210 protein-coding genes, 1 tRNA gene, 1 pseudogene and 2 riboswitches (2 of these 214 cut by a window edge) are annotated in these 226,663 nt (G+C 65.5%); of the genes and pseudogenes, 97 read left to right on the plus strand and 115 right to left on the minus strand.

Annotated features, from left to right (window positions below):
• A protein-coding gene (locus tag ACZK4H_RS19040; RefSeq protein ID WP_425519957.1) for a helix-turn-helix domain-containing protein crosses the window boundary here: on the plus strand, positions 1-278 show its 3' portion. It extends 112 nt beyond the left edge of the window; only the last 278 of its 390 coding nucleotides appear in the window; its start codon lies beyond the left edge, outside the window; the stop codon is at positions 276-278.
• Between the two features lie 59 nt (positions 279-337).
• Here the strand turns inward: ACZK4H_RS19040 and ACZK4H_RS19045 are convergent, their stop codons facing one another.
• On the minus strand, positions 338-1,000 hold the full coding sequence (locus tag ACZK4H_RS19045) for a JAB domain-containing protein (protein ID WP_232092425.1): 663 nt from the start codon (positions 998-1,000) through the stop codon (positions 338-340).
• Positions 1,001-1,500: 500 nt separating this feature from the next.
• Here ACZK4H_RS19045 and ACZK4H_RS19050 point away from each other — a divergent pair, with 500 nt between their 5' ends.
• Positions 1,501-2,361, plus strand: a complete 861-nt coding sequence (locus ACZK4H_RS19050) for a hypothetical protein (RefSeq protein WP_478473014.1) — start codon at positions 1,501-1,503, stop codon at positions 2,359-2,361.
• A gap of 111 nt (positions 2,362-2,472) precedes the next feature.
• Positions 2,473-3,009, plus strand: coding sequence for a GNAT family N-acetyltransferase (locus ACZK4H_RS19055; RefSeq protein WP_478473016.1), 537 nt, complete (start codon positions 2,473-2,475; stop codon positions 3,007-3,009).
• A 39-nt stretch (positions 3,010-3,048) separates the two neighbouring features.
• Here ACZK4H_RS19055 and ACZK4H_RS19060 read toward each other — a convergent pair whose 3' ends face one another.
• Entirely contained in the window at positions 3,049-6,357 is a 3,309-nt protein-coding gene (locus ACZK4H_RS19060; protein ID WP_478473017.1) for an NERD domain-containing protein, read from the minus strand.
• 352 nt (positions 6,358-6,709) lie between these two features.
• Here ACZK4H_RS19060 and ACZK4H_RS19065 point away from each other — a divergent pair, with 352 nt between their 5' ends.
• Positions 6,710-7,180 (plus strand): hypothetical protein, encoded by a 471-nt coding sequence (locus ACZK4H_RS19065; protein ID WP_478473018.1) that lies wholly within the window; start codon positions 6,710-6,712, stop codon positions 7,178-7,180.
• A gap of 58 nt (positions 7,181-7,238) precedes the next feature.
• Positions 7,239-7,607, plus strand: a complete 369-nt coding sequence (locus ACZK4H_RS19070) for a hypothetical protein (RefSeq protein WP_251101623.1) — start codon at positions 7,239-7,241, stop codon at positions 7,605-7,607.
• Positions 7,608-8,198: 591 nt separating this feature from the next.
• Here the strand turns inward: ACZK4H_RS19070 and ACZK4H_RS19075 are convergent.
• Positions 8,199-8,603, minus strand: coding sequence for a hypothetical protein (locus tag ACZK4H_RS19075; protein WP_183153635.1), 405 nt, complete (start codon positions 8,601-8,603; stop codon positions 8,199-8,201).
• A gap of 293 nt (positions 8,604-8,896) precedes the next feature.
• Positions 8,897-10,606, minus strand: a complete 1,710-nt coding sequence (locus tag ACZK4H_RS19080) for a hypothetical protein (RefSeq protein ID WP_251101624.1) — start codon at positions 10,604-10,606, stop codon at positions 8,897-8,899.
• 332 nt (positions 10,607-10,938) lie between these two features.
• On the opposite strand from ACZK4H_RS19080, the gene ACZK4H_RS19085 reads away from it, so the two are divergent.
• Entirely contained in the window at positions 10,939-11,892 is a 954-nt protein-coding gene (locus ACZK4H_RS19085; RefSeq protein ID WP_478473021.1) for a hypothetical protein, read from the plus strand.
• Positions 11,893-12,110: 218 nt separating this feature from the next.
• Here the strand turns inward: ACZK4H_RS19085 and ACZK4H_RS19090 are convergent, their stop codons facing one another.
• Entirely contained in the window at positions 12,111-13,406 is a 1,296-nt protein-coding gene (locus ACZK4H_RS19090; protein WP_478473023.1) for an OmpA family protein, read from the minus strand.
• Between the two features lie 479 nt (positions 13,407-13,885).
• Between ACZK4H_RS19090 and ACZK4H_RS19095 the strand changes: the two genes are divergently transcribed.
• Positions 13,886-15,076: a hypothetical protein gene (locus ACZK4H_RS19095; RefSeq protein ID WP_478473024.1), complete on the plus strand. Its 1,191-nt coding sequence runs from the start codon at positions 13,886-13,888 to the stop codon at positions 15,074-15,076.
• A gap of 259 nt (positions 15,077-15,335) precedes the next feature.
• Here the strand turns inward: ACZK4H_RS19095 and ACZK4H_RS19100 are convergent, their stop codons facing one another.
• From ACZK4H_RS19100 to ACZK4H_RS19120, 5 genes are all read right to left on the minus strand, one after another.
• Positions 15,336-15,911 (minus strand): hypothetical protein, encoded by a 576-nt coding sequence (locus ACZK4H_RS19100; protein WP_478473025.1) that lies wholly within the window; start codon positions 15,909-15,911, stop codon positions 15,336-15,338.
• 220 nt (positions 15,912-16,131) lie between these two features.
• Entirely contained in the window at positions 16,132-17,340 is a 1,209-nt protein-coding gene (locus ACZK4H_RS19105; protein WP_183153641.1) for a tyrosine-type recombinase/integrase, read from the minus strand.
• A gap of 175 nt (positions 17,341-17,515) precedes the next feature.
• Positions 17,516-17,591: transfer RNA gene (locus ACZK4H_RS19110), tRNA-Ile, on the minus strand.
• Positions 17,592-17,601: 10 nt separating this feature from the next.
• The gene (locus ACZK4H_RS19115) at positions 17,602-18,765 is read right to left on the minus strand and encodes a tyrosine-type recombinase/integrase (protein WP_099554625.1); all 1,164 of its coding nucleotides are present in this window, start codon (positions 18,763-18,765) and stop codon (positions 17,602-17,604) included.
• Positions 18,765-19,106 carry an Arc family DNA-binding protein gene (locus ACZK4H_RS19120; protein ID WP_099554623.1) on the minus strand — a complete coding sequence of 114 codons (342 nt, stop codon included), beginning with the start codon at positions 19,104-19,106 and terminating at the stop codon, positions 18,765-18,767. The genes ACZK4H_RS19115 and ACZK4H_RS19120 overlap by 1 nt, the downstream gene beginning before the upstream one ends.
• 110 nt (positions 19,107-19,216) lie before the next feature.
• On the opposite strand from ACZK4H_RS19120, the gene ACZK4H_RS19125 reads away from it, so the two are divergent.
• The 9 genes from ACZK4H_RS19125 (at position 19,217) to ACZK4H_RS19165 (ending at position 24,803) form a co-directional block, all read left to right on the plus strand.
• Positions 19,217-19,447: a helix-turn-helix transcriptional regulator gene (locus ACZK4H_RS19125; RefSeq protein WP_099554620.1), complete on the plus strand. Its 231-nt coding sequence runs from the start codon at positions 19,217-19,219 to the stop codon at positions 19,445-19,447.
• Between the two features lie 76 nt (positions 19,448-19,523).
• Positions 19,524-19,895, plus strand: coding sequence for a hypothetical protein (locus ACZK4H_RS19130; RefSeq protein WP_099554617.1), 372 nt, complete (start codon positions 19,524-19,526; stop codon positions 19,893-19,895).
• Positions 19,896-20,040: 145 nt separating this feature from the next.
• Positions 20,041-20,304, plus strand: a complete 264-nt coding sequence (locus ACZK4H_RS19135) for a hypothetical protein (RefSeq protein ID WP_099554614.1) — start codon at positions 20,041-20,043, stop codon at positions 20,302-20,304.
• A complete protein-coding gene (locus ACZK4H_RS19140) occupies positions 20,294-20,785 on the plus strand; it encodes a hypothetical protein (protein ID WP_099554612.1) in 492 nt (163 codons plus the stop codon). The genes ACZK4H_RS19135 and ACZK4H_RS19140 overlap by 11 nt, the downstream gene beginning before the upstream one ends.
• 670 nt (positions 20,786-21,455) lie before the next feature.
• Positions 21,456-22,886 (plus strand): phage major capsid protein, encoded by a 1,431-nt coding sequence (locus ACZK4H_RS19145; protein ID WP_099474397.1) that lies wholly within the window; start codon positions 21,456-21,458, stop codon positions 22,884-22,886.
• A gap of 373 nt (positions 22,887-23,259) precedes the next feature.
• A complete protein-coding gene (locus tag ACZK4H_RS19150; RefSeq protein WP_239503753.1) occupies positions 23,260-23,403 on the plus strand; it encodes a hypothetical protein in 144 nt (47 codons plus the stop codon).
• Between the two features lie 8 nt (positions 23,404-23,411).
• The gene (locus ACZK4H_RS19155) at positions 23,412-23,693 is read left to right on the plus strand and encodes a hypothetical protein (protein ID WP_099474399.1); all 282 of its coding nucleotides are present in this window, start codon (positions 23,412-23,414) and stop codon (positions 23,691-23,693) included.
• Positions 23,684-24,127 (plus strand): tail assembly protein, encoded by a 444-nt coding sequence (locus ACZK4H_RS19160; protein WP_239503752.1) that lies wholly within the window; start codon positions 23,684-23,686, stop codon positions 24,125-24,127. The genes ACZK4H_RS19155 and ACZK4H_RS19160 overlap by 10 nt, the downstream gene beginning before the upstream one ends.
• A gap of 103 nt (positions 24,128-24,230) precedes the next feature.
• Positions 24,231-24,803 carry a hypothetical protein gene (locus tag ACZK4H_RS19165; protein WP_099554607.1) on the plus strand — a complete coding sequence of 191 codons (573 nt, stop codon included), beginning with the start codon at positions 24,231-24,233 and terminating at the stop codon, positions 24,801-24,803.
• A 158-nt stretch (positions 24,804-24,961) separates the two neighbouring features.
• Here ACZK4H_RS19165 and ACZK4H_RS19170 read toward each other — a convergent pair whose 3' ends face one another.
• Complete coding sequence (locus tag ACZK4H_RS19170) at positions 24,962-25,735, minus strand: DUF3800 domain-containing protein (protein WP_478473026.1); 774 nt, start codon at positions 25,733-25,735, stop codon at positions 24,962-24,964.
• A gap of 225 nt (positions 25,736-25,960) precedes the next feature.
• Here ACZK4H_RS19170 and ACZK4H_RS19175 point away from each other — a divergent pair, with 225 nt between their 5' ends.
• The gene (locus ACZK4H_RS19175; RefSeq protein ID WP_099554601.1) at positions 25,961-26,200 is read left to right on the plus strand and encodes a hypothetical protein; all 240 of its coding nucleotides are present in this window, start codon (positions 25,961-25,963) and stop codon (positions 26,198-26,200) included.
• A gap of 774 nt (positions 26,201-26,974) precedes the next feature.
• Here the strand turns inward: ACZK4H_RS19175 and ACZK4H_RS19180 are convergent.
• From ACZK4H_RS19180 to dtd, 3 genes are all read right to left on the minus strand, one after another.
• On the minus strand, positions 26,975-27,643 hold the full coding sequence (locus tag ACZK4H_RS19180; RefSeq protein ID WP_099554596.1) for a hypothetical protein: 669 nt from the start codon (positions 27,641-27,643) through the stop codon (positions 26,975-26,977).
• A gap of 135 nt (positions 27,644-27,778) precedes the next feature.
• Positions 27,779-29,632: an RNA polymerase sigma factor RpoD gene (gene rpoD / locus ACZK4H_RS19185; RefSeq protein WP_099554594.1), complete on the minus strand. Its 1,854-nt coding sequence runs from the start codon at positions 29,630-29,632 to the stop codon at positions 27,779-27,781.
• Between the two features lie 90 nt (positions 29,633-29,722).
• A complete protein-coding gene (gene dtd / locus ACZK4H_RS19190; RefSeq protein WP_043034581.1) occupies positions 29,723-30,163 on the minus strand; it encodes a D-aminoacyl-tRNA deacylase in 441 nt (146 codons plus the stop codon).
• 61 nt (positions 30,164-30,224) lie between these two features.
• Between dtd and ACZK4H_RS19195 the strand changes: the two genes are divergently transcribed.
• The 4 genes from ACZK4H_RS19195 to ACZK4H_RS19210 all read left to right on the plus strand — a co-directional run bounded on the left by ACZK4H_RS19195 (position 30,225) and on the right by ACZK4H_RS19210 (position 34,478).
• The gene (locus ACZK4H_RS19195; protein WP_099554591.1) at positions 30,225-31,145 is read left to right on the plus strand and encodes a lauroyl acyltransferase; all 921 of its coding nucleotides are present in this window, start codon (positions 30,225-30,227) and stop codon (positions 31,143-31,145) included.
• 85 nt (positions 31,146-31,230) lie between these two features.
• Positions 31,231-32,367 (plus strand): GTP cyclohydrolase II RibA, encoded by a 1,137-nt coding sequence (gene ribA, locus ACZK4H_RS19200; RefSeq protein ID WP_099554589.1) that lies wholly within the window; start codon positions 31,231-31,233, stop codon positions 32,365-32,367.
• 75 nt (positions 32,368-32,442) lie between these two features.
• The gene (locus ACZK4H_RS19205) at positions 32,443-32,943 is read left to right on the plus strand and encodes a PH domain-containing protein (protein ID WP_099554585.1); all 501 of its coding nucleotides are present in this window, start codon (positions 32,443-32,445) and stop codon (positions 32,941-32,943) included.
• Positions 32,940-34,478, plus strand: coding sequence for a PH domain-containing protein (locus ACZK4H_RS19210; RefSeq protein WP_099554583.1), 1,539 nt, complete (start codon positions 32,940-32,942; stop codon positions 34,476-34,478). Before ACZK4H_RS19205 ends, ACZK4H_RS19210 begins: the two co-directional genes overlap by 4 nt.
• A 138-nt stretch (positions 34,479-34,616) precedes the next feature.
• On the opposite strand, the gene ACZK4H_RS19215 is transcribed toward ACZK4H_RS19210, so the two are convergent.
• Positions 34,617-35,675, minus strand: coding sequence for a CDP-glycerol glycerophosphotransferase family protein (locus tag ACZK4H_RS19215; RefSeq protein WP_099554579.1), 1,059 nt, complete (start codon positions 35,673-35,675; stop codon positions 34,617-34,619).
• On the opposite strand from ACZK4H_RS19215, the gene ACZK4H_RS19220 reads away from it, so the two are divergent.
• Together ACZK4H_RS19220 and ACZK4H_RS19225 are read left to right on the plus strand one after the other, a co-directional pair.
• The gene (locus ACZK4H_RS19220; RefSeq protein WP_099554577.1) at positions 35,674-36,492 is read left to right on the plus strand and encodes a glycosyltransferase family 2 protein; all 819 of its coding nucleotides are present in this window, start codon (positions 35,674-35,676) and stop codon (positions 36,490-36,492) included. The genes ACZK4H_RS19215 and ACZK4H_RS19220 overlap by 2 nt on opposite strands.
• 43 nt (positions 36,493-36,535) lie before the next feature.
• Complete coding sequence (locus ACZK4H_RS19225) at positions 36,536-37,657, plus strand: glycosyltransferase family 4 protein (protein WP_099554576.1); 1,122 nt, start codon at positions 36,536-36,538, stop codon at positions 37,655-37,657.
• Here ACZK4H_RS19225 and ACZK4H_RS19230 read toward each other — a convergent pair.
• The 5 genes from ACZK4H_RS19230 to def all read right to left on the minus strand — a co-directional run bounded on the left by ACZK4H_RS19230 (position 37,630) and on the right by def (position 43,673).
• A complete protein-coding gene (locus ACZK4H_RS19230; RefSeq protein ID WP_099554572.1) occupies positions 37,630-38,919 on the minus strand; it encodes an O-antigen ligase family protein in 1,290 nt (429 codons plus the stop codon). The genes ACZK4H_RS19225 and ACZK4H_RS19230 overlap by 28 nt on opposite strands.
• 117 nt (positions 38,920-39,036) lie before the next feature.
• Positions 39,037-40,758 carry an ArnT family glycosyltransferase gene (locus ACZK4H_RS19235; protein WP_099554570.1) on the minus strand — a complete coding sequence of 574 codons (1,722 nt, stop codon included), beginning with the start codon at positions 40,756-40,758 and terminating at the stop codon, positions 39,037-39,039.
• Positions 40,759-40,781: 23 nt separating this feature from the next.
• Entirely contained in the window at positions 40,782-42,113 is a 1,332-nt protein-coding gene (rsmB, locus tag ACZK4H_RS19240) for a 16S rRNA (cytosine(967)-C(5))-methyltransferase RsmB (protein ID WP_099603870.1), read from the minus strand.
• 3 nt (positions 42,114-42,116) lie between these two features.
• Positions 42,117-43,040 carry a methionyl-tRNA formyltransferase gene (fmt, locus tag ACZK4H_RS19245; protein WP_099554567.1) on the minus strand — a complete coding sequence of 308 codons (924 nt, stop codon included), beginning with the start codon at positions 43,038-43,040 and terminating at the stop codon, positions 42,117-42,119.
• Between the two features lie 120 nt (positions 43,041-43,160).
• Entirely contained in the window at positions 43,161-43,673 is a 513-nt protein-coding gene (gene def / locus ACZK4H_RS19250) for a peptide deformylase (protein WP_099554565.1), read from the minus strand.
• Positions 43,674-43,799: 126 nt separating this feature from the next.
• Here def and ACZK4H_RS19255 point away from each other — a divergent pair, with 126 nt between their 5' ends.
• The 9 genes from ACZK4H_RS19255 (at position 43,800) to ACZK4H_RS19295 (ending at position 53,393) form a co-directional block, all read left to right on the plus strand.
• Positions 43,800-44,933 carry a LysM peptidoglycan-binding domain-containing protein gene (locus ACZK4H_RS19255; RefSeq protein ID WP_099554562.1) on the plus strand — a complete coding sequence of 378 codons (1,134 nt, stop codon included), beginning with the start codon at positions 43,800-43,802 and terminating at the stop codon, positions 44,931-44,933.
• 168 nt (positions 44,934-45,101) lie between these two features.
• Positions 45,102-46,229, plus strand: coding sequence for a DNA-processing protein DprA (gene dprA, locus ACZK4H_RS19260; RefSeq protein WP_099554559.1), 1,128 nt, complete (start codon positions 45,102-45,104; stop codon positions 46,227-46,229).
• 43 nt (positions 46,230-46,272) lie between these two features.
• Positions 46,273-46,746 carry a DUF494 family protein gene (locus ACZK4H_RS19265; protein WP_005411195.1) on the plus strand — a complete coding sequence of 158 codons (474 nt, stop codon included), beginning with the start codon at positions 46,273-46,275 and terminating at the stop codon, positions 46,744-46,746.
• 39 nt (positions 46,747-46,785) lie between these two features.
• A complete protein-coding gene (locus ACZK4H_RS19270; RefSeq protein WP_099554556.1) occupies positions 46,786-47,544 on the plus strand; it encodes a pilin in 759 nt (252 codons plus the stop codon).
• A gap of 49 nt (positions 47,545-47,593) precedes the next feature.
• A complete protein-coding gene (locus tag ACZK4H_RS19275) occupies positions 47,594-48,529 on the plus strand; it encodes an RDD family protein (RefSeq protein WP_099554555.1) in 936 nt (311 codons plus the stop codon).
• A 192-nt stretch (positions 48,530-48,721) separates the two neighbouring features.
• Entirely contained in the window at positions 48,722-51,199 is a 2,478-nt protein-coding gene (locus ACZK4H_RS19280; RefSeq protein ID WP_099554552.1) for a DNA topoisomerase I, read from the plus strand.
• A 91-nt stretch (positions 51,200-51,290) separates the two neighbouring features.
• Complete coding sequence (gene tsaC, locus ACZK4H_RS19285) at positions 51,291-51,881, plus strand: L-threonylcarbamoyladenylate synthase type 1 TsaC (RefSeq protein ID WP_099554549.1); 591 nt, start codon at positions 51,291-51,293, stop codon at positions 51,879-51,881.
• A gap of 43 nt (positions 51,882-51,924) precedes the next feature.
• Positions 51,925-52,614, plus strand: coding sequence for a DUF4124 domain-containing protein (locus tag ACZK4H_RS19290; protein ID WP_099554546.1), 690 nt, complete (start codon positions 51,925-51,927; stop codon positions 52,612-52,614).
• Between the two features lie 35 nt (positions 52,615-52,649).
• Complete coding sequence (locus tag ACZK4H_RS19295; RefSeq protein WP_099554543.1) at positions 52,650-53,393, plus strand: hypothetical protein; 744 nt, start codon at positions 52,650-52,652, stop codon at positions 53,391-53,393.
• A gap of 93 nt (positions 53,394-53,486) precedes the next feature.
• Here ACZK4H_RS19295 and ACZK4H_RS19300 read toward each other — a convergent pair whose 3' ends face one another.
• Positions 53,487-54,263: an SDR family oxidoreductase gene (locus ACZK4H_RS19300; protein WP_019660789.1), complete on the minus strand. Its 777-nt coding sequence runs from the start codon at positions 54,261-54,263 to the stop codon at positions 53,487-53,489.
• 112 nt (positions 54,264-54,375) lie between these two features.
• Between ACZK4H_RS19300 and ACZK4H_RS19305 the strand changes: the two genes are divergently transcribed.
• Complete coding sequence (locus ACZK4H_RS19305; RefSeq protein ID WP_099554540.1) at positions 54,376-54,588, plus strand: hypothetical protein; 213 nt, start codon at positions 54,376-54,378, stop codon at positions 54,586-54,588.
• Positions 54,589-54,708: 120 nt separating this feature from the next.
• Here the strand turns inward: ACZK4H_RS19305 and sppA are convergent, their stop codons facing one another.
• From sppA to ACZK4H_RS19325, 4 genes are all read right to left on the minus strand, one after another.
• Positions 54,709-56,631, minus strand: coding sequence for a signal peptide peptidase SppA (sppA, locus tag ACZK4H_RS19310; protein WP_099554537.1), 1,923 nt, complete (start codon positions 56,629-56,631; stop codon positions 54,709-54,711).
• A gap of 116 nt (positions 56,632-56,747) precedes the next feature.
• Positions 56,748-58,112: an MATE family efflux transporter gene (locus ACZK4H_RS19315; protein ID WP_099554534.1), complete on the minus strand. Its 1,365-nt coding sequence runs from the start codon at positions 58,110-58,112 to the stop codon at positions 56,748-56,750.
• A 236-nt stretch (positions 58,113-58,348) separates the two neighbouring features.
• Complete coding sequence (locus ACZK4H_RS19320) at positions 58,349-58,933, minus strand: DUF3106 domain-containing protein (RefSeq protein WP_099554532.1); 585 nt, start codon at positions 58,931-58,933, stop codon at positions 58,349-58,351.
• The gene (locus ACZK4H_RS19325; protein WP_099554529.1) at positions 58,926-59,930 is read right to left on the minus strand and encodes a hypothetical protein; all 1,005 of its coding nucleotides are present in this window, start codon (positions 59,928-59,930) and stop codon (positions 58,926-58,928) included. Before ACZK4H_RS19325 ends, ACZK4H_RS19320 begins: the two co-directional genes overlap by 8 nt.
• A gap of 413 nt (positions 59,931-60,343) precedes the next feature.
• Between ACZK4H_RS19325 and ACZK4H_RS19330 the strand changes: the two genes are divergently transcribed.
• Entirely contained in the window at positions 60,344-62,521 is a 2,178-nt protein-coding gene (locus ACZK4H_RS19330; protein ID WP_099554675.1) for a primosomal protein N', read from the plus strand.
• 95 nt (positions 62,522-62,616) lie between these two features.
• Here the strand turns inward: ACZK4H_RS19330 and ACZK4H_RS19335 are convergent, their stop codons facing one another.
• Positions 62,617-63,237, minus strand: coding sequence for a glutathione S-transferase family protein (locus ACZK4H_RS19335; protein WP_099554526.1), 621 nt, complete (start codon positions 63,235-63,237; stop codon positions 62,617-62,619).
• Positions 63,238-63,349: 112 nt separating this feature from the next.
• Positions 63,350-64,129, minus strand: a complete 780-nt coding sequence (locus tag ACZK4H_RS19340) for an NYN domain-containing protein (protein WP_099554524.1) — start codon at positions 64,127-64,129, stop codon at positions 63,350-63,352.
• A gap of 123 nt (positions 64,130-64,252) precedes the next feature.
• Here ACZK4H_RS19340 and ACZK4H_RS19345 point away from each other — a divergent pair, with 123 nt between their 5' ends.
• From ACZK4H_RS19345 to ACZK4H_RS19355, 3 genes are all read left to right on the plus strand, one after another.
• Positions 64,253-65,533: an NAD(P)/FAD-dependent oxidoreductase gene (locus ACZK4H_RS19345; RefSeq protein WP_099554521.1), complete on the plus strand. Its 1,281-nt coding sequence runs from the start codon at positions 64,253-64,255 to the stop codon at positions 65,531-65,533.
• Positions 65,534-65,602: 69 nt separating this feature from the next.
• On the plus strand, positions 65,603-66,391 hold the full coding sequence (locus tag ACZK4H_RS19350; RefSeq protein WP_099554519.1) for a hypothetical protein: 789 nt from the start codon (positions 65,603-65,605) through the stop codon (positions 66,389-66,391).
• Positions 66,388-68,028 (plus strand): XVIPCD domain-containing protein, encoded by a 1,641-nt coding sequence (locus ACZK4H_RS19355; RefSeq protein WP_099554516.1) that lies wholly within the window; start codon positions 66,388-66,390, stop codon positions 68,026-68,028. The genes ACZK4H_RS19350 and ACZK4H_RS19355 overlap by 4 nt, the downstream gene beginning before the upstream one ends.
• Here the strand turns inward: ACZK4H_RS19355 and ACZK4H_RS19360 are convergent.
• The 4 genes from ACZK4H_RS19360 to ACZK4H_RS19375 all read right to left on the minus strand — a co-directional run bounded on the left by ACZK4H_RS19360 (position 68,020) and on the right by ACZK4H_RS19375 (position 69,795).
• On the minus strand, positions 68,020-68,457 hold the full coding sequence (locus ACZK4H_RS19360) for a hypothetical protein (RefSeq protein ID WP_099554514.1): 438 nt from the start codon (positions 68,455-68,457) through the stop codon (positions 68,020-68,022). The two genes, ACZK4H_RS19355 and ACZK4H_RS19360, sit on opposite strands and share 9 nt — an antisense overlap.
• A 3-nt stretch (positions 68,458-68,460) precedes the next feature.
• Positions 68,461-68,892, minus strand: a complete 432-nt coding sequence (locus tag ACZK4H_RS19365; RefSeq protein ID WP_099554511.1) for a nuclear transport factor 2 family protein — start codon at positions 68,890-68,892, stop codon at positions 68,461-68,463.
• 68 nt (positions 68,893-68,960) lie between these two features.
• Positions 68,961-69,377, minus strand: coding sequence for a hypothetical protein (locus tag ACZK4H_RS19370; RefSeq protein WP_099554509.1), 417 nt, complete (start codon positions 69,375-69,377; stop codon positions 68,961-68,963).
• A 142-nt stretch (positions 69,378-69,519) separates the two neighbouring features.
• Complete coding sequence (locus ACZK4H_RS19375; protein WP_099554506.1) at positions 69,520-69,795, minus strand: GIY-YIG nuclease family protein; 276 nt, start codon at positions 69,793-69,795, stop codon at positions 69,520-69,522.
• Positions 69,796-69,835: 40 nt separating this feature from the next.
• Positions 69,836-69,925, plus strand: a riboswitch (glycine riboswitch).
• Between the two features lie 13 nt (positions 69,926-69,938).
• Positions 69,939-70,042: riboswitch (glycine riboswitch) on the plus strand.
• A gap of 84 nt (positions 70,043-70,126) precedes the next feature.
• Here ACZK4H_RS19375 and ACZK4H_RS19380 point away from each other — a divergent pair.
• The 4 genes from ACZK4H_RS19380 to ACZK4H_RS19395 all read left to right on the plus strand — a co-directional run bounded on the left by ACZK4H_RS19380 (position 70,127) and on the right by ACZK4H_RS19395 (position 78,326).
• Complete coding sequence (locus tag ACZK4H_RS19380) at positions 70,127-70,744, plus strand: trimeric intracellular cation channel family protein (RefSeq protein ID WP_099554504.1); 618 nt, start codon at positions 70,127-70,129, stop codon at positions 70,742-70,744.
• Positions 70,745-71,029: 285 nt separating this feature from the next.
• Entirely contained in the window at positions 71,030-72,196 is a 1,167-nt protein-coding gene (locus tag ACZK4H_RS19385) for an MdtA/MuxA family multidrug efflux RND transporter periplasmic adaptor subunit (RefSeq protein WP_099554502.1), read from the plus strand.
• Complete coding sequence (locus tag ACZK4H_RS19390) at positions 72,193-75,270, plus strand: multidrug efflux RND transporter permease subunit (protein ID WP_099554500.1); 3,078 nt, start codon at positions 72,193-72,195, stop codon at positions 75,268-75,270. The genes ACZK4H_RS19385 and ACZK4H_RS19390 overlap by 4 nt, the downstream gene beginning before the upstream one ends.
• A complete protein-coding gene (locus ACZK4H_RS19395; protein ID WP_099554498.1) occupies positions 75,267-78,326 on the plus strand; it encodes an efflux RND transporter permease subunit in 3,060 nt (1,019 codons plus the stop codon). The genes ACZK4H_RS19390 and ACZK4H_RS19395 overlap by 4 nt, the downstream gene beginning before the upstream one ends.
• Positions 78,327-78,523: 197 nt before the next feature.
• On the opposite strand, the gene ACZK4H_RS19400 is transcribed toward ACZK4H_RS19395, so the two are convergent.
• The 7 genes from ACZK4H_RS19400 to ACZK4H_RS19430 all read right to left on the minus strand — a co-directional run bounded on the left by ACZK4H_RS19400 (position 78,524) and on the right by ACZK4H_RS19430 (position 83,967).
• On the minus strand, positions 78,524-79,597 hold the full coding sequence (locus ACZK4H_RS19400) for a 3-deoxy-7-phosphoheptulonate synthase (RefSeq protein WP_049436870.1): 1,074 nt from the start codon (positions 79,595-79,597) through the stop codon (positions 78,524-78,526).
• A gap of 295 nt (positions 79,598-79,892) precedes the next feature.
• Positions 79,893-80,150, minus strand: coding sequence for a hypothetical protein (locus tag ACZK4H_RS19405; protein WP_005411217.1), 258 nt, complete (start codon positions 80,148-80,150; stop codon positions 79,893-79,895).
• 88 nt (positions 80,151-80,238) lie between these two features.
• Complete coding sequence (locus ACZK4H_RS19410) at positions 80,239-80,577, minus strand: DUF6616 family protein (RefSeq protein ID WP_099554494.1); 339 nt, start codon at positions 80,575-80,577, stop codon at positions 80,239-80,241.
• Between the two features lie 47 nt (positions 80,578-80,624).
• Complete coding sequence (locus ACZK4H_RS19415; RefSeq protein ID WP_099554492.1) at positions 80,625-81,365, minus strand: DNA alkylation repair protein; 741 nt, start codon at positions 81,363-81,365, stop codon at positions 80,625-80,627.
• The gene (locus tag ACZK4H_RS19420; RefSeq protein WP_099554490.1) at positions 81,362-81,856 is read right to left on the minus strand and encodes a MarR family winged helix-turn-helix transcriptional regulator; all 495 of its coding nucleotides are present in this window, start codon (positions 81,854-81,856) and stop codon (positions 81,362-81,364) included. Before ACZK4H_RS19420 ends, ACZK4H_RS19415 begins: the two co-directional genes overlap by 4 nt.
• A gap of 72 nt (positions 81,857-81,928) precedes the next feature.
• A complete protein-coding gene (locus ACZK4H_RS19425; protein ID WP_099554488.1) occupies positions 81,929-83,227 on the minus strand; it encodes a sensor histidine kinase in 1,299 nt (432 codons plus the stop codon).
• Between the two features lie 32 nt (positions 83,228-83,259).
• Positions 83,260-83,967, minus strand: coding sequence for a response regulator transcription factor (locus ACZK4H_RS19430; protein ID WP_099554486.1), 708 nt, complete (start codon positions 83,965-83,967; stop codon positions 83,260-83,262).
• A gap of 106 nt (positions 83,968-84,073) precedes the next feature.
• On the opposite strand from ACZK4H_RS19430, the gene ACZK4H_RS19435 reads away from it, so the two are divergent.
• Both ACZK4H_RS19435 and ACZK4H_RS19440 read left to right on the plus strand, forming a co-directional pair.
• Positions 84,074-85,003 (plus strand): pepsin/retropepsin-like aspartic protease family protein, encoded by a 930-nt coding sequence (locus ACZK4H_RS19435; protein WP_099554484.1) that lies wholly within the window; start codon positions 84,074-84,076, stop codon positions 85,001-85,003.
• A gap of 67 nt (positions 85,004-85,070) precedes the next feature.
• Positions 85,071-86,234, plus strand: a complete 1,164-nt coding sequence (locus ACZK4H_RS19440; protein WP_099554482.1) for a serine hydrolase domain-containing protein — start codon at positions 85,071-85,073, stop codon at positions 86,232-86,234.
• 61 nt (positions 86,235-86,295) lie between these two features.
• On the opposite strand, the gene ACZK4H_RS19445 is transcribed toward ACZK4H_RS19440, so the two are convergent.
• The 14 genes from ACZK4H_RS19445 to ACZK4H_RS19510 form a co-directional block, all read right to left on the minus strand.
• A complete protein-coding gene (locus ACZK4H_RS19445) occupies positions 86,296-86,907 on the minus strand; it encodes a DUF6445 family protein (protein ID WP_099554480.1) in 612 nt (203 codons plus the stop codon).
• A 340-nt stretch (positions 86,908-87,247) separates the two neighbouring features.
• Complete coding sequence (locus ACZK4H_RS19450) at positions 87,248-87,493, minus strand: DUF2274 domain-containing protein (protein WP_000108283.1); 246 nt, start codon at positions 87,491-87,493, stop codon at positions 87,248-87,250.
• Positions 87,490-88,770: a TraB/TrbI/VirB10 family type IV secretion system protein gene (locus ACZK4H_RS19455; RefSeq protein WP_003092274.1), complete on the minus strand. Its 1,281-nt coding sequence runs from the start codon at positions 88,768-88,770 to the stop codon at positions 87,490-87,492. The genes ACZK4H_RS19450 and ACZK4H_RS19455 overlap by 4 nt, the downstream gene beginning before the upstream one ends.
• 2 nt (positions 88,771-88,772) lie before the next feature.
• Entirely contained in the window at positions 88,773-89,765 is a 993-nt protein-coding gene (gene trbG / locus ACZK4H_RS19460) for a P-type conjugative transfer protein TrbG (protein WP_000776560.1), read from the minus strand.
• Entirely contained in the window at positions 89,762-90,466 is a 705-nt protein-coding gene (gene trbF / locus ACZK4H_RS19465) for a conjugal transfer protein TrbF (RefSeq protein WP_001211312.1), read from the minus strand. Before trbF ends, trbG begins: the two co-directional genes overlap by 4 nt.
• 18 nt (positions 90,467-90,484) lie before the next feature.
• Complete coding sequence (trbL, locus tag ACZK4H_RS19470; protein ID WP_001000746.1) at positions 90,485-91,852, minus strand: P-type conjugative transfer protein TrbL; 1,368 nt, start codon at positions 91,850-91,852, stop codon at positions 90,485-90,487.
• Positions 91,849-92,154, minus strand: coding sequence for a hypothetical protein (locus tag ACZK4H_RS19475; RefSeq protein WP_425479879.1), 306 nt, complete (start codon positions 92,152-92,154; stop codon positions 91,849-91,851). Before ACZK4H_RS19475 ends, trbL begins: the two co-directional genes overlap by 4 nt.
• 33 nt (positions 92,155-92,187) lie before the next feature.
• Positions 92,188-92,931, minus strand: coding sequence for a P-type conjugative transfer protein TrbJ (gene trbJ / locus ACZK4H_RS19480; RefSeq protein ID WP_003092277.1), 744 nt, complete (start codon positions 92,929-92,931; stop codon positions 92,188-92,190).
• The gene (trbE, locus tag ACZK4H_RS19485; RefSeq protein ID WP_000933135.1) at positions 92,928-95,378 is read right to left on the minus strand and encodes a conjugal transfer protein TrbE; all 2,451 of its coding nucleotides are present in this window, start codon (positions 95,376-95,378) and stop codon (positions 92,928-92,930) included. The genes trbJ and trbE overlap by 4 nt, the downstream gene beginning before the upstream one ends.
• A gap of 12 nt (positions 95,379-95,390) precedes the next feature.
• Positions 95,391-95,660: a VirB3 family type IV secretion system protein gene (locus ACZK4H_RS19490; RefSeq protein ID WP_003092280.1), complete on the minus strand. Its 270-nt coding sequence runs from the start codon at positions 95,658-95,660 to the stop codon at positions 95,391-95,393.
• The gene (locus tag ACZK4H_RS19495) at positions 95,657-96,043 is read right to left on the minus strand and encodes a TrbC/VirB2 family type IV secretion system protein (RefSeq protein WP_000150010.1); all 387 of its coding nucleotides are present in this window, start codon (positions 96,041-96,043) and stop codon (positions 95,657-95,659) included. The genes ACZK4H_RS19490 and ACZK4H_RS19495 overlap by 4 nt, the downstream gene beginning before the upstream one ends.
• Positions 96,040-97,110: a P-type conjugative transfer ATPase TrbB gene (gene trbB, locus ACZK4H_RS19500; RefSeq protein ID WP_023093367.1), complete on the minus strand. Its 1,071-nt coding sequence runs from the start codon at positions 97,108-97,110 to the stop codon at positions 96,040-96,042. The genes ACZK4H_RS19495 and trbB overlap by 4 nt, the downstream gene beginning before the upstream one ends.
• Positions 97,107-97,583: a ribbon-helix-helix protein, CopG family gene (locus ACZK4H_RS19505; RefSeq protein ID WP_000085131.1), complete on the minus strand. Its 477-nt coding sequence runs from the start codon at positions 97,581-97,583 to the stop codon at positions 97,107-97,109. The genes trbB and ACZK4H_RS19505 overlap by 4 nt, the downstream gene beginning before the upstream one ends.
• Positions 97,580-99,577, minus strand: coding sequence for a conjugal transfer protein TraG (locus ACZK4H_RS19510; RefSeq protein WP_001163195.1), 1,998 nt, complete (start codon positions 99,575-99,577; stop codon positions 97,580-97,582). The genes ACZK4H_RS19505 and ACZK4H_RS19510 overlap by 4 nt, the downstream gene beginning before the upstream one ends.
• A 305-nt stretch (positions 99,578-99,882) precedes the next feature.
• Here ACZK4H_RS19510 and ACZK4H_RS19515 point away from each other — a divergent pair, with 305 nt between their 5' ends.
• The 3 genes and pseudogenes from ACZK4H_RS19515 to ACZK4H_RS19525 all read left to right on the plus strand — a co-directional run.
• Complete coding sequence (locus ACZK4H_RS19515) at positions 99,883-100,788, plus strand: LysR family transcriptional regulator (RefSeq protein ID WP_023093368.1); 906 nt, start codon at positions 99,883-99,885, stop codon at positions 100,786-100,788.
• Positions 100,789-101,069: 281 nt separating this feature from the next.
• Complete coding sequence (locus ACZK4H_RS19520) at positions 101,070-101,600, plus strand: SRPBCC family protein (protein ID WP_000043569.1); 531 nt, start codon at positions 101,070-101,072, stop codon at positions 101,598-101,600.
• 101 nt (positions 101,601-101,701) lie between these two features.
• Positions 101,702-101,881 (plus strand): annotated as a pseudogene (locus ACZK4H_RS19525) (integrase core domain-containing protein); the annotation flags it as partial.
• 228 nt (positions 101,882-102,109) lie between these two features.
• Here ACZK4H_RS19525 and ACZK4H_RS19530 read toward each other — a convergent pair.
• The 4 genes from ACZK4H_RS19530 to ACZK4H_RS19545 all read right to left on the minus strand — a co-directional run bounded on the left by ACZK4H_RS19530 (position 102,110) and on the right by ACZK4H_RS19545 (position 105,184).
• Positions 102,110-102,427, minus strand: coding sequence for a DMT family transporter (locus ACZK4H_RS19530; protein ID WP_000539741.1), 318 nt, complete (start codon positions 102,425-102,427; stop codon positions 102,110-102,112).
• Between the two features lie 58 nt (positions 102,428-102,485).
• A complete protein-coding gene (locus ACZK4H_RS19535) occupies positions 102,486-102,749 on the minus strand; it encodes an EexN family lipoprotein (protein WP_000717310.1) in 264 nt (87 codons plus the stop codon).
• A 32-nt stretch (positions 102,750-102,781) separates the two neighbouring features.
• Entirely contained in the window at positions 102,782-103,687 is a 906-nt protein-coding gene (locus ACZK4H_RS19540; protein WP_000405670.1) for a LysR family transcriptional regulator, read from the minus strand.
• 93 nt (positions 103,688-103,780) lie between these two features.
• Positions 103,781-105,184, minus strand: coding sequence for an efflux transporter outer membrane subunit (locus ACZK4H_RS19545; protein ID WP_000078291.1), 1,404 nt, complete (start codon positions 105,182-105,184; stop codon positions 103,781-103,783).
• A 100-nt stretch (positions 105,185-105,284) separates the two neighbouring features.
• Between ACZK4H_RS19545 and ACZK4H_RS19550 the strand changes: the two genes are divergently transcribed.
• From ACZK4H_RS19550 to ACZK4H_RS19590, 9 genes are all read left to right on the plus strand, one after another.
• Complete coding sequence (locus tag ACZK4H_RS19550; protein ID WP_023093369.1) at positions 105,285-105,926, plus strand: TetR/AcrR family transcriptional regulator; 642 nt, start codon at positions 105,285-105,287, stop codon at positions 105,924-105,926.
• Between the two features lie 131 nt (positions 105,927-106,057).
• Positions 106,058-107,089, plus strand: coding sequence for an efflux RND transporter periplasmic adaptor subunit (locus ACZK4H_RS19555; RefSeq protein WP_225984323.1), 1,032 nt, complete (start codon positions 106,058-106,060; stop codon positions 107,087-107,089).
• 24 nt (positions 107,090-107,113) lie between these two features.
• Positions 107,114-110,218 (plus strand): efflux RND transporter permease subunit, encoded by a 3,105-nt coding sequence (locus tag ACZK4H_RS19560; RefSeq protein ID WP_034029179.1) that lies wholly within the window; start codon positions 107,114-107,116, stop codon positions 110,216-110,218.
• An 80-nt stretch (positions 110,219-110,298) separates the two neighbouring features.
• The gene (locus tag ACZK4H_RS19565) at positions 110,299-110,646 is read left to right on the plus strand and encodes a DMT family transporter (RefSeq protein ID WP_038421338.1); all 348 of its coding nucleotides are present in this window, start codon (positions 110,299-110,301) and stop codon (positions 110,644-110,646) included.
• A gap of 15 nt (positions 110,647-110,661) precedes the next feature.
• Entirely contained in the window at positions 110,662-111,282 is a 621-nt protein-coding gene (locus ACZK4H_RS19570) for a DUF3313 family protein (RefSeq protein WP_000837791.1), read from the plus strand.
• Complete coding sequence (locus tag ACZK4H_RS19575) at positions 111,279-112,436, plus strand: MlaE family ABC transporter permease (RefSeq protein ID WP_000063629.1); 1,158 nt, start codon at positions 111,279-111,281, stop codon at positions 112,434-112,436. Before ACZK4H_RS19570 ends, ACZK4H_RS19575 begins: the two co-directional genes overlap by 4 nt.
• Positions 112,430-113,254, plus strand: coding sequence for an ABC transporter ATP-binding protein (locus ACZK4H_RS19580; RefSeq protein ID WP_155936418.1), 825 nt, complete (start codon positions 112,430-112,432; stop codon positions 113,252-113,254). Before ACZK4H_RS19575 ends, ACZK4H_RS19580 begins: the two co-directional genes overlap by 7 nt.
• Before the next feature lie 91 nt (positions 113,255-113,345).
• Complete coding sequence (locus ACZK4H_RS19585; protein WP_000433686.1) at positions 113,346-114,275, plus strand: MlaD family protein; 930 nt, start codon at positions 113,346-113,348, stop codon at positions 114,273-114,275.
• Between the two features lie 92 nt (positions 114,276-114,367).
• Positions 114,368-114,967 (plus strand): ABC-type transport auxiliary lipoprotein family protein, encoded by a 600-nt coding sequence (locus ACZK4H_RS19590; RefSeq protein WP_003124411.1) that lies wholly within the window; start codon positions 114,368-114,370, stop codon positions 114,965-114,967.
• A gap of 66 nt (positions 114,968-115,033) precedes the next feature.
• On the opposite strand, the gene ACZK4H_RS19595 is transcribed toward ACZK4H_RS19590, so the two are convergent.
• The 9 genes from ACZK4H_RS19595 to ACZK4H_RS19635 all read right to left on the minus strand — a co-directional run bounded on the left by ACZK4H_RS19595 (position 115,034) and on the right by ACZK4H_RS19635 (position 122,492).
• Positions 115,034-117,037 (minus strand): relaxase/mobilization nuclease domain-containing protein, encoded by a 2,004-nt coding sequence (locus ACZK4H_RS19595; protein ID WP_000132148.1) that lies wholly within the window; start codon positions 117,035-117,037, stop codon positions 115,034-115,036.
• 448 nt (positions 117,038-117,485) lie between these two features.
• Positions 117,486-118,073, minus strand: coding sequence for a S26 family signal peptidase (locus ACZK4H_RS19600; protein WP_003092304.1), 588 nt, complete (start codon positions 118,071-118,073; stop codon positions 117,486-117,488).
• Positions 118,070-118,627, minus strand: coding sequence for a DUF2840 domain-containing protein (locus tag ACZK4H_RS19605; protein ID WP_023093372.1), 558 nt, complete (start codon positions 118,625-118,627; stop codon positions 118,070-118,072). Before ACZK4H_RS19605 ends, ACZK4H_RS19600 begins: the two co-directional genes overlap by 4 nt.
• Positions 118,624-118,887, minus strand: coding sequence for a hypothetical protein (locus tag ACZK4H_RS19610; RefSeq protein WP_000147048.1), 264 nt, complete (start codon positions 118,885-118,887; stop codon positions 118,624-118,626). The genes ACZK4H_RS19605 and ACZK4H_RS19610 overlap by 4 nt, the downstream gene beginning before the upstream one ends.
• On the minus strand, positions 118,884-119,522 hold the full coding sequence (parA, locus tag ACZK4H_RS19615) for a ParA family partition ATPase (RefSeq protein ID WP_003092312.1): 639 nt from the start codon (positions 119,520-119,522) through the stop codon (positions 118,884-118,886). The genes ACZK4H_RS19610 and parA overlap by 4 nt, the downstream gene beginning before the upstream one ends.
• Positions 119,523-119,763: 241 nt before the next feature.
• On the minus strand, positions 119,764-120,621 hold the full coding sequence (locus ACZK4H_RS19620) for a replication initiator protein A (protein ID WP_003092315.1): 858 nt from the start codon (positions 120,619-120,621) through the stop codon (positions 119,764-119,766).
• A 14-nt stretch (positions 120,622-120,635) separates the two neighbouring features.
• Positions 120,636-120,920: a helix-turn-helix transcriptional regulator gene (locus ACZK4H_RS19625; protein ID WP_001247107.1), complete on the minus strand. Its 285-nt coding sequence runs from the start codon at positions 120,918-120,920 to the stop codon at positions 120,636-120,638.
• A gap of 111 nt (positions 120,921-121,031) precedes the next feature.
• Positions 121,032-121,802 carry a DUF2285 domain-containing protein gene (locus ACZK4H_RS19630; protein WP_003092318.1) on the minus strand — a complete coding sequence of 257 codons (771 nt, stop codon included), beginning with the start codon at positions 121,800-121,802 and terminating at the stop codon, positions 121,032-121,034.
• Positions 121,803-122,144: 342 nt separating this feature from the next.
• Positions 122,145-122,492 (minus strand): DUF2958 domain-containing protein, encoded by a 348-nt coding sequence (locus tag ACZK4H_RS19635; RefSeq protein ID WP_016487838.1) that lies wholly within the window; start codon positions 122,490-122,492, stop codon positions 122,145-122,147.
• Positions 122,493-122,779: 287 nt separating this feature from the next.
• Here ACZK4H_RS19635 and ACZK4H_RS19640 point away from each other — a divergent pair, with 287 nt between their 5' ends.
• A complete protein-coding gene (locus ACZK4H_RS19640; RefSeq protein ID WP_006379425.1) occupies positions 122,780-123,073 on the plus strand; it encodes a helix-turn-helix domain-containing protein in 294 nt (97 codons plus the stop codon).
• Positions 123,074-123,385: 312 nt separating this feature from the next.
• Here ACZK4H_RS19640 and ACZK4H_RS19645 read toward each other — a convergent pair whose 3' ends face one another.
• From ACZK4H_RS19645 to ACZK4H_RS19660, 4 genes are all read right to left on the minus strand, one after another.
• On the minus strand, positions 123,386-123,700 hold the full coding sequence (locus ACZK4H_RS19645) for a DUF736 domain-containing protein (RefSeq protein WP_001273857.1): 315 nt from the start codon (positions 123,698-123,700) through the stop codon (positions 123,386-123,388).
• Between the two features lie 775 nt (positions 123,701-124,475).
• Entirely contained in the window at positions 124,476-124,685 is a 210-nt protein-coding gene (locus tag ACZK4H_RS19650; RefSeq protein ID WP_022580212.1) for a hypothetical protein, read from the minus strand.
• A 61-nt stretch (positions 124,686-124,746) separates the two neighbouring features.
• On the minus strand, positions 124,747-126,816 hold the full coding sequence (locus ACZK4H_RS19655; RefSeq protein WP_000994919.1) for a ParB/RepB/Spo0J family partition protein: 2,070 nt from the start codon (positions 126,814-126,816) through the stop codon (positions 124,747-124,749).
• Positions 126,817-126,896: 80 nt separating this feature from the next.
• A complete protein-coding gene (locus ACZK4H_RS19660; protein ID WP_003092327.1) occupies positions 126,897-127,724 on the minus strand; it encodes a DUF932 domain-containing protein in 828 nt (275 codons plus the stop codon).
• Between the two features lie 392 nt (positions 127,725-128,116).
• On the opposite strand from ACZK4H_RS19660, the gene ACZK4H_RS19665 reads away from it, so the two are divergent.
• Positions 128,117-130,573: an ATP-binding protein gene (locus ACZK4H_RS19665; protein ID WP_001223964.1), complete on the plus strand. Its 2,457-nt coding sequence runs from the start codon at positions 128,117-128,119 to the stop codon at positions 130,571-130,573.
• Between the two features lie 66 nt (positions 130,574-130,639).
• Here ACZK4H_RS19665 and radC read toward each other — a convergent pair whose 3' ends face one another.
• From radC to ACZK4H_RS19690, 5 genes are all read right to left on the minus strand, one after another.
• Positions 130,640-131,149 (minus strand): RadC family protein, encoded by a 510-nt coding sequence (gene radC, locus ACZK4H_RS19670; RefSeq protein ID WP_003092330.1) that lies wholly within the window; start codon positions 131,147-131,149, stop codon positions 130,640-130,642.
• A gap of 351 nt (positions 131,150-131,500) precedes the next feature.
• Positions 131,501-132,565, minus strand: a complete 1,065-nt coding sequence (locus tag ACZK4H_RS19675) for a PDDEXK nuclease domain-containing protein (protein WP_003092331.1) — start codon at positions 132,563-132,565, stop codon at positions 131,501-131,503.
• Positions 132,562-133,761, minus strand: a complete 1,200-nt coding sequence (locus tag ACZK4H_RS19680; protein ID WP_001062689.1) for a tyrosine-type recombinase/integrase — start codon at positions 133,759-133,761, stop codon at positions 132,562-132,564. The genes ACZK4H_RS19675 and ACZK4H_RS19680 overlap by 4 nt, the downstream gene beginning before the upstream one ends.
• A gap of 264 nt (positions 133,762-134,025) precedes the next feature.
• Entirely contained in the window at positions 134,026-135,675 is a 1,650-nt protein-coding gene (gene groL, locus ACZK4H_RS19685) for a chaperonin GroEL (protein ID WP_014038666.1), read from the minus strand.
• Positions 135,676-135,758: 83 nt separating this feature from the next.
• Positions 135,759-136,046, minus strand: a complete 288-nt coding sequence (locus ACZK4H_RS19690; RefSeq protein ID WP_006396661.1) for a co-chaperone GroES — start codon at positions 136,044-136,046, stop codon at positions 135,759-135,761.
• 358 nt (positions 136,047-136,404) lie between these two features.
• Between ACZK4H_RS19690 and ACZK4H_RS19695 the strand changes: the two genes are divergently transcribed.
• From ACZK4H_RS19695 to ACZK4H_RS19715, 5 genes are all read left to right on the plus strand, one after another.
• Positions 136,405-138,195, plus strand: coding sequence for an endonuclease (locus ACZK4H_RS19695; protein ID WP_099554478.1), 1,791 nt, complete (start codon positions 136,405-136,407; stop codon positions 138,193-138,195).
• A 68-nt stretch (positions 138,196-138,263) separates the two neighbouring features.
• Complete coding sequence (gene cutA / locus ACZK4H_RS19700; RefSeq protein WP_099554476.1) at positions 138,264-138,602, plus strand: divalent-cation tolerance protein CutA; 339 nt, start codon at positions 138,264-138,266, stop codon at positions 138,600-138,602.
• Entirely contained in the window at positions 138,599-140,971 is a 2,373-nt protein-coding gene (locus tag ACZK4H_RS19705) for a protein-disulfide reductase DsbD domain-containing protein (protein ID WP_099554474.1), read from the plus strand. The genes cutA and ACZK4H_RS19705 overlap by 4 nt, the downstream gene beginning before the upstream one ends.
• Positions 140,968-141,531, plus strand: a complete 564-nt coding sequence (locus ACZK4H_RS19710) for a TlpA family protein disulfide reductase (RefSeq protein ID WP_099554472.1) — start codon at positions 140,968-140,970, stop codon at positions 141,529-141,531. Before ACZK4H_RS19705 ends, ACZK4H_RS19710 begins: the two co-directional genes overlap by 4 nt.
• A gap of 637 nt (positions 141,532-142,168) precedes the next feature.
• Entirely contained in the window at positions 142,169-144,691 is a 2,523-nt protein-coding gene (locus ACZK4H_RS19715) for a PepSY domain-containing protein (RefSeq protein ID WP_099554468.1), read from the plus strand.
• A gap of 77 nt (positions 144,692-144,768) precedes the next feature.
• On the opposite strand, the gene ACZK4H_RS19720 is transcribed toward ACZK4H_RS19715, so the two are convergent.
• A complete protein-coding gene (locus ACZK4H_RS19720) occupies positions 144,769-147,306 on the minus strand; it encodes a methyl-accepting chemotaxis protein (RefSeq protein ID WP_099554465.1) in 2,538 nt (845 codons plus the stop codon).
• 203 nt (positions 147,307-147,509) lie between these two features.
• Between ACZK4H_RS19720 and ACZK4H_RS19725 the strand changes: the two genes are divergently transcribed.
• Entirely contained in the window at positions 147,510-148,349 is an 840-nt protein-coding gene (locus ACZK4H_RS19725) for an arylamine N-acetyltransferase family protein (RefSeq protein WP_099554463.1), read from the plus strand.
• Between the two features lie 65 nt (positions 148,350-148,414).
• Here the strand turns inward: ACZK4H_RS19725 and ACZK4H_RS19730 are convergent, their stop codons facing one another.
• Genes ACZK4H_RS19730 through ACZK4H_RS19740 form a run of 3 tightly spaced genes read right to left on the minus strand, consistent with a single transcriptional unit; the run spans position 148,415 to position 150,544 of the window.
• Positions 148,415-148,786 carry a VOC family protein gene (locus ACZK4H_RS19730; protein ID WP_099554462.1) on the minus strand — a complete coding sequence of 124 codons (372 nt, stop codon included), beginning with the start codon at positions 148,784-148,786 and terminating at the stop codon, positions 148,415-148,417.
• 22 nt (positions 148,787-148,808) lie between these two features.
• Positions 148,809-149,447: a response regulator transcription factor gene (locus tag ACZK4H_RS19735; protein WP_099554459.1), complete on the minus strand. Its 639-nt coding sequence runs from the start codon at positions 149,445-149,447 to the stop codon at positions 148,809-148,811.
• Positions 149,444-150,544 carry a sensor histidine kinase gene (locus tag ACZK4H_RS19740; RefSeq protein ID WP_099554458.1) on the minus strand — a complete coding sequence of 367 codons (1,101 nt, stop codon included), beginning with the start codon at positions 150,542-150,544 and terminating at the stop codon, positions 149,444-149,446. Before ACZK4H_RS19740 ends, ACZK4H_RS19735 begins: the two co-directional genes overlap by 4 nt.
• Positions 150,545-150,705: 161 nt before the next feature.
• On the opposite strand from ACZK4H_RS19740, the gene ACZK4H_RS19745 reads away from it, so the two are divergent.
• The 3 genes from ACZK4H_RS19745 to ACZK4H_RS19755 all read left to right on the plus strand — a co-directional run bounded on the left by ACZK4H_RS19745 (position 150,706) and on the right by ACZK4H_RS19755 (position 153,457).
• Complete coding sequence (locus tag ACZK4H_RS19745; RefSeq protein WP_099554456.1) at positions 150,706-151,128, plus strand: DUF2141 domain-containing protein; 423 nt, start codon at positions 150,706-150,708, stop codon at positions 151,126-151,128.
• 26 nt (positions 151,129-151,154) lie between these two features.
• The gene (locus ACZK4H_RS19750; protein WP_099554453.1) at positions 151,155-152,678 is read left to right on the plus strand and encodes a carotenoid oxygenase family protein; all 1,524 of its coding nucleotides are present in this window, start codon (positions 151,155-151,157) and stop codon (positions 152,676-152,678) included.
• Between the two features lie 62 nt (positions 152,679-152,740).
• Positions 152,741-153,457 (plus strand): ABC transporter substrate-binding protein, encoded by a 717-nt coding sequence (locus ACZK4H_RS19755; RefSeq protein WP_099554450.1) that lies wholly within the window; start codon positions 152,741-152,743, stop codon positions 153,455-153,457.
• 92 nt (positions 153,458-153,549) lie between these two features.
• Here the strand turns inward: ACZK4H_RS19755 and ACZK4H_RS19760 are convergent, their stop codons facing one another.
• Positions 153,550-154,449 carry a LysR substrate-binding domain-containing protein gene (locus ACZK4H_RS19760; protein WP_099554448.1) on the minus strand — a complete coding sequence of 300 codons (900 nt, stop codon included), beginning with the start codon at positions 154,447-154,449 and terminating at the stop codon, positions 153,550-153,552.
• Positions 154,450-154,547: 98 nt separating this feature from the next.
• On the opposite strand from ACZK4H_RS19760, the gene ACZK4H_RS19765 reads away from it, so the two are divergent.
• Positions 154,548-154,733, plus strand: coding sequence for a hypothetical protein (locus ACZK4H_RS19765; protein WP_099554446.1), 186 nt, complete (start codon positions 154,548-154,550; stop codon positions 154,731-154,733).
• On the opposite strand, the gene ACZK4H_RS19770 is transcribed toward ACZK4H_RS19765, so the two are convergent.
• Entirely contained in the window at positions 154,730-156,277 is a 1,548-nt protein-coding gene (locus tag ACZK4H_RS19770; RefSeq protein WP_099554445.1) for an alkaline phosphatase, read from the minus strand. The two genes, ACZK4H_RS19765 and ACZK4H_RS19770, sit on opposite strands and share 4 nt — an antisense overlap.
• A 121-nt stretch (positions 156,278-156,398) precedes the next feature.
• On the opposite strand from ACZK4H_RS19770, the gene ACZK4H_RS19775 reads away from it, so the two are divergent.
• Positions 156,399-157,193 carry a D-alanyl-D-alanine carboxypeptidase family protein gene (locus ACZK4H_RS19775; RefSeq protein ID WP_099554443.1) on the plus strand — a complete coding sequence of 265 codons (795 nt, stop codon included), beginning with the start codon at positions 156,399-156,401 and terminating at the stop codon, positions 157,191-157,193.
• Positions 157,194-157,199: 6 nt separating this feature from the next.
• Here ACZK4H_RS19775 and ACZK4H_RS19780 read toward each other — a convergent pair whose 3' ends face one another.
• Positions 157,200-157,793 (minus strand): TetR/AcrR family transcriptional regulator, encoded by a 594-nt coding sequence (locus ACZK4H_RS19780; protein ID WP_099554441.1) that lies wholly within the window; start codon positions 157,791-157,793, stop codon positions 157,200-157,202.
• 16 nt (positions 157,794-157,809) lie between these two features.
• Positions 157,810-158,406, minus strand: coding sequence for an NAD(P)H-dependent oxidoreductase (locus ACZK4H_RS19785; RefSeq protein ID WP_099554439.1), 597 nt, complete (start codon positions 158,404-158,406; stop codon positions 157,810-157,812).
• A 126-nt stretch (positions 158,407-158,532) separates the two neighbouring features.
• Between ACZK4H_RS19785 and ACZK4H_RS19790 the strand changes: the two genes are divergently transcribed.
• The gene (locus ACZK4H_RS19790; protein ID WP_099554437.1) at positions 158,533-159,066 is read left to right on the plus strand and encodes a hypothetical protein; all 534 of its coding nucleotides are present in this window, start codon (positions 158,533-158,535) and stop codon (positions 159,064-159,066) included.
• 69 nt (positions 159,067-159,135) lie between these two features.
• On the opposite strand, the gene ACZK4H_RS19795 is transcribed toward ACZK4H_RS19790, so the two are convergent.
• Positions 159,136-159,963: an isocitrate lyase/PEP mutase family protein gene (locus ACZK4H_RS19795; RefSeq protein WP_099554434.1), complete on the minus strand. Its 828-nt coding sequence runs from the start codon at positions 159,961-159,963 to the stop codon at positions 159,136-159,138.
• Positions 159,964-160,131: 168 nt separating this feature from the next.
• Here ACZK4H_RS19795 and ACZK4H_RS19800 point away from each other — a divergent pair, with 168 nt between their 5' ends.
• The 5 genes from ACZK4H_RS19800 to accC all read left to right on the plus strand — a co-directional run bounded on the left by ACZK4H_RS19800 (position 160,132) and on the right by accC (position 163,999).
• Entirely contained in the window at positions 160,132-160,860 is a 729-nt protein-coding gene (locus tag ACZK4H_RS19800; RefSeq protein WP_099554432.1) for a DOPA 4,5-dioxygenase family protein, read from the plus strand.
• Between the two features lie 356 nt (positions 160,861-161,216).
• Positions 161,217-161,666: a type II 3-dehydroquinate dehydratase gene (gene aroQ, locus ACZK4H_RS19805; RefSeq protein ID WP_099554431.1), complete on the plus strand. Its 450-nt coding sequence runs from the start codon at positions 161,217-161,219 to the stop codon at positions 161,664-161,666.
• Positions 161,663-162,088 carry a lysozyme inhibitor LprI family protein gene (locus tag ACZK4H_RS19810; protein WP_099554429.1) on the plus strand — a complete coding sequence of 142 codons (426 nt, stop codon included), beginning with the start codon at positions 161,663-161,665 and terminating at the stop codon, positions 162,086-162,088. The genes aroQ and ACZK4H_RS19810 overlap by 4 nt, the downstream gene beginning before the upstream one ends.
• A gap of 53 nt (positions 162,089-162,141) precedes the next feature.
• Positions 162,142-162,621, plus strand: coding sequence for an acetyl-CoA carboxylase biotin carboxyl carrier protein (accB, locus tag ACZK4H_RS19815; protein WP_010481080.1), 480 nt, complete (start codon positions 162,142-162,144; stop codon positions 162,619-162,621).
• A gap of 10 nt (positions 162,622-162,631) precedes the next feature.
• Entirely contained in the window at positions 162,632-163,999 is a 1,368-nt protein-coding gene (gene accC / locus ACZK4H_RS19820; RefSeq protein WP_005411253.1) for an acetyl-CoA carboxylase biotin carboxylase subunit, read from the plus strand.
• Positions 164,000-164,140: 141 nt separating this feature from the next.
• Here accC and ACZK4H_RS19825 read toward each other — a convergent pair whose 3' ends face one another.
• Together ACZK4H_RS19825 and ACZK4H_RS19830 are read right to left on the minus strand one after the other, a co-directional pair.
• A complete protein-coding gene (locus ACZK4H_RS19825; protein ID WP_099554426.1) occupies positions 164,141-164,515 on the minus strand; it encodes a hypothetical protein in 375 nt (124 codons plus the stop codon).
• Positions 164,512-165,477 carry a hypothetical protein gene (locus ACZK4H_RS19830; RefSeq protein ID WP_099554424.1) on the minus strand — a complete coding sequence of 322 codons (966 nt, stop codon included), beginning with the start codon at positions 165,475-165,477 and terminating at the stop codon, positions 164,512-164,514. Before ACZK4H_RS19830 ends, ACZK4H_RS19825 begins: the two co-directional genes overlap by 4 nt.
• A gap of 164 nt (positions 165,478-165,641) precedes the next feature.
• Here ACZK4H_RS19830 and prmA point away from each other — a divergent pair, with 164 nt between their 5' ends.
• From prmA to fis, 3 genes are all read left to right on the plus strand, one after another.
• Positions 165,642-166,562: a 50S ribosomal protein L11 methyltransferase gene (gene prmA / locus ACZK4H_RS19835; protein WP_099554422.1), complete on the plus strand. Its 921-nt coding sequence runs from the start codon at positions 165,642-165,644 to the stop codon at positions 166,560-166,562.
• 42 nt (positions 166,563-166,604) lie between these two features.
• Positions 166,605-167,375, plus strand: a complete 771-nt coding sequence (locus ACZK4H_RS19840) for a DUF3426 domain-containing protein (protein WP_099554420.1) — start codon at positions 166,605-166,607, stop codon at positions 167,373-167,375.
• A 114-nt stretch (positions 167,376-167,489) separates the two neighbouring features.
• Positions 167,490-167,765 carry a DNA-binding transcriptional regulator Fis gene (fis, locus tag ACZK4H_RS19845; protein ID WP_005419706.1) on the plus strand — a complete coding sequence of 92 codons (276 nt, stop codon included), beginning with the start codon at positions 167,490-167,492 and terminating at the stop codon, positions 167,763-167,765.
• Between the two features lie 184 nt (positions 167,766-167,949).
• On the opposite strand, the gene ACZK4H_RS19850 is transcribed toward fis, so the two are convergent.
• From ACZK4H_RS19850 to ACZK4H_RS19875, 6 genes are read right to left on the minus strand one after another with little or no spacing between them, the layout of a single operon-like run.
• Positions 167,950-168,945: a phosphatidate cytidylyltransferase gene (locus ACZK4H_RS19850; RefSeq protein WP_099474013.1), complete on the minus strand. Its 996-nt coding sequence runs from the start codon at positions 168,943-168,945 to the stop codon at positions 167,950-167,952.
• The gene (locus tag ACZK4H_RS19855; RefSeq protein ID WP_014038692.1) at positions 168,942-169,571 is read right to left on the minus strand and encodes a lysophospholipid acyltransferase family protein; all 630 of its coding nucleotides are present in this window, start codon (positions 169,569-169,571) and stop codon (positions 168,942-168,944) included. The genes ACZK4H_RS19850 and ACZK4H_RS19855 overlap by 4 nt, the downstream gene beginning before the upstream one ends.
• Before the next feature lie 13 nt (positions 169,572-169,584).
• Positions 169,585-170,022, minus strand: a complete 438-nt coding sequence (locus ACZK4H_RS19860; protein ID WP_099554419.1) for a hypothetical protein — start codon at positions 170,020-170,022, stop codon at positions 169,585-169,587.
• The gene (locus tag ACZK4H_RS19865; protein WP_197577864.1) at positions 170,019-171,323 is read right to left on the minus strand and encodes a phosphatase PAP2/dual specificity phosphatase family protein; all 1,305 of its coding nucleotides are present in this window, start codon (positions 171,321-171,323) and stop codon (positions 170,019-170,021) included. Before ACZK4H_RS19865 ends, ACZK4H_RS19860 begins: the two co-directional genes overlap by 4 nt.
• Positions 171,324-171,346: 23 nt before the next feature.
• Positions 171,347-173,098: a bifunctional alpha/beta hydrolase/class I SAM-dependent methyltransferase gene (locus ACZK4H_RS19870; RefSeq protein ID WP_099554414.1), complete on the minus strand. Its 1,752-nt coding sequence runs from the start codon at positions 173,096-173,098 to the stop codon at positions 171,347-171,349.
• Between the two features lie 34 nt (positions 173,099-173,132).
• Positions 173,133-173,750 (minus strand): CDP-alcohol phosphatidyltransferase family protein, encoded by a 618-nt coding sequence (locus ACZK4H_RS19875; protein WP_099554412.1) that lies wholly within the window; start codon positions 173,748-173,750, stop codon positions 173,133-173,135.
• Positions 173,751-173,973: 223 nt separating this feature from the next.
• Here ACZK4H_RS19875 and purH point away from each other — a divergent pair, with 223 nt between their 5' ends.
• The 3 genes from purH to purD are packed head-to-tail and all read left to right on the plus strand — an operon-like array spanning position 173,974 to position 177,788.
• On the plus strand, positions 173,974-175,557 hold the full coding sequence (gene purH, locus ACZK4H_RS19880; protein ID WP_099554410.1) for a bifunctional phosphoribosylaminoimidazolecarboxamide formyltransferase/IMP cyclohydrolase: 1,584 nt from the start codon (positions 173,974-173,976) through the stop codon (positions 175,555-175,557).
• Between the two features lie 16 nt (positions 175,558-175,573).
• The gene (locus ACZK4H_RS19885; protein ID WP_099554408.1) at positions 175,574-176,446 is read left to right on the plus strand and encodes a hypothetical protein; all 873 of its coding nucleotides are present in this window, start codon (positions 175,574-175,576) and stop codon (positions 176,444-176,446) included.
• Between the two features lie 58 nt (positions 176,447-176,504).
• Positions 176,505-177,788 carry a phosphoribosylamine--glycine ligase gene (gene purD, locus ACZK4H_RS19890; RefSeq protein WP_099554406.1) on the plus strand — a complete coding sequence of 428 codons (1,284 nt, stop codon included), beginning with the start codon at positions 176,505-176,507 and terminating at the stop codon, positions 177,786-177,788.
• A 73-nt stretch (positions 177,789-177,861) separates the two neighbouring features.
• Here the strand turns inward: purD and ACZK4H_RS19895 are convergent, their stop codons facing one another.
• From ACZK4H_RS19895 to rpoH, 3 genes are all read right to left on the minus strand, one after another.
• A complete protein-coding gene (locus tag ACZK4H_RS19895; protein ID WP_019338970.1) occupies positions 177,862-178,194 on the minus strand; it encodes a helix-turn-helix domain-containing protein in 333 nt (110 codons plus the stop codon).
• Positions 178,178-178,561, minus strand: coding sequence for a type II toxin-antitoxin system RelE/ParE family toxin (locus ACZK4H_RS19900; protein ID WP_185959227.1), 384 nt, complete (start codon positions 178,559-178,561; stop codon positions 178,178-178,180). Before ACZK4H_RS19900 ends, ACZK4H_RS19895 begins: the two co-directional genes overlap by 17 nt.
• A gap of 177 nt (positions 178,562-178,738) precedes the next feature.
• Complete coding sequence (gene rpoH / locus ACZK4H_RS19905; RefSeq protein WP_049428989.1) at positions 178,739-179,614, minus strand: RNA polymerase sigma factor RpoH; 876 nt, start codon at positions 179,612-179,614, stop codon at positions 178,739-178,741.
• Positions 179,615-179,972: 358 nt separating this feature from the next.
• Between rpoH and ACZK4H_RS19910 the strand changes: the two genes are divergently transcribed.
• From ACZK4H_RS19910 to ACZK4H_RS19920, 3 genes are all read left to right on the plus strand, one after another.
• Complete coding sequence (locus ACZK4H_RS19910) at positions 179,973-180,365, plus strand: BlaI/MecI/CopY family transcriptional regulator (RefSeq protein ID WP_099604047.1); 393 nt, start codon at positions 179,973-179,975, stop codon at positions 180,363-180,365.
• Entirely contained in the window at positions 180,362-181,891 is a 1,530-nt protein-coding gene (locus ACZK4H_RS19915) for a M56 family metallopeptidase (RefSeq protein WP_099555256.1), read from the plus strand. Before ACZK4H_RS19910 ends, ACZK4H_RS19915 begins: the two co-directional genes overlap by 4 nt.
• Positions 181,892-182,021: 130 nt before the next feature.
• Entirely contained in the window at positions 182,022-183,557 is a 1,536-nt protein-coding gene (locus ACZK4H_RS19920) for a serine hydrolase domain-containing protein (protein WP_239503797.1), read from the plus strand.
• Between the two features lie 37 nt (positions 183,558-183,594).
• On the opposite strand, the gene ung is transcribed toward ACZK4H_RS19920, so the two are convergent.
• From ung to rhlB, 5 genes are all read right to left on the minus strand, one after another.
• Positions 183,595-184,308: a uracil-DNA glycosylase gene (gene ung, locus ACZK4H_RS19925; RefSeq protein ID WP_099555252.1), complete on the minus strand. Its 714-nt coding sequence runs from the start codon at positions 184,306-184,308 to the stop codon at positions 183,595-183,597.
• 9 nt (positions 184,309-184,317) lie between these two features.
• Positions 184,318-185,160, minus strand: coding sequence for a response regulator (locus ACZK4H_RS19930; protein ID WP_099555250.1), 843 nt, complete (start codon positions 185,158-185,160; stop codon positions 184,318-184,320).
• A gap of 7 nt (positions 185,161-185,167) precedes the next feature.
• Positions 185,168-186,115 (minus strand): permease-like cell division protein FtsX, encoded by a 948-nt coding sequence (ftsX, locus tag ACZK4H_RS19935; protein WP_099555248.1) that lies wholly within the window; start codon positions 186,113-186,115, stop codon positions 185,168-185,170.
• A 3-nt stretch (positions 186,116-186,118) separates the two neighbouring features.
• Complete coding sequence (gene ftsE, locus ACZK4H_RS19940; protein WP_099555246.1) at positions 186,119-186,805, minus strand: cell division ATP-binding protein FtsE; 687 nt, start codon at positions 186,803-186,805, stop codon at positions 186,119-186,121.
• A 136-nt stretch (positions 186,806-186,941) separates the two neighbouring features.
• On the minus strand, positions 186,942-188,666 hold the full coding sequence (gene rhlB, locus ACZK4H_RS19945; RefSeq protein WP_099555244.1) for an ATP-dependent RNA helicase RhlB: 1,725 nt from the start codon (positions 188,664-188,666) through the stop codon (positions 186,942-186,944).
• A 511-nt stretch (positions 188,667-189,177) separates the two neighbouring features.
• Here rhlB and trxA point away from each other — a divergent pair.
• The 3 genes from trxA to ACZK4H_RS19960 all read left to right on the plus strand — a co-directional run bounded on the left by trxA (position 189,178) and on the right by ACZK4H_RS19960 (position 193,255).
• Positions 189,178-189,507 (plus strand): thioredoxin, encoded by a 330-nt coding sequence (gene trxA, locus ACZK4H_RS19950; protein WP_005411275.1) that lies wholly within the window; start codon positions 189,178-189,180, stop codon positions 189,505-189,507.
• A gap of 228 nt (positions 189,508-189,735) precedes the next feature.
• Positions 189,736-191,472 carry a transcription termination factor Rho gene (rho, locus tag ACZK4H_RS19955; RefSeq protein ID WP_164145958.1) on the plus strand — a complete coding sequence of 579 codons (1,737 nt, stop codon included), beginning with the start codon at positions 189,736-189,738 and terminating at the stop codon, positions 191,470-191,472.
• Between the two features lie 208 nt (positions 191,473-191,680).
• On the plus strand, positions 191,681-193,255 hold the full coding sequence (locus ACZK4H_RS19960; protein ID WP_099604046.1) for a sensor domain-containing diguanylate cyclase: 1,575 nt from the start codon (positions 191,681-191,683) through the stop codon (positions 193,253-193,255).
• Positions 193,256-193,289: 34 nt separating this feature from the next.
• Here ACZK4H_RS19960 and ACZK4H_RS19965 read toward each other — a convergent pair whose 3' ends face one another.
• Both ACZK4H_RS19965 and aceK read right to left on the minus strand, forming a co-directional pair.
• The gene (locus ACZK4H_RS19965; RefSeq protein ID WP_099555109.1) at positions 193,290-194,177 is read right to left on the minus strand and encodes an energy transducer TonB; all 888 of its coding nucleotides are present in this window, start codon (positions 194,175-194,177) and stop codon (positions 193,290-193,292) included.
• Positions 194,178-194,243: 66 nt separating this feature from the next.
• Positions 194,244-195,974, minus strand: coding sequence for a bifunctional isocitrate dehydrogenase kinase/phosphatase (gene aceK, locus ACZK4H_RS19970; RefSeq protein ID WP_099555111.1), 1,731 nt, complete (start codon positions 195,972-195,974; stop codon positions 194,244-194,246).
• Positions 195,975-196,215: 241 nt separating this feature from the next.
• On the opposite strand from aceK, the gene ACZK4H_RS19975 reads away from it, so the two are divergent.
• Positions 196,216-196,953 (plus strand): KilA-N domain-containing protein, encoded by a 738-nt coding sequence (locus ACZK4H_RS19975; protein ID WP_239503796.1) that lies wholly within the window; start codon positions 196,216-196,218, stop codon positions 196,951-196,953.
• Positions 196,954-197,034: 81 nt separating this feature from the next.
• On the opposite strand, the gene ACZK4H_RS19980 is transcribed toward ACZK4H_RS19975, so the two are convergent.
• The 9 genes from ACZK4H_RS19980 to ACZK4H_RS20020 all read right to left on the minus strand — a co-directional run bounded on the left by ACZK4H_RS19980 (position 197,035) and on the right by ACZK4H_RS20020 (position 206,036).
• Entirely contained in the window at positions 197,035-197,394 is a 360-nt protein-coding gene (locus ACZK4H_RS19980) for a hypothetical protein (protein ID WP_049424080.1), read from the minus strand.
• Between the two features lie 53 nt (positions 197,395-197,447).
• Positions 197,448-197,864, minus strand: coding sequence for a roadblock/LC7 domain-containing protein (locus ACZK4H_RS19985; protein WP_099555125.1), 417 nt, complete (start codon positions 197,862-197,864; stop codon positions 197,448-197,450).
• On the minus strand, positions 197,857-198,405 hold the full coding sequence (locus ACZK4H_RS19990) for a GTP-binding protein (protein ID WP_099555115.1): 549 nt from the start codon (positions 198,403-198,405) through the stop codon (positions 197,857-197,859). The genes ACZK4H_RS19985 and ACZK4H_RS19990 overlap by 8 nt, the downstream gene beginning before the upstream one ends.
• Positions 198,398-199,369 (minus strand): hypothetical protein, encoded by a 972-nt coding sequence (locus tag ACZK4H_RS19995; protein ID WP_099555117.1) that lies wholly within the window; start codon positions 199,367-199,369, stop codon positions 198,398-198,400. The genes ACZK4H_RS19990 and ACZK4H_RS19995 overlap by 8 nt, the downstream gene beginning before the upstream one ends.
• Before the next feature lie 315 nt (positions 199,370-199,684).
• On the minus strand, positions 199,685-201,907 hold the full coding sequence (locus ACZK4H_RS20000) for an NADP-dependent isocitrate dehydrogenase (RefSeq protein ID WP_099555119.1): 2,223 nt from the start codon (positions 201,905-201,907) through the stop codon (positions 199,685-199,687).
• Between the two features lie 343 nt (positions 201,908-202,250).
• A complete protein-coding gene (locus tag ACZK4H_RS20005) occupies positions 202,251-202,763 on the minus strand; it encodes a hypothetical protein (RefSeq protein ID WP_099555121.1) in 513 nt (170 codons plus the stop codon).
• 45 nt (positions 202,764-202,808) lie between these two features.
• A complete protein-coding gene (locus tag ACZK4H_RS20010; protein WP_005411287.1) occupies positions 202,809-203,102 on the minus strand; it encodes a LysM peptidoglycan-binding domain-containing protein in 294 nt (97 codons plus the stop codon).
• 243 nt (positions 203,103-203,345) lie between these two features.
• Positions 203,346-204,164 (minus strand): NADPH-dependent 7-cyano-7-deazaguanine reductase QueF, encoded by an 819-nt coding sequence (gene queF / locus ACZK4H_RS20015; protein ID WP_099555123.1) that lies wholly within the window; start codon positions 204,162-204,164, stop codon positions 203,346-203,348.
• Between the two features lie 552 nt (positions 204,165-204,716).
• On the minus strand, positions 204,717-206,036 hold the full coding sequence (locus ACZK4H_RS20020) for a M20 family metallopeptidase (RefSeq protein WP_099554789.1): 1,320 nt from the start codon (positions 206,034-206,036) through the stop codon (positions 204,717-204,719).
• Positions 206,037-206,224: 188 nt separating this feature from the next.
• Here ACZK4H_RS20020 and ACZK4H_RS20025 point away from each other — a divergent pair, with 188 nt between their 5' ends.
• The 10 genes from ACZK4H_RS20025 to ACZK4H_RS20070 all read left to right on the plus strand — a co-directional run bounded on the left by ACZK4H_RS20025 (position 206,225) and on the right by ACZK4H_RS20070 (position 222,904).
• Positions 206,225-207,466, plus strand: a complete 1,242-nt coding sequence (locus ACZK4H_RS20025) for an efflux RND transporter periplasmic adaptor subunit (protein WP_099554777.1) — start codon at positions 206,225-206,227, stop codon at positions 207,464-207,466.
• Between the two features lie 74 nt (positions 207,467-207,540).
• A complete protein-coding gene (locus ACZK4H_RS20030) occupies positions 207,541-210,774 on the plus strand; it encodes an efflux RND transporter permease subunit (protein ID WP_099554779.1) in 3,234 nt (1,077 codons plus the stop codon).
• Between the two features lie 31 nt (positions 210,775-210,805).
• Positions 210,806-213,928: an efflux RND transporter permease subunit gene (locus ACZK4H_RS20035; RefSeq protein ID WP_099554782.1), complete on the plus strand. Its 3,123-nt coding sequence runs from the start codon at positions 210,806-210,808 to the stop codon at positions 213,926-213,928.
• A 338-nt stretch (positions 213,929-214,266) separates the two neighbouring features.
• Positions 214,267-216,330, plus strand: coding sequence for a TonB-dependent siderophore receptor (locus ACZK4H_RS20040; RefSeq protein WP_099554783.1), 2,064 nt, complete (start codon positions 214,267-214,269; stop codon positions 216,328-216,330).
• Between the two features lie 163 nt (positions 216,331-216,493).
• Entirely contained in the window at positions 216,494-218,671 is a 2,178-nt protein-coding gene (yccS, locus tag ACZK4H_RS20045) for a YccS family putative transporter (protein ID WP_099554785.1), read from the plus strand.
• Between the two features lie 156 nt (positions 218,672-218,827).
• A complete protein-coding gene (locus ACZK4H_RS20050) occupies positions 218,828-219,622 on the plus strand; it encodes an SDR family NAD(P)-dependent oxidoreductase (RefSeq protein ID WP_099554791.1) in 795 nt (264 codons plus the stop codon).
• Between the two features lie 140 nt (positions 219,623-219,762).
• Positions 219,763-221,652, plus strand: coding sequence for an MFS transporter (locus tag ACZK4H_RS20055; protein WP_099554787.1), 1,890 nt, complete (start codon positions 219,763-219,765; stop codon positions 221,650-221,652).
• Positions 221,653-221,834: 182 nt separating this feature from the next.
• Positions 221,835-222,122, plus strand: coding sequence for a CD225/dispanin family protein (locus ACZK4H_RS20060; protein WP_005411297.1), 288 nt, complete (start codon positions 221,835-221,837; stop codon positions 222,120-222,122).
• Positions 222,123-222,156: 34 nt separating this feature from the next.
• A complete protein-coding gene (locus tag ACZK4H_RS20065; RefSeq protein ID WP_005411298.1) occupies positions 222,157-222,435 on the plus strand; it encodes a CD225/dispanin family protein in 279 nt (92 codons plus the stop codon).
• A 43-nt stretch (positions 222,436-222,478) separates the two neighbouring features.
• On the plus strand, positions 222,479-222,904 hold the full coding sequence (locus tag ACZK4H_RS20070; protein ID WP_049427336.1) for a DUF2752 domain-containing protein: 426 nt from the start codon (positions 222,479-222,481) through the stop codon (positions 222,902-222,904).
• 644 nt (positions 222,905-223,548) lie between these two features.
• Here ACZK4H_RS20070 and ampE read toward each other — a convergent pair.
• From ampE to ACZK4H_RS20095, 5 genes are all read right to left on the minus strand, one after another.
• Positions 223,549-224,436 (minus strand): regulatory signaling modulator protein AmpE, encoded by an 888-nt coding sequence (gene ampE / locus ACZK4H_RS20075; RefSeq protein WP_099554100.1) that lies wholly within the window; start codon positions 224,434-224,436, stop codon positions 223,549-223,551.
• A gap of 134 nt (positions 224,437-224,570) precedes the next feature.
• Positions 224,571-225,476 carry an NAD(+) diphosphatase gene (gene nudC, locus ACZK4H_RS20080; RefSeq protein WP_099554098.1) on the minus strand — a complete coding sequence of 302 codons (906 nt, stop codon included), beginning with the start codon at positions 225,474-225,476 and terminating at the stop codon, positions 224,571-224,573.
• 119 nt (positions 225,477-225,595) lie between these two features.
• Positions 225,596-225,988, minus strand: coding sequence for an iron-sulfur cluster insertion protein ErpA (gene erpA, locus ACZK4H_RS20085; protein WP_005411302.1), 393 nt, complete (start codon positions 225,986-225,988; stop codon positions 225,596-225,598).
• Between the two features lie 31 nt (positions 225,989-226,019).
• Positions 226,020-226,484, minus strand: a complete 465-nt coding sequence (locus ACZK4H_RS20090; RefSeq protein ID WP_099554096.1) for a bactofilin family protein — start codon at positions 226,482-226,484, stop codon at positions 226,020-226,022.
• Positions 226,485-226,488: 4 nt separating this feature from the next.
• Positions 226,489-226,663: the final stretch of a DUF6776 family protein gene (locus ACZK4H_RS20095; RefSeq protein WP_099554094.1), read on the minus strand. The gene runs 569 nt beyond the window's last position; 175 of the gene's 744 nt are visible here — the last part of the coding sequence; its start codon lies off the right edge, out of view — the gene reads right to left on this strand; it ends in the stop codon at positions 226,489-226,491.

Raw genomic sequence — 226,663 nt, forward strand, 5'->3', positions numbered from 1 at the left:
CGGGGCTCACCCAACAGCAGCTTGGGATCGAGATCGGCTTGGAGATAGATGTGGCGGCCACACGCATCAACCGTTACGAACGTGGTGTCCACGACCCCGACAGTGCCACCGCTCAGCAGCTTGCCGATCGACTGGGCATGCCGCTGGCTTACTTCTACAGCGACAACGATGCTTTGGCGGAGGCCATCTTGATGTTTGCGGGGTTGTCGCCCGACCAGCAGAAGGAAGCGCTTGAAGCTCTAAAACTGGTCGCCAGCAGAGCATCTACTGGCGACTGATCACTCTGTGCCTCAACAGTCGCTTGCCAACACCATAGAGTCGTCAGCTTCTCGACCCGCTAAAGCAGTCCCTTACCCGCCATCGACAGAGCCTGATCCGCAGTTACCACGAAGTGGTCCAATAGCTTCACATCCACCATGTCGAGAACGCTCTTGATCTGGGACGTGATCGCCAGATCCGCCGAAGATGCCTCGACATTCCCGCTCGGGTGATTGTGGGCCAGGATAATCGCGGCCGCGTTCAGCGCTAGAGCACGCTGAACCACGATCCTCGGAGAGACATACGCGCCATTGATCGTTCCTGAGAACAATCGCTCCACAGTGAGCAGCGTGTACTGGGAATCCAGAAATGCCACTTCAAAGTGCTCCCGGATCTCACTACCTAGCCGCAGACGGAAGAATGCGCCAGACAGCGAGACACTGCTCATCTTCCGGCCAGGCTTCTTCGCCCGTGCCTCAAGAATGCTCAACGCACGCTCAATTGCCCGATCTTCCCTTCTCTTGAGCGCCTCATCAGGCTGACCACCAGGTTCGATCCCCCCCAAAGACATCGCTTCCGAGTTCAGGGCAGGCTGGCCTTTCGCTGCGCCTGCTGCAGTGACATGGCTCCCGCCCTTTTCCTGCGGCTCGCATTGGCGCGATCGCCCCAAACTGTCCGCACTAGCTCCCAGCTCCGCCAGGACAACCGGCCCTTCCGCATCTACCGTCTTAGTCAAGCTCATTCGTTCTTTCCCTACTGGTTGACAGCAGAAAAGCGCAAGGCCCGGACATGCCGGGCCTTGCGCTTGGTGCCGTCGAAATTGGATGACTACGGATCGAGGTGATCACCGCAGCTGATGCAGACTGCGCCCCCTGAGTACTTGACTATCCCGGCTACCACGGCGGTGGCGACCACCATCACGCAGTAGATCAGTTCCATCTTGCTTTTCGTCATCAGACGCCCCCTCTGATGGCACTTCGCGGCGGAGTGCCTAACGCAAAGCCGATCTGCGCCGGCCTCATGGATGTAGTACGTGTCTGAAATTCCTTTGAATCCGGTCAGGCCCATCGGGCTATGGGATCAACACTGAAGTCGTTAGCTCGAGCGGGACCAAGAAGCAGAAGAATGGCCAGTTCATCTGGCCAAAAGATCGCTCCTTTTCCGCTCGGAAGCGGGCCGATTACGACACCTCAACTGTCCCGGCCAAACTCTCCCGGGGAGCTAGCGCTCCGGGAACACCAGATGCACTTGGCAAATCGGGCAGTTCTGAACAAGACTCCACCAAAGCCACAACCAAGGAAGATCATGTTCGGACAAGGCATATACCGCTCCTACGATGAAACGCCAGAGCTGGATGAGTGTCTGCAGCGCGCTCAAGAGGACATCAGAATCGCCTACAACGTCAGGGCCAAGCAGGCGAACCCCTTGTGCTCATTCGTTGACGAATGGAACCTCCTGTGCGAGGACATCATTGGCGGCAAGGACACCGCCAGCAGGCTTGACCTCATCGCCAATGACATGCGGATTCATGGGGCACTTCCTGAAGTCCACATCCTTATACGAGTGCCGATTGTCCTCTGGCTCGAAGCAAAGCGTGCCTTCGATACGGGAGACAGGGATAGATCATGGGCCGCCCTGGTTCGCTGCAACTACTACATTGGCATGTGCTACTCCCATGAGACGCATATCGAGCGTGCATCCCGAGGTGGGAAGAAGTCCTCCCAGTACGTCCCCTATCTGCGCAGCATGCTGCTGGAGCGTTTGAAGGGGATGGAGGACAAATCCCGAGCCACGAAACAGGAGGTCTGGAAAGAGCTGGTTCCGCTGATGGCCTCCTTCCGAGCTCCCACTTCCGAAGATATCAACACGACGTCAGCTGCTCACAGGAAAGAGGCTGGGCAGGGCAGCAACTCAACTGCGAGCGCTGCTGCATCGGGGAAGAGCGCTGCCGGCAGGAGCCAGAATCCTGAACAGCTCATCCGCCGCTGGACCAATAGTGACAAGGAGATCCGCAGCGAGTTCGAACGCGTGGTCGTAGCAGACCTCAACACCCGCGCCAAGCGATCGACCCCGGCAAAGACTCCCAGCGGGAAAACACCCTAAGCCAAGCCCAAGGCCTCGGATCAGTGCAAATTCTCAGAGACCGCCTAGGATCTACAAACGGCCGGCAAGAACACCGGCCGTTGATCGGACTTCGTCAGCAAGGAGATCAGCATGAATGATCCAAGCATCCTTTTGCCGCCCTCAGGGCACGACGAGGTGAGCCTGCGCTGGCTGACCCGGGAAGATGCCTATGCCTGGTTCAAGATCATCAGTCAGCCGGAGATCCTGGCCCAGACAAGCTGGACCGTCGCAAGCCCAGCAGACCTCAAGCCTATCTTTGATTCCTTGTCGAACGAAGCCATGGGCTCCGAGCTCCGCATTGCCGTTGCGGGGCCGGACGATCAGCTCCTCGGAACGATCGAATTTCACACGATCAGTGCACGACACTCCTCCGCCGAAGTGGCCTACGAGCTGTCACCATCGGTATGGGGCCGGGGCATCGCCACTGCCGTCTCCAGGCAAGTGACTTCCTGGGCTCTCCGACAATTTGGATGGCAGCGGCTTCAGGCAACTGTCCTGGACACAAACATCGCTTCGACCCGTGTATTGCTCAAGTCTGGCTTCGCGCACGAAGGATGCCTTCGAAACCTACGCAAAGTCGCGGGCGTATCTCGCGATTTCGACATCTACTCGTTGACTCATCATTGATCCAAGTTCATCAGCTAAACACGATCGTCCCGCAGTGAGTCACTGCACCGCCCCGCTCTCGATCAACCTGATAGCGCTGATCGCCGATTCCCCAAGCTCCACATCTCGGCTCAGCTCACGCAGGAGGCGCAAGTCCTGCACATCACCACCGTATCCAAGAAGATTGATCGAGAATCGCAAGACACCAAGTCTGTCATGCTGGAAGTGCGGAAAGTAGCCAACCTGCTGAGCGGGCCTTAGCAGACATCTCCGACATATAGCCGCCATTTCTCGAGGGAATCGGCGTAGAACCGACTCTCTCGTATCAGCCTCGTACGACATGGAGTGAACCACCATGCACAAGGCAGAGGCCGCGCCGGTCTGATTCAGATCCAAAAGCGCCTCAAGCGCTGGCCTGCATTTGTCTTCGATCTCCTGGGGCCCCAGATCCTCGCGATGAATCCAGTAGTACAGGTCTCCCAAGGACGCCAGCGCAATGCCCGCGTTTGAATGCGCGGTCGTTGGGTTTTCAGGTCTCTCGACGCCAAGCATTCCCATGGCTGCATGCGACCAGACGAACGCCGAAACCGCCTCCTGAGGCATTAGGCTATCGATCTCAGGAAGCCCCAGCCACTTGGCTATGGCCGGAGCAACCGAACGATCATTGAACTTCGCTAGTTCCTGGATCAAAGGCGCAAGAAAGAGGTCTGCTCTGCCGGCTCCAAGGCAGGCCATCTCCAGAAGCCTCTTACTGTCATCGCGACTCAAGTCGCCAACAACCTCGCAGTACCTGGAGGAGAACGGGTGATCGAACTGCCCCAGATAGACACTCCAGGCAAGCTGGCAATTCTCAGCGCTTTCGGGTGCGCATAGAAGAGCTTGAACTTCCGCCTTCACCGCTTCCGCATGCTGGAACGACTGCTCCTCGAGCAGCCCCAAGCGCTCAAGTGCCTCCAGCACCATCCCCGAGAAAACTGGATTCAGGCTGGGCAACAAGGCGTCCAGAGCGCAAGCAAGTTCCTGTCGCTCAACCTCGCTGCTTGGTCTAACCAAGCTTGCGAAGTTCAGTACTTCCAGCTGCAGGTGGTAGGGAAGACTTGACCACCCTTCTGCCATTAGAGGGAGGACGAGAGGAACAAATGCCGCGCTGTCGCCAGAGAACCGGGCTAGCGTCAGCATGAGGTACAACTGACCTGGCGTCTTCGCTGACGCCCATCTGCATGCCGCATCCTCATCAGGCTCTACATCGCTCCCTCTGAATGTTCGGATGCCGTTGGACACGGACCGAAACAGATGAGCCATCCCGATGTTGCGTCCGAATACGTAAGCGTCCGCGAACAGTCCGTCACGAAGCCTACCTCTGCTAATCCCGGGAACAACCTCCAGCGCTCTGAACGCCCGCTCGAGAGAGCAGTCCATCGCCGCTACAGCCTTCAGAACATCGTCGATGCGAGCTCCTCGCCGCAACTCGTCACAGATCGATGGCATCGTGGCTCTCTCAGAGGGCGCCCAGTGAAGGGCGCTTTCCTCGCACGCTCCTGCCGGTCCCCACCTGCCTTCCCCTATTGAGAACTCCAGCTTCGACGCCTCTACGGCCAACTTCTCGACTATCTCTCCGCACCGACTGCTTACCCAAGCTCGTGCTGCACGCCCACACTCGCCCGCTGCGGCCCTCTCTAGAAGATCCGCATCAGCTGTCGCCGACAGGATGCGCTCAACAAACTCGTCATTGTCATAGGCGCCCAGGATCAGAGAGCGAGCATTCCTGTAAATCGGCGCATCGAGGAGTCCAAGCGCCTTGTCCACATCGTCATAGCTGCTTCTAGCAACGAACTCTGCGACGAATGCGCATTGGATCAGTTCATGCCGGAAACTGACCCTGTCGGTCCGCCTCACCATCATGTCCGTGGCAAGGACTCTACGGAGCACTTCTCCTGAGAGCCCCTCCGTCGCCGCCAATCGATCCAGTTCGCGAACCGAGAGGCTAAACGAGACCCGATCAATCAGATGCTTTGCGACAGCTGCCAGCAGGCGTACTCCGTCGAACTCGTCGGCACCCAACCGTTGCCTGGCATACGCGTCGAACAATGCAAAGCGGCCAGCTCCCTCAGCAAGTGACTCACCAACCTGCCCGACGAGGTCCGCTTCGAATCCACTCGACACCGAAGCGAGAAGGTCCCTCAGGTGCTCCGTTCCTTCCCCGCAACTGGCCCCTGAGATCGCAGCTTTCAGCTCTTCACTTGGCCTGCTCACGGTAACGGGAACAACGGTGATAAGGTCTGGTCTCTTAATCCCCAGTTGAGTGGTGATAGCCAGGCGACAGCCCAGCCGCCGGGCAGCCGCAGCGAGGCTTCGAGTAAGGGCCAGCTGTGCATCGACGCTGCATTCGTTGTATCCGTCAAGTATGAGAAGCAACTGTAGGCCAGTCGCTTGTGCTCCTCTGATTAGATCCTTTGCGGAGCAGTCCCCAAGCAATCCAACCTCCCGCTGGATCAGTTCCTGAAGCCTTCCAGTGAAGTACTTGGCCTGCAGGAAGACAGGCACCTGGCCCTGACACAGCCCTTGAACTGCGATGCTCTTAGCTAACAGTGACTTGCCGCAACCCGATGGCCCGACTATCAATAAATCATCACCGTTCACACCGGCGCGCATGGCAACCTCGCGCGCGCCGACACGATCATCTCCAAGCAGGTAGGTGTCGTTCTTCAGTAACGCGGCATCTGTCGCGTACAGTCGATCGAACTCCGCGCGGTAGCCTCTGACGAGGTCTTCCCACCGTGTCAGAGCCGGGTCCAATGCCTCGTCCAGTGTTGCGACGCGTCGTAGCTGAATCGTCTGTGCGAATCTCCGCCATAGCTGCTGGGAGAGCACCAGACTGGAAGCGTGTCCGAGGACTGGAAGTAGCCCTTGCGTATCGGTGATTGCAACCTTGAAGTCAGAGGGCGGCAGAAGGGAGTTCTTCGGGATACCGGGAGCGATTGCGACGCAGGCGTTTGGGTAGCCTTCCAGCTCGAAGCCACGCTCTCTCAGAGCATCTCTAAGGGCGTTCTTTGCTTCCAGGGCCTGCAGGTATGGATTTCCCACTCCCTTGGACGCCCCACCCGGCAAATCCATCTCCCAGGTTCCGTTCACTCCACCCCGGACACGCCTGGCGAAGTGCTTCGCCTCGATCACCAGAGTCTGAGAATCCGTTGCCACCAGGAAGTCTAGCTGACGGCGTCCTACGTTGAAATTCGCGAAGACGATGGCCTGCATGCGTGCTTCACCAATCATCTTCACCAAGGCAAGGAAGATCTCGCGCTCCGAGGCCACCTCAACTGGAGCGCCTACATAGATCTCGATTCCAGATAGGTCCAATTCCGAATCCATCTTCAGCTACGGCCAAATCGATAGGAAGGCAACCGCGATACTACCCCACCCTTTCCGCATCAGGTCGGAAGCCCTGAAGAGGAAGATCAACCGACGGAAGCGTGATCCGCGTAAGCGTCGACGGTGTCGTATTTGGCCATCTGGCTCATCCCTGCCGTCCCCAACGTACGTCAGCCAGTCAATGGACTTGCCCGGTTCAGGCCGGCCAGCGGTCTCCTGCACGCGCTGCCCCTTGACCTTAGTGGAGCAAGTGAAGAGATTCGTACGTTGGTTTGACCTCTACAGCTGCCAGGCTGTGAGCTGAAGAGTCAAATTTTGATGGCCTCGTTACCCAACCAAGGACCGATCACCAATGAGCGTCGACCTTCCGCTGCTGAAGCAGTTCGTCCATCAACAGCCCTATATCCAATTGGCCGTTGAGGCGATGGAGTCTCTTCAACCTCACTTTGAGGGCCACTCTCACCTGACCGCTCAGCCTGAGGGTGCAACGAACTCCTCATACTTCAAGCTGACCCTGTATGCCCACCCCGTGGCCGGGGGTACCCCCATGCCTATTCTGATTCTGAAGTTTTCCCCGGGGCGCGTCGATATCCCGAACATGATCCTTCCGCCAGATCTACATCGTCGCGGCGCAATGATCGGCGCGCTGGGACGCATGACGGAAGCTGCGGTGCCAATGAAGTACGAGGTCAATGTGGTTGACCTGGTAGGCAGCCAACGCCTGCGCCTGATCAGACGGGGAGCTCATCAGCTCCCTCAGCGGGATGAAGTTCAGCTCCATGTAGGGATGAACTTCACTCCCTCCTCCAAACCCAATTCCTGATCAAGCCTTGTCTCCAGCCCAGCCCTTACAGGGGCCGTACCGCGAGGTATGGCCCCTTATGCTGTTTTTGCTGTGCTTCTCCCTCAGCGCATGCAGTACTCAGGTTGCAATTTATCATCGTGTGTTCATCACGAACGTTTGCGATCGCAACTTGCAGGTGAGCACTCTGAACACCCTCAACTCAAGCATCAAGACCACTGAATTTCTCGCAGCACCGTACGATGAAGTCATCGTTGCCAGCTACATTTCGCACGGCAGACCGATCATCGACCTGGTTGACGGCTACTTCGAGCTACTGATCGTAGACAACCACCACTCCAGGTCGATCAGGCGCGAAGAGTTCCGGCGCTATCTGGGCACCGCCCCCATGACTAGAAGTGGGGACCTGCGCACTTGGCACATAGTGGATAGAGACATCTGCCCCTAGCTCCGGTTGATCAACGTCATAGGTTGCTTGAAGGGCAGAATTCGACCCTACTGTTCGCCCATCTGTTGATTCAGACGCCCCACCCACGACCTTGGTCCAGGCCAGGCCGCCATCAAAGAGCGAGCCTCCGACCCAGATCAGGGGCCACCAGGAATTCATTTGCCTTCCCCACCCGTTGCTTGAGTAGAAGACCAGCGCCTACCAGTGCATTCAGATCACCCAATGCGGTTGGGTACGTGATGGTGTGTGCAGCCTGATAGCTCGCCACCGTGTATGCACGATCTGGATCCTTCAGCGCGCTTGCCAGCAATGCCCTTTGCCGATGATTGAGTACGACTTCGCTCACCTTCGCACTGCGAGGCACCCGCCGTGCGGTCCGGTCTTCTTCAGCCCCCCTCCGGTTTAGAGTCGCACCATCGGCATTCCTGCCAACCTTCATTAGCTATGCCCCCATCTACTGACTCAGTCGGTTCTCACCGCGATGCCGAATCCGAACGAACCCAGCGGGTGGGTAGCCCAATCCCGGCGCACTCTAGGCAAATGAGAGCTCCATCTCCTTGGCGCTCGAAGCTCAGACTGCCCCCACCTATTTCAGCGCAGCCCCTGGGCTGCGTGCCTCAGCAAGAGCCTGAAGCCATTTCCAACATCACATCGCGGCATCGTCATCTGTGCAAATGCCAGATCCGCTCGAGTGAACAGCTCAAAACTAACGTAGGCGTCATTGCCGGACAACTGAATGCTCGGATACCTAGCCTCACGCAAGCGCCCTTCAGCGTAGGCATTGAGGATGGCGTCGTCCGAGCTTAGCTCCGCAGGAAGATATCGCGCCTCCACGTCTGCTCCAACCAACGCAGCAAATGGATGACCGTCGTAGGGAGAGTTCAGTTGAGAACGATCAACCGGCCCCGCAGATGCCGAGGGTAAGGTAATTGCCTCCACCACCAGAGACGCAACCAACAAAGCAAGGGAACAGACGAGGCGGGAGAGCTTTAGCATGCCCAATCTTCAAGAGACGAAAGTTGGAGCATCGAAACACATCAGCCACCGCTTAACTATCCGTCAAGCGGACCACTCCATCGCAAGGTCCGAAGTGAAGGAGTCATCTTCACACGGCGACGTCCGCGATACCGAGGATGCCGGCAGGGAAGCACGCATGCGACTCCCAGACAACCGGCTCCCTTCAGAAGCGAACAAGCCGGGCCTGGCAGCATCGAGGCGCGGCCGATTACGACAGGCCGCGCAGAACTCCGTGGAGGTCACCCACAACTGGTCGCAGTGCAGCTCGGCGTCTACGGCAGACTTCCACTGAACTGTTCCACCTGCTTCCATATGGCCTCGTGATCAAGGATCTCGAACTCATCCAGGCTCACACCAAACTGACCACGGAATATATCGTTCACTCGATCCTGAAAGCTAGCATCACCACTCTGATCCGTAAGCCAGAAGAAGTCTCGATCAAATTCACCGTTGTTCAGCACCCACTGCTTAGTCAAGCTGTACAGAATCATCCCGATGTAGAAGTTGTTGAAAGTCTCGTGAACTTGGCTTTCCTCTCGATCTGGATGCATCCGTGGGAACAACGCATCACTGTCGGCCCTGTCAGAGAAGAGCGACTGATGTGCGAGCCAGAGGCGCCGCGGAGAACCACCATCGTCCCTGTTGAGCCAGTATCCCGCCCAACAGAAAAATTCGGGGCTATCCAAGCGGTCTTTCAAGAATGAAAGGAACTCGCCCGTCAGAAGTCTCAGAGGCACACTGTCGGGGTCGAACTTGAACGCCGCGTGCTCAGACACAAGCTTCATGGCCTGATCATTGCCATCGACGTGATTCTTGAAGATCTCCAGCTCAGAAAGATGATTCTTCATCTCCGACAGATCGCTCAGTCGATCAGCAAGTTCTCTGTACTCAGTCGCAGAGTAGTCCTTCACAAGCCCTCTCAACGACGGATCTTCCGTTACTGCATAGCACATTTTTGCGAACCGAATACCAGGATCTGCATCGAGATAGAAGAACTCATAGCTTTCAACCACCGACGGAAATCCAGTCGTGGGATTTATGGCAGCGTCACAGATGAACAAGAAGAGAGCCACTACAGGATCGATGATTGCCAAAGGCTCATCCGTGCCTGACATCTTCAGAAAAACATCAAATGCGGCTCCATAGACGCCCTTTAGCATGCCAGCCCTCCTAGCGTCGTCGATGGTCATCCCACCCTCCGACCTCGCAAGAAACTGAAGCTGAATGAAGCGCGCCTGGCCTTCGTAAATTTCATAAAGACCTACGGGAGCACGCGTAATTGGGGTCCCGTAGTAGTAGCCTTTGATCTTCTGCTCGCCCAACGCCTTTAGGTGGTTGGCCATCACCTGAGGCTTGGTCAAGAACTCCCAAGACGGATCAACCAATTCCCCCACCGCACCGATAACCTGTGCGTAGGTAAGCAGAAACGAGTGACCCGCCGCCTGGAAGTAGCCGTTCTCGTATATCTCGACGTCCTTCTTTGGATCAAAGGTCAACGCCAGGTAGAACTCGGTGTCCATGAATCCATTGACGACATGATTGGCAGTCAAGCAAGCCTTGGCCTTGTCTGGAGAGAGCAAGCCCAACTCCCCACTAACGGCCAGATCCTTGACACACTTCTTTGCTCCGAAGTTCCTCAATACACTTTTGAGGCCGTTCAGATTTGAATGAGTCTGAACCGGATAGAGGATGCTTCGAATGAACCCGCTGGTGGATCCCTTGTGCTGCCACCAGTGGACTGTCTCATGCACGAATGTCGAGTACGCCTGCAGTTCATCGCCAGTGTAGTCCGCTCGTCCAGCTTCGGACTTTGCAAGCAAGCTTTCGACAAGCCCATGAACTACAGGACTTAGCCGCAGGGCAAACCGCTGACTTTCATACAGTCCGCGCGCGTTCAAGCACGCGGCAAACGTGTCCGGACAGTCATCGGGATAGCGCGGGTCGTACAGTGTCGAATCAAACCTCATTGATGCTTCCTCCATGGACTCTCCAGACCAGGCGATGGACGGATCGCCTAGATTGACTTGAACTGTCAGACATCTAATAAAAATCACGTCAGCAAAGCGCACCTCCGGGCATGCCGCCCTCGAATAACTTCATAGGAATGCAATGTCAAGAGCATTCCAGAGCAACGCAATCGCGTCCATCCCCTTACACAGAGAATCGAGCGGCGGAGCCTCTCGTATCAAGGCCAGATCCAGCCAGCTCGGTGACCAGCAAACCGAAAGGATCGACCCCGCTGACCGAGATGCTACGCTATGCAACTCAGTGACCGCGTTACTCATACCAATTGAAATCAGGGGATAGGTTTGAAATGGGCAACCCAACGACACGGCAGAAGTCGTCGGCCAACACAATGAACGGCAACAGCACAGGTGAGCAGGGACAGGATCCTGTGCCTGGCGGAGAATCGGTGCCCCATTGCGGCATCATCATGCCGATCTCGACCATTGATGGATGCGAACCCGCGCACTGGAAGCGAGTTGGTAGAATTCTCGATGAAGCAATTTCCGGTGCTGGCTACAAGCCCAGAATCGTAAGCGACTCTGATGCCGTTGCCATCATTCAGAAGACGATCGTCCAGAACATCTACAACGACGAAATCATTGTCTGCGACATAAGTTGCCGCAATGCGAACGTCATGTTCGAACTAGGCCTCAGGCTGGCGTTCGACAAGCCAGTTGTGATCGTCAAAGACGAGATGACGCCATACCCCTTTGACACCGGCAGCATCGAACATCTTACGTATCCAAGATCTCTTTCCTACTGGGAGATCCTTGACTTTCAAGCACTCCTTACGAGCAAGCTGAAATCAACGGCAGCAGCAGCACGTAATGCCGGCTACTCTCCCTTCCTCAAGCACTACGGAGATATAAAGGCAACCTCTCTTCCAACCACGGAGGTGAGTACGATTGAGTACTTTGAAAAGAGGTTTGATGAGCTTTCAGCACGCATCGAATCAAGTAGCTCCCAGCGGGCGATTGAATCACTAAAGCTACAGACTCCCAGCGGCCATTCCTTCCGGAATTTTGAGTTGAGTGTCCGTTTCAATCCTGGCTCTCCTGTAGCATCCACTGTAGAGAAATATCTACTGGGGACTCCAGGAATTAGGATTGACAAGCTCGAGTTTGGCGCAGCGAAGCTTGTCGCTAAAGGCTCTGGCGCTCCCTCTTCTATAAAACGCCTTACAGCCATTTTTGAAGATCTCGACGTGGAAGCAACCTTTGCGTTCGGTCAAATGGATGGCGTCTCCGTAAGCTTATCTTGATCGCGCTCTGCCTGGCGCGATGCACTATCGACTCATCAGCACTCGTTGCTGATGAGTCGGCGCCATGCCAGAGGCGCTCCAAGGTTGTCCGCATTCAGAGCTGGCCCAGGCTTCTACTCGAATTGGTAAGCACCTCAGGCCGTCGCCCCATATGAGCAGCCTTCTTGCAGAGAACCTGCGACCTGAGGAGCGAACACCTTGCTACAACGATCCATCCATCAGCGATAGGCAATCCTCTGATTCGGCGCCCGCCCCACTTCGCTGCGATTGTCAGCCACCAGCTGATCCTGCCCGTGTCCCTTTGCCACGAGCAGAGTTCGCGGAACACCTTGACGCTGCAGCGCAAGCACCACCTGCTCCGCACGTTGCTGGCTAAGTCCCAGACTCTCCGCCGGGCCGACACTGCTATCGGTATGCGCGCCGACCTGTACACGAGTATCACGAGAGACGGACCGTAGCGCGTCCGCAACCGCCGCCACCGTTTGTCCAGAATCTTGCGTGAGTTCACTGGTCCCAGGCCTGAACCTAAGCGTCGTCAAATTCATAGCAGCGATGCGATCCGAAAGCGGTGCATCCTTTGGCAAAGCCGACAGCGCCGACAGACCTGGCCCCCAAAGGCCATCCATGATGGACAAGGAACTGAAGTTCTGGCGAAGAACTTGAGATACCGAGAACCGTTCTGACTCACTCAGGGCGGAAGAGTCGATCCGCAGCCTCGTTCCCTCAAAGCCAAGCACCAAGCCATTCTTCCGCAGTTTCGGCAGCAACTTGATCAAGGCAGGCAGCCAACGCGCTTCGCGCACGCCTGGATCCAACACAATGTGACAGTGAACGTTGCGTCCGCCATAGAGCGAGACCAAAGAGCTCCAGATGCGACGTCGAGCGGCCTCTGTCGGCAGGCTACCGTGCACAGCGATCTGATCTCCGCGCTGAACTAGAGAGAGGCGAGGGTCTCGATCAGGCACAATCTCCTGGGCTACCCACAGGGGAGTGTGCATTCTGAGGTGAAGCCAGGAGCTGACACTCACTACGGACAGCACCCAGAGCAACCCAATAGCAGCCCGCAGCGCCATTCCGTGCATCGACGCAGACGGCAAGCCGCCGGCCACGCGAGATCGATGAAGGCGAAGGAAATGCCGAGCCGTTCGACGATCAAGACGGATGCGCTCGATGGGCAGCGAAATCACAGCGATGAGAGCGGGAAAGAGGTCGCAAGCCACCACACGGAACTCGCCCGCTCCCATCCCGCTTCGGCGTGCCATCGTCCCAATCGCATGCGACCCCAATGCCAGTTCAAGCTCGCTTGCAATGATAGGCAGCGTCTGGCGCCGAGGATCTTGCCAAGAGCGGAATCGCTCAAATAGCCCGACCTGCTCGAACTGTTGCTCCAGACCATCCAACCCCAACGGATGGCTGCTGATCCAGCTTGCGATGACTTCGGCTACCCAGCGTGATCGATGACCCAGCTGGAGGTCAGTGGCGACCTCCTTGACGATGCGTTCGTACGACGACATGAGAACAATCCCTGTGGAACGGCTGTGCACTGGCGTGCACCCCTGCTTCTGCGTGATGCAAGAGCTTCTGAGGGCGCCACTCTGGAGATTTCACGTCAACGAGAAATGAAATGTCCCATGCCATGGACCTTTCGTTTCCTTCAATTGAGTGCCAGATTCCTCACAAGTCATTGTTCGGAATGGACTCTGGCCCTCCATGAATTTCAGATTTTCGAACAATTCCTACAAAAAGAGTCATTCTGCAAATGGTTACGTTAGAAATCTATTTTGGCCAAATACGACATTTTGTGCCTCAAGATTCAGGCAGGATCGGCCGCTATCGCCTAAGTCCTTCGGTCGCAGCCAGCACCACAGGACACCAGAGTGATCACCCCGGCCCTGCATCGCACCACTATCAGATATCACATAGCGGTGATTCATGAGAATTTTCTATGTTCCCCCGCATAAGCTTCAGATGATCAATTCAAGGAATTCAAGAAATGAGTATTGCCGTACAACTTCAGGATGAAGAAGTGGTCTTTCGAGTACTAGCGTGGCAGCGACGATCGGTTGAGCTTGAGGATCCAGCCGCCTTCAAGCTCACCGCGCAGGGAGTTGAATGTGCGGTTCTTATTCGACCTGAGCACTCAGACGCTGGGGATCAGCTGAACCACGGTGGCGCACTCCTTAGCATCGAGTTCGGATTCCCGAACATCGATCTCATGGAAGCGGCCAATGTTGGCATTGAGCTTCTGGAAGACGTTCTCTGCGCACTATCTCTGGTGGATGGCGTAGATTTCCAGCCGATTCAGTTGCGGTATGCTGAGCGACTTGAGGAAGATGGGACACGCGATTTTTTGCAGTTCCTTGATCTCTCGGCGAACCATTGGCAGAAGAAGGTCTCGAAGAAGTCTCTCGGACAGGCAAGCAAGCTCGTCGCTCATTGGGATGGACTTGAGAAGGGTCATCGATTGCGTCGTGCGGCGAGACTGTATGGACGGGCGATCGGCGAAGCTGACGCACTAACGGCCTTCCAGAGCGCATACACAGGCTTGGAAACACTAGAAACGGTCCTTGCGCCGCGCTTCGGGCTTAAGCCAGGCAGTGAGGAGGTGACCGGAGAGTGCTCTGCATGCAAGCATACCTACACCTTCAACAAGACCGCATTGGTAGGCGTGCGCGCTTTCATTCTTGATGGAGAGGCGCTTAGCTCTGCAGATCCCCAGAGGATATCTGAATGGAAGGGATTCAATCGCCTCAGAAACGACGCAACTCACGGGCTGGAGGAAATTGCTGACCTGCTTGAGCGCGGAGTGAAATGGCTCCCCGGAGCGATGCATCATCTGCATATGGCAATGTGCCATGAATCACACGCTGTCGAGCTCATCTCTGAGAAGTATCGCATGCCCCGCGGTCCGCGCATCTATGCGATGGCGGGGAACTATCGCCGCACTTCTGAAGCAGAGAGCATTGAGAACTGGAACCCGGTATTCGAGGTAAGGCCAGCGAAGTGGGTTGAACACGATCAGTATGGCCGAGTTCCTGAGTTCTCCTTCAAGCCGCGAGCTGATGCAAAAGAGCTTCGGTGTGCGGAACTGCAGCTTGAAGGTGACATTCGAAACGCAACTATGAGCTCGTTCAAGAAGGCAGCTGTCGAACGCGTTGAGCCTGTTGAGGAACCATCAAACTAATAGTTCGTCTGCATCAAGCACGGGAGACGGCAGATCAGCCGTCTCTCGTCCCTAGATCTGCTACAAGTTCCGACGTGTACACCTGCTTGGCGTGAGATCGTCAACAGATTAGATCGGAATCGTTGCCCTCCCCCATCCCAGACGTTGGGGCGAAGTCCCGAACTGGTATTTCCGGCACAAGTGATGCATCAGATGACCAGACTCTCCTTAGAAGCATCGCCACTAATTGGGGATCCTCGTCAGGCGGCGCTTGGCTCGATCATCGAGATGCGCCGCCGGCTACTGAGGATTCGACCGCCTTCCAATCTCCTGTACGCAGCTTCCGATGGACCAGAAGCTCAACTCGTTTGCATACATCGTCGAAATCTTCATTGAAGCTTGCAACACTTCGAGCACAAAACTCACAGTGCAGCTGAATGCCCGCACCGTAGGTGTATCTCGGCGCCAGTTGGCACCTGCATACGGGACAGAGAGCCACAATGGCATAAACCTTCCCGGAGTCCTTTCCGAATCGCCACTGCCAATCGACGCCCAGAAAGGTGTCGTGTGTATAGCTCCAGGCGCTCACGCCACTCTGATTTTGACGAAGATGAGCAACACCAACTGCAAGCAGCGCTACGACAACAACCAGAAGCGAAAGCCAGAGAACGAGCAATAGCCAGTTTGGAGAGCTCGATGATTCACCAAGCCAATGCCAGGCTCTTATCAGGTATCCGCCGAGGGTGGTCCAGCCCCCTTGCACCGTCGTGGCAACAGCCCCGATGGCGGCGACTATTCCCCCGCCTATCACGCCGCTCCAAACCGGATCCTTCCAGATCTTGCTCAACAGGCTCATGAATCCCCCCTCATTATGCAGGCATTCTAGCCACTTCTATCGCTCCATCTGGTCAACGACGGCCGGTCCATCGCAGCAAGTAGGTAGGAATGCCGGGCCTCGGCCAATTTTCCTCCCACTACCGATTTGGGGGCAGGTGTGGGGACACAGAGCCTGGTGCGAAGAAGATCGGGCGAATCGAGACCAGCAGACGAGTCCAGTGACCGAACTCCACCATTACTTATCGTGGTGTGTTCCCTCGCCCCCGAACCTCCCCTGCGCGAAGGCCGTCAAGGTAGTCAGCCCAGGCCTGCATCATCTTCCTGCGCTCCGGCAGGTGGGTGGCGCGATTGTAAGCACGCCCCAGCGGATCTCTGACTGCATGCGCAAGCTGGTGCTCGATGTAGTCTGGTCGGAAGCCCAGCACCTCATCTAGCACCGTTCTGGCCATTGCCCGGAAGCCGTGCCCTACAATGGTTTTAGAGTCAAAGCCCAAGTAACGCAGGGCCGCATTGATGGTGTTCTCGCTCATCGGCTTCAGCGGGCTGCGAACTCCCGGGAAGACGAACTCGCTCCCCCTGCGAAGCGGCTCGAGGTCCCGCAGCACGCTCACAGCCTGGGTTGAGAGAGGCACGATGTGCGGTGTATTCGTCTTGCTGGCCACGTAGCGCCACTCTGCCGCCCCGAGGTCGATGTCCACCCACCTGGCCGCCCTAAGCTCACCTGGACGAACGAACAGCATTGGCGCCAGCTTTAGCGCTGCTCTTGTAACTGGCGAGCCTTCGTAGCCCCACAGCGCGCGAAGCAGCGTAGCGATTTCAGATGGCTCGGTCAGACTGGCGAAATGCTTGGTTCGTGGCTGCTCTAGCGCACCAGCCAGGTCTTGTGCTGGATTTCGCTCAGCACGGCCCGTGGCGATGGCATAGCGAAAGATCCGACCCGCATGGGCTCTTGCACGGTGTGCCGTCTCGACAACACCCCTTTGCTCAAGCTTACGAAGAGCAGCCAGCAGGATCGGAGCCGTGATATCGGTTATGGGCAGCTCGGCGATAGAAGCCAGGTCCTTCTCAAGCAACCGTCGCTCACGAGCCACTGAGCCAGGAACAAGACCCTCCTTGGCTCGCTTGGCAAGAAACTCCAGTCCAATTGCGACAAAGGTGGTGCTCACTCGCTCGCCATGAGCCGCCTTCTCCGCCTTCGCTACTTGCGCCGGATTGGCGCCACCGCGAAGCATCGCCCGCAGTCGGTCGCGCTCCAAGCGCGCTGCCTGCAGGCTCATCGTGGGGTATTCATCCAGAGTGACGATGCTCGCCTTGCCTAGGAAGCGGTATCTGTATCGCCAAGCTTTGCTGCCGGCAGGACGCACTTCAATCACCAGCCCGTTGGTGTCTGCAACTCGGTATGCGGTAGAACGGGGCTTTAGAGCGCGAATTTTGGTGTCTGTAAGCATGTGAGTCAGATCAGTGGGAGTCAGGCGAAACGGACCTGCTTCGCGACTCACAAGCTGACTCACTTTTCTGCTGGATGCAACGGGAAGGGCCGATACACAGAGAGACTCCAAACCCTTGCTATCAAACAATTCCCGGTCAATTTTGGACTGATTCGGAAGCCATTGAATCGTGAATTGGTGGGCCCACCAGGATTCGAACCTGGAACCAAGGGATTATGAGTCCCCTGCTCTAACCGTTGAGCTATAGGCCCTGTAAGGGTTTCAGGCGGTTTTGCGCGGTCGCCGTTGTAATTTCGGTGTAATCGCGTCGCCGGAAAGCTGTTTCTGTAGGGCCGCCATAGCGTCCTGCATCGAAGCCGCGTGAGTGTACCTTTCGGCCATAGCTCTTGTCTTCCAGCCGCCCATTGCTTGGATGGTGGCCGCATCGAGCCCAGCATGCGCAGCGTTGGTCGCGGCGGTGTGCCGCATCGTGTGCGGGGTCACATGCTTGGCGATGCCCGCGCGCTGCACGCACCGACCGAATACGGCGTTCATCTGGTAGGCCCGGCCACTGCCCGCGCGCTGCGATGGGAATAGGTAAGCCTCAGCCTCCATTCCTTTGATGACCTTGCCAAGGTACTGCGCCAGCACTTGCGGCATGGGCTGCTCGCGCCGACCGGCCTTGTCCTTGCCGATCCACAGAATCCTGCGCTGCACATCCACGTCGCCAGCGCGCAGGTTGAGCGCTGCGCTGTGCCGCAGGCCGGTGTAGAGCGTCACCATCACGAACCGATGTGCCAATGGCGACACGTCCTCCTGCGCGGCCAGCAGCAGCCGCTGCGACTCTTCCGGCGTCAGATACACCAACTTTCCCTGCGGCTCGCGCTGGCGGGCCAGCAGCGGCGCAGCGTTGAGGATCTTCCGGCGCCGCATCGTGTTGAGCATGTGCAGCAGCGCAGAGCGCTCACGGTTGATCGTGCCCGGGCTGGCGCCCTCGCCCTTCCGCGTGGCCACGTAGGCGAGCCAGTCATCATCGGTCAGCCTGGCCACCGGCCGGCGCCCGAGGTGGGGCTTGATGTGATCGCGGAACCGCCGCTCCTTGGTGTCGATGTCCTTTCCGTCATGCCGGCGGAGATAGTCCAGGTAGTCGTCAGCCGCCTGCGCGACCGTCTGCGAGGCGTTGCCCTTGCTCCCCTGTACCCCGTGGGACGCGCTGCGCTTGGCGGCCTTGAGCGCGGCCACCACGTCCTCCGCCTGCGTACGGGTGTACCCCTCCGACTCCAAGCCCACCACCTGGTGATGCCGGCGCCTGGCCACCATCACGTTGACAGACCATCGCCCATCGCCGTTCGCGGTGCGCGTGTAGGTGATCCCGTGTTCGCTGATCGACTGGCCGGGCTTCAGCGCGCGCTGTGCCGACCTAGTGAGCTTGACGTAGGCAGCCACTACTTAGCCTTCTTCACGTCCAGTTCTTGAGTGGTTTCAGCCAAGCGCAATTCGAGCAACGCCTTAAGCGTTTCCAGTTCTTGCATGCTCTTTTGCACCTTCTCCATGTTCTCTTGGACTTGGCGCGCGTTGCGCTCAACAGCTTTCCGATAAGCCACCAAGTTGACCGCAATGTCCTGCGCGAGACCGCCGTCCGCAGCCTCGCCGGCTGAGTACGCCTCGGTGAGTCGAAAAACAATCTCTGCCGACAACGAACGGCCGGAGCGCTCAGCTTCCTCTTCGACCTTCCGCATGAGATCGACCGGAAGCCGCAGTTTGAATTGGTGAAATTCGGGTGCCATGGGCGAATGATGGACCAAAATTGTCCTTGACGGCAACGGACAACAATGGTCCACTGCGCCAGAGGGACAACAATGGTCCCTCAGTGGACCATCCAACCATGAGACGCCAAATGACCACAAAAGAAACTGCAATCGCTCCGCCAGCCGCAAGACTCGACGCGACCTCCGCAGCGGAATGGCTGGGGTTGAGCAAGAGCACGCTGGACAAGATGCGATGTGAGGGGCGCGGTCCCCGATACCTGCGGGTGGGCAAGCGCTGCTTTTACCGGCCTGCCGACCTGGACGCCTACCTGGAGGCCGCGGTTGTGGAGACGGCGGACAGCCGTGCGCTGCCACGCTGAAAGAGAAACGGCCCACCCGGTTGCCGCCGGAGTGAGCCGTGAAAGCCATCGGACCCTTGCGAGGAACGACTTGACCATGAAGAAGACTGTACAGCAACCAGCGCCCGAATCAATCGGGCAAACCCCCGATGCGCATTCAGAAATTCCCGACACTCGCGAGCCAGCCGACACGCGTTACGACTGGCTGAGTGTCGAATGGCGGGGGAGCAAGCACGCCGATCGCTTCCGGCTGGAGACGGTAGACCGCGCGCTGTATGCCGCCAGTGGCCTGCAGGGAATCCTGATCCGAGAACAACGCGGCCGCGCGCTGCAGGCCGGCGCACCTGACCAACTGTTCCATGACGGTCTGAACGAGCCAGAGATGGAATCGATGTGCGAAGCGGTGCAAATGCTCCTGCACATGGCCATCGATAACTTGGAACCTCTGCGCAGCGGGGGGGGGCGATGAACGCCATCATCATCCCCTTCCTTGCGCACCGCATCGTGCGGACTCCGCCGCTGTCGGCACTGTCTGAGGCTCGCCTACAGGCACTCGCCGAGCGCCTGGCAGCTGCCATCGATCGCGCCCCACCCCGCCGACAGGAGCGCGCGCCATGAGCCGCCGTCCTGTGGTTGAGCCCATCGCATGCGACTGCTGCGGCAAGCCGCTGCTGCCGGTGTTCGGCACGTTCCATCGTGTGGAGCGGGAGTTCGGCTGGGCTTCCCTGCCCTACGTGCTGTGCGGTGACTGCGCCCTGCAGCACAGGGGCAACCCGTCTGAGGCCCGCGTGCGCGAGTGGATCATGACGCGCGCGGCGCGCGCTGGGGCGGACTGGTTGCGCGCGGTCACCAACGTGGTCACGCCTCATGGCAGCTGAGAGGAACCGCCGCAAGATCACAGGCCGGCAGTCGAGCGACACGTTCGTTCGGTTGCCCCACTCGATGATGCGGCATCCGGCCTTCTTCGCGCTCAGCGGGGCAGCAATGAAGATGCTCCTGTTCTTGGCCGCGCAGTACAACGGGCGCAACAACGGCGACCTCAGCGCCACAAAGGCGATGGTAGAAGGCGCTGGCGTCTGTGCTGCGAGTAAGAGCAAGGAGCTGCTGGCCCAGCTGGAGGAGGCGGGGTTCATCGTGCAGACGCGACACGGCATCAAGAAGCAATGCCATCTGTACGCGCTCACCTGGGTAGGTATTGATCGCTGCCCCGGCAAGAACCTGGAGATCGCTGCGGGCCCACCACGCAACGACTGGCGCAAAACGCATCTTCAACACCCCTCAGGGGTGCAAACAGAATCGCAATCTCAACACCCCTCAGGGGACCACGCAACACCCCTGAGGGGTGCAAAAGCAGCATGAGCCAGTCGATAAACACCCCTGAGGGGTGCAAATACAGGCAAATCGCGGGTTTTTTACACCCCTCAGGGGCCCCCCTTATAGATATCTACCAAGCGGGAGCGCAGCGGACGCTTGGCGCTGTTGCTCCTGCGCTGTTGATTTGCCCGCTCTCCGCCTCACTGCACCACCCAGCGAAAGGGAACGGGGCGCACCCCATGCGCCCGATGCACCCCATGCACCCCATGCACCCCATGCACCCCATGCACCAGGTTCACCACCAGCCATACGGTGATCAACATGGACCGTAGGGGGAGGCGGAAAGTTGAAGCGTCTGCCAGCCCGACACGCGCGCCCCCCTTTCTTCGCGCTTCCGCAGAATTTGAATTTCGGTGCGAGGTCTGTGGTGGACCACTCCGCGACCAGGCGACCGGCCGACCACGGCGCTACTGCACCGATGCGTGCAGACAGAAGGCACATCGAATTCGGCGCGCGCTGAAGCCCGCGTAACGAAACAGGCAGCGCCAAGCAACAACAGCGATAAACTGAGCGCGTCCAAGACAGACTGCCCCACGGGCAAACCTGACACTGGGCCGACACTGCGGCAGAGGCAACGCCAAAGCGCGCTCTGAGACCACTTCACCATGGTCCGGGCGCGCTTGTGCGTTTCTGGACCCCAAATAGGGACCACCCAATGCCTCACCACAACGATTTCCAGCAGATGCGCGACCGCCACGCCAACCGCAAAGCCGCATTCTCGGCACGCGCGGAGCTCGGCAAACTCGGCGTCACCATCGAAGATCCGACCACCGACAAGCCGCTGGACCAGTTGCCGCGCGCTGAAGCACTGGCCTATCGCAACAGCTTGCGCCGTGCGTCCAATGCGCTGACGACCCACGCCAGGGAGAAGGACGAAAACCTCACCGACGGCGTGATGGATGCGTTGGAGTACATCAACAACGCGATCAGCTTGATCAGCGCGGGCATGGATCACCAGGAACAGATGGATCTGACCGCGGCCAATGCCATGGGAACCATGAGCGAGGGCGAGCGCCTGCGGGACACCGACGGTCGCCAGATCGGCACGCTGCTCACCGCATCCGACCTGCAGAACCAGGCAACGATTGCGCGCCGCCTGAACGCGATGCGCGCGGACGGCGGCGGCTTCAATAACGGCGATGAGCAGGTGAGCCTGTCGGACTTCATTCGGGGCGTCGCCAACATGCGCACCAGCGATGGTGTACGCGCGGCTCTGAGCGAAGGCACGAACACCGCAGGCGGCTACACCGTGCCGACCGTGCTGATGCCGGGCATCCTCAACGCCCTGGTGCCCGCGTCGTCTGTTCTCAGCGCAGGCGCCAACGTCGCCGTGCTGGATACCTCGGCCAGCTCCTTCAGCATCGCGGCAGTGGACACCATCCCCACTCCGGCCTGGCGCCAGGAACACGGCCAGGTGGCTGAGAGCGAGCCGGCGTTCCGCGCGGTCAAGGTCACCCCGCGCAGCCTGGCGTTCCGCTTCAAGATTTCCCGCGAGCTGCTGGCCGATTCGCTGGGCGGCCTGGACGCTGCACTGCGCACGGCCATTGCCCAAGCGTTCGCCAAGGAGATCGACCGCGCATCGCTGATGGGCAGCGGCACCGAGCCGGAGATTCGCGGCCTGCGCAACATCCCGGGTATCAACAAGTTGCCGATGGGCACCAACGGGGCGCCGATCACCGACTGGCGCCAGTTCATCCGCGCCCGTCGCCTCATCACCGAGGCCAATGCCCCGGTGCCGGACGTGGCCATTCTGTCGCCGCGCGAAGACGAGACCATGAGCCTGCTGGTGGACACCACTGGCCAGCCGCTGCGCCGGCCCGAGGCCCTGAGCAACTGGAAGTTCCTCACCACCAGCCAGATCCCGACCAACGAGGATGTGGGCACCGCCACCAACGCGGCCGCCATCTACGTGGGCGGCTTCCAGATGTTCACCATCTACATGCGCGAGTCCGTGTCGATCCAGCTGCTGAAGGAGCTGTATGCCGAGACTGGCGAGGTTGGCTTCATCTGCCACACCCGTCTGGACGTGGCATCGGCCTACCCCAAGGCGTTCACCGTCATCGAAGGCGTGACGGACACCGAGTAGAGGGCGGGGCCAGCCGGCGGTGCCCCTGACAACACCGGCAGCGTGGGCGGCGCCAGCGCGGGCAGCGTCCTCAGCGTCGTGACCAGGCAACGGGAGGGGGGAGGTCGAAACTTGAAGGGCCTCCCCCCTCGATACGCGCCCCCCCTTTTCTTCGCGCTTCCACAGAATTTGAATTTCAGGCCGATACAAGAATCGTTCCGAGCCGGCCAATCCCGACCCCATCGCCCCCCCCTGCAAGGGCATGACCGCCGCACAGGCACGGGTCTGGAAGGAGTGCGCCACCAACATGCCTTGGCTCAAGGCCGCTCACCGCCTGCTGTTGCGCCAGGTGTGCATCCTGGCCGCTCGCATGGAGACAGGCTAGGATCTCAGCGTGTCATCCACGCACGCGCTCAGCGCGATGCTCTCCAAGCTGGGCGCCACTCCTGTCGATGAGTCGAAGGTCAACCACGATCCGGGCGACGAAGAAGGCGGGAGCGAGTTCTTAGGCGGACCGCCTGGCAGCCGCCTCAACTGAGGAATCAAATGTCCACATCACCCATTTCCTCCGCCCTGCTCGCAGCTGCCGCCTCCTTCGGGGAAGCAAGTCAGCCCTTGCGCAACTTGTTGGTCGACCACTTGGTGGAGACCAGTCCCGAGGCTGTCGAACGGTTGGCCGAAGCCTCGCTCGCGGGCCACCGGCTGATGCTCGCGACCGACGCCGACACGCCGGATCCCCAGGTGCGGCTGCTCGTGGTCGATTCAGAGCAGCGCGTCACGCAGATCGCCGCAATCGGCCTATTCCCCCCTTCCGACCTGTGGAACTGACGCTGACCGAGCATCTACGCACAATCCGCCTGTACGGCCGCCTCGGCGCGCGGTTCGGGCGCAAGTTCCAGTTGGCAGTGAACAGCCCGGCCGAGGCCATCTTCGCGCTCAGCATCCTGCTACCCGGCTTCCGGCAGTTCCTGACCGGCTGCAAGGACCAGGGCATCGAGTTCGCGGTGTTCATTGGCCGGCAGAACCTGTCCAAAGAACAGCTGAAGGACCCACCAGGTGCGGACGATATCCGCATCGCGCCAGTGCTGGTCGGCTCCAAACGCGGCGGCGTGCTGCAGACCATCATCGACGTCGTCCTTATCGTAGTGGCAGGAATCGCCGGCAACCCCGTGCCCGTCGCCTACGGTGGCCACGACACGAAGGGAATGGTGGCAGGGTCCGTGGTGATCAGCGGCGGCATCTACGCAGAGGACCAGCAGTAAACGTAGCCATCAAGGATCAGCCAACTTAGATGGGTAATGCTCTGCTTGCTGGTCAAGCGGCCGACCTTCATGCTTGCTCCTCCTCTAAGGAAGGGAACTCCAGATGGCTGACCCGTTGTACTGCCCGTGGGTTTTGGGATTTCCGTGTCTCAAGCCGGAGGTCTGGGCTGCCTGGGCACAGGCTCTCCTCTCCGCGCTGGCGATCTACGCCGCAGCCCGAATCGCAGCTAAACAAGAGAAGCTTGCGTTCCGTCGCAAGGCTGATGCCTGCATCGGCCTCATGTCGCACACGGAGCAAACCCTGTTCATGGCACTAGAGAACCCCAATTCCGACGAGACGAAAATGCTTGTTGGCACAGTGCTCGAACAGCTCCGCTCCGTGCCCATGGAAGCTGTCCCTGACCTGCGATTGATGACCATCATCAACCGTTCCGCGCGCAGACTCGCAAGGCTTCATTCTGAGCTGACTGCTGCCCCGAGCCCGGACGCCGTCATCACTGGAGCAAGGATCCTCGGGAGGAGGCGCCTCATCGACGCGATGGTCAATGAGATCTCGATAGACACGCTTGAAATGGCGCATCTGCTCGACTCCATCATGGGCAGATCGCTTCTGGATCGAGTGAAGGCCTGGCTGCCACGGCGGCGCTTTCGTCATGCAGCGACTCCTGATGAATGAGGGCCATTGGCCGTCCGCAAGCGCCTGCGGAATCTCATCGAACATGAGAATGGCGTGTTGTATAGTTCACAGCGCAGGCATGCGCGAGACCTCAATCAGGTCGCTTTCGGGCGGCAGCGTCTAAGACGTGGGATCCTGATTCTCGGGGCCTGCCCTATTCAATCCCAATCCGCCCCTCGGAGCCACTCCGCTCCCGGGGGCGGATTGTTTGCAATGATCTCCGCCGGCAGGACTTTTAATCCGTAGCCGAATCGTGCGCCCTTGTGGCGATACATCGTTCTCCGCAGCATCTCGGCATAGCGCGGCTCGGTGAATCCATATCCATTCGGGTTGACGCTACTCCAAACTGCCGATGCAACCGCATCCGCAATTTGAAGACCCATTCTTTTGCTGTGCTCAAAGATTGCGACGTTTTGGCAATCAACCGCTGACCAATCAATTCGGACGTCCCGCCTCTGCTGCAGCCTAGCGAGGTAGGCGCACAGCTCCGCGTAGGACATGTTGCTACGATTCGAGAAAACCAGCTTCGCCTTGTGTTGGGCATCACGCCTCGCATCTCGGCAAAGCCAGGACACGCGCTCTAGCAACAGCCTGGTCGCATAGTTGTAGAGCAGCCCTTTTTCCGAGTACGCATCACTCTGTAGGGATGGCTTGTGAACAAGCACACTCACCGTGCGTAACGGGGCGCCCGATATCTCCGCGAGATAAGGGAGCCGCTGCCCGTGGTTTAGTTTTCGGAAGTGGAGATCTGCGCGCGCTGGCTTACCCAGCTGAGTCCTAACACGGTCTACAAGCTTCACGGTTTCAAGATCGGCATCCGTCCTTGTGATGGCGGCAGACAACACAAACCAGCGAGAGCTACCTCGGTTGTTGTCTCTGAACTGGAAACCTTCGTCTCCTGACTCATCGATGTAGACGTTGAAAGCGTGCACTGGCGGGTCCCTTGGCTGATGGCAGCAGTCTAAAGGCGCGCACGGCGGCCAGCCATGGACAATACTGTGGATAACCTGTGAGAATCCTTAGGGGAAAGTATTGACTTTCCAACCATGCCAGCTACTTGGTAAGTTCTTGGTCGGAGGCCAGAAAAGCGCCACACCCTTGCCACAAGGCCTCAGGCCGGCAATTCTCTATGGACTTAGGACTTCTCGGCGGCGCTAATGGACCTGTTTACTGATGAGAAGCTTCTGCTCCAGGCGCTCGAAACGATAGACGCAGGCCAGAAGCTGCAGGGATCGCCATCCCTCTACTACCTGAGGGCTTGCATGTACGTGACCGTGGAGGGCTATCCTCCAGGACTCACGGAAGACGGCAGGGCTAGACTGGAAAGTCTCCGAAGAAAACGCGAGAGCCGTGAGCATAGGGATGGAATGAAGTCGATCGACCAGCTCCTTGGCTGAGCTGCCCTGGCTCAGACATCGGGTCTCCTCTTGTCGAACCGTTGGCACTCGGCTAACAGGCCAGCAGCAAGACGGCGGCGACCACCAGCAGCAATGCTCTGCGAAGGTCGCTCAACGCTCGTTGATGGGTCAGGTTTGCGCACTTTTGCGGGCGTTACGAACCTGCTACGGGGGCGTTATAACGCTATATTTCAAGCACTTATGGCGAACTCGCATGTCCGATTGTTAAGTTTTACGAAATTGCTTGCATGGGCTCGGACTGTGTATTCAATAGGTGTCCTAGATACGTCAGCTAGGGCACTCAATGATTACGAAATTCTGCGGCAAGCCCCCATGTGCAACGTCCGAAGGCATCGCGTTTCGCCATTTTTTGAATCTACACGGCCGCATCCTTGAGTGTTGCGGCTGGGAGCTTCTGCTAGAGCATGAAGTGGCCCCCGAGATCCTGATGGCGCGACTCACGGAACAGTTGGGCCACGATTACACCGTGACGATGGAACCATGCAGCGAATGGTCAGCCGTGTAATTCCGGTGTAATCGTGCCGGGGAATTCGCGGTATCCGTTGCAATCGGCGGCAACAGCGGCGCGCTGAAAGCACACGGAAAATGCTCATTTTTGAGGATCCATGAGTGAGACGGTGACGTGGCGAAACGGGGTGGGGACGGATTATGAGTCCCCTGCTCTAACCGTTGAGCTATAGGCCCTGCGCAGCATCACAGTGTAGTGAGGCCGGCAATGGGTTTCCACTGCGCGCCCCCTACCCCCTCACGCCACTACTGCCCCAAGCGCTGCATCAACCGCTCCAACGGCGCACGGTTGTGGTACTCACCGTGCAGGCGGCGCTCGCGCTCGCCACACTGTCCGTTGTCGGCCACCACCAGGTCGGTGCCGCGCAGCAGTACACGTGTCGTGCAACGCCCCTGGCGCAGGTACAGCACATCTTCGCCCTCCTCTGGTGCAGCGCGCCCCAGAACCTGCGGTGCCGTTCCCTCACCGCCCTCCTGCGTGCTCAGCTCGAATGCGTCCCCCTTGGCTGCGATGTCGATGGCATTTCCTTCACTGCGTTCCCAATGGGCGACCCAGTCGGTCAGGCTGGTCGCGACGTAGTTGCTCGTTTTCATCACGCGCGACTCCGGCGCCCAGCTCACCACTTCCTTGCTCGGCGAACGTGCTTTTACGCAGTAGTAGCTGTTCCAGCGGTCACCGATCACCAGGCCAGTGCCCGGTTCCATCTCCTCGCCACTGCGGCACCCATCCCGTTCCTCGTCCAAGCAGCCCTCTGCCTCGCCCAGCAGCAGCACCTGCCCGGTATCGACCACGCGACCCACGGCATAGTCGAACTGGCTGCTGAAGAAACTCTCTGCATTGCACGCCGGTGGTTTCGGAGTATCCGCCCAGGCAACCAGTGGTGACAGCGAGAGCAGCAGGATCGGCAGTTTCATCGGCATTCCATTGACCAGTGCAAAAACAGGACACGCATCCTATCCCGTCGCGCGCAGCGCGGAAGACCGCAGGCAAAAAAAACAGACCCCGCTTGCGCGGGGTCTGTCGGGTGCTTCATATGCAGCGGATACCCGTCAATCGATATCCAGGAAGCTGCGCAGCTGCTCCGAGCGGCTCGGGTGACGCAGCTTGCGCAGGGCCTTCGCTTCGATCTGGCGGATGCGCTCGCGGGTCACGTCGAACTGCTTGCCGACCTCTTCCAGCGTGTGGTCGGTGTTCATGTCGATGCCGAAGCGCATGCGCAGCACCTTGGCTTCCCTCGGGGTGAGGCCGGCCAGCACGTCGCGCACGGTTTCAGACAAGTTGATGTTGGTGGTGTTCTCGATCGGGGACTCCACGTTGGTGTCCTCGATGAAGTCGCCCAGATGGGAATCCTCGTCGTCGCCGATCGGGGTTTCCATCGAGATCGGCTCCTTGGCGATCTTCATCACCTTGCGGATCTTGTCTTCCGGCATGTCCATTTCCTTGGCCAGCTCCTCCGGCGTAGCCTCGCGGCCGTACTGCTGGAGCATCTGGCGGGAAATGCGGTTCAACTTGTTGATCGTCTCGATCATGTGCACCGGAATACGGATGGTGCGTGCCTGGTCGGCGATCGAGCGGGTGATCGCCTGGCGGATCCACCAGGTGGCGTAGGTCGAGAACTTGTAACCGCGGCGGTATTCGAACTTGTCCACGGCCTTCATCAGGCCGATGTTGCCTTCCTGGATCAGGTCGAGGAACTGCAGGCCACGGTTGGTGTACTTCTTGGCAATCGAGATCACCAGGCGCAGGTTGGCCTCGACCATTTCCTTCTTGGCCTTGCGCGCCTTGGCTTCACCGTAGGCCATGGCACGGCTGATTTCCTTCAGCTCTTCCAGGTCCAGCTGGGTCAGCGTCTCGATGTCGATCGTCGCCTGCTGTTCGGCAATGATCTGGTCCTTCACTTCGCGCAGGGCCGAGGACCACTTCTGCTTGCGCTTCAGTGCGTCTTCCACCCACTCCAGGTTGGTCTGGTTGCCTTCCCAGGAACGGATGAAGTCCTTGCGCGGCATGCGCGCAGTGACGGTGGCCAGGTTCAGCACGCGACGCTCATGGGCCTTGATCGACGCCATGGTGTCGCGCAGCTGCTTGGTCAGCACATCGGTCAGCGGCAGCGGCAGCTTCAGGGTGACGAACACCGCCGACATTTCCTCGCGCAGGCGCGGCAGGTTCTTCTTGTCGCCCTTGGTCGCGGCCTTCTTGAAGGCGTTGAAGGCATCGCTCAGCGCCTGCATGCGCGCAGCGACTTCCTCCGGATCCGGACCGGTCGGTGCGGCTTCTTCCTCGCCACCCTCGACATCATCGTCCTCGTCCTCGTCGCCCTCGGCGTCCGCATCGGCGCTGTCATCGGCAGCGGCCGCCGGCGGTGCCGGTTCTTCGTCGGCCAGGTCATTGAAGCCGACGATCACTTCGGCCAGGCGCTTCTTGCCTTCCTTGTGGGCTTCATAGTCGGTCAGCAGCGACTCGACCGACACCGGGAACTGGCCCAGTGCAGCCTGGACCTGCGAAAGGCCTTCCTCGATACGCTTGGCGATGGCGATTTCGCCTTCGCGGGTCAGCAGCTCGACGGTGCCCATTTCGCGCATGTACATACGCACCGGGTCGGTGGTACGGCCACCTTCGGTGTCGAGCGCGCTCAGCGCGGCGGCAGCTTCTTCGGCCGCGGTGTCATCGACTTCGCGGTTGCCGGTGTTGCCGTCATTGAGAAGCAGGGTTTCCACATCCGGCGCAACTTCATGGACATCGATGCCCATGCCGTTGATCATGCCGATGATGTCTTCGATCTGTTCCGGGTCGACCATGTCGTCCGGCAGATGGTCATTGACTTCGGCGTAGGTCAGGTAGCCCTGTTCCAGGCCCTTGCTGATCAGTTGCTTGATTTCGGATTGGGCAGGACGTTCGTTGGCCATGTAGTGCTCGCGCCACCGGCTAGGGAGAAATAGGGAACGTAGCATTATACCAGCCCGGGGCCCCGCCTGCCGGGCGGTGGTCCCGCAGGCTCAGGGCCGGAGAAGGAAGGTCACGGGACCGTCATTGACCAGGCTGACGACCATATGGGCACCAAATCGGCCCGTTTCCACCCCTGGCGCGTGATTTTCACGACAGATCTCGACAAAACGATTGAACCCGCGTTCAGCCTCGTCCGGCGGCGCGGCCGTGGTGAAGCTCGGCCGCATGCCCGAACGGGTGTCGGCGGCCAGGGTGAACTGGCTGACCAGCAGCAGGCCGCCGCCGGTATCGCGCAGCGAGCGGTTCATCTTCCCGGCCTCGTCGGCGAATACCCGGTAACCCAGCAGGCGCTCGGCCATCCGCCGCAGCTGGGCCTCGGTATCGCCCGGCTCCATGCCGACCAGGGCCAGCAGGCCGGGCCCGATCTGGCCCACGGCCTCATCGTCGACATGGACGGCGGCCTGGCTGACACGCTGGATCAGGACGAGCATCGTGGGCTTCCAATGAACAGGGCCGGCCACGATAGCAGCGCCCTTGGCTAAACTGGCGCCGATGAATCCGCAACGCAAAGCCCGGCTGGTCTACCGCGCCACCACCCTGTTCGCCCGCCTGCCCTGGCCGCTGCTGCGGGCGTTCGCGCGCGCCCTGGCGTGGGCGTGGATCGCCCTCAATGCCCGGGAAAGCCGTGTCACCCGGCGCAACCTGGAGCTGGCCTACCCCGAGCTGGACGGCGCTGCCCGCGACCGGCTGCACCGGGAGCTGCTGCGCTCCACCGCCCTGCAGGCCATCGAAACCCTGCGCCTGTGGAGCCAGACGCCGGCCGACAACCTGCGACTGCACCTGAAGCAGCGCCATGGCGAGGCCCTGTACGACGCGGCGCTGGCCAGCGGCAAGGGTGTGATCGTGGCGGCCCCGCACTTCGGCAACTGGGAGCTGCTGAACCAGTGGCTGGCCTCGCGCGGGCAGATCGCCATCGTCTACAAGCCGCCGGAGGACGAGGCCAGTGATGCCTTCCTGCAGCTGGTGCGCGGCGGGCAGAACGTGCAGCAGGTGCGCGCCGAAGGCCCGGCCGTGCGCCAGCTGTTCAAGGTGCTCAAGGACGGCGGCGCCACCGGCATCCTGCCCGACCAGCAGCCCAAGGCCGGCGATGGCGTGTTCGTGCCGTTCTTTGGCGTGCAGGCGCTGACCATGACCCTGGTCAACCGGCTGGCCGAGCGCACGGGCGCCACCGTGCTCTATGGCTGGTGCGAACGCATCGGGCCGGACATGGAATTCGCCCTGCACATCGAGCCGACCGACCCGGCCGTGGCCGATCCGGACCCGCAGGTGGCCGCCACCGCACTCAATGCCGGCATCGAACGCATCGCCCGCCGAGACCCGGCGCAGTACCAGTGGACCTACAAGCGCTATACGCTGCGGCCACCGGGCAGCGACGAGGAAGACCCCTACGCGACCGAAGAGCATCCCCACTGACGGCCCCCCGCCCAGGGCTCCCGGTCCCTGCGACCGGCGGCCGCACCGCGTTGAATTCAACGCCATCGCCCCCATAGAGACTGCGATGTCCGCCTCCCCCGGTCCTGCCATGTCTGCTGCTTCTTCCCTGTTCGGCGATCCGGCCGCGATCCGCTGCGAGCGCGCGGTTGCCGAACTGCGTGCCGGTCGCCCGGTGCTGCTCCACGATGGCCAGGGCCAGCGCCTGGCGGTGATCGCACTGGACAGCGCCACGGCCAGCAGCTTCGCCGCCTTCGCCACTGCCGCCCGCGAACGCCACTATCTGTTCCTGACCGCCACCCGTGCCCGCGTGCTCGGCGTGGACGCACCGCAGGGCGCGCGCCTGCCGCTGAGCGGTGTGGCCTTCGATGCCCTGCCCTCGCTGGGCTACCTGCGCGAGCCCGGTCCAATGCCGGAAGGCTGGAGCGCGGGAGACGCCTTCGATGCCGGCGCGGTGGAGCTGGCCCGCCTGGGCCTGCTGCTGCCAGCGATGGTGGCCGTGCGCCTGGACGCCGATGACCACACCTTCGACGGTGCTGCCGAGGTGGCCCTGTGCGACCTGGCCGAAGGCGCAGCACATGCGGCCCACGACTACGAACTGGTAGCGCGTTCGCCGGTGCCGCTGCGCGACGTCGGCATGACCACCTTCGCGGTGTTCCGCGGCGGTGTGGCCCAGCGCGACCAGGTGGCGATCATCGTCGGCGAACCGGACCTGACGGCCGTAGTGCCGGTGCGCGTGCATTCGTCCTGCTTGACCGGTGACCTGTTCGGTTCGCTCAAGTGCGACTGTGGCGACCAGCTGCGGCGCGGCCTGCACAAGCTGAAGGAACTGGGCGGCGGCGTGCTGCTGTACCTGGACCAGGAAGGGCGCGGCACCGGCATTGCCGCCAAGATGCGCGCCTACGGCTACCAGCACGATGGCCTGGACACCATCGACGCCGATGCACAGCTCGGCTTCGGTGCCGACGAACGCCGCTATGGCAGCGCGGTGGCGATGCTGCGTGGCCTGGGCATTTCGCGCGTGGCGCTGCTCAGCAACAACCCGACCAAGGCACAGCGCCTGCGCAATGCCGGCATCGAAGTGCTGGACTGCATTCCGGTCACCGGCGAGATCACTGCCGAGAACGAGAACTACCTGCGTACCAAGGCCGACCGTGCCGGCCACCTGCTGGATGTCGATGCACTGATCCAGGCTGCCCAGTAACGCAGCCGACCTGCTACCGTCTGCGCGGTGCGGCCACGGCCGCTACCGCCCGCCCTGCTGCCTGACGGAGCCCGCGTGACCGACGCCTCGATTCCTGTACCACCCGCCACTGATTGGCAGGTACTGCCGCAACGCGCAGCCCGCCTGGCCGCACTGGAAGGAGCCTTTGGCGGCCTGTTCGTCCCGGGCCTGCCACTGGCGGCGGCGGCGTGGTTCTTCGATCTGCCCGGCAGCCTGTGGACCGCTGCAGCCGGGCTGCTGATGGGTGTGGCCTTTGGTGCATGGCTGGGCCATCGACGTCTGGTCCGCACCCGTTGGCGGCTGGACGCACAGGGCCTGGGCCTGCGCCGCGACCTCATGTGGCAGCTGGAAACGCGCATCCCGCTCTCGCGGGTGCAGCATCTCGATCTGCGCCGGGGCCCGCTGGAGCGCCGTGCCGGCCTGGCCACGCTGATCGTGCACACCGCCGGCACCCGCATGAGCGCGGTGACCGTGAGCGGCCTGGACGAAGCCGACGCCGAACGCCTGCGCGACACCCTGTCCCACCAGCTCGACCAGGACGCCGACGCCCTGTGAGCCTGCCGCCCCCCCTGCCTGCACCGTTGCCCGCCGGTACCGAGGACCACCGGCTGCACCCGTGGTCGTGGCTGTTCGTGCTGCTGATGCAGCTGCGCCACTACTTCCTGCCGCTGGTCGCGCTGCTCGTATTCGGCCAGCGCGGCGACCGCGATCCGATGTGGGCGCAGCTGATTCCGCTGACGGCAATTGCCGCGCTGGTCCTGGTGTCGGTGCTGCAGTACCTCAGCTACCGCTACCACATCGGCAGCGATGCCATCACCGTGCGCAGTGGCCTGCTGTCGCGCAACCGCCGCGAGATCCCGTTCGCCCGCATCCACAACGTGGAAGTACGGCAGAACCCGCTGCATCGCCTGTTCGGCGTGGCCGAGCTGCGCCTGGAGTCGGCCGGCGGTGTGCGCCCTGAAGCGGAGATGCGGGTACTGAAGCTGGACCAGGCACTGGCGCTGGAACGACTGGTGCGCCAGCGCGGGCAGGCACCGCAGGCCAACGACGCCGTCGACGCGCCGCCCATTGCCGACGTCGACAGCGAACACGTGCTGCTGCGACTGTCCAGCTGGGACGTGGTGCGCATGGGACTGCTCTCCAACCGCGGCTGGGCACTGGCGGTGGCCGCGTTCGGCGTGCTGTTCCAGACGGTGCCGCGGCCGGTGATGGACGATGCCATCCAGCGCGGCGGCCGCGAGGCCTTCGGCTATGCCAGCCACCTGCATCCCGGCGTGACCGGCGCCTTCCTGCTGGTGGCTGCAGCCCTGCTGCTGGGCTGGCTGGCGCTGCGCGTGCTGTCAGTGGTGCTGACCCTGTTGCGTTACCACGGCTTCACCCTCGTCGAGCAGGACCGCCGCCTGACCGTGTCGGCCGGGATGCTCAGCCGCACCCGCAGCAGCGTCGCACGTCGGCGCATCCAGGCCTGGACCCTGCGCGAAGGCACCCTGCAGCGCTGGTTCGGGCTGCGCCAGCTGCGCATCGACAGTGCCGCCGGTGGCCCTTCGCGTGATGAGGACCGCGCCCTGCGCGAACTGGCGCCGCTGGCAACCCGCGAACACTGCACACGGCTGGTGCAGCACCTGCTGCCACAGCTGCACTGGCCGCCGACGCAATGGCAGTCCATTCCGCAGCGCGGCTGGTGGCGGCTGTGCCTGGGCGCGTTGCTGCTGGTACCGCTGCTGGCAATCGCTGCGCACTGGCGTTGGGGCCCCTGGGGCCTGGTCGTCCTGGCCTGGCTGCCGGTCGCACTGTTGGTCGCACACCGGCAGATGGCACGCATGGGCTGGTATCTGGACGAGCATTATGTGGCCGTGCGCGGCGGCTGGTGGAAACGCTGGTGGCGCTGGGCCGAGCTGGACAAGGTGCAGGGCCTGCGCCTGCAGCGTTCACCGCTGGACAAGCTGCTGGGCACCAGCAGCCTGCAACTGGATACCGCCGGTGCGCATGGCGACGTGGCACTCACCCTGCACCATCTGCCGCAGGCACAGGCACAGCAGGCGATGGAGCAGCTGGCGGTGGCATTGGCGCGGCGCAAGCTGCGCTGGTAAGCCATACAGGTGGTGCCGGCCTCTGGCCGGCAACCGCAGAAATTCCAAGGTTGCCGGCCAGCGGCCGGCACTACCGCGTGCGGGGCCGTGCATCCACGCATGGCGTGGATCTCCTGTACAGCCGAGCCGATGCTCGGCTTACCTCTGCGACGGGCCCCAGTAGCCGAGGTCCTTGCGGATCTGCAGATCGCGCACCCAGCTGCCGAGAGGCTTGCGGCGCAGCGCACCCATTTCACCGGACAGGAAATCCTCGGTGGCCGCGATTACCCGCTCGCTGGACAGGCCGTCGCGGTACGGATGGATGGCATCGGCGTAACGCACGATTTCCGCCTGCAGCGCGGCGTCCGGATGCAGCGCGTGCTGCAGCATCGCCGGCAGCTGTGCCGGGTCGTCGAAATCAATCATGTGCGGCTTCGGCACGCGGTTGCGGAAGGTCACCACCGGCTTGTGCTGGACGATGAACTCCGAAACGATCGACGAGGTGTCCGACACCAGCACATCGGCGGCGCGCTGCGCGGCCATCACCTGCTCCGGCTCGATGAAGCGGGCATTGGCACCGGCCAGCGGGCGATAGCGCTCGAACAGTTCCGGCGGACATTTGGGATGCAGGGTCAGCAGCCAGTAGCGCCCACCGGCAGCGATATCGGCGGCGATCTTCGCATGCAGGTGCGGTGCCGCACTCAGCCGCTCGGTGAAGGTGGAACCAAACAGGATCACCGGGCGATCGCCGGCCGGCGCGCGCAGTGCGGCGCTCTCGCCACCGTCATCGCGGAACAGCGGGTCCAGCTTCGGCCAGCCGGTCTCGGCCACCGCGAAGTGGCCCTGCTGGGCCGCGATCTCGCGGAACGGCGTCGTGGTGGCCGGCCCCTGCGTGCAGTACAGGTCGAACATGCCGCGCACCCGGAAGTGGCCGCGCGCGCTGTCGCGCTTTTCCACATTGAAGCCATGGAACAGCTGCACCTTGGCCCCCGAAAGGAAGGTCGGCACCCAGTTGGCCGCGCTGAACACCGCCCGCGGGCGCATTGCCAGGGCCTGCTTCAGGCCGACGTTGGCCACCCCCGGCAGGCTGCTGCCGGCCGCGCCGCCTTCGAACCAGGCCGCAACCTCCTGCCCGGACGCGTGCAACGCCTGCGCCAACGGGGCGAGAATAGGCAGCGCATAGCGCTCCGTCGCAAACAACAGGTACCCGGCCATCATGTCCTCCACGACCGCTCCCATCGAACGGCCTCGCATCTCGGCGTGCATTATCGCGTTCAACGAGGCCGGGCGCATCGGCGACTGCCTGGCCTCGCTGGCCTTCTGCGACGAGATCGTGGTGGTGGACTCGCAGTCCACCGATGCCACCGTGGCCATCGCCGAGGCGGCCGGTGCCCGCGTGCTGCAGCACGTGTTCGAGGGCTTCCGCAGCCAGAAGGCGTTCTGCGTCGAGCAGGCCAGCCACGACTGGGTACTGTGCCTGGACGCCGACGAGCGCATCAGCCCCGAGCTGCGTACGGCCATCGAACAGGCCCGTGACGGCGGCTTCGCCGGCCACGCCGGCTACCGTTTCGCCCGCCTGTCCGAATACTTTGGCAGGTTCCTGCGCCACGGCAATGCTTACCCGGACCGGGTGATGCGCCTGTTCGACCGCCGCCAGGGTGGCTGGCGCGGCAGGCGCGAGATCCACGAGGCGGCCAGCGTCGACGGCAACGTCGGCACCCTGCGCGGCGATCTCATCCACTACCCCTACCGATCATTGCAGCAACAGCTGGCCAAGACCGAGAAATATGCGCGGATGATGGCCGAGCACGAGTTCGCGCGTGGCAAGCGCGCCACGCTGGGCAAGCTGGTGCTGGCCCCGGCCTGGCGGTTCTGGCGCGGCTTCCTGTTCCGCGGCGGCTTCCGCGACGGCTGGCACGGCCTGGTCTATGCCTATGTGCGTGCCAACTACGTACGGCAGAAGACCATCATGCTGTGGATGCTGGGCAACGGCCAGGCGGTGGCCGATCCTCCGGCCCCCATGGAACGGCCCTGAGCCTGCTGTGTCACACTTGTCGCGCGTTGCCTGAAGATCCCCCATGAAAATCCTGTACACCAACTTCCACTACGGCGACGGTGGTGGCCACACCACGTACATCGTGTCCCTGGCGCGAGCCCTGCATGGCCAGCACACGCTCCATGTCGCAGCCCCCGCCGACAGCCGCCTGCTGCGTACGGTGGCCGAGGAAGGAATCGCCACCCCGCTGCCCATGGCCTTTGGCAGCGGCCTGCCGACCCTGCCGCAACAACTGGCCGAACAGCGCGCGTTGCGCCGGCTGGTGCAGGACAAGGGCATTGACCTGGTCCACGTCAACGGGGCTCGTGACCACCGCTTCGTGATGCAGGGACTGCTCGGCATGCGCCGCCCGCCGATCATCCTGACCAAGCACAACAGCAAGCCCACCCGTACGCTGGGCAATGCCTTCAGGGCACGCTGGGCCACCGACCGCGTGATTGCGGTTTCTGCGCACACCGGGCGCCTGCTGGAGCAGGGGCCCTACCGACGCTGCCCGATCGATGTGGTGCGCAATGGCGTCGACCTGGACCGCTTCGCACCGCTGCCGGCCGACGCCGGCCAGGCGATGCGACAGCAATGGACGCAGGACCCGGATGCACTGCTGCTGGTCAGCAACGCCGGCACCGATGACTACAAGGGCTGGATCGACCTGGCGCAGGCCATTGCCCTGCTCCCCGGCGCGATCCGCCCGCATGTGCACATGGCGGTCGCCGGTCACCTGCCCAACGCGCAGCAACGCGCGCAGGTGCAGGCCCTCGGTGACGTCGCCGCACAGGTCCATTTCACCGGCCTGCTGGCCGATACGCGCCCACTGATCGCCGCCGGCGACGTCGGCTTCGTGCTGTCCAACGACATCGAAACGATCTCCTTCGCCTGCCGCGAAATGATGGCCAGCGCCAGGCCGATGCTGGTCAGCGACTACGCGGGGCTGCCGGAGAACATCGAGCAGGGTGTCGATGGCTGGGTCGTGCCCACCCGAGACGTGGCCGCCATCGCCGCACAGGTGCAGGCGATGTATGAACAACGCCAGGTGCTGCCGGCGATGGGCATGGCCGCCCGCCGCCATGCAGAGCGCGAGTTCGGCCTGCAGACCTTCGCCGGGGCGACCCTGGCCAGTTACGAAGCGGCGCTGGCCTCGGCCTGATCTGCCCGGCGCGGCTCGGACAGGGCCAGCAGCAGGGCAACCCAGGCGGCATAGAACGAGGCGGTTCGCATGTCACGCAGCATCATTTCGGTGACCCCGAAGACGGCGAATGCAACGCAGATGCTCAACCCTGCCGCGGCATGCAACCGCGACCGTTCGTCGCCACGCCACAGGCGTGGCACGAACACCAGCGCAGGGGCCACGTACACCAGCACAAGGCCAAGCCCCCCCAGCACGCCGTAGGTGGCCAGGAAATACAGCAGGTCGTTGTGGGTCTCGCCAAAATCACGCGCGACCATCGCCGACACCTTTCCCTCTCCGGCAAGCCGTTCAAGTTCCTGGCGGAAGCGGTCGCCACCACCGACACCGAACACCGGCTGCTCGCGGATCATGTAGCCAGCCGCGGTCCACAACTGAAGGCGGATGCAGACCGAGGTATCGGCCAGGTGGTCGGCACTGCAATCGCCATACTCGCTCACGCCAGCATCGATGCGATCGCGCAACGCACCATCATGGGTGGCGACAATGCCGACGCCGGCCGCCAGCACCAGGCCCAGCAGGATCTTCATCCGGCCAAGCCGGCGCCCCATCACCAGCAGGCCGATCAGCAGGAAGCAGGGAATCGCCAGCAGGCCACCGCGGGTCTGCGTCCACAGGAATGCGACCAGGCCAAGGATGCCGGTCAGCAGCTTCAGCGTGGCTTCGATGCGGGTGAAACGGGTCACCGGCAGGCCCAGCGACATCAGGCTCAGCACGCCGAACAACAGGGTCAGGTCGCCGTAGGTCACCGCATTGAACTGCTGGGTGGCAGGCCGCACGCCGGTCTCCAGCGCCAACCAGCCAATGATGGCCGCTGCCGCCCACACCGCGGGCAGGGTGCCAAGCATCGCCCGCGCAAGGATGCTGCGCGGCACCCGCAACGCGGCGAACAGGATCAGCAGCATCGACAACAGGCGCGCGGCCTTTTCGACCTCCGATCCCTTCCAGATGCCATGCACGCCCAGGCTGATCAGCACGCCGACCAGCATCACGCCCATGCCGATGCCCATCCACGCATAGCGCCGGGCGGAACCGGGCAGCAGGCGCGGAGCAGCCGAGGGCATCACCAGCAGGATGATCGACAGCAGGATCGCCAGGTAGAACCCCGCACTGCCGCCCTCCATGGTGATCATCAGCAGGGTCGGCAACGCCCCCAGCACCACGGCGTAGGCGCCGGCCAGGAGGCCGGTCGTGCGGGAGGTAGGCGGGGAAAGCGGAGTCACGTGGTGCGGTCGGCAGGTCGATGGCGATAGACCGGCACGGTGCCGGGAGCGGCCCTCATTCTAGGCCAGAGCAGGCCGCGGGTTGACGCAGGCCGGCCATGTTCGTCGCTCATTCGTTCAGTCCGCATCCGGTGGCCCCTGCAGCCGGTACTCGCGCTCCAGCTCCTTCAGGTCAGGCATGCAGGCTCCGGACACCGCCCCGGCGGGCACCAGCCACCAGCGACGGCGGTTGGAAATGCCGGCCATCTCCGCCTGCGAACGATCAATGCACCCCTGCATGGCATCGTCATTCACCAGCAACCAGCGATGCCGGGGGGACAAGCGCTGCCAGCGCACGGCCGCCTGCAGCTGTTCATGCCAGCGGTTTTCGAATCCAAAGGTCGCCGCGCGGCGGTCCGCCATCAGCAGATTCTGTTCCTTCCAGGCCACCAGCCCCAGCTCTGCGTCTGGCCCGAGACGCATGCCGACGTCACGCATCAGACCACGCGCAGAACTTGAATCATTCAGCAACGGGTAGCCGAACAGGCCGTAAAGCACCCAGGCCACGGCCAGGGTCGATACCAGCGCCAGATGGCTTCGACGCCAGCCAGCCACCACCAGGCTCAAGCCACCCCATAGCCCCATCGCCAGGATCGTCCACGCCAATGCATCGGTGGCGCCGGGCGCCAATCCGCGTCCATGGGCAAGGTTCACTTCGAAGCGCGGATCACCCAGCAAGGCGAGCGCCCCGACCAGGCTCAATCCCAGTGCCAGCAACGCGGCAAACCCTCCCAGTACCGCCTGCACATCCCGTCGCTTCAGCAGCCCGGGCAGCAGCGGTGCCAGCGCCAGGCAGAACATCGGCAGCGCCGGCAGGATGTAGACATCGCGCTTGCCCTGGGGAATCGAGAAGAACAGCACGACCAGTACCCACCAGGCCAGCGGCAGCAGGTAGCGAGGGTCACGTCGGCGCAGGCGCCTGCGCCATGCGGGAATCGCCCATGGCAGCGCCAGGAACGCCGGGATCCACATCGACGGCATCACGCCGAAGAAGTACCACCACGGCTGGTGATGGTCCCAGGACTGCGTGTAGCGGCGGGCCGTCTGCCGCACCAGGATGTCGTTGATGTAGGCGCGGTACTCGTCCGACCCGGTGCCCAGCGCGGCCAGCAGCATCGGCGCCAGCCACAGCGATACCGCCAGCAGGAAGGCCAGCGGTGCCAGCCAGAAGCGGCCATCGCGCGCGTGCAGGGAAACACGGGGCCACTGCAGGGCTGCAGCGATGGCTGCCGGCACGATCATCAGCAGCGCCAGCATGCCCACGCCCTTGGTGATCACCCCGATACCGGCAAAGAACCAGCCCAGCCACCACCAGCGCCAGGCCGGGCCCAGCAGCAGGTGGCGCAGCAGGCCATAGTTGGCCAGGGTGATGAACAGCACCAGCAGCGGATCGATCTGCGCCTTCTTCGCCTGGAAGGTGAACTGCAGCGCGAACAGCAGTGCCCATCCCGCGTACAGCCCTGCCTGCCGCGTCCACAGCCGGCGCCCCAGGTCGACCACGCACCACAGCGTGCCCAGTGCGGCCAGCAGCGAGGGCAGCAGGAAGGCCACGCGCCAGTGGCCAACCAGGCCGTACAGCGAGGCCTGCCACCACATCAGCATCGGCGGCTTGTCCGAATACAGCTCGGTACCGCGATGCGGGAACAACCAGTAACCGCTGTCGACCATCTGCCTGGCCACCAGCGCGAAGCGTGGTTCGTCAGAGGGCCACGGATCGCGGAGACCGAGACCGGCCCCCAGCACCAGCAGGGCCACCACCACGAACAACCACGTCTGGCGCGACGCGTGGGTTTTCAGCATGGGACTCGAAACGGCAGCGGGGGTCAGGCTGCTTTTATCAGACGCGCGTAGAAGAAACCGTCAGCATCGTTGTCACCGGGCAGTCGCTGGCGTGCCACGCCTTCGCAATCCACGCCGAATGCATCGCCCAGCGGCTGCGCCACGGCGTCCGGATGCCACTTCAGGAACGCACGCACCTGATCGATGTTCTCGGCGCGCAGGATCGAGCAGGTGGCATACAGCAGCACGCCGCCCGGGCGCAGCATCGACCAGCAGGCTTCCAGCAGGCGCGCCTGCACGCCCACCAGTGCATCGATGTCCTCGGCGCGACGGTGGAACATCACATCCGGCTGGCGGCGGATCACGCCCGTGGCCGAACACGGCGCATCCAGCAGGATCGCGTCGAACGGCACGCCGTCCCACCACGAGCCGGGATCGCTGGCATCGGCGACCAGGGTCTGCGCATGTTCGCCCACACCGGTGCGGGTGTAGGTGTCACGCGCACGCGCGAGCCGGCGCGCGTCGATGTCCAGCGCCAGCAGGCGCAGGCTGGGGTCACGCTCCAGCAGGTGCGCCGACTTGCCGCCGGGGGCCGCGCAGGCATCCAGCACGCGGGCACCGGTCGCGGGCGCCAGCGCATCGGCCGCGCATTGCGCCGACAGATCCTGCACCGACAGCGCGCCCTCGCCGAAGCCCGGCAGCTGGTTCACGGCAACGGGGGCCGCCAGGCGCAGCGCATCGGCGCACAGTGCAGTGGCTTCAGCAGCTATGCCGGCCTCGGCCAGCGTCGCCAGGGCCTTGTCGCGACCACCGTGCTGGCGGTTGGCACGCAGCCACAACGGCGCGGGTTGCAGGCTGGCGCTGAAGATCGCTTCGGCCTGCGCCGGCCAATCGCGTTCGATCGCATCAGCCAACCATTCCGGGAAGGCATCGCGCGCAGGCTGTTCAGGGAACCCCTCGCGCTGGGCGCGGCGCAGGATCGCGTTGACCAGGCCAGCCTGGCGCTCACGGCCCAGTGCACGCGCGGCATCGACCGTGGCCGACAGCGCCGCGTGAGCAGGCAGTTCGAGCACGTCCAGTTGGGCGAAGCCGACCATCAGCAACGTGCGCAGGTCGGCATCGCGCGCCGACAGCGGCTTCTGCATCCAGGCCTGCAAGGCCGCGTCATAGGTGCTGCGACGGCGCAGCACAGCAAAACACAGGGCTTCCAGCAGCGCGCGGTCGCGGCTGTCGGCCAGCTTCGGCAGTGCCCAGGCCAGTTCGGCCTTCAGCGAACGGCCGCGGGTGAACACCTGTGCCAGTACGCGCGCGGCCAGCATGCGCGTGGCCGCGCCCGGTGCCGCCTTGGCGACGGAGAAATCGTTCTGCTTGGACACCGCTTATGCCCCCACGCGCAGATCGCGGCGAGCGTTGAGGTAGTCGGCAGCGGTGATCGCCTTGCCGCCTTCACGCTGCAGCACGCGCAGGCGCAGCGTGCCCTGGCCACAGGCAATGTCGATGCCGTCGCGGCCGGCGGCCAGCACGGTGCCCGGTGCCTGGCCGTGGTCCGCCTCCAGCGCCACCGCGCCATGGATGCGCACCCGTTCACCGGCCAGCGTCGCCTCGGCGATCGGCCACGGATTGAACGCGCGCACGGTACGCGCCAGCGCACCGGCACCCTGCGCCCAGTCCAGTCTGGCTTCGGCCTTGTCCAGCTTGTGCGCGTAGGTCACGCCCTGTTCCGGCTGCGGCCGCGCGATCGGCTTGATGCCCGCGCGCAGCAGGCCCAGGCCGTCGGACAGCACCTGTGCGCCCAGCTCGGCCAGCTTGTCGTGCAGCTGGCCGCCGGTATCGGTGGCGGCGATCGGCAGTTCCTGGTGCAGCAGCACCGGGCCGGTATCCAGGCCAGCTTCCATCTGCATCAGGCACACCCCGGTCTTCGCGTCACCGGCCTGGATCGCACGCTGGATCGGCGCTGCGCCGCGCCAGCGCGGCAGCAGCGAGGCATGCACGTTCCAGCAACCATGGGTCGGAATGGCCAGCACTGCCTTGGGCAGGATCAGGCCATAGGCCACCACCACCATCAGGTCCGGCTGCAGGTCACGCAGCTGCTGCTGGGCGGCCGCGTCCTTCAGCGACTCCGGCTGGTAGACCGGAATGCCACGGGCCACGGCTTCGAGCTTGACCGGCGAAGGCGCCAGGCCACGGCCACGGCCGGCCGGGCGATCAGGCTGGGTATAGACCGCCACGACCTCATGGTGACGCGCAGCCGCGCGCAGCGACGACACCGCGAATTCCGGCGTACCGGCAAAGACAATCCTCATGGCTACCCCACTTGCAGGATGGATTCGTGCAGGAAAGAAAACGGCGCCGTCGGCCGGCGCCGTACAGCCCGCGCGAGCCGCGCAGGCACGGGCCACCCGAAGGGTGGCCCGGATTGGCGATCACGCCACGTGCTTGCGCTGCTTGGCCAGCTTCTTGCGCACCATCTCGCGCTTGAGCGGCGACAGATAGTCGATGAACAGCTTGCCGTCCAGGTGATCCATCTCGTGCTGGATGCAGGTGGCCAGCACTTCGCCGGCTTCCATCTGCTGTTCCTGGCCGTTGCGGTCCAGGTACTTCACGGTGATGGTGTCGGCACGGGTGACGTCGGCGAAGATGCCCGGAACCGACAGGCAGCCTTCCTGGTACACCCGGCCCCCGTCCTTGGCGACGATTTCCGGATTGATGAACACGTGCGGTTCATTCTTTTCTTCGCTGACGTCGATGACCATGAAGCGCTTGTGCACGTCCACCTGGGTGGCGGCCAGGCCGATGCCCGGGGCGTCGTACATGGTCAGGAACATGTTGTCGATCAGTTCCTGGAAGGCCGGCGAGGTGACTTCGGCGGCTTCGATCAACGCGGCCTTGGTACGCAGGCGCGGATCGGGGAACTCGAGAATGGGGAGAAGGGCCATGGCTGTTTCCGGATAGGGGGCCGGCACGCCGGCATACGTCGCAGATTCTAGCTCCAACGCTTGCCTTGCGCCCCGGTTTCTGGACTATAGTGCGCGGACCTGTTGGGGAATCAGGGCTTCACACCTATGTTGCTTCGTTTTCGTACGGTCGTCGCCGCGGCGATGCTGACCGTGGCTGCCTATGCTACCGCCGTGGAAGTGAATGGCGGGCACCCGGACACCTATGTGGTCCGAAAAGGGGATACGTTGTGGGATATCGCCGCACGTTTCCTGCAGAAGCCGTGGCTGTGGCCGGAGATCTGGCAGGCCAATCCGCAGATCGCCAACCCGCACCTGATCTATCCCGGTGACGTCCTGAGCCTGGCCTATCTGGACCGGGTGACCATGGCAGCCCAGCCCGGCCCGCGCCAGGAGGCCCCGATCGATGCCATTCCGCTGGCCCAGGTCGAGCCGTTCCTGAAGCAGCTGAGCGTGGTCGACAGCATCGAGCAGCTGCCCTACGTGGCCGGTCTGGAAGAAGAACGCCTGCGTGCCACCAGCGGCCACGCCGTCTATGTGCGCCTGGCCGACGCCCAGATGGGCCAGCGCTGGGCGGTCGTCCGCCCGACCGTTCGCTACGCCCAGCCCAAGCCGACCGAGGACCTGACCGCCAACGGCGACGTCACCCCGGGCAGCGGCAACCTGTGGCGCGCCTACAGCGCACCGAACCACCGCCGCGGCGTGCTCGGCTATGAGCTGTCCCAGGTCGCCACCGGCACCATCACCCATGTCGCCGGCGGCAAGGTCGAGGCGTCCACCCTGGTACTGGACAAGAACGAGGGTGGCCGCGAGGTGCGTGCCGGCGACCGCCTGGTGCCGATCGAGGCCAAGCCGTACGACCTGCAGTTCGTACCCCATGTCCCCGCCGCCGGTGTCGAGGGCGTCGACGTACGCGTGCTGGCCGTCACCGACATGTTCACCGCCGGCGGCCCCCGCGACGTGATCGCGATTTCGGCTGGTCGCACGCAGGGCGTGGACAATGGAACCGTGTTCTCGCTGTGGCGCCCGGGCCGCCATGTGGCGCACCGCATGAAGTACCCGAACTCGTCGCGCTCGGACGATTCGCTCAGCACCGGCGCCGGCCGGGTCTCGCTGCCGGACGAGTACGCGGCGCATGCCATGGTGTTCCGCACCTTCGACAATGTCAGCTACGCGCTGGTGATGCAGGGCGTCAAGCCGGTGCGCGTGGGGTACAACGCCCTGCACCCGGATGCGAAGTAGAGTCGACTGTTGGTCGACTGCGCTTCGTCCAGATGCTCGAAAACGCCCGCGCTGCGCGCGATGTTCGACTGGCAGCCGCCCCTGCAGGGGCGGTCTCCGGCAAACCCTGACGGTCACATGCGAAGGCGCCCTAGGGCGCCTTCGTTGTATCCGGCCGATAGTGGGGGAATGACCAGACAGGTGGATGAGGCGCTGCTGCGCCTGGTGATGGCAGGCGGCGCGCTGGCGTCACGGCGGGCCCTGCTGCAGGCCGCGGGCAACGCGGAGATTGCGATCGCGCAGGGGGCTGCGAACTGGCGCGCGCACGGTTGCACGCCAGAACAGTGCGCTGCACTGGAACGCCCCGACGGCCGCGCCTGGACCGTGGCACGGCACTGGCTGGAAGGCGACGACCACCATCTGCTGTCCTTCGCCGACACGGCCTTTCCGCCGCCCCTGCTGGACGTCCCGAACCCGCCGCTGGCGCTGTTCGTGGCGGGCGATCCCAGCCTGGCCTGGCGCCCTTCGGTGGCACTGGTCGGCAGCCGCTCGCCAACCCCGGGAGGACGCGCGCTGGCCGCACGCTTTGCCAGCTGCTTCGTCGAGGCCGGACTGGCCGTAACCAGTGGCCTGGCGGCCGGCATCGACGCGGCCGCCCACCTGGCCACATTGGAGGCTGGCGGCTGCACAGTGGCGGTGATCGGGACCGGCCCTGACCGGGCCTATCCGGACAGCCACCAACGGTTGCAGGGGCGGATCGCCGCCGAGGGCGCGGTGCTCAGCGAGTACCTGCCGGGAACACCGGCACGCCCGGGCCACTTCCCTGCGCGCAACCGGCTGGTGGCCGGGCTGGCGCTGGCGACGGTGGTGGTCGAGGCCGCGCAGCGCTCCGGCGCCCTGATCACTGCGCGCCTGGCTGCCGAGGCGGGCCGCGAAGTCTGTGCCCTGCCCGGCTCGGTACTCAACCCACGCGCAGCGGGCTGCCACCGGCTGATCCGTGAAGGAGCCGCACTGGTCGAGCGCCCCGAGGAAGTGCTGGAACTGCTGGCCCCTGCCCTTCGCCAACAGCTGCCGGGCTTGCAATCACGGCTGGGCACCCCCACTGAACAGGCACCGCCGGCGCTCCTGCCGGCGCGCTGGGCCGACGACCCTGACTACCAGTGCTTGTGGCGGGCCCTGGACCACAACCCAAGCAGTATGGATTCACTGATCACGCGCTGTGGATTGACGGCGCCCCAGGTGTCCTCCATGCTGCTGGCCATGGAACTGGCGGGAATCGTGGTGTGCGTACACGGCCGCTACTGTCGAACTCCCTAGTTTCTTCACCTCCACAGCGTCGCGCGACGCAGGCCGAGGGGCAATGAAAGAGAGCATCCTGGACGTACTGCTGTACCTGTTTGAACACTATTTCAGCGAAGACGCGGACCTGATCCGTGACCGCGATTCGCTCCAGAACGGCCTGATCCAGGCCGGTTTCAGCCCAACCGAGATCAACAAGGCGTTCGACTGGCTCGACGCCCTGGCCGCGCAGCGGCCGAGCGTGGCCCAGGCACGGGTCGATGGCCCCGTGCGCGTCTACCACGGCCCCGAGCTGGACAAGCTGGACGTGGAATGCCGCGGCTTCCTGCTGTACCTGGAACAGCACGGCATCCTCGACGCCGACCAGCGCGAACTGGTGCTGGACCGGGCGATGGCCCTGGACCAGGACGAACTGGACCTGGACGACCTGAAATGGGTCGTGCTGATGGTGCTGTTCAACCAGCCTGGCTCCGAAGCAGCCTATGCCTGGATGGAGACGCAGATGTTCATGGACGAGCCAGAACCCCTGCACTGACCGTACACTTGGGGGCATAGCGCATTCAGGAGCGTCCCCGTGAGCGAGTGGTTCCATGCAGAAGGCAACCGGCAGCAAGGTCCGCTGCCGGCGGAACAGTTGGTCGAGTTGTTCCGCAACAACCAGATCACCCTGGACACCCTGGTCTGGCGCGACGGCCTGCCGCAATGGCAGCCGTTGCGCACCGTCGTGGACGAACTCGGCCTGATCGTGCCGGCGCTGGACGCCGCCGCACCGCCGGTCGAACCCGAGCCGGAACCGGAACCTGTCGCACCGCCTCCGCCGCAGCCGCCGGTACTGCCGGCGTCCACGCCCTACGCCACCAGTGCATCGGCCACCATCCTGCCTGCACCGAAAAAGAAACTGTCCGGCTGTGCGCTGACCGCCATCATCGGTGGTGGCCTGCTGCTGGTGCTGGTGCCGATCCTGGCCATCCTTGCCGCGATCGCGCTGCCGGCCTACAAGGATTACACCGTGCGCAGCAAAGTCGCCGGCGCCGTGGCCGCGCTGCAGCCGCTGAAAGACCAGGTGCAGCATTTCGCCGATGACGAAGGCCGCTGCCCGGGCGCCAATGACGCCGGCTTCCCGGCCCCGGGCGACTTCGCCCACGCGGGCCTGTCAGCCGTGAACATCGGCCGCTTCAACAACGGCCACTGCGGCATCGAAGCAACACTGGCGGTACCCGGCAAGGGCATCGACGGCGACCTGCTGTGGCTGGAATACGACCGTGACAGTGGCCGCTGGGAATGCAGCGGCGAAAGCGACGACAAGTACCTGCCGCAGTCGTGCCGCGGCTGAGCCGCGCGCATGCCAGCACCTCCATGGACGATCCAACAGGGAACATGCAATGACTGATGAGTGGTATTACGCCGAGGGACAGCAGCGCCAGGGCCCGCTGCCGGTGCAGGAGATCCGCCAGCGCTTCCAGCGCGGCCAGTTGAACCTGGACACCCTGGTCTGGCGCGAAGGCATGGACCAGTGGGCGGCGCTGCGCCAGGTGGTCGACGAGCTCGGGCTGCAGACCCTGGCCGATGCAAGTACCACCGCAGGCAGTGGCGGTTTCGATCTGCGCAACGACTATGCGGCCATCGACAACGGTACCGCGCCGCTGCCCGGCACCGGTGCCCTCAGCAGCTCGCCCTACAGCGCCCCGGCAGCGCTTGGTGCCGGCGCCCATGCGCAGCCGGTGGTCGGCGGCGAAGTCGTCTATGCGGGCTTCTGGAAGCGCGTGGCAGCCTACGTGATCGACTACTTCGTGCTGGTCATCCCCGGCAGCATCATCGGCGTCATCCTCGGCGTGATCCTCGGCGCCGGCATGGGTGCGGTGGGCAGTGACGAGTCGGCCATCGAGATCGTGGCGCAGCTGGCCAGTGCACTGATCAACTTCGCCATCGGCATGGCGTACTACACCTGGTTCCATGCCTCGAAGGGCGGCGCCACGCTGGGCAAGATGGCGGTCGGCATCAAGGTCGTGCGCGGCAACGGCGAGCGCCTGACCAAGGCCCGCGCGTTCGGTCGTTACTGGGCCATGCTGCTGAGCAGCTTCACCCTCGGCATCGGTTTCCTGATGGCGGCCTTCACCGAGCGCAAGCAGGGCCTGCATGACATGATCTGCGACACCCTGGTGGTCGACCGCTGGGCCTACACCGACCAGCCCCACCTGCAGCGCCGCGAGCTGGGCACCGTGACCGTGCTGGTGCTGGTGTTGACCGGCCTGCTGTCGCTGGTGGGCCTGGCGCTGCTGGTGTTCGCGGTCGGCTTCATCGCCAAGATGGCCTCCTGAACGGCCATCCTCACGCCTGGCTGCTTGACACGGGCTGGCCGGGCGTGATTCCTCTAATAAGGTGAACCTGAACGCCCGGCACATTACCGGGCGTTCAGTTTATGGATTTGCGCGTGGCCGCTTCACTAATGCGGCCATTTGCTCCACCCTAGCGGCCCCTTCCCCACGGTTCGCCCCACAGACCCTGCTGCCATGCCCAAGCACCTGCTCATCGTCGAATCGCCGGCCAAGGCCAAGACGATCAACAAATACCTCGGCAAGGATTACACCGTCCTGGCCTCGTATGGGCATGTGCGTGACCTGATTCCGAAGGAAGGCGCGGTCGACCCGGACAACGGGTTCGCCATGCACTACGACGTGATCGACAAGAACGAGAAGCACGTCGATGCGATCGCCAAGGCCGCCAAGGGCGCCGACGACATCCTGCTGGCGACCGACCCGGATCGCGAGGGTGAGGCGATCAGCTGGCATATCGCCGAGATCCTGAAGGAACGCGGGCTGGTCAAGGACAAGCCGATGCAGCGCGTGGTGTTCACCGAGATCACCCCGCGCGCCATCAAGGAAGCCATCAGCCAGCCGCGCGCGATCGCCAGCGACCTGGTTGATGCCCAGCAGGCGCGCCGCGCGCTGGACTACCTGGTCGGCTTCAACCTGTCACCGGTGCTGTGGCGCAAGGTCCAGCGTGGCCTGTCCGCCGGCCGCGTGCAGAGCCCGGCGCTGCGCATGATCGTCGAGCGCGAGGAAGAGATCGAAGCCTTCATCGCCCGCGAATACTGGTCGATCGCCGCCGAGTGCGCGCACCCGTCGCAGCACTTCAACGCCAAGCTGATCAAGCTGGATGGGCAGAAGTTCGAGCAGTTCACCATCACCGATGGCGACACCGCTGAAGCGGCGCGCCTGCGCATCCAGCAGGCCGCGCAGGGTTCGCTGCACGTCACCGACGTGGCCAGCAAGGAACGCAAGCGCCGCCCGGCGCCGCCGTTCACCACCTCCACCCTGCAGCAGGAAGCCTCGCGCAAGCTGGGCTTCACCACTCGCAAGACCATGCAGGTCGCGCAGAAGCTGTATGAAGGCGTGGCGATTGGCGACGAAGGCACCGTCGGCCTGATCTCGTACATGCGTACCGACTCGGTGAACCTGTCGCAGGATGCGCTGGCCGAGATCCGCGATGTGATCGCCCGTGATTACGGCATCGCCTCGCTGCCGGACCAGCCCAACACCTACCAGACCAAGTCGAAGAACGCCCAGGAAGCGCACGAAGCGGTGCGCCCGACCTCGGCCCTGCGCACCCCGGCCCAGGTCGCACGCTTCCTCACCGACGACGAGCGCCGCCTGTACGAACTGATCTGGAAGCGTGCAGTGGCCTGCCAGATGATTCCGGCTACGCTCAACACGGTCAGCGTCGACCTGTCGGCCGGCAGCGAACACGTGTTCCGTGCCAGCGGCACCACCGTGGTCGTGCCCGGCTTCCTGGCCGTGTACGAGGAAGGCAAGGACAACAAGAGCGCCGAGGACGAAGACGAAGGCCGCAAGCTGCCGGCGATGAAGCCTGGCGACCGCGTGCCGCTGGAACGCATCCAGGCCGAACAGCATTTCACCCAGCCGCCGCCGCGCTACACCGAAGCGGCACTGGTGAAGGCCCTGGAAGAGTACGGCATCGGCCGTCCCTCGACCTACGCCTCGATCATCCAGACCCTGTTGTTCCGCAAGTACGTGGAAATGGAAGGTCGCAGCTTCCGCCCGTCCGACGTCGGCCGTGCGGTGTCCAAGTTCCTGTCCAGCCACTTCACCCGGTACGTGGATTACGACTTCACCGCCAAGCTTGAAGACGAGCTCGATGCCGTCTCGCGTGGCGAAGAAGAGTGGATCCCGCTGATGTCGCGCTTCTGGGAACCGTTCAAGGAACTGGTCGAAGACAAGAAGGAATCGGTCGATCGTGCCGAGGCCAGTGGCGCGCGCGAGCTGGGCACTGACCCCAAGACCGGCAAGCCGGTCAGCGTGCGGCTGGGCCGCTTCGGGCCGTATGCCGCCATCGGCAGCACCGCCGAGGATGCCGAGGAGAAGCCGAAGTTCGCTTCGCTGCGCCCCGGCCAGTCGATGCACACCATCTCCCTGGAAGACGCGCTGGAGCTGTTCCTGATGCCGCGCGCACTGGGTGAGGACAATGGCGAGCCGGTCAGCGTCGGCATCGGCCGCTTCGGCCCGTTCGCCAAGCGCGGCAGTACCTATGCTTCGCTGAAGAAGGAAGACGACCCGTACACCATCGACCTGGCCCGCGCCGTGTTCCTGATCGAAGAGAAGGAAGAGATCGCGCGCAACCGGATCATCAAGGAGTTCGAGGGCAGCGATATCCAGGTGCTGAACGGCCGCTTCGGCCCGTACATCAGCGACGGCAAGATGAACGGCAAGATCCCCAAGGATCGCGAGCCGGCATCGCTGACCCTGGCTGAAGTGCAGCAGCTGATGGAAGAAACCGGCAAGCCGGTACGAAAGGGCTTCGGCGCCAAGAAGGCTGCTGCGAAGAAGGCTCCGGCCAAGAAGGCGGCAGTGAAGAAGGAAGCCGCGCCGAAGAAGGCAGCGGCCAAGAAGGCGCCGGCGAAGAAGGCCGCCAAGAAGGCGGTGAAGAAAGCGGCGAAGAAAGTAGTGAAGAAGGCCGCAGCCAAGAAGTAGATCCACGCCATGCGTGGATGAGGATCGTGCCGGCCAGCGGCCGGCACTACCACCGGGTGCCACCACCCCATCTGCACGCGGCAGGGGGATAATGAAGCCCCACGCCGGGCCGGTCGCCGCCATGAAAGAACTCACCCTGGACTCTGCTGTCGCCACGCTCCGCGCGGGCGGCGTGATCGCCTACCCGACAGAAGCGGTCTGGGGCTTGGGCTGTGACCCTTCGCATGAGGCGGCAGTGCACATGGTGCTGCGCTTGAAACAGCGGCCGATCGAGAAGGGCATGATCCTCGTTGCCGCCGAACTGCCTCAGCTGGAAGGCTGGGTGCGCCTGCAGGCGCTGCCGGACGCACGCCAACGCGCGGTGCTGGCCAGCTGGCCCGGCGCCAACACCTGGATCCTGCCGGCCGGACCCCGTGCCCAGCCGTGGGTCACCGGGGAGCACAGCGGCATCGCCGTGCGCATCAGCGCCCACCCGCTGGTGGCCGAACTCTGCCGTGCCTGGGGAGGCCCGCTGGTCTCCACCAGCGCCAACCTGGCAGGCGAGCCGCCGGCGCGCAGCCGCGAAGAACTGGATCCACGCCTGCTGCGCCTGCTCGACGGCATCCTGGATGGCCAAACCGGCGGCCTGGCCCAGCCCACCCCGATCCGCGACGCGCTGAGCGGCAACGTGCTGCGCTCCTGAGCGACCGATTGCGCTGCCCAGCACAATCGCGCACCCTGCCGTCATGAACCTGCTGCGCACCGCCTTGGGCCTGTGCCTGCTGCTGCCATCGACGGCACCGGCGGCCGAAGACGTGCGGGTCTACCGCTGCGTCGCCAGCAACGGCGCGGTGACCCTGCAGGACACACCCTGCAACAGCGGTCGCCAGGAAGTCCGCGACCTGCAACGCCCGCGCGATCCAGCGCCGCGGGTGGCACGCAGCGATGCGACGCCCGCGCCACCGGACCACGCTCCGGTGATGCGTGACCGCGAGGTCCGCCACGTCTACATCCAACCGCCGCAGCCGCTGTACGAATGCGTGCGCGACGACGGCCAGCGCTATACCAGCGACAGCAACGAGGGCAATCCGCGTTGGGTGCCGTTGTGGACCAGCGTCTGGCTGCCACACGGGCATCGGGGCCCGGCCTACCCGGGTCCGCGCCCGGCCATCGGCACACCGATCGGTTCGCCCGTGAGCGAGGGTGCAGGTTACCGGCCGCCCGCAGTCGGCGTAGGCGTGCAGGTCCCGGCCGGCAGCGTGCTGGTGCGCGACAGCTGCCACGCGCTGCCACCACAGGAGGTCTGCGCGCGCCTGCGCGACCGCCGCTGGGAACTGGACCGTCGCTACAACAGCGCACTGCAGAGCGAGCGCACCGCCATCAGCAACGAACAGCGTGGCATCGACGCGCGCCTGTCACGCGACTGCCAGCGCTGAGCGCAGCCCCGCATCGCAGCCTGTACGCTGTGTGCATGAACAGACTGATCTGGTTGGCCCTGGCGTTGTTGCCCGGCACGGCACTGGCCGAAGCGGGCGTGGTGTACCGCTGCACGTCCAGCAACAGCGACATACCGACCCTGCAGCGTACGCCCTGCCCGTCCGGCAGCAAGCAACAGGTGCTGCGCGTGCCCGAGCCGGCCAGCGCTCAGCCGGCGGTGGTCGCGCCGCCCCCGGCGCCAGCACCTGCTGTCACCGAGACGCCCGCCGCAGTGCCGACCAGGTCCGCTGCAGTGCCTGCGGCCGCAGCGGCACCAAGGCGCGCGGACGAAGGGCGCACCATCATGGAAGCGGGAATGGTTGAACGCGAAGGTGGCAACCAGATTCTCGACAGTGCGACCCTGCGCCGTGATGCCGACACCCGTGCCGAAGCAGCCAACGGACCACCGAAGCCACCACTTCCCCCGATCTTCCAGTGCACCGACGGACAGGGCGGTGGCTATCTGTACGAGTACGAGGCATCACCCGGTCGCTGCGAACCGATGGCGGTACAGGGCCTGGGCGGGGTCACACCAATGAATGCCGCAGGTTGTGAAGTCGTGCGCGACCGATGCGAGGAGCTGCCCGAGGTACAGCGCTGCGGCAGTTGGCAGCAGCGCTTCCGCGATGCACGCGGCCGCGAACGATTCGCCACGCCGGAGAACCGCGACGCCGCACGAGGCGAGCGGGAACGGCTGCAGGGTGTACTGGAGGCCAGCAACTGCCCGGTACCGGGGTGACGGCCACGCGGTAGTGCCGGCCGCTGGCCGGCAACTGCAATCATCTGAAGATCCTGCGGTTGCCGGCCAGCGGCCGGCACTACCACCTCATGATCAGAACCCGTAGCGCAGGAAGCCACCATCCACCGCGATGCACTCGCCGGTGACATAGCTGGCTGCCGGCAGGCACAGGAAGCCTACCGCGGCAGCCACTTCCTCCGGCTCGCCAATGCGGCGCATCGGCGTGCGGTTGATCACCTCCTCGTAGTAATCCGGGTCCGACAACGGACCGGAGGTCCGCCGCGTGCGGATGTACCACGGCGCCACGGCATTGACCCGGATGCCATCCTCGGCCCACTCGACGGCCAGATTGCGGGTCATCTGGTGCATCGCGGCCTTGGTCATGCCGTAGACCACGCCGCTGCGCACATGGGTCAGGCCGGACACGCTGCCGACGTTGACGATGGATGACGATGCGTGGCGTGCCAGCAGCGGGTGCGCGTAGCGCGACAGCTCGAACGCCGAGAACAGGTTGGTCTCGAAGATCTTCCGCCATTCATCCTCGGAGTATTCCGTGGCCGCCTTGGTGACATTGCCTCCTGCGTTGTTGACCAGGATGTGCAGGCCATCACTGTGGTCTTCCACCCAGTCCAGGATCTGCCGGCGGTCCTCGTCGTCGGAGACATCGGCGGCCAGCGCGTGCACCTGCATCTGCGGATATACGTCCAGCAGCTCGTCGCGCGCGGTCTCCAGCATGTCGATATCGCGCCCGACGATCATCAGGTCGGCGCCGAAGCCGGCCAGTTCGTGCGCGATGGCCAGGCCGATACCGGCGCTGGCACCGGTGATCAGGGCGGTCTGCCCGTCCAGGCGCCACCGTTGCTGGGTCATGTGTCCTCCCGGGGCCGCGCCCGCTGCATTTCGATGCGGCAAGGATACGCGCTCACGGCGGCCCTCTGCCGAGGATGCGACACTGCACGTACGCCCACCGCGGAGAGCCGCCATGCGCATCCTGATCCTGTCCTCGTCCCTGCTGGCCAGCGTGCTGCTGGTGGCCTGCCAGCGGCCGCCGACGCCGAACCCGGAGAAGCCACCGGTGCCCAAAGCGATGTCGCGTGCAATGCAGGAGCCCCTGGACCGTGCGAAGGACGCACGGAAGGCCGTGGAAGAGGCCGCCGCACGCGAACGCAAGGCCGAGGCCGACGCGACGCAATGATGGGTGGCCTGTGGGGTCAGAGCCCTTTGCCATGCAAAGGGGTCCGACCCCATGAACGAAAACGCCCGGCCGAAGCCGGGCGTTTCCAGTAGATCCACGCCGTGCGTGGATGCTTTCCGATCAGAACCCGCAGAAGCAGTACGCCAGCGCCTTCACCGGCGCGCCATTACCCTTCTCGCGGGCCGCGTTCTCGACAAAGCGCAGCTGCGTATCCACCTCCGGCATCGCGCGGGCCAGCATCATCCGCGCCATGCCCGAGTCGGACAGCATCCAGGCGCCGGCGCGGCTGCCGGCGAAACCGCTGACGAACTGCGCGAACGGCGTCGCCGCCTTCTCGATGTAGCGCACGCGGTAGGCATCAGCCTTGCCCAGCTTGGCACGGCTGGCGGCATCGGCCACGGCGTCCTTCAGGCCACCGAAGGCATCGACCAGGCCACGTTCCTTGGCCTGCGCACCGCTCCACACGCGGCCACGGGCCACTTCATCGACCGCCTCGACCGGCTTCTTGCGGGCATCGGCGACGCGACCGGTGAAGTCGGCATAGCCCTTGTTGATCACCGTCTGGATGACCTGGCCCACGGCCGGGTCCATCGGGCGGGTGACGTCGAAGGCACCGGCGAAGCGGGTGGTGCCCACGCCGTCGGTATGCACGCCGATCTTGTCCAGCGCACGGCTGAAGTTCGGGACCATGCCGAAGATGCCGATCGAACCGGTGATGGTCGACGGATCGGCGTAGATGCGATCGGCGTTCATGCTGATCCAGTAGCCACCGGAGGCGGCCAGGTCACCCATCGACACCACCACCGGCTTGCCGGCGGCCTGCAGCGCCACCACTTCGCGGCGGATCTGCTCGGAGGCGAACACTTCACCGCCCGGCGAATCCACGCGCAGCACCACGGCCTTCACGTTCTCGTCGTCACGCGCGGCACGCAGCAGCGCCGAGGTCGACTCGCCGCCGATGCGGCCGGCTGGCAGGTCACCACCGCTGATCTCGCCTTCGGCCACCACCACCGCCACCTGCGGACGCGAGTCCACCGGGTTGCGGCGCGCATCGAGCAGGGCCAGGTAACGACCGAAGTCGACGTTGCGGAAACCGCCGTCGGCATCGTCGTCGGCCACGCCGCGCTCGATCATCAGATCCTCGAACTCCTCGCGGGTCTTCAGCGCGGTCACCAGCTTCTGCTGCAGGGCGAACTTGGCCAGGTCGCCACCGGCGGCGGCGATGCCTTCCGGCAGCGTGTCGATGCCGGCGGCCAGCTGTGCCGGATCCAGGCGACGGGCCTTGGCGATGTCGGCCAGGTAGCGCTGCCACACATCGTTCATCCAGAACAGGTCGGCTTCCTTGGAGGCCGGCGACGCCGCATCTAGCACGTACGGCTCGGCGGCGGACTTGTACTCGCCCACCTTGAACAGGTGCACGTCCACGCCCAGCTTGTCCTGCAGGCCGGTGCGGAAGTACTGGCGGTAGCGGCCGAGGCCTTCGAGCACGACCGAACCCATCGGGTCCAGGTAGACCTCGTCGGCCTGTGCGGCCAGCAGGTACTGCGACTGGCCCATGCTCTCGCTGTAGGCCACCAGCTGCTTGCCGGACGCGCGCAGGTCCTGCAGCGCGGCGGCGACTTCACGCAGCGAGGCGAAGCCCGACGGCTGCAGCTTGTCCAGTTCCAGCACCACGCGCTCGATCTTCTTGTCTTCCTTGGCCGACTCGATCACCCGCAGCAGGTCGCGCAGCTGGATCTCTTCGGCGCCGTTGTCGCCCACCGCCTTGGCCAGCGCGCGGCTGACCGGATCAGCGCTGAACTGCTCGACCAGGCGGCCTTCCGGCGCGATCACCAGGGTGGTGCGGTCCTGCAGCGACTTGCTGGCACCGGCGCCCATGCCGGCGGCGATGACGAACATCACCAGCAGCAGGAACAGCAGGCCGAAGAACACCAGGTTGAGGATCAACCGGCGGGTGAAGTTCATGACGTCCCACAGCCCGATGAAGAAACTGGCGACGGGGTTGCGACGCGCCGGGGGCAGCGGGGGCACGGGTTGATTCATGGAACGCTCCGGATGGCTTCTTGCCGTGGTACCAGCATAGCCGGTGCCGCGTGATGCGGCATCGGACACAAGTCAGGGGATCGCCCGCCACGGGTCATCGCGGCGGGTGGGGCGGATCAGGACAGTACGGACTGGCCGATGCGCAGGCTGCTGCGGCGCAGGCGCCAGCCCATCAGGATGGCGGCGGCGGTCAGGCCAACGATCAGGCCGATCCACATGCCCTGCGGGCCCATGCCCAGGCCCAGGCCGAGCCCGGCGCCGAGCGGCATGCCCAGGCCCCAGTACGCGAACATGGCGATGAACATCGGCACGCGGGTGTCCTTCAGGCCGCGCAGTGCGCCGGCCGACAGTACCTGGATGCCATCCGGGAACTGGAAGGTGGCCGCGTACAGCAGCAGCGTCGAGGCCAGGCCGGCCACCGCCAGGTCGTTGGTGTAGACACCGACGATGGCATCGTGGCCGAACAGCAGTACTGCCGCCGACAACGTCTGCGTGCCCATGATGATCGCGTAGCCGGCCCAGGCCGCACGCCGTACGCCGAAGCCATCGCCACGGCCGACCGCATGGCCGACGCGCACGGTGGTGGCCTCGGCCACGCCCATCGGAATCATGAAGCACAGCTGCGCGACATTGATCGCGATCTGGTGCGCGGCCGCTTCATTGGCACCGAGGCGGCCGATCAGCAGCGCGGTGACGATGAACAGGCCGCCCTCCATCAGCACGGTGATGCCGATCGGCAGGCCGGTGCGCAGCAGATCCCAGATCGCCGACCAGCGCGGTCCTTCGAAGTGCGAGAACAGCTGCAGGTGGGCGAAGCGCTTGGTGAACCACAGGTAGGTGGCGAAGGCGATCGCCTGCAGCCACATCATCACCGCCGAGGCGATGCCCAGGCCCTCGGCACCCATTTCCGGGAAGCCCAGCTTGCCGTTGGCCAGCACGTAGCCCATCGGCGCCAGCACCAGCAGGCCGCCGAAGCCGAGCAGCATGGTCGGCAGCGTCCAATGCATGCCTTCACTGAGGTAGCGCATGCAGAAGTACAGGGTCAGCGCCGGGCCACCCCAGCGCACCGCATGCAGGAACGCGGTGGCACCCGGCACGATGTCCGGCGCGATGCCGAAGGCCGGCAGCAGCGGCGGCACCACCGTGAGGAAGGTGAACATGATCAGGCCCAGGCCCAATGCCAGCCACAGTGCCTGGCGGAACAGCGGGCCGATCTCGCGCTCGCGGCCGGCGCCATGCAGCTGCGACACCGAGGCGGTAAGCGAGATCAGGGTACCGATCGGGATCAGCATCGGCAGCCACAGCAGCGCCGTGCCGATGGTCACCGCGGCCAGGGTCGCGGTGGCATGGTGGCCGGCAATCACGTTGTCAACGAAGGAGATCAGACCGGTGGACACATGCCCGAGCACAAGCGGCAGGGCGAGCAGACCGGTGGCGCCGACTTCCTTGCTGAAGCGCGGCGTGGAGGTTGCAGTAGACATAAGGTGCTTGACGCGAACTACGGTTGCGCGCGAAGGGCACAGGCACCGGGTTGCGGGCGGTCATCTTACGCGCGCAGCGCGCGCATTCCCATGACATGGCGTGAATGCTGGGTTCCGGCAGGCCCCGGCATCACGCGTTGCGATCGCGTTACGAACAGAAAAAGGGGACGGAGGGGATTAAGTCGTTTCAAGCCCGACTGTGCCGAACACGACTTAATCCCCTCCGTCCCCTTTGTTTACTGGCCGGCCTGGCGCTTGAGCCAGGTGTCGCGCTCGGCGGCGGGCACGGCGAGGAACGCACCACGCACCTTGTCGCGTTCCTGCGGTGGCGTGCGCTGCGCGACCAGGGTCAGCTGGGCCAGCTGCGCCGGGCTGAGCTGGCGCAGCACGGCCAGCGCGGCTTCGCGCTGTTCCGGTGGCACGAAGCCGAACAGGCCGTGCAGCTTGGGGAACTCCAGTCCCAGCTGCGGGCCCAGCCGCCAGCCTTCACGGAACGCCTGGTCCTGCGCCTGGAACTGCTGGCGCAGACGCTGCTGCTGGTCCGCCGGCAGCGCGTTGAACCGCGCCGCAGCCTGCCGGATGCGCTCCCGCTCGCTCTCCGGCAGGGCGCGCCAGGCTGCGTAGTCGGCACGGCGCTGACGCTGCTGCGGAGCATCGAGCTCGGCAAACGATGCGGGCGCAGCAGGTGCGGCGGCCGGGGCTGGCGCGGCAGATGACGTGGCCGGCACCGCCGGCGGCAACGGCACGTTCAAGGTCTGCGGCGCGGCGGACAGCGACAACGGCAGGGCCAGCAGCAGGCTGGCGAACAGGGTCTTATTCATCGGCGGCAGCCGTTTCCAGCGTAGCGCTGGCTGGCTCCGGCCGGCTCGGCCTTGATTGCGATTCATCCACCGGCAACGGGCCGCCGGCGGCGGTCCAGGCATACAGATCGGCATCGGCCACCAGCGGATAGTCGCGGTCGGCCAGCATCGTGGCGTCGTCGGAGGCCTGGGCCGGGGCCGCATCCGGCGTGGCGTTGACCTTGCTCGGCGGAAGAGCTTCCACCGTGACCGGGCCGGCTTCACCCACGACACCTTCCGGCAGTGGAGCATCGCTACCGGATGAATGCCCTTGCCAGTAGCGCCAGCCCAGCGCCGCGGCCAACAGCACCGCCACCGTCACCAGCAGGATCACTGGACCGCGCCAGCGCGGCCTGGCGTTGGGGCGCCGCCGCTTGCCGTGGGCGGCTGCACGATCATCGCGCTGCGGTGCGCGCCAACTGGTCGAGGGAGCTTCATTGCTGGCCGCTGGTGCAGCCGGCTGCTGCAGCTGCTGCAGACGCTTGGCCGGCAGGTCGCGGATGCGCAGTTGCACCTGTTCGGCCAGCTGGCGCCAGGCCGACGCATCGGGCTGGCCGTGTGCATCGCGGGGGCAGGCATCAGCCAGCAGGTGCTGGTAGCCCGCTTCGTCCTGGTCGAGCACGCGCATGGCGATGCCCTCGTCCAGACTGCCGCCCACCCGCAGCAGGAGTGCCAAGCGCGGCAGCGGCCCCATCTCGCCCAGCGCAGCCAACGGCGGCAGCCACTGGCCGCCCACCGGCTCGCGCAACGCCTGGCGCTGGCCCAGCAGGGTCCAGAAGCGGGTCGGCCACTGCGCCATCGGCAGGTCGCTGGCGACTGCGGCAAAGGCGCGCATCACCGCCACCAGGGTCTGCTCGGCACGCGCGGCATCGCCGCACTGCAGCTCAGCCACCACCAGGGCGCGGCGCTCGACGCCGCGCAGGAACGCCGACAGCGCGCCGGCCGCGGTCGAGGAAACAGGGGCGGGCACAGCCGTCATCGGTCACTCCAAAGGTCTGCCGGCATGATAGCGGCAGCCCATCGGCACCCGTAGGACTTGCGCGTAAAGGCACTTCGTGCTGCAGGTTGTGCACAGCACCACGCCCGCCTCGGGGAAAACTGCGGCATCCAGCTGAATTCACTCTGTTTCAGCAATGTTTCACACTCAAGCTGTTGATTTTGAATGACTTTGAAGTGTGGCGATTTTTTGACCAACCCAAGCGTGAGCTCGTCGCCATCGGCTTCCTGCGTTCCCGTCGACCGGTAACGCACAACGTTATCCACAGAACATGTGGATAAGACTGAATCTCCAATGGACACCGATATTTAGGTGACATTTATGATTCAACGGGGGCTCCCCGGCCGCCTCTGCCCCCTGCCATTCGCGCGCGCATGGCCCGTTACACTGGCCCGATGCTTTCACCCATTCCGACCCTGCAGGTCGCCCTGCCCGTCCCGCTGCCACGCCTGTTCGACTACCTGTCGCCGGAGGGCGATGGCCCCACGGTCGCGGTCGGCTGTCGCCTCAAGGTGCCGTTCGGCAACCGCGAACTGGTCGGCGTGGTGGTCGGCCACGGCCAGACCGATGACGGCCAGGGACTGCGCCAGGCCCTGGCCTGGTGCGACCCGCAACCGCTGCTGCAGGGCGAGCTCTGGCAGAGCCTGCAGTGGCTGGCGCGCTACACCCATGCACCACTGGGCGAGGTGCTGAGCACCGCCCTGCCGGGCCCGCTGCGCCATGGCGACACCCTGCCCGACACCCATCACTGGGGGTGGCAGCTGACCGCCGAAGGCCGCGCCCAGCGCGAAAAACTGCGCGCCGGCAGCCGTCCCCGGCAGCTGGCCGAGTTGCTGGCCGACGCCATCGTCGATGAAGACGTGCTGGGCGAACGCATGGACGACTGGCGCACCGCCGCGCGCAGCCTCGCCAAGCGGGAACTGGCCGAGCGCGTGGCGCTGAGCGTGGCGCCGCAGCACGCGCAGCCGCTGCCCGGCCCCACCCTCAATCCGGACCAGGCCGAGGCCGTGGCGTCGATCAACGCCGCCGAAGGTTTCCAGCCGTTCCTGCTGGATGGCGTAACTGGCAGCGGCAAGACCGAGGTCTACCTGCAGGCCATCATCCACTGCCTGGCGCAAGGCAAGCAGGCGCTGGTGCTGGTGCCGGAAATCGGCCTGACCCCGCAGACCCTGGCACGCTTCCGCGGCCGCCTCGGCATCGCCGTGCATGCACTGCATTCGGGATTGAACGACAACGAGCGCGCGCGCGTCTGGGCAGCGGCCTCCCGCGGCGAAGCGCGGGTCATCGTCGGCACCCGCTCAGCGGTGTTCACGCCGTTGCCGCAGGCCGGCCTGCTGATCGTCGACGAGGAACATGACGGCAGCTACAAGCAGCAGGACGGCATCCGCTACCACGCCCGCGATTTCGCCCTGGTGCGGGCCAAGGCGCTGGGCATCCCGGTGCTGCTGGGCAGCGCTACGCCTTCATTGGAAACACTGCACAACGCCTATGCCGGGCGCTACACCCACCTGCGCCTGAAGCAGCGCGCCGGTGATGCGCGGCCACCGCGCGTGCGCATCCTTGATGTGCGCAAGCGGCCATTGCATGACGGCCTCTCGGCCGATGTGCTGGCCGGCATCGGCGAACACCTGCAGCGTGGCCAGCAGGTGCTGGTGTTCAAGAACCGCCGTGGCTACGCGCCGGTGCTGCTGTGCCACGACTGCGGCTGGACCGCACCGTGCAACCGCTGCGATGCACCCATGACCGTGCACGGCGGCGGCCGTCGCCTGCAGTGCCATCACTGCGGCGCGCGGCAACCGGCGCCGCTGGCATGCCCGGCCTGCGGCAGCCTGGCGCTGCAACCGCAGGGCATCGGTACCGAACGCCTGGAAGAGCATCTCACCGCCGCCTTCGCCGATTTCCCGGTGGTGCGCATCGACCGCGGCACCACGTCGCGACGTGACGCGCTGGAACAGCAACTGGCGAAACTGGGCGACCAACCCGGCATCCTGGTCGGCACGCAGATCCTGGCCAAGGGCCACGACCTGCCGAAGCTGACCCTGGTGGTGGTGGTCGGCATCGACGAGGGCCTGTTCTCGGCTGACTTCCGCGCCAGCGAGAAGCTGGCGCAGCAGCTGATCCAGGTGGCGGGCCGTGCGGGCCGCGCACGTGATCCCGGCGAGGTCTGGCTGCAGACCCATCACCCGGGGCACCCACTGCTGGAAACCCTGGTGAGCGGCGGCTACCACCCGTTCGCGCAGGCCGAACTGAACCAGCGCCAGGCTGCCGGATTCCCCCCCTTCGCACACCTGGCGCTGATGCGCGCCGAAGCGCAGCAGGTAGAGCATGCCAACGCGTTCCTGCTGGCGGCGCGGCAACTGCTGGGCGAACAGAATGTGGTCGAAGCCTATGGGCCGATGCCGGCGCCGATGCCGCGGCGCGCCGGTTACCAACGCACCCAGCTGCTGCTGTCTGCCGTGCAGCGGCCACCACTGCATGGGGTGCTTTCGCAGCTGGTTCCGCAGCTGTATGCGCTGCCGGAAGCACGCAAGGTGCGCTGGTCGCTGGATGTGGATCCGACGGATCTGTACTGAGGGGTCAGAGCCCACCCGTCGGGTGGGATCCGACCCTTTGGCTATCGGGGTCGGATCCCTTTTGCAGAAAAGGGCTCTGACCCCGAACACTTTCGCTACGTCAGAGGCGACATCACGCCGCGCTGGTAGGCGGGGCGCTCGCGAAGGCGGGCGTACCATTCAGCCAGGTGCGGCAGCTCCGGGCGCTGGATCGGCAGTTCGAACCACGCGTAGATCTGCGAGCCCAGCGGGATGTCGCCCATCGCGAACGTATCGCCCGACAGCCACGGCTGCCTGGCCAGGGTTGCATCAGCCATCGCAAGGTAGTCCCCGGCACGCACGATGGCGGCATTGATCCGCGATTCGTCGCGGTCGGCTGGCGCGGTGCGCATGATGCCCCAGACCAGGTCGCTGTACAGCGGCGCCATCCGCGAGGTGCTCCAGTCCATCCACTTCTCGGCCTGGGCGCGTTCCATCGGGTCTTCAGCGTACAGCGTGCCCAGCGCATAGCGCGCGCTCAGGTAGCGCACGATGGCATTGGACTCCCACAACGGCAGGCCGTGGTCTTCGATCACCGGCACCAGGCTGTTGGGATTCATCGCCTGGTATTCCGGCGTCTGCGTGCCGCCGTGGCTGCCACCGACTTCGATGGACTCGTACGGCAGGCCGATCTCCTCGGCACACCACAACACCTTGCGGACGTTGCTGGAATTGCGACGGCCCCAGATCTTCAACATGCGGGTTTTCCTTGCTGGCAATGCGAGCGGCAACGATACGCCTGATCAGGTGGGGTGTGTGCGTGCCGGATGCTGGATCTGGCACCCGGGCACTGCCGGCCAGCGGCCGGCACTACCGGTTCTTTTTTGGCAGCGCGCGCACGTAGGAGGACTTGCCATCCTTCTTCAGCTCGAACAGGCCGATCGCTGCCAGCAGATCGCTGAGTTTGCCGTAGCCGTAGTTGCGCGGGTCGAACGACGCCTGGTTGCCGATCTGGCTGCCGACCGGGCCGAGGTGCGACCAGCCATCCTCGCCCTCGGCCGCGGACACCGCGCGGCGCAGCATCTTCACCAGCCGCGTGTCGCTGCGCATTTCCGCACCGCTCTTGCGCGGGCGCGCATCGTCGTTGGCCACCGGCTCGCTCGATGCCTGTTCGCTCGATGCCTGTTCGGTATCCGGCACGCTGGCATGGGTCTGGCCCAGCGCTTCCAGGTAGGTGAATTTCGAGCACGCATTGACGAAGGGTTCCGGCGTCTTCTTCTCGCCGAAGCCATAGACCTTCACGCCATCGGTCAGCAGGCGCATCACCATCGGGGTGAAGTCGGCATCGCTGGACACGATGGCGAAACCATCGAGGTTGCGCGCGTACAGCAGGTCCATGGCATCGATCACCATCGCCATGTCCGAGGCATTCTTGCCCTTGCTGTAGGCGAACTGCTGGATCGGGCGGATCGCATATTCGTGCAGCACCGCTTCCCAGCCTTTCAACCGCGGGCTTTTCCAGTTGCCATAGGCGCGGCGCACGTTGGCCACGCCGTAGCGGGCGACTTCGGCCAGGACCTCGTCGATCTTCGAGGCCGGCGCGTTGTCGGCGTCGATCAACAGGGCGATGCGCTTTTCCGGTTCGCTCATGGACTCCTCGCGGGCGGTTGCCTGAACCCGAGTATCGCCGATCCACGCGGGCGCTGACGTGACAGGCGGTCGCCGTGAGAAGATGCCAGGCGCTTCCCCCAATGCCCCCACTGGAGTGAGTCGATGAGTCGTGAGCGCGTTCCCCACCTGGTCGTTGTCGGCGGCGGTTTTGCCGGACTCTGGGCCACCCGTGCCCTGGCCCGCGAGCGCATGCGCATCACCCTGGTCGACCGCCGCAACCATCATCTGTTCCAGCCGCTGTTGTACCAGGTGGCCACCGCGGGCCTGTCCGCGCCGGATATCGCCGCACCGCTGCGCCACATCCTCGGCCACCAGCGCAATGTGGAAGTCCGCCTGGGCGAAGTGGTGGCCATCGACAAGCAGGCCCGGCAGATCCGCATGGCCGATGGCAGCACGCTGGACTACGACAGCCTGCTGCTGGCCACCGGCGCCACCCACGCCTACTTCGGCAACGACCAATGGGCCGATGATGCGCCCGGCCTGAAGACGCTGGACGATGCCATCGCGCTGCGCCGCAAGCTGCTGCTGGCCTTCGAACGTGCCGAGGCCGAACCGGACCCGGCAAAGAAAGCGGCGTGGCTGAGCTTTGCCATCGTTGGCGGTGGACCCACCGGCGTCGAACTGGCCGGCACCCTGGCCGAAATCGCGCGGCATACGCTGCGCAATGAATTCCGCCACATCGACCCGGCCAGCGCCAAGGTGCGGCTGGTCGAAGCAGGCCCACGCGTGCTGTCCTCGTTCCCGGAAGTACTTTCGTTGAAGGCGCGCCGGCAGCTGGAAAAGCTCGGCGTGGAAGTGCTGACCGGTACCCCGGTGAGCGACATCGACAGCCAGGGTTTCAAGCTCGGCGATCAGTTCGTGCCGGCACGCACCGTGGTCTGGGCCGCCGGCGTTGCCGCTTCACCGCTGGCGCGCACGCTGGAGGTGCCGCTGGACCGCGCCGGACGCGTGCAGGTGCAACCGGACCTGACCCTGCCCGGTCATCCCGAGCTGTTCGTGGCCGGCGACCTGGCCGCGCTGAACCAGGCCAACGGCAAGCCGGTACCCGGTGTGGCGCCCGCGGCCAAGCAGATGGGCAAGTACGTGGCCGAGGTCATCCGCGCACGCCTGCACGGCAAGCCCGAACCCGGTCCGTTCAAGTACGCCGACTACGGCAATCTGGCCACCATCGGCCGCATGGCCGCCATCGTGCACCTGGGCAGACTGCAGCTGTCGGGCATCCTGGCCTGGTGGTTCTGGCTGGCCGCGCACGTGTTCTTCCTGATCGGTTTCCGCAACCGCATCGTGGTACTGCTGAACTGGGCCGTGGCGTACTGGAGCTACCAGCGCAGTGCGCGCATCATCTTCGGCGATGACCAGGACGACCGGCGGCCGAGGCGCTAGGTCCCGGGCCCCGGTGGCCTTCACGCACGGGCTGCTAGCGTAAGCCGGTCGCTCATGGAATGAAGCCGCATGGATCTGCTGAAATGGTTGCCCGCCCTGGTCGCAGCCGCCCTGCTCTCGGGCTGTCCTGCGGGGCAGTCGCAGGCGGAAGTCTCCGCCCCCTCGCCAGCGCCCTCTCCGCGCCTGTCACCCGGTACCTACTCGACCGAGCGAGGATGGGGACAGCTGCTGCTGCAGGCACGCCCTGGCAGCACGTCGCTGCAGTTCCATCTGGAGACTGAATCCTCCGGCGCCGGATGCAGCCTGGCGGGCACGCTCGGCGACGATCTGCAGTCCGTCGCGGTGGATCCCGCACCCGGCGCAGCGCAATGCCTGCTCACGATGCAACCTACCGCCCAGGGCATCGAGGTCGGTACGCGCACGGCCGATGCCTGCGCCGCCTACTGCGGCAGCAACGGTGGGTTCAAGGGCCACTACCTTGCGGTGAGCGACCGTTGCATGACGGACAACGTTGCCGCCGCGTTGCGCCAGGCGGCTGCAAAGACCGCGCCGTATTCCGCCGCCGGCACCGCCAGCACGCTGGAAGCGCTCCAGGCATCCTGCGCGGATACGCTTCCATTGAGCACGATCGCCGACATCAGGCTGGCGATCGCTTCGGCCCAGCATGACGCGGGAAACAACGCGGCCTGCCAGGCCGCACTGTCGCCCTATGCCGAAGACGCCGCGCGCAGCGATGACGAACTTGCAGACGGGATGTCACCGGCTGCAGCGGACGAGTACGTCGGCCTCATCGCATCCGTGCGCGAAGCGCTGAAGATGTGTGGACGCACCGCCAACGGCAAGGAGAACAGCCCATGAGCACCGCACCGCAGGATCGTCCGCAGCTCAGCGATGCGCAGCTGCGCACACTGGCCTACTTCGCCATCGGCGTGGCCTCCGAGGGCAGCAACGCCGGCCGCAACGTGGCCTACCAGCTGTCCTTTGCCGGCAACATCAGCGGCAATGTCATGACGCCGGTGGGCAACAGTGGTTTTTCCATCGGCACGCTGCAGACCGATCTGGGCCAGCACCCGGAGGTGGCGACCCAGCTGGTGGACGCCTATCAGCGCTGGGCGCGCCAGCAGCAGCCCTCGCTGGAGCTTGATGCACGCCAGCGGCAGCAGACGGTTTCCGACCTGCAGCGCGATGGCGACGGCATCAGGGCACAGAATGGGCGCGCATTGGATGGGACCGTCCGCGGACATCTGAACACCTTCCTTGCATCCAGCGACGGCGTTGCGTTCGTGCATGCACACGATGTCAGCCAGGTCGACCGACTGCTCCGCCACGGCGATGGCCGCCGGGATCCTGGCGGCGCGATGCAGCAGCTGCGCGGCACGGACCTGTACCAGCATGCGTCGCTGGATGACCAGGCCAAGCTTGCCACCATGCTGATGAAGCTGGAGAACCAGGCAGGGTTGAGCCGCTATCCTGGCGTTCTGCGGTCGATTGCCAGCGGCGATCTGGCCAGCGTGGATGACGTCAAGACACGGATCGACGGCATGCTTCCCAACCGCGTCGTACGCGGCAGGGAACAGCCGGACTACCTGGAAAGCGGCGTGGAGCACGCCCTGAAGGGCACCGAGGTCTTCAACCGGTTGCGAGCCGCAGGGCCAGGCAATCCGATGCGCGATGTGTTCGCCGGTGTCTCCGCCGACCCGCTGGCCAGCCCGGTGGCGCTGGCTGCCGATCGCGCACACCCCGAGGCCCTGCATCGCTACGAAGTGGTCAAGACCCTGTTCCTGCAGAACACCGAGGCACCGGCCTACCTCGATGCCCTGCAGCACGGGCGCTCACATGCCTGGGGCCGCCCGCAGGCGGCCGGCAACTCGCCGGCCACCGCCGGCCTGTACGCCTCCGGCGATGATCTGGTGATCTGGAACCGGGACGGTCGCGGCCACGCTTTCATCGATGGCCAGTGGTCCACCGTGCCGCGTGCGGAACTGCATCGCCAGCAGAATGCCGACGGCTCCATCGACCTCAACCGCGCCCCGCGCAACGGGATGCCCGAACAGCTGCTGCACGTCGAACCCGCACAACAGGAGCGACGGCGTGCCGCGCTTTCCGACCCGCTGCTGCAACAGGCCGAGGAGGCGGTGCGGCGCCTGGAAGACAGCCGGGCCCAGCCTTTCGGCGAAAACGCGCAACGCCTTGCAGCCAGCTCGACCTGCCTGGCCCGCGAGGCCGGGCTGACACGCATCGACCATGTCGTGCTGGGCGCCTCGCCTTCGCAGGATGGCAGGGCGGAAACGCTCTTCGTCGTGCAGGGCGATCCGTCCGACCCGGCCCATCTCAGGGCACAGATGCCGGCCGCGCAGGCATTTGCCACCCCCGTGGACACGTCATTGGCGCAGTTGCAGACGATGAATGACGCACACCGACAGACCGATGCGCGCTCCCGGCAGGAGGAGCTGGATCACCAGAGCACCCTGTCCCAGCAGGCCCGGTCAGTCTGATCCGCGCCCATGCAACGGTCGGGGCGGGCAGTACCCTTCGGCTCGCGCCGTGCCGGCGATCTGCCGTGACGACCAGTGCCGGGTGATCCAGATGGTCAGTGCTGCCGAGCTCAGGTGCCAGCGCAGCATGCTGTGGCGTGGATGGTGGCCGAGGTGGACGCGTGCGATCCAGGAGGCTTCGAGCTCGACATCCGGCACGTTCACCTTCGTATTCACCCCCACGTGGCGCGCCGTGAATCGCCATGGATCCATCGGTACGTGGTGGGCATAGGTCGCAGCACCACACGCGCCGCCGCTCCGCGCGGAATCGACGGGTTGCGGCCGGCCCCCGGTCGCGACCAATCCCAGCGGATACAGCAGGCCCGGCAGCAGGGCCAGGAAGGTCAACAGCAGAAACAGCGCGATCCACGCCCGGCCCGCCGCACGCATCGGTCACTGCGCCTTCGGCTTCGGGTACCACAACGCGTTGACGATGACCCAGCGCTGCTCGAAGCGCCCCATGTGGAAGTAGTCGACGAACCACGGTGTTTCCAGCCGCACCGAGGCAGCGTTGCCGGTCACATCCAGTACGGTGCAGCGGCGGTCCCATTGCTCCTTCGGGGTCTTCAGCGCGCCCTGCTTCGTCAGTGAGACCAGTTCTTCCTTGGACATCCGGCGCAGTCCAAGGCGCTCATCGGGTGTATCACCGAGGACCGCGCGCTTGGCCAGGTCCGGGTGCAGGGACCGGGCGACGCGCTGTGGGTCCGCCTCCAGCTGGCCGTCGACGTAGTCATGGCAGGTGGCTTCGATGGCCGCGATGGTGGCCGGGTCGGCGGCGGGGCTTGTGGCTGCGGAAAGGGCGAACAGCAGGGCGATCGTGGACATCCGGGTCTCCGGCGCTGAGGGCTGGGCGATCATGGCACGTGCAAGCCGCATCCAGGCATGGCGTGGATCTACGGCATCAGGCGCATTTCGTCGGTGCCCAGCTGCATGTACATGAACGCAGCGGCTTCTTCAGACATGGGCTGCCCCTGCGGGAAGCTGTCCAACCAGACGGTGATGCGCGCATGGCGCCCCGCCAGCGCATCCGCCAATGCCTGCTTTTCCGCGTCAGTGGCACGCTCCTGCATTTCGTTGCGAAGCATGTCATCGCCGATCCCCCACTTTTCCGCGAACGGGATCAGATCGACCAGATCGGGAGGGACCCGGTCACGACGCAGGTGGATCGGTTCGGGTGTGCTCGGGCCGTACGCGGCCAGCTCAGCGGCGGTGCCGATCTGCCCATGCTGCAGTGGCGGTGGCGACGGTGCCTGGGTGCAGGCCAGAAGGGCCACGCAGGCAGTCAACAGCAGTATCCCGCGGTTCTTCATCGGACGGATCCATGTGTCGATGGGTGTGGCGATCATGGCACGTGCAAGCCGCATTCAGGCATGGCGTGGACCTACCGTAGAGCCGAGCCCATGCCCGGGTCCTGCAACGGGCAGACGGAACAGCAGCCGAGCGCGGGCTCGGCTACAGAAGTCCAGCGTCCAGGGCCTGCAGCCACGCCAGCTTGCGTTCGCGCGGCTGCTGCTTGAGTTGCCATTCGGCGCGCGAGGCGGCGGAACGGTCCGGGTATTCGCGCACGGCCAGCACGCGCAGTGGCGGCCGCGACCGTGTGTAGCGCGCGCCCTTGCCCGCCTGGTGGGCGGCGAAGCGTGCGTCCACGTCGGTGCTGATACCTGCGTAATAGCTGCCATCGCGGCATTCGAGCAGGTACAGGAACCACGGGCGGGGGGACGGGGCCATGCCGGGATTATGCCGTGCTGCACTGCAGCGGATATACTGGCGGCCGAATGCAGGAGAGAGGCGCCGCGCTGGCGCCCGCCGAAGGCGCAGGCTCCCATGATCGCTCAGGCCGGTGGGCTGGAATCCCACCAACCATGCATTCGACTCGCCGAGCTGGAGAGAGGTCACCGGGCATGCCCGGGACGATCCGCCGAAGGGGCACGCGGCCCACGCCGCTGAACTCTCAGGCAAAAGGACAGCGGGAGCGGCACCGGTCATCGTCATCCCGTCATTGCGCAGGCAGTGGCGGTAGTCGCGCATGGCCGGCCCCACCGCGCCCGGAGCCTGCCCCATGCTGCTGTCCATCATCTACCTGATCGCCATTTCCGCTGAAGCCATGACCGGCGCGCTGTCCGCCGGCCGCCGCCGCATGGACCTTTTCGGCGTGGTCATGATCGCCTGCGTCACCGCCCTTGGTGGTGGTTCGCTGCGCGACATCCTGCTCGGCCACTACCCGCTGGGCTGGGTGAAGCATCCCGAGTACCTGGGCTTCACCGTGTGCGCGGCGCTGATCGCTACCTGGGTGGCGCGCTGGATGCACCACTTCCGCCGCACCTTCCTGGTGCTGGACGGGCTGGGCCTGATCGCCTTCACCCTGATCGGCTGCTCGATCGCACGCGAGGCCGGCCATGCCACGCCCATCGTACTGATTGCCGGCATGCTGACCGGTGCGTTCGGTGGCGTGCTCCGCGACATCCTCTGCAACGAAGTACCGCTGATCTTCCAGAAGGAGCTGTACGCGATCATCGCGCTGCTGACCGGCGCGGCGTACCTGTTGCTGCTGCACTGGGGCGTGGCCGACGCCACCGCGATCCTGTGCTGCCTCGGCGGCGGCTTCGCCCTGCGCCTGCTGGCGATCCACTACCGCTGGGAAATGCCGAAGTTCGTCTATCACGACGAAGTGCATTGATGGTTTGACGGTCGTGCCGGCCGCTGGCCGGCAACACTGCATACGCCCGCAGATTCCAGCAGGTTGCCGGCCAGCGGCCGGCACCACCGATTGCGTTGCATGACCAAGGTCACGCGGCGACGGTTCGCGTAAACCGCTACCATTGACACCCCGTCGCACGCGCGACGGCATCCAGCCACGCCGCGCCCGCGGCCCCGCCAGACACTCCCTCCCCGCTGCCCGTGGTGCCCGTGAACGCGCCGACGGGCCCGCATGTCCCTGCGCGCGCAGGGCGCAGGATGCCCCATGTCTGTCGCCGAAAATTCCCGCTTCCGCCGTGCCCGCTCGTTGTGGGCGGTGCTGGCCCTTGCCCTCGTCGCCGTTCTGGCGTGGTGGCTGTGGCCCCGGAACGACGCCGGCAGCCGCGACGATGCACCGGGCAAGACGGTGCCGGTACGCGTGGCGCGCGCCAGTGCCGAGCCGCTGGTGCTGCGCCTGAAGGCGGTCGGTACGGTCACCCCGCTGCACAGCGTGGTGGTGCGCAGCCGCGTGGATGGCGAACTGCTGCGCCTGCACTTCCAGGAAGGGCAGCAGGTGAACGCCGGCGACCTGCTGGCGCAGATCGACCCACGCCCGTATGAAGTGAAGCTGGCGCAGGCCCAGGGCACCCAGCAGCAGAACCTGGCCGAGCTGGAAAACGCCGAACGGCAGCTGCAGCGCTACCGCGAACTGCAGAAGCAGAACTACGTGTCCGGGCAGGAACTGAGCGACCAGCAGAGCAAGGTGCGCCAGCTGCAGGGCCGCCGGCTCAGCGACCAGGCGTCTGTTGATGAAGCACGCCTGCAGCTGCAGTACACCCGCATCACCGCGCCGGTCAGTGGCCGCGTCGGGCTGCGGCGGTTGGACGTGGGCAACCTGGTACGCGCCAGCGATGCCGAAGGCCTGGTGACGCTGGCGCAGACTGCGCCGATCAGCGTGCTGTTCACCGTGCCCGAACCCGAGCTGCCTGCACTGCTCGATGCCGTGCAGGCGCAACCGTCGCTGGCGGTGGAAACCTGGGACCGCGAAGAACGCCGGCAGCTGGCGCGCGGCTCGCTGTCCAGCCTCGACAACCGCATCGATACCACCACCGGCACGCTGAAGCTGCGTGCGCACTTCGACAACCACGATCTGGCGCTGTTCCCCAACCAGTTCGTCAACGTACGCCTGCAGCTGGGCGAGCAGCCCGCCCTGCTGATTCCCGATGCCGCCGTACAGTTCGGCAGCCAGGGCAACTACGTGCATGTCGTCGGCAAGGACAACACGGCGCAGCGGCGCGTGGTAGTGCTCGGCCCTGCCGATGACGGCCGCGTGGCCGTGCGTTCGGGCTTGGCCGCAGGTGACCAGGTGGTGATCGAAGGCATCGACGGACTGGAAGACGGCACGGCGGTGGAGATCATCGCCGGGGAGGCCGCGACCAAGGCCGGCGCATGAACCTCTCGCGTCCGTTCATCCTCAGGCCTGTCGCCACCACGCTGCTGATGGTGGCGCTGCTGCTGTCCGGCGTGCTGGCCTATCGCCTGCTGCCGGTGGCTGCACTGCCACAGGTCGACTACCCGATCATCCAGATCACCACGCTGTACCCCGGTGCCAGCCCGGAACTGACCACACGCACGATCACTGCGCCACTGGAGCGCCAGCTCGGGCAGATTCCCGGCCTGAAGCAGTTGTCGTCGACCAGTTCCGGCGGTGCGTCGGTGATCACCCTGCAGTTCGGACTGAAGGTGTCGCTGGGCGTAGCCGAACAGGACGTGCAGGCCGCGATCAACGCCGCCGGTAGCTTCCTGCCCGGCGACCTGCCCGTGCCGCCGGTCTACCGCAAGGTCAATCCGGCCGATACGCCGATCCTGACCCTGGCGGTGACCTCGCAGGGCCTGTCGCTGCCGCAGGTGCATGACCTGGTGGATACGCGCATCGCGCAGCGCCTGGCGCAGCTGCCCGGTGTCGGCCTGGTCAGCCTGGCCGGTGGCCAGCGCCCTGCCGTGCGTATCCAGGTCAATCCGGCGGCACTGGCCGCCAACGGCCTGGGCATGGACCACATCCGCACCGCCATCGCCGCGGCCAACGTCAACCTGCCCAAAGGCAGTTTCGATGGCCCGATCCGCGCGGTGATGCTCGATGCCAACGACCAGATGCGCAGCGTGGATGAGTACCGTGCCCTGGTACTGGCCTGGCGCGACGGTGCGCCGCTGCGGCTGGGCGACGTGGCCACCATCACCGATGGCGCCGAGAACCGCCAGTTGGCCGCCTGGAGCGGCACCATGCCGGCAGTGCTGGTGAACATCCAGCGCCAGCCCGGTGCAAACGTGATCGCCGTGGTCGAGCAGGTGCGCGCGTTGCTGCCACAGCTGCAGGCCACGCTGCCGGCCGGCGTGCAGATGAACGTGCTGAGCGACCGCACCGAATCGATCCGCGCGTCGGTGCGCGGCGTGCAGAAGGAACTGGTGCTGGCCATCGGCCTGGTGGTGTTGGTCACGTGGGTATTCCTGCGCAACCTGCCGGCCACACTCATTCCCAGCGTCGCGGTACCGCTGTCGCTGATCGGTACCTTCGCAGTGATGCTGCTGGCCGGCTATTCACTCAACAACCTCACGCTGATGGCGCTGACCATCGCTACCGGCTTCGTGGTGGACGACGCCATCGTGATGCTGGAGAACATTGCCCGCCATCTGGAAGAAGGTGAAAGCCCGCGCGAAGCCGCGCTGAAGGGGGCGGCCGAGATCGGCTTCACCCTGGTGTCGCTGACCGTTTCACTGATCGCGGTGCTGATCCCGCTGCTGTTCATGGCCGACCTGGTGGGCGCGCTGTTCCATGAATTCGCGGTGACACTGGCGGTAGCCATCGGCATCTCGCTGCTGGTCTCGCTGACGCTGACGCCGATGCTGTGCGCGCGGTTCCTGAAGCCGCACGCGAAGACCGCGCATGCGCCCGATGTGTTCGACCGCATCATCGCCCTCTACGACCGACAACTGCGCTGGGTGCTGCAGCGCCAGCCGCTGATGCTGCTGGCCACCGTTGCCACGCTGGCACTCACCGTGGCGCTGTACTTCGCCGTGCCCAAGGGCTTCTTCCCGGTGCAGGATGCCGGCCTGGTGCAGGGCATCAGCGAAGCGCCGCAGGCCATCTCGTTCCAGGCCATGCGCGAGCGCCAGCAGGCGCTGGCCGCCACCATCGAAGCGGACCCGGCGGTGGCCAGCGTGTCCTCGTACATCGGCGTGGACGGCAACAACGCCACGCTCAATACCGGACGCCTGCTGATCGAACTGAAACCGCATGGCGACCGCGATGGCGCCGCCGTGGTGATGGAACGGCTGCAGCAGCGCGTATCGAAGATTCCCGGCATCACCCTGTACCTGCAGCCGGTGCAGGAGCTGGGCATCGAAGACCGCATCAGCCGCACCCAGTACCAGTTCACCCTGACCACGCCGGATCTTGAAGCACTGGAGCGCTGGACCCCGGAGCTGCTGCAGGCGCTGCGCCAGCAACCGGCGCTGCGTGATGTCGCCAGCGATCTGCAGATGCAGGGACGGCAGGCACGGGTGAACATCGACCGTGATGCCGCGGCGCGTCTGGGCGTAAGCGTCGAAGCCGTGGCCGATGCGCTGTACGACGCCTACGGGCAGCGTCAGATCTCCACCATCTTCACCCAGGCCAGCCAGTACCGCGTGGTGTTGGAGGCCGACCCATCGCGGCAGCCGGGACCGGAAGCCATCAGTGGCCTGCGTGTGCGCAGCAGCAGCGGGCAGACCGTGCCGCTGGGTGCGGTGGCACGCGTGGATCTGGGCCCGACCGCCCTGCTGCGCAACCATGTCGGCCAGTTCCCGGCGGCCACGCTGTCATTCAATCTGGCCCCGGGCGCATCGCTGGGCGAAGCGGTGGAGGCTGTGCACGCCGCACGCGCACACGTGGATCTGCCGCAGAGCATCGAGCTGCGCCTGCAGGGTGCCGCAGCGGCGTTCAGCAGTTCGCTGTCGTCCACACTGTGGCTGATCCTGGCTGCAGTGGTGGTGATGTACATCGTGCTGGGCGTGCTCTACGAGAGCTTCATCCATCCGGTCACCATCCTCTCCACCCTGCCTTCGGCAACGGTCGGCGCGCTGGCCGCGTTGTGGGTGAGCGGACGCAGCCTGGACCTGATCGCGGTGATCGGCATCGTGCTGCTGATCGGCCTGGTGAAGAAGAACGCGATCATGATGATCGACTTCGCGCTGGACGCGCAGCGCACACGCGGCATGACGCCACGCGAGGCAATCCACCAGGCGGCACTGCTGCGCTTCCGGCCGATCCTGATGACCACGCTGGCCGCACTGTTTGGCGCGGTGCCGCTGATGCTGGCCAGTGGTTCCGGTGCCGAACTGCGGCAACCGTTGGGCTGGGTGATGGTGGGCGGATTGCTGGTCAGCCAGGTACTGACCCTGTTCACCACGCCGGTGATCTACCTCGCCTTCGACCGCCTGCAGCGCGGCCACGCGGCAGCAACCACCGTCGCTGAAGAGGCCAGCGCGTGACCCCTGTGGAGCGCCTGGCGCAGGCCTGCGTGCAGCGGCCGGTGGCCACGATCCTGTTGGCGGTTGCGCTGGTGCTGGCAGGCCTGCTGGCGCTGCGGCTGCTGCCCGTGGCACCGCTGCCACAGGTGGACTACCCGGCCATCGAAGTCAGTGCCAGCCTGCCCGGTGCCTCGCCCGAGTCGATGGCGGCCACCGTGGCCACGCCGCTCGAACGTGCGCTCGGCAGCCTGCCCGGCATCTCGCGCATCGACTCGGCCAGCACCCAGGGCCAGACCCAGATCGAACTGAAGTTCGTGCTCGGCCGCGATATCGATGAAGCCGCACGTGAAGTGCAGGCCGCGATCAACCTTGCACGTGGGCAGCTGCCCAGTGGCATGCCGGGCATGCCGCAGTACCGTAAGGTGAACCCTTCGCAGGCACCGATCCTGGCATTGGCACTGACCTCGGACACCTTGTCGCCCGGGCAGCTGTACGACCTGGCCTCCACCGTGCTGGCGCAGAAACTGTCGCAGGTACCGGGCGTGGGCGAAGTCCAGGTCGGTGGCAGCGCACTGCCGGCGGTACGCGTGTCATTGGATCCAAACGCGCTGAACCATGCTGGATTGGCACTGGAGGACGTGGCGCGGGCCATCGCACGTGCCAATGCGGTGCGCCCGCTGGGCGCGGTGGGGGACGCGCGCCAGCAATGGCAGCTGGAGGCACCGCTGCAGCTGCGCCAAGCCACCCAGTACCGCGAACTGGCGTTGAAGGTCAGCGACGACCGCACGCTGCGACTGGGCGATGTCGCCGCCGTCGCCGATGGCGTGGAGGACCGCTACGCCAGCGGCTTCCACAACGACCGCCCCGCCGTGCTGCTGATCGTCAGCCGCCAGCCCAATGCCAACATCATCGCCACCGTCGATGCCATCCAGGCGCAGCTGCCACAGTTGCATGCACTGCTGCCCTCCAGCGTTGACATGCGCCTGGTGATGGACCGCTCGCCGGTGATCCGCGCCACGCTGCAGGAAGCGGAGATGACGCTGGTTCTGGCCATCGTACTGGTGGTGCTGGTGGTGCTGGGCTTCCTCGGCCACTGGCGTGCGGCGCTGGTGCCCAGCGTGGCGATACCGGTGGTGCTGTTCGGTACGCTGGCGCTGATCGCGCTGATGGGATTCTCGCTCAACACGCTCTCGCTGATGGCCCTGATCGTGGCCGCCGTGCTGGTGGTGGACGATGCCATCGTGGTGCTGGAGAACATCGCCCGCCATCGCGAACTCGGGGCGGACCGCTGGCAGGCTGCGGTACGGGGTGCGTCGGAAGTCGGTGCCACGCTTCTGTCGATGAACATTGCACTGGCCGTGGTGTTCGTCTCCATCCTGTTCCTGGATGACTTCGTCGAACGCCTGTTCCGCGAATTCTCGCTGACCCTGGTAGCGGCGATGGCGGTCTCCGTGCTGGTCGCGTTGAGCCTGGTACCGATGCTGTGCGCGCGATTGTTTATCGATCCCGGGCAGCAGCCATCACGCTGGCAGCGCGGCAGCAATGCGCTGTTCGAACGTGTGCGCGGCGCTTACCTGCGCACCCTGCAGGCCAGCCTGCGCCGGTTGCGCTGGCCGTTGCTGGCCTTCGTTGCGGTCATCGCGCTCAACGCCTGGCTGTTCCAGCAGGTGCCCAAGGGCATCGTGCCCAAGCAGGACACTGCACAGCTGCGTGGTTTCGCCCGCGGTGACGACGGCCTGTCATTCCAGGCCATGCAGCCGAAGATCGACGCGTACCGGAAACTGCTGCTGTCCGACCCGGCCATCGAGGACATCATCGGCTACATCGGCGGCAGCAACGGCGTGAACAACGCCTTCATCATGATCAAGATGAAGCCGCTGGCCGAGCGCAAAGTCTCCAGCCAGCAGGTGATCGACCGCCTGCGCGCGCGGCTGCCCAAGCTGCCCGGCGGCAATCTCTATCTGTGGGTGGACCAGGACATCCGCCTGGAAGGCGCCGGCAGCAGCGGCAAGTACGAGTTCCAGTTGCTTTCAGCCGATACCACGCCCCTGCGCGAATGGGCACCGAAGGTGGCTGCCGCCCTGCGTGGCCTGCCCGAACTGGTGGACGTGGAAGCACAGGGCGAAGCAGGCATGCGCCAGGTGGTGCTGGACATCGATCGCGAGGCGGCCGCGCGGCATGGCGTGGACCTGCGCACCGTCGCCAGCATGCTCAACAACTCCTTCAGCCAGCGCCAGGTGGCCACGCTGTACGACAGCCTCAACCAGTACCGCGTGGTGATGGAGCTGGACCCGAAGCACACCCAGCACCCCGGCACGCTGGCGCAGCTGCAGGTGATCGACGGCAACGGCCAGCGCATTCCGCTGTCGAGCATCGCCAGCTGGCGCTATGGCATGGCACCGGACCGGGTGTATCACAGCGAACAGTTCGCCTCGATCTGGATCGAGTTCGCGCTGGCACCTGGCGTGGGGCTGGAACAGGCCACGCAGGCGATCGATGGTGCGATGTCGAAACTGATGCTGCCACGTTCGGTGCAGGGCAAGCTGTCCGGTGAGGCCGGCGGCCTGGATCAGCTGCGCGCGCGCCAGCTATGGCTGGTGCTGGGCGCCACGCTGGCGGTCTACCTGGTGCTGGGCATCCTCTACGAGAGCTTCCTGCAGCCGCTGGTGATCCTGTCCACCCTGCCCTCGGCCGGTGTCGGCGCGCTGCTGGCGTTGTGGGTGTTTGGCAACGAGTTGAACCTGATCGCCCTGCTCGGCTTGTTCCTGCTGGTGGGCGTGGTGATGAAGAACACCATCCTGCTGGTGGACTTCGCGCTGGCCGGCGAGCGGCGCGGGCTGAGCGCGCAGGATTCAGTAATGGAAGCCGCGCGGTTGCGCCTGCGGCCGATCCTGATGACCTCGCTGGCGGCACTGCTTGGCACGCTGCCGCTGATGCTGGCCAACGGCGAGGGCTGGGAACTCCGGCAACCGCTGGGTATCGCCATTGTGGGCGGGTTGCTGGTCAGCCAGTGGCTGACGCTGTATACGACCCCGGCGATGTACCTGGCGCTGGCAAGCTTGCGCACGAGACGGTGAACGGGTCAGCGCCATCCACGCATGGCGTGGATCTACCGGAGAGCCGCGTCACCACCCCGGCGATGTACCTGGCGCTGTCGCACATACGCAGCGCCAGGCGCATCGCCGGTGCGGACGGATCGGCCTCCAACTCCGACCGACCCCGATCGCGGCCGCACCCCCGCAGGCGCTGGCCGCCATCCACACACGTGCCGCACTCAAGCGGCTTCGGACACCTTCACGTCGCGACGGGCGCGCACGGCCGCGGCCAGTCGCTCCAGCACAGTCACGGTGGTGTCCCAGTCGATGCAGCCATCGGTGATGCTCTGCCCGTAGACCAGCGGCTGGCCTTCCACCAGTTCCTGGCGGCCACCGACCAGATGGCTCTCGATCATCACGCCAACGATGCGCTGTTCGCCGTCTTCCAGCTGAACGGCGATGTCGTCGATCACCTTCGGCTGGTTCTCCGGGTTCTTCAGGCTGTTGGCGTGGCTGGCGTCGATCATCAGGCGCGCCGGCAGCTTGGCCTTGGCCAGCACCTGGCAGGCCTCGGCAACACTGCCTGCGTCGTAGTTCGGCTGCTTGCCGCCCCGCAGGATCACATGGCAATCCGGATTGCCGGTGGTCGACACGATGGCGGTGCCGCCCTGCTTGGTGACCGACAGGAAGTGATGCGGATTGGACGCCGCGCCCACCGCGTCAGCAGCGATCTTCACGTTGCCATCGGTGCCGTTCTTGAAGCCGACCGGGCACGACAGCCCCGAGGCCAGCTCGCGATGCACCTGGCTTTCGGTGGTGCGTGCACCGATCGCGCCCCACGCCACCAGGTCGGCGATGTACTGCGGCGAGATCACGTCGAGGAACTCGACACCGGCCGGCAGGCCGAGCTTGTTGATGTCGCGCAGCAGGCCACGGGCGATGCGCAGGCCCTTGTCGATCTTGAAGCTGCCGTCCAGGTCCGGATCGTTGATCAGGCCCTTCCAGCCCACCGTGGTGCGCGGCTTCTCGAAGTACACGCGCATGACGATTTCCAGTTCGCCGGCCAGCGCATCGCGCAGCGGCTTCAGGCGCTGGGCGTACTCGATGGCGGCCTTCGGGTCGTGGATCGAGCACGGGCCCACCACCACTGCCAGGCGGTCGTCACGGCCGTGCAGGATCTGGTGCAGGGCCGCGCGCGAGGCGCTGACGGTGTCGGAGGCTTCATCGTCACAGGGCAGCATCGCCAGCAGCTGGGCAGGCGGTGTCAGCGGTTCGATGGTGCGGATACGCAGGTCGTCGGTGTGCGGGGGCATTGGGGGAGGTCTCCGGAACGTTGGGGGTCCCCAGCGTGGCGGCATGAAAAAAGCCGCCAGGTTCGCTGGCGGCTTTCGGGAATGCGTCTGAAGCTTTCTTCAGGGTGAGCGCAGTCCTTCCTCCGCCAGTGGCTTCGGAAAGTAATACCAGTAAAAGCTGGTGGGGGCTGCGTTCATGGGTTCTATTGATAGCACAGCTTTTGCGCAGTGCAAAATGTTTCATCCGCAACTGGGGGCGCGGTTCAGCGATGCGCCTGCCTGCGTCGTCTACGCGGCGGCAGCCACGCCAAATCGCTCATTTGCCATGCACTTCCACGTCCAGCAGCAGGCCCTCGTGGATGTCGGCCCAGCGCTCCAGCACGCGGTCCAGTTCCTGCCGGGCCTCGTCCAGCTGCTCGGGGTTGAGCAGGGAACGCGCGGTGTAGAGGTCGGAAACCAACCGCCGCAGGGCCGATTCCTGGATGGCCACTGACGGCCCCTCCAGACCCGGCAACTGCAACGCCGGGCTGTCGCCAAGAGGGCCGAACAGCGTGACCTGGAGCGTGCTCTGCATGATCGACTTCCCTGCGGATGGACATGGCAATGTCCTGTTTACCGCGTCTGGGTGACAGGCGCATGTGCCATGCGCGTCCGGGGTGCCGCTACAAGGCAGCCAGATCGGCCAGGTGCTGGACCATCCCCTCGTCCACGCCCAGGGCGTTGGTGGTGGTGAAGTACTGATGCCAACCGGTGGCGGCAATGCCGGCCACCAGCGCATCGGCATCCGCGCGGCTTGCACAGCGCCAGACCGCATAGAACTGCTCATCGCTGCCGTGCTGTACGCCCGTGGCAATGCGGCCCATCGCCAGCGGTGTGATGTGGGCTGGATCGAACTGCTGCATGCCAGCTCCGATCCGGGCAAAGAAGGCATTCCGCTGCTCGGGCGGGAGTGTCGTCCAGGCAGGCGTGGCGGTATAGAGCTCGATGAAGGTGTGCGACATGGTGGTTCTTCCTTGAGGGTTCGGGGCTTGCCGGCCAGCGGCCGGCACTACCGGAGCGAGCGCAGTGCGCGCTTGCGGATGTAGGCGTTGGCGCCGCCATCGTGTTCGCGCTGCCAGCGCGCGCACAGATCGCGCAACCAGTGCGGCCGGGTCTTGCCGGCGTCGTTGAGCCAGTTGCCCACGGAGTCCTGCACGTAGCGCTCCGGGTCGTTGGCCAGTGCTTCCAGCAGCGGCAATGCATGTTCCGGGTGCCGCTTGAACAGCGCGATATGCGTGGCCCAGACGCCGCGCGGGCGCAGCGCCTCGCAGGCGAAGCGGCGCAGGTACGGCGATGCTTCCTGTGTCCACGGTTGCAGGTACTCAAGCGCCTGCATCGGCGCGGCAACGATGTCCGTGCGTAGCGCCAGCCACGCCCATTCGCGCACACCGAAGTGTGGGTCATCGGCCAGCGCGCGCATCTGCTGCAGCTTCCCTGCCAACGTTGCGCGGGCATTGCTGCCGATCAGATAGCAGGCCCAGCCGCGCACGGTATCGGACGCATGATCCTGCCATTGCGCGGGATCGCCCTGCCCGCTTTCGCGCAGCAACCGGGCAGCCAGGGCCATGCGTTGGGTGATGCCCTTGCCTTCAGCATCGCGCATACGGTGCAGCGCGTCATGTTCAACTGCGGGTACCACCGCCTGCAGCAGCGCACCAAAATCCACCGCCAGGCATTCGGCCAGATGGCTGGCGGCGACGCTGCCAGTGTTGAGCGCATTCAATCGCTCAGCCGTCAGGATCCTGCTCATGCCCCACGACCTGTATCGGTGTGCTGCCAGACCTTGTGCAGCAGCTGTGACAACTGCTGCTGTTCTTCTGCGCCCAATCCGCTGAACAAGCCCCCTATCCATTGCGTGTGCTGGTTGAACAGCGTCTCGGCCAGGCGCCTCCCCTGTGTGGTCAGCACGATCTGAAGGCGCCTGCCGTCTTCGGCGTCACTGCGTCGCTGCAGCAGCCCTTCGCGCTGCAGGCCATCGATCAGGCCACTGACCGTGGCGCGGGTGACACCTGCACGCTCGGCCAATTCATGCGGTGGCAGCGTGCCACCGGCACCGTGCAGCAGGAAAAGCACGATGAAACGCCCTTCACTGAGCCCGTGCGGCGCCAGGCGCGTGGCGCAGTCGCGGTCGATGGCCGATGACAGCGACAGCAGCTGGAAGCACAGGCGCAGCTGCGCGACACCGGTATGGCCGCGTCGTTGCGCCTCATCCAGCAGGGCACTGTGCTTGGCTTCCAGCATGGCTTCATCCAATATGATTAGGCGCCTAATCATATTTCAAAAAATAGGCATTACGCCACTGTCCAGGTGATTTCAGGAAGCCGGCCCCAGCAGCAGGCGTGCGATCAGTCCGCCGCCATCACGCTGCAGCAGCAGAAGCTCGCCCCCATGCCGTCGTGCGACGTTGGCCGCCACCGCCAGGCCCAGGCCGGTCCCACCCGTGGCGCGGCTGCGTGAGCTCTCGCTGCGCTGGAAAGGTTGCAGCAGGCGTTCACGATCGTCCTCGGCGATGCCTGGGCCGCGGTCCATCACATCCAGCTGCATGCGATTGCCTGCCATGGCGGCGTGCAGGTCTACGGCACCGGCGTAGCGGTCTGCGTTGTCGATGAGGTTGTCGATTGCCCGCCGCAGCAGGAGCCCGTCGCCCCGCCACGGCAGTGTGTCCGGGCCCTCGATGGAGATCGAGACGCCGCGCAGCAGGGCACTGTGCACGCATTCCTCCAGCAACGCGGCCAGGTCCAGCGGCCGCAACTGCAGTGGTTGCAGTTCGCCGCGTGCGTAATCGAGCACCTGCTCGATCATCGTATCCATGCGTTCGATGTCCGCCACCATCCGCGCCGCCTGTGGCGCAGGTGCGAATTCGGCGCGCAGGCGCAGGCCGGTCAACGGCGTGCGCAGGTCGTGCGCTACGGCGGCCAGCATGTGGGTCATGTCCTGTGCCTGCGCGCGCAAGCGATCGCGACCGGTGCTGATCGCGGAAGCCAGCATCTGTACTTCGCGTGGGCCGTCATCCGGCAACGGCGTATCGGCCTGCAGGTCAACCCGTGCGCCGGCCTCGGCCAAGCGCCGCAGCGGGCGTCCCAGGCGGATCGAGGCCCACGCCGCCAGCGGCGCCAGCAGGACTGCACCGCCCAGCAGGGCGAGCACCACCTGGCGGCGCCAGGTCGCCAGATCACTGTGGTCGCTACCGACCACCCGCCAGCGGCCATCGGCCTGGCGTACGCCCAGTTCAAACGGCGGCCATTGCATGGCGGTCAGTACCGCAGCCTGCGCCTTCAATACACCGGCCCGCGCCGTGGCATCGAGCACCGCACCGCCTTCGATGACCTGCACATCGGGCGCCTTGCGCTGTCCGCTCCAGACCAGGCGTACCTTTTCCGCCGGCACGCCCATCTGCATCGCAGCCAGTTGCGTGAGCCAGTCGCTGGCACTGCCCTGTGGCGGCGAATCCTGCATCGCCAGATGCAGGCCCAGTGGCGCTGCCGCCTGCTCCCCTCGCAGCACCTGCACGGCCTGGTCCAAGCGCATCGGCGGCGGCGCGGGCCGAGGCATCCAGCCAACCACGGCTACGCTGACCAGTGTCGCCAGCAGCAGGCTGGCCAGGGCCAGCATTGCGATCCAACGCGCAGTCGGCCACCGGCTGCTCACAACACCTGTACCTCAGCGTCGAAGCGATAGCCTTCGCCACGCGATGTCTGCACCAGGGCTTCCGCACCGGGTGATGCCTGCCCGAGCTTGCGGCGCAGCCGGCTGATCGCCAGGTCGACCGCGCGGTCGACGCTGTCACTGGGCTCGCCACGGCTCAGCTGCAGCAGCTGCTCGCGCCCCAGCACCCGCCCGGGGCGTTCGGCCAGCGCCAGCAACAGGCTGAATTCACCACGGCTGAGCACCAGCTCATTCCCATCCGGTGCCAGCAGGCGACGTTGTTCCGGCAGCAACCGCCAACCAGAAAAGCGCAGTTCACTGGCTACCTGCCTGCGCAGCTTGTCCTGCCGGCGCAGCAGCGCGCGTACCCGCGCCAGCAGCTCGCGCGGGTCGAACGGCTTGGCCAGGTAATCGTCCGCGCCCATCTCCAGGCCGATCACCCTGTCCGGTGCGCTGCCCATCGCCGACAGCATCAGGATCGGAATGGCCCGTGCATGCAGCCGGCGGCACACCGACAGGCCATCCTCACCGGGCATCATCCAGTCGAGGATGATCACGTCCGGGCGATCGACCTGCAGCAGCACGTCCAGCGCCGTCGCGTCCGCGGCCACCCGCACCTGGTAGCCATGCAGCAACAGGCAATCGGCGATGGCATCACGGATGCTGGCGTCGTCATCGACAACGATGACACGGGCGGGAGTAGGCATGCGGGCAGTATCAGGCAGGTCTGTATCAGGACGGTATCAACGCCGATATTCCCGCGATACGCCGCTGCGCGCCAATGGTCACCCATGATCACTGCGGAGACTTGCCTTGCGCCTCATCCCATTCCTCCTGCTTGCTGCCCCGCTGCCTGCGCTGGCGTCCGATGCCCCCGAACACATCCTGCCGATGTGGATGCAGGGCGGTCATCCGGCCGTGGCCGTGTCGCTGGACGGGCGTGCCGAACCGCTGCGCTTCGTGGTCGACAGCGCTGCAGGCGCAACCCTGGTCGATGACCGCGTCGTGCGGCGCTATGGCCTGGAGGATGCGGATGCAGAGGTATCACAGGCCCAGGGGGCGAGTGCAGCTTCCGCACGGCTGCAGCGCATGCGCAGCACGTCCTGGCAGCTGGGCAGTTGGCAGCTGCAGGCCCAAGCCATGAAGGTCGATCTGTCGTCGTTGCCGAAGGACGATGATCCGGCCATTGACGGCTTGATCGGCAACGATCTGACCGGGCGCTGGGACACCCGTTGGGACTTCGGCCGCAATCAACTGGCGCTGTGGACACCCGGCGGATTGAACCTGGAAGGACCGGGTTGCCAGCCCAATGCGCTGCCCGGCCGTACTGACGGCCTGCGGCAGTTCGGCTTCATCACGCTTGCACTGGGCGCGCCCGCTGTGGACGCCATCGCCGTGGTCGACACCGGTGCCGCGCAGACCGTCCTCAACGCTGAAGCGGCCCGCGCACTGGGGCTGCGCACGGACGGCAGCGACGCACGGGTGCGGGTGCGTGAAAAGGGCACCGCAGGCCTGGGCGGCGGAAAGCAGGCGACCTGGCTGTACACCCTGGCCGGCATGACCGGCAGCGGCTGGCAGCACCCGTCGATGGAGGTCCGCATCAGCGAACTGCCGGTGTTCAAGGCGATCGGACTGGAGGCCCGGCCGGCGCTGATCCTCGGTGCCGATGCAATGCGCGGCGGCCAGGTGGACATCGGTGCCGGCGCGGCCCGGATCTGCCTGCGCCGGCCGCAGGCCAGCTGACATCTGGCAATGACGCCAGCGGCAGCCTGGCGTAGCATCGCCGTGCGCCCCACCAGGAGTTCCACGCATGTGCCGTGCCACCCTGATGTTGCTGACGCTGCTCCCGCTGGCGGTGCTGGCCGCGCCGCCACCCGTGCCCTCGCCCACTCGCATCGATGCCGAAGCACAGCGGCTGATGCAGGCGGCCCATGCGCGCGGGATGGCGCTGGCGGTGATCGATGACGGCAAGGTGGTGCATGTGGCCGCCTACGGTGAACGCAACGCCGCAGGCGAGCCGCTGCGCACCGACACCGTGATGTACGCTGCGTCACTGACCAAGATGGCCTTCGGCCACCTGGTCGCACAGCTGGCGCAGGACGCGCGTATCGATCTCGATGCCAGCATCGCTACCGCCCTGGACAAGCCGCTGCCGGACTATCCGCCCGAAACGAAGAAGTACGCCGACTACAGCGTGCTGGCCGATGATGCACGCTGGCGCCAGCTCACCCCTCGCCTGCTGCTCAACCACGCCAGTGGCTTTGCCAACTTCGGGTTCCTCGAACCGGACGGCCGGCTGAAGTTCCACTTCGATCCGGGCAGCCGCTACGGCTATTCCGGCGAAGGGTTGATCCTGCTGCAGTTCGTGATCGAACGCGGGCGGCTGGGCGAGGATGTGGGCACGTTGATGCAGCAGCGGGTGTTCGACCGCTTCGGCATGACCCGCACCAGCATGATGTGGCGCGAGGACTTCGCCACCAACCTGGCAGACGGCTGGACCGTGGAGGGCACCGCCGAGCCGCACGATGAGCGCAGCCGCGTGCGTGCGGCCGGTTCGATGGATACCACCATCGCCGACATGGCCCGTTTCGCCGCTGGCTACGTGCGCGGCGATGGGCTGTCAGCGGCGATGCGCAAGGAGCTGGTGCGGCCGCAGCTGGCGATCACCACCGCCAGCCAGTTCCCTACCCTGCAGCCGGAGCTGCCGAAGGCGCAGCAGCGCAAGGACCTGGCGGCGGGCCTGGGCGTGGTGACGTTCCGTGGCCCGCAAGGCGCGGGCTTCTACAAGGGCGGCCACGATGATGCGGTGGGCAACACGCTGGTGTGCGTGGAGCGGCAGCAGCGCTGCGTGGTGATCCTGGGCAACGATGTGCGCGCCGAAGCGACCTTCCCGGCGCTGGTGGCCTTCGTGCTGGGCGACACCGGCGTGCCGTGGCAGTGGGAGTACGGCGCGGCGAAGGCATTCGTCGAATGAGGGGGCAATGACGCCTGCGCGGCTACCTCGGTAGATCCACGCCATGCGTGGATGGCATTCCTCAACGCGCCTGCTCGAAGAACATCAGGTAGACCAGCCGCCCATTCTCCGGCCGGTCGCCGAAGGCCGGGCCAGCGGTATGCCAGAACCACGGGCGCAGCAGCACCAGGCGGTTGAAGCGCATCGGGATGCGCATGGTCAGCTCCCACTGGCTGTCGTCGACGCTGTCGCGCTCGATGATGTCGCGATGCATGTCGCCGCCATTGGCGTAGCCCAGCGCAGCCAGCTCGTGGGCGTTCAACGCCATGCGCTCGGTATTGGTGCGGCGGTGGCGGAAGAACTCGGTACCGCCTTCGCATTGCTCCGGAGCGCTGAGGTAGAGGATGCCGGACCAGTGCGAATGATCGGTGTGCACCTTGGCGCGACCGACATCGCTGGCCAGGGTCAGCCGGAACTTGCCGTGCGACTGCAGCGGATCGACCGGCCGCAGGGGTTCGTTGACCAGCCGCGATGCGGCCTCGGACAGGCCGTCCAGCTCCAGCCGTTCGAGCGAATTGCGGCCGGGGAACGCGCCCTCCTGCGCCGGGTAGGTCAGGCCCAGGCCGGCCTGGCGCAGGCCGTGCGCATCGGCCGGAGAGAGGAAGTCGTCGACGACGATGAACGAGGTAGGCATGGTCGCCGAGCGTAGCGACGCGGCGCCATGGCGGCAACCGGGCAACAAAAAAGTGCCGGTGTCAATTCTTTCGCGCAAATCAAGAAGGACTTGAAACCGTATATGGGACAGTAGGTTAGCTCCTTTCGGGGCCGCTTAGAAGAAGAGCGGCGTTGTCGGCTAGGAGCGACATAGGAGCGTTGGGAGAGAAAGCCGCATCGCACTGTGTAGTGCTGGATTGCCGAGGAACGGCGGGCCTGTCGCATCATCATAGCCCAACAGGCTCGGCGGCATCCAGAATGAAGAACGCGCAGCCTGGGCTGCGCGTTCGATGGATGCCGTTGAATAGCATGCGGTGCAATCATGGCGGCTTCGGTGGTGTGCTGCGGGTCGCCGTGCCCTTCCTGAATCCTCGATCCCCCGCCATGAACGCTTCCAGCATATGCGGGATCAGCGTCGCCGCATCAACGGCCTCGCCATACGCCTGCGCGTGTAGCGCGGCGTAGCGGTCGAGGTCGACTTTCAAGCTGGTCGGGCAAACGAAAGTCAGCTTGGTGCTCTCGGTCTTCGGCAGCGGGCCGAGCCGCAGCTTCTTGGTCGTGCTCATCGTGAAGTCCCCCGGTTGAAGAACAGCGGCTGGTACGGCCGCAGCACCAGATCCCGGTTGACGATGATGCGAACCGGCAGGCCCGGCCGTTGCGTTAAGGTCGGCTGGATGTTGAGGTTGCGCCGGGTCATCTCCTGGCCGACCTGATTGATGCTGTCCTGCGCGCTGTCGCGCCCAGCGATGATGACGCGATCACCATCCTGCCGGTTCTCCGGCGCGGCCAGCTCGGCACCGACGCCCAGCAGCGTGGTGAGTGCCGCACCGGCAAAGATGCGGCCCCAGTGGTAGTCCACATCGTCCTCCAGCCCGGCATAGCCGGCTGGGTCGGTGCCGGCCAGGTTGTCGAGCGTGAGCGAAGACGTGTCCGGCAGGATGATCCGGTTCCAGACGACTTGAACGCGGCTCTGCCCGTAGCTGACCTGGCTGTTGTATTTGCCCAGGATGCGCGAACCCTGCGGAATCAGCAGGAAGCGCCCGGTGGCTGTGTCATAGACCGGCTCCGTCACCGTGGCGATCACGTCGCCGGGCAAGTCCGACTTGATGCCCGTCACCAAGGCACCTGCGACCACTGTTCCGGCCATAACCTGATACGGCGAAATTGGCAGAGTCAGATTGCCGGAATTACGGGTTTCAGTGGGGCCAGCTTTCATGAAAGCCTCTTTCTGGTCTTGCCGGTTTTGCACCGCTGTCGGGTCAGCAGGTTGGGCCGCCGTGGAGGCCGGCCCGGCCGCCAGCGGGTCAAACGCCGCATTGGCGGCGAAGCCCGGCGCAGCGGCCACCTGTGTCTGCGCTACCGGCGCCGCATTCTGCCCACCCGAGCGGAAGAACACGGACGAGGCCGCGGCCGCCTCGGCTTCTTTTCGCAGGGCATCGTTCGGGTCGTGACCGGGGGCCGCGTAGGCAGCCGTCGCCGGTTGCTGCGACTTCACGATAGCCGGGCCAAGATCGCCCGGCAGCGGTGGCCCTAGTTCGGGAACGGCAGGCAGCAACGCCGGCGGCAGCTTGGAATAGTCCGTCGGCAGCGCATCCAGTCCTTCCGACTTTGACACGCGATCGACGTTGTAAAGCTCGGTCTGCTCGCCTGTGCTGCGTCGATGAGGTTGCAGCGACCACATCAGCGCGCCGAGCACGGCGACCGCTAGGACGCCGGCAAGGATGGCCAGCGAGCGCCGGTTCAGGCGTGTGACTGGACGCGGCTGGGCGCGCAGCGCCACTGCCTCCGGCGCCACCTTGTCCGCCTGCGGCGCGGCAAGGTCGGGAGTGTCATCCTGGCTCATGGTCAGTTCCTCCGTGCAACACCATCGGTGCGCTCGATCCGCACCACGTCGCCGCCATCGCCGCCCAGCCGCAGTTCGGCCGCGCCGAACAGGCGATCCACGACGTAGTACGGCGAGCGAAAACGGTAGTTCACCAGTTGCCCGTCGCCCTGCGCGCCGATGACAAACAGCGGCGGCAGCTCGCCCTGGGCGATGCCCGGCGGGAACTGGATATAGACCTTCTCTCCATCATCGAAGGCGCGCAGAGGCTTCCACGGCGGGTTGCTGCCCGATACCGCGTAGCGGAAGCGGATCTTGTCCAGCGACAGGCCCGTATCGACAGGCGTTGTTGCCTGCGCTGCCTGCGCCTGGCGCTGCAACGCGAGCATTCGGTCTTTCGGATAGTCCCAGGACACCGACGCCATCCATGCCCTCTCGGTCGAGGTCAGCTCCAGCAGGTAGGTGCGCCGACTGGTGGTGATGACGAGATTGGTTTTCAGACCGGAGCGGATAGGCTTGACCAGCACATTGACGCGCAGATCGGCCCCGCCGCCGCTGGACGTGTCGCCCACGATCCAGCGCACGGTATCGCCGGCGGCGACCGTTACCAGTTCCTCGCCCGGTTGAAGCGAAACCACCGTCACGCGCCCCGGCGACGCATAGACCTGATAAAGCGCGCCATCGGTGAACGGCCACACCTGAATCGCGTTGACGTAGCCCTCACGGGTAGGCGCGATACGCGCTTCTGCATTGGCACGGGAAACGCGCACCTTTTCGTCGGCCGGCTCCGGCGCAACGGGGGCCTCATCGAGTTCCGGCAGGGGCTTCAACTGCGCCGGCAGCGCCAGCGGTTCAGGGACGGCGACGACTTCGACGGGCTTGGGCGGTTCGGGCAACGGCTGGGCCAGCACCGTCTCGTCGAGCGAGATGGATGGCGGCGGCTTCCCCTGCGAGGCGCAGCCCGCGAGGGCCAGCAGCGTCAAAGGAACAACGTAAAGGCGGAAACGAAGTTTCATGGTTTGGCTCCTTCGGAAGAATCCAGTTCGCGGCTCCATGACAGGCCGTTGACGTAGATACCCAATGGGTTCTTGAGCAGGCGCTGTTCAGTACGCGGGGTTTGCAGGACGGTCGAAAGCACGGCGTTCCAGCGTTCGGTGCCGGCGGGCGCACCGTTGACATAGCGCTGCTCTGTCCAGCGCACGTTGAAAGACGTGTCGCTCGCGCGAACCACGCTGGTGATTTGCACCGTTACCGATTCCTTGCCGATGCGGGCGAATGGGTCATTGGTGCGGGCGTAGTCGTTGAGCACCGCCGCGCCCTTGTCGGTGGTGTAGTCGTAGGCATCGAGCCAGTTCTGCCGCACCACGATGGGGTCGATGGACAGCGAGCGAACCAGCGTCACGAAGCGCGCCAGGTGGTGCGCGATCTGCGCGTCGCCGGGCCGGTACGGCGTGGCGGCCTCTCCCACGGCGCGCACCTGCCCGGCTTGATCGACCTCGATGACATAGGGCGTCACGATGGACTGCGCCGAGCGCCACACCAGGCCGCCGGCCATCAACAGCGCGAGCACTAGGCAGCCGAAGGCCATCAGGCGCCAATTCTTCGCCTGCACGCGGGCGGAGCCGATACGGTCGTCCCACACCTGGGCGGCGGCTTGATACGGGGTGGCAGGCTGCGGCGTATCGGCGTAGCGCACCTGCGGTCGTTTGAATCGCATGGGTGTTCTCCTTGAAGGTTAGGTATCGGAATCCCGCAGGCTCGGGCCTTGCCCGGAGCCGCCGCCGTCGCCGCCGCGCAGCGTGTGGGCGGCAGTGGTCGCGGCATGGGTAGCCTGCTGGCGGCGGTGCATCCGCTTGGCCCAGGCCGGTTGCTCTTGCTTCTGCGAGCCTGCGGTGCCGTCTGCGGTCTGGCCGGGGCCAGCACCGTCGCTGCCGGCTTCTGTGCCGTTCCAGCCAGCGCGGAAGGAGTCGGCCACCTTCTGCCCAACAGCGGAAGCACCAGAGGTGACGCTGCGGCCTGCGGCTTGTGCGCCAGTCTTGGCGACATTGCCGAGGCCAGCCGCCGCGCCCTTGGCACCGCCGCCGGCCGCAGCGGAACCGGCCTGGAACGCCGATCGGGCACTGCCGGCCGCCGAAGTCGCGGCACGCGCACCGGCACCGGCCAGCTTTGCGGCCGCCGGGGCCATTCGTGCCCCGGCCATGACGGCGCCGCCCACGCCCGTTACGGCGGCGCCGATGGCAACGCCGGTGCCGACAGCCCCGACCGCAGCACCAGCCATCGCGCCCGCACCAAGCTGTGGCGCACCGGACACCAGGCCGGTGGCGATACCGGGGCCGAAAATGCCCAGCGCCAGCAGCGCGAGCGAGGCCAGCATCACGACCAGCGCGTGGTCGATGGATGGTTCGTCGGGATGCACCTGGAACTCGGCGAACAGGCCTGAACCGATGCCGACGATGACGGCCAGCACCAAGACCTTGATGCCTGACGACACCACGTTGCCTAGCACCTTTTCCGCGAGGAACGAGGTCTTGTTCCAGAGTGCAAACGGGATCAAGACGAAGCCGGCGAGCGTAGTCAGTTTGAACTCGATCAGCGTGATGAAAAGCTGTACGGCCAGCACGAAGAAGCAGAGGATCACCACCAGCCAGGCGATGAACAGAACCACGATAGGGTCGATGTTCACGAACACCTCGGGGAACCCAGCCATGTCCCCGATCTGTTCCAGAATCGGCGCGGCTGCGTCGATGCCGGTCTTCGCCAGCCGGCCCGGCTGAAGGAAGTTCTCCATCGTGATGGCCGAGCCGGTAGCGGTAATTCCCAAGCCGGCGAACGAGCGGAACACGATGCTCGCCAGCCAGTTGAAGTTGCCGATGATGTAGGCGAACGCGCCGACACAGAGCACCTTGCGCAGCAGCTTGGCGATCACGTCGTCGCCCTGGCCGGTGGCGTGGCTCATGGCCCAATACAGGCCAGCGATCGTCATGTCGATGACGATGAGCGTGGCGGTGAGAAATGCCACTTCGCCCTGCAATAAGCCGAAGCCCGAGTCGATGTAGCGCGAGAACGTATCGAGGAAACGGTCGATGATGGTCACGTCGTTCATGGCGAATCCTCGGGCGGAGTGAGCGGAACGGCGCCCTCTGGCAATTCATCTGCGGGCGTATCGAAGCTCGGCGGAATCGGCGGGAGTTCAGCCAGCGAGTTGTATTCATCCGGCCCGGTATGGCCGGCGAAGAAGCGCCGCCGGAAGGCTTCAGCGGCGGCGCGGCAGGCATCCTCGCCCACGGCCTGCCGGTCGGCCGCGCATTGCCCGCGCAACGCCTTGAGCCGCACCGGATCTGCGGCCAGGGCGTCGGCCAGGTTCTCGGCCGGCTGCTGGCCGCACGCGGTCAGCAGCACGGCCATCAGGACGGAAGCGCATCGCATGGCCGCCTCCGGTCAGTTGTTATAGAAGTTGACGGACTGCGGCGTGTACGGCGTGCCGGTGCCCAGAAAGCGCCGCCGCACTTCGCGGGCGCGCTCCATAGCCGCCGCTTGCCGCGCCAGTTCCAGTGAAGCGGCCCGGTCTTGCGTGATCTGGAGCTGCTGCGCCTGGATCGACTGCTTGGCCTGCAAAGCCAGGAGCTGGTTCGTCGCCTGCATCGCTTGCAGCGCGCCGGTGGCCGACTGGCTCTGGCTCACGAGATCGGCCAGCGCGCTTTCGTCTTGGGCGAGGTTCTGCGACACCTGCGCCTGCATCCGCATCGCGGTGTGCAAGCCGTTCAAGGTGTTCTGCCAGCGTTCGCGGGCGTCCTGTGCCATGCGGTCGCCGCTGATGGTGGCGGCGTACTGTTCCGGGTACAGGCGGGCGAACGTGGCATCCATGCTCTGCACGTCGTAGGCCAAGCCGCGCGCCTCGGCGATCAGGCGCTCGGTGGTGGCGAGCGTCGAGCGCAGGCGGTTGACGATGTTGAAGTCGAGATTTGCCAGGTTCCTGGCCTGGTTCATCAACATCTGCGCCTCGTTCTGAAGCTGGTTGATCTGGTTGTTGATCTGTTCCAGCGTGCGCACGGCGGTCAGCGTGTTCTGCACGAAGTTGGACGGGTCGAACACCGTCAGCGCGGATGCGGGCTGCACGGCCAGCAGCGATACCGACAGCACGGCAGCGAGTGAGACAGAGAGCAAACGGGGCTTGGTCTTCATGGTGAAACCTCCAGCGGTTGAGAAGCGAGAAAGGAAGCTGCCGCCGGAGCGGACGGCAGCAGGTCGGCGGCCCAGCCGAGGCCGCGATGGCGCAGCCACGCGCCGGCGAAGCCGGGAGCGCCGGCCTGCGTCAGCACGCGGTCAATATCGCGTTGGTCTTGAGGGGTGGATGCGCCCGCGAATGCGAGCGCGACAGGCCCCAGGTCGAGGTCGAACAGGCGATTGCCGAGGCGCGACTGGTAGTAGTAATCGCGCTTGGGCTGTGCGGTCGCCACGATCTCAATCTGGCGGCTGTTCAAGCCGAAGCCTTCGTAGATCGTGCGAATCTGCGGCTCGGTGGCCTGCGGGTTAGGTAAGAAGATCCTGCTCGCGCAGCTTTCGATGATGGCTGGCGCGATGGTCGAGTCCTTGATGTCGGCCAGCGACTGCGTGGCAAAGATGACGCTGACGTTCTTTTTTCTGAGCGTCTTGAGCCATTGCCGGATGCGGGCCGCGAAGGACGGCTCATCGAGGAACAGCCACGCTTCATCGAGGATCAGCAGCGTGGGCGCGCCGTCAAAACGTTCGTCGAAGCGGGCGAACAGGTAGCGCAGCACTGCTTGCACGGCGGCGGGGCTGTGCATCAGTTCTTCCATCTCAAAGCCCTGCACGTCGGCCATGCCCAGCCGGTCGTGGTCAGCGTCCAGCAGCTTGCCGTGGGCGCCGCCCAACACATAGGGCGCGAGCGCTTGGCGCAGCGCGTTGGACTGCAATAACACCGACAAGCCGGTCATGGTGCGCTGCTCCACTGGCGCACCGGCAAGGCTTCGCAGCGCCGACCAAATGGCAGCCTTCTCGTCCGGGCCGACCGTCACGCCTTCGTGCAGCAGCCGGCCCTCCACCCATTCGGCGGCCCAGGTGCGGTAGCCCTCGTGGGCTATTCGCGCGAGTGGCTGGAAGGCGATGCCGCCATCGGCACCGAGGTCGTAGTGCTCACCGCCAAGGCCGAGGATGGTGGCGCGCATCGAGCGCCCCATGTCGAAGGCGAAGATCCGCGAGCCGAAGTAGCGCCGGAACTGCATGGCCAATATGGCGAGCAGCACCGACTTGCCCATGCCGGTCGGCCCGGCGACAAGGGTGTGCCCCACGTCGCCGATGTGCGTCACCAGCCGGAACGGCGTCGCGCCATCGGTGCGGGTGACGATCAGCGGCGGGCCATCGAGGTGTTCGTTCTTCTCCGGCCCAGCCCATACCGCTGACATCGGCATCATGTGCGCCAGGTTCAGCGTCGAAACGATGGGCTGACGCACGTTCGCGTATGCGTTGCCGGGGACGGACGACAGCCAGGCATCGACTGCGTTGAGGGTTTCGGGGATGGTCACGAAACCCCGGCCCTGGATGACGCGCTCCACCATGCGCAGCTTCTCGTCGGCCACGGCCGGGTCGGCGTCGAGCACCGTCACCGTGGCGGTGAGGTAGCCGAAGGCGACTTGATCGCTGCCCAGCTCCTGCAAGGCGGCATCGGCGTCGGCGGCCTTGTTGCTGGCATCGGTATCGACCAGCGGGCTTTCCTGCTGAAAGATCGTTTCGCGCAGCAGCGCGATGACGTTCTTGCGCTTGGCGAACCATTGGCGCCGCAAGCGCCCCAATTCCCGTTCCGCCTCGGCTTTGTCCAGGCACAGGAAGCGCGTACTCCAGCGATACGCAAAGCCCAGGCGGTTGAGGTCGTCCAAGATCCCCGGCCAGGTCGAGGTCGGGAAGCCTCGTACCGACACCACGCGCAGGTGCTGATCGCCCAGCATGGGCGCCAGGCCGCCGACCAGCGCGGCATCGGCCAGCAGTGCGTCGATATGGAACGGCACGTCGGGCACGCCGACGCGATAGCGCCGCGTGGAGACTGTGGCATGCAGGTAGGTCAGCGTCTGGCTATCGTCCAGCCAGGCAATCTCCGGCATCACACCATCGAGCAGGTCGAACACGCGATCGGTCTCTGCCACGAAGGAATCAAGCCGACCACGCCAGTCCACACCCTCAGTGGGCCGGTTCTCGTACAGCATCCCAGCCGCACGGGCGCGAGACTCTTGCGGCGGTAGGTGTTGCAACGTGAAGTGATAGACGCTCTCGAAATGGCCATCCGACTCCTCGAACGCCGCGCGTCGCTCCTCATCCACCAGCCAGGACAGTGGTTCGGGAAAGGAGGATTGCGGATAGCTCGATGCCCGCATCCGCTCGGCCTCGATATAGAAGGCCCAGCCAGACCCGGTACGGCGAAGCGCGTTGTTCTGCCGCGCCGACGTGGCAATCAGCTCGCCCTGTGTCGCACTGTCCAAGTCGGGGCCGCGAAACTGGAACGTGCGTTGAAACGAACCATCTTTGTTCAGCACAACGCCCGGCGCGACCAGCCCGGCCCAGGGCAGCCAGTCGGCAAGCAAGGCCGGGCGCTGACGATATTCGGCAAGGTTCAGCATGGCGTCCTCCCCTCACACGTCCAGAAGCGGGCGGTGTTTGATATGCCGCGCGAAGACCTGCATGAACTGCGGATCGACGCGCGCACCCCATACGGCCAGCGAGTGGCCGACGATCCAGAGCACCACGCCGGGAATCCACAGTTGCAGGCCCAGCCCGACGGCGGCGGCTAGCGTGCCGTTGGCAATCGCCACGGTGCGCGGCGCACCGCCCAGCAGGATCGGCTCGGTCAGCGAGCGATGCAGCGGCACTTCAAAGCCCGGAAGATCGGTGGCCTTACTCATACGACGGCCCCTCCGGAGAAGCTGAAGAACGACAGGAAGAACGAGGACGCGGCGAACGCGATGGACAGGCCGAACACGATCTGGATCAGCTTGCGAAAGCCGCCGCTGGTATCACCGAACGCCAGCGCAAGCCCCGTCGAGATGATGATGATCACCGCCACGATCCGGGCGACTGGCCCTTGGATGGATTCGAGGATGGAGGTCAGCGGCCCTTCCCACGGCATCGAGGAACCGGCGGCCTGCGCCGTGCCCGCCAGCAACAGCATCAGCGCGGCCAGCAGCAGCCCTTGCCCTGCGGGACGGGCCAGGTGGCGCAGCCGCGCCATGCTGGACAGGCGAGAAATAGGATTTACGGAAAGACGGAAAGCATCAACGTGCGTCATGGCAGTTCTCCAGGTTGGTCAGGGGTCGAGGAAGGCGCAGCGGCAGCGGCTGCAAGAGGAACCGGCGGCAGCTCGGGAAACGGCGTTTCCAGCGCATCTGTCAGGCGATAGCCCGCACCGTCGAAGCCGACGACACGGGAGATGGTTTCGACGTGACGTTTGCGGCCACGGCCTGCGATGTGAATCACCACGTTGACCGCCTCGGCGATCAGGGCGCGGGGCGGATTCACTGCCACTTCGAGGATCAGTTGCTCCAGACGCAGCAGTGCGCCCAAGGCGGAGCCGGCATGGATGGTGGCAATGCCGCCGGGGTGGCCGGTGCCCCAGACCTTCACCAAGTCCAGGGCTTCGCCGCCACGCACTTCGCCGACGATCACGCGGTCAGGCCGCAGGCGCATCGTGGCCCGCACCAGCTCGGTCATTGTGACGACGCCGGCGCGGGTGCGCAGCGGCACATGGTCGCGGGCCGCGCATTGCAGCTCGATGGTGTCTTCGAGCACCAGCACGCGGTCGCCTGTGGCGGCGATCTCGGCCAGCAGCGCGTTCGCCAGCGTGGTCTTGCCGGTGCTGGTGCCGCCGGCGATCAGGATGTTCTGCCGCTCGCGCACGGCGCGGCGCAGGAACTCGGCCTGCCCGGCGGTCAGGATGCCGTCGGCCACGTAGCGATCCAGGCCGATGATGCTCACGGCCCGCTTGCGTAGCGCGAAGGCTGGCCCCGGGGCGGCCGGAGGCAGGATGCCCTCGAAACGCTCGCCGGTTTCCGGCAACTCGGCGGTCAAGAGCGGCTGGCCGCGATGCACCTCCGCGCCGACATGCGCGGCGACCAGGCGGATGATGCGTTCACCATCGGCCTCGGGCATCTCCACGCCCAGCGGCGAGCGACCCGACGACAGCCGATCCACCCACAGGGTGCGATCGGGGTTGAGCATGATTTCCACAACATCCGGATCTTCGAGCGCAGCGGCGATCAGCGGCCCCATCGCCGTGCGCAGCATCTGGATGCGGCGATCCTGGGACGCCGCGGCGGATGAGCGAGATTCAGGCGGAATCTGCGGAACGGCACTCATGACGCACGCTCTGCAGCTCGCTCATCGGCGGACGCCATCGCTGCTGCGTCATCCATCCGCATCGGATCGGGGTGCAGTTCCTCCACCACGTCGCGCACCAGACTGCGGCCACGCAGCAGGTGGCGACCCAACTGCTCGACGAACTGCTCGAAGCGCGCTTTGCCCTGGGCGCGGGCCGCGTCCTTGTGGGCTTCTGGCACCGGCGTGCTGATGGTCAAGAAATAGCGGATGAACAGCGCCAGCGTTTCGATCTGGATGTTCTGGTCGCGCTCCATGCGTTCGGTCTGCCGCGACAGTCGATCCAGCCGCTTGGCAATGGCGGCCTCACGCTGGTCGCCCGCATCGGGTGACAGCCAGGACGCCAAGGCCGCTGCGACGATGGAGGACTTGGACACGCCTTTCTTGGCGGCAAGTTCATCCAGGCGCTTGGCGTGCTCGGGCTGGATGAAAAGATTGAGGCGGTATTGGCTCATAGGTCGATTCCGTCGTTGGGGTCGAGAGAAGCCAGCCGGGCCGTGCGCTGCATGGCCGGGTCGAGCTGGCCGGGAAGCGGGAGCGCCAGGTCGTCGTCATCGAGCAGCTCCAGGTCGTTCGCACACGCGTCCAACTCGGGCTCGTAGGCGACGGTTTCGGAGAGTTCGAGCTGGCGGCGCGGGCCGCCGTCATCGGTGCCGCCCGGACCATCGGCGGATACCGAGGTCGGCGCCGTAGGTACGGCCGGGATCGCCAAGCCGCTCCAGTCGTCGGGGCGGGCTGGCGGCGCGTCGGCGTACCTCCCGACTGCGAGCACGGGCGGTGGCAGGACGCGATCCTTGAAATTGGCGTCGACGTAGTAACGCAGCTTCTTCGCGCGGATCGGGGCAACGCTGGACACCATGACTACGGCGTCCTCAGGTGGAAGCTGCATCACCTCGCCGGGCGTCAGCAGCGGACGTGCAGTTTCCTGACGCGACACCATCAGGTGCCCCAGCCACGGAGCGAGGCGGTGGCCCGCGTAGTTGCGCTGCGCGCGAAGCTCGGTGGCGGTGCCGAGGGTTTCGGAAATCCTTTTCGCCGTCCTTTCGTCGTTGGTGGCGAAAGTCACCCGGACATGGCAGTTGTCGAGGATGGAATGGTTCTGCCCATACGCCTTGTCGATCTGGTTCAGGCTTTGAGCGATGAGAAAGCTGCGGATGCCGTAGCCGGCCATGAAGGCAAGCGCGGACTCGAAAAAATCGAGGCGACCCAGCGCCGGAAACTCGTCCAGCATCAGCAGCAGCTTGTGCCGGCGCGCGATGCCATCGCTGCCGTCGAGCGATTCGGTCAGCCGCCGCCCGATCTGGTTCAAGATGAGCCGGATCAGCGGCTTGGTGCGGCTTATGTCGGAGGGCGGCACCACCAGATAGAGCGATACCGGGTGCTCGGCGGAAATCAGGTCGGCGATGCGCCAATCGCAGCGCGATGTGACTTCGGCCACGGTCGGGTCGCGGTACAGGCCGAGAAACGACATGGCGGTGGAGAGCACGCCCGATCGCTCGTTGTCCGACTTGTTGAGCACTTCGCGGGCAGCGGATGCGACAACCGGGTGAGGCGCATCGCCCAGGTGCTTCGTCGTCATCATCCGGTGCAGCGTCAGCTCGAACGGACACGCCGGGTCGCTGAGGAAGTTGGCGACGCCGCGCAGCGTCTTGTCCTCGCCTGCGTACAGAACATGCAAGATTGCACCGACCAGTAGCGCGTGGCTGGTCTTCTCCCAATGATTGCGCTTCTCTAACGCACCTTCAGGGTCAACCAGAATGTCGGCGATGTTCTGCACGTCGCGCACTTCATGTGCGCCGCGCCGGACTTCAAGCAGCGGGTTGTAGGCGGCCGACTGCCTATCGGTGGGGTTGAAAAGCAGGCAGTGCGAAAAGCGCGAACGCCAGCCCGCCGTGATCTTCCAGTTCTCTCCCTTAATGTCGTGAATGACGGCGGACGCCGGCCACGAAAGCAACGTAGGCACCACCAAGCCCACGCCCTTGCCCGAGCGCGTGGGTGCGAAGCTCAGGACATGTTCCGGCCCCTCATGTCGGAGGTATTGGTCGTCGTGTTGGCCGAGGAAGACGCCCGCCGGGAGGGTCAGTCCAGCTTTGCGGATGTCGACGGCATCGGCCCAGCGTGCCGAACCATAAGTCGTAACCAGCCGCGACTGCCGAGAACGCCATACCGACATGGCGATGGCGACGAGTAAAGCGAACAAACCGCTACCACCCGCAATCGCACCGCCTGTGTCGAAGACGTGCGGCGCGTAGGCATCAAAGAAGAACCACCATTCGAACAAGCGCCACGGGTGATAAACCGGTACACCTAGAAGATCGAACCAGGGCGATCCGAGGCGTACTTGATAGCCAAGGGTCGCTGCTGTCCATTGTGTGGCGCCCCAGACGCCGGCGATCACGATGCCGATTACCACAGCGATCTGGCCGAACAGAACGTTCGTCCCTTGCATGACCTGTCCTCCGATTTCTCCTGCGCTGGTGTCTCATTGAAAGCGTTGCACAGGGGGTGTCGCAGGCGTCAGGATCGGTTCTGGGCTAGTGCCGGTCAAAGACCGTTCGCAGCACAATGGTCGAGGGAAAAGAAAGAATGAGCGCGGTGGCGAGTCAAAGAAAAGCGCCGCAAGCGAAAGCGCACTGCGGCGCATACAGAGTTCCAAGCAAGTTACCCAAAAAAAGCCGTCAATGGGCCTTGCTTCCACTCATAGGCAATATTTAGATATCATGAAAAACGATGATATTTAAGATTGGAATAAAAATGAAAAATATCAAGAGTATGGATCTCAACTTGCTCAAGGCGCTGGACGCATTGTTAGACGAACGCAATGTGACACGGGCGGCGGCCCGTCTGGGACTAACCCAGCCGGCCTTGAGTGGCATGCTGACGCGGTTGCGCGAGAGCTTCGGTGACCCGCTTTTCGCGCGCTCGCAGCGGGGTATCGTTCCAACGCAGCGGGCGCTGGATCTAGGGATGCCTGTCAAGCAGGTGCTCGCCGAAATCGACGCGCTGCTCCAGCCACCTTCCTTCAATCCGGCCACCGCACAACTGACCTTCTCCATCGCCGCGACGGACTATGCGCTGCGTGCCGTTGCTGTCCCATTTCTATCGGCACTTAAACGGCACGCACCGCGTGTACGAGTCTCATTAGTGCCAGTCGAGAGCGGGCAGCTACAGAACCAGCTTGAGCGCGGTCAGATCGATTTAGCCCTCCTGACGCCAGAGATCACTCCGCCAAATCTGCATGCCCGAGAGCTGTTCAAGGAACACTATGTGTGTGTCCTGCGGGAAGACCATCCTGCGGCTATGGGGCGCAAGCTGACCGTTAAACAGTTCTGTGCTCTCGACCATGCGCTTGTTTCCTACGATGGTGGAGGTTTCCGCGGCGTCACCGACGATGCGCTAGAACAGTTGGGCAAACGACGCAGCGTCACACTGTCGGTCAAGAGCTTTCTGATCTTGCCAGACATCCTGCGTGCCAGTGACATGGTTGCGATCTTGCCGAGCCGCTTGGTCGCCGGTATGGACAAGCTGGCTATCTCCCTGCCGCCGGTGAAGATACCGGGGTTCACCAAGACGGCTGCTTGGCACGAACGCACCCATCACGATCCAGCACATCGCTGGATACGAGCACTGCTGTTCACTTCCTGTGCTAACAACAAGTAGGCAAGATCGCTCCTATCGTCATGCTCAGCACAACTCTACCTCGCACTACAAATAAGCAATCAGTCGGCTCAATTGGAGACGCGCCCTTTCGTAGCGCCGCTGCGAGATAGCCTAGTCGGTGGATGGCAGAACCTAGGCCTTGATATCATATTTTATGATATCAAAAATAGAAACTTAGGATTTCACTTATTGCAGATGGAGGCTCATGATTTGCTCCATGACCACTTGAATGACGCAGCCACCCCTGTTGCGTCATCGACATTTTGTGAAGGAGCTTCGATATGAGCAAGCAACAGAACGCCATCCTCTGGCCCGAAGGCTACACGCCGGGCTTTACTGAGAATTTCGCCTCCAATGAGATCATCGCCGCCGGCTTGAGCGCGGCCGACGTATGGCCTCTACTCGTCACACCATCGCTGTGGCCAAGCTACTACGCCAACTCGGCTAACGTGTGCTTTCATGACGGCAAAGGCCCGGTACTGGCCGACGGCGATCGGTTTTACTTCGAGACCTTCGGCTTCCCGGTAGAGGGGCAGTGCAACGAATACGTGCCACCTGCGGATGGGCAACCCGGCCGCGTGGCCTGGCACGGCTGGTCCGGCGAGGAAGGCACAGATACGCGCCTGGATGTGCATCACGCCTGGCTGGTTGAGAACCTGGACGGCAGGCGCGTGCGCATCCTCACGCAGGAAACTCAGAAGGGCAAACCGGCCGAGGAGCTGCACAACGCCAAACCCAACCCGATGATCAACGGCCATCAGGACTGGCTCGACAGCTTGGTCGAGGCAGCGCGCAAAGCCAAGCAGGCGTAGTGGTCTCCGGCCGCTTGATCCCAAGCGTCTGAACGGAGAAAACCATGATGAGAACTCCCCTCAGGATTCTGCTGGTCCTGACTTCGCAGGCAACGATGGGCGACGAACTGCTCAACCGCGAATGGTTCCGCAGTCGGACCGAAGCGAAGGTGCTGATCGAACGTTGGCGACAGTTCTACAACGAGCAGCGGCCGCATAGCGCGCATGCTTACAAACCGCCGGCGACGATCCGGCGCAACTGGATCCAATCCGATAGCATCCCCTCCGAACTCACTGCCTGACTGGCTACAAAGTTCGTACTCAGGTCACCTTGGCGCAGGCACTGAAGGTGGAGCCACCCGGAATGGGTGCTCCCACCGCCTTACGCGCACTGGCTCGAACTCTCCCGAGGCGCCGGCAAGCTCGTCACATAGCGACTAGAGAGAGGAGGTGACCGTACGAGTTCCCAGCGCCCGATCCACTCTGGGAGCTGGGTCGCCTAGCGACTACGCTACCAATGGAGCTAGCGATCAACTCGATAACTTGAGCGTGATAACGCCCAGGATGATCAACGCCACGCCAAGGTATCGCATCAGGGAGGTTGGGTCGCCATAGAAATGAATTCCGACTAAGAAAGTTCCCGCCGCTCCGATACCCGTCCACACCGCATAAGCAGTCCCAATCGGTATCTGACGCTGAGCAAGCCATAGGAAGGCGCCGCTAATTGTCATGAAAGAGACGGCTACTGCGACCCCACTCCAACGCGATGTTGGCTCTTGCGCCATTTTCAGCCCGACCGGCCATCCGATTTCAAACAATCCAGCCAAAACAAGATAGATCCAACCCATTGCGATTCTCCTTCAAATTTTTCATATCCGGCATACATACTCCGGCATGACCACCAGCTTAGAACTTCGGCGGCTCTTTAGGCGTGGTGTGGGGCACATCGCCATCTTCGTAAAAGCGCTTTCGCGTAGCCTCGGCAACCCGGTTACATAGTTGGTCGCCCAGCATTGGTCGATCCAACTTGCATTGCTTGCGCAACTCTTTCAGACGCTCAGGATTGAGCGCTAATTCATCGACTGTCGGAAGGTTGGCTTTATCTGGTTTCCCAGATGGGCTGCAGGCTGCCAATGTCGAGGAAAGCAATATGAGAGCAATCTTCTTCATGGTTAATTTTCTTTGGGAGATTGTGTGATGGTTTACCGCCGACCTTTGGCATCTGGAGATTTGATCGAATGAACGCGTTCCATGAAGCGAGTCAGCATTTCTGACGGCTCGCTGGCCGGCCGTAGTAGATAGGTCGTGAGCATTGGCGAACGTCCAGTCAGCGGCCGTGCGACCACCCCCTGTTCCCTGCTGGCTGTGATATGCGCGCCTCCTGTGAGGCCTAGTGCAAGTCCCGCCGAAACCAGGACCATCATTAGATCGCTGGAAGTCACGCGTTCGGCAATCAGTGGCTCTATGTCCACGCGACGTAGCACCCGTTCAACTTGCCGAGCATGGCCCTCACACGCCACCGCGTCGCAGAGCACCAGCGGATACCGCAACAGCTCTTCTAGGGGAATCTGTTTGTGGGATAGCAAGGGGTGCCGTGCGGGCACAGCTACCATCAGAGGGTCACTCCACACCGGCACGGCGATGATGCCTTCGCCGACTTCATCCGATTGAGCGAAGCCGAGATCGTACAGTTCGCCACACAATCCCTTGATTTGCTGTGCCAAAGGCACCTCGAAGAAGCGAACTTCCACTTCCGGCTCTTCCTGCCGGCAGAGCGCCAACAACGCAGGCAGGCGCGATGGCGTGATTCCATCAGACAATGCAATACGGAGCTGGCAATGAAAGCCATTGGCTGCGGCGTTCACACTGTCGCGCGCCTGCTGCAAAGCTGCGAAGACACGCGGCACGCTCTCAAAGAAGAGCCTGCCCGCACGAGTCAAGCGGGTGCTCCGAGTGGTTCTCGCAAATAGCGCTACGCCCAACTCTTCCTCAAGTTCCTTGATGGCGCGCGACAGCGGCGATGTCTCTATGTGGAGGCGCTCTGCGGCTCGGGCAAAGTGCAGCTCCTCTGCCACCGCCAGAAAGTAGCGCAGGTGTCGAATTTCCATGTTCGCATTCCTCATCACTCAGGCCTCACCACCTTCGCCTTGCGTCACGCTATTTAGCTAGCCTTCGCAAGCTGCTCCAGCATGTTTCTGCGATCAAACAGGAGAGCCGGATAATGCTTTTGCCAGGACGCCCCATTGCATGGCTGTCTCGGCCCGCGTGCGGATCAGCGAAGCCTGCGCTGACAGCACCCCGGCCTCAGCCTCGGCCACCACCGTGGCGTCCACTTGTCCCGCCTCGAACAGACGTCGGCTGCGATCGAGCTGACGCTCCGCGACTGCGACACCCTCGGCCTGATGCTCCAGTGCTGCGTGCTGCGTATGCCAACCGAGATATGCGTTCTCTACGTCCTGCAAAGCACTCAACAAAGTGCGCTCGAACTCCGCACGGGCAGCTCGGCTGCGCGCCTCTCCGGTCTCGATGCCGGCACGGATCGCGCCACCATCGAAGATCGGCAACGACACCCCGGCCCCAAGTGAAAAAATGTTTCCAGTGATGCGGGTTCCCACACTCTCTACGCGCTGCCGTCCGCCGCTCAGGTCCAACACCAGCCTGGGGAAGCGTTCGCCTTCGGCTGCGTTCCAGCGCGCGGTTTCGGCGGCGAACTTCGCTTCGGCGGCGCGCACGTCGGGCCGCTCACTCAGCAGGTCCGCAGGTATGCGTGTCGGTGTCCAGTCCGGGACGGCGAGCGACGCAAGAGTTGGGGAAGCTGCAGGCGCTCCGGGCGTTTGTCCCACTAGTACATCGAGTGCATGCGTCGCCTCGCCGCGCGCACGCCGCAGTTGCTCTTGCTCCACGCGCAGTGCGACGACGCCGGCGCGGGTACGCTCGATGTCGAAGCCGGTAGCTTGTCCGGCCTCGAACTTCCGTTGCATCAGCAAGACGAGTCGTTCTGCGGATGCCAGCCGCGCCGCGGCTAGCGCTTCGAGCTCACTGGCTTGGCGCTGCTGCACAGCCGCCGACACTGTTTCAAACGCGACCTGCCACCGCGTGGCAACCCACGCTTGTTCGGCTGCCACCGCATCCAGGCGCGCACCTTCTGCTGCCTGCGAAAGCCGTCCCGACAGGTCTGCCTCCCACGATGCGGACAACGTGGCGCGGCCATCATTGCCGATTGCAACGTTCTCTGAATAGTCGCGTCCTCGAGTTGCCTGCGTGCCCGCGGACAACGAGGGGAGCAGGGAGGCCCGTGCTCGCCGCGTGGCGGCCGATGCCTCGTCCACGCGCGCTCGCGCAATCGTCAGTTCGGTATTGCGCTCCAGCGCCGCCCGGACCAAGGCATTGAGGTGCGGATCGCCGTAGGCCGTCCACCAATCGACGGGAAGAGTACGGCGGGACGATTTGTCCAAGATGCCTTCACCTCCCTCTTCATTTGAGAAATGGGCCGGTACATCCAGGCGAGGTGGATCGGCAGAGTGCGGGGCATGGCTGCAGGCCGCAAGAAGCAGTAGCGGAGAAATCATGGCAATGAGGCGATAGCGTTCAAGAATTTGAGACATGGCAGCTCCTTGCGTTCCGAAAAAGTCTTGACGGACTGTTGTATGGCTTCTACTATACCGTCTGGACTGTATATGACTCAAGCTTTTTTGGAGCACGACCATGCCGCCCCGCGCGAAAACAAAGTTGCCCCCCCCGTCCACTGCCCATAGCAGCGCCGATGCGCAGCCCGGCCTCCAGCAAGGAGCCCAGCGAACTCGCGACCGCATCCTGCAGGCCGCCCGCGAACTGGTGCTGGAGGAAGGTGCCAGTCGCTTGACACTGGACGCCGTCGTTGTGCGGGCCGGGTTGAGCAAAGGGGCGTTTCTCTATCACTTCAAGACCAAACGCGATTTGTTCGTGACACTGATCGACGAGATGATCCGGGCGTTCGACGCGGTACAAGCCAATCACGAGCGCAGGTTTGCCGGAGATCCGGACCCCTGGCTGTCGAGCCAGGTGGAAGCGATGCCCGACGACGAGATGCAGAAGATGGGCGCAGCGCTGCTCGCGGCAGCTGCGGAAGATCCAACACTTCTCGACCCACTGCGCGAGTGGTACCGCGTGCAGTACGAACGCGTGCGTCGATCCCCGCGTGGCACCGAGACCGCGGCACTCATCATGCTGGCATTGGATGGCGCCCTGTTCGCCGATCTTCTGGGTTTGCCAATACTCGCACCCGCAGAGCGGCGGCATTTCTTTCGGGCGCTCCAGGATCTCGCCTCGGGCCATCTCGAACTTGTCCCGGCAAAAGGACGCACATGAGTCGCGTCCGTAGCGGTGTCATGACCGCGTGCGCACCGCGCTCCTTGGCGGTTGCTTGCACACTATCCATTTCGACTCTGCTCTCAGGGTGCGGAAACTCGCAATCCACCGTATCCGAGCCTCCGCGCGCAGTGAAGCTCGCCGCCGCGCAGTCGGATCTCCCGCATAGCTCTCGCATCGAATTGACTGGCTCGGCGCGAGCAACCGAGCGCAGCATCCTAGGATTTGAAACAGGAGGACGGATCGCCAAGTTGAACGTCGACGTGGGTGAACGGTTCTCCCGCGGCCAAGTCCTGGCAGAACTTGATGCGCAACCTGACCGGCTTCGCGTGACACAAGCGCAAGCATCCCTGGCGGCCGCCGAAGCCGGCCTGATGGATCGACGTGTACAGACAGATCAACAGCGCCGGTTGCTCGAAAGCGAAGTCATCTCCCCTGCTGCGTTCGAGAGCGCGAAGGCGCAGCTAGCGGTCGCAGAGGGTCAAGCGCGCACTGCCAAGGCGGCGCTTGGCCTGGCCGAACGAGCACAACGTGGCACGATGATCGTCGCTCCTTTCGATGGTGTCGTGGCGGAAAAGCTGGCTTTGGCGTTCACCGACATTGCTGCTGGTGCGCCGGTATTTCAGGTCGACGGCGTGCGCAGTGGCACTGAGATCATCGCGAACGCGTCTACTACACAGGCACCTCACATAGATGTCGGCCAACGCGCAGAACTGAGCTGGAGCGGAGCCGAACAACCAATCCGAGCGGTGGTACGTCGTGTCGGTCTGCGCGCCGAAAATGGCTCGCTCCTACCCGTGGTGCTAGTGCCTGAAGATAACGCGCAAGCGCGCGCACTTCGGCCAGGTATTCCCGTACAGGTCGTGCTCGACGCACCTGCGGCAACCTCCAAGACCTCTCGGCCCGAGACTGTATCCATACCTTATGCCTCGCTGGTGCTCGGCACGAAGCCGGGCGAGGCTTCCGTCTTCGTCTACACCCCTGAAGATAAGAAGGTGCACCGTCGCGCGGTGCGCTTCACGCCGGTACAGGAAGGAGACAGCGCGCGCGTCCTCGCTGGACTCAAGCCCGGCGAGACGGTGGTTGCCGCCGGAGGAGGATGGCTCACCGATGGACAGCCAGTGACACCACTGGAAGCCACCACTCAATTGACCAAGCGCTAACGCGATCCACCAGGTTACTTCATCATGAAGATCACCGAGATGGCGCTGCGCGCCAGTCGACTTACCTACTTTGTAGCGCTCATCATTTTCGTCGCCGGCATCGCGACCTTCCTGAATTTTCCTTCTCAGGAGGAGCCGACTGTCACGGTCCGCGATGCGATGGTCACGGCGTTGAACCCGGGGCTGCCCGCCGAACGCGTTGAGCAACTCATTGCCCGGCCGATCGAGGAGCGCTTGCGCGAACTGGCAGAGGTCAAGCGCGTGACGAGCACCGTGCGCGCAGGCAGCGCCATGATCCAGGTCACGATCTGGGACCGCTACACCGACTTGGCACCGATCTGGCAGCGCGTCCGGGCCAAGGTCGCCGATTCGAAGGATGCCTTACCACAGAGCACGATGGGGCCTTTCGTCGACGAAGACTTCGGCCGCGTCGCGGTTGCCTCGATTGCGGTCACTGCACCAGGTTACTCCATGAGCGAGATGCGCGTCGCGCTCAAGCAGATGCGCGACCGCCTGTACACCGCGCCTGGTATTGAGCGCATCACTTTCTACGGCCTGCAGGAAGAGCGCGTCTATCTCGAATTCGATCGGCCTAGGCTCGCGCGATTGGAGCTGACACCACAGGGGGTGATCGACCAACTCGTCAAACAGAACGTCGTCGCTTCGGGTGGACAAATTGTTGTCGGCGGCATCAATGCAACCTTGGCGGTCAGTGGCGAAGTGCGTGACGCTCCCTCCCTGCGAGCAATGCCGATCGCGCTGCCACGACCGCAAAGTAGTACGGCGCCCGTGCCGACGATCGCATTGGGTGAACTGGCGCAGGTGAGTGTGCGGCCAGCCGATCCGCCGGAATCTGCTGCCATCTACAAAGGCCAGCCCGCTGTCGTCATGGCGGTTTCGATGGCCTCCGGTCAGAACGTGGAGCAGTTCGGAAAAGCGCTCAAAGCACGGGTTGCAGACCAGGAGAAGCTGCTGCCGGCGGGTTTCGATCTGTCATACGTCACTTTCCAGGCCGATGTCGTCAAGCACGAGATGGGCAAAATGAACCACGTCATGATGGAGACGATCATCGTCGTCCTCGGTGTCGTCGTGCTATTTCTCGGTTGGCGCACCGGGATCATCGTGGGCATGATCGTGCCGTTGACGATCCTCAGTGCACTCATCGTCATGCGCGCGATGAACATCGAGCTTCAGAACGTCTCGATGGGCGCCATCATCATTGCGCTCGGCTTGTTGGTGGACAACGGCATTGTGATTGCCGAAGACATCGAACGCCGCCTGGCCGGTGGCGAAGATCGTAAGCATGCCTGCCTCGAGGCGGGCCGCACGCTCGCCATTCCGCTGCTCACGTCCTCGCTCGTGATCGTGATCGTGTTCTCGCCGTTCTTTTTTGGCCAGAACGCCACGAGCGAGTATCTGCACAATCTCGTGGTCGTGCTGGCACTGACGTTGTTCGCTTCGTGGCTGCTGTGCCTGACTGTCACGCCCCTATTGTGCTACCACTTCGCCAAACCCCATCACAAGCAGGAGCAGGGCGACGCCTATGACACCCGCTTCTACCGTGGCTACCGGCGCGTACTGGAGTGGGTGCTCCACCATAAGGCGGTCTATGTAGCGTCGATGATCGCGGCGCTTGCCATTGCGCTGTATGGCTTCACCACCCTGCCGTACGATTTCATGCCCAAGTCCGACCGGCTTCAGTTCCAGATTCCGGTGCAGCTCGCCCCCGGTACCGACTCGCGCGAAACGCTCGCCCGCGTGAAGCAGATCAGTGGTTGGCTGGGCGACACGAACATCAATCCAGAAGTCTCCGATCACATCGGCTACGTCGCCGATGGTGGCCCGCGCTTCATCCTTAGCCTGAATCCACCACTGCCGGCATCGAACATCGCGTACTTCGTTGTCACATTGAAGCCGAAGAGCGACATCGACGCCGTCCTCGCCCGCACCCGCAGCTACTTTGCGCAAGCACATGGCGACGTGCGCGCCGAGCCCAAGCGTTTCTCGCTCGGTGCGACCGAGTCAGGGACTGCCATTTATCGCGTCAGCGGTCCGGATGAGGAGGTATTGTTGGGGGCCGCGTCCAAAATCGAAGCAGCGCTGCGCAAGCTGCCCGGCACCATCAACGTCAAGAACGATTGGGATACGCGCGTTGGCCGCATCGACGTACGGGTCGACCAGGACCGCGCGCGTCGGGCGGGCGTGACGACTGAAGACATCGCTGGCGGGCTGGATGTCCGCTACAGCGGCAGATCGATCTCGGTTATTCGCGACGGTGACACCTCCGTCCCGATCGTCCTGCGCAGTATCGTAAGCGAGCGTCGCAGCACGGCAGACGTAGGCGCGACGCTCATCTATCCCACCAACGGCGGTCCAGCGGTGACGCTGGCTCAGGTCGCAGACGTATCGCTCGCGAGCGAGCCCTCGGTCATCCAACGGCGCAATCTCATCCGCACGATCACCGTGCAAGGACAGAACACCTCTTACACCGCCCAGGAGATCATCAACCGCCTGGCGCCTAGCGTCGCTGCCCTGGACCTGCCCGCGGGCTACTCGGTTGAACTTGGCGGCGAGATCGAGGAAGCCGCCGAATCGAACGCCGCGCTGTCGACCTACATGCCCCTCGCATTTCTGGCGATGCTGATGCTGTTCGTATGGCAGTTCAATTCTTTCCGCAAGCTCGGTGTGATCCTCGCGACGATCCCTTTCACGCTTATCGGCGTGGTATTGGCTCTGAAGCTGACCGGCACACCTTTCAGCTTCATGGCGACCTTCGGCGTACTGGCCCTGTTCGGGATCATTGTCAACAACGCCGTGCTCTTGCTGGAACGCATCGACCAGGGGCTAGCGGAAGGCCTGCCACGCCATGAAGCCTTGGTTGGGGCCGCGATACAACGGCTTCGTCCAATCGTGATGACCAAGGTCACCTGCATTTCGGGACTGGTGCCACTCATGCTCTTCTCCGGACCATTATGGAAAGGGATGGCGATCGCGATGATCGGTGGGCTGGCACTCGGAACGCTGGTGACGTTGGGCTTGATTCCGCTGCTTTACGAAGTCCTGTTTGGAATCAAGCGAATTGGGCCGTGGAACCTGAGTGTCGCCACCGCGCATGGAGATCGCTCATGAGTCTCTTGCGAGCCGCCGCGTGCTGCGCATTCTCAGAATTCGTATGCACCCACGCTTCATGCGTATGTCTCGCTAGGCTTATGCGATTCAGCACCCATCCGCTGATCTGGAAATCCTGGTCGATTGTCATTGCCGCAGGGGTTCTAGGAGCGGGCTATCCACTGGGCCTGCGGGCCATCACGGCGGGCGGTCCGATGCGCTGGGTCGGCCTCTGTGTGGCAGTGACGTGCATGGCGGCCAGCGGCGCACTTTTGTGGTTCGCGCTCAAGCGGATTCCGATCAGCGCGGCCTCTGCAGCCTGGGCAGGAATCGGGCTACTTGGAAACTTGGGCGTCGGCGCCCTCCTACTAGGCGATGTCGCATCGGTAACGCGCTGGTCTGGCACCGCCCTCATCGCAGCAGGCATTGCCTGTCTTAGTTTCGTTTGATCAAGGAGACCCATTATGAAGAGCAAAACTGCATTGATCCGCGGCGGCATCTTTTTTTGCGTAGCAGGCGCGCTCTCTGGATGCGCGACCAACAGCATGACGCGCTCCGGATTTCTCGGCGACTACGAGAAGTTATCGCCGACACGATACGAGAACGTACTGATGTACCGCGCAGCGGGATTCGAGCCCAAGCGTTATGCCGCTGTCGTGGTGGAAGAAGCGCAGATCAAGACCGCCTCGGGTCGCATCGATGGGCTCGATGACGCGCAGCAGCGCGAAGTGCTAGACCATGTGACGAGCGAACTGAAACGCCAGGAAGGCAAAAGTCCCGCCCCCCCAGGTGGCGCGGGACAGGTTCGGGTGCGTGTAGCGGTCACCGAACTGCAGACACCGAATCGGGCAGTCAATGCAATGACGACCCTGCTGGTTGGACCCGTGACGACGGGTGGTGCCAGCCTAGAGTTCGAAGCAGTCGATTTAAGGACGGGACGCCGGGTTGCTGCCGCCAGTTGCTTCGAGCGCGGCAACGTCATTAAAGAGTTCGCCGGTTCGTACACATTGCTGGGTCATGCCAAAGCGGCGATCACGAACTGCATCGAGCGCATCGACAGCGCTTGGCGGGACACGCAGCCATGAGCAACGCTTCACAGGCTTGGCTCCGGCAGGATGCCATGGTCGGCGGTGATCACAAATGGCTGGCGGGTGGCGACTGGACGATAGAGCACTACGCCAGTCTGGCAAAATCCGTGTCCGCCGCCCGCATCAGTCATGCCGAGGGGTACGCCACTCCCTTACTCGACTGGACGCAAGTCCAGAGACTGGACACCGCCGGCGCGGCTCTGCTGGTGGAAATTCTCGGGCCAGACTCGATACTCGACCGGCCGGAGGCAGCTCCAAATCTGTCCTCGGATCGCCTCGCCCTAATGAGAGCGCTGGCCGCCGCTGCTACCGATCAGCAGAAGACGGAGAAAGCAGCGGTGAGCGGGAATCCTCTGCTCCGCGGTCTGGGACGCATAGGCCTGACCTTGGAACAGGGCTGTCGTGCGTGTCTTGGTCTGGCCGGGTTCGTGGGCCAGATCATCGAAACATGGAGCCGTACCGTTCGTCACCCGCGTCGCTGGCGCGCGACCTCGGTGATCGCTCAAATCCAGCGATCAGCGGTGGACGCCATTCCCATCGTGGCGCTACTGAGCTTCATGGTAGGAATGGTGGTGGCGTTCCTGGGAGCAACGGTGCTGGCCAACTTCGGTGCGAGCATCTTCTCGGTGCATCTGGTCGCCTTCTCGTTCATGCGCGAGTTCGGAGTGCTGCTCCCGGCCATATTGATTGCAGGCCGTACCGCAAGCGCGTACACCGCCCAAATCGGTTCGATGAAGGCAAATGAAGAGATCGATGCGCTTCGCTCCAACGCGCTCGACCCCATCGAGTTACTGGTGCTGCCACGCGTGCTGGCGCTTCTTGTGTCCTTGCCACTGCTCACCTTAGTAGGCATCTTGGCTGGCATTGCGGGCGGCGCCACCGTATGCGCACTGAGCTTGGAAATTCCTCCCGCACAGTTCCTTGCCATCGTGCAGGAAAAAATCGAGGTGCGCCATTTTCTTGTCGGAATGAGCAAGTCCCCGCTCTTCGCGGTGATGATCGCCGCTATCGGCTGCCATGAAGGGTTCAAGGTCGCCGGTAGCGCTGAGTCGGTAGGCGACCACACGACGTCTAGTGTCGTGCAATCAATCTTCATGGTGATCCTGATAGACGCCATCGCTGCACTGTTCTTCATGGAGATGGGCTGGTGAGCGCGGTGAAGCAAGACACCGACAACGGTGTGCGACACGCTATTGAAGTGCGCGGCCTGGACAACAGGTTTGGAACCCAGCAGGTCCATCAGGACCTAGACCTGGACGTGCGGCGCGGGGAAATCCTTGGCGTGGTGGGAGGGTCAGGCACCGGGAAATCCGTGCTCTTGCGTAGCGTCGTCGGGCTGCAGAAGCCGCATTCGGGCGTGGTCCGTATCGGGGGGCGCGACCTACTGCGAGCCCAATGGCTTGCGCGCGCGCGTATGGAGCGAAGGTTCGGCATTCTGTTCCAGAAGGGCGCGTTGTATTCATCGCTGACCGTCTTGGAGAACGTCGCTCTTCCTTTGATCGAGCATGTCGGTCTGGCGCGGCCTCTTGCCGAGCGTTTGGCAAGAAGCAAGCTGGGCTTGGTGGGGTTGCCTGCCGGAGCGGGAGACAAGTATCCGGCCTCGTTGTCCGGAGGCATGGTGAAACGAGCAGCACTGGCGAGAGCCTTGGCGCTTGATGCGAACATCCTGTTTCTTGACGAACCCACCGCAGGACTGGATCCAATCGGGGCTGCATCTTTCGACCAATTGATTCTGACCCTGCGCAATGCACTGGGCCTCACGGTGTTTCTGGTAACCCACGACCTCGATACGCTGTACACCATATGCGACCGTGTCGCGGTCCTGGCGAACCAGAAGGTACTCATCAACGACGGCATCGAGGCAGTCGAGCGCTTCAAGCACCCGTGGATACAGGAATACTTTCACGGCCCCCGTGGCCGTGCGGCCGCACAGGCCACTGGCGCTTCCAGCCAAGAGACGCAGCCATGAAACCCCTCCGCATCTGCATCATTCTTCCGTCGCGCACGCATTGGGCTGGGCGCACGCAATATTTAAACTCTGAGAACGAGGTGGTCTGATCATGGAACCACGTGCCCATCATGTATTCATTGGTCTGTTCGTCGTGCTGCTCGGTGCGATTGGTATTGGCTTCGCGCTTTGGCTCAGCGACACACGTTCCGACCACGATTACCAGTATTACCGGATTATGTTCGATGAGCCAGTGACCGGGCTTACGCCCGGCAGCCAGGTTCAGTACAGCGGAATCACGATTGGCGAAGTCGTTGCACTTTCTCTTTCACCGCGAGACCCAAGGCGGGCGATAGCGCGCGTACGCATCAATGCCACCATCCCGGTCCGGCAGGATACCCGCGCTGAATTGGTCATCACGGGAATTACCGGCAACGCGGTGATCGAGTTGAGCGACGGTGGGCCAAACGTGCCATTGCTGGATCGGAGAGAGGACGAGGAACCGTTGATCCTCGCACCACGTTCGGCGATGGCATCCCTGGTCTCCGGTGAGGGGAACAGCATGACGACACTCAACGGCATCTTGCTGCGCACGCAGGAGTTACTGTCGAAGGAGAATTTGGCTCTTGTGCACCGCAGTCTGGTGAATCTTGAACAGACCACGGGCGCGGTCGCTGACCAGAGGGCCGAGATCGCGACGTTAATCAGCAATCTGACCGAAGCAAGCAGAGAATCGACAGCTGCCGTGCGCCAAGCAAATAGCACTCTTCGCGATGCCAACCTGCTACTAAATAACGATGGTAAGCAAATCATGGTGAACACGCGTGATGCAACGGCATCCCTCGAACGCGCCGCTTTCAGGGTTGAGACGCTACTGCAAAACAATCAGGAATCGCTGAACCAGGGCTTGGCCGCCACAGGTCCTGCCATGCACGAACTCCAGCAGGCGCTGGCCAATCTAAACACCGTGCTGCGCCGACTGGATCGCAATCCGGCGCAATACCTGCTCGGTGGAGAGAACATTGAGGAAACCAAGCCGTGAACACTTCCGCCAGGATGATTCCCGTCGCTGCCGTGACTATGACGCTAGTACTCGGCTTGTCCGCGTGCAGTGTGCTTCCCAAAGCAGCTCCAATGGTCACCTACAAATTGCCCGACTATCACATCGCCCAGGCGGAGAGTACGCCGCGCGCCGTTCCGGGACCCGGGGCGCTGCGCGTCTACGCCCCTGAGAGTAGTCGCGTCCTGGATTCGGAGCGGCTGTTCATTGCGCAGCCCGATGGTCGCTTGTCGGCTTGGCAAGGAGTGCGTTGGGCCGACCCCGCACCGGTGCTGCTGCGTGACCGAATCGTCGAAGCCTTCATGCGCGATGGGCGGTCGACTTCCGTGATTACCGATAGCACCCCAATGAGCGCCGATATGGAGTTGCGCAGTACGCTGCGGGCGTTCCAGCTCGAATACCGCGGCACTGAAGCGATCGCCGCGGTTCGGCTCGATGTGCAACTGGTCGATCCGGCCAAACGGACTGCTATTGCCAGTAGACGCTTCGAAGCAATCCAAGCCACAGGCAGCAAGCGAGAGGCCGATGTGGTGAGCGCGTTCGGTGTCGCCACGGATATATTGGCCGGGCAGATCGTTGAATGGGCAGTTCAGGTCGGGGCAGCGCGTTTGCGAGTTGCACCGGAATTGGCAAGCAACCATGCACCCACAGCGTCGTCGATAAGCACAGACTAGTCGTCTTAACGGAGCACAGAAGCTAGGGCCAAAACGCTGCTCGACACCTTAACTCGGTACGACAGCCTACGGCCCCGATCCAATCCCAGGACCTCTTTGCCGTCCAACCTCCCATGACACACCGCCGCCGCGTACAGTCGCGGCGATCTGCTGCCCCAGTCGTGGCTCGATTATCGGCCGCCAAGGCACCAGACTGAATCCCATGCCGTCATCGAGCAGCGCATAGCGACCGCTGGCGAGCATGACCGAGCGCCGGTAGATGCCGGCTACGCGCTGCCCGTCTGTGACGTGCCGATGCTCCAATCCGCTATCGGCGGCAATGTGCTGGGCGGCCTGCGCCAGCTCCCGATTGCGCAGCGTTTCCAGCAGATTCCGGGAGAGAATCAGCCGCTGCCCGCGCCGCTGGGCCAGCCCCTGTTCTTCGAGGAAGTCGGCGCGCTGCTGCAAGGCTTGCCTAGCATCGCCGCCAAAGCCCAGGTCGCCCAGTCCCTTGCCGCCGCCGATCAACTGCTGATCCAGCCAGGTCGCGCCGATGACGCGGGCCTGCCGTTCAATCGGCAGATGCGATTTCAGTTCGACCGCCACGCCGCCCAGCCGCTGCGCGTCGTACTGGCGGCCACGCTCGGCCAAGTCGTCCGGCACCTTCCATAACCCCTCGGCCACGCGCTCCACGATGCCGGCCCGCCGTAGGGCTTCCAGCCGGCGGATATGGGCCGCCACAGCCTCTTGCGGGTCGCGGCCGGGCTTGGCTCGGCCTTGCTCGATCGCCAGGTGGTGATCGGTGCGGTACAGGCCATTGCTCGCCAGCGTGGCGATGTTCTTGTCGGCCGCCCGCACCTCGGCGGAACCGCGTACCTCCACCACCGCGCCGATGGGATAGTTCGCCAGCTCGTCGCGGGCGTCCAACGCGACGTAGTGGGCTTTGCCGTCCAACCCGTCGATGACCAGATAGCCGCGGTCGTGCAGCTCGTCGGCCAGACCCTTAGCAGCCACGCGACCGACGATAGTGCGGCCGTCGTCGCCCGGCTCGAACACCGCCAGCTCGCGAGGCTTGCCGCTCATGGCCCGCTGCATCGTTCGGATGATGTCGCCACGCTCGCCCAGGGCACGCAAGGTCTTCTCCGCGTCCGCATGGACGGCCCAGGTGCCGGGCTGCACCTCGTCGGCCAGGCCCAGGCGCTGCAAGTGTTGCAGGCGGCCGATCAGCAGCAGGCGCTGGCGTTGCAGCCGGGGTTCGTTGAAGCGTTCGATCTGCACCCGGCCATCCTCGCCGGCCTCGCGCTGCAACGTGCGGTCGAGGCTCGTCCACCGCTCTTGCTCCACCTCGCGCTGCAAGGTCTGCTGGATCTCCAGTTCGGTGCGCGGCCCCAGCCATTCCGTCGCCAGCTCGGCGGCGCGATGGCGGAAGCCGTGGGCGATGTAGTCGCCCGCGATGATGAGGTCTTTGCCGGTATCGTCGCGTCCGCGCACGATCAGGTGCGTGTGCGGGTTGTCGGTGTTCCAGTGATCGACCGCCACCCAATCCAGCCGCGTCCCCAGGTCGGCCTCCATCCGGTTCATCAGGTGCCGGGTGTAGGTGCGCAGGTCGTCCAGCTCCGCACTGTCTTCAGGTGAGACGATGAAGCGGAAATGATGTCGGTCGTCCTGGCAGCGTTCCTTGAAGGCATCGAGGTCGGCTTCGTCGGTCTGCGGCCCGTAGGCACGGCCCGGCTCGCCGTTCCGGCCGGCACCGTCGCGCTCGATGTAGCGCAGGTGCTTGGCGAGCGACTGCGGACTGGCGTTGCGCTGGTTGACCAGCAGCGTCTTGATGGTCACGCGCCGTGACATAGGGGTCAGCTTTGCGCCTGCGAAGCGCGCCGCCGTATGGCCGCGTCCAAGCCGTGAGCCGGGCCGCTGGCCGGCGTGCTGGCCGCTCCCGCCAGCGGTAGGACGGCGCACCGCCGACTTGCCGCCGCTGGCCTTGCCAGCCTGCTTGAGCACCTTGGAAACGAAGCTCTGGCCCTGGCCTTTGCCTCGGTTCTTCGGCGCGCCAGGGCGCACCCAGAAATCATGGTCGCCGCGGTCGGTCATGGCTGTGCTCCCTGCAAGCTCCGGCGTGTCCGAGCGTGCGAAGCACGCGGACATGCCTGCATCGGCGCGTGCCTCGCGCCCCACGCGGCACGGCGGCGAAGCCGCGCCGTGCCGCGCCACCCCCACGTGCAGACTGGCTTTGCGGGCGGCAGAGTGCCGAACCCTTTTGTCTTGCCTTCCGCCTTTGCCCCTCGCTCCCGCTCCGGGCATCGGCGGCCCGGCGGCGCTGCTGCACGAGCAGCCAGCCCGCCGGCGAACACGCCAATGGCCGCAGGCCAGGCGCGTTCGAGGCAAGACGCCTGCACGTTGGGCGGCTGCGCCGAAGGCAGCGCGAAGTGCGGTGCGAATGCACCCGCACTGCACGCGCGACGACACGGCGACGAACAGTAGAACGACATGCCCGATGGCACGATGAGAGGCGCGGCAAAGTGCAGCGAATCGGCGGCCATCATGGACGTGTCTCCAGCCAGATCGGATGCGCAACGCCGATCACGGCGAACGCGCTGACCGGCCCGAAATAGCGGCTGTCGAACGACGCCGGGTTGGTCGCGCTCAACAGGAACAGTTCGCCCGGTTGGAGACGGCGGCAAAGCTGCAAGGATGGCAGCGGCCGGCCCAGCCGGTCGGCAGGCAGGGCGGCGGCCACCGGCACGCCGTCGATGCGAACCTGGCCGGCGACGATGCAAACGTGTTGTGGCGCGACTGCGCCCACACGTTTGAGCAGCGGAACGCGGGTCGGCAGGTAGCCGCGCTGCGCAGCCAGCATGGCGGCCCTGTCGGGCAGCGGCATCAGCACGATGCTGTCCACGGACAGCGGACGTGGCCGCGAGGCGGTGCGCGGGTCGAACGGTTCGATGCGATACCAACCGACCGCCACGCTGTCGGACGGGTTGTAGGCCATTCGCGGCAGGGGCTGCACGAACGCCGCCCAGGCCAGCGCAGCGAGGCCGACGGTGGCGAAGCCTGCCAGCACGAGGCGAGCGCGCAGGCGCGAGCGAGGATGCGGCACGGGGCCGGTCGTGGAAATCGTGGTCATGGCAATGCCCTCCCGGCCAGCCAGGCGGCGTGCCGTTCTGCGGTGTATGTGGGTAGCGCCGAGCGCGCTGCGAGCCGGTTCGCGAGCGTGCGCCAGTACGCGGGCGATGTGTCTGCGGCTGCGATGCCCAGCGCCTCGATGCCGTCGATGCGTTCCAGCACGGCGCGCACGTTGGCATCGCCTTCGGCGTGCAGCAGCAGACGCGCGCCCGGCTGCACGCCGGGGATGCGCTGCACGGCGTCCAGCGGCGTGGCGGTCTGCATCACCATGAGCTGCCAGCGGATCGTGCCGTAGTCGTTGGCCTGCCAACGGATGCGGCACAGAACCGCGTTCGGCAGGAACACGGCGCAGCGCCGCCAGCGGTCGAGCTGGAGCGTGCGCGCCGGTTCGCCGAAGCGCAGGTAGAGCTTGAAGCGCGGTTCGATGTAGGCCAGCGCCACGCGCGTCAGCGGCACGTTGCCGGCCTGGCCGGCGAGTGTCGAAGGCGCCGGCGGCGGCGCAGCCGTGGGCGCACTTGCTTTGGGGGTGTGGGCGGTCGAAGCGGATGCGTTCACGGCGTGCCCTCCGGGGGAAACTCCCGCTCCAGCAGGTCGCGCAGCAGTTCGGCTACGGTCACGCCTCGCGTGAAGGCCGACACCTTGATGCGCGCCCGCATGGCGGGCGTGATGTCGAGCGTCAGTCGAGCGGTGTAGAGGTCGCCTTTCTGCACGGCATCTGCGTCGCCCTGGCGAATCCACGCTTCGGCGTGCGGATTCGCTGGGGGACGCGCACCGATGCCGACGCGCTTGCTGCGTGGTGGTGGCTTCCCAGTCATGTCGGCCACCGCAGCAGTTCGTCGGTGAGCGCGGCGATCTCGCGGGCAGCGGCGCTGTCGGGCGCGGTTTCGCGGGCGAGCCGGCCAGCGGCTACGCTGTCGGCAAAGACGATGCGCTGGTGGATCTCCGAGCGCAGCGCGGGCAGCGGCTGTTCGGCCAGCGATTGCCGTGCCTCCCTGCCGATGATGGTGGTGCTGACGCGCCGGTTGATGACGAAGGCCGCGCGCAGCGCTGGCCGGAACACCTGTGCTTCGCGGATCAGTGCGACCATCTCGGCAGAAGCCCATACGTCGTAGGGGCTGGGCTGCACGGGGATCAGCACGCGCTCGGCCGCCAGCAGCGCGGAACGCGCGAGGGCGGCGATGCGCGGCGGGCCGTCGATGATGATGTGATCGGCCCGCCTGGCGAGTTCTGGCGCTTCCTGATGCAGCGTTTCGCGGGCAAGGCCCACGGCGCTGAACAGACGGGGCAGGCCCTGCTGGCTACGCCGCTGCGTCCAGTCGAGCGATGACCCCTGCGGGTCGGCATCCAGCAGGATGACATGCAGGCCGCGCATCGCCAGTTCGCCGGCGATGTGCGTGGCGAGCGTGGTCTTGCCGACGCCGCCTTTCTGGTTGAGAAACGCGAAGATCATGGCGCGGCCCTCCGAGCTGGAAAGCCGGCCTGGCCGTGCCGTTTCGTGGTTGTCCACCGAAACGGCGCGCTTCTACTAAAAGTTATGTATTTCTTGTTAGGTAAGTTAGAGGGAACGCAAACCCGCGCCGTTGTTGGCTTTCCGGCGTTTTCGTACTCCTGATAGCACGAGGGTCGTACTCCTGATAGCACGATACCCGGTACTCCTGATAGCACGAGGCCGTCCACAGGTTCTCCCGCAGTTATCCCCGTGCCGCGTGCGGCACGGGCCGGAAGGTCAGCAGCTCGGTGTTGTCGTCCGGCATCCGCTCGATGCCGAGGACGTAGCCGGGCAACGACTGCCGCGCCACCAGGGCGCGCACGTCGTAGGCGAAGTCCGAGAAGCGGGCCGCGCTGCCGGATTTGCGGTACAGGTGTCGGAAGTCGAATTGCCAGCCGTGCTCCTGCCGCCCGCCATGCTTGCGCACCAGGCGGTACAGCCAGCGTTCGATACCGCCCTTCAAGCGGAAATAGGCCGGGTCGATGGTCAGCACCAGGGCGGCGTCGAGCACGCCGGCATAGAACCAGTCCGGCAAGATCAGCTCGATGCCCAGCGGGGTGCCGCTGGCGTCGGCGAGTTCCTTCCACTCGTTGATCCACGAGAAGCGATGCAAGCGCCTTCCCGTGGTTTCGCGGATGGACGTGGCCACCGTGGTCGATTGCAGCCGGTCGAGGGCGGCCTTCAGGCGCTGGTAGTCGTTGAGGGACGTGCCGCGCCCGATGAAGCGCAAAATCTCGTAAGGCGTGGCGCGTATCCAGCGCGACGGGCGCAGGCCCGCGTCGCGCGCCTCCACGATCTGCGAGGCGGCCCATATCAGCACGTCGGCATCCCATATCGTTGCGATGCCGTGCTCCTGCGTGCCTTCCACGCGAATGGTGACGTTCCCGCTGCGGAAGTCGATCGGCGCCGTGCGCCGCGACTTGGCAAGCGAGAAGAACGGAAAGGCCATCAAGTCCTGGGAATCGCGTGGCGCCATGTCGCCCGGCAGCGCGCGGAACAGATCGAGCTGTTCGCGCTGCGGCAAGGCTTGCCCTGGCGGGCTGGACATGGCGAAGGCCACCCACGCGCCGACGATCAGCGGCCATCACGGTAGTCGCCCGCGTGGCGCTCGGCGTATTCGGGATCGGACGTGGCCTCGTAGCTGCGCTGGTCGGCCCAGGCATCGAGGTCGGACACCGCGTACATGACGCGGCGGCCGAACTTGCGGAACTTGGGGCCGCCGCCGATCACCCGCTGCTTCTCCAGCGTGCGCGGCGACAGCCGCAGGTAGTCGGCGGCTTCGTCGTTTGTCAGGTAGCGTTGAGGCTGCGAGGTCGCAGTGACGGCAGCGGCGGCAGGCCGCGAGGGAGCAGGTCGCATGGGATGTACCTCCATCAAGCCCGGCCACACCACGCGGCCGGATAGAGGCACTCTCAAGAAAGCAAGGCTTCTTGCTAAGGGACGATTCGCACGGGTCGAGAAACGTCCCCCCTAATGCGACGGGAACATTGGAAGCTGCGCTAGTCGGCGGTAGCCGCCGTGCATCAGCTCATCGCCGCGGCGTACCAGCCGCCGTACGCGGGCACGCAATGCACTGTCTTTGTGCCAGTCGGCCGCGACGGCATCCGCGCCGAACAGACCTTCGCCCACCTCGCGCAAGGAGGCTCCCGCGAGGGTCGCGTCGAGCGCTTGCAAGGTATGCAGTTCCAGCAGCGCGGCGGGCGTGGGGCGGGAGCGGGCTGTTGCCACAGGCGTGGCCACGGTTGCGGCAGATAGCGCATCCAGCTTCGCAGCGAGCGTGCGGTAGCGCGCACAGGGCGTGGCGCAGGCGCGTGTGGCGTAGAGATAGGCCGAACCATCTTCCAGGTCGGGTGCGAGTGCCAGCCGAACGCAGCAGCCTGGCCAATGCGATACGAGCACCAGGCGCTTGCCGTCGTGGGTCAGTTGCTTGCGCCCAGGAATGCGCCAGAACTCGAAGGTATGCGCATCGGGTGGTGGGTCGGCGTCGGGGTATAGCTGCACCACGGCATCGTGATCGGGGAACCAAGCAGGATGTGCGTCGCGCGCATCCAGGCCGGGATCTTCCAGCAGGCGCAGGCCCCAGGCCTGCGCCGCATCAGGCTTGCGACGCCGGCGTAGCCAGTCGCGCCGGTAGCTTGGATTCCTGCGCAAATACTCCCAAGCCAGCGCTGGGCCATCGAGGTGCAGCGTGTAGAGATACGCGGCCGTGGGATACCAGTGTTGGCTGCTGCGGTCAGTCATGGCGAAACCTCCCTGTTTCTGGGAACGTCGCCACAATTCCGCTGTGCGGGAGCTATCGAATCGCCATCAAGTGGTCATCAAACTCGGGTTACGCTTTAACTGCTGGTGTCAAGACAGATTCGCTCCAGTGCATTGCCGAAATCGTCTAAATGCGACGACTGCACCGCCCGGAAATGGGGTGCAGCATTGAACACCGTGCCGAATCTCGCGCCTGGCATCATGACTGTTTTGGTCAGGAGCGCACCACCCTGGTGCAAGCATGCGGATCAAGACTTGCCAGGTCTTGGCTAAGACCGAAATAGTCACAATGCGATACTTTTTGCCTGGTCGCGCTGGAATGCGTCAATCGGTGATCGAACCGTTTTCCTGAGCCAGTCGAACGTATTCCGACAGCGGCCGCGTCGGCTGGAAATACCGATCTCGTATCACGGGCTGCTTGAGCGGCCCGACGATGGACGCCAGATCGGACAGCTTCACCGTCGCCAGGGCAGGCATCCCGATCCCGAGGTCGATCAGGCCGTAGGCCGTATCGCCATCGGTCGGATCGAGCGCGGCCAATAGCCAGGTCGCATGTGCGTCCGGTGTGAACAGGCGCACCACGGGCAGCGGGTCACATTCCTGGCCTGCGGCGCGGGTGAGGCCGTGGGCCAGTAGGTGCACCCGGTCTTCCTCGGTGACAAGCGTGGTCAAGGCCGCGCCCCTTCCACGAACACACGCAATCGCCGAGGCGCATCTGTGCCTGCGGACGGATGCACGTATGCGCAAGCGCACGAAGCCGCAAAAGCGGAGAGGCACGAAGGCGTATTGGTGGAAGTCAGGAAAGACACGGATGCGGTTCCCTGGGTCTGAGGAAATCCGCAGATGCGGATCTCCGTAAAAGCACGGAAAAGGAAAACATCACCACCAAATGAACACTATAGATTGTAGTCCTATAGGGCGCAATGGGCTGTCATCTTGGTTTTTTGGGGAAACCATAGGTGGCAGCGAAGAACTCATTGGCAGCGGCGATTCGGACGGTAAGGAAGGCGCGTGGTTTGAGCCAGGAAGCGTTCTCCAACGTGTCCAGTCGCACCTACATGAGCACGCTGGAGCGCGACCTGAAAAGCCCAACCATCCAGAAGCTGGCCGATCTGTGCGAGGTCATGGAAGTGCATCCGCTCACGCTGCTCACATTGGCTTATGCCGGTGACAGCACCCGCGAAGCTGATGAATTGCTGGCACAGGTGCGCCAGGAACTCAGGGCGATATTGGAAGAGCCCGACACGCCTTAGCGCGTTGGCGTGTGGTACTGAATTGCAGCAAGCGGAGCGCGCAGCGCCGCAGGCGCGAAGGCGTGAGGGATTGAAGCCGGATGGCCGTGACGGCTTGCCGGCACGGGGCGAAGCCCGAAAGCCCGGCGGCGCTTACAGCGCCGACACGCCACACACCGCTCGTTGACACGGATTGCGAGCCACAAGGCACGCATGCAGGCCCGCCGTGACGGGCGTATCCAGCACGCGGCAGCAGCAGAAATCCTGCGCGTGCGGTGCTGCGATCAGCAGCATCGCGCCCCGCCGCAGTGGGCGGGACGCGGTAAGCGGCTGTCAGGCCGCCTTCGGCTTGTTGCGCGACCAGATCAGGTCGTGCGTGCCGTCCTCGTTCTCGATCAGGCGGGCATAGACCGTCGCCGGGAACGAAGGGTCGTCGATGGATACGGACAGGTATTCCCGCCCGGCCTCGCTGGTCTTCTTCCACGCTGCGCCGACTTCGTGGCCAGCCGCTTGCAGGTGGAAGTCGGGGGCGTTCTCGGTGTCGCCCTTGTCGTTGGGAACCAGCTTGACCTTGACGTTGAGCGTCAGGGTGCGAAGCGTGCCGGTGAAGCCGTCTTTCTCTGCGGTGAAGGTGCCGATGTTAGCCATGATGTTTCTCCTTTCGGGTTGAACAAGGTCGCGCCAGTGCGTCCTTGTTGTGATCCGGCCGGCGGGGGATGGGCTGGTCGCACCGCACAGCGGTCGCAACAACGTGGAGAACCTGGAAGCGAAAAGAATTTGTCCCGCGAGGAATGCGCGCAGCGCAGGGGAAATTGTTTTCGCTGCAAGGTTGCGGCCATCAAGCACAAGGCGCAGCCGCGCCACCGCCAGGATTCACAACAAGACAAGGACGCACAGGCCGCCCGCTCCCGAATGGAGACGTGGCCAACTCGGCATCCCCGCGTGACGGCTGCACCGGCTTGCGCCCTGACGCGGGCCAGGTCAATGCCCCGACGACAAGGCCAGAGCGCCCCTGCCGCAGCTCACGGCCACATACTGAGGCGTGGTGTGGAAGCTCCATAGAAGCGAGGCTGGGCGGCGTGTCGGTGAACCGTCTTTCGTGACGTACAGACAACGAACCGCCAGCGTCGGGGACGGCACGCTTTCGTGCAACCTGCCGCAGCAAGCCGGGGCGTAGCCACACCAGCCCCGCCCATTGCGGCGGGGCTCGGTCGAATCGTTGGCGGCGCGATGCGCCGCCACACTTGCTGGCTTCGTGGATTTCGCGCACGAGCGCCCTTGTGCGTGGCCCCATCGCCGCCTGTCCGAAGGCGGCGATGGGGCGTTTTGGCTTTGAGCAGTGAAACCGGGCGCGGCCACCGCCGCGCCCGGAGTTTTCGACCACCGGCCCCAAGGCGGCACGGCTTGGGGCCGGTGCGGCTCGTTATTCCTTGGTTTCGATGATCCACCACACGGCGCGCGGCAAGGCGCGGCCCGTGAGGGGATGCAGATCGGTCAGGTCGGCGCGGGCCGTCCAGCCACGCGGCGGACGGTAGCCGCGCACGTCGCCGTCGCCGTGCCAGCGGCGGGCGCGCACCGTGCCGGAGGCATAGGTCGCAGCTATGCGGGGGCGGTTTGCGGGTTGGTGGGTCATGGCAGGCATCCTCAACATGAAGCGCCCCGGCCGGAACCGGGGCGCTATCTACGGTGCGAAGTCACGCGGCCAAAGCCTCGGCCTGCGGCTGGTCATCCGCCACGGCGGCCACTTCTTCCTGTGCTTCGGCTTCGCCATCCGCCGGCGCGTCCTGCCCGGTCTGCTGCGGGCCTTCGGAGCGGAAGATGGCGGGCATCCAGCCGGTGCCAGCGGCCAGCCGTTCGGCTTCGCTGGCAATGTCGCCCTTCTTCAACTTCGCCAGTCGGGTGACGTGCGAGGGCGCGAACCCGCCAACGGCTTCCAGAATCGCGGCCTTCGGCACATGCCGGAAGTAACCCTCATTGGTGGGCTGCCACCACGCGGCCATATCCAGCCCCACGGCCTGCGCCAGTTCCGCGCCGGGCTGGTGCGGCGTGGCGCGAGGCGTCACCACGTCCACCGTGGAAGCTAAGCACACGGCCAACAGCCGCACCAGTTCATCCTGTGATTTCGCCAGCAGCGCGGCGAACAGTTCGGCGCTGTCCTCCGGCAAGGTTTCGCCTGCCACCTGTTGCAGTTCGCGCAGCGCCACGGCGGCGGGTGATTCCGGCCAGTCCGGGGCCATGCCTTCCAGCCGGTCTTGCACCGTGAGGCGCACACCCAGCGGCAGGTCGTGCCCGTAGTGCCTTTCCTGCAAGACGGTCTGCACCATGCCATGCACCACGGCGGCCAGCGCTGCTTGCGGATGCCGTGCAACTTCGATTTGCAGCGCAGCGGTACGGTGCGCGCTCAACCGCTGCGCCAGTCGGTCAGACATGGCGGCGGTCTTGGGCTGCTCGTCGTCCTCGCCTGCGTCCTCGTTCGCGGCTTCGCCTTCGCTGCCGAAACCCTGCCGCAGCCGCTCCAGCGTGCGCAGTGCCTTGGCCTCCGCTTCGCGCAGCAGCCCGCGATGAATCGCGGCCTGCCCGTCGCGGTCGATGGTGACAATGGCACCGGCTGCGGCCTTCACGTTGGCCGCATAGTCCAGCAAGCCATCTTCCAGCGCCTGCAACTGCTCGCCCAGGCGTTCGCCTTCTTCCTGCAAGGCATCGGCCTTTTCCTCGTCCTCGTCGTCCAGCGCGGCATCCACCGCCTCGGCCAGTTCGTGCAGCTTGGTTTGCAGCTTCTCGATGCGCTGCGCGTCGCGCTTGTTCGGACTGCGGCGTTCCCTTGGCGCACGCTGGAAGGCTTGCAGATCGGCATGGGTCATGCCCGGCGTGGCATCCACCCACGCCCAGCCCTCGGCCTGCACCTTGGCGGCGATACCTGCCAGCTTGTCCTGCGCCAGCCGTTCCAGCAGTGCGGCATCGGTCAGATACACGCCTTTGTCGCCCTCCGCGAACAGGTCGCGGCGGATGCCACCGCCTTCCTGCTCGTAGCCGTCCAGCCCGACAAAGCGCACCAGCGGATGCCGGTAGGCGTCGATTTCGCGTTCGGTCAGGCGGTCGCGCAGGTTGTGCGGGCCGCGCTGCCATGTGGGCGCATCGTAGAACGCGGCTTCCTGCGCAGCATGGTCGTCGGTGATGGCGAGGGCCATCAACTGGTCAAGGCTCACGGCCTCGGCCCGGTAGTCGGCCAGCAGGCGCGGCGACACGTTGGCGAGTTTCAGACGGCGCTGCACCACCAGCGGCGTGACGCTGAAATCCGCTGCAATGTCCTCGATGCTGCGGCCTTCGGCCACGAGCGCGGCGAACGCCTCGAACTGGTCGGCGGGGTGCATGGCTTCGCGCTGCACGTTCTCGGTGAGGCTGGCCGTGCGGGCGGTGCCATCGGCCACCAGCAGGCAAGGCACCTCCCATTCCTTGCTAATGCGGTGCTTTTTCGCCAGCAGCTTCAACGCTGCGAGGCGACGGTCACCGGCCACGACCTCGTAATGCTCGCCATCGGCGGCGGCAATCACGATGAGGTTTTGCAGCAGGCCGACACGCTGGATGCTGGCGGCGAGTTCGGGAATGGACATGCGCGGGGTCTTGCGCACGTTGCGGCCAGTGGGACGCGACACCAGCCGCGACAGCGGAACCAGAATCAGGTTCTTGGTCGGATCAGCGGCTTCCAGCGGGATAGCGGCGGCGGTGTTGATGGCGCGGGCTTCGGTTTGGGTAACGGCGTTCATGGTGATAACTCCTATCGGTTCAGGGATGCAGCAGCGAAGAAAGCGACAAGGGCTGCTGCCTGCCCCTGCCGCGTGGGGATTCAGGCTTTCAACTGGCGCATGCCATCGGCCAGCAGCCAGAGGGCGCGATTTAGTCGGATGTTTTGGTCGATGCCCTGCACCGGGCGGGTTTGCTGTCGGCGCCCGTTGGCGCTGCGGCCACGCAGCCCGCCTTGGGTCAGGTTTTCTTGGGTGCGGTTGAACACGCTCCACAGGTCGGGGCGGCGGTCGTCGAAGCGGCGCGGCATCAGGATTTGCGATTCCGTGATGGGCGCGGGCTTGTCGGGGTCGTCGTACTTGAGGGCGAGCGCGGCGCGGGCGAACACTTCGGATTCGCCATCGTCCAAGGTGATGCCGCGCATGGCATCGCGCGATTCCTTCACCCGATCGAAACCGCTCAAGACTTCGTAAGCCCCCTCAATGACCAGACCGGCCACGTCGCCTTTATGGGGCACTCGCACATCGGCCACGGTGTTGCCGCAGACAAGGCCATTGCTGCACACGAACCGGAACATTCCGGCCAGCATCTGATAGCTGCTGGTGCCGTCGTGCGAGTTCAGCAGCACGATTTCGTTGGCCTCCGCGCCGTTGATCTGGCTGGCATGGCGCAAGCGAATCATGTGTTTGGTGTGCTCGCGCTTGCCTTCGTCGCGCACGCGGGTTTGCGTCACCATGAAAGGCTGGAAGCCTTCTTTGCGAAGCTCGGTCAGCACGGCGGCGGTGGGGATATAGGCGTACCGCTGCGAACGGCTCTCGTGCGGGGCATCCGCGAAGATGGACGGGGCCACGCGGTGAATCTGGTCGTCGGACAGCGGGTAATCGCTGCGCAGCGAGGGGGAGCGGAAAGCGAAACGGGATGCGAGTTGCATGGTCTTTCTCCTGACAAAAGAGGTTTGCTGTTCACACCGCACACCGGATTTCTAGATTCGGAGCCCAGCCTTTCGGCTGTTTGGTGCGGTCGGCACGAGGAACCCGGTTGGCCCTGTTGCCACCGTCTTTCCTGAGTTCATCGCCCGCGCCCAAAGGAGCGCGCGGACGGGGGCCGTCAAGGAGCCAAGCGCAGGGTTGGTGCGGCCCGCAGGCGCAGCCGAGGACACGGCCCTGCGCGCCTTGACGGCACACGGTCGCGGGCTACGGTCGCGGGTAAGGTGATGAAGTCAGGGGAGACGGCTGGACAAGGCAACGGCCATCCCTTTGTGCTGACCGCACGCAAGCGAAGCGCGCAGGCCCGAAGCTGGAAGCCGGGCCGTAGGCGTCAGCGATGCGGAAGGCTGGCGAAGCCAGTCCCGCCAGGGATGAGCGACTAGCGAACCTGGAGCAGCGCGATCCGCGAAGCGGAGACGCAAGAGGACTCTTCGTTTACCATTTGTTTCGCAAGCAAATGATGGGAAAGCAAGAACACGGAGATATAGAGATGATTGTCTGCATCAACCGCCTCAAACAGTTCGGAATCTTCAGCGACTTCAATGGAACGAAGATCCAAAAGTTCGGCCGGTACAACCTGGTCTATGGTTGGAATGGAACAGGCAAGTCAACGTTATCGAATCTATTCTCTTGCTTTGAGCTTCGCTCGATGGTTCCCCGCTTCAGCACGGGCCAATTTTCAGTAGTTCTGGAGGATGGCTCAACGATCACGGAATCCACACTCCACTCATCCCAATTGAATATTCATGTTTTCAATCAACGCTTCGTGCATGAGAACATTGATTGGGACAAATCCGTAAAGAGCATCCTTCTTATTGCGAAAGAGAAGATTGATGACTTGCAGAAGCTGGAGAAGCTGAAGAGCGAGCTTCAGTCGAAAAAGAAGGCTCACGACGACAAGCAAAGCGATATCAAGAAGCAGCGTGAGGCATTAGAGAAGTTCCTGACCAATGCTGCCAAGAAAATGAAGCTTGGACTTCAGGCGATTGATACGAGCGACAGTTATTACTTGAATTACGACCGCCGCAAGCTCTTCAACTTCATACAGAATAACGGCGAGACAATTATCAAGGCGGAGTCGGTTCTTCCAGATGAGAGGGTTATCGACCTTACGAATGCCGCCAAGCCAGATCAGCTTCCAAGCATTGCTTTCGCCTCAACGGCCATTGAGCCGGACTACTTTAAGAAAGCGGCGGGCCGCATCAGAGATTTGATTGGGACTACGGCGGTCAATCAAGCAATCCAGCGGCTGACCGATAACCCGGAAATCCGCGAATGGGTTCAAGCAGGCTTGGAAATCCATAAAAACCACGACTCGCAATCCTGCGAGTTCTGCGGCTCTCCGTTCGCCCAGCTTCGTGCCGAGGCGCTTGCTGCCCACTTCAGCAAGGAGTTCACGGAGTTTCAGAGCCGACTTCAGAACGCGGCGACATGGATTGAATCTCAAGGCGCTCCAGCTAATCAGTTTCCCGCATCGACCGAGTTTTATAAAGAACTATCGGCCGAGGCAGAGAAGCTTCAAAAGGACTACGCAACTGCTGCTGAAAAGATCGACCAGCAAATCGACGCCTGGCGGGAAGCCCTGAAGGCCAAGATCACAGACCCTGGGAAGACAGACATTCAGATCTCGGATGTGGTTGAAGACGATGTCACCAATTTCAATGACATCCTGAAATCGATTGTTGCTCTCGTTGGAAAGCACAACAATAAGACTTCAAATTTCAAATCTGAGACCTCAAAAAGCAAGGTGGCACTGGAGCTTCACTTTGCTGCGGCTGAGGTGCAAGAGTTTGACTATGCTGGAAGTGAGAAGAAGTGCAATGACCTTGAGTCAGAAGCAAAGAACGACCATAAGGAAATTGAAAAAATTAGTCTAGAGGTCGGAGCCATAGAAGCGGCGCTCTCGAATGAAACGGTCGGGGCAAAGGAGTTCAATGACATCCTGCATCGCTTCATTGGCCGCTCTGAGCTTTGCCTGAACTTCAATCAGAAGAAGAAAGGCTATGAGATCATCAGAAACGGGGTTGGTGAGCACGATGGGAATTTGAGCGAAGGTGAGAAAACTGCGATTGCATTTGTCTATTTCATCACGAAGCTCAAAGAAAATGGAAATAACATCAAGGATACGATCGTCGTCGTTGACGATCCGGTCTCAAGCTTTGATTCTAATCACTTGTTTCACGCCTACTCGTTTTTGAGAACGCAATGCACTGAAGCCAAGCAACTTTTTGTGCTGACTCACAACTTCACTTACTTTAAGCTAGTGAGAGACTGGTTCACTGGCACCAATAGGAATCGAGTCAAAAAAGGCAACGCCGAGAATTGCTTCTTTTATCGCCTGGATGCGCCACCTGGCTCCCCTCGTCACTCCCTACTTGTGGATGCCGACGACTCACTCAAGAACTACGGTTCCGAGTACCACTATATCTTCAAGAAGCTCTACGAATATAGGGCGCACACAACACTCAATCGAGATGAGGCGTTCTTGACCGCCAACCTCGCCCGAAAGCTTGTTGAATCGTTTTTCACCTTCAAATATCCAAGGCGTCGAAGCGACATTAGTCAATTGATGGAGGCTGGCCTAAAAGATTGCACCATCACGACACCAGAGCTTAAAGAAAAAATCTACCGCTTTATCAATAAGTATTCACATAGCGACGTTATTGAGATAACAGAGGAATCCGCAGAAAACTTGGCAGGCGAAAGCCACAGCGTCATCGGGAACATCTTCCAGTGGCTGGAAGAGGTGGACAAGAAACATTACGACGAGATGATTCAGGTTGCGACGGCCTGAGCATCAGGCCGCGAGGGCCATAGCTATGCCACCAGGCGCAGCAAAAAGGGGCCGAAGCCCCTTGGGCTAGATCAGCCCATGCTCGGCGAACGATGCCGTTTCGTTGCCCGCAACGATGATGTGATCGAGCACGCGCACGTCCACCAGACCCAACGCTTCCTTGAGCCGCTGGGTCAGCGCCCGGTCAGCCGCGCTCGGCTCGGGGTTTCCGCTCGGATGGTTGTGCGAAACGACGACCGCCGCCGCATTGAGCCGCAGCGCCTCCTTGACCACTTCGCGCGGATACACCGACGCACCGTCAATAGTGCCGTGGAACATCTCCCTGTATTCGATCAGACGATGGCGCGTATCCATGAACAGCACTACGAACACCTCATGCTCGAAGCTGGCCAACTTTGTACGCAAGTATTCCTTGACCGCCGCCGGCGAAGTGAACTCTGCTCCGCGCCGCATTTTCCGGTCAATGACCTGGCGCGCAGCTTCCAGAATGTCGTCGGCCGATGCCGGTAGATAGCGCCCGTGCGCGTCGCGCACCAGCAGACAGGAATCGAACGAGGGAAAGGACAGTTGCGACATGATCGTGCTCCGGTTGCTCGGGCGGAATTGCCCGGAACCGGCGGCAGCACGGCGCAGCGCAAGCAGTCAGGGGTCGCAGACGGCCGCCAGGACGCAAGCGCGCATGGCGCGCGCCGCCCTTGACGGCGAGAACGCCGTGATACGGTGAAGGGAACAGCAAGACCGCCCACACCCGCCCACTGCACAGAGTCGATTTTTGGCAAGCGGAGCGCGCAGGCCCGGATCAACGAGCCGGGACGGAGGCGTCAGTGATGGAAGCCCGACAGGGGCGAGACTCGCGCAGCGAAGCTCGATGCGCAGCACGACAGCGCGACGGCGGCACGCCGGGACGCCCGACTGCTTGGGACAGGACTACTCGTTGTCCGTCTTGCGCTGCTCGATTTGCAACTGCGCCCGTTGCGTTGCCTGTTGCAGCCGCTCCACCAGCACGCCCCTCGGCGGCAAGGCGGTCAGATACTCGGCAACGTGGATGCCGGACTTGTCCAGCTCCAGCAATTCGATCTGCTCGCGCTTCTTGCCGGTGCAAAGGATGATCCCGAGCGGCGAGGCTTCCTCCGGCTCCCGTTCGTGCTTGTCTAGCCACCGAAGGTAAAGCTCCATCTGCCCTTTGTAGGCCGCCTTGAAGTCACCTACCTTCAACTCCACCGCAACCAGCCGCCGCAGCTTGCGGTTGTAGAACAGAAGGTCAAGGTGGAAATCCTCGTCGTCGATCGGAATGCGCTTCTGCCGGGCGACGAATGAGAAGCCCGCGCCCAGCTCCAGCAGGAAGGACTCCATTTCACGGATGATCGCCGCTTCCAAGTCGCCTTCCTGCCAAGTGTCCCGCAGGCCCAGGAAGTCGAGGATGTACGGGTCGCGCATGACCAGGGCCGGCGACATGCGCTGCGCATCGCGCAGGGTCGCCAACTCCTGCGCTATGGTTTCTTCCGGCTTTTGGGAAAGCGCCGTGCGCTCGTACAGCATCGAGTCGATACGCTCGCGCAGCGTCCGCACGCTCCAGCGTTGGGTGCTGGCCATCTGTGCGTAGTAGTCCCGCTGGAGCGGGTCTTTCAGCGGCATCAGGGCGATGAAGTGCGTCCAGCTCAATTCTCGTATCAGTGATACGAGAATTCGCTCGTCGGGGAAGGTGGCGGCGAACTGCACCATGCGGCGCAAGTTCTGCTCTGCAAAGCTGCTGCCGTACTCCTCCACCAACTGCGCAGCCAAGGTGGGCAGAACTTCCTTGCCGTAGGCGCCCCGGCGCCTGTCCAAGACCTGCGTGTGGATGCGTTGGCCGATGCGCCAGTAGAGCATCGTAAGCTCGCTATTCACCGTCGAGGCGGCGCGCAAGCGCGCCGCCTCGATCAGTGCCCGAATGTCGCCCAGCAGCGCCGCGGGCGCTGCGAGCGATGCTGCTGATGGCCGGCGCCCGTTCATGCCACCGCCTCCGCAAGCTGCCGCGCGCCCGTGATGGCTTGGCGGCGGCTGGCCACCAGCTCGGCCGCCTCGCGCACCGGCTTGTCCTCGGTGTGGACGTAGTGCATGAACATCGCCACGGTCTTGTGGCCCGTCAGCTTCATTCCCACTTTGGTCGGCACACCGGAATTGGCAATGTCGGTGGTCGAGCGATGACGGATGCCGTGCGTGCCTACGTGCGGCACGCTGGCGGCCTTGAGCGTCCGGCACCAGCCGCCATAGTGCTCGCCAAAGGTCAGGTGCTTGGCCGGGTCGTTCGGCGACGGCAGGACGTAAGGGCAGCCTTCCAGACGCGGCGCCGTCGAAAGCAGCCGATAGGCTTCCTCGCTCATGGGCTTGGAAATGCCGCCAACCTTGCTGTCGGGCCACACCACGCGCCGGTTCTCGAAGTCCAGCCAGCTCCATTCGAGCGGGCAGATTTCGGAGCGCCGCGCCGCAAACTCGAATTGCAGCCGGATCGCCAACGGGATGACGTAGTTCTCCAGCCCCTCCGCCTCCAGTTTCTCCAACTGGCGGAAGATCCGCACCATTTCCTCGTCCACGATGAGCCGGGTTTCCTTGCCCGGCGGGTACATCGGGACGTGGCGGCACGGATTCGTGCCGTCCGGGCGGAAGCCCCAGACTTCGGCCAAGTTGAACATCTTGCGCAGCACGCCGAAGGTCTTGTTGGCCTCGGTCGGCTTGTAGGCCAGCTTTTCCATGAGCCCCGCAATGTCGGGCCGCTTCACGTCATGCACCTTCTTGCGGCCCAGCAGCGGGATGATGTTGCGGTCGATGACGCCCTGGTAGCCGTCCTGCGTGCTGACCTTGTTGCGCTTCTTGGAGTAGTCCTCCATGAACTTTTTGCACAACTCGGCCATCGTGGGCGCCTTGCGCGCCTCGGCCTTGGCACCGCCGGGATCACCACCCCGGCGAACCTCGGCCAGCCAGTCCTGCGCTTTGACCCGCGCCTGTTCGACGGTTAGCTCCCCGTAGAGTCCCAGCGAGGGCTTGCGGGGCTGGCCAGAGTTCGTGCGGTACTGGAGCATGAACACCCGGCGTCCCGTCGAGGTAATCTTGCAAAGGAAGCCGGGCACGACGGTATCCCGTAGTTCGATGTCCTTCGCCTGGGGTTGCGCCGACTCTACGGCGGTCTTGGTGAGCTTGATCTTTGCCATGATGACTCCTTGGAACGACCCGGATTCCAGGAGCCAGATAGGAGCGGCGCGAGGGAGAACCGGGTCAAGTTTCAGAAAGCACCGGCATATGATGGAAGCGCGTAAGCTATTGATAAACCTGCTGTATCGGGCTACGTCGCAGTCCAGCGAACTACCGGGCTGGAGTCATCGTGAAACAAAAAACCCCGCCTCGCGGCGGGGTTCTTCTTTGCATCGGGAAGACGCGCCGACCAGGGCCGGCAACGTCCGACGCGGGCGTGGACCTTAGAAGTCCATGCCGCCCATGCCACCCATGCCGCCCATGCCACCGGCGCCGCCCATGGCCGGCTCGTCCTTCTTCGGAGCTTCGGCAACCATGGCTTCGGTGGTGATCATCAGGCCAGCGATCGAGGCCGCGTTCTGCAGGGCCGAACGGGTCACCTTGGTCGGGTCCAGGATGCCGAACTGCAGCATGTCGCCGAACTCGCCGGTGGCGGCGTTGTAGCCGAAGCTGCCGGTGCCTTCCTTGACCTTGTTGATGATGACCGACGGCTCTTCACCGGCGTTGGCAACGATTTCGCGCAGCGGGGCTTCCATCGCGCGCAGGGCGATCTGGATGCCGTGGTTCTGGTCTTCGTTGGCACCCTTCAGGCCGGCCAGTGCGGTGACCGCACGGACCAGGGCAACGCCGCCGCCCGGGACCACGCCTTCTTCAACGGCTGCACGGGTCGCGTGCAGGGCGTCGTCGACGCGGTCCTTCTTTTCCTTCATTTCGATTTCGGTCGAAGCACCGACCTTGATCACGGCAACGCCGCCGGCCAGCTTGGCCACGCGTTCCTGCAGCTTCTCGCGGTCGTAATCGGAGGAGGTGTCCTGGATCTGGGTCTTGATCTGGCCGACGCGTGCGTCGACGGCAGCCTTGTCACCCACGCCATCGATGATGGTGGTGTTTTCCTTGGAAACCTGCACCTTCTTGGCGCGGCCCAGGTCCTTGATGGTGGCCTTTTCCAGCGACAGGCCAACTTCTTCGGAGATCACGGTGCCACCGGTCAGCACGGCCATGTCTTCCAGCATCGCCTTGCGACGGTCGCCGAAGCCCGGAGCCTTGACGGCCACGACCTTGACGATGCCACGGATGGTGTTGACCACCAGGGTGGCCAGCGCTTCGCCTTCGACTTCTTCGGCAACGATCAGCAGCGGCTTGCCGGCCTTGGCGACGCCTTCCAGCACCGGCAGCAGGTCACGGACGTTGGAGATCTTCTTGTCGTGCAGCAGGATGAACGGGTCATCCAGGTCAGCGGTCTGCGACTGCTGGTTGTTGATGAAGTACGGGGACAGGTAGCCGCGGTCGAACTGCATGCCCTTGACCACGTCCAGCTCGTTGTCCAGGCCCGAGCCTTCTTCAACGGTGATCACGCCTTCCTTGCCGACTTCCTTCATCGCGTCGGCGATGATCTGGCCGATCGACTCGTCCGAGTTGGCCGAGATGGTACCGACCTGGGCAATCGCCTTGTCGTCAGCGGTCGGCTTGGAGATGGTCTTCAGCTCGGCAACGGCGGCCACGACGGCCTTGTCGATACCGCGCTTCAGATCCATCGGGTTCATGCCGGCGGCAACAGCCTTGGCGCCTTCGCGGATCAGGGCCTGGGCCAGCACGGTGGCGGTGGTGGTGCCGTCGCCGGCGTCGTCGTTGGTGCGCGAAGCGACTTCCTTCACCATCTGTGCGCCCATGTTCTCGAACTTGTCAGCCAGTTCGATTTCCTTGGCGACGGAGACGCCGTCCTTGGTGATGGTCGGGGCGCCGAAGCTCTTTTCCAGCACGACGTTGCGGCCCTTCGGGCCCAGGGTGGCCTTGACGGCATTGGCGAGAACGTTGACGCCGCGCACCATGCGCGAACGGGCGTCTTCACCGAAACGAATATCCTTGGCAGCCATTGCAGTTACCTCATTGGTAGCGCCGGGCCATGCCCGGCGGCTGGGTGTTTGGAATCAGGGGATGAAGCAGGTCGCGCCGAGGCTCAGCCGATGACGGCGAGCACGTCGTCTTCGCGCAGGACCTTGTACTCGACGCCTTCGCTCTTGTACGAGCTGCCGGCGTACTGGCCGTAGATGACCTTGTCGCCAACCTTCAGCGACGGCGCACGCACGCTGCCGTTGTCCAGCGGCTTGCCCGGGCCGACGGCCACGACTTCACCCTTGGTGGACTTTTCCTTGGCCGAATCCGGAATGACGATGCCACCGGCGGAGATTTCGTCGGCTTCGATCGGCTTGACCACAACGCGGTCGTGCAGCGGCTTGATGCTCATGAGAGACCTCTTAAGTTATTGATTGGTCTGAAAAAGTCTGGCGATGTTAGCACTCACCTCAGGTGACTGCCAGCATCGCTCGCGAAAAAGCCCGACGAATCGGGAGCAGGACAGAGATGGAGCTGCCCCCGGGCCTTTCAAGGCCGTCCCCGGAAAAAATTTCGGTGCGGCCAGGCCCGCACAGCGCGTCCCTGCATGAAGACGTTCAGCCCGGTGAAACGCATCCATTCGGTCCTCGGCGCCCTCGACTTTTGGTGATCCGCGTCGCACTGTCAGATATCTGACGTTCATTTACGACAAAGTGTCACTGGATCGGCCTTAGGCTCGGCCGCGCATTCCCAATCACAAGGAGTTGTCGATGCGATTGCTGTCCCCGCTTGCCGCCGCCTGCCTGCTGGCGCTGGCCGCCGCGCCGGCCCAGGCCGAGGTCTTCATCAACGAACTGCATTACGACGACAGCACCGCCGCCGGTGACGTCGGCGAAGCGATCGAGGTCGTCGCCACCGCCGGAGAGGACCTGTCCGGCTATCGGCTTTACCTCTACAACGGCAGCAATCCTTCGGCCGCCACGGTCTACGCCAACAACCCGGTCCCGGCCGGTACCGCCGCGGGCTGCGGCAGCGCCAGCATCGCCGTGGTCAGCTACCCGACCAACGGCCTCCAGAACGGCCCGAACGATGGCATCGCCCTGGTCGATGCCAGCGGCAAGGTGGTCCAGTTCCTCAGCTACGAGGGCGCCATCACCGCCTCCGGTGGACCTGCCGCCGGCATGACCAGCCAGAACATTCCGGTGGCCGAGACCAACAGCACGGCGCCGGGCACCTCGCTGCAGCTGACCGGCAGCGGCAGCCAGTACGCACACTTCACCTGGGCCGAGTCGGCCAGGCAGACCTTCGGCAGCTGCAACAACGGCCAGACCTTCAGTGGTGGCGGCACCCCGGGCCCGAACACGCCGCCGTCGGTGTCCACCACCACCCCGGCACAGGGCAGCAGCACCTTCCCGGCCGCGGCCGATCTGGAAGTGGTGTTCAGCGAGACGGTGAACCTGGCCAGTGGCGCCTTCGCGCTGAGCTGCGGCACTTCCGGCAGCGTGCCGCTGACCTTCCCCGCCAGCGGGCGCAGCGTGAAGCTGTCCACCAATACCGCGCTGGTGGCCGGTGAAGCCTGCCGCTTCGACATCCGCGCCGCGCGCATCACCGACCTGCAGGGCGCGCACCCGGCCGCCGACAGCCGCATCGCCTTCACCGTGGCCAGCACCGGCGGCAATCCCGACCCGGGCAATCCGGGCGTGCCGGCCGGCTACTACTCGAAGGTGAACACGTCCAGCCCGAGCCAGCTGCGCTGCTCGCTGCACGCCACCATCAAGGGCCACACCGCCTACCCGTACAGCGGCTCGGGCACCAGCACCTGGACCATCCTGGAGATTGCCGACGAGGACCCGAACAACCCGAACCGCATCCTCGACGCGTATCGCAACCGCAGCTACGCCAAGGTGACCGATCGCGCCGGCAGCGGCAGTGGCCTGAAGTACAACCGCGAACACACCTGGCCGAACTCGCTGGGCTTCGCCAGCACCACCGGTGACAAGGGCCTGCCGTACGCGCCGTACACCGACACCCACATGCTGTACCTGACCGATGCACAGTGGAACGCCGACCGTGGCAACAAGCCGTTCGCCAAGTGCGACGCCAACTGCGGCGAGCGCGCCACCGAGGCCAACAACGGCCAGGGCGGCGGCAGCGGTGGCTATCCGGGCAATTCCAACTGGGTGCGCACGCCGGACGGCAACACCGGCACGTTCGAGGTGTGGGGCAAGCGCAAGGGCGACATGGCGCGTGCGGTCATGTACATGGCCATCCGCTACGAGGGCGGCAAGGATGCGGCCACCGGCCAGTCCGAGCCGGACCTGGAGCTGACCGACGATCGCAGCAGGATCGTCAAGACCAGCAGCTCGCCGGCCTACATGGGCCTGCTGTCGACCCTGATCGACTGGCACCTGTCCGATCCGCCGGATGATGCCGAGCGTGCGCGCAATGACGTGATCTACAGCTTCCAGGGCAACCGCAACCCGTTCATCGACCACCCCGAGTGGGCAACCCCTGGCCTGTTCACCTCGGCCAAGCCGGCCACCTGCCAGCTGGCCAACTGACCGCGCAACGCAGCGGTCCATCGCCGCCGCCGGGCCCTGACCCGGCGGCGGCCCTATACTCGACGGTCATGTCGACCGTCGATCCCGTCCTGCTGCTGTTGACCACCTGCCCGGACCGGGCCAGTGCCGAGCGCATCGCGCACGCGCTGGTCGGAGAGCGCCTGGCCGCGTGCGTGACCCGCCTCGATGGCGCGCAGTCGACCTACCGCTGGCAGGGCGAGGTGACCACCGACGCCGAGCTGCAGCTGCTGGTGAAGACCACCGCAAGCCGCGTCGATCACGCGATTGCCCGGATCGTCGAACTGCATCCGTATGAACTCCCGGAGTGCATCGCGGTCGAAACCCGGGCCGGCCTGCCGGCGTATCTGGACTGGATCCGGGCACAGACCCGGGAGGACACTGATTGAAGACTCTGTTTGCGCGTGGCGCCGCCCTGTGCGCCCTGTTGTGGCTCTCGCTGCCAGCGTTCGCGCTGGATGAGAAGGACCTGCTGCCGGTGGACCAGGCGTTCGCGCTGACCGCCACCGCCCCCGAACGTGGCCAGGTACAACTGCAGTTCAAGATCGCGCCCGGCTATTACCTGTATCGCCATCGCACCAGCGTCAAGGCCGACCCGGCCTTCAATGCCGGCGCGCTGCAGATGCCCAAGGGCGACAAGCACCACGACGATTTCTTCGGCGAGGTCGAAACCTATCGCGAGCGCCTGCAGGCCACCCTGCCCGGCACGCCGACCGATGCAGCGGGCACCATCAGCCTGGAAGTACGCTACCAGGGCTGCGCCGATGCCGGTGTCTGCTACCCGCCGCAGAAGCGCGTGGTGCAGGTCACCCTGCCCGGTGCCGGTGCACAGGCCACCGCCCCGGCCCCGCGTGCCGGGGCCGCCAGCCCGTTCAACAACCCGCTGGCCGGTGCCGGCAACAGCGGCGGCCTGCGCCTGCCGAGTGCGGCCAGCAACAGCCAGGCGCTGCCGCTGCCGTCGGAACAGGCGTTCGGCTTCGACGCCATCGCCAGTGACGGCAACACCCTGCTGCTGCGCTTCAGCCCGGCGCCGGGCTACTACCTGTATCGCGACCGCACTTCGGTGAAGCTGGACGGCAGCACCGGGGTGCTGGCCGACAAGCTGCGCTGGCCTGCCGCGCAGTCGCATCGCGACGAACACTTCGGCGATGTCGCGGTCTACTTCAACCAGGTGGAAGTGCCGCTGCCGCTGCGCCGCTCCGTCGCCGATGCAGTCGACAGTACCCTGGTGGTGACCTTCCAGGGCTGCCAGACCGATGGCATCTGCTACCCGCCGATGACCCGCCGGGTGAAGCTGTCGATCCCGGCCGGCAAGGTCAGCGCCAGCACCGACCAGGCACCGCCGCGCAACGAGGTGATCAGCCCATCGGCTGCGGCGCCACGCGAAGGCGCCAACGGCGCCCCCCTGCGCCTGCTGCCGACGGTGCCCAATACGGATGCCGCCCCCCCGGCCGTTGCAGGCGCCAGAAGCGGTAATGAGTTCGCTGCCGATGCGCGCGGTGACAACGCGCTCCGTACGCGTCCGCCGGCGACCACGCCGAATCCGGACCGTTCGTTCGTATGGGTGTTGTTGCTGGCCCTGGCCGGTGGCCTGGTGCTGAACCTGATGCCCTGCGTGCTGCCGATCCTCTCGCTGAAGGTACTGAGCCTGGCGCAAAGCGGCGAAAGCCCGCAGCGCGCGCGCAGCCACGCCCTCTGGTACACGCTGGGCGTGCTGGTCGCGTTCGCGGTGATCGGTGCGTTGATGGTCGGCCTGCGTGCGATCGGCAACGCCGTCGGCATCGGCTTCCAGCTGCAGCACCCGGGTGTGGTGGCGGCGCTGGCCTACATCATGTTCGCGGTGGGCCTGAGCCTGTCCGGCGTATTCACCCTCGGCGGTGGCATCGGCAACCTGGGCCAGTCGCTGGCCAGCCGCAGTGGCCCGGCCGGTGACTTCTTCACCGGTGCGCTGGCCTGCGTGGTCGGCAGTGCCTGCGTCGGCCCGTTCATGGGTGGCGCGATTGCCTACGCGTTCATTGCCCCGCCGCTGAAGGCGATGACCGTGTTCCTGTTCCTCGGCCTGGGCCTGGCGCTGCCGTTCCTGCTGATCGGCTTCGTGCCGGCGCTGGCGCGCCGCCTGCCCAAGCCGGGCCCATGGATGGAAACGCTCAAGCACGTGCTGGCCTTCCCGATGTATGCCACCGCGCTGTGGCTGCTGTGGGTGCTGGGCAAGCAGCGTGGCGTGGACGGCATGGCGCTGGTGCTGGGTGGCCTGCTGCTGTTCGCCTTCGGCCTGTGGCTGTTCGAACGCAACCGCTGGACTGGCTCGCGCGCCGTCACCCTGCTCGGCGTGCTGCTGGCAATCGGTGCACTGGTTCCCGCCTGGGGTGTGACCCAGCTGGCACCGCCGGCACGCGCCGCACAGGCCGCCAGCGACAACGTGGTGGAGTACTCGCCGCAGCTGCTGGACCGCCTGCGCGCCGACAACCGCGTGGTGTTCGTGAACATGACCGCCGACTGGTGCGTGAGCTGCAAGGCCAACGAGCGCGCCGTGCTGTCGCGGCCGGAGTTCAAGGAACTGCTCAAGCGCACCAACGCGGTGTACATGCGCGGTGATTACACCAACGTCGATCCGCAGATCACCACGTTCCTGGAAGAGCACAAGGCCGTCGGCGTGCCGCTGTACGTGGTGTACGGCCCCGGCGCGCCGCCGACCGTGCTGCCGACCCTGCTGACCCAGGCAGTGGTGGAGGAAGCGCTGCTGCGCACCGCACGATGAAGTGGCAACGGCCAGCGCTGCTGTGGACAGCGGTGCTGGCCGCCGGCCTTGGCCTGTGGGCCGGGCATCGATTGGCTCCCGCGCCCGCTGCGCCTGAGGCCATGCCAGCGGCACCTGCTGTGGCGGCTGCGGCACCCGTCCTGCAGGTCGGCGACAGCCTGCCCGCGCTGTCGCTGCCCGATCTTGAAGGCCGGCCGCTGGACCTGCGCCAGCACGCTGGCGGTCGCCCGCTGTTGATCAATGTCTGGGCCAGCTGGTGCGCGCCCTGCGTTGAAGAAATGCCCGAACTGGCGCGCTTTGCCGCAGCACAGGGCGACCCAGGCGTGCAGGTGCTGGGCCTGGCGCTGGATACGCCGGAAGACGTGCGCGGTTTCCTGCAACGGGTGCCGGTGGATTACCCGATCGTGATCGAGACCCCGGGACCGCGCGATGCCAGCGTGCAGCTGGGCAATACACAGGGCCTGCTGCCCTACAGCGTGCTGTTCGATGCACAGGGGCGGCTGGTGAAGGCAAAGCTGGGGCCGTTCGCCCACGGCGAGATCGACGGCTGGGTGAAGTGAGGGTTCGGCAGGGTTGCACCCTGCACCCGCTTCAGGCCAGAGCAACAGCCGAAGCAACAGCTACAGCGGGCTTCCTGTGAGATGGCGAGGCACTGTGGGCGTGCGGGGCCGCCGTGAACCCATCCATGGGGGCTTGGTCGCCGCATCCATGCGGCTCACACCCCGCACGCCCACAGTGCCCCGCCTTCGACAAGTTCAAGGCGCTGTTGGTAGGTGTCGACCTTGGTCGACACGGTAGATCCACGCCATGCGTGGATGAATCTCCATCGAAATCGAATACTTCGGCAATTGAACGAGGAGCATCCACGCATGGCGTGGATCTACAGATCGCGGAAATCTGTCGAAGGCGGGGTGGGTCCGGTTGCGGGGGTGTCCGCGGCATGGATGCCGCGGCCAAGGCTACAGGGACGTACTTGCGCCGTCCCCCGCAACCGGACCCACCCCGCCATCCCACGGAATGCACGCTATTACTTCTGAGGTTGCCGGCCAGCGGCCGGCACTACCGCGGGTGCCGGGCGCCGCCCGGCCGATACCCCCTGCTTGACCGCAGCCGGGGCGCCACGGAGAATTCCGCGACTAATTCTCATTTGCTGTTGCGCAGGATGCGGGCGGCAGCCTTCCGGGCCCTCCTCCTTCGATGTTCAAGAACGTCCTGTTCCAACTGCACTGGCTGCTGGGCATCACCGCCGGTGCCGTACTGGCCGTGATGGGCCTCAGCGGCGCCATGCTGTCCTTCGAGGATGAACTGCTGCGCGCGGCCAATCCCGGCTTCGCCGAGATCGCCGAGCACCATGCCGACGGCCAGCTTCCGCTTGAACTCAGCGAACTGGTGCCGCTGCTCCAGGCCGGCAGTGATCGCCCCCTGCAGCGCCTGCGCGTGGATGCCACCGGGCAGCGGCCCTCGGTGGCACGCTTCGCCGGCGGCAAGGAACACTGGGTCTACTTCGATCCGTACAGCGGCGAGCGATTCAGCGCCCTGCGTGGGCAGGCGTTCTTCGATTTCGTCGAGGACCTGCATCGCCACCTCGCCGCCGGCGAGCGCGGCAAATGGATCACCGGCAGCTGCGCCATCGCCCTGCTGTTCTTCACCCTGTCCGGGCTCTATCTGCGCTGGCCGCGACGCTGGTGGCACTGGCGCAGCTGGCTGGCGGTGGAATGGAAACGTAGCGGCCGTGGCTTCCTGTGGAGCCTGCACTCGGTGGTCGGCACCTGGGTGCTGCTGATCTACCTGATGAGTGCACTGACCGGCCTGTGGTGGTCCTTCGACTGGTATCGCAGTGCCGCCAACACCCTGTTGGGCGTCGCACCAGCCGCCAAGCACAAGGTCGCCACCGACACCGCCCTGAACCTGGAGCGCATCGAAGCCACGCTGTATGCACTGCCCGGCGTGCGCACCGGCTACATCGACCTGCGCCTGCCGGAGAAGCCCGGGCAGGCACTGAATGTACGCGTGATGGCCGGTGATCCGTCGCAGCGCGGCGGCCAGCATGACCGCGCGCATGATCTGCTGCAGCTCGACCCGGGCACGGGTGCCACGCTCGATGCCCGCCCCTACGCGCGCCAGGGCGCCGGCGCGCAGCTGGCCACCAGCGTGTTCGCGCTGCACTCGGGCAGCTACTTCGGCGTGCCCGGGCGTGTCGTGGTGATGCTCAGCAGTTTGGGCATGAGCCTGTTCTTCATCACCGGCTGGATGCTCTACCTGGACCGCCGCCGTAGTCAGCGCGCCGCGCGTGGCCTGCGCCAGTCGCTGCCAGCAACGCCTGCCGATGGCGGTGGCACGCCGTGGCTGGTGGTGCATGCCAGCCAGAGCGGGCTGGGCGAACAGCTGGCCTGGCGTGCTGCCGCGCAGCTGCAGGCCGCGGGCCATGCTGTGCAGGTACTGCCATTGGCCCGGGTCGATGCCACGCAGCTCGCGCGTACTGCCCAGGCATTGTTCGTGCTGAGCACCTTTGGCGATGGCGAACCTCCGGATGCGGCGCGGGGCGCTGCGCGACGGCTGCTGGCACAAGCGTCCGATCTGTCGGGGCTGCAGTTCGGCCTGCTGGCCCTCGGTGACCGCCAATACCCGCATTACTGCGGCTTTGGCCGCCAATTCGATGGCTGGCTGCTGAGCAACGGTGCGCGTGCGCTGTTCGAGCGCATCGAAGTCGATGCCGCCTCGGTAGCGGCCCTGCGCCAATGGCAGCTGCAGCTGGGCGCGCTGACCGGCATCGTCACCGATGACAGCGTGCTGCCGGCGGCCACGCGGATGCATGAATGGCGACTGCTCGGCCGCGACCGGCTCAACCCGGGCAGCATGGGCGGTGCCATCTGGCGCATCCGTCTTGCGCCACCGGCCGATGTGCAGTGGCAGGCGGGCGACATCCTGCATATCGCGCCCCGGCACAACGCGCGGCACGCCAGCGCGGTGCTGAAAGCACAGGGGTTGGATCCGCTGCAGCCGCTGCTGGTGGACGGTCACCCACGCACCCTGCTGGCGCTGGCCAGTGAACGCGAGCTGCCCGAGGCCGACGCCGCGCTGGCGGTGCAGGATGCCTGCCTGTGGTTGTCCGGATTGCCAACGCTGCCCGGGCGCGAATACTCCATCGCCTCCTCCACGAATGATGAAGTGGTGGAACTGGTGGTACGGCTGGTCCATGACGAAGCCGGACGCACCGGCCTGGGCTCGGGCTGGCTGTCACTGCACGCCCCAGTCGGTGCCAGCATCGTGGCCCGCGTGCACCGCAACCCAGGTTTCCATCGCACTGGCGGTGTGCCGATGGTGCTGATCGGCAACGGCACCGGCATCGCGGGCCTGCGCAGCCTGTTGCGCGAAGCCGCGCATGCAGGTGAGCACGGGCACTGGCTGCTGTTCGGCGAACGCCAGCGCGCGCACGACTTCCTGTTCGCCGATGAGATCGAAGCGTGGCAGGCCGATGGCCATCTCGCGCGGGTGGACCTGGCGTTCTCGCGCGATGGCGAAGGTGGTTACGTGCAGGATCGCCTGCATGCAGCCGCAGACGCGCTGCGCGGATGGATGCAGCGTGGCGCGGTGATTCATGTCTGCGGCTCGCTGCAGGGCATGGCCGAAGGCGTGGACCAGGTGCTGCGCGCTGCGCTGGGCGATGAGGTTGTGGAAACGCTGCTGGAAAACGGGCGCTACCGCCGCGACGTGTATTGAGCCACAAGGGTAGTGCCGGCCGCTGGCCGGCATGATCAGAGGCGTGCCGGCCAGCGGCCGGCACTACCGGAGCAGGATCAGGCCGCAGCGCGCGCCAGCGGCACCGGCTGCAACCGGAACGCGCCCACCGCTTCGGCCAGGGCATGCACCTGCGCCTGCATCTGCGCCGTAGAAGCACCAGCCTCTTCCACCAGGCTGGCGTTGCGCTGGGTACTGGCCTCCATCTGCACGATGGTCTGGTTCACCTGGGCGATGCCGGCATGCTGGTCCTGCGACGCGCTGCGGATACCTGTCAGCAGATCCGCAAGCTGCTGCACGCTGCCGACAATCTCGCCCATCGTGGTGCCGGCCTGTTCGGCCTGCTGGTTGCCCTGGCCCACACGCGCCACCGAATCCTCGATCAGGCCCTTGATCTGCTTGGCCGCCTCCGCGCTGCGTTGTGCCAGCAGGCGCACTTCCGCGGCCACCACAGCGAAGCTGCGACCCTGCTCACCCGCACGCGCCGCTTCCACCGCAGCATTCAGCGCGAGGATGTTGGTCTGGAAGGCGATGCCATCGATCAGCTGGGTGATGTCGCCGATCCGCCGCGAGGCCTCGCTGATGCCATGCATGGTCGCGACCACCTGGCCAACGGCCTCGCCACCGCGCTGGGCCACTGCCGCCGCGCCCTTGACCAGCACGTCGGCACGGCCCGCGGCATCGGCATTGCGGCCAACGGTGTCGGTCAGCTCGTGCATCGACGCTGCCGTCTCTTCCAGGTTGGCCGCCTGCTGTTCGGTGCGCTGCGACAGATCATGGTGACCGGCAACGATCTCACCGACACCGGTATCGAGGCTGGACGTCGCCTGCTGGATGCGGGTGACGATGCGGCCCAGTTGCGCGACGGTGGCGTTGGCATCGTCGCGCATGCGTGCGAACACGCCCTGCAGCTCGCCTTCCATGCGCACGCTGAGGTCGCCGCGGGCCAGCGCCGCCAGAAGTGCCTGCAGATCGCCGAGGTTGGTCTCGAACGTGGCCAGCAGGCGATTGATGCTGGTCGACAACGTACGCACAAAGCCCTGTTTTCCCTCCAGCGCGATGCGACCGTGCAGGTCTCCATGTGCGGCGGCGTCGACCAGTGCTGCCACTTCGGTTTCCAGCAGCGTTTCCAGCGCGCGGCTGCGCCACTCCACTGCCACGCCGAGGAAATGCCCTTCGTCGGTGATGGCATTGGCGATCAGCTGGTAGCGGACGCCGGCATGACCGATCTCGCGCTCCTCGCGCTGGCGCACGCCGGCCAGGTTGGCCAGTGCCGGATGCAGGCGTACCGCATCGTTCCCCACCAGATCTTCAAGCCGGAGTTCAAGCTGCTCCAACAGCGCCGGATTGGCGTAGGCGACCTGCCCTTCCGCATCGATCACCATCAGCCCGGTCTGCGCGCTGTCCAGTGCCTGGCGCACGCGGGTGTTGCCGCGGGCCACGGCACGCTCGGTCTCGATGCGCGCGCGCAGGCGCTGCTGCATGTCGACCAGGCGCTGGGCCAGCTGGCCGATCTCATCGTTGGCGTTGTAGACGCGCAGAGTGGTGTCGAGGCGGTCGTCGGCGATATCGCTGGCGAAACGCAGGGTGTCCTGGATCGGCTGGCGCACCGCACGCAGCACCAGCACCAGGCTGGTGATCAGCACGCCTGCCACCAGCAGCAGGGTCAGTGCGAACAGCACGCTCATCGTGCGCGCGCCGGCCTGCTGCCGCGCCTGCGCCCTGGCCAGCGCCGCCACCTGTGCCTGCTGGAATGCGGCCAGCGCCGGCGCTACGCCCGCAGCGGTATCCAGCAGCGACTGCGCTTCCACATCCAGGCCGACGCGGGCAGCGGTATACCCCAGCAATGCGGCCTGATACACCTCCATACCGGTGCGCAGGGTGTCCTGCTCATCCGCGGGCAGGCCCGCCAGCGCGAGATCGAACGGCAGCTTTTCCTCGCTGGCGCGGTCGGCGTGGGTGGAATCACCGTCGAGCAGCAGCAGCGCCTCCTGCCTTCGCATCTTCTGCAGGGACAGCGCCAGCGCGGGCCGCTGCTGCACATCCACCTGCGCCTGGAGGGTGTCAGCGGCCTGCTGCAGCTGCGCGGCGAGGCCGGCATCACCACGGCCCATCTCGTCGACCCGTTCGAACAGGGCGGCCACACCCTGCGAGAACGCGTCGGCAGCTTCGGTCAGCGCCTGCAGGGCCTTGCGCCGGCCAGCATCCATCGGCGTCGCGCGCAGCGCCTGCAGATCAGTCTGCAACGCCTTCTGCGTGGCCAACAGCTGCGCGCGGTCGGCATCATCGAAACTGCGTGCATACTGGGTCTGCAGGCGACGCGCTTCGGCCACCCGCGTGGACAGGCTGGCAGCCAGATCGCTGCCGCGCTGGTAGCTGGCCTGGCTGCGCGCAGCCAGGGCGTTGGCATGGCCAGTCCATGCGTAGACAGCGGCGATCGCCACCAGGCCCAGGCCACAGACCCACAGGGTCGCCTTGAGCTTGTTGGCCACGCTGAGCCGGTGTGGCTGCAGCCACAGCAGCAGGCCGGGGGACGCCGAGCGCAACGTGGCAAGGCGCGTGCGCAGGGACCGGAGGTGGGGAACAACGGCCGACATGACAGACTCCAGGCGGAAGGACACACCTGTATCGGCCGGCTTCAGGACAACTTTAGAGCTTTCTTCGCCTGCGTCCCCCCGTTGCTGGTGGACGCGGCCTTTGTACCGGGTGCAGGCGACGGAGGCATGACACGGCCGCCGCGCTTGACCTCAACCCCGGTTTGGGGAGCACAGTGGACGCCCCTCCCCCGCCCGGTGCCTCCATGACGACGCTCGATGTCCCCCGCTACCTGCAGCGCCTGCAGCTGGAAGCACCGCCACCGCGGACTCTGGCCGGCCTGACCCTGCTGCAGCAGCGCCACAACGCACTGCTGCCCTTCGAGACACTCAGCTGCCTGCTGCGCGATGCGGTGCCGATCGACCTGGACAGCGTGCAACGCAAGCTGCTTGACGACCGGCGTGGCGGGTACTGCTTCGAACTCAATGGCGGATTGCTGGCGCTGCTGCAGGCATTGGGCTTCGATGCGCAGCCACTGAGTGCACGTGTGCTGCTGGCCGCACAGGACGGCGAACTGACCGCGCGTACCCACCTGCTGCTACGCGTGCAGGTGGAAGGCGATGACTGGCTGGTGGATGCCGGTTTCGGCAGCCTGACCCCGACCGTGCCGCTGCGCCTGCATGATCCGCAGCCGCAGGCCACGCCGCACGAACGCTATCTGCTGCAGCGCCTGCCCGACGAGGGTGATTTCGTGCTGTCGGCCGAGTCCAACGATGGCTGGCGGGCGATGTATCGGTTCGACCTGCAGGCGCCGGCACCGATCGACAACGTGGTGGGCAACTGGTACGTGTGCACCCATCCCGATTCCAGTTTCCCCGGCCAGCTGCGCGCATCGCTGACCGGGCCGGACTGGCGCCGTACCATCGGCAGCGGCAATTACACCGAGTACCGCCCCGGGCAGGCCCCGGACAAGCGCCCGCTGCATGATGTGGGTGATGTGCGTGACGTGCTGCAGCAGCGCTTCGGCATGCAGCTGCCGGACGACCCGCGGCTGGACCCGGCCATCAATGACTGGCTGCAGCGCTCCCGCGCCGCGCTCTTGTAGAGCCGAGCCCATGCTCGGCTGAGCTGGAGCGGCTGGGCCAACGGCAGCCGAGCGTGGGCTCGGCTCTACAGAGCTGCGCGCGCCTGCAGCGCAATGCGGTTTCCTTCGCTGTCGCGGATCTCGGCCACGCGCCAGTCGCCCGCATCGGCGGGTCCGAAGCGCAGCTCGGCGCCCGCTTGCAGTGCTCGCTCCAGGCTCGCATCCAGGTCATCGACGCCGATGTAGACGCGCGCCCCCTGTTCGGAAGGCCAGTAGTCCGCGCCGTGCACCAGCGCCATGCTGGCACCCTCGGCCTCATCGGAGAACGGCAGGTACGCCATCCGGCAATCGTGCAGCAGGATCGGCTCATCCATGACCACCTGCAGCCAATGCTGGTAGAACGCGATGGCACGGTCCAGGTCACTGGCCGGGATTTCCACATGCAGGATCGGGTTCACTGGCACTCCTTGCTCGGTCCACTCAGATGATGCGCAGGGTAATCGCCTTCAGCACCGCACGGGTGCGATCACGGGTGCCCAGCTTGTCGAGTATGGCGGACACGTAGTTCTTCACCGTGCCCTCGGCCAGGAACAGGCTGCGCGCGATCTCCTTGTTGCTGTATCCCCCAGCCAACAGGCGCAGGATCGCCACCTCGCGTTCCCCGAAGGTATCGGTGGGCGGCGCTTCATCGTGGAAGCGGTAGCGGGCGCGCACCGGCTCGGTGCTGACCGGCAGCAGCAGGGTTTCACCCGCGGCGACGCGCTCGATCGCTTCGCGCAGGTCTGCGGGTGCCGCATCCTTGAGCAGGAAGCCCTGTGCGCCGGCCTCGCTGGCCCGCAGCAGCAGATCACTTTCATCGAAGGTGGTCAGCAGCAGCCATGGCGTTGCGTCACCGCGTGCGCGCAGCTGTCGCACTGCCTCGATGCCGTCCATTCCGGGCATGCGGATGTCACTGAGCACCACATCCACGCGCTGGGCAGCCAACGCGTCCAGCAGCGTCTGGCCCTCCTCGGCCTCCAGCACCACGTCCACGCCCAGCCCCTGCAGCAGCGCGCGCAGGCCGGCGCGGACCAGCGCCTGGTCATCGGCCAGCGCCACCCGGATCATGGCGGCACTCATGCCGGCAACCGCGCGGTCAGATGCATGCCGCCCTGCGCGGTTCGCGCCAGCTCCAAACGCCCCTGTACGGCCGCCAAGCGCTCGCGCATGCCGGCGATGCCATTGCCTTCACGGATGCGTTCGGCGCGTTGGCCGTCATCGCGGATATCGATACGCAATTGGGAATCCTCTTCACTGATCGTCAGCCACACGGTGTCTGCATTGCCGTGGCGGGCGGCGTTGGTCAGGGCTTCCTGCACCAGCCGCAGCACGGTCTCTGCCATCAGCGGGTCAACCACGCGCACGCTCTGGCCGATCTGCAGCTGCAGCTTCGGCCGCGGGAACGGCGCGGCCAGCGCGTGCAGCGCAGTAGCCAGATCGAGGCCGCGATCATCGCGCATTGATTGCACCACCTGGCGGATGTCGGCCAGCAACTCGCCGGACAACTGTTCCGCCAGCACCAACCCTTCGCGCCCGGCCAGCACAGGGTCGGCCGCAAGGGCGCGCAGGTTCAAGCGCATCGCGGTGAGCTTGTGCCCGGCTACATCGTGCAGTTCGCGGGCCAGGCGCAGGCGCTCGGCGTCGCGTGCACTGTCGGCCAGCAGTGCACGTGTCGCCAGGAGATCGGCATTGACGCGGGCCAGATCATCGCGGGCCAACGCAGTGCTGCGCGCGTAGTGTGCGGTCAGTGCAGCAAATGCCTGGAAACCGCCATACAGCAGCACCACCAGCAACGGCTGGGTGAAACCACTGTGGCGCAGCACGAGATACATGGCGAGGTTGGCCAGCAGTGCAATACCCAGCACGAAGCGCGGTGGCCAATGCTCGGCCAGCTGCGCGACCAGCACCACCAGCAGCACCGGGGCAGTACCGGTGCGCGGCTGCAGGGCAACCAGCGCGATCGCCAGCACGGTCTGCAGCACCGCAGCGAATGCACGCACGCGGGTCGGCATTGCCGCCCATCCGTGCACCACGAACAGCAGCAGGAACGTGCCAAGCAACGCCTGGCTGAGGCCGGCACCGGCGCCGTGCACGCCGAACGACAGGCCCACCACCAGCACGGTAACCAGCCCGGCGAGGCTGAGCGGACGCAACAGGTGGCGGAACAGGCTGGGCATGGCCAGATGCTGACCGCCGCGCACGCCGGCGGCAATGGGTCCGGCGCAGAAAGTGACTTCTGGCACGTCGGATCGATGACCACTGGCCCTGAACCCAGCACCGCGCCCCGCGCAGACTGGCTCCACACCGCAGCACACCACCCACTTCCGGAGCCACCGCCATGATCCGCACCGCCCTGCTCAGCACCGCCCTGACTGCCCTGGCCTTGGCCGGCAATGCCCACGCCGCCGATCTGGCCGTGACCGTGCACGACATCCGCGTACAGACCGGCACCCTGCGCGTTGCGCTGGTCGACAGCGCTGCCGCCTGGGACGGCAAGGCCAAGCCCGTGCAGGCCCAGCAGGCGGCGCCTAACGGCGACAGCGCCCACTTCACGTTCAAGGGCATGCCGGCCGGCAGTTACGCCGTGCTGCTCACCCACGACGAGAACGACAACGGCAAGCTCGACACCAACCTGGTCGGCATGCCGGTGGAAGGCTACGGCTTCAGCAACAACCCACAGGTGATGCGCAAGCCGACCTTCGACGAGGCGCGCGTCGACGTGCCGGCCGCTGGCACCGCCATCGACATCACCCTGCGCTGATTCCCGCATCCAGACCCGAGGCCAGCATGGACCGTCGCCGCTTCCTCCGTACCCTGCTCAGCAGCAGCGCCTGCCTGGCCCTGGGCGCCACCGCACTGCGCAGCGCGCCCGCCTTCGCCGGTGACCCGGCCCGTTTCGCGCAGGGCCTGCAGGAGCACCCGTGGCTGCTCGGCTGGCGCAGCGTTACCAGCGAGAGCCTGGGCCCGGCCACCGTGCAGCTGCAGGGCCGGCTGCCGGTCGGCCTCGCTGGAACGCTGTACCGCAATGGCCCGGCCTGGGCCGAGCGCGATGGCTTCCGCTACGACCACTGGTTCGATGGCGACGGCATGGTGCATGGCTGGCGCTTCAATGGTGATGGCAGCCTGACCCATCACGGGCGCATGGTCGCCACGCCGAAATTCACCCGTGAACAGAAGGCCGGCCGCTTCCAGTATCCGGCTGCCGGCACCAGCGTTCCCGGTGCGCTGGCGGTACGCAACAACGATGATGCCAACGTGGCCAACACCTCGGTGACGATGATCAATGGCCGCCTGTTCGCCCTGTGCGAATCCGGTTCGGCGTTCGAAGTGGACCCCGATTCGCTGCAGACGCTTGGCCCGGTCACCTGGCGTCCGGACCTGGCGGCGCTGCCGTTCTCGGCGCACCCGCTGCGCGACCGCGACGGCAGCCTCTGGAACTTCGGCTCGATCAGCCTGATGGGGGGCCATGGCCTGCTGGTCTGGCACATCGGTGCGGACGGCCAGCTGCGCAGCGCCAATGTGATCGAAACACCCGAGCATGGCTACCTGCATGCCTTCGCGATGACCGACCAGCACCTGGTGTTCGTGATGATGCCATTCGATTTCACCGGTACCGGCGGCAGCTTCTTCGAGCGCATGCAGTTCGCACCGCAGCGGCCCGCGCGCATCGCGGTGGTCGCCAAGGATGCGCCGGACAAGGCGCAATGGTTCGAGGCCTCGTTCGCGGCGATCTACCACTTCGGCGACGCGTTCACCCACGATGGCAGCATCGTGCTGCGCGCAGTACGCCATGACGACATCAACGAAGCACGCTCGCCGATGAAGGAAGCGATGGCCGGTGACGGCGCACATGCGGCCAACAGTGGCGCCAGCCTGGTCGAGCTGCATCTGGACCTGCGTCGTGGACAGGCCCGCTGGGAGACGTTGGGCATCAGCGCGGTGGAGTTCCCATTGTTCGACCCGCGCTCGACGAACACACGTGGCGCACGGCTGTATGCGCCGACCATCGACGGCACGGCCACTGCGCCGTACTTCAACGCCGTGGCCGCGTTCGACATCGCGCGCGGGCGTCGCCAGCTGTGGCACTACGGGCCGGACATCATGGCAGAGGAGCACGTCTTCGTACCGCGCCCTGGCAGCCGCAACGCCGATGACGGCTGGCTGATCGGCACCCTGCTCGACCCGGTGAACAAGCGCAGCGGCCTGGCCGTGCTGGATGCACGCCATGTGGATGACGGCCCGCTGGCACAGGCCTGGCTGCCGTATGCGGTGCCACTGGGCTTCCACGGCACCTTTGCCGCGCGCGGCTGACTCCACGCCACGCGGACACCGTTGTTGGCAAGCTGGGTCTCCCCTGCCCCGTGGAGTCCTGCATGTCCCTGGCCGACCATCGAAGTACGCTGGCACCGCACGGTTTCCTGCGCGTGGCGATCAACCTGGGCAACCCGGTGCTGGCACAGGGCGATGCGCGCTCACCGCGCGGCCCCTCACTGGAACTGGCTACCGCATTGGCGCAACGGATGGGGGTGCAGGCACGCTTCACCTGCCACGAGGCCGCAGCCTCGGTGGTCGCCGCAGCAGGCGAAGACAGCTGGGATCTGGCCTTCCTGGCCATCGATCCGGCACGCGCCGACCGCATCGCCTTCAGTGCTCCGTATGTGGAGATCGAAGGCACCTATCTGGTGCGCGAGGACAGCCCCGCGCAGCAGGTGGCCGACCTCGACCGCGAGGGGCTGCGCATCGCGGTGGGGCGTGGCGCGGCCTATGACCTGTTCCTGAGCCGTGAACTGCGCAACGCCACGATCGAGCGGGCGGATACCTCGGCAGCGGCCATCACCCTGTTCGATCAGCAGCGCCTGGATGCCGCCGCCGGCGTACGCCAGCCGCTGGTGGCCTGGGCGCAGACGCATCCCGGCCATCGCGTGCTGGCCGACCGTTTCACCGCGATCCAGCAGGCCGTGGCGGCGCCAGCCTCACGCCCCGCCGAGGGGCTGCAGGCGCTGTTCGAGGAAGTGGAAGCGATCAAGGCAGGCCCGTTGCTGGAGGAAGCGTTCGCGCGTGCCGGGCAGGCGGTCACCCTGGTGCAGTAACTGTAGAGTCGAGCCATGCTCGACTGCTCTTTCGCAGGAGCAGTCGAGCATGGCTCGACTCTACAGATGCGATGGCCGGGCTTGGCTCGACGCTACAGATTCGCTTCGGCCATGTGCCGTACGTGTTCGGCGGCCTGAGCATGCAGCCAGTCGCGGAACGCGAGGAAGCCCCGATGGCGGGCCGAGCGCTGCGGGTACACCAGCCAATGCGGCCAGTCGGTCTTCAGGCGCTGGCTGGACAGTGCGACCAGCTGGCCGGAATCCAGCAGCAGCCGCGCCCGCGTCACCCGGCCGAGGGCCACGCCCACGCCATCCAGAGCCGCGCGATGGTGCGCCTCCGAATCATCCAGCACCGCCACGAAGCGCGACGGCGGGCTCTGCCCGCTCAACGCGAACCAGGCGCCCCATGCCCCGTCCGGATCACCCAGCAGCGGCCACCGGGTCAACGGCACACGGTCGACGCCTCCCATGCGTTCGATCAGTGCCGGGCTCGCCATCGGCACCAGCCACTCGTCGAACAGCGGCTCCACCACCAGGCCCGGCCATTGCCCGCTGCCCAGACGCAGCGCGGCGTCGAACTGGCGCTGCCGCTCGAAATCAATCAGGCGTTCACTCGACTGCAGGTTGATTTCGATCTGTGGGTGCTCAGCCACGAAGTGACCCAGGCGCGGCACCAGCCACGCCGACGCCATCGACGGCACCGCGCTGATCGTCAGCACGTGCTCGGCGCGTGCGGCATAGGGCTGGAAGGCTTCATTGATCGCATCCAGGTGCGGCCCCACCTGGTCGAGCAGGCGCTGCCCCTCAAGGGTGAGGGTGACACCACGCGGCTGGCGGATGAGCAGTGGCTGCCCGAGCCGTTCTTCCAGCTGCCGCATCTGGTGGCTGAGCGCGCTGACGGTCAGGTTCATCGACGCCGCCGCGCGCGACAGGTTGCCGAGCCGGGCGGCGGCCACGAAGCCCTGCAGGGCATGGAGCGGTGGGCGGGACATCAGACTTGAATTCCTCTCAAGGCAGGCTTGCGGAAATGTCGCTTTTTGCCCGTCCATGCTGCCCGTATCGTGCAATCCACTCAAGTGGAGGCACGCTCATGAACATCTTCGGCGGCTTGTTGTTCCTGCAGGGCCACGTGGCCAGCGCCGAGCTGGCACGTCAGCTGGCCAGCCCGTCCCCGAAACCGCCGCCCGGCAGCATTCCCGGTAGTGCCGGCCGCTGGCCGGCAACCTCGCCGACCGGGAAGCCTGCAGCTGCCGGCCAGCAACCGGCGCGCCCCTAACGCTGCAGCGCTTCCTGCACCGCGGCAGCCACGTCGGTGTTGTCGATGTAGCTGCCGTCGTTCCAGCGCACATGCTGGCGATAACCAGCATCGACACCCCGCACGCGCTTTCCAAGCAGCTCCGCGCCGGCGCCCTTGGCCCACAACGGCACCAGTGCATTGGAATGGTTGCCGGTGGGACGGAAGCTGATCCCGGGCATGTGGCCACGGCCGTTGTTGCGTACCGGCGCGAAAGCGACGTTCTGTGCATCCGGGCCCATCGGCATGCTGTTGTCGTGGTCGGTGGTGACGATCAACAGGTTGCGCTCCCAGCCACCGTTGCGCTCGATCCAGTCGACCACCGCCGCCACCGCGTCATTGAACTCCACGGTTTCCTCGATCAGCCGGCCGTACTGCGGCTGCTCACTGCACTGGCCGTAATGCCATTCGGTGCCACAGGCGCTGGTATGCGCCGCCCAGTCGGTGGCGCCGCCTTCCACCATCAGGAACAGCCCCTTGGGCGAGCGCTGCTGCAGGAACTGCAGCGCGCCGCGGGTCATGGTCGCCAGATCGGGCACGCTGTCGATCTTCCTCACTCCCGAAGGCGTGGCTGCATCCTTGCCCAGCACCTGCAGCTGGCGCGCCTGCTGCAGTGTGTTGGCCACGCGCGGTACACCGATCAGCGGCCTGTCGGCCGGCAGCCGTCCCTGCGCGAGCGCGGCGAACGCTTCCTTGCTGCGGATCAGGCGCCACGGCCCGGACGGATTGCCGCCGATGATGCTGCCCGCTTCCAGCTGCTGCCAATCCTGCTGCGACACCCACTCCCATGGATTCGCGCAGCCCTCTGCCTTGGCGGCGTCCGTGCCTTCGTTGCAGGCGCGGCCGTCGACACTGTAGCCCGGGCCGCCGGTGCCCATCACCAGGTCCATGTGACCCTGCGCCAGCATCTGGTGGGCGATGGCGTGGTAGTTGTTGCGCGATACGTTCTGCGCCGCGAATGCGGCGGGTGTGGCGTGCGCGAACGGCACCGAGGTGACCACGCCGGTGGCCATGCCCAGGCGCTTGGCGCGCAGCGTATTGAACTCCACGGGTTGGCCATCGTTGTTGAAGTTGATGGCGTTGTTGTAGGTCTTGATACCCGAGGACAACGCGGTGCCTGCCGCCGCGCTGTCGGTCGCCACCGCCGCCAGGTACTGGTAGCCGACGAAGGGGAGGTCCTGCGCCGGCACCGGCTCGGCATCCCATGCCTTGCCGGCGTCGTAGCCAAGCGTCTGCGCGGTGTCGCCGGTCGGCTGGCTGCTGGCGTTCAGCGGGAAGGTGGTCACCGCCAGGCGCTGCGGGAAATCCGCATAGGGGGCGCCTTCGCGGCTGCCGTACTGCCAGTAGGCAGCGGCATCCCAGGTACCCCAACCCGCGCCGTCATTGATCATCACGATCACGTTGTACGGACGGACTTGACCGGAGGGAACGGCCTCGGCGCGCAGAGCGGGCTGGCAGCCGCCAAGCCCGGCCAGCACAAGCAGCAGCGAGGAGTGGAGCCAGCGGCATGGAATGCGTGCAGTCATCGGATGTCGCGTCGGGCCATCGGCGGCCCCCAATGACGATACGTTATATCGTTGCAATATTTCAGCTTCGTGCAGCCGCCGCGCACTATCCTCCAGAGTCCCCACTGCCATCGTCGCTTCCATGCCGTCTCCTGCTCCTGCGCGTGCACCGCTGTCGTCCATCACCCTCGATGCGGCAACCTTTGCGGTGATTCACCAGCACAACGCGGACATCACCAGGCAACCGGCCTCACTGACCAAGCTGATGACCGCCTACGCGGCTTACGAATGTGTCGAGGAGCGCGGGCGCTCGTGGGGCGACGAAGTCACCATTGCCGGCGACGACGTGCATGCGGTCGCCGACGATGAAACGCGCATGGGCCTGGTACCCGGCGAAACGGTCACGCTCGCGCGCCTGCTGGAAGGGTTGATGATCGTCTCCGGCAATGACGCGGCGCTGGCGATCGCGCGCCACCTGGACGGATCGCAGACTGCGTTCCTGGAGCGCATGAACCGACACGCACGCCAGCTCGGCCTGCGCAGTACCTGGTTCGCCAGCGTCTCCGGCATCACCACGCCGCACCATGCGTCCAGTGCGCGTGACATGGCGGTGCTGGCCGCCTGCCTGTTGAACGATCATCCGCAGATCCTGGCGATCACCGCGCAGCGCGCGTTCGAACATGGCAGCTTCAGCCGCAACAACCAGAACGCCCTGCTGGGCGATGACGGCGTGGATGGATTGAAGACCGGCTATACCCGGGCTGCAGGCTTCTGCCTGGCGGCGACCGCGTGCCGGCCGGTAACCGGGCGTGCGCAGCCGGTGCGGCTGATCACCGTGGCCCTGGGTTCTGAAAGCCGCGAGGCACGCGATGCACGGGTACGTGATTTGCTGGCTGACGGTTTCGCTGCGCTGGCCGGCACCACCATCGACGCCTGAGGCCGATCAGCGGCGCTTGACCGTAGCCACGATCAGGCGCTGCAGTTCGGCTTCGGCGTCGCGCTTGTCCAGCGCCCCGGCAACCACGGCTTCGGACAGGGCTTCGGCCGCACCGAGAATCGCCCAACGCCCCGCCAGCGGCACCGAGCCGTCAGCGGCGAACGTGCCCAGCCAGGCGTCGCAGTTGTCGATGAAATCCTGCTGGTAACGCCGGCGCACCTCATGCAGCTCCGGCGCGCCGACCAGCGCGGCGAGGATGCCCTGCACTTCACTGCCCTGGCTGAGGATGCAGTCGATGTAACCGGAGGCGATGGCGGCCGCACGATCAGCCAGCTGTGCCCTGGCGCGGCCGATACGCTCGTGGAAGACCACCGTCTGCCGTCCGTCGTAGTCATCGTAGAGCGCGGCCAGCAGCCCGTTGCGGGTCACGAAGTGGTCGTAGGCCACCGGCTTGGTCACGCCCGCCGCTTCGGCCAGCCGCCCCAGCGTCAACGCATCGGTGCCCTCCTCGCCGACCAGCGTCCACGCCACCTCCAGCAGCTGGCGGGCGCGTTGCTCTCGGGTCAGGCGGCGGCGCGTGGGAGCGACGTTGGCAGGCATCGGCGGAACACGGCGATCAGTCCATTGGAGTACCGATTTTACGGCCGATTTCCACCGCGGTCTGCAGGTGAGCCTGCGCAGCGCCACTGTCGGCGTCGAGCAGCAGTTGCGATGACAGCATGCGTGCACCGCAGTAGTCGAAGATGCCCATGTCGATCTGGGTCTTCATTGCGGCACCATAGCCGCGCCGTTCGATCATCTCAGCGCCCGCACCACCGACGCCGACCAGGTGCACGCGCAGGCGCTGCAGCTTCTTCTGCACCTTGCCATCGGCGCCATCCTGGTAGGCCCAGCCCTGGGTGAACACGCGATCGATCCATCCCTTCAGCAGCGCGGGGAACGACCACCAGTACAGCGGATAGACCAGCACCAGCGTGTCGGTGGCGTCCAGCCGTGCATGCTCGGCGGCCACATCGGCCGGCACCACGCCGGTGCCACGGAACAGCGCCTGGTCCTGCGCGGTGAAGCGCGGGTCGAAACCCTCGGCCATCAGGTCGGCGTGGGCCACCGTGTTGCCGGCATCGCTCGCAGCGATGGCCTCGCCGATGCGCCGGGCGATGGCATGGGTGAGCGAACCGGGTTCGGGATGGGCGGTGACGATGAGGCTACGCATGCAGGGGCGCTCCAGAATTCATTACCTACCAATGGTAAGTATCAATGTCCGGCACACCAGCACCACCGGTGGGACGCTGTTTTCGCACCCCGTATAGTGCCGAGGTTGCCTGTGAGATACCCGACGATGCGCCGATACCTGCTTGCTTCATTGATGTACCTGTTGCTGGCCACCCCGGCACCGCCTGCCCTGGCCGGCGAGCTCACCCCGGCCGAATCGGCCGGCCTGCGCCAGGACGTACAGGCGATGTTGACCGCATTCGCCCAGGGCGATGCCGAGCTGATCATCGCCCGCACGCATCCCAGCCTGAAACGTCTGGCCGGTGGCGATGAGACCTACGCCCAGTCGACCCGCGATACCGTCAAGGCATTGCACAAGGCGGGCGTCGTCGTCATCAGCGACGAAGCGGGTGTACCCGGCCGCACCTATGCCGCCGGTGACGAGGAAGTCTGCTTCGTACCGCGGCAGTCACTGCTGCGTGTGCGCGAAACCGCTATCCGCAGCACCTCGTTCATGGTTTCCGTGCGCCACGTCGGCACTTCGCAGTGGCGCTACCTTGATGGCGCCGGGCTGATCGACAATCCAGCGATGCTCCGGCAGCTTTTGCCGGCACTGGATCCGGGCGTGATCCTGCCCAAGGGCGGAGTGGAAACCCTGTAGCGCAATTGCAGGGCGTCGGTACGCTCCGGCGCATCCATCCACGCATGGCGTCGCTCTGCTGGCTGTCCGCTAGCGGAACAACGCGTTCAACGCCGCGCCCGAGGCCGCCTGCTGCAGGCCATCGAAACGACCGTCCTGCACGATCGGCTGTGTCGCCTGCATCAAACCTCCCCACGCGGCGCGCGCCAGCGCCCCCCCCAGGCTGACCCGGCGCACGCCGAGTGCGGCGATGTCCTGCAGGCTCAGCGGCGTCGGCCCACCGACCAGCAGGTTCACCGGCTTCGTTCCTGCTGCGGCAACCACCGCACGGATCTGCTCGGGGGTCGTGATGCCGGGTGCGTACAGCACATCGGCACCGGCCTCGGCATAGGCGTGCAGGCGCTGCAGCGTGTCCTGCAGGTCGGGCACGCCCACGAAGAAGTTCTCGGCACGCCCGACCAGAAGCACCTCGCCGCCTGCACGGTCGATGGCCGCACGCGCCGCACGCAGGCGTTCGACCGCCTGGTCGATCGGGCGCAGCGGTGCATCGGCCACGCCACTGGCGTCCTCGATCGACAGCGCCGCGATGCCGGTATCGATCGCTGCGGCCACCGCCTCCCCCACCGCCTGCGGCGTGGCGCCGAAGCCATCACCGAAATCGGCATTCAGTGGAAGTGCTGTCGCCGCCGCCATCAGCCGCAGGTGCTCCAGGGTGGCCTGCAGCGACACCGCGCCATCCGGTCGCCCTTCGCTCCAGGCGCAGCCGGCACTGGTGGTGGCCAACGCCAGGAAGCCCTGCCGCTGCAGGTAGCGCGCACTGCCCACGTCCCACGGATTGGGCAGCACGAAGCATCCCTGCGCGTGCAGCTGGCGGAAAGACGCACGCTTGTGCTGTGTGTCGGCATCGGGCGAGGTCATGGCAGGGCTCCAGGGCGGTGGACCTGCACCGTAGCCCGCCGTGCGGTCGCACTCAATGGCGTCGAAGCCGGCCATGCATGAGGTGATGCTGCCTGCTTATTGGACGCCACCGGCCGCACTGCCCGAGCGTGCCTGCTTGCCCACGCCAATGCCGCCACGGAGCCTTTCATGCAACCTGACCCGCATATCTTCATCGCTGACGGCGACGATGACGCCCACTGGGCCGACCTGCTCTCGCCGGCACGGCGGCGCCTGATCGCCTCGGCCGGGCTGGCCGCCGGAGGCCTGGCCAGCGCCTCGACAGCCTCGGCATCGCCCCATGGCGACGTTGTGGCGAACACCACCGAGCCTGGCCGTCCCGGCTTCCGTGCCATCGTGCCGCCGGCGCCCAAGGGGCGCAGTCCCTGGGGCCAGGCCACGGCCAGCGAACCCACCCCGCGGCCAGCCAGCGTCCGTCCCGGCGAGGCCACGCTGCCCACCAGCCCGCGCGCCTATACCGACATCAAGAGCTATCACGCACATATCTACTTCGATGAAGACAGCTTCGAGAAGGCCGCCCTGCTGCGGCGCTGGGCGGCCGAACGCTTCCCGGTGGAACTGGGCAACTGGAACCTGGAGCCGCGCGGCCCGCATGTAACGCCGTCGTTCTACTTCGGCTTCAACAACGACCTGCTGCCGGTGCTGGTGCCCTGGCTGCAGCTCAACAGCCTGGGGCTGACCATCCTGATCCACCCCAACACCGGCGATGGCCGCGCCGACCATCTGTACTACGCCCTGTGGGTAAACCGCGCGCAGCCGGTGAACGCCTACAACTGGCCGGTACCCAAGCCGGGCGAGCGGGAGGCATTGGAAGAGGTCTTCCCGAACGTGGTGCCGACGGTGCCGCTGGAGACGTGAGCGGGTGGGTGGCGGGGATGGTGCGTGGCGTGCTGCGCACTTCGCGCTGCCCTTCGGTGGGTGCGCAGCTTGCTGCGCACCGAACTTCCTTCATCCACGCATGGCGTGGGTCTACCGCATCACCGCCCATGGCAGCATCAGCCCTGCCCCTGCCCCTGCCTGCCGCCATCGTCGGCCTACGTGCACGCATCCCCCGCCCGCACGGCGTTCAGCGCGCCTTGATCCGCCGCCCCGCATAGGGCCGCAAGCGCTTCGGCAGATTTCAAACATACGATTGAAACGCAGCAAACTTCGCCGAACTGGACAGCATCCGCCGGTTCCGCCAGACTGCCGCCCTTTCCCGTCTTCCGGATCCCATGGCGAAGCTGCTGGTCCTGCACGGCCCCAACCTCAACCTGCTCGGCACCCGCGAGCCGGAGGTCTACGGCCACACCACGCTGGCCGACATCGACCAGGCGCTGGCCGCGCAGGCAGCCGCCGCCGGGCACGCCGTGGAGAGCCTGCAGTCCAATGCCGAGCATGTGCTGGTAGATCGCGTGCAGGCTGCGCGCAACGACGGAACCGCTTTCATCCTGATCAACCCCGCCGCCTTCACCCACACCTCGGTCGCCCTGCGTGACGCGCTGGCGGCGGTGGCGCTGCCGTTCATCGAGATCCACCTGTCCAACCCGCATACCCGCGAACCGTTCCGCCAGCACAGCTACTTCAGTGACAAGGCGGTGGGTGTGGTGTGTGGTTTCGGTGCCGACAGCTATCGCTATGCGATGGATGCGGCGCTGGTGCGCGTACAGGCGGCCGTCGCGTGAAGGTGCTGCCGCACGTGCTTGCCAGCATCCTGCTGTGGGCCGGCCTGTGCGGTACCGCCGCGGCATTCGACCGCAAGGACGAAGGCATCGACTGCGCGCATCCGACCACCACCATGGAGAGCGACCTGTGCGCCTCGGACATGGCCGCGGCCGCTGACGCCGAACTCAATACCGTGTACGCCCTGGCGCGCAAGCAACTGCGCACGCCGGCCAAAGGCGGCAGCTGCAGCTACTGCGGCGATGCCGAGCAGCAGCTGGTGCTGGCGCAGCGCGCCTGGGTGCAGCTGCGCGACCACGACTGCAACGCGGTCTATGCCCTCAATTCCGATGGCACGGCACGCAACGGCGCACAGATGCGCTGCCTGACCACCCTCGCGCGCGATCGTACGCGTCAGCTGCGCGAATTCTACGAACTGCTTTGACCCGAGCGCGCTGCGCTCCCCACCACACTGACATCAAGAGCAAAGAGGCCACCATGGATCTCCGCAAAATCAAGAAGCTGATCGACCTGCTGGAAGAGTCGAACCTGGCTGAAATCGAAATCAAGGAAGGCGAAGAGTCGGTGCGCCTGTCGCGCGCCCCGGTGGCCGGCTATGCCGCCCCGGTCGCCGCCCCGGTGTACGCCGCTCCGGCCGCTCCGGCGCCGCAGGCGATGCCGATGCAGTCGCCGACCGAAGCCTCGACCGGCGGCACCGCCAAGCCGGGCCCGGCGCTGCCGGAAGGCCACGTGCTGCGCTCGCCGATGGTCGGCACCTTCTACGCGTCGTCCGCCCCGGACAAGCCGGCCTTCGTCACCGTCGGCCAGCAGGTCAAGGAAGGCGAGACCCTGGCCATCATCGAAGCAATGAAGATGTTCAACCCGATCGAGGCCGACAAGTCCGGCACCATCGTCGCCATCCTCGGCGAGAACGGCCAGCCGGTGGAATTCGACCAGCCGCTGTTCGTGATCGGCTGAGGGGCACGCCATGCTCGACAAAGTCGTCATCGCCAACCGAGGGGAAATCGCGCTGCGCATCCTGCGCGCGTGCCACACCCTCGGCATCCGCACGGTGGCCGTGCACTCCACGGTCGACCGCAACCTCAAGCACGTGGCCATGGCCGACGAGTCGGTCTGCATCGGCCCGGCGCCGTCGCCGCAGAGCTACCTCAACATTCCGGCGCTGATCGCCGCGGCTGAAGTCACCGACGCGCAGGCGATCCATCCGGGTTACGGCTTCCTGTCGGAGAACGCCGACTTCGCCGAACGCGTGGAAGAGTCCGGCTTCATCTTCATCGGCCCCAAGGCCGACACCATCCGCATGATGGGCGACAAGGTCGAAGCCATCCGCGCGATGAAGTCGGCCGGCGTGCCGTGCGTGCCCGGTTCAGGCGGCCCGCTGGGCGATGACATCGTCGCCAACACCAAGATCGCCCGTGAGATCGGCTACCCGGTCATCATCAAGGCGGCCGGTGGCGGTGGCGGTCGCGGCATGCGCGTGGTGCATGCCGAAGCCTCGTTGAAGACCTCGATCGAAACCACCAAGAGCGAGGCCAAGGCAGCGTTCGGCAATGGCGAGGTCTACATGGAGAAGTTCCTGGAGAACCCGCGCCACGTGGAAATCCAGGTGCTGGCCGACGGCCAGGGCAACGCCATCCACCTCGGCGAACGTGACTGCTCGATGCAGCGCCGCCACCAGAAGGTGGTGGAAGAAGCCCCGGCACCGGGCATCACCGCCGAACAGCGCGAACAGATCGGCAAGGTCTGCACCGAAGCCTGCGTGCGCATCGGCTACCGCGGCGCTGGCACCTTCGAGTTCCTGTACGAGGACGGCCGCTTCTACTTCATCGAGATGAACACCCGCATCCAGGTGGAGCATCCGGTCACCGAAATGGTCACCGGCATCGACCTGGTGGCCGAGCAGCTGAAGATCGCCGCCGGCCAGAAGCTGTCGATCAAGCAGAGCGACGTGGTGCTGACCGGCCACGCGATCGAGTGCCGCATCAACGCCGAAGACGCCGAGACCTTCGTGCCGAGCCCGGGCACCATCACCGGCTTCCATCCGCCGGGCGGCCCCGGCGTGCGCGTGGATACCCACATCTACAGTGGCTACCGCGTGCCGTCGAACTACGACTCGATGATCGGCAAGCTGATCGTGCACGGCCCGGACCGCGAAACCGCCATCGCCCGCATGCGGGTGGCGCTGAGCGAGATGGTGGTCGACGGCATCAAGACCAACATCGCCCTGCAGCAGCGGATCATGCGCGACAAGGGCTTCCAGGCCGGTGGCCAGAACATCCATTACCTGGAAAAGCGTCTTGCCGAGCGCAAGAACAAGCCGATCGCACTGACCTGATCGGCAGCAGGTGCTGGACATGAAAAGGGCGGGGATATCCCCGCCCTTTTCGCGTTCTTGCGGTAGCGCCGGGCCATGCCAGGCGGCTTTCCATTGCCACCATCCACCCGCCGGGCATGGCCCGGCGCTACCGGTGTGGCATCAGCGCTTGCCGGCCACTTCGGCCGGGATCTGCGAGTTCGCCAGCGGGCGAACACCATTGGGCGAGCTCGGGTCGACGATCACCATCGTCTCGGTGGACCCATCGGGCCACACCACCTGGAAGGTACTGCCTGCCGGCAACGAAGCAAACGGCATGCCGCTCTGCGCGCGATAGACCGCAGCGACCTGGCTGGCACCCACGCGGCGCACATCTTCCTGCGCCTTCACCGTGGTCAGTTCCACTTTTGACAGATGCCGGTAACGATCTTCATAGGTGTCGATCATCAACAGCCCGACCGCGCCGGCCGAATAGGCCACGAACAGCGCCACCCAGAACCAGAACTTGGCTCCATGCAGGAATCGACGGTAGTTCATTGCCCGCCCCTCTTTCCAACCAATCGCTTGATCCACTGCTTCATTTTCCCCGCACCTTGCCGCGAAACCGCAGCGTCATACACGAAATCCCGGAAATCCTGCGTCCCATCCTGCGAACAGATCCCTCCATTCGCACAAAAACTGTTGACCAGCACACTGTCGGCACCACACGGTAGACCGAGCTCGCAGGCCGCAACCCGCCATGCCAGTTCACTGAGCTGTTCTCCCGCCACCAGGCCAGTGAGCGCCTGGTCCCCCGCCGCGCGCACGCCCATGCCGGGTGCAATGGCCATGAAGGCCTCCGGATCGCGCGATGTGCGCACCCGCTCGACCAGGTCACGGCGGTACTCGGGGCTGTCATGCAGCGGTTCGCCTTCGGCAAACAGCGATGCTTCCGCTGCGAGGTTGCCCTGCGTGGCCGCCTTGCGACGCTCCGCCAGCACCAGCGCAGACCCCAGCCTGTCGCCCGGCACGAAGCCGCCACAGCGCTGCGCCACACGCTCGCGTGCCTGCACCATCGCCGGTGCAGCGGTCAGGCCCAGCCCGGCCAGCACATTGTTGTCCAACCGATAACCGCCCGGATCGATGGCGTACTGCGCGCAGTAGTCGTAGACCCGGCTGAGCATCCAGCGGGCTTCGTGGTTGCCTTCGTCGGCCTGCACGCGCAGGCGCTGCGCATAGGCGTACAGATCGGTCGCATCCTCGATGTCCGCGCGCAGGTCCAGCGGCAGGCCCGAAGGCAGCGCGTTGCCGCGCTCGAACGCCGCCAGGCGACGCGCCAGCGCTTCCGGCACGACCGGCAGGGGCGCGGCATCGTCCGCCGCAACCTGCGCCGTCGGCAGCTCGCCTGCGGCCACCGGTACCGATCCGGCATGGCCGCTGGCCCGATACCCGGCCACGCCCAGCACGGCCACCGCCGGCAGCACGAGCAACCAGGTTTTCAGGGGCGGAGCAAAGGCCATTGGCGGCAGTGAGCGTTCACGGCGCACAGGAAAGCACCAAGTTTAACAAGGCCCGACACCCCTGTCTGAATCGGTTCCGTTCATCTCCGAGCCGCATCTCAGGCAATACGGAGACGCTCCGATGGTCTAGCATGGCCCCCTTTCCCGCGATTGCCCCCACCGCCATGCCGTTCCTGGAACTGACCCTGCGTTGCACCGAAGCTACCCAGCCCCGCTATGAGAATGCGCTGGAGGACGTCGGCGCACTGGCCGTCACGCTGCTTGATGCCGAGGCCGATACCAGCAACGAACAGGCCATCCTCGAGCCGGGCGTGGGTGAGACCCCGCTGTGGGACACCCTGGTGCTGAGCGCGCTGTTCCCGGCCGACAGCAATGCGCTGCTGCTGTTGGCCGCACTGGAGTCCTTCGACCCGGAGCTGGACTGGAGCAGCGGCAGCTTCCGCGCGGTCGAAGACGAAGACTGGGAACGCGCCTGGCTGGACCAGTTCCAGCCGATGGATTTCGGCAGCCGTACCTGGATCGTGCCGTGGAACCATGAACTGCCGGAGGCGGCACAGGCTGCCGACGCCGCCGTGGTGCGGCTGGACCCGGGCCTGGCGTTCGGCTCGGGCACCCATCCGACCACCGCGCTCTGCCTGCGCTGGCTGGACCAGCTGGCCGTGGACGGCCTGCTGCAGGGCCAGCGCGTGCTCGACTTCGGCTGCGGCTCCGGCATCCTCGCGCTTGCCGCGCTGAAGCTGGGCGCCGCTGAGGCCATCGGCGTGGACAACGATCCGCAGGCGCTGGTCGCCACCGCCGACAATGCCGAGCGCAACGGCGAGCAGGCGCGCATGCTCGTCTACCTGCCGCAGGACGAACCCGTCGCCACCTACCCGATCGTGGTCGCCAACATCCTTGCCTCGGCACTGGACGCGTTGGCCGAGCTGCTGGCTGCGCGCGTCGCTGCCGGTGGCCGCATTGCCCTGTCCGGCATCCTTCACGGCCAGGAAGGTGAACTGCTGCAGCGCTATGCCGCATGGTTCGATGACCTGCAGGCCACCCAGGATGGCGACTGGATGCGCATCACCGGCATGCGCCGCGCCTGATCGTGGTTGAATGACTGCTGGATCCGAGCCCGCACCCTGAGCATGTCCGAGCCGAACCCACCGCGACGCCCCCTGGCGACCTTCCTGCACACCGCGCCGGAAGGTGGGCCCGTGCCTGCGACCGATGCGCGCACGCAGGACCCGGACGAACACGCGCTGCCTGCCATGCAGGTGCCAACCGGGCCTGCCGAAGCGGCGCATGTGGCGGCGGCAGGGATGCAGCACGACGATGCGCCTGTCATCGTTGATGAAACTGCGGCCATCGCGCCGGCACCGGTTGCAGTGCCGGCAACGGTGGCTGCCGCTGATGCGCCGAGTTTCCTTGGCAGCGCGCGCCCCCGCAACCTGCCGGCACCCCGCTGGCACTGGCTGCTGGTTGCGGGGCTGGCGCTGCTGCTGCTGCTGCAGAGCGTGCTTGCCGACCGTGCGCGGCTGGCCGCCGACGCCGGCAATCGTGCATGGCTGGGCACGCTCTGCGGCGTCCTGCACTGCAGCCTGCCGGCCTGGCACGAACCCACCGCCTTCACCATGACCAGCCGCGAGATCCGGCCGCTGCCCGGGCAGGCCGGTGTGCTGCAGGTCCAGGCCAGCATCCGCAACGACGCACGCTGGGCACAGGCGTGGCCGGACCTCCGCCTGTCACTGTCCGATGCCGATGGCCGGGTGATCGGCAGTGGTGTGTTCACGCCTGCGCAGTACCTGGGAGAGAACCCCGGCGCGGCCCTGCTGGAACCGGGCCAGAGCGCGCGCGTCGCCTTCCGTGTGCAGGAGCCCGCCGCATCCACCGTCGCATTCACCTTCGACTTCCTCTGACCGTGAAAAGGCGACCGGCCGTGGCAGGCCGGGCACGCTCGCGCTAGACTGGCCGCCACCACCTCGTCCGGCCGCGCGCTCCGCGCGCACGGGCCAACCGAATCGGGAACCCCCTTGAACGCTGTCCTTTCTCGTCCTGACAACAGTCGTGGCGCTCCCCGGCCACCGCTGCGTGAACACGTCGCCCAGTCCGTGCGCCGCTACCTGCGTGACCTTGATGGCTGCGATGCGGACGATGTCTACGAGATCGTGCTGCGCGAGATGGAGATCCCGCTGTTCGTGGAAGTGCTCAACCACTGCGAAGGCAACCAGAGCCGCGCTGCGGCGATGCTCGGCATCCACCGCGCCACCCTGCGCAAGAAGCTGAAGGAATACGGCATCAGCGCGTGAGCCCGCGTGGGTAGTGCCGGCCGCTGGCCGGCAACCCCATGAACGATGGCAGGATGTTGCAGTTGCCGGCCAGCGGCCGGCACTACCCGTAGATCCACGCCATGCGTGGATGGAAGCCCGGCAGAATCAACCGCCCCCGCCCGCCAGTAGATCCACGCCATGCGTGGATGGACGCCCGGCGGGATCAGCCGCCCCCGCCCGCCTTCCAGTAATACCGCACCACGTGGAAGAACACCGGCGCGGCGAAGCACACCGAATCCAGCCGGTCGAGCATGCCGCCATGGCCCTCGATCATGTGGCCCCAGTCCTTGATGCCTCGGTCACGCTTGATCGCCGACATCACCAGGCCGCCCCAGAACCCCATCAGGTTGATCAGCAACGACAGGCCAAACGCCTGCAGCGGCGTGAACGGGGTGATCCACCACAGCGCCGCGCCCAGCGCGCTGGCACTCAGCACGCCGCCGACGAAGCCTTCCACCGTCTTCGACGGCGACAGCTTTGGTGCGATCAGATGCTTGCCCAGCAGTTTGCCCCAGATGTACTGCAGCACGTCCGAGGACTGCACCACGATCACCAGGAAAGCAAACAGCAGCACGTTGCGCGACGGGTCATGGCCCGGCACGTGCAGGTTCAGCAGCAGCGGTACGTGCGAGATGCAGAACACGCAGATCATCAGTCCCCACTGCACCTTCGCCGTGCGCTCCAGGTAGTGCGTGGTATCGCCGCCGATGGTCGACAGGATCGGCAGGAACAGGAACGCATAGACCGGAATCAGCAGCGTGTACATGCCGTACCAGTCGATCCACACCAGGTAGTACTGCCACGGCAGCACGATGTAGAACGCGGCCAGCAGCGCGTAGTAGTCACCCGAGCGGGTCGGTGCGAGCGTGATGAACTCGCGCAGTGCGAACAGCGAGATGATCGCGAACAGCACGATCACCCCGGCACGGCCGAAGAACAGCGCCAGCCCGACCACGATCGCCATCACCCACCACGCGCGGATGCGCGACACCAGGTTGGCGATCACCGCGCTGGGCCGGCCGCGCTGGCGCCATCGCAGCGTTTCGGCCACCAGCGTGGCCAGTACCAGCACCGCGCCGACGCCAGCGAACAGCAGGCCGGTCTGCTGGCCCACGCTCTGCGTTGCCAGGTCGCCGGACACATCGATCAGGAAACTCATGCGCGCCCTCCGTTCGGCGCCAGGTCCAGCAACGCCTGCCGGCTGCGGGCCAGGAATGCGGCCTTGTCCTCGTCGGCCTGCAACCGCAGCGGCGTGCCGAAGGTGGCCGTGCACAGCAAGGGCAGCGGCAGGAAGCGGCCCTTGGGCATCACCCGCTTCAGGTTGTCGATCCACACCGGCACGAATTCCAGCTCCGGGCGTTGCCGTGCCAGGTGATAGATGCCGCTCTTGAACGGCAGCAACGGCTCATCGCCCACGTTGCGGGTGCCTTCCGGGAACAGGATCAGCGAGCAGTCTTCGTCCACCGCGTCACGCAGCACCTGTAGAGGATCCTGCTGGCGATGGCCGGCCTCGCGCTCGACCAGTACGCCGTTGAACACTGCATCGATCAGGTAGCGACGCAGGCCGTCGCGCTGCCAGTACTCGGCGGCGGCAACCGGCCGCACCTGGCGCCGCAACGCAGGCGGCATCGACGACCAGATCAGCACGAAGTCACCATGGCTGGCGTGGTTGCCGTAGTACACGCGGCGCTCGCTGGACGGCGCGCAACCGATCCACAGCGCGCGTGCGCCTGTCACCACATGGATCGCGCCACTGCAGGCGCGGGCAATCAGTTCGGCGAACATTGGCCCCTCCCGTTCACGTCTGCGGCCACAACACGGCCAGCACCAGCAGTGCGAACTGCACCGCGGTCAGCAGGTACTGGCGCAGCAGCAGGCGGCGCATGCCGGCCCAGCGCGCGTCCCAGCCCCGCAGTTGCGCATCGGGCGACGCGCGGCGCAGGCCACTGTCCTGCAGCAGCTGATCGGTGCGGCGCGCGGCAGCATCGCCGTCCAGGCCCTCATCGCGCAGCAGCTGCAGCAGGCTGGCGTCCAGCGCCACCCTCCACGCGAGATAGGCCTGTGCGATGCCCGCGGCAACACTGAGCAGCAACAGGCCGGCAGCGATCATCGCCAGCCCCGGCTCGATGCCGAGCAGCAGCAGTGCCACCAGCAACAGGCCCAGCGACAGCAGCGCCGGCCAACGCCCCTGGCGCAGCAGCACCTGCATGGTTACCAGATCGGGAACCGTGCTCATGCGCGCGCTCCGGCCGCAGCAGTCATGGCATGCAGATGCGCCGCGCCCAGCACGATGCCGGGGCGTGCAGCCCGCACGATCGCCACTGCCGCGTTCGCATCGGCCGCACGACCACTGCGCAGCAGCCAGGTGGCGACGCTGGCGGCGCTGCGCGAATAGCCCAGCGCACAGCACACCAGCAACGGCCCCTGCGCATGCAGCCGCTCGATGGCCTCGGCCGCCTCGCGCAGCTGTTCCGGTGCAGGGACCACCAGGTCCAGCATCGGCACGCTGGCATACGCGGCGCCCGGCGCGCGGCAGGACAGCTCGGCACAGGCATCGACCACGCCCACCAAGGGTGGCGGCAACGCCGCGCAGGGAATGCGCCCCAGCCACACGCCATCCATCACGGGAACCGGCTGCGGCGCACGCCGCGTCCACAGCCGCGAATTGATCCAGGCTGCGCCCAGGTACGGCGCCAGCAGCCAGCGTGCCGCCATGGTCAGGCGACCATCGGCGCGCTTCTGGAACACCGCCGTACACAGCCCGGCATACGCCAGCGCCACCAGCAGCAACGACACCACCGGCCACAGCAGCCACAACGCCGCACCGCGCAGCATCACCGCCGGCGCCAGCAGCAGCACCGCCCCCAGCAGGTAAAACGCCGCCAATCGCCAGCGCTTGGCATCACGCGCGGTGCGCCAGGCGCGCAGCGGCGGCGTGCCCTGCTCCGGCCACAGCCAGACGCACAGCCACCCCGCCAGCAGGCCGGTCGGGATATCGATGAAATGATGCTGGAACGTGGTCAGCACCGAGACGCCTATCAGCAATGCCCATGCATGCAGCACCCAGCGCCACACGCCGTGCAGGTACTGCGCGAACTTCACCCACAGCACGATCAGCAGCACGATGTGCAGCGATGGTGCCTGGTTGAACGGCTTGTCGAAGCCCAGCAGCACATCGAACAACCAACCGAACACGCCGCCGATCTCCGGCCGCTCGAAGCTGAAGCGCAGCGGCCACAGCAGGAAGCAGGTCACCGCGATCAGCTGTGCACTGAACAGCCGCAATGCATGCCGGTCCAGTTCGAGGCGCTGCCGGCACAGGAAGAACGAGATGGCATAGAACAGATCGATCGACCAGTACGGCACGATCGTCCACGGCACGAACGGAATGCGGGTTTCCCAGGCGAACGCCATCACCGGCAGCGCGGCGTGGCGGCCGGCCATCCAATTGGCGAAGCCATAGCTGGCGAAGAAGAACGGTCCCAGCAGGGCCAGCCACAGCAGGGCGCGCCGCCAGGGGCGCCCTTCCACGGCCAGGGGGGGTGCGGCCAGCGTCGCCATCACGCGGTCCGGCGCGCCAGCGACACGGTGAAGATGCCGAATTCGTCGATGCGCTGCGCCACCTTCTCGAACCCGGCCAGGCGCACCAGCTCATCCATTTCCTGCTGGGTCCGGCGCCGCATCACCCAGGCCGCGCCACCGCGGTGGCTGGTCAGCGCACGGGCGATGAATTCCAGCTGCGGGTGCCAGGGCTGGCCGGTGTAGGCCAGGTAGCCGCCCACCGGCACCGTTGCGGCGATGCCCTGCAGCGAGCGCAGCACCGCATCGTTGTCGGGGAACAGTTCGTACAGGCCCGACACCACCGCCAGTGTCGGTGCTGGATCGACCTTGGCCAGTTGCGCCGGATCGAACGCATCGCCCTGCTCGAAGCGCGCGATGTCGGCCGCACCGAGGTGCTCGATCAATGCCTGGCCCTGGGTCACGTTCAGATCGCTGAAATCACGCAGCACGATGCGGTCGGCGCGCTGTTCGCCCTGGCCCAGCGCTTCCAGCACATACCGGCCATGGCCAGCGGCCACGTCCAGCACGCGCACCGGCGTGCCCTGCCTGCGCAGGCGCTGGGCGGCATCGCGCAGCAGTTCCTGCAGGTGCTGGCCGCGCACGCGGATGCCGCGCCAGCCGATTGCATCCAGATAGTTGCGGTCGACCATGCGGCCCAGCGGGCCCTTGCCACGCGCTTGGTCGCGATAGATGTAGTCGAGCGTGCTGCCGGAATCGAAACCGGTCTGCAGGCCCAGCGCGATGCCCTCGGACAAGGTCCCGCCGAAACGCAGGCCGCCACGCACCACGCGCCAGCGCAGGTCGGCCAGGCTGTTGCGTTCCGGTGGCCACGCCAGGATCTCCGATTCTTCGAAGGTCGGCCCGTGGCGGTGCGCATCGCGACGGGACAGCTCACGCAGCGGCTCGGCGAAACGTGCCTGGATGAAGCTGCGGATACGCGCCAGTGCCGGCGCGCGATCACGCTCGCCCAGCGTGTCGTGGAAGAAGCCCGGGAGGTGCACGCGCTCCTTGATCGGGCTGGACAGGCGCTCGTAGAAGCGGTCCTGAGGGCCACGATGCACGACGAAATCCGAACCGGACACCAGCAGCTGCACCGGCACGCTGATCGCCTGCGCATCGGCAACGATGCGGTCGGCGGCCTCGTACAGGCCCAGCAGCACGCGCACCGAGATCGGCCGGGTGATCAGAGGATCGGTGCGGTAGCTCTCCACGCGCGCCGGGTCATGGGTCAGCCACTGCGGCTTGACGTAGCTGTTGACGAAGAAGTTGCCGCGCAGCTTCTGCATCAATGCCAGGCCCGGGCGTGCGAACGGCACGTACAGCTTCACCTTGAACGCGGGCGAGGCCATCACCAGTGCACGCAGGCGCGGTGCGTAATCGTGCACCCACGTGGCAGCAACCACCGCGCCCACGCTCTGCGCGATCACCACGATGTCTTCCACCGCGATGCCATGCGCGGCACCGATGTGGGCGATGAAGCTGTCCAGGTCACGCACCAGCGCCGGGAAGCCCGGTGCATCGCCACGTGCGCCCGGCGAACGGCCATTGCCGCGCGCATCCCAGGCGAAGAAGGCGGTGTCGGGCAGGTCCAGCTCGTCAACCAGGTGAGTGACCCGGCCGGAGTGCTCGTGGCCACGGTGCAGCAGCACGATGGCCTTGGTGGCCGGGGTTGCCGTGGTGCTCGCCCAGTACCGGTAGAACAGCGGTACCTGGTCGAAGCTGTGGAATTCCCGTTCCTGCGCCTGACGCATGCAATCTCCTGATTGTCTTTTTGTATCTGCTTGATTAATTCGGCGAAACCGCCGCTTCCTGCAATCCCCGACGTACGCGGTTGACCATCGTCACCCCGCACAGCACTGCCATCGCAGCGGCCACACCGCTGACCGTCATCGCACCGCCCCAGCCGAACGCCAGCAGCAGGCCCAGCACGCCGATCACGAACGCGCGATCGCTCTTGCCCATCGGGCCGTCATAGCGACGGCTGGCCCCGACCATCAGCCCCAGCACGCCGGCGTACTCGCTCAGCGCCGCGGTCCAGGCCAGCAGCCACAGCGCTTCCGGGCGCACGCCCGGCACACTGAGCAGGCTCAGGTACAGCGCCGCGTCGGCGATCACATCGCACACCTCGTTCAGATAGGCGCCCAGCCGCGACTGCTGGCCGAACTCGCGGGCCAGCATGCCGTCCACGGCGTTGAGCGCCATGCGCAGCAGCATCCACAGTGGCAGCAGCAGGTACAGAAGGGGCTTGGCCGGCGCGCAGCACCAGACCGCGACAGCCACCAGCAGCGAGACCACGGCAGCGGCCACGGTCACCGAATTGGCAGTGATCCCCATGCGGAACAGACCGCGTACGACTGGACGCAACAGGTCCTGGAAACGTCCTTTCAATGCATAGATCGACATGATCCGTACCCGCTGATCCTTGGCAGTGCGGGCACAGCCTACCCCATCGCTGGCAGATTCCGACAACCCGGCTCTGGTCCGCAGCCCAGCCCCCGGATCGGGCCGGACCGGTGTGCCCGACCCGGCCTTACGCCGATTGCCACGGCAAATTACCCCTTCCAGCGCCCGCCACCGGCCCCCACCGCCTACAATATCGGCCCCGCTCCGCTGCCGATTCTGTCCCATGACTGCTGATCTGTTGCCCGTCCGCCGGGCCCTCCTCTCCGTTTCCGACAAGACCGGTCTGGTCGAGCTGGCCACTGCGCTGGCGGCACGCGGCGTGGAGCTGCTGTCCACCGGCGGCACCGCCAAGGCGATCCGCGATGCGGGCCTGGCCGTGAAGGACGTGGCCGACGTCACCGGTTTCCCGGAAATGATGGACGGCCGGGTCAAGACCCTGCACCCGATGGTGCACGGCGGCCTGCTGGGCCGTTCGGGCCTGGATGATGCGGTGATGGCTGAGCACGGCATCGGTGCCATCGACCTGCTGGTGCTGAACCTGTACCCGTTCGAATCGGTCACCGCCAAGGCCGACTGCACCCTGGCCGACGCGGTCGAGAACATCGACATCGGCGGCCCGGCCATGCTGCGTTCGGCAGCCAAGAACTTCGCCCGCGTGGCGGTGGCCACCGACCCGTCGCAGTACGCCGAACTGCTGGCCTCGCTGGACGCCAACGACGGCCAGCTGTCGGCCGCCACCCGCTTCGCGTTCTCGGTGGCCGCGTTCAACCGCGTTGCCCAGTACGACGCCGCGATCAGCAACTACCTGTCGGCGGTCACCGCCACCGACGCCGCCGTGCCGGCCCGCGCCGAGTACCCGGCGCAGATGAACTCCACCTTCGTGAAGGTGATGGACCTGCGCTACGGCGAGAACCCGCACCAGAGCGGCGCCTTCTACCGCGACCTGTACCCGGTGCCGGGCACGCTGGCCACGTTCCAGCAGCTGCAGGGCAAGGAACTGAGCTACAACAACCTGGCCGACGCCGATGCGGCGTGGGAATGCGTGCGCCAGTTCGACGCGCCGGCCTGCGTGATCGTCAAGCACGCCAATCCGTGCGGCGTGGCGGTGGGTGCCGGCAACGGCGATGCCTACGAGCTGGCCTACGCCACCGACCCGACCAGCGCCTTCGGCGGCATCATCGCCTTCAACAAGCCGCTCGACGCTGCCACTGCCAAGGTGATCCTGGACCGCCAGTTCGTGGAAGTGCTGATCGCCCCGGACTACGAGCCGGCCGCGCTGGAGTACGCGCAGAAGAAGGCCAACGTGCGCGTGCTGCGCATTCCGCATGGTGATGGCCTGAACAATTTCGACAGCAAGCGCGTCGGCTCGGGCCTGTTGCTGCAGTCCTCGGACAACCGCGGCATGACCCGCGACGAACTGAAGGTGGTCAGCAAGCTGGCGCCGACCGACAAGCAGTTCACCGACCTGCTGTTCGCCTGGAAGGTGGCCAAGTTCGTGAAGTCCAATGCGATCGTCTATGCCAAGGACAACCGCACCATCGGTGTCGGCGCCGGCCAGATGAGCCGTGTCTACTCAGCCCGTATCGCCGGCATCAAGGCCGCCGATGCGAACCTGGTGGTCCAGGGCTCGGTGATGGCCTCCGATGCGTTCTTCCCGTTCCGCGATGGCATCGATGCCGCCGCTGCCGCCGGCATCAAGGCGGTGATCCAGCCGGGCGGTTCGATGCGCGATGCCGAAGTGATCGCCGCCGCTGACGAACATGGCCTGGCCATGGTGTTCACCGGCGTGCGCCACTTCCGCCACTGATCCTGGAGCGACACGGATGTCCACAGTTTCGATGAAATCGCTGGCCGTGCTTGCCCTCGCGGGCGCGGCCGCGCTGGCCGGCTGCAAGCCTGCAGCGGCGCCTGCGCCGGCGTCGGAGGCCGCCACGCCGGCCCCTGCCGAGCCGACGGCGCACGTGAGCCGTACCGCGCGACTGCAGGCCTTCCTGGTCCAGCGTTACGGCAGCAACGCCAAGCTTTCTGGTGAATGGCGCGGCAGCTGGAACGACGACGGCGAAACCCGCGCGATGGACTGGCACGTCTGCGCCGAGCAACCGGTGGTGAGCGGCGACAGCTGGCAGCAGTTGCTGGCGGTCTGCGGCGCACTGTCCGAAGGGGCGCACATCGACCCGGGCACGATCGACTTCTTCGTGCTGCGCCCCAAGGGCGATGGCTTCGATGTAACCAGCGAACTGAGCGGCGAGCGCCTCGGCAGCGGCGGCCAGCCCGGCACCGTCAACGTCATCCGCGCCGGCAGCGACTTCTATGGCTTCCGTGTCGAGGACGGCTGGTTCGGGCAGGGCTTCTCGCTGCTCTCGCAGTCGCTGATCCTGCCGGGCCCGAACGGCCTGGTGGCCAGTGGCAGCGTGCGCAGCCATATCGACAATGACGCCCAGTACGAGTGCGACAACCTGGACGCCGGCACCGACCCGGACACCGCCGAGGACTGCCGCACCCGCCGCTTCAGCATCGATTTCGCCCTGCGTTTCGACGACAGCGACCGCAGCGCGCGCATCTGGCCGCTGCTGATCGAGGAATCCGGCACCACCTGTGGCAGCAAGCAGGTCCAGCAGGAACACCGCTTTACCCTGGACCCGAAGACCTGGGCCTATTCCTTCCCCGAATCGCTGCGACGCGAAGGCTGCGAATGAAGCACCTGCGCCGCCGGGGACATCGACCTTCCCTTCCCACGCAATCTGGAATCTCGTGATGAACGTACTTGTCATCGGCTCTGGCGGCCGCGAACACGCCCTGGCATGGAAGCTGGCCCAGTCCTCCCGTGTCACCGAAGTGATCGTGGCGCCCGGCAACGCCGGCACCGCCAGCGAAGACAAGTGCCGCAACGTAGCGGTGAAGGTCACCGACATCGACGGCCTGCTGGCGCTGGCCCAGGCCGAAGGCGTGGCGCTGACCGTGGTCGGCCCGGAAGTACCGCTGGTGGCCGGCGTGGTCGACCGCTTCCGCGCCGCCGGCCTGCGCATCTTCGGGCCGACCGCCGCCGCCGCGCAGCTGGAAGGCAGCAAGGCTTACGCCAAGGACTTCCTGGCCCGCCACAACATCCCTACCGCGTTCTACGCCGTGCACACCGACGTGGACGCCGCCCTGGCCTACATCCGCGAGAAGGGTGCACCGATCGTGGTCAAGGCCGATGGCCTGGCCGCCGGCAAGGGCGTGATCGTGGCGATGACCCAGGCCGAAGCCGAAGACGCCGTGCGTGACATGCTCTCGGGCAACGCCTTCGGCGATGCCGGTGCGCGCGTGGTGATCGAGGAATTCCTCGACGGCGAGGAAGCCAGCTTCATTTCGATGGTGGACGGCGTGCATGCGCTGCCGATGGCCACCTCGCAGGACCACAAGCGCGTCGGCGACGGCGACACCGGTCCGAACACCGGCGGCATGGGCGCGTACTCGCCGGCGCCGGTGGTGACGCCGGAAGTGCACGCCCGCGTGATGCGCGAGGTGGTGAACCCGACCGTGCAGGGCATGATCGCCGATGGGATCCCCTTCACCGGCTTCCTCTATGCCGGCCTGATGATCGATGCCAGTGGCGCGCCGAAGGTGATCGAGTTCAACGTGCGCTTCGGCGATCCGGAAACCCAGCCGGTAATGCTGCGCCTGCAGTCGGACCTGATCGAGCTGGTGGAAGCGGCCATCGACGGCCGCCTGGACCAGGTTCAGGCGCAGTGGGACGCGCGCCCGTCGCTGGGCGTGGTGCTGGCCGCCAAGCCCTACCCGGAAGCGCCGATCACCGGTGACGTGATTTCCGGCCTGGGTGATGTGCCGGCCAGCGCCAAGGTGTTCCATGCCGGTACGGCACTGGATGCACAGGGCCAGGTGGTCAGTGCCGGCGGCCGCGTGCTGTGCGTGGCCGCGCTCGGCGACAGCGTGCGCGATGCGCAGGCCAATGCCTACGCGGGCGTGGCCAAGGTGAGCTGGGCCAACGAGTTCCACCGTACCGACATCGGCTGGCGCGCGATCGCACGCGAGGGGTGAGGTAGATCCACGCCATGCGTGGATGAGAGCGCCGCGAAAAACAGAAAGGCCCGGCAATGCCCGGGTCTTTGCTTTACAGGACTGCTTCGAGACCCTTCCGATCAATCAGGTTAAGCAACTTCAGTGACGGTCCACTGGGTTTCTTTTCGCCCTGCTCCCAGCTGCGTACGGTGGAAACGCTGGTATTGAGAACCCCCGCAAAGACCGGCTGACTGAGCTGCAATGACGTACGCAGGGCACGGATCTGGGCACTGCTGTACTCAGGGACCGGCTCAAGGCAAAGCGCTTCGTAGCTGCTCAACCGACGTTTATCGATGAAGCCATGCGCGTGCAGACTCACAGCAGCATCATGCACCGCTTCAAGAAGCGCACTTTTCGCGCGCCGTCGCTCAGGGGTCTTCGTCATGGCCGATCTCCTGTAGATCCCCGTACTCCACGGCACGATTCAGCTGCGCCGTACTCATTCTCAGGAACTCCGATGCGTACAACTGCAGCGCGTCCCGTTCCGCATTCGTGATCGCAGCACGTTCATTCTTCTCGTAGCCGAAAAGGAAGAACCAATGCCCGCCTCGCTGTGTGGCGACGATGATTCGAACGCTCCCACGCTTTCCTCGCCCCGGCAGCGCAACGCGCTTCTTGAAGATTCCGCCGCCAAGATCAGCATCCACCAGACCCGCTTCCATTTCACGTACCGACCGGTACAGCGCAGCGTCGGACAGGGTGGTCCTACGCATACTGCGATTGAAACTTCGTGTGCGGAAGATGCGTGGCATGATCATACCGTGCCACTGCGTGGTACGGCGTGAACACCAGCATCCAGCACATGACCCGGTCGGCACAATCACCGCTCTGGCGTCAGAGTAGAACCACGCCATGCGTGGCCAAGCCCCGCAAACGAAGAAGGCCCGGCACTGCTGCCGGGCCTTTCACAATTGCGACGCCACCCCGCCTTACGCGGTGAACAGCGCCTTCATCTTCTTCAGCGCGTTCGCTTCCACCTGGCGGATGCGTTCGGCCGACACGCCGTACTCGTCAGCCAGCTCCTGCAGCGTCACCTTGCTGTCGGCATCCAGCCAGCGGCGACGGATGATGTCGCGCGAACGGGCATCCAGCTCGGCCAGGCCTTCGCGCAGCAGCTGCATCTGGTTGTCTTCGCTGTCGGCACGTTCGTAGGCCATCGACGGATCTTCGTCGTTGGCGACCAGGAACGCAGCCGGCGACGGCGGCGCATGCTCGTTGTCCTCGTCGGTCGGCGCATCGAAACCGATATCGCGACCGGACAGGCGCGACTCCATTTCCATGACCTCGCGCTCGGACACGTTCAGGTCCTTGGCCACCGCGCTGACTTCGGCCGCGTTCATCCAGCCCAGGCGCGTCTTCGACTTGCGCAGGTTGAAGAACAGCTTGCGCTGCGCCTTGGTGGTGGCGACCTTCACGATGCGCCAGTTCTTCAGGATGAACTCGTGCATCTCGGCACGGATCCAGTGCACGGCGAAGGACACCAGGCGCACGCCCATTTCGGGGTCGAAGCGCTTGACCGCCTTCATCAGGCCGATGTTGCCTTCCTGGATCAGGTCACCCAGCGCAAGGCCGTAGCCGTTGTAACCGCGGGCCACGTGCACCACGAAGCGCAGGTGCGAATGCACCAGCTCGCGGGCGGCGTCCAGATCGTTGCCGTCGCGGAAGCGACGGGCCAGGTCCTGTTCGTCATCGACCGACAGCACCGGGATCTGGTGCACGGCACCGATGTAGGCGTCCAGCGAACCGAGCGCACTGGGAATCGGGAGATTGTTTGCCACAAGGGCAGTAGAGGTGTTCTGGCTCATAGGCACCCATCTTAGCAGTCCGGGATTTGGACTGCTAAAGGAGGAAAAAGTTCCAGCATCCTATTGATGCAACACTGGTCCCAAACAGAGCCCTACCGTAGCGCGATTTGATGACAGTGGCGAGCACGCTTTTCGGGATTCACAATCCCTTGGAATTCAATCAATTACGCACTGAAATCCGGCCGATTCCGGTCAAGCGGAGCTGAACGGGTAGGCCCGGAGCCCCATTCAGGGCAAGGGATGTTGCCAAGTGTTCAGGCCCGAGCGCCGCAGGCCCGATGCTTTACTACTAAAAAACCCGTTGACAGCCCTGCAACCGCATGCTCCGATGCATCAACTAATTCATACGTAGATGCGCATGGCCCGCCCCGTCTCCCAGACTCCCACCCCGGCCGAGCAGGCCATCCTGGACATCCTCTGGGACAAGGGCGAAGCGTCCGTGCGCGAAGTGGCCGATGTACTCGGCGAACACAAACCGGTCGCGTACACCACAGTGCTGACCATGTTCAACGTGCTGGCGAGGAAGGGCTTTGTCAGTCATCGCCAGGAAGGTCGCGCCTACATCTATCACGCCACGCTCAGCCGCGAGCAGGCCCGCCGGCAAGCGCTCGACCATCTGCTGCATCAGTTCTTCGAGGGCTCGCCGAACGTGCTTGCGCAGCACCTGGTGGACGAACGCGAAATCGACCGCAACGAACTGCAGGCACTGCAGCAGCGCATCAGCGATGCCAGGGCCGGGAGGAAGGAATGAACCTCATCGACCTGGCGATGGCACTGGGCGTTCGACAGTTGCTGTTGTCTGCAGTTGTGCTGCTGCCCGCGCTGTGGCTCGCACGGCGGCGGGCCCTCAGTGCCGAACAACGTTCCTGGCTGCTGACCGCCGCGATGGCAGTTGCCCTGCTGCTACCGCTCAGCGCCTTCCTGCCGGGATGGTCGACCACCCTGCCCGCACCGGCACCGCCCGCAGCCGCGTTCCACCCCATGCCCGGCGAAGGGGCAACGGCGGATGAAGCCATCTTCGAAGCCGGACGACAGCCCGACATCTACTATGTTGAGCTGCCGAAGACCCTGCCGACACTGCTTGCAATGCTGTGGCTGCTTGGCACCCTGTGGCTGGGCATGCGCCTGCTGGACGCGATGCTGCACGCACGCCGGCTGCGGCGGTTGGCGCAACCGGCAACCGCCGGACTGCGCGCGGTCCTGGCCGACATCGTGCCCGCCCACGTGACGATCGCCACCTGCGCCGTCGACGGGCCGATGGTCGTCGGCCTGTGGCGCCCCACGATCCTGCTGCCGCGCCCGCTGCTGGCCCGCCTGGACAACAGCGTGCTGCGCGACATCGTCCGCCACGAGGTTGCACACCTGCAGCGACGCGACCTGTGGACAAGCACGCTGCTGCGGGCGGGAACAGCACTGTTCTGGTGGAATCCGCTCCTGCACGTTGCCCAGGTACGCCTGGCGCTACTGCGCGAAATGGCCTGCGATGCACGTGCCGCGCTGCAGGCACGCGAACCCCTGGACTATGCAGGTTCGCTGCTGGCCAGTGTCGAGCAGCTGCAGGCCCTGCGCGAGGAGGCGCCGACGCTGGCGCTGGGCATGTTCGGCGCGCGCAGCCAGTTGGCACAGCGCATCGACCAGCTCGTCGAGACTGCACCACCGGCACCGCGGCGCCGCAGCCTGCTGATGCTGGGGCTGACGCTTCTGCTGGGCTGCACGGCCACCGCGGTGGCCGTCTCACCACGGCTGGCGCCACCGTCGGCGCCCGCGTCCTCCGAAACGCGCATCCACGATCTTCTGCGCGCTGCCAGCACGCATGACCTCGTGCAGGTCCGCGCGTTGGCGACAGCGGGCGTCGATCTCGATGCGCGCGTGCTCGGCGATGGCACGGCGCTGATCCAGGCCATCCGCGCACGCGACCCGGCGATGGTCAACGCCCTGCTGCAGCTGGGGGCCGACCCTGATCGCGCCGCACTGGGCGAAGGCAATCCGTTGATCGTTGCCTCCGCCCTGGGCCTGCAACCCATCGTCGAGCAACTGGTGCAGGCCGGTGCCGACGTCAACCGGGTCGTCACCTATGACGAGACACCGCTGATCAATGCCTCGCGCGAAGGCCACCTGGTCACCGTGCAGTACCTGCTTGCGCACGGCGCCGACATCAACCTGGGCGTGGAAGCCGATGGCTGGCTGGGGCGTTGGCGGACACCGCTGAACCAGGCCGGCACTACCGCCGTGCGCGACTACCTGCTGGCGCAGGGCGCCCGCCGCGAACGACGCTGACGTCGCCGCCGCATCGCCTCCTGCACTGCGGCGCTGACCCGTTCCACCCGCAACGACCGGACGCGGCAGGCGTGCGCGGCAACGCCTGCGCCGATTCCAACCCCCTTCCACTCCTGCAAGGATGTCGATGATGAACCGCCTGTTGCTGTGTTCGCTGCTGGTCTGCCTGACCCCGTTCCGTGTGATGGCCACCGACGCCGGCGCTGGAGACGCTGCGCGTTTTGCCCAGGCAATGGCCCATGGCCTGCGCCCCGGCACGGCCCCGCTGGGTGCGGCGCTGCCGCGATGGTCGATCGAGGAACGCCTTGCCCATTACAAGGTGCCGGGTGCCGCCGTTGCGGTGATCCGCGATGGACGGGTGGTGTACGCCGCCGGATACGGCCTGCGCCAGGCGGGCACGCGCGACGCGGTGGATGCCGATACCGTGTTCTCGGTGGGCTCGGTCAGCAAGATGGGCGCTGCGGCGACCACCCTGAAGCTGGTTGCTGCCGGCAAGGTCTCGCTGGAGGAGAACATCGATCCCCGCCTGCGCCGCTGGCATGTACCTGCCGATGCGCAGGGACTGCACCCGCCGATCACCCTGCGCATGCTGCTCTCGCACACCGCCGGCTTCAATGTGCATGGCTTCCAGGACTACCAGCCCGCCGAACGCTTGCCGACCTTGCTGCAGACACTGGATGGACTGGCGCCTGCAAAGAATGAACCGATACGCCTGATCCACACACCCGGCCAGCAGGTCGACTATTCCGGTGGCGGCTACACGGTGGTGCAGCTGGCGATCGAAGACCTGACCGGCAGAGCATTCGCCGACGTCGCACGTCGCGAGGTGTTCGCGCCACTGGGCATGTCCCGCAGCACGTACCGGAACCCCTTGCCTTCCAGCTACGGCAACGTTGCCCATGCGCACGACAACAAGGGCCTGCCGGAGGCCCTGCCACGCGGCTGGCAGAGCTTTCCGGAACAGGCGGCGTCCGGGCTGTGGACCAGCGCCAACGACATGGGCCTGTTCGTCGCGGCCCTGCTGCGCAGCATCCGCACGGAGGATGGATGGCTGCCGCAGCCATTGGCCCTGCAGATGGTCAGCGAAGTGGCGCCGGCCGGTCGTGGCCTGGGACCGGAGCTGGCCGGCACCGGTGCCGGTCGCCGCTTCTTCCACAATGGCAGCAATGACAGCTATCACGCCGGCATCGAAGGCTACCCGGAGAGCGGCGATGGATTCGTCATCCTGACCAATGGCGACAACGGCCCCGCACTGCGTGGGGAGATCCGCAATGCCCTGTCCGATGCACTCGGCCACAACGCCAAGCCGGTCATCCGCACGCTGGATCCCGCATTGCTGGTGGATGGCTATCCACGCTTCAGCGGCCGCTTCGTACTCGATGACACCCTGCCCATGGATCTGCGCAGTGGCCTGGCCGATTGGTTCGACATCACCACCCTGGACGTGCAGGCGGTCGATGCTGGACTGCAGTTGCGCCTGCCCGGGCGTGATACACCGGTCGCGCTGCAGGCGCTGACACCCGTCCGTTTCCTGGCAGGCAGCGCGGGGACGGAACTGCTGTTCCATCGCGGCGGCGATGGCAGCGTGCAGGCGTTGAGCGTGATCGCCGAAGGCGCGCGTGCCTACTATCGGCGTGCGGATAGCGCGCCAGCAGCGGGCCACTGAGCCATCGCTGGCGGCGCCGGGCTCCTGCCCGGCCCGCTCAGAGCGCCGAACGCGGCGGCAGTGACCAGTCGATCGGAGCCTGGCCGCGGCGCTGCAGGTACTCATTGGCCATCGAGAAATGCTGGCAGCCGAGGAAGCCACGGTGGGCCGACAGCGGCGACGGGTGCGGCGACTTCAGCACACGGTGGCGGCGGGTGTCGATGACCTTGCCCTTCTTCTGCGCGTACGCGCCCCAGAGCATGAACACCAGGCCGTCGCGTTCGCGGTTGAGCACATCCACCACGTGGTCGGTGAAACCTTCCCAGCCACGCCCCTGGTGTGCGCCGGCCTTGCCCTCTTCCACCGTCAGCACGGCATTGAGCAGCAGCACGCCGCGCTGCGCCCACGGGATCAGGCAGCCGTGGTCCGGGCGCGGGAGACCGAGATCGCTCTCGATCTCCTTGTAGATGTTCAGCAGCGACGGTGGCACAGGTACGCCCGGCGCCACCGAGAAACTCAGGCCATGCGCCTGGCCGCGGCCGTGGTACGGGTCCTGGCCGAGGATCACCACCTTCACCTGCTCGAACGGCGTGGCATCGAACGCGGAGAAGATCTGCGGGCCCGGCGGGAACACCGCCGCGCCACCGGCCTTGCGCTGGCGCAGGAAGCTGGACAGCTCGCGCATCTGCGGCTGCAACAGGTAATCGCCGACATGCTGCTTCCAGCTCGGTTCCAGCTGGATCGTCGGGGTGTCCGCTACTTCATCAATCATTGCGCCACTTCATCGAATCAGGGGTCCATCGTTCAACCGGGCCAGACGCAGCTGGAACAGCACCTTGGTGACCAGCAGCCGCTCTTCGATCGGCTTCAGCACCAGGTCGTTGGCACCGGACTGCAGCAGCCCGGTCTGGTTGTGCGGGTTGCCGTCGCCGGTCATCACCAGCACCGGCAGGCGGCGCTTGCCGTAGCCGAAGTCCACGCGCACGCGCTGCACCACGTCGCGGCCGCTCAGCTCGCCCTTCAGGGTGACGTCGGTCAGCACCAGGTCGATGCGGTGGCGGCTGCGGCCCAGCGACTCGGCGGTGAGCAGGGTGAACGCCTCTTCGGCGCTGACCACGTGCAGCACATTCAACTGCTGGCGTTCCAGCATGCGCTTGGTGGCCTCGGCCACCACGCGGCTGTCCTCGATGTAGAGGATGGTCGCGCCGGGAATGGTCTGTGGCTGCACGTAGCCGCGAATGAAGGTCGCAAGCGCCTCGTGGCCCAGCGCCTTGTCGAAATAGTCGGTGACGTACTCGGTGAAGCGGCGCTGTTCCAGATGCTGCTGGGCATCGCCGGATACCACGATGACCGGCACGTAGGCCTGTCCGGCCGCTTCGCGCACCATCCGTGCCAGTGCCAGGCCGTCGCCATCGCGCAGGGTCAGCGAGGTGGTCACCAGATCCACCGGGCCCTGCGCCAGCGCCTGCTGCGCATCCTCGATGCTGTCGCAGCCGATCACCTCCACGCCCGGCAGGTCGCGCTTCAGGACATCGGCGATCAGCTTGCGCACCAGCTTCGAGCCATCGACCACCATCACCCGCGTGGCGGGCCCATCAAGGTGCTTCAGCGCTTGCGGTTGCATGCCGGTCTCAGGTGTCGGTCGGGCGGGTCTGGCGCAGGAAGTGGCCGGTCACCAGCCACGCGCCCAGCCAGCCGAGCAGCAGCGTGCCAAGCAGGACCAGTCCGCCATGCAGCAGGTCCAGACCGTGCAGCACGAACGGGCTGCCATAGCTGCGGGAGAGTTCGGCCAGCGGCACGCGCAGCGCGGCACCGGCGGCACCGATCAGGGCCAGCGCCACCGCACCGGCCCCCAGGCCGTACCACGCGCCCAGGTACAGGAACGGGCGGCGGATGAAGCCATCACTGGCGCCGAGCAGCTGCAGCACGCCGATCTCTTCGCGGCGGGCCTGGATGTCCAGGCGCACGGTGTTGCCGACCACCAGCGCGGCACCGACGCCGAGCAGCACCGACAGCACCTGCACCAGCCGTGCACCGAACGCCAGCCAGGCATCCAGGCGCTGGCGCCACAGTGCATCGTGCTGCACCAGGTCGGCCTCGGGCAGGCTCTCCAGCGCGCGTGCCAGGCGTGCATCGTCCTTGCCCTGGCCGGGGGTGATCACCAGCAGCGAGGGCAGCGGGTTGTCATTGAGTGCGTCGATCGCCTCGCCAAGGCCGGCATCGCGCAGTTCCTGCAGGCCCTGTTCGGGCGTGCGCACGTTCACTTCGGCCACGTCATCGCGGTCGCGCAGCTGGCCGGCCAGGCGCAGCGCGCCGGGGCCATCGACATTGCCCTTCAGGAACACGTTGATGTCGCGCGACTGCTGCACGCTGCCGGCGAACTGCTTGAGGTTGTCCAGCGCGATCGACAGGCCCAGCGGCAGGGCCAGCGCCAGCGCCATGACCATCACCGTCAGCAGGGTCGCCCACGGCTTGCGGAAGGCACGGCCGAGGCTGAACACCACGCTGTGCGCGTGGTGCTGGAACCAGACGCCCACGCGCGAGGGGGCGGCGGCTTCGCTGTTTTCGTTCTTCGCCATGCGTTACTCCGCCAGGTCCTGCGGCGAGATGTCATCCACCAGCCGGCCGTGGTCGAGGATCAGCACGCGCTTGCGCATGCGGCGCAGCAGCGGCAGGTCGTGGCTGACCACCAGCACGCTGGTGCCGCGCGCGGGCAGCTCGGCGAACAGGGCCATGATCTCCGCCGCCAGGGTCGGGTCGAGGTTGCCGGTCGGCTCGTCGGCCACCAGCAGCTTGGGTTCGCCGACGATGGCGCGGGCGATGCCGACGCGCTGCTGCTCGCCGGCGGACAGCTGCGAGGGCAGTGCCTTCTCGCGATGGCCAAGGCCCATCCGTTCCAGCACCGAGCGCACGCGCTTGCCGATGTCGCCACGGCGGGTGCCGCGCAGGATCAGCGGCAGCGCTACGTTCTCGGCGATCGAGCGGTCCATCAGCAGTCGGTGGTCCTGGTAGACCGCACCGACCGCGCGGCGGTGGCGGGGAATGTCGCCCCCACGCACCTTCAGCAGGTTGCGCTCGTCGAACACCACCGCGCCACGGCTGGGCCGCTCGTCCAGGTGGATCAACTTGAGCAGGGTGCTTTTGCCCGCACCGGAATGGCCGGTGACGAACAGCATTTCGCCCGGCGCGACCTCGAAGCTGACATCGGTCAGCGCCTCGTGGCCACCGGCGTACTGTTTGCTGACATTGTCGAAGCGCAGGACACTCATGCCCTGATTATGCAGGACCGGCGCGACGGATCGGTAGCGCCGGGCCATGCCCGGCGAAAACCGTCCGGCCTGGTGGGTGCCGACCGTTGGTCGGCACACCTCAAGGCCACCCGACCAACGGTCGGGTGCCGCCGGCTTAGTTGCCCGACAGCATCCGGCGGATCTTGCGGCCGATGCGGGTCAGGAACGAATCGCCGGTATCTGCGGCGGTACGCACCGGCTTGGCCACCACCTGCACCGGGGTGACCGGGCTGGCGCCATTGCCGGCATTGGCCTGCACGCCCTCGGCACCCTCGACCGGACGGCCGTGGCGACGACGACGGCGCTTGCGCGGCTTGTGCTCGCCGTCCACCGCACCTTCCGGTGCGCCTTCGGCACGCGGCGGGCGCGGCGGGCGCGGAGCCTGGGCGGTGGCGCCTTCGGCGCCGGCGGCCGGGGCGGCAGCGCCCTGCTCGCCTTCCACGCGCGGCTTGCGCGGGCCACGCGAACGGCGTTCGCCGCTGCGCTCACCGTCACGGCCACCACGGCCACCACCACCGCCGGAACGGCCGCCACTACGGCCACCGCCCCGACGCTCTTCCTCGGCGGCACGGGCTTCGCGCGCTTCGCGGAAGATCTGGCCGACGCTTTCGTTGTCCTCGCCTTCCTCGCCTGCAGCCGGTGCCGGGCGTTCCGGGCGCGGCAGCGGCGTCAGCAGTTCCTTGGTGACCGGCTCGGACGGAATCTTCTGCTCGATGTAGGCCTCGATGTCCGGCAGGCCCATGGCGTAGCGCTCGCAGGCGAAGCTGATCGCGTCGCCCTCTTCACCCAGGCGCGCGGTGCGACCGATGCGGTGCACGTAATCTTCGGCATCGAACGGCAGGTCGTAGTTGTAGACGTACTTGATGCCGTCGATGTGCAGGCCGCGCGCAGCCACGTCGGTGGCCACCAGGATTTCCAGCTGGCCCTTCTGGAAGCGGTTGAGCAGGCTCTCGCGCTTCTTCTGCGGCACATCGCCGGACAGCACGCCGACACGGTAGCCGGCCTTCTCCAGCGATCGGGCGACGCGCTCGACGAACACCTTGGTATTGACGAAGACCATGGTGCGCGCGCCTTCGCTGCGCGACAGCAGGCCCAGCAGCAGCGGGATCTTCTCGTCGTCGGCCGGGAAGTAGATGCGCTGGCGCACGCGGGCAGCGGTGATGGTCTCGGCTTCGACCACCAGCTTCTGCGGCTCGTTCATGTGCTCGTAGGCCAGCTCCAGCACGCGATGGCTGAGGGTGGCACTGAACAGCAGGGTCTGGCGGGTGGTGCGCTCCGGCATGCGGCGCAGCAGGAAGCGGATGTCCTTGATGAAGCCCAGGTCGAACATGCGGTCGGCTTCGTCCAGCACGCAGATCTCGCAGGCGTGCAGCGAGACCACCTTGTGCTGCTTGACGTAATCGATCAGGCGGCCCGGGGTGGCGATGATCACGTCCACGCCCTGCTGCAGCAGTTCGCGCTGCTTGTCGTAATCCACGCCGCCGTAGACCAGGGCGAAGCGCAAGCCCAGGTCGGAACCGAACTTCACCGCATCCTTGTGGATCTGGATGGCCAGTTCGCGGGTCGGGGCGAGGATCAGGGCGCGCGGATCTTCCGGCTTGCGGTCGGCCAGCGCCGGACGCGTCAGCAGGCGGTTCACGACAGCAACCAGGAAGGCCAGGGTCTTGCCGGTGCCGGTCTGGGCCTGGCCGGCAACATCACCGCCGGGCAGCGCGACCGGCAGGGTCAGCGCCTGGATCGGGGTGCAGCGGGTGAATCCGGCTCCTTCAAGGCCGGCCTGCAGGGCCGGATGCAGCTCGAAGGAGGAGAAGGTCAAATCGGTCAGCGGTTTGTCGCTCATGAGTCCGTCTTGGTATGGCCGCCGGCCCGTGGGGCGGCTGGCACTTCATCGTCTAGGGGCACCGTCGCAAACTGCGGCCCCTGCGGCGGGTTGGCCGGCTGGGACCACCCGGTCCGCGCGCCGCACAATGGCCCAGTTTAACGCACTCGGGCCAGCAAACCGGAATGCCCTGTCTCAGGAACCGAAGAGACGCTCGATCTTCATCCAGCCACACGGGACTTGAACGACCCGGCCGGGCCCGCTGGTGTCGCCCGCTGCCACCCCCATCTTCGGGAAGACAGTGAAATCCGACACATACCGAGCTTCGAAGCGATCACGATACGCTGGGTTCCAGCCGGCGCCTGTCCCCGCCCTGCGATAGGGGTACACTGCCGGCCGTGAGCGTCCAGGCATCCCGCCGAACGCACCGCGGCAGTGCGCCGCGAGGCAACGACGAGGGTCGCGCCACCGGGCATGGCCCAGTTCACCCACCTCCGGCATGGCCGGGTGCAATCCAAGACGAGAAACCAAGATGAGCGACAAGGTTGTACATGTCGGCGACGCCGACTTTGATAGCGCAGTGCTGAATTCCAAGGAACCGGTGCTGGTCGATTTCTGGGCCGAATGGTGTGGCCCGTGCAAGATGATCGCCCCGGCGCTGGACGAACTGGCCGACGCCTACCAGGGCCGCGCCAAGATCGCCAAGGTCAACGTCGACCACAACCGTGCGCTGGCCGCCAAGTACCACGTGCGTTCGATCCCGTACCTGGTCGTGTTCAAGGACGGCGAGAAGGTCGGCGAGCAGATCGGTGCGGTGGGCAAGGCCCAGCTGGCCGGCCTGCTGGACAAGGCCCTGGCCTGATCCTGCTGTTTTCCGGCAGCCGCCGCCCGCGGCTGCCGGCGGGCGCCCCGCGTCCATGATGAATGCTGTTCCCGGCGGCCCTTGCACGGCGCCGCAGGCCGATGATAGTGTCGGCACATCCGGCCGCGTTCGCGTGCCGCACCCTCTGGACGCAGTTTCTTCCAGACCCATTCCCAACGTTCGCCGCCCCAGCCGGGCGCTCGCACCTTCAAGCGAGGAATAACGCTCTTGTCCGATAACACTTCCGAAACCGGCAGCGCCGATGCGCCCGCCGAAAAGCGCGTGCGCAAGCCCCGCGTGAGCAAGGCCGCCGCCCCGGCAGCCGCCGAAACCAGCGCCGCTCCGGCGCAGCCGACCCTGCCGCTGGCCGCCGCGCCCGAGGCCCCGGCCCCCGCCCCCGCACCGAGCGCGCCCGCCGCCGAGGCCCCTGCCAGCAGTGGCGGTGGCGAAGGTGGTGAGGGTCGCGAATCCGGCCAGCCGCGGCAGCAGAACCACCAGGGGGGTGGCCAGAACCAGGGCCAGAACCCGTACAACCAGAACGGCCAGCAAGGCCAGGGCAACCGCCGTGACCGCTTCCGCAACCGCCGCGACCGCGACCGCAACAACAACAACCGCTTCCGCGACGACGGTATGCCCAACGACGGCGGCGAGCAGCAGCCCTTCGTGCCGCGCCCGCATGCCAACGTTCCGGAAGGCTTCCCGGTCTATTCGCTGAGCGACCTCAAGCGCATGCCGGCGCAGAAGCTGCTGGAGATCGCCGAGCAGCTGCAGATCTCCGAAGGCGTGGCCCGCGCCCGCAAGCAGGATGTGATCTTCGCCCTGCTGAAGGTGCTGACCCGCCACGGTGACGGCGTCGCCGCCGACGGTGTGCTGGAAATCCTGCCGGACGGCTTCGGCTTCCTGCGCGCGGCCGAAGCCAGCTACCTGGCCGGCCCGGACGACACCTACATCTCGCCCAGCCAGATCCGCCGCTTCAACCTGCGCACCGGCGACCACATCTCCGGCCGCATCCGCTTCCCGAAGGACGGCGAGCGCTACTTCGCGCTGAACATCGTCGACACCATCAACGGTGAGCCGATCGAAGCGTCGAAGAACAAGGTGCTGTTCGAGAACCTCACCGCCCTGTTCCCGCGCCGCCGCTTCACCCTGGAGCGTGGCAACGGTTCGTCGGAAGACATCACCGGCCGCATCCTCGACCTGATGGCCCCGCAGGGCAAGGGCCAGCGCTCGCTCATCGTGTCGCAGCCGAAGGCCGGCAAGACCATGATGATGCAGCAGGTCGCCACGGCCATCACCACCAACCACCCGGACGTGCACCTGATCGTGCTGCTGATCGACGAGCGCCCGGAAGAAGTGACCGAAATGCAGCGCACCGTGCGCGGCGAGGTCATCAGCTCGACCTTCGACGAGCCGGCCGCGCGCCACGTGCAGGTGGCCGAAATGGTCATCGAGCGCGCCAAGCGCCTGGTCGAGCACAAGAAGGACGTGGTGATCCTGCTCGATTCGATCACCCGCCTGGCCCGCGCCTACAACAACGTGGTGCCGAGCTCGGGCAAGGTGCTGACCGGTGGCGTGGACGCCAACGCCCTGCACCGCCCGAAGCGCTTCTTCGGTGCTGCGCGCAACGTGGAAGAAGGCGGCAGCCTGACCATCATCGCCACCGCGCTGGTCGACACCGGCTCGAAGATGGACGAGGTGATCTACGAAGAGTTCAAGGGCACCGGCAACAGCGAAGTGCACCTGAGCCGCCGTATCGCTGAAAAGCGCGTGTTCCCGGCCATCGACATCAACCGTTCGGGCACCCGCCGCGAAGACCTGCTGATCGAACCGGAACTGCTGCAGAAGATCTGGATCCTGCGCAAGCTGCTGCATCCGATGGATGAAATGGCCGCGATGGAGTTCCTGCTGGACAAGATGAAGAACACCAAGTCCAACGACGAGTTCTTCGGTTCGATGAAGCGCTGAGCCCAACGCTGCGCTTGAAGAAACCTGCCGCCGCCTGCGGCAGGTTTTTTTTTGCCTGCAGGGCGACCCACTTCACTTCACCGCCGTCCGGTTTTGGCGATAATCCGCCCGATGCCCTGCCCGGCCCCGAGGGCGTGGCCACCGATTCCCGCTGTCGCCCCTTCCGGAGAACCGGTCGGGTCCAGCCTCCTGCCGGATCCGTCGACGCATGCGAACGCTGTCTCCCCGCCTCAACCTGGGCAAGCTGATCCTCGCCCTGGCCCTGCTCAGTGCCATCATCGCGCTGGCCAACACCCTGCTGGCCAGCTACCGGGTGCAGCGCGACCAGCTGGTCGGCAACACCCTGGAAGCCAACCGCGTCTACGCCACCAAGCTGGCCGAGACGACCCAGAACTTCCTGCTGGCTGCCCAGCAGGAACTGGCCTACGCCGCCACCCGGCTCGGCCAGGGCAACCTCGATCCGGCTCAGGCCCAGGACGAAGCCAGCCGCCTGCAGCTGCAGACCAACAGCTTCAACTCTTCGCTGGTGGTGGACGCCGACGGCCTGGTGATCGCCACCTCACCGCAGACCCTGCAGCTGCAGGGCGAAGTGCTGCACAGCGTCGGCAACAACGCCGCGCTGGCCGCGCGCCAGCCGATGATCAGCGACCCGTACCAGTCGGCCACCGGCAAGCTGCTGGTCTCGCTGTCGCACCCGATCTTCGATCGCCAGGGCCACTACCGTGGTTACGTCAGCGGCACCCTGTACCTGCGCCAGCGCAGCGCACTGCACACGCTGCTGGGCAAGCACTACTACCGTGATGGTTCCTACCTGTACGTGGTCGACCGTCATGGCCGCCTGCTGTACCACGCCGATGGCAAGCGGGTGGGCGACTACGTGGTCGGCAACCCCGCAGTGAAGGCCGTGGTACGTGGCGAGCGCGGCGCGCAGCAGGTGCGTAACAATCTGGGCGTGTCGATGCTGGCCGGCTACGCGCCGGTGGCGGCCACCGGCTGGGGCATCATCGCCCAGCGCCCGACCGAGGCCACGCTGCAGCCGCTGTCGCGGTTGATGACCGCGGTAATCTGGAACGCGATCCCGCTGGGCCTGCTGTCGCTGCTGATCACCTGGTGGTTCGCCCGTCGCATCTCGATGCCGCTGTGGCAGCTCGCACGCAACGTGCAGGGCGGCGAAGACACCGGCAACGCGATCAACCACGTCAGCGGCATCCGCGCGTGGTACTTCGAGGTCGCCCAGCTGAAGCAGGCGGTACTACACAGCTTCAATGCGCTGCAGGACCGCATCGGCACGCTCAACCGCGCCAGCCGCACCGATCCGCTGACCGGCCTGCTCAACCGCCGCGGCCTGCAGCAGGCACTGGATGCCCTGCAGGTACAGGGCATTCCGTTCGCGATCCTGGCGCTGGACATCGATCGCTTCAAATCGATCAATGACAGCCACGGCCATGATGTCGGCGACGCCGCCATCGTCCATATCGCCGACCAGATGCGCCGCTACTCACGCGACAGCGACATCCTCTGCCGCGCCGGTGGCGAGGAGTTCCTGCTGCTGTTGCCGGGCATCAGCACCGAGTCGGCACGCCAGGCCGGCGAGCGCCTGCGCCAGCACATTGCCGACCATCCGTTTGAACCGGTCGGCACCATCACCGTCTCGCTGGGCGTGGCCCACTTCCCCAGCTTCCATGTCGATGCCGAGCAGGCACTGCGGCTGGCCGACAAGGCGCTGTACCTGGCCAAGGAACAGGGCCGCAACCGGGTGGTGGTCTACCCCTACGCCGATTGACGCGAAGCCGGGCTGGCCGGCTCCGCAGTGATCGTCAGCCCTGCTCCAGCGGCGTCAGCAGGCGCAGGCCGCGCTTGGCGCCGTCCACCATGTAGATGCCGCCCTCGGGCAGCAGGTCGCCGCCGGCCTGCTCGATCGCATCTGCCTTCCGCCACGGCACGGCCTGCCGCGGGCCGGGAATGAAGGCACGCCAGCGGCCATAGCGCTCCGCTCCATTGGGATCATCGTTCAGGCCGAAATTCACCGGTATGCGTACCGTCCAGCTGTCGCGGGTGCTGGCCTCGCCGGTGGTCGGTGGCTTGAACGTCCACTTGCGGGCACTGCTGACGGCGGCCTTGGCCAGGATCTCGCGCATCTTGGCAAGGGTGCGCTCGCGTCCGACCACGGTCATGTTCACCTGCTCGGCAACGACATCGGCCACCGTGCCGTCACGCGCGATCCGGACCACCAGCAGCACTTCACCCTGCCCACCGCTCCGATAGACTTCTTCCGGATAACGCGGGGGTGCCATGCGCCCTCGGGTCACCGAATCGGTGGCCTTCTCATCGTACTCGCTGAAATTGACGCTGGTCATGCTGACTTCGTAGCCACCATCGGCCATGGCCTTGCCCCGCAGGCGCACCCGCAATGGCGCACGTGCGGCCACCGCCTTGCCATCGCGCAGGGTGGGTTCGAAGCGCCAGCCACCGATGGTGCCCTCCACGAAAGACGCGATGCTCGGAGACAGCATCGACTTCTGGTCCAGCACCAGCGAACTGACCGCGCCCTCGGGCGTGACCTCGATATGGCCAGTGAGCACCATGCTCATCTCCGCGGTGGCACGCACCGCACGCGTGGTCTGTGCGCTGGCATCGCCGGCAAGCAGGGGAGCGCCGGCGCCGACGGCCAACGCGAGAGCGAGGAACAGGGGGGGACGCATCATTGCCGGATCCTTGGTGATGAATGCCGAGCGTAGCGCAGTCTTCACCTCCGGGACAGTTCGGCCGGGCTACGCCAACCGATGCGCGCCAGCATAGGGCGGTGTATCCGGATAGTCACCGCGGGCGAAGCGCTCCTGCAGGCCCTGCCACCACGCCGGATCGAACAGATGCCGGTAGTGCTCGCGTACCGCGGCCAGTTCGCGCGCCGGCAGGCCCATGAATGGGCCGAAGCGCTCGGGAAACACATCGCGCGGCCCCACATGGAACCAGGGTTCGTCAGCCAGCGCTTCTTCCGGCGTGCGCGGCTGCGGCCAGGCGCGGAACTCGCAGTCGCTGACCAGGCACAGTTCGTCATAGTCGTAGAACACGGCCCGGCCGTGCCGCGACACGCCGAAGTTCTTCGGCAGCATGTCACCGGGGAAGATGTTGTTGCGCGCCATGTCGGTGATCGCCTGCGCGTAGTCGAGCACCGCTGCACGTACCGCCTCCCCGCCCTGCTCGCGCAGGTACAGGTTCAATGGACGGAAACGACGCTGCACGTAGCACAGTGCGATCTCCACCTCGTCGCCATCGACGCGCACGCTCTGTGCACATTGCTGCAGCAGTTCCTCCAGCAGTGCCGGAGCGAAGCGGTCGCGCGGAAAGCGCAGGTGGCGATAGGGCTGTGCGTCGAGCAGGCGGCCGACACGATCGAGGTTGAACACCAGTGCGTACTTCTCTTCCACCTGCTGCCGCGACATCGCCTTGGGCCACGCGAAACGGTCGCGGATCAGTTTGAACACCAGCGGATAGCTGGGCAGGGTGAACACCGCCATGACCATGCCCGGCGTGCCTTCGGCATGCACCAGCCGCTCCTGCGGATGCTCGTTGAAGTGGCGGAAGAAGGTGCGGTAGCGCTCGGTCTTGCCCTGCTTGGCGCGGCCCAGCACGGTGTAGATCTCATCGATGGGCTTGCCCGGCAGCAGACTGCGCAGGAACACCACTGCATCACCGACCGTGGCCAGGTTGGCCTGGAAATAGCTGCGTGACACGCCGAACAGGTGGGCCACGTCCCGGCGCCGGGTCAGCACTGCATCGGCGCGCAGGCCACGCTCGTCGTTGACCAGCGCAATCACGCACGGCGAGAACCGATGCTCGCCGAACACGCGGCCCACCAGATAGGCGCGGCGCTCGCGGTAGAACACGGTGTCGAGCAGCTCGATGCTGCGCACCGGCGTGTCCCCCCAATGGGCGAGGTCATCCTGAAGTCGCACCGCAATGGCTGCCGCACAGCGCAGCTGATGCACGTAGGGAATGCCGAAGCGGTAGTCGGCGAGCACCCGCTGCAGCGCCTCCACCGGCCGCGTCGGCGAAACCGCGTAGGTATGCCGTGCGACCGGATGGGTGATGGCATCGGAGGGTTCGACATCGAAGGCGATGAACTCCAGCGCCGGATCCACGCCGCGGGTGGCGAACATGCGCCGCGACAACGTGTTGTAGAAGGTCTTGTACAGCTCGGCGTCGATCAGCCCCAGCAGCAGCGCGCTGTACTGCGCATGCACCTGCAGCCAGAGCGCACGTTGGCCGATCGCCTCGCCGGCAAGGCGGCGCAGTGCATCCATCTGCTCGGCGATGCACAGGTCGTACAGCACAATGCGCTCGACCGCATCCTGCCGGGCACCGGCCCAGTCGCGCTGCTCGAAGCGCTGCCGCGCACGGGCGGTCACGCCCGCGAATCGAGCATGGTAATCCTCGAAGCCATCGCGGATGGCCACCGCGATGCGCGGTGCCAGCTCGGCAGCAATGTGAGGCTCGGACATTCAGGGCTTACCCGGTAGGACCGGCTTCACCATACGCTGGCGTGGGGCGGCTTGTGTAGAGCCGGGCCGATGCCCGGCTTGGTTCACCGCAATCTGCCCGAAGCACAGCCGAGCGCCGGTCCGGCTCTGCAGGGGCAGGTCCATTGCGTCCCACGAAAACGCAACGATTCCTACAGACCCCGGTCCACCGTGTTGCCTACCCTTCCAGGCTCACAACGGCACGAGGTGACGCATGCAGCAAATGACCCTGATCCCGCGCATGGAGGAAGGCAATGTAATCCCGCAGCGGGCGCGGGACGGCTACATCAGCGCCACCGCGCTGTGCCAGTCCGTGAACAAGCGCTGGTCCGACTACCGGGCACTGAAATCGACGGAGGAGTTCCTGCAGGAGCTCACCCTCCAGACCGGGCTGGCCGAGCACGAACTCATCCACGTGGTCTCCGGCGGCATCCCGACCATGCAGGGCACCTGGATCCATCCCTATCTGGCCATCAACCTGGGCCAGTGGCTGTCGCGCAAGTTCGCGGTGAAGGTCGCGCAGTGGGTGGTGGAATGGCAGCAGGGCCACGCCAACGCGGTAATGCCCGCGCATATCGAGCGCTACCTGCAGAACCGGGCCAAGGTACCGTACACCCATTTCTCGATGCTCAACGAGCTGACGTTGAACCTGATCGCGCCGCTTGAAGACGCCGGTTACACCCTGCCGCAGGCGCTGGTGCCGGATATTTCCGAAGGGCGCCTGTTCTGCAAGTGGCTGAGGGACCACCGGGGCGTCGACACCGATGCACTGCCCATGTATGACCACACCTATCCGGATGGACGCACGGTGCCGGCCAAGCTGTACCCCAACGAGTTCTACGAGGACTTCCGCCGCCACTTCAATGAAGTATGGCTCCCCGAGAAAGCACCGGCATACTTTGCAGCGCGGGACAGCAAGGCGCTTTCGTTCGTGACCGCGCTGCTGCTTCCGGTACCGTGACTGCGGCTGGAAACAGACGAGCATGACGTTTCGTTCTCCTGTGGAGCCGAGCCCATGCTCGGCTCCACAGGAGCCGGCGGTTCAGATCGCCAGATCGGCCTCCACGTCCTGTACCTTGCGCCGGGCCAGGGCCAGGTTGGACTTGGTACGGTCGAGCACGATGTAGAAGAACAGCCCCTTCTTCTTCGCCACCGGGCGCATGATGTGGTACGCCTTGCCCAGCGAGATCAGGATGTCCTCGATGCTGTCGTTGAGATTCAGCGATGCGGCGGTCTTCATCTTGGCGCGGATCACTTCGGTGTTGCCTGCGGCGGCCACTTCCATGTCCATGCCGGCACCGGCCTCACCCAGCAGCATGCCGCTTTCGTAGTCGACCAGCGCCACTGCCTGCGCGCCGTCGATGCCCATCAGTGCGTTCAACGATTCATTCAATCCAGCCACGTCGCACCCCTTGTCGATGTTGGTTCGAGCCCCTCGTTCCCCTGCGGCCGGGCTCACGATCCGCCGAGTTCGGCCAGGATCGCCTGGCCACATTCCCTGCTCTGCCACAGCACCTGGCCGATCACGCTGCGCTGGTCGCAGGCTGCCATCAGCAGCAGCGGTGCGCGCCCTTCGGCCTGGATGGCCAGCATCAGCACCTTGCCACCCGCGGCCTCCAGCATCAGCGTCTGCAGATCACCCAGCACCAGTTCGCGCCCCACTGCTGCGGCCAGCGCCAGCATCGCGCTGGTCATCGCTGCCAGGCGTTCACCGCGCCCTTCGGCACCGGCACTGACCAGGGCGAAGCCATCGACACTGGCCAGCACCACCGTGCGCACGCCTTCCACCCGCTGCCGCAGGTCCTGCAGCAGCGGCTGCAGGCGCTCACGCTGGCCGGCATCGGGCAGTACCGCCACCTGCCCATCAACCATGCGCGGCCACCAGTGCATGCGCTTCCATTTCGCTCATCAGTACATCCATCAGCAGCAGTCCCTGTTCGCGGTCGCGGGCATCCACTGCCAGCAATGGCAGCGGTTGATCATCGAGACTGGCGCGTGCGGCCCAGTCGTCCAGCGCGGCGTGCGGTGCCTGGTCCAGATGGGTGACGGCCACCACCAGCGCCAATGACGATGCGAACGGTCGCAGTACCTGCAGGTAATCCTCCAGTTCGGCAACCGCGCCCGCGCGCCGCGCATCCAGCAGCAGCACGGCGCCGCGGGCGCCCTGCAGCAGGATCGGCCAGAGGAAATCGAAACGCTGCTGGCCCGGCGTGCCGTACAGCCGCAGGCGCTCGCCATTGGGCAGATCGATATCGGCATAGTCCAGCGCGACGGTGGTGGACGCCTTGTCGGCACCGATGCGGTCACTGTTGGCCACATCGGTATCGATCACCGCCCCGGCCGCGATGCTGCGCACCAGGGTCGACTTGCCACTGCCCATGCCGCCCAGCACGACCACCTTGTGCTCACGCATTGCGCTCGCTCCCGCGCAGGTGCCGCCACAGGCGCGCAAGCAGGCCGTTGTCGGTGCCAGTGCCGCTGCCACGTACTGTCGGCATCGGTGCCACCGGGGCGCTCTGCAATTGCGCGTAGCCGCACAGGTAGGCGGCATGGATGAAATCGCGCACCGCCGCAGCCGGCAACTCAAGCAGCATCGCGCACTCGTCAACCGTGCACGCGCGCTTGAGCAGCAGCGAGCATAGCCGGAAGCCATCGTGGTCATGGCCCAGTACGCGGAAGTCGGGCCAGCGCAGCAGCTTCACTGAGGCGCCACGCAGGCGTTCGTCCAATGCCTGCCAATGGCGGCTGCGCTGTGCCCACTGCCACAGCAGCGGCCGCAGTGGTTGGCGTGGCCGCTCGCCGGCCAGCGCCTGCAGGCGTGCCGGCGTCAGCGCATCCAGTTGCAGGCGTTCGAAGGCATCGGCCAAACGCTCCACCAGCGCCGCAGCCGGTTCCTGCAGCAGCACGGCCTGGTCGTGCTCCAGATCCATCAGCAGCAGAGGCTCGCCCGCATCACTCAACAGTGCCTGGCCCTGTCGCAACGGCAGCCGCTCGCGCAACAGGCGGGTGATGGCATGCGCACCATCGGCCAGGCGGATCGGTGCGGGTGCATGCATTGCCAGGGGTTCCGCTGCCAACTGCATGCCGCGCAATGCACGGCCGATGGCACCGTCATCAAGTATGTCCTGGTGGCCATCGCCGTCGCGCAGCTGGCCCCCCAGATCCTCGATCCAGCACTGCAGTCGCGGGCGTTGCTGGCGCATGCGCTGGGCCGCGTTGCGCAGCGCCGGCGTATCGCGGATGACCAGCAGGTCGCAATCATCCAGGTCCTGGCTGCGGCGGATCTGGCCGTCCGGCAGGGCCGATGCCACGCGCAGCCGTTGCAGCAGGGCCTGCTCGCCCTGGATGTCGGTTCCCACTACCAGCACGCGTGCCATCCGTGTTCCCCGTGCGGCCACCTCCCCGGTGGCCTCGCGTCGCCAAGGCTAGGGCATCGCCAACGGCAGCCGTCGTGATCGACTGCTCAGATCGAGGGCCGCTGCAGATCCACTCATATCCGTTCTGCGACGGCCATCGCGGGCAAGTTTCATGCCCCTTTGACGGCATTCCGACAGCCAACGGAAGTCACGGTTCTGGACGCGGGTCGAATGGGGTCAGATCCCTTTTGCATGGCAAAAGGGATCTGACCCCAGAGCCAAAAAGAAACCCGCGCCGAAGCGCGGGTTCCGGTGTCACGACCGAGCGGCGATGGATCAGCCGCGCAGCTGCTCCAGCGCGGCGTTGAAGGTCGCGCTCGGGCGCATCGCCTTGCTGGCCTTGGCCACGTCCGGGCGGTAGTAGCCGCCGATGTCCACGGCCTTGCCCTGCACCGCGATCAGCTCTTCAACGATCTTCTGCTCGTTGTCGGTCAGTGCCTTGGCCAGCGGGGCGAAGCGTGCCTTCAGTGCAGCATCTTCGTCCTGCGCGGCCAGGGCCTGGGCCCAGTACAGCGCGATGTAGAAGTGGCTGCCACGGTTGTCGATGCCACCCAGCTTGCGCGACGGCGACTTGTCGTTGTCCAGGAACTGGCCGTTGGCTTCGTCCAGCGCCTTGGCCAGCACGCGGGCGGCGGCATTCTCGTAGCGGTTGCCCAGGTGCTCCAGCGACGCAGCCAGGGCCAGGAACTCACCCAGCGAATCCCAGCGCAGGTAGTCCTCTTCCACGAACTGCTGAACGTGCTTCGGGGCCGAACCACCGGCGCCGGTCTCGAACAGGCCGCCACCGGCCATCAGCGGCACGATCGACAGCATCTTGGCGCTGGTGCCCAGCTCCATGATCGGGAACAGGTCGGTCAGGTAGTCGCGCAGCACGTTGCCGGTCACCGAGATGGTGTCCTCGCCCTTGCGGATGCGGTCCAGCGAGAACGCGGTGGCTTCCACCGGCGGCAGGATGCGGATGTCCAGGCCGGCGGTGTCGTGGTTCTTCAGGTACTGCTCAACCTTGGCGATGACCTGCGCGTCGTGGGCGCGGGCGGCATCGAGCCAGAACACGGCCGGGGTGCTGCTCAGGCGGGCGCGCTCGACGGCCAGCTTGACCCAGTCCTGGATCGGCGCGTCCTTGGTCTGGCACATGCGCCAGATGTCACCGGCTTCCACGGCGTGCTCGAACACCACGGTGCCAGCATCGTCGGTGACCTTGACCACGCCGTCGGCGGCGATCTGGAAGGTCTTGTCGTGCGAGCCGTACTCTTCGGCCTTCTGCGCCATCAGGCCGACGTTCGGCACCGAGCCCATGGTGGCCGGGTCGAAGGCGCCGTGCGCCTTGCAGTCGTCGATGACGGCCTGGTACACGCCGGCGTAGCAGCGGTCCGGAATGACCGCCTTGGTGTCCTGCAGCTTGCCTTCGACGTTCCACATCTTGCCGGAGTCGCGGATCATCGCCGGCATCGAGGCGTCGACGATCACGTCGCTCGGCACGTGCAGGTTGGTGATGCCCTTGTCCGAATTGACCATGGCCACGCCCGGACGCTGTGCGTACTCGGCAGCCAGGTCGGCTTCGATCGCAGCGCGGGTGGCTTCGGGCAGCGACGGCAGGCGCGCGGCCAGGTCACCGATGCCGTTGTTGGCGTCGAAACCGGCCTGCTTGAGCACGTCGGCGTGCTTGGCCAGCACGTCCTTGTAGAACTCGTTGACCGCCACGCCGAACATGATCGGGTCGGAGACCTTCATCATGGTCGCCTTCAGGTGCAGCGAGAACAGCACGCCCTGGGCCTTGGCATCGGCGATCTGCTCACCGATGAACGCGGCCAGTGCCTTGCGGCTCATGACGGCGGCATCGACGATCTCGCCGGCCTTGACCGCGGTCTTTTCCTTCAGCACGACGGCGCTGCCGTCCTTGCCGTGGAAGGTGATCTTCAGCGCACCGGCGTTGGCCAGGGTGGCCGACTTCTCGCTGCCGTAGAAATCGCCGGCGGCCATGTGCGCGACGTGCGACTTCGAATCCGACGCCCAGGCACCCATGCGATGCGGGTGCTTGCGCGCGTAGTTCTTCACCGACAGCGGTGCACGGCGGTCGGAGTTGCCCTCGCGCAGCACCGGGTTCACCGCACTGCCCTTGACCTTGTCGTAGCGCGCCTTGTAGTCGCGCTGCTGGTCGTCAGCCGGGGTTTCCGGGTAATCCGGCAGCGGGTAACCCTGGTCCTGCAGTTCCTTGATGGCCGCCTTCAGCTGCGGCACCGAAGCGGAGATGTTCGGCAGCTTGATGATGTTGGCGTCCGGGGTGGTCGCCAGCTGGCCCAGCTCGGCCAGGTCGTCGCTGACCTTCTGCGCGTCGCTGAGCAGTTCCGGGAACTGCGACAGGATGCGGCCGGACAGCGAGATGTCACGGGTTTCCACCACGATGCCGGCAGTGGCGGTGTAGGCGTCGACGATCGGCAGCAGCGACTGGGTCGCCAGGAACGGTGCTTCGTCGGTCAGCGTGTAGAGGATCTTGGACATGGGGGACTTGGACTCTGTAGCAATGCTCAGGGGAAGGCCGGCGCCAGCGCCGGGCCACGTGCAACCGTGTCGCTTTCCCCCGTCGCCGTCAGGGTGGGCGCGCGGCGGGGAAACCCCTGCATTGTCGCGTTTTCAGCCGCGCGGGGCAAAGCCGCGCCATACGCGGCGGTACTGCACGGTGGCAACGCTGTGATCCATCCACGCATGGCGTGGATCCACGCAAACGCCGCCGCCAGTAGATCCGCGCCGTGCGTGGATGAAGCCAACCATCGCCCAATAAAAAAAGGACGCAGCCTCGCGGCTGCGTCCATCGTGAGTCCTGCCGGGAGAGAGTCGGCAGGACTTACTTGACCTCGAACTCCTGCGGCGTTCCGGCCGCCTTGCCATCGACCATGACCTCGGCGCGGTACTTGCCGGCCGGCCAGCCCTTTGCATTCTTGAATGTGACGTTGGTGGTCTCCGCGCCGCTGGCATTCAGGGTCGCGGTCTGTTCGCCGGCCACCTGGCCGTCCTGGAAGGTCAGCTTGGCGCCGACATTGACGTTGTTGGCAGCGCCATCGGTCTTGACCGAGACGATGACGTCATCCTTCGGCGAGAACAGTGCAGCCGGGGCGACCGACTTGTCGGCGGCAGCGGTCTTGCCCACGGTGACAGTGGAAACACTGACCGCAGCAGCTTCCGCCATCGGCGGCGGTGCACCGGTCATCGGCGCCGGCGCTGCCGGCTCGGCCGGAGCCGTGGCCGCCGGAGCGGCGTTGGTGTCGGTCGACTCCTCTTTCTTCTTGCAACCGACCAGGGCGACGCTGCCCAGCAGGGCGGCGATCAGGGCGGTCTGGAGCGGGGTGGTCTTGATCATTCGGGGTTCCTCCCAGGGATTGTCGGACGGCGTTCGATCGCCGGCTTACTTCGGCGGCAGCTTCAGGGTCTGGCCCGGGAAAATCTTGTCCGGGTCGTCAAGCACATCGCGGTTGGCTTCGAAGATCTTCTTCCAGGCGTTGGCGTCGCCCAGATGCTGCTTGGCGATCTTCGACAGCGAGTCGCCCTTCTGCACGGTGTAGGTGCCGCCGCTGACGATCTCGGCGGTGCTGTCCACCGAAGCGCTGACGCCGGAGAAGTCCGCCTTCGGCACCTGCTCGGCGGTACTGTCGACGCTGGCACTGACGCCGGAGAAATCGGCTTTCTTCTCGGTACTCATCCACAACTCCCGTCTGCATGACTACATGGCTCGCACGGTGCCATGGCGGTTGTAAAATGGGGATGGTGCAGATGTGAAGCCGCCCCGGGGGGCGGCTGAACAATCGGGAGATAAGGTGCCTGGTGGTGTCGGCCGCTGGTCGGCTGTGCCAGGGGGATCCGGCCTTGGCCGATTGCCGGCCAGCGGCCGGCACTACCCGTAACCGCCTGCGATCCAAAGGTAGCGCCGGCCGCTGGCCGGCGGTTACTGCCGCAGTTCTCGGTAGGTCGCAGCCGGAGCCGCGATGCCGGGGCTGGCGCGCCACGGGTTGATGTCCAGGCCACCACGGCGGGTGTAGCGGGCTTCCACTTCCAGCCATTGCGGCTGGCAGCGCGCAGACACCTCGCTGAAGATCCGCTCAACGCACTGCTCGTGGAACTCGGCGTGTTCGCGGTAGCTGACCAGATAGCGCAGCAGGCCGGCACGATCCATCTTCGGCCCGCGGTAGCGCAGGCTGACCGTCGCCCAGTCCGGCTGGCCGGTGACCGGGCAGTTGGACTTCAGCAGTGCCGAGACCAGGGTCTCCTCCACCACCTCACCAGCATTGGCCGAAAGGAAGTCCGCCTGCGGCGGGCCGTAGCAGTCGATCGCCACGTCCAGCCCATCGATGGATTCGCCGAGCGGCGTCTCACGCAGGCCCGGCAGGCCGAATTCGACCTGGACCGGCGCACCGGCGCAGGCCGACAGATCAGCCACCAGGCGCTCGCGCAGCGCCTCGGCGCTGTCGACGCGGGTGCTGTTGAGGGAGTTGAGGTACAGCTTGAACGACTTCGATTCGATCAACCGCGGCGAGGTGCACGGCACCTGCACGGTGGCGACGGCGACCTGCGGCTTGCCACGCGGGTCTAGCCAGCTCAGCTCGAAGGCATGCCAGCGGTCGTGGCCGACGAACGGCAGCGCGGCGTCATCGAGGCCGATCTCGGCGCGGGCGCCGCTGCGCGGAATGGGAAACAGCAGGCCGGGATCGTACTGCGACGGGTAACTGACCTCGCGACCGAGGCTGGAATCCTGTGGGGTGTTCATGGGCGTCATTGTATCGCGCCAGAAGCGGGCCTTCGGCCGGGCCGGCCAACGGCGGAGCCCCTCCGTGGTGGTTTTGTTGGTTCGTCGTGAAAGGCGGTCTATCGGCTGGGCCGGGTGGGTAGGCGGGTCGGGGGACGCCGTAAACCCGTCCTTGGGGGCTTGGCCGCGGCATCCATGCCGCGGACACCCCCGCCCCGCCTACCCACCCGGCCCCTGACAGTTCCCTGCACGCGGCCGCCACCACGGGAAAGATCAGAAAAATCAAAATCAAAAACCGATCCTTCAGAAGTTCCTGACGCCTGCCGTGTCGACCAAGGTCGACACCCACCAGAAGCGGAAAGTCGTTCCGACAGCTCGCGGGAAACCGTCGAAGGCGGGGTGGGTCCGGTGGCAGGGGCGTGAGCCGCATGGATGCGGCGACCGAGCTTACATGGACGTACTTGCAGCGTCCCCTGCCACCGGACCCACCCCGCCATCCCTCAGGAAACCAGCTTTGGACGTTGACGTGGCTTTGGCCTCAGCGGGTGCAGGGCGCAGCCCTGCCGGAAACCCTCATCCCGCCGGAGTGCCGGCACCGTGCAGGTAATCCAGGCTCACCTGCAGCAGCGCGCGCAGTCCCACATCCAGCGCCTTCTCATCCAGCAGGAACTTCGGCGAATGATTCGCCGGCGCCGTCGCCGGGTCGATGCCCACGCTGGTCGAACCGACGAAGAAGAACATGCCCGGCACTTCCTTCGCGTACAGCGAGAAGTCCTCCGCGCCCATCTGCAGCGGCGGCTCGTACACGTTGTCCTTGCCCACCACCGCCTGCAGGCTCGGCAGCATCTTCGCGGTCAGCGCCGGGTCGTTCACCGTGGCGGGGTTGCCTTCCGATTCGTAGATGTCGGTCACCGCCTTCGCACCGTGCGCGGCAGCGGTGTGCTCGGCCACGTTGCGCAGGTCGGCGAAGATCTGCTGGCGCATGCCCTCGTCGAAGGTGCGGATGGTGCCAACCATCTCCACTTCATCGGGAATGATGTTGTAACGGATGCCGCCGTTGATCGCGCCGAAGGTCAGCACCGCCGGTTGCTTGGACAGGTTGGCGCGGCGGCTGACGATGGTCTGCGCGGTGCCGACCAGATCGGCGGTGGCCACGATCGGGTCAACGCCGTTCCACGGCGCCGAACCGTGCGTCTGGCGACCGATCACCTTGATCCCGAAGCGGTCCGAGGCAGCCATCAACGGGCCACCGCGCACCGCGATCTGCCCGGCCTGCACACTGGAGAACACATGCAGGCCGAACACGGCTTCCGGCTTGAAGTCGGCGAACAGGCCTTCCTTCAGCATCAGCGCGGCGCCACCCTCTTCCGGCGGCGGTGCGCCTTCCTCGGCCGGCTGGAAGATCAGCATCACCTGGCCCGGCAGGTCCTTCTTCATCGACACCAGCGCTTCAGCCACGCCCAGCAGGGTGGCGGTATGCGCGTCATGGCCACAGGCATGCATCACGCCCACGGTCTGGCCGCGGTACTGGTCGGTGGCCTTGGAGGCGAACGGCAGGCCGGTCTGCTCGGTCACCGGCAGCGCGTCCATGTCCGCGCGCAGCGCGATCTTGGGGCCGGGCTTGCCGCCTTCGATGATCGCCACCACGCCGTGGTGGGCGATACCGGTCTTCGGCTTCAGGCCCATCGCACGCAGGCGCTTGGCGACCTCGGCCGAGGTACGCACCTCGCGGTTGGACAGTTCCGGGTGCTGGTGGAAGTCACGGCGCCATTCGACCACCCGGGCCTGCAATCGCTGTGCGGCGGCGGTCACTTCCGGGCGCTGCCCGTCCTGGGCGTGGGCAAGGGCCGGCAGGGCCAGCAGCAGGGCGGACAGCAGCAGCGAACGGCGCATCGCAATCTCCACAGCAAGAGGGTTCCAGCTGAATGTAGGGCAACACCGCCGCCACGGGAACCTCCCGCGCGGGATCCGGTCTTAGCGCCCGTCCCATCCGTCATGCAGGAAACGTGATGTGGCACAGGTATGCTTTGCGCATTGCCAACCGGGGCCGCGCCCCGTCCAGCCCTCTTGGAGTCCTCGTAATGTCACGTGTTTGGAAGATCGTGCTGCTGGTCGTGGCGGTTCTGGTGCTGGCCGTGGTCGGCCTGCGCGTCATCGGCGGGGGCAAGGACAAGGCTGGAAAGCCGGCGGCGGGAGCGCGCCAGGGCGGTGAAGACCCGGATGCCGGCCCGGTGCCGGTGACCGTGGTCGAGGCCACGCGCCAGGACGTACCGGTGTATGCCAGCGCACTGGGTACGGTGACGGCAATGAACACCGTCACCGTCAGCCCGCAGGTCGGTGGCCAGCTGATGAGCCTGAACTTCCGCGAAGGCCAGGAAGTGAAGAAGGGCGACGTGCTGGCAGTGATCGATCCTCGCACCGCCCAGGCCAGCTTCGACCAGGCAGCGGCGGCCAAGCGCCAGAACGAAGCGCTGCTGGCTACCGCCCGCTCCAACTACCAGCGCTCGAACGCGCCGGAGTATCGCCAGTTCGTCGCCAAGACCGATCTGGATACACAACGAAACCAAGTGGCACAGTACGAGAGCGCGGTCGCGGCGAACGATGCCAGCATGCGCTCGGCGCAGGTGCAGCTGCAGTACACCAAGGTCACCGCACCCATCACCGGCATCGCCGGCATCCGTGCGGTCGATGCCGGCAACGTGGTCAACGCCGGCACCGCGCTGGTCACGCTGACCCAGGTCCATCCGATCCACGTGCTGTTCAACCTGCCCGAACGCCAGCTCGGCGACGTGCGCCAGGCGCAGGCCGCCGGTGCGGTGCCGGTGGCCGCGCTGGACCGCGCCGATTCGCACGTGCTGTCCGGTGACGGCAAGCTGGATGTGGTCGACAACCTGATCAGTGCCGACAGCGGCACGTTCAAGGCGCGCGCGCTGTTCGACAACACCGACAACGGCCTGTGGCCGGGTCAGTTCGTCAACGTGCGCATGCAGCTGCGCACCATCGGCGGTGGTGTGGTCATTCCGACCCAGGCCGTGCTGCGCGGGCCGGATGGCGAGTACGTCTATGTCGTGCAGGGCGACAACACGGTGAAGATGCAGACCGTGCGCAGCGGCGTGGAAGTGGGCGACAGCCAGGTGCAGATCGCAGAAGGCCTGAAAGGCGGGGAGCGCGTGGTCAGCGAAGGCCAGTTCCGCCTGAAGCCGGGCAGCAAGGTCACCGCGCTGAAGCCGGGCGAGACCCCGGCCGCACCGACCGAAGCCGAACTGAAGGCCGCCGAACAGAAGAACGGCGGCGGTGGCCGTCGCGGTGGTGGCCCGCGCTGAGCGCAGGCCACGGTTCTCCCTCGCGCTGGCGGACCTGCCGGCGCCGACATTGAAGTGCCAGCAAGGATCAGTCCGTGGGCTTTTCGACGATCTTCATCCGCCGCCCGATCGCCACCTCGCTGTTGATGGCGGGCCTGTTGCTGCTGGGCATCCTCGGTTACCGCAAGCTGCCGGTATCGGCGCTGCCGGAAATCGATGCGCCCAGCCTGGTGGTCACCACCCAGTACCCCGGCGCCAACGCCACCACCATGGCCTCGCTGGTCACCACGCCACTGGAGCGCCAGTTCGGGCAGATTTCCGGGCTGGAGCTGATGACGTCGGACTCGTCGGCCGGGTTGTCGACGATCATCCTGCAGTTCTCGATGGACCGCGACATCGACATCGCCGCACAGGACGTGCAGGCGGCGATCCGCCAGGCCACCCTGCCCTCGTCGCTGCCCTACCAGCCGGTCTACAACCGGGTGAATCCGGCCGACGCGGCCATCGTCACCCTGAAGCTGACCTCTGACACGCGGCCGCTACGCGACGTCAACAACTACGCCGACTCGATCCTGGCCCAGCGCCTGTCGCAGGTGCAGGGCGTGGGCCTGGTCTCGATTGCCGGCAACGTGCGCCCGGCCGTGCGCATCCAGGTCAACCCGGCGCAGCTGTCGAACATGGGCCTGACCCTCGAACAGCTGCGCAGCGCGCTCACGCAGGCCAACGTCAATGCGCCGAAGGGTTCGTTGAACGGCAAGACCCAGTCCTACAGCATCGGTACCAACGACCAGCTGGCCAGCGCTGCCGAGTACCGCGACACCATCATCAGCTACAAGAACGGCCGCCCGGTGCGGTTGTCCGACGTGGCCGAGGTGGTCGATGGCGTGGAGAACGACCAGCTGGCGGCCTGGGCCGATGGCAAGCCGGCGGTGCTGCTGGAAGTGCGTCGCCAGCCCGGTGCCAACATCGTGCAGACTGTCGAGCGCATCCGCGCGATCCTGCCGCAGCTGCAGGGCGTGCTGCCGGCCGACGTGCACCTGGAGATCTTCAACGATCGCACCGAGACCATCCGCGCCTCGGTGCATGAAGTGCAGTTCACCCTGATCCTCACCATCGGCCTGGTGGTGGCGGTGATCTTCGTGTTCCTGCGCCGGCTGTGGGCCACCATCATCCCGTCGGTGGCAGTACCGCTGTCGCTGGCCGGCACCTTCGCGGTGATGGCCTTTGCCGGCATGTCGCTGGACAACCTGTCACTGATGGCGCTGGTGGTGGCCACCGGCTTCGTGGTCGACGATGCGATCGTGATGATCGAGAACATCGTGCGTTACATCGAGCAGGGCAAGAGTGGCAAGGAAGCGGCCGAGATCGGCGCACGCCAGATCGGCTTTACCGTGCTGTCGCTGACCGTCTCGCTGGTGGCGGTGTTCCTGCCGCTGCTGCTGATGCCCGGTGTCACCGGCCGCCTGTTCCACGAGTTCGCGTGGGTGCTGAGCATCGCTGTCGTGCTGTCGATGCTGATCTCGCTGACGCTGACCCCGATGATGTGCGCCTACCTGCTCAAGCCCGACGCCCTGCCCGAGGGCGAGGACGCGCATGAGCGTGCGGCGGCGGCCGGCAAGCAGAACCTGTGGACACGCACCGTGGGCCTGTACGAGCACAGCCTGGACTGGGTGCTGGGCCACCAGCGCCTGACCCTGGCCGTGGCCGGCGCCGCACTGGTGCTGACCGTGCTGCTGTATGTATTGATTCCCAAGGGCCTGCTGCCCGAGCAGGACACCGGCCTGATCACCGGCGTGGTGCAGGCCGACCAGAACATCGCCTTCCCGCAGATGGAGCAGCGCACCAAGCAGGTCGCCGAAGCGCTGCGCCACGATCCGGATGTGACCGGCGTGTCGGCATTCATCGGTGCCGGCAGCATGAACCCCACGCTCAACCAGGGCCAGCTGTCGATCGTGCTGAAGGAACGCGGCGAGCGCGATGGCCTGGACGAGATCCTGCCGCGCCTGCAGAAGGCGGTGGCCGGTATTCCCGGCGTGGCGCTGTACCTGAAGCCGGTACAGGACGTGACCCTGGACACCCGCGTGGCGGCCACCGAGTACCAGTACTCGCTGTCGGACGTGGATTCGGCGACGGTGGCGACCCAGGCCATGCGCTTGACCGAAGCGCTGCGCAAGCGCCCGGAACTGGCCGACGTCGACAACAACCTGTCCAACCAGGGCCGCGCGCTTGAACTGAACATCGACCGCGACAAGGCCAGCGTGCTGGGCGTGCCGATGCAGACCATCGACGACACGCTCTACGATGCGTTCGGCCAGCGCCAGATCTCGACCATCTTCACCGAGCTCAACCAGTACCGCGTGGTGCTGGAAGTGGCGCCGGAGTTCCGCACCAGCACGGCGCTGATGGAACAGCTCGCGGTCGCCTCCAACGGTGCCGGCGCACTGACCGGCACCAACGCCACCAGCTTCGGCCAGGTCACCTCGTCCAACTCGTCGACCGCCACCGGCATCGGCGCGCAGAACACCGGCATCACCGTCGGCGCCGGCAACATCATTCCGCTGTCGGCGCTGGCCGAAGGCAAGGTCAGCAGCGCGCCGCTGGTGGTCAGCCACCAGCAGCAGCTGCCGGCGGTAACGGTCTCGTTCAACGTGGCGCCGGGCTATTCGCTGTCCGAAGCCGTGCGTGCGATCCAGGAGACCAAGGACAGCCTGGACATGCCGACCCACCTGCATGCCGAGTTCATCGGCAAGGCCGCCGAGTTCACCGGCAGCCAGACCGATGTGGTGTGGTTGCTGCTGGCCTCGCTGGTCGTGATCTACATCGTGCTGGGCGTGCTCTACGAGAGCTACATCCACCCGATCACGATCATCTCCACGCTGCCACCGGCCGGTGTCGGCGCGCTGCTGGCGCTGATGCTGTGCGGCCTGAGCCTGTCGGTGGATGGCATCGTCGGCATCGTGCTGCTGATCGGCATCGTCAAGAAGAACGGCATCATGATGGTGGACTTCGCGATCGAGGCCCGCCGCGCCGGCGCCAACGCGCACGAAGCGATCCGCCGCGCCTGCCTGCTCCGCTTCCGCCCGATCATGATGACCACCGCCGCGGCCATGCTCGGCGCGCTGCCGCTGGCGCTGGGTACCGGCATCGGCTCGGAACTGCGCCGTCCGCTGGGCATCGCCATCGTCGGCGGCCTGCTGCTGTCGCAGCTGGTCACGCTGTACACCACGCCAGTGATCTACCTGTACATGGAGCGCTTCTCCGAATGGCTGGCGCGCCGCCGCGAACAGCGCGCGCTGCGCAATGGTTCGCTGCAGGAGCCGCAGGCATGATCCACGCCCCGCTGCTGCGGGGGACCGCACGATGAACCTGTCCGGCCCCTTCATCCGCCGCCCGATCGGCACCGCCCTGCTGGCCATCGGCCTGTTCATGGTCGGCCTGATCTGCTACCTGCGCCTGGGCGTATCGGCGCTGCCGAACATCGAGATCCCGGTGATCTTCGTGCATGCCAGCCAGTCCGGCGCCGATGCGGCGACCATGGCGTCCACGGTCACCGCGCCGCTGGAACGCCACCTCGGCCAGCTGCCGGGCATCGACCGCATGCGCTCGTCGAGTTCGGAAGGCAGCTCGCTGGTGTTCATGATCTTCCAGAGCGGCCACAACATCGATTCGGCCGCGCTGGACGTGCAGACCGCGATCAATTCGGCGCAGGCCGACCTGCCTTCGGGCATGGGCTCGCCGATGTACCAGAAGGCGAACCCGAACGACGACCCGGTGATCGCCATCGCGCTCACCTCGCAGACGCAGTCGGCCGATGAGCTGTACAACGTCGCCGACTCGCTGCTGGCGCAGCGCATCCGCCAGATCAGCGGCGTCGCCTCGGTCGACATCGCCGGTGCCTCGACGCCGGCGGTACGCGTGGACGTCAACCTGCGCCTGATGAACGCGCTCGGCCTGACCGCCGATGACCTGCGCAACGCAGTGCGCGCGGCCAACGTGACCTCGCCCACCGGCTTCCTCAGCGATGGCAACACCACCACCGCGATCATCGCCAACGATTCGGTGGCACGCGCCGCCGACTTCGCCGACCTGGTGGTCAAGACCCAGGGCGATGGCCGGGTGATCCGCCTGAAGGACATCGCCAACGTCTACGACGGCCAGCAGGACGCCTACCAGGCCGCGTGGTTCGACCACAAGCCGGCGGTGGTGATGTACGTGTTCACTCGTGCCGGCGCCAACATCGTGGAGACCGTGGACCGGGTCAAGGCACAGATCCCGACCCTGCGCGACTACCTGCAGCCGGGCACCACGATGACGCCGTACTTCGACCGTACGCCGACCATCCGTTCCTCGCTGCATGAAGTGCAGATCACCCTGCTGATCAGCCTGGCCATGGTGGTGCTGACCATGGCGCTGTTCCTGCGCCGGCTGGCACCGACGCTGATCGCTGCGGTGACCGTTCCGCTGTCGCTGGCCGGTGCCGCGCTGGTGATGTACGTGATGGGCTTCACCCTGAACAACCTGAGCCTGCTGGCGCTGGTGATCGCGATCGGCTTCGTGGTCGACGATGCGATCGTGGTGATCGAGAACATCATGCGCCACCTCGACGAGGGCATGCCGCGCATGCAGGCGGCACTGACCGGCGCGCGCGAGATCGGCTTCACCATCGTCTCGATCACCGCCTCGCTGGTGGCGGTGTTCATCCCGCTGCTGTTCGCCAGCGGCATGATGGGCGCGTTCTTCCGCGAGTTCACCGTCACCCTGGTGGCGGCGATCGTGGTGTCGATGATCGTCTCGCTGACGCTGACCCCGGCGCTGTGCAGCCGCTTCCTCAGTGCCCACGATCACGCTGCGCCGCCGTCGCGCTTCGGCCGCTGGCTCGATGCCGGCCATGAACGCATGCTGCGCGTCTACACGGTGTTCCTCGACTTCTCGCTGCGCCACGCGCTGCTGATGTCACTGACTCCGCTGATCCTGATCGGCGTCACCGTCTTCCTGTTCGGCGCGGTGAAGAAGGGCGCGTTCCCGCCGCAGGACACCGGCCTGATCTGGGGTCGCGCCAACTCCAGCGCCACCGTGTCCTTCGAGGACATGGTGGCCCGCCAGCGCCGCATCACCGACATGCTGATGGCCGACCCCGCGGTGAAGACCGTGGGCGTGCGCCTGGGCAGTGGCCGCCAGGGCTCCAGCGCACAGTTCAACATCGAGCTGAAGTCGCGCAGCGACGGCCGTCGCGAAACCACCGCGCACGCACTGGCACGGTTGAGTGCCAAGGCCGACCGCTACCCCGACCTGCAGCTGCGCCTGCGTGCGATCCAGGATCTTCCCAGCAACGATGGCGGCGGTTCCAGCCAGGGCGCCCAGTACCGCATCTCACTGCAGGGCAACGACCTGGCATCGCTCCAGGAATGGCTGCCAAAGCTGCAAGCGGAATTGAAGAAGAACCCGAAGCTGCGCGACGTCGGCACCGACGTGGACAACGCCGGCCTGCGCCAGAACATCGAGATCGACCGCGCCAAGGCCGCGCGCCTTGGCATCACCGTCGGCGCCATCGATGGCGCGCTGTACGGTGCGTTCGGCCAGCGCCAGATCTCCACCATCTACTCCGACATCAACCAGTACAGCGTGGTGGTCAACGCCCTGCCCTCGCAGACGGCCACGCCAGCGGCGCTGGACGAGGTGTACGTGCGTGCGCGCAACGGCGACATGGTGCCGATCACCGCGGTGGCGACCCAGGTGCCGGGCCTGGCGCCATCGCAGATCACCCATGAAAACCAGTACACCACGATGGACCTGAGCTACAACCTGGCGCCGGACGTGAGCATGGGAGAGGCCAAGGCGATCATCGATGCCACCGTGGCCGGCATGCGCATGCCGGGCGACATCCGCCTGGCCGATGACGCCGGCTTCGGCTTCAACTCCGACCCCAGCGACATGCTGATCCTGGTGTTTGCTGCGATCCTGACCGTGTACCTGGTGCTGGGCATGCTCTACGAGAGCCTGATCCATCCGGTCACCATCCTGTCCACGCTGCCGGCGGCAGGCGTGGGTGCGCTGCTGGCGCTGTTCGGTACCAACACCGAGCTGTCGGTGATCTCGATGATCGCGCTGGTGCTGCTGATCGGCATCGTCAAGAAGAACGCGATCATGATGATCGACTTCGCGCTGGTCGCGCAGCGCGAGCATGGCCTGGCACCGCGCGATGCTGCGCGCGAGGCCAGCATCGTGCGCTTCCGCCCGATCATGATGACCACGATGGTGGCGATCCTGGCGGCGGTGCCACTGGCGATCGGCCTGGGCGAAGGGTCCGAGCTGCGGCGCCCGCTGGGCATCGCGATGATCGGCGGCCTGCTGTTCTCGCAGAGCCTGACCCTGCTCAGCACGCCGGCGCTGTACGTGATCTTCTCCTGCCTGGCCGAACGCTGGCGGGCACGGCGCGCACGCAAGCGCGAAGCGAAGCTGCTCAAGCGCGCGCAGCGGGCCTAGAAGGGCCCATCCACGCATGGCGTGGATCTACGGGTGGTGCCGGCCGCTGGCCGGCTTTCTCCGTACGGCGAATCTGCCGGCCAGCGGCCGGCACTACCGTGGGTGCGAATGGTGGGTACGGACCGTGGGCGCGGATGGTGGATGCGGACCGTTGGTCCGCATGTCGCCGGATTTGACGCGCCGTAACGAAAAGAGAACAATTCTCATCCAGCCATGGTCCTGCGCCCCTCCGCGGCGCCCCGCTGCCATCTCCGGCCAGCCTGCGTGATCCCAGCCACTGCCCCTCCCCCCACCCGTGGGCGGATGGCCCGTGGCCGCCCGCCGAGGATCACCGAACCATGCCATCGCACCTGCTGTGCCGCCCGGCCCTGCTTGCCATTTCCCTGTCCGTGGCATGTGCCGCGCATGCTCAATCCGCACCGGACCGCGGTAACCGCAGTGCCACCGAACTGGATGCGGTCAAGGTCACCGCCGAACGCACCCACGCCGACACTGGCGCCCTGGGCGACCGCGCCCTGCGCGATACCCCGTTTGCGATCACCGCCGTGGGCCGCGAGCAGATCGAGCAGCGCCAGGTGGTCTCACTGGGCGAAGCCTTCCTGCTCGACCCTTCGGTCACCACCCAGGTCAGCGCCTATGCCAGTGGCTGGAGCTCGCCCATCCGCAATCGCGGTATCGAACTGAATTTCGACAGCTATCGGGTCAATGGCCTGCAGGTCTCTTCCTGGGGCACCGAATGGCCGCTGGAAGTGATGGAACAGGTCGATCTGCTGAAAGGCCCGGGCGGATTCCTGTACGGGTTCGGTGCGCCCGGCGGCATCGTCAACTACATCACCAAGAAGCCGACCGACACGCCCACCTTCTCCGCCCAGCTGGGCTGGCGCGAGCAGGGCATCGTCAGTGGCGGCATCGATGCCGGCGGCCGCTTCGGCAACGAACAGATGTTCGGCTACCGTTTCAACGCCTACCGGGAAAAGGGCGAGACCTTCAACGGGGGCCGCGTGGATCGCAAGGTCGGTGCACTCGCCTTGGACGCACGGCTGACTGATCGCCTGACATGGACCCTGGATGGCGTCTTCCAGTCGCGCGATCTCAGCGGCGAAGCGCCGCAGTACTACTTCCGCGGCCTGACCTCGTCGCCGCACCCGATTGCCGGCGACGTCGACAATGGCGTGCCCGGCACCTACTACGACACCCGATCGAGCCTGCTGTCGACCGGCTTGAACTGGCAGATCAACAGCGACTGGAAAGCCAGCCTGAGTTACGGCGTCACCACCTCGTGGAACGACGTCAACAAGATCTTCGCCTACATCGACGATCCCAACGGCGATTACGACGTCAACGTCTACGAACTGGGCGGCAAGAGCGAGTGGAAGCTGGCGCAGGCGATGCTGCAGGGCAGCTTCCGCACCGGCCCCCTGCAGCATGAGGTGGTGGCGGGCATCAGCCACCAGACCGGGCTGGGCTGGGACCGTCCCTACGAATGGAGCCTGATCGGCCGCGCCAACCTGTACCAGCGCCACGCCATCCGCCACGATGCCGTCGGTTCACGGGTGATGACCCGCGGCGACGAGACCGTGCAGCAGGCGGTGTTCGCAAGCGATACGGTGAACCTCGGCGGTGGCTGGTCTGTGCTGGCGGGCTGGCGCTACAACGACTTCGAAACCAAGGGGCGTTACCGCACCTACCCGGTCACGCCGACCTACGCCGTGATGTTCAAGCCCAGCGAGGCGGTCACGCTGTATGCCAGCTACATCGAATCGCTGGAAGCCGGCAGCCGCGTAGGCAACAGCTACATCAACGCGGGCGACGTGCTCGACCCGACCATCAGCAAGCAGTACGAGATCGGCGCGAAGGTCGAGGCGGCGCGCTGGAACGCGAACCTGGCGGCGTTCCGGCTGGAGCGTGGCGCCAACATCGATGAGCTCACGCCCGCCGGCAAGCGCCTGGTGCAGGACGGCATCACGGTGTACGAAGGCATCGAAGCCAGTGCCGACCTGCACCTCAACGATGCCCTGACGGTCGGCGGTGGCGTCACCTGGCTGGACCCGACCTATGACAGGTTGTCGCCGGCCAGCGCCGCACAGGAAGGCAACCGTACCGCCGGTGCTGCGCGCTGGAGCGGGGTCCTGCACGCCACCTACCAGCTGCCGTGGGTGGACGGCCTGGAAACGTATGCGGCCGTGCGCTACTACGGCGATGTCTGGTACGACGCCGACAATACGCTGAAGCTACCCGGCTACACGCTGGTGAATGCCGGCGTCGGCTACCGGCTGCTTGCCTCGGGCCACCCGGTGACCCTGCGTGCCAGCGTCGAGAACCTGGCCAACCGGAAATACTGGTCCAACGCCGGCGCCGGCCTGCCGCGCACGATCGCACTGAGCGTGCGGTTCGACATGTAAGGCCCGGCAATCCGGCAGTGCCGGCCGCCGGCCGGCTCCCCGCACCTTCGTCCGGCCGCATGGGAGCCGGCCAGCGGCCGGCACTACCGGGTATTCCTTCGCGGGCTGTCCCCTTCACCCCGACCCCCGCAATAATGGTGGAAGACCCTTCCACCGAGCCTGCATGCCCGCCCGCCAATCCCGCCTCAGCCGCCTGTGGGCCCATGAGAAGGCCAGTTATGGCCTGCGCGTGTTCATCGCACTGACCGCAGCGCTTGCCGTGTGCTGGCAGCTGGATGCGCTGAGCGCCCTGCCCGGCGTTTTCCTCGGCATCATCGCCAGCGCCATCGCCGAGACCGACGACAACTGGTGGGGCCGGACCAAGGCCGTGGCGCTGTCACTGCTGTGCTTCTGCATCGCCGCGGCGTCGGTGATCTGGCTGTTCCCCTGGCCGTGGATCTTCATCGGCGCGCTGGCACTGTCCACCTTCTGCCTGACCCTGCTCGGCGCGCTCGGCGAGCGCTACGCATCCATCGCCCAGGCCACGGTAACGCTGGCCATCTACACCATGATCGGCCTGGAGCAGCATGGCGCCAGCGATCTGCACAGCGCGCTGGACGCCGTCAGCCACCTGCTGGCGGGTGCGGTCTGGTACGGACTGCTGTCGATCCTGTGGACCGCACTGTTCGCCAACCGCCCGGTGCGCGAACGCGTGGCGCGGCTCTACATCGAACTGGGCCGCTACCTGCAGCTGAAGGCCGCCCTGTTCGAGCCGGTACGTGAGGCCGACCTGCAACGCCGCCAGCTCGATCTGGCCGAGCAGAACCGGCGCGTGGTCGGCGCGTTGAACGAGGCCAAGACGGCGATCCTGGCCCGCTTCGGCCGCTCCGGCCGGCCCGGCGTGAACTCCGGCCTGTACCTGCGCCTGTACTACATGGCACAGGACTTCCACGAGCGCGCCAGTTCCTCGCACTACCCGTACGGCGCCCTGGTCGATGCCTTCTTCCACAGCGACGTGCTGTACCGCTGCCAGCGCCTGCTCGATCTGCAGGGCCAGGCGTGCGCGCGGCTGGGCGAGGCAATCCGCCTGCGCCGCCCGTTCGTGTATGGCGAAAACAACCAGCAGGCCGGGCGCGACCTGGCCGATGCGCTGGCCTACCTGCGCGACCAGCGGCGCCCGCAGTGGCAGCGCCTGCTTGGTTCGCTGGACCTGCTGGTGCACAACCTGCGCAGCATCGAGCGCCGGCTGCTGGACGCCGAACGCTCCGAGGCCAGCCTCGACAATGTCGATACGCGCCTGCGCGACAGCAATCCGCACACCCTGCGCGAGATGGGCGTGCGCCTGCGCCAGCAGCTCACGCCCGGTTCGGTGCTGTTCCGCCATGGCCTGCGCATGGCGCTGGCGCTGATCGCCGGTTTCGCGGCCATCCGGCTGTTCAACGCACAGAACGGCTCCTGGGTGCTGCTGACCATCGTATTCGTGTGCCGCCCCAACTTCGGCGCCACCCGCCAGCGCCTGGCGCAGCGCATCGCCGGTACCGTGGCCGGCCTCGTGCTCACCTGGGCGCTGCTGCAGCTGTTCCCGCAACTGCACGTGCAGCTGCTGATCGCGCTGCTGTCGGCGCTGCTGTTCTTCTTCACCCGTACCGATCGCTACCTGGTGGCATCGGCGGCGATCACGGTGATGGCCCTGACCTGCTTCAACCTGATCGGCGATGGCTTCGTGCTGATCGTGCCGCGCATGGTCGATACGCTGCTGGGCTGCGCGATCGCCGCCGCTGCTGCGTTCCTGATCCTGCCCGATTGGCAGGGCCGACAGCTGCACTTGGTGCTGGCGCGGGTGCTGGATACCGCCGCGCGCTACCTCGATTCGGTGCTGGGCCAGTACCGCAGCGGCATGCGCGATGACCTGGCCTATCGCATCGCCCGCCGCGACATGCACAACGCCGACGCCGCGCTGTCCACCGCACTGTCGAACATGCTGCGCGAACCCGGCCACGTGCGCCGCAACCTGGATGCCGGCTTCCACTTCCTGGCCCTCTCCAACACGCTGCTTGGGCACTTGTCGGCGCTGGGTGCGCACCGCGACCAGGTGGACAGCTACGCCGGCGATCCACTGGCCTTGGCCGCCGGTGATCGCGTGCGAAAGGCACTGCAGCAGCTGGCGGCGGCGCTGACCGCACGACAGCAGGTCGCGGAAGATGACAACGACGCCGACCGCGCAGTGGCCGCTGAGCTGGAACAGATCGATGAGGCGATGCCACCGAAGCTGCAGCTGATCCGCACGCAGATGGCGCTGGTGCTGCGGATGCTGCCGAAGGTGCGGGCGGCGGCGAATGAGGCGGTGCGTACGCTCACCTGACAACGTGCCGCTGGGCATGGCCCGGCGCTACCGGTGCTGCATCCACGCATGGCGTGGATCTACTGTGCCGTGCGCAACAGCGCGTTGCGCCTGGCGCTGCATCCCGATCACGTTTCCGCGCGGATACTGGGTGATCCCCTGCTCCTGGACTCCCCCATGAAGATCGAACTCGCCGGCCGCACCGCGCTGGTCACCGCTTCCACCGCCGGCATCGGCCTGGCGATCGCGCAGGGCCTTGCCGCAGCGGGCGCGCGGGTCATTCTCAATGGCCGCAGCACCGACAGCGTCGAACGTGCCCGCCTGCGCCTGCTCGCCTCCGTTCCGGGTGCCGAGGTGACCGGCGTCGCCGCCGACCTCTCCGATGCGGCCGGCGTCGACACGCTGCTGGCCGGCCTGCCCACGGTCGACATCCTGGTCAACAACGCCGGCATCTTCGGCCCCGAGGACTTCTTCGAGACTGAAGACGCCACCTGGGAGCGTTACTGGCAGACCAACGTGATGTCCGGCGTGCGCCTGTCGCGTGCGCTGCTGCCGGCGATGGTGGCAGCTGGTTGGGGCCGCGTGCTGTTCATTTCCTCCGAATCGGCACGCAACATTCCTGCCGACATGATCCATTACGGCGTCAGCAAGACCGCGCAGCTGTCGCTGTCGCGCGGCCTGGCCAAGCGCGTGGCCGGCAGTGGCGTCACCGTCAACGCGGTGCTGCCCGGCCCGACCCTGTCCGACGGCTTCGCGGCGATGTTCGAAGATGAACGCCAGCGCAGTGGCAAGCCGCTGGAGCAGATCGGCCGCGAGTTTGTGATGGCACACCGGCCGTCTTCGGTGATCCAGCGCACTGCCACGGTCGAGGAAGTGGCCAACATGGTGGTGTACCTGGCCTCGCCGCAGGCTTCGGCCACGTCCGGTGCGGCACTGCGCGTGGATGGCGGCGTGGTCGACGATATCGTCTGAGACCTTCAGGCCGAGTGCGGACCAACGGTCCGCACCCACCGCCATGGGGTCTGGGCAGATCCACGCCATGCGTGGATGCGCCCCACCGCAGTCCCGACACACGGGCAGGAATGCTAGGCTGCGCCGGTCAAGGAGGTTCCATGTCCGGTCACAACCAGTTCGCCCTGCTGCGCCAGCGCCGTTTCCTGCCGTTCTTCGTCGTCCAGGCGCTCGGAGCGTTCAACGACAACGTGTACCGGCAGGCGATCATCAGCATGTTGCTGTTCATGGCCGTGCCGGAGGAAGAACTGGGGTTGTATGCCACGCTGGCGCCGGCCATCTTCATCCTGCCGTACTTCCTGTTCTCGGCACTGGCCGGGCAGATTGCCGACAAGCTGGAAAAATCGCGGCTGATCGTGATCACCACCACCATGGAGATCGTGATCATGTCGCTGGCCGCCACCGGCTTCCTCACCCAGAGCCTGCCGGTGTTGCTGGTGGCGTTGTTCTGCACCGGCATGCAATCGACCCTGTTCGGCCCGGTGAAGTATTCGGTGCTGCCGTCGGTGCTCAAGCCCGAGGAACTGACCGGCGGCAACGGCCTGGTCGAGATGGGCACCTCGATGTCGATCCTGTCCGGCATGATCGTCGGCGGCCTGGTGTTCACCGTGGCCGGCAGTCATGGCACGGTGGTGGCCGCGTGCGCGATCATCGCGCTGGCGGTCTGCGGCAACATCGCCGCACGGCTGATTCCCAAGGTCGATGCCGGTGATCCCAACCTGAAGATCAACTGGAACCCGCTGCCGGAATCGTTGGCGGTGCTGCGCATGGCGCGCCAGCAGAAAGCCGTGCGCAACTCGATCCTCGGCGTGTCCTGGTTCTGGTTCGTCGGTACGGTGCTGACCTCGCAGCTGCCGGCCTACGCCGTCACCAACCTGGGGGGCGAGCCGACCCTGTACATCTTCGCGCTGGCCCTGTTCTCGGTCGGCACCGGCGTCGGCTCGCTGCTGTGCGAGAAGCTGTCGGCACGCACGGTGGAAATCGGCCTGGTGCCGCTGGGTGCGTTCGGCATGACCGCCTTCCTGCTTGACCTGTACTTCGCCCGCAGCGGCGAGGCGACCGCGCACGGACTGACCGTCGGCACGTTCCTGCAGCAACCCGGCAGCATCCGCATCGTCATCGACCTGATCGGGATCGGCCTGTTCACCGGCATCTTCGTGGTGCCGCTGTTCGCGCTGATCCAGAGCCGCACGCCGAAGGCGCAGATGTCGCGCGTGTTCGCCGCGCTGAACATCCAGAATTCCGGCTTCATCGTGGGCGCGGCCCTGCTGTCGCTGGCCGCGCACAAGCTGCTGCACTGGACCATTCCGCAGCAGTTCCTGGCGCTGGCCATCGCCAACGCACTGGTGGCGATCTACATCTTCACCATCGTCCCCGAATTCCTGATGCGCTTCCTCAGCTGGCTGATGGTGCGCACCCTGTACCGCCTGCGTCCGCACGGCATCGAAGCGAACGTTCCCGACGAGGGCGCCGCGCTGCTGGTCTGCAACCATGTCAGCTACATGGACGCACTGATCCTGTCGGCGACGATTCCGCGCCCGGTGCGCTTCGTCATGTACTACAGGATCTTCAACATCCCGGTGATGCGCTGGATCTTCCGTACCGCCAAGGCGATCCCGATCGCCGGTGCGCGCGAAGACCCGGCGTTGATGCAGCGCGCGTTCGATGACATCGACGCAGCACTGGCCGAGGGCGAGCTGGTCTGCATCTTCCCGGAAGGTGCACTGACCAAGGATGGTGCGATGGCACCGTTCAAATCCGGCGTCGAGAAGATCCTCGAGCGGCGTCCGGTGCCGGTGGTGCCGATGGCCCTGCGCGGCATGTGGTCGAGCATGTGGAGCCGGCGCGACAGCCGCCTCGGCCGCATGCGCGTGCCGCGCCGTTTCCGCGCCACCGTCGAAGTGGTGGCGGCACCGGCCGTGGATGGCCACACCGCCAACGCCCAGGCGTTGGAAGCCCAGGTGCGGGCCCTGCGCGGCGATCACGCCTGACGCAACCGGCCCGCCAGGCGGGCCCGGCAACCTCCCCCGCATACGTCACCGTCCAGTGGCGTACGCGACATGTCGTGACTGTAAACGCATACATGCAACGCCGGTTGCGGTAGATTACGCACCCACAGGGGGGAGGTCCGGCCGATTCACCAAGGCCGGCCACCAAGGAATGGAGTCTCGCTTTGAATCAACCACCACCGCTCAGCCGTCCGGTCTACATCCCCAACCATCTGGTCTGGGCGATCCTGACGACGCTGTTCTGCTGCCTGCCGTTGGGCGTGGTGTCGATCGTCTATGCCTCCCAGGTCGATGGCCGTCGCGCGGCCGGCGACCTGCCGGGGGCTTACAGCGCGTCGCGCAAGGCGGGCTGGTGGGCAGTGGCTTCGGCCGTGGCCCTGCCGGTCCTGTTGCTGTTGTGGCTCGGGCTGTTCGGCGGCTTGGCCGTACTGGGCGCTCTTTCCGACCAATGATTCACCACCACCACCCATCAAGGAGCTTGAACCCATGAATACCGCTACTCCGCAGGTCCCGAACAATCTGGTCTGGGCCATCCTGACCACCCTGTTCTGCTGCCTGCCGGCCGGCATCGTGTCGATCGTCTACGCTGCACAGGTCAACGGCAAGCTGGCCGCTGGCGACATCGCCGGCGCCCAGGATTCGGCTGCCAAGGCCAAGAAGTGGGCCATCTGGTCGGCCATCGCCTGGGCCGTGCTGGTCGTGCTGTACGTGCTGTTCTTCGTTGTGCTCGGCGGCATGGGCGCGATGAGCAACAGCGGCTACTGATACGCCTGGACGGATCCGGCGCCTGCGCCGGATCCGTTGTTGCATGTCTGCGCTTCCCATCCGTTCCCGACTCGCCCGCTGGGCGCCGCTGCTGGTTTCCGCCGGCCTGGCCGCAGGTGCCACGGTGGTGCTGCGCAACGTCAATCCGTATGTCGCCGGCAATCCCCTGCCGAGCTGCCCGCTGTACGCCCTGACCGGCCTGTACTGCCCGGGCTGTGGCAGCACGCGCTGCCTGTATTCCCTGGTCCACTTCGACCTGCCCGGCGCGATGGCGATGAACCCGTTGCTGGTCATCAGCCTGCCGTTCCTGCTGCTGATGCTGCTGAACATCGCCGGCATCCGGCCGCGTGTGCTCGACCCGCTGATGCGGGTACTGGCCAATCCCACGTTCTGGCTCTGGGTGCTGCCCGGGTATGCACTGCTGCGCAATCTGCCGTGGGCACCGTTCACTGCACTGGCACCGATCTAGGTTTCCAGCCAACGGCGCAGCCCCTCGTGGTGGGCGGCGTTCGTCGATCATGGGGTTGGCCGGGCGGGTAGGCTGCGCAGGGGCCGCTGCAAGTACGTCCATGTAAGCTCGGTCGCCGCATCCATGCGGCTCACGCCCCTGCGCAGCCCACCCACCCGGCCACGGACAGTTTCCGTGTGCGTCCACCACGGAAAAGAAAGAGAAGATCAAAAGCGGAAGCGGATCGCTTCGCTCTGCATCCACGCATGGCGTGGATCTACCGTGTCGACCAAGGTCGACACCTACCAACAGCCGCCGGAATCTGTCGGGGGTGGGGCGGTGTGGGGCTGCAGGACCGTTGGCGCCATGGGCCCGAGGCACGCCTCGGGCGGGTTGGGCAGGACGCCCAACCCCGGCCTTGCCGTGTGCGCAGGACAGCGCACACGAGCAAGGCGCCATCGAGCCCCCAGGGGTGAGGGCGCTTTGCTTGCGAAGCACTGCTTCGTAAGCGCCCGAACGCCCAGCCGCTAGCGGCTGGGCCGGCCTGGGGGTTTACGGCGTGTCCTGCAGCCCCACACCGCCCCGCCCAACCCTCAGCAACCCAGAGCCGCTGTTGCTGTTGCTGTTGCCTCTGCAGGTGCAGGGCTGCAAGCCCTGCAAAGCAACTACGTCACCCAGCCTGCAATCACCAGCAGGGCGAGGATCGCCAACCACAGCAGCAGCATCCGCCACACCAGGCTCATCGCATCCCGCAGGTCCGGCAACCGCTGCCACACCGGCAACAGCCCCGCTTCGGTGTAGTCGTGTGCATCCTCGCGCAGTTCGGCATTGACGCTGGCCCGCGCCACCGCGCCCAGGAACCCGATGTTGCCTGCCAGGCGCTCACCGTGCGCCTGGCGCCAGGCCTTCCACGCCGTATCGAAATTGCCGACCAGCGCCATCGAGAACGCCATCAACTGTGCCACCGGCCACTCGATCCAGCCCAGCAGGCGCTGCGCCAGCGCCAGCGGCTCCACCGGCACGCGTGCGCGCATCGGGCTCTCCGCCATCAGCGCCAGCAGCCGGTAACCCAGCGCGCCGGCCGGGCCCAGCAACAGGAACCAGAACAACACCGCGAACCAGCGTCGCAGTGCGTTGAGCACCGTCGCCTCGACCAGCGACGGGATGTCCTCGCGCAGGCTGCCGCCGGCCGACTGCAGGTTGCGCACTGCGGCCTGCCGCGTCGCTGCATCGTCGGCATCGATGATGGCCTCGATATCGCGGTCCAGGTCACGCGGGCCCCAACACCAGGCCAGCACCGCGACGCCCAGCAACAACGATGGCAGACCGAACAGTACCCCGCGCAGCAGCCAGGCCAGAAGGCCCATCAGCAGCAGCGGCGGCAGCAGTGCCAGGGCAACACCCGCCGGCCCCTGCCAGGCCTTTCCACCACGCGCATCCAGCCAGCCCAACCAGCGCCGGAAGCCGTCGAAACGGCGCAGCGAGGCAGCAGCGGCCGGAGCGACATGGCCCAGGGCCAATGCGACCAGCACGGCGGCCAGAGTGGTGAACATGGCGGGTCTCCCTACGAAACAGATCGCTCGGCGTCGCTACCTTACCTGTCGCAGCGGCGCCCTCAGCGGTGAACCGGACTGTAACCCGTGCCGTGTTCAGGTGGCGGCAATACAGGCGCCCCCGCCGGCCTGGCTCAGCCCTTCTGCTGCCGGTACCAGTGCTCGATCAGCCCTCGCGAAATCGAGATCGGCGGTGACAGGCGGATACCCTTGCCATCGTCTTCGTCATCACGTGCCAGCGCGGCACCGACCTCCTCGGCACTGAACCAGCGTGCGTCCTCCAGTTCACCATCCACGGCCGGCAGATCGGCGTGCGCCTGTGCGCGGAAGCCAACCATCAGCGCACCCGGGAATGGCCAGGGCTGCGAACCGAGGTACTGGCAGGCGGTCACCCGCACCTTGCTCTCCTCGTGGACTTCGCGCACCACGGTCTGCTCGAAGGTCTCGCCCGGCTCGACAAAGCCGGCCAGCACCGAGTAGCGACGTGGCGCCCAGTTCGACTGGCGGCCGAGCAACAGGCGGCCCTGGTTTTCAACCGCCACGATCACAGCGGGGTCGACACGCGGGTAGTGCTCGGTGGAACACTGCGCGCAACGCCCCACGAAGCCGCCGCGGGCGAACGCCACGGCACCACCACATACACCGCAGAAACGGGTACGTGAGTGCCAGTAGGACATGCCACGTGCGTAGCTGAAAGCGGTCGCATCAGCCACCGACCACAGCAGGGCGGCCTGACGCAGATCGAGGCGACGTGGTGCGGTGACGGTGACGCTGGCGGCTTCAACCGAGAACCACGCTTGTTCCCCGCGCAGGCCGAGGAAGATCGCGGAGCCGGGCCCGCCGCCGATGTCGGCGCCGGTCAGCGCCAGCGGCTGGTCGTCATCACTGGTGAAGGCGCTGCCGTCCTTGTCGAGCACCAGAATGCGCGCGCCTGGCCACAGGCGCGCCAGTGCATCGGCATCTTCGCGCAGGGCATCGGCGCGCTCCAGCGGTTCGCCCACGAAGGCGAAACCGGAAAGCGGCGAAGGAGTATTGGGCATCCGGCAAGCGTGCCGCCAATCGATGCAGGTGGCAAGCTGCGGGCTTTGCCGAAGCCGTCAGTGGGTGTGGAGCTTGCTCCACACACCTTGTCGCGCGGGACGCAGGCCCCGCGCCCCGCCTACATGCTGAAGCTGCTGCCGCAGCCGCAGGTGGTCTTGGCGTTCGGGTTGCGGATCACGAACTGCGCACCGGTCAGGCTCTCGGTGTAGTCCACCTCGGCGCCCATCAGGTACTGCAGGCTCAGCGGGTCGACCAGCAGGGTCACCCCGCTGGTCTGTACCGCCAGGTCGTCCTCGGCACGGTTCTCGTCGAACTCGAACCCGTACTGGAAGCCCGAACAGCCACCACCTTCGATGTACACACGCAGGGCCAGGTCGGGGTTGCCCTCTTCCTGGATCAGGGATTTGACCTTGGCGGCCGCCGACTCGGTGAAGTTCAGCGGGCGCTCCAGCGACTGGTAATCGGGCGCGGCGGCCGGGGTGGCGCCGGGCAGGGAGACTAGCGTGCTCATGCCGTCAGCATGGGGGCGCCGACGACGGCTTTCAAGCCATCGCCTCGGCCAGCTTGCGGCGTGCAGCAGTATCACCCTTGCCACCATTGGCGTCGTCGCCTTCCGGGGCCGGCAGGGCCGCCATCGGCGCGCTGGCATGGATCAGGCGGCCGTTCAGCTGGGCACCCGCATTCATCTCCACCACCTGGTAATGGACGTTACCGTTGACCCGCGCGCTCGGGGTCAGCTCGACCTTTTCGGTGGCATGCACGTCGCCATCGAGGCGACCGCTGATGACCACCACCTGGGCGCGGATCTCGCCCTCGATCACGCCATGCTCGGCGACCGTCAGGGTCGCGCCGCTGGCGCCTTCGGCGGCGATCACCTTGCCGTGGATGCGGCCTTCCACATACAGGCCACCACTGAATTCCACATCGCCGCGGATCACCACCTGGTTGCCGATCAGGGCATCCACCACCAGCTGGCCTTCACGGTTGGATTTGCTGCTTCCGAACATCTGCCTACTCCCCTTTGCTGGCCGGCGCACCGGCCTGTTTCCAGTCGAATACCTGGGTGGTACCCCCCGTACCACTCCCCAATGTCACCCGCACGCGTTGCGGGGTGAAGTCAGCCGGCAGCATCACGCTGCCGGTGATCTGCTGGAAGTACCGGAACGAGTAATCCTGTCCCGGTACC

Source organism: Stenotrophomonas sp. 78350_Sma, assembly GCF_056482105.1.

Excerpts from the sequence above, each read along its gene's own strand:
- ACZK4H_RS19045 (WP_232092425.1), bottom strand. The coding sequence starts at position 1,000 with ATGAGCTTGACTAAGACGGTAGATGCGGAAGGGCCGGTTGTCCTGGCG.
- ACZK4H_RS19050 (WP_478473014.1), top strand. The coding sequence starts at position 1,501 with ATGCACTTGGCAAATCGGGCAGTTCTGAACAAGACTCCACCAAAGCCA.
- ACZK4H_RS19055 (WP_478473016.1), top strand. The coding sequence starts at position 2,473 with ATGAATGATCCAAGCATCCTTTTGCCGCCCTCAGGGCACGACGAGGTG.
- ACZK4H_RS19060 (WP_478473017.1), bottom strand. The coding sequence starts at position 6,357 with ATGGATTCGGAATTGGACCTATCTGGAATCGAGATCTATGTAGGCGCT.
- ACZK4H_RS19065 (WP_478473018.1), top strand. The coding sequence starts at position 6,710 with ATGAGCGTCGACCTTCCGCTGCTGAAGCAGTTCGTCCATCAACAGCCC.
- ACZK4H_RS19070 (WP_251101623.1), top strand. The coding sequence starts at position 7,239 with ATGCTGTTTTTGCTGTGCTTCTCCCTCAGCGCATGCAGTACTCAGGTT.
- ACZK4H_RS19075 (WP_183153635.1), bottom strand. The coding sequence starts at position 8,603 with ATGCTAAAGCTCTCCCGCCTCGTCTGTTCCCTTGCTTTGTTGGTTGCG.
- ACZK4H_RS19080 (WP_251101624.1), bottom strand. The coding sequence starts at position 10,606 with ATGGAGGAAGCATCAATGAGGTTTGATTCGACACTGTACGACCCGCGC.
- ACZK4H_RS19085 (WP_478473021.1), top strand. The coding sequence starts at position 10,939 with ATGGGCAACCCAACGACACGGCAGAAGTCGTCGGCCAACACAATGAAC.
- ACZK4H_RS19090 (WP_478473023.1), bottom strand. The coding sequence starts at position 13,406 with ATGTCGTCGTACGAACGCATCGTCAAGGAGGTCGCCACTGACCTCCAG.
- ACZK4H_RS19095 (WP_478473024.1), top strand. The coding sequence starts at position 13,886 with ATGAGTATTGCCGTACAACTTCAGGATGAAGAAGTGGTCTTTCGAGTA.
- ACZK4H_RS19100 (WP_478473025.1), bottom strand. The coding sequence starts at position 15,911 with ATGAGCCTGTTGAGCAAGATCTGGAAGGATCCGGTTTGGAGCGGCGTG.
- ACZK4H_RS19105 (WP_183153641.1), bottom strand. The coding sequence starts at position 17,340 with ATGCTTACAGACACCAAAATTCGCGCTCTAAAGCCCCGTTCTACCGCA.
- ACZK4H_RS19120 (WP_099554623.1), bottom strand. The coding sequence starts at position 19,106 with ATGGCACCCGAATTTCACCAATTCAAACTGCGGCTTCCGGTCGATCTC.
- ACZK4H_RS19125 (WP_099554620.1), top strand. The coding sequence starts at position 19,217 with ATGACCACAAAAGAAACTGCAATCGCTCCGCCAGCCGCAAGACTCGAC.
- ACZK4H_RS19130 (WP_099554617.1), top strand. The coding sequence starts at position 19,524 with ATGAAGAAGACTGTACAGCAACCAGCGCCCGAATCAATCGGGCAAACC.
- ACZK4H_RS19135 (WP_099554614.1), top strand. The coding sequence starts at position 20,041 with ATGAGCCGCCGTCCTGTGGTTGAGCCCATCGCATGCGACTGCTGCGGC.
- ACZK4H_RS19140 (WP_099554612.1), top strand. The coding sequence starts at position 20,294 with ATGGCAGCTGAGAGGAACCGCCGCAAGATCACAGGCCGGCAGTCGAGC.
- ACZK4H_RS19145 (WP_099474397.1), top strand. The coding sequence starts at position 21,456 with ATGCCTCACCACAACGATTTCCAGCAGATGCGCGACCGCCACGCCAAC.
- ACZK4H_RS19155 (WP_099474399.1), top strand. The coding sequence starts at position 23,412 with ATGTCCACATCACCCATTTCCTCCGCCCTGCTCGCAGCTGCCGCCTCC.
- ACZK4H_RS19165 (WP_099554607.1), top strand. The coding sequence starts at position 24,231 with ATGGCTGACCCGTTGTACTGCCCGTGGGTTTTGGGATTTCCGTGTCTC.
- ACZK4H_RS19175 (WP_099554601.1), top strand. The coding sequence starts at position 25,961 with ATGGACCTGTTTACTGATGAGAAGCTTCTGCTCCAGGCGCTCGAAACG.
- ACZK4H_RS19180 (WP_099554596.1), bottom strand. The coding sequence starts at position 27,643 with ATGAAACTGCCGATCCTGCTGCTCTCGCTGTCACCACTGGTTGCCTGG.
- rpoD (WP_099554594.1), bottom strand. The coding sequence starts at position 29,632 with ATGGCCAACGAACGTCCTGCCCAATCCGAAATCAAGCAACTGATCAGC.
- dtd (WP_043034581.1), bottom strand. The coding sequence starts at position 30,163 with ATGCTCGTCCTGATCCAGCGTGTCAGCCAGGCCGCCGTCCATGTCGAC.
- ACZK4H_RS19195 (WP_099554591.1), top strand. The coding sequence starts at position 30,225 with ATGAATCCGCAACGCAAAGCCCGGCTGGTCTACCGCGCCACCACCCTG.
- ribA (WP_099554589.1), top strand. The coding sequence starts at position 31,231 with ATGTCCGCCTCCCCCGGTCCTGCCATGTCTGCTGCTTCTTCCCTGTTC.
- ACZK4H_RS19220 (WP_099554577.1), top strand. The coding sequence starts at position 35,674 with ATGTCCTCCACGACCGCTCCCATCGAACGGCCTCGCATCTCGGCGTGC.
- ACZK4H_RS19215 (WP_099554579.1), bottom strand. The coding sequence starts at position 35,675 with ATGATGGCCGGGTACCTGTTGTTTGCGACGGAGCGCTATGCGCTGCCT.
- ACZK4H_RS19225 (WP_099554576.1), top strand. The coding sequence starts at position 36,536 with ATGAAAATCCTGTACACCAACTTCCACTACGGCGACGGTGGTGGCCAC.
- ACZK4H_RS19235 (WP_099554570.1), bottom strand. The coding sequence starts at position 40,758 with ATGCTGAAAACCCACGCGTCGCGCCAGACGTGGTTGTTCGTGGTGGTG.
- fmt (WP_099554567.1), bottom strand. The coding sequence starts at position 43,040 with ATGAGGATTGTCTTTGCCGGTACGCCGGAATTCGCGGTGTCGTCGCTG.
- def (WP_099554565.1), bottom strand. The coding sequence starts at position 43,673 with ATGGCCCTTCTCCCCATTCTCGAGTTCCCCGATCCGCGCCTGCGTACC.
- ACZK4H_RS19255 (WP_099554562.1), top strand. The coding sequence starts at position 43,800 with ATGTTGCTTCGTTTTCGTACGGTCGTCGCCGCGGCGATGCTGACCGTG.
- dprA (WP_099554559.1), top strand. The coding sequence starts at position 45,102 with ATGACCAGACAGGTGGATGAGGCGCTGCTGCGCCTGGTGATGGCAGGC.
- ACZK4H_RS19265 (WP_005411195.1), top strand. The coding sequence starts at position 46,273 with ATGAAAGAGAGCATCCTGGACGTACTGCTGTACCTGTTTGAACACTAT.
- ACZK4H_RS19275 (WP_099554555.1), top strand. The coding sequence starts at position 47,594 with ATGACTGATGAGTGGTATTACGCCGAGGGACAGCAGCGCCAGGGCCCG.
- ACZK4H_RS19280 (WP_099554552.1), top strand. The coding sequence starts at position 48,722 with ATGCCCAAGCACCTGCTCATCGTCGAATCGCCGGCCAAGGCCAAGACG.
- tsaC (WP_099554549.1), top strand. The coding sequence starts at position 51,291 with ATGAAGCCCCACGCCGGGCCGGTCGCCGCCATGAAAGAACTCACCCTG.
- ACZK4H_RS19290 (WP_099554546.1), top strand. The coding sequence starts at position 51,925 with ATGAACCTGCTGCGCACCGCCTTGGGCCTGTGCCTGCTGCTGCCATCG.
- ACZK4H_RS19295 (WP_099554543.1), top strand. The coding sequence starts at position 52,650 with ATGAACAGACTGATCTGGTTGGCCCTGGCGTTGTTGCCCGGCACGGCA.
- ACZK4H_RS19300 (WP_019660789.1), bottom strand. The coding sequence starts at position 54,263 with ATGACCCAGCAACGGTGGCGCCTGGACGGGCAGACCGCCCTGATCACC.
- ACZK4H_RS19305 (WP_099554540.1), top strand. The coding sequence starts at position 54,376 with ATGCGCATCCTGATCCTGTCCTCGTCCCTGCTGGCCAGCGTGCTGCTG.
- sppA (WP_099554537.1), bottom strand. The coding sequence starts at position 56,631 with ATGAATCAACCCGTGCCCCCGCTGCCCCCGGCGCGTCGCAACCCCGTC.
- ACZK4H_RS19315 (WP_099554534.1), bottom strand. The coding sequence starts at position 58,112 with ATGTCTACTGCAACCTCCACGCCGCGCTTCAGCAAGGAAGTCGGCGCC.
- ACZK4H_RS19320 (WP_099554532.1), bottom strand. The coding sequence starts at position 58,933 with ATGAATAAGACCCTGTTCGCCAGCCTGCTGCTGGCCCTGCCGTTGTCG.
- ACZK4H_RS19325 (WP_099554529.1), bottom strand. The coding sequence starts at position 59,930 with ATGACGGCTGTGCCCGCCCCTGTTTCCTCGACCGCGGCCGGCGCGCTG.
- ACZK4H_RS19330 (WP_099554675.1), top strand. The coding sequence starts at position 60,344 with ATGCTTTCACCCATTCCGACCCTGCAGGTCGCCCTGCCCGTCCCGCTG.
- ACZK4H_RS19335 (WP_099554526.1), bottom strand. The coding sequence starts at position 63,237 with ATGTTGAAGATCTGGGGCCGTCGCAATTCCAGCAACGTCCGCAAGGTG.
- ACZK4H_RS19340 (WP_099554524.1), bottom strand. The coding sequence starts at position 64,129 with ATGAGCGAACCGGAAAAGCGCATCGCCCTGTTGATCGACGCCGACAAC.
- ACZK4H_RS19345 (WP_099554521.1), top strand. The coding sequence starts at position 64,253 with ATGAGTCGTGAGCGCGTTCCCCACCTGGTCGTTGTCGGCGGCGGTTTT.
- ACZK4H_RS19350 (WP_099554519.1), top strand. The coding sequence starts at position 65,603 with ATGGATCTGCTGAAATGGTTGCCCGCCCTGGTCGCAGCCGCCCTGCTC.
- ACZK4H_RS19355 (WP_099554516.1), top strand. The coding sequence starts at position 66,388 with ATGAGCACCGCACCGCAGGATCGTCCGCAGCTCAGCGATGCGCAGCTG.
- ACZK4H_RS19360 (WP_099554514.1), bottom strand. The coding sequence starts at position 68,457 with ATGCGTGCGGCGGGCCGGGCGTGGATCGCGCTGTTTCTGCTGTTGACC.
- ACZK4H_RS19365 (WP_099554511.1), bottom strand. The coding sequence starts at position 68,892 with ATGTCCACGATCGCCCTGCTGTTCGCCCTTTCCGCAGCCACAAGCCCC.
- ACZK4H_RS19370 (WP_099554509.1), bottom strand. The coding sequence starts at position 69,377 with ATGAAGAACCGCGGGATACTGCTGTTGACTGCCTGCGTGGCCCTTCTG.
- ACZK4H_RS19375 (WP_099554506.1), bottom strand. The coding sequence starts at position 69,795 with ATGGCCCCGTCCCCCCGCCCGTGGTTCCTGTACCTGCTCGAATGCCGC.
- ACZK4H_RS19380 (WP_099554504.1), top strand. The coding sequence starts at position 70,127 with ATGCTGCTGTCCATCATCTACCTGATCGCCATTTCCGCTGAAGCCATG.
- ACZK4H_RS19385 (WP_099554502.1), top strand. The coding sequence starts at position 71,030 with ATGTCTGTCGCCGAAAATTCCCGCTTCCGCCGTGCCCGCTCGTTGTGG.
- ACZK4H_RS19390 (WP_099554500.1), top strand. The coding sequence starts at position 72,193 with ATGAACCTCTCGCGTCCGTTCATCCTCAGGCCTGTCGCCACCACGCTG.
- ACZK4H_RS19400 (WP_049436870.1), bottom strand. The coding sequence starts at position 79,597 with ATGCCCCCGCACACCGACGACCTGCGTATCCGCACCATCGAACCGCTG.
- ACZK4H_RS19405 (WP_005411217.1), bottom strand. The coding sequence starts at position 80,150 with ATGCAGAGCACGCTCCAGGTCACGCTGTTCGGCCCTCTTGGCGACAGC.
- ACZK4H_RS19410 (WP_099554494.1), bottom strand. The coding sequence starts at position 80,577 with ATGTCGCACACCTTCATCGAGCTCTATACCGCCACGCCTGCCTGGACG.
- ACZK4H_RS19415 (WP_099554492.1), bottom strand. The coding sequence starts at position 81,365 with ATGAGCAGGATCCTGACGGCTGAGCGATTGAATGCGCTCAACACTGGC.
- ACZK4H_RS19420 (WP_099554490.1), bottom strand. The coding sequence starts at position 81,856 with ATGCTGGAAGCCAAGCACAGTGCCCTGCTGGATGAGGCGCAACGACGC.
- ACZK4H_RS19425 (WP_099554488.1), bottom strand. The coding sequence starts at position 83,227 with ATGCTGGCCCTGGCCAGCCTGCTGCTGGCGACACTGGTCAGCGTAGCC.
- ACZK4H_RS19430 (WP_099554486.1), bottom strand. The coding sequence starts at position 83,967 with ATGCCTACTCCCGCCCGTGTCATCGTTGTCGATGACGACGCCAGCATC.
- ACZK4H_RS19440 (WP_099554482.1), top strand. The coding sequence starts at position 85,071 with ATGTGCCGTGCCACCCTGATGTTGCTGACGCTGCTCCCGCTGGCGGTG.
- ACZK4H_RS19445 (WP_099554480.1), bottom strand. The coding sequence starts at position 86,907 with ATGCCTACCTCGTTCATCGTCGTCGACGACTTCCTCTCTCCGGCCGAT.
- ACZK4H_RS19450 (WP_000108283.1), bottom strand. The coding sequence starts at position 87,493 with ATGAGCACGACCAAGAAGCTGCGGCTCGGCCCGCTGCCGAAGACCGAG.
- ACZK4H_RS19455 (WP_003092274.1), bottom strand. The coding sequence starts at position 88,770 with ATGAGCCAGGATGACACTCCCGACCTTGCCGCGCCGCAGGCGGACAAG.
- trbG (WP_000776560.1), bottom strand. The coding sequence starts at position 89,765 with ATGAAACTTCGTTTCCGCCTTTACGTTGTTCCTTTGACGCTGCTGGCC.
- trbF (WP_001211312.1), bottom strand. The coding sequence starts at position 90,466 with ATGCGATTCAAACGACCGCAGGTGCGCTACGCCGATACGCCGCAGCCT.
- trbL (WP_001000746.1), bottom strand. The coding sequence starts at position 91,852 with ATGAACGACGTGACCATCATCGACCGTTTCCTCGATACGTTCTCGCGC.
- ACZK4H_RS19475 (WP_425479879.1), bottom strand. The coding sequence starts at position 92,154 with ATGGCCGTGCTGCTGACCGCGTGCGGCCAGCAGCCGGCCGAGAACCTG.
- trbJ (WP_003092277.1), bottom strand. The coding sequence starts at position 92,931 with ATGAAGACCAAGCCCCGTTTGCTCTCTGTCTCACTCGCTGCCGTGCTG.
- trbE (WP_000933135.1), bottom strand. The coding sequence starts at position 95,378 with ATGCTGAACCTTGCCGAATATCGTCAGCGCCCGGCCTTGCTTGCCGAC.
- ACZK4H_RS19490 (WP_003092280.1), bottom strand. The coding sequence starts at position 95,660 with ATGAGTAAGGCCACCGATCTTCCGGGCTTTGAAGTGCCGCTGCATCGC.
- ACZK4H_RS19495 (WP_000150010.1), bottom strand. The coding sequence starts at position 96,043 with ATGACGCACGTTGATGCTTTCCGTCTTTCCGTAAATCCTATTTCTCGC.
- trbB (WP_023093367.1), bottom strand. The coding sequence starts at position 97,110 with ATGAGTGCCGTTCCGCAGATTCCGCCTGAATCTCGCTCATCCGCCGCG.
- ACZK4H_RS19505 (WP_000085131.1), bottom strand. The coding sequence starts at position 97,583 with ATGAGCCAATACCGCCTCAATCTTTTCATCCAGCCCGAGCACGCCAAG.
- ACZK4H_RS19510 (WP_001163195.1), bottom strand. The coding sequence starts at position 99,577 with ATGCAAGGGACGAACGTTCTGTTCGGCCAGATCGCTGTGGTAATCGGC.
- ACZK4H_RS19515 (WP_023093368.1), top strand. The coding sequence starts at position 99,883 with ATGAAAAATATCAAGAGTATGGATCTCAACTTGCTCAAGGCGCTGGAC.
- ACZK4H_RS19520 (WP_000043569.1), top strand. The coding sequence starts at position 101,070 with ATGAGCAAGCAACAGAACGCCATCCTCTGGCCCGAAGGCTACACGCCG.
- ACZK4H_RS19530 (WP_000539741.1), bottom strand. The coding sequence starts at position 102,427 with ATGGGTTGGATCTATCTTGTTTTGGCTGGATTGTTTGAAATCGGATGG.
- ACZK4H_RS19535 (WP_000717310.1), bottom strand. The coding sequence starts at position 102,749 with ATGAAGAAGATTGCTCTCATATTGCTTTCCTCGACATTGGCAGCCTGC.
- ACZK4H_RS19540 (WP_000405670.1), bottom strand. The coding sequence starts at position 103,687 with ATGGAAATTCGACACCTGCGCTACTTTCTGGCGGTGGCAGAGGAGCTG.
- ACZK4H_RS19545 (WP_000078291.1), bottom strand. The coding sequence starts at position 105,184 with ATGTCTCAAATTCTTGAACGCTATCGCCTCATTGCCATGATTTCTCCG.
- ACZK4H_RS19550 (WP_023093369.1), top strand. The coding sequence starts at position 105,285 with ATGCCGCCCCGCGCGAAAACAAAGTTGCCCCCCCCGTCCACTGCCCAT.
- ACZK4H_RS19560 (WP_034029179.1), top strand. The coding sequence starts at position 107,114 with ATGAAGATCACCGAGATGGCGCTGCGCGCCAGTCGACTTACCTACTTT.
- ACZK4H_RS19565 (WP_038421338.1), top strand. The coding sequence starts at position 110,299 with ATGCGATTCAGCACCCATCCGCTGATCTGGAAATCCTGGTCGATTGTC.
- ACZK4H_RS19570 (WP_000837791.1), top strand. The coding sequence starts at position 110,662 with ATGAAGAGCAAAACTGCATTGATCCGCGGCGGCATCTTTTTTTGCGTA.
- ACZK4H_RS19575 (WP_000063629.1), top strand. The coding sequence starts at position 111,279 with ATGAGCAACGCTTCACAGGCTTGGCTCCGGCAGGATGCCATGGTCGGC.
- ACZK4H_RS19585 (WP_000433686.1), top strand. The coding sequence starts at position 113,346 with ATGGAACCACGTGCCCATCATGTATTCATTGGTCTGTTCGTCGTGCTG.
- ACZK4H_RS19590 (WP_003124411.1), top strand. The coding sequence starts at position 114,368 with ATGGTCACCTACAAATTGCCCGACTATCACATCGCCCAGGCGGAGAGT.
- ACZK4H_RS19595 (WP_000132148.1), bottom strand. The coding sequence starts at position 117,037 with ATGACCGACCGCGGCGACCATGATTTCTGGGTGCGCCCTGGCGCGCCG.
- ACZK4H_RS19600 (WP_003092304.1), bottom strand. The coding sequence starts at position 118,073 with ATGACCACGATTTCCACGACCGGCCCCGTGCCGCATCCTCGCTCGCGC.
- ACZK4H_RS19610 (WP_000147048.1), bottom strand. The coding sequence starts at position 118,887 with ATGACTGGGAAGCCACCACCACGCAGCAAGCGCGTCGGCATCGGTGCG.
- parA (WP_003092312.1), bottom strand. The coding sequence starts at position 119,522 with ATGATCTTCGCGTTTCTCAACCAGAAAGGCGGCGTCGGCAAGACCACG.
- ACZK4H_RS19625 (WP_001247107.1), bottom strand. The coding sequence starts at position 120,920 with ATGCGACCTGCTCCCTCGCGGCCTGCCGCCGCTGCCGTCACTGCGACC.
- ACZK4H_RS19630 (WP_003092318.1), bottom strand. The coding sequence starts at position 121,802 with ATGACTGACCGCAGCAGCCAACACTGGTATCCCACGGCCGCGTATCTC.
- ACZK4H_RS19645 (WP_001273857.1), bottom strand. The coding sequence starts at position 123,700 with ATGGCTAACATCGGCACCTTCACCGCAGAGAAAGACGGCTTCACCGGC.
- ACZK4H_RS19650 (WP_022580212.1), bottom strand. The coding sequence starts at position 124,685 with ATGACCCACCAACCCGCAAACCGCCCCCGCATAGCTGCGACCTATGCC.
- ACZK4H_RS19655 (WP_000994919.1), bottom strand. The coding sequence starts at position 126,816 with ATGAACGCCGTTACCCAAACCGAAGCCCGCGCCATCAACACCGCCGCC.
- ACZK4H_RS19660 (WP_003092327.1), bottom strand. The coding sequence starts at position 127,724 with ATGCAACTCGCATCCCGTTTCGCTTTCCGCTCCCCCTCGCTGCGCAGC.
- ACZK4H_RS19665 (WP_001223964.1), top strand. The coding sequence starts at position 128,117 with ATGCGGAAGGCTGGCGAAGCCAGTCCCGCCAGGGATGAGCGACTAGCG.
- radC (WP_003092330.1), bottom strand. The coding sequence starts at position 131,149 with ATGTCGCAACTGTCCTTTCCCTCGTTCGATTCCTGTCTGCTGGTGCGC.
- ACZK4H_RS19675 (WP_003092331.1), bottom strand. The coding sequence starts at position 132,565 with ATGAACGGGCGCCGGCCATCAGCAGCATCGCTCGCAGCGCCCGCGGCG.
- ACZK4H_RS19680 (WP_001062689.1), bottom strand. The coding sequence starts at position 133,761 with ATGGCAAAGATCAAGCTCACCAAGACCGCCGTAGAGTCGGCGCAACCC.
- groL (WP_014038666.1), bottom strand. The coding sequence starts at position 135,675 with ATGGCTGCCAAGGATATTCGTTTCGGTGAAGACGCCCGTTCGCGCATG.
- ACZK4H_RS19690 (WP_006396661.1), bottom strand. The coding sequence starts at position 136,046 with ATGAGCATCAAGCCGCTGCACGACCGCGTTGTGGTCAAGCCGATCGAA.
- ACZK4H_RS19695 (WP_099554478.1), top strand. The coding sequence starts at position 136,405 with ATGCGATTGCTGTCCCCGCTTGCCGCCGCCTGCCTGCTGGCGCTGGCC.
- cutA (WP_099554476.1), top strand. The coding sequence starts at position 138,264 with ATGTCGACCGTCGATCCCGTCCTGCTGCTGTTGACCACCTGCCCGGAC.
- ACZK4H_RS19710 (WP_099554472.1), top strand. The coding sequence starts at position 140,968 with ATGAAGTGGCAACGGCCAGCGCTGCTGTGGACAGCGGTGCTGGCCGCC.
- ACZK4H_RS19715 (WP_099554468.1), top strand. The coding sequence starts at position 142,169 with ATGTTCAAGAACGTCCTGTTCCAACTGCACTGGCTGCTGGGCATCACC.
- ACZK4H_RS19720 (WP_099554465.1), bottom strand. The coding sequence starts at position 147,306 with ATGTCGGCCGTTGTTCCCCACCTCCGGTCCCTGCGCACGCGCCTTGCC.
- ACZK4H_RS19725 (WP_099554463.1), top strand. The coding sequence starts at position 147,510 with ATGACGACGCTCGATGTCCCCCGCTACCTGCAGCGCCTGCAGCTGGAA.
- ACZK4H_RS19735 (WP_099554459.1), bottom strand. The coding sequence starts at position 149,447 with ATGAGTGCCGCCATGATCCGGGTGGCGCTGGCCGATGACCAGGCGCTG.
- ACZK4H_RS19740 (WP_099554458.1), bottom strand. The coding sequence starts at position 150,544 with ATGCCCAGCCTGTTCCGCCACCTGTTGCGTCCGCTCAGCCTCGCCGGG.
- ACZK4H_RS19745 (WP_099554456.1), top strand. The coding sequence starts at position 150,706 with ATGATCCGCACCGCCCTGCTCAGCACCGCCCTGACTGCCCTGGCCTTG.
- ACZK4H_RS19750 (WP_099554453.1), top strand. The coding sequence starts at position 151,155 with ATGGACCGTCGCCGCTTCCTCCGTACCCTGCTCAGCAGCAGCGCCTGC.
- ACZK4H_RS19755 (WP_099554450.1), top strand. The coding sequence starts at position 152,741 with ATGTCCCTGGCCGACCATCGAAGTACGCTGGCACCGCACGGTTTCCTG.
- ACZK4H_RS19760 (WP_099554448.1), bottom strand. The coding sequence starts at position 154,449 with ATGTCCCGCCCACCGCTCCATGCCCTGCAGGGCTTCGTGGCCGCCGCC.
- ACZK4H_RS19765 (WP_099554446.1), top strand. The coding sequence starts at position 154,548 with ATGAACATCTTCGGCGGCTTGTTGTTCCTGCAGGGCCACGTGGCCAGC.
- ACZK4H_RS19770 (WP_099554445.1), bottom strand. The coding sequence starts at position 156,277 with ATGACTGCACGCATTCCATGCCGCTGGCTCCACTCCTCGCTGCTGCTT.
- ACZK4H_RS19775 (WP_099554443.1), top strand. The coding sequence starts at position 156,399 with ATGCCGTCTCCTGCTCCTGCGCGTGCACCGCTGTCGTCCATCACCCTC.
- ACZK4H_RS19780 (WP_099554441.1), bottom strand. The coding sequence starts at position 157,793 with ATGCCTGCCAACGTCGCTCCCACGCGCCGCCGCCTGACCCGAGAGCAA.
- ACZK4H_RS19785 (WP_099554439.1), bottom strand. The coding sequence starts at position 158,406 with ATGCGTAGCCTCATCGTCACCGCCCATCCCGAACCCGGTTCGCTCACC.
- ACZK4H_RS19790 (WP_099554437.1), top strand. The coding sequence starts at position 158,533 with ATGCGCCGATACCTGCTTGCTTCATTGATGTACCTGTTGCTGGCCACC.
- ACZK4H_RS19795 (WP_099554434.1), bottom strand. The coding sequence starts at position 159,963 with ATGACCTCGCCCGATGCCGACACACAGCACAAGCGTGCGTCTTTCCGC.
- ACZK4H_RS19800 (WP_099554432.1), top strand. The coding sequence starts at position 160,132 with ATGCAACCTGACCCGCATATCTTCATCGCTGACGGCGACGATGACGCC.
- aroQ (WP_099554431.1), top strand. The coding sequence starts at position 161,217 with ATGGCGAAGCTGCTGGTCCTGCACGGCCCCAACCTCAACCTGCTCGGC.
- accB (WP_010481080.1), top strand. The coding sequence starts at position 162,142 with ATGGATCTCCGCAAAATCAAGAAGCTGATCGACCTGCTGGAAGAGTCG.
- accC (WP_005411253.1), top strand. The coding sequence starts at position 162,632 with ATGCTCGACAAAGTCGTCATCGCCAACCGAGGGGAAATCGCGCTGCGC.
- ACZK4H_RS19825 (WP_099554426.1), bottom strand. The coding sequence starts at position 164,515 with ATGAACTACCGTCGATTCCTGCATGGAGCCAAGTTCTGGTTCTGGGTG.
- ACZK4H_RS19830 (WP_099554424.1), bottom strand. The coding sequence starts at position 165,477 with ATGGCCTTTGCTCCGCCCCTGAAAACCTGGTTGCTCGTGCTGCCGGCG.
- prmA (WP_099554422.1), top strand. The coding sequence starts at position 165,642 with ATGCCGTTCCTGGAACTGACCCTGCGTTGCACCGAAGCTACCCAGCCC.
- ACZK4H_RS19840 (WP_099554420.1), top strand. The coding sequence starts at position 166,605 with ATGTCCGAGCCGAACCCACCGCGACGCCCCCTGGCGACCTTCCTGCAC.
- ACZK4H_RS19850 (WP_099474013.1), bottom strand. The coding sequence starts at position 168,945 with ATGAGTTTCCTGATCGATGTGTCCGGCGACCTGGCAACGCAGAGCGTG.
- ACZK4H_RS19855 (WP_014038692.1), bottom strand. The coding sequence starts at position 169,571 with ATGTTCGCCGAACTGATTGCCCGCGCCTGCAGTGGCGCGATCCATGTG.
- ACZK4H_RS19860 (WP_099554419.1), bottom strand. The coding sequence starts at position 170,022 with ATGAGCACGGTTCCCGATCTGGTAACCATGCAGGTGCTGCTGCGCCAG.
- ACZK4H_RS19870 (WP_099554414.1), bottom strand. The coding sequence starts at position 173,098 with ATGCGTCAGGCGCAGGAACGGGAATTCCACAGCTTCGACCAGGTACCG.
- ACZK4H_RS19875 (WP_099554412.1), bottom strand. The coding sequence starts at position 173,750 with ATGTCGATCTATGCATTGAAAGGACGTTTCCAGGACCTGTTGCGTCCA.
- purH (WP_099554410.1), top strand. The coding sequence starts at position 173,974 with ATGACTGCTGATCTGTTGCCCGTCCGCCGGGCCCTCCTCTCCGTTTCC.
- ACZK4H_RS19885 (WP_099554408.1), top strand. The coding sequence starts at position 175,574 with ATGTCCACAGTTTCGATGAAATCGCTGGCCGTGCTTGCCCTCGCGGGC.
- purD (WP_099554406.1), top strand. The coding sequence starts at position 176,505 with ATGAACGTACTTGTCATCGGCTCTGGCGGCCGCGAACACGCCCTGGCA.
- ACZK4H_RS19895 (WP_019338970.1), bottom strand. The coding sequence starts at position 178,194 with ATGACGAAGACCCCTGAGCGACGGCGCGCGAAAAGTGCGCTTCTTGAA.
- ACZK4H_RS19900 (WP_185959227.1), bottom strand. The coding sequence starts at position 178,561 with ATGCCACGCATCTTCCGCACACGAAGTTTCAATCGCAGTATGCGTAGG.
- rpoH (WP_049428989.1), bottom strand. The coding sequence starts at position 179,614 with ATGAGCCAGAACACCTCTACTGCCCTTGTGGCAAACAATCTCCCGATT.
- ACZK4H_RS19910 (WP_099604047.1), top strand. The coding sequence starts at position 179,973 with ATGGCCCGCCCCGTCTCCCAGACTCCCACCCCGGCCGAGCAGGCCATC.
- ACZK4H_RS19915 (WP_099555256.1), top strand. The coding sequence starts at position 180,362 with ATGAACCTCATCGACCTGGCGATGGCACTGGGCGTTCGACAGTTGCTG.
- ACZK4H_RS19920 (WP_239503797.1), top strand. The coding sequence starts at position 182,022 with ATGAACCGCCTGTTGCTGTGTTCGCTGCTGGTCTGCCTGACCCCGTTC.
- ung (WP_099555252.1), bottom strand. The coding sequence starts at position 184,308 with ATGATTGATGAAGTAGCGGACACCCCGACGATCCAGCTGGAACCGAGC.
- ACZK4H_RS19930 (WP_099555250.1), bottom strand. The coding sequence starts at position 185,160 with ATGCAACCGCAAGCGCTGAAGCACCTTGATGGGCCCGCCACGCGGGTG.
- ftsX (WP_099555248.1), bottom strand. The coding sequence starts at position 186,115 with ATGGCGAAGAACGAAAACAGCGAAGCCGCCGCCCCCTCGCGCGTGGGC.
- ftsE (WP_099555246.1), bottom strand. The coding sequence starts at position 186,805 with ATGAGTGTCCTGCGCTTCGACAATGTCAGCAAACAGTACGCCGGTGGC.
- rhlB (WP_099555244.1), bottom strand. The coding sequence starts at position 188,666 with ATGAGCGACAAACCGCTGACCGATTTGACCTTCTCCTCCTTCGAGCTG.
- trxA (WP_005411275.1), top strand. The coding sequence starts at position 189,178 with ATGAGCGACAAGGTTGTACATGTCGGCGACGCCGACTTTGATAGCGCA.
- ACZK4H_RS19960 (WP_099604046.1), top strand. The coding sequence starts at position 191,681 with ATGCGAACGCTGTCTCCCCGCCTCAACCTGGGCAAGCTGATCCTCGCC.
- ACZK4H_RS19965 (WP_099555109.1), bottom strand. The coding sequence starts at position 194,177 with ATGATGCGTCCCCCCCTGTTCCTCGCTCTCGCGTTGGCCGTCGGCGCC.
- aceK (WP_099555111.1), bottom strand. The coding sequence starts at position 195,974 with ATGTCCGAGCCTCACATTGCTGCCGAGCTGGCACCGCGCATCGCGGTG.
- ACZK4H_RS19975 (WP_239503796.1), top strand. The coding sequence starts at position 196,216 with ATGACCCTGATCCCGCGCATGGAGGAAGGCAATGTAATCCCGCAGCGG.
- ACZK4H_RS19985 (WP_099555125.1), bottom strand. The coding sequence starts at position 197,864 with ATGGTTGATGGGCAGGTGGCGGTACTGCCCGATGCCGGCCAGCGTGAG.
- ACZK4H_RS19990 (WP_099555115.1), bottom strand. The coding sequence starts at position 198,405 with ATGCGTGAGCACAAGGTGGTCGTGCTGGGCGGCATGGGCAGTGGCAAG.
- ACZK4H_RS19995 (WP_099555117.1), bottom strand. The coding sequence starts at position 199,369 with ATGGCACGCGTGCTGGTAGTGGGAACCGACATCCAGGGCGAGCAGGCC.
- ACZK4H_RS20000 (WP_099555119.1), bottom strand. The coding sequence starts at position 201,907 with ATGTCCAAGATCCTCTACACGCTGACCGACGAAGCACCGTTCCTGGCG.
- ACZK4H_RS20005 (WP_099555121.1), bottom strand. The coding sequence starts at position 202,763 with ATGATCAAGACCACCCCGCTCCAGACCGCCCTGATCGCCGCCCTGCTG.
- ACZK4H_RS20010 (WP_005411287.1), bottom strand. The coding sequence starts at position 203,102 with ATGAGTACCGAGAAGAAAGCCGATTTCTCCGGCGTCAGTGCCAGCGTC.
- queF (WP_099555123.1), bottom strand. The coding sequence starts at position 204,164 with ATGAACACCCCACAGGATTCCAGCCTCGGTCGCGAGGTCAGTTACCCG.
- ACZK4H_RS20020 (WP_099554789.1), bottom strand. The coding sequence starts at position 206,036 with ATGCGCCGTTCGCTGCTGCTGTCCGCCCTGCTGCTGGCCCTGCCGGCC.
- ACZK4H_RS20025 (WP_099554777.1), top strand. The coding sequence starts at position 206,225 with ATGTCACGTGTTTGGAAGATCGTGCTGCTGGTCGTGGCGGTTCTGGTG.
- ACZK4H_RS20035 (WP_099554782.1), top strand. The coding sequence starts at position 210,806 with ATGAACCTGTCCGGCCCCTTCATCCGCCGCCCGATCGGCACCGCCCTG.
- ACZK4H_RS20040 (WP_099554783.1), top strand. The coding sequence starts at position 214,267 with ATGCCATCGCACCTGCTGTGCCGCCCGGCCCTGCTTGCCATTTCCCTG.
- yccS (WP_099554785.1), top strand. The coding sequence starts at position 216,494 with ATGCCCGCCCGCCAATCCCGCCTCAGCCGCCTGTGGGCCCATGAGAAG.
- ACZK4H_RS20050 (WP_099554791.1), top strand. The coding sequence starts at position 218,828 with ATGAAGATCGAACTCGCCGGCCGCACCGCGCTGGTCACCGCTTCCACC.
- ACZK4H_RS20055 (WP_099554787.1), top strand. The coding sequence starts at position 219,763 with ATGTCCGGTCACAACCAGTTCGCCCTGCTGCGCCAGCGCCGTTTCCTG.
- ACZK4H_RS20065 (WP_005411298.1), top strand. The coding sequence starts at position 222,157 with ATGAATACCGCTACTCCGCAGGTCCCGAACAATCTGGTCTGGGCCATC.
- ACZK4H_RS20070 (WP_049427336.1), top strand. The coding sequence starts at position 222,479 with ATGTCTGCGCTTCCCATCCGTTCCCGACTCGCCCGCTGGGCGCCGCTG.
- ampE (WP_099554100.1), bottom strand. The coding sequence starts at position 224,436 with ATGTTCACCACTCTGGCCGCCGTGCTGGTCGCATTGGCCCTGGGCCAT.
- nudC (WP_099554098.1), bottom strand. The coding sequence starts at position 225,476 with ATGCCCAATACTCCTTCGCCGCTTTCCGGTTTCGCCTTCGTGGGCGAA.
- erpA (WP_005411302.1), bottom strand. The coding sequence starts at position 225,988 with ATGAGCACGCTAGTCTCCCTGCCCGGCGCCACCCCGGCCGCCGCGCCC.
- ACZK4H_RS20090 (WP_099554096.1), bottom strand. The coding sequence starts at position 226,484 with ATGTTCGGAAGCAGCAAATCCAACCGTGAAGGCCAGCTGGTGGTGGAT.